Annotated in this window: 248 protein-coding genes, 1 rRNA gene, 1 other RNA gene and 1 pseudogene (1 of these 251 cut by a window edge); 26 read left to right on the forward strand and 225 right to left on the reverse strand. The window is 35.8% G+C overall.

All coding sequences use genetic code 11. The annotated features are described in order from the left end of the window. The 4 genes from BN1225_RS14465 to BN1225_RS00020 all read right to left on the reverse strand — a co-directional run. Positions 1 to 126 (reverse strand): 16S ribosomal RNA (locus tag BN1225_RS14465); the annotation flags it as partial. A 308-nt stretch (positions 127 to 434) separates the two neighbouring features. Next, the gene (locus BN1225_RS00010) at positions 435 to 1091 is read right to left on the reverse strand and encodes a TIGR01906 family membrane protein (RefSeq protein ID WP_041137787.1); all 657 of its coding nucleotides are present in this window, start codon (positions 1089 to 1091) and stop codon (positions 435 to 437) included. After that, on the reverse strand, positions 1084 to 1593 hold the full coding sequence (locus BN1225_RS00015; protein ID WP_041137788.1) for a tRNA (cytidine(34)-2'-O)-methyltransferase: 510 nt from the start codon (positions 1591 to 1593) through the stop codon (positions 1084 to 1086). The genes BN1225_RS00010 and BN1225_RS00015 overlap by 8 nt, the downstream gene beginning before the upstream one ends. A 9-nt stretch (positions 1594 to 1602) precedes the next feature. Continuing rightward, on the reverse strand, positions 1603 to 2190 hold the full coding sequence (locus BN1225_RS00020; protein WP_041137789.1) for an XTP/dITP diphosphatase: 588 nt from the start codon (positions 2188 to 2190) through the stop codon (positions 1603 to 1605). Between the two features lie 143 nt (positions 2191 to 2333). Between BN1225_RS00020 and chbG the strand changes: the two genes are divergently transcribed. Both chbG and BN1225_RS00030 read left to right on the forward strand, forming a co-directional pair. Continuing rightward, positions 2334 to 3071 carry a chitin disaccharide deacetylase gene (chbG, locus tag BN1225_RS00025; RefSeq protein ID WP_197066511.1) on the forward strand — a complete coding sequence of 246 codons (738 nt, stop codon included), beginning with the start codon at positions 2334 to 2336 and terminating at the stop codon, positions 3069 to 3071. A gap of 172 nt (positions 3072 to 3243) precedes the next feature. Beyond that, positions 3244 to 3558 (forward strand): PTS sugar transporter subunit IIB, encoded by a 315-nt coding sequence (locus BN1225_RS00030; protein WP_041137791.1) that lies wholly within the window; start codon positions 3244 to 3246, stop codon positions 3556 to 3558. A 79-nt stretch (positions 3559 to 3637) separates the two neighbouring features. On the opposite strand, the gene BN1225_RS00035 is transcribed toward BN1225_RS00030, so the two are convergent. The 34 genes from BN1225_RS00035 to BN1225_RS00200 all read right to left on the reverse strand — a co-directional run bounded on the left by BN1225_RS00035 (position 3638) and on the right by BN1225_RS00200 (position 43320). Beyond that, entirely contained in the window at positions 3638 to 5890 is a 2253-nt protein-coding gene (locus BN1225_RS00035) for a glycoside hydrolase family 3 protein (protein WP_041137792.1), read from the reverse strand. A 61-nt stretch (positions 5891 to 5951) separates the two neighbouring features. Continuing rightward, complete coding sequence (locus tag BN1225_RS00040) at positions 5952 to 8168, reverse strand: bifunctional diguanylate cyclase/phosphodiesterase (RefSeq protein ID WP_041137793.1); 2217 nt, start codon at positions 8166 to 8168, stop codon at positions 5952 to 5954. Positions 8169 to 8214: 46 nt separating this feature from the next. Beyond that, positions 8215 to 8493 (reverse strand): hypothetical protein, encoded by a 279-nt coding sequence (locus tag BN1225_RS00045; RefSeq protein ID WP_041137794.1) that lies wholly within the window; start codon positions 8491 to 8493, stop codon positions 8215 to 8217. 59 nt (positions 8494 to 8552) lie between these two features. Then, positions 8553 to 10244 (reverse strand): B12-binding domain-containing radical SAM protein, encoded by a 1692-nt coding sequence (locus tag BN1225_RS00050; protein WP_041137795.1) that lies wholly within the window; start codon positions 10242 to 10244, stop codon positions 8553 to 8555. A gap of 81 nt (positions 10245 to 10325) precedes the next feature. Then, positions 10326 to 11549 carry a M15 family metallopeptidase gene (locus tag BN1225_RS00055; protein WP_041137796.1) on the reverse strand — a complete coding sequence of 408 codons (1224 nt, stop codon included), beginning with the start codon at positions 11547 to 11549 and terminating at the stop codon, positions 10326 to 10328. A gap of 6 nt (positions 11550 to 11555) precedes the next feature. Continuing rightward, a complete protein-coding gene (locus tag BN1225_RS00060; protein WP_041137797.1) occupies positions 11556 to 13391 on the reverse strand; it encodes an LTA synthase family protein in 1836 nt (611 codons plus the stop codon). 72 nt (positions 13392 to 13463) lie between these two features. Beyond that, complete coding sequence (locus BN1225_RS00065) at positions 13464 to 14018, reverse strand: Fe-S-containing hydro-lyase (RefSeq protein WP_041137798.1); 555 nt, start codon at positions 14016 to 14018, stop codon at positions 13464 to 13466. After that, complete coding sequence (locus tag BN1225_RS00070; protein WP_041137799.1) at positions 14015 to 14860, reverse strand: fumarate hydratase; 846 nt, start codon at positions 14858 to 14860, stop codon at positions 14015 to 14017. Before BN1225_RS00070 ends, BN1225_RS00065 begins: the two co-directional genes overlap by 4 nt. A 37-nt stretch (positions 14861 to 14897) precedes the next feature. Continuing rightward, positions 14898 to 15698 carry a MurR/RpiR family transcriptional regulator gene (locus BN1225_RS00075; protein WP_041137800.1) on the reverse strand — a complete coding sequence of 267 codons (801 nt, stop codon included), beginning with the start codon at positions 15696 to 15698 and terminating at the stop codon, positions 14898 to 14900. A 113-nt stretch (positions 15699 to 15811) separates the two neighbouring features. After that, positions 15812 to 17011 (reverse strand): C39 family peptidase, encoded by a 1200-nt coding sequence (locus BN1225_RS13920; protein ID WP_052466136.1) that lies wholly within the window; start codon positions 17009 to 17011, stop codon positions 15812 to 15814. A gap of 28 nt (positions 17012 to 17039) precedes the next feature. Beyond that, the gene (locus tag BN1225_RS00085) at positions 17040 to 17345 is read right to left on the reverse strand and encodes a hypothetical protein (RefSeq protein ID WP_041137801.1); all 306 of its coding nucleotides are present in this window, start codon (positions 17343 to 17345) and stop codon (positions 17040 to 17042) included. 43 nt (positions 17346 to 17388) lie between these two features. Continuing rightward, complete coding sequence (locus BN1225_RS00090; protein ID WP_041137802.1) at positions 17389 to 17607, reverse strand: helix-turn-helix domain-containing protein; 219 nt, start codon at positions 17605 to 17607, stop codon at positions 17389 to 17391. After that, the gene (gene whiA / locus BN1225_RS00095) at positions 17607 to 18551 is read right to left on the reverse strand and encodes a DNA-binding protein WhiA (RefSeq protein ID WP_041137803.1); all 945 of its coding nucleotides are present in this window, start codon (positions 18549 to 18551) and stop codon (positions 17607 to 17609) included. The genes BN1225_RS00090 and whiA overlap by 1 nt, the downstream gene beginning before the upstream one ends. Positions 18552 to 18563: 12 nt before the next feature. Then, positions 18564 to 19412: an RNase adapter RapZ gene (gene rapZ, locus BN1225_RS00100; RefSeq protein ID WP_041137804.1), complete on the reverse strand. Its 849-nt coding sequence runs from the start codon at positions 19410 to 19412 to the stop codon at positions 18564 to 18566. A 110-nt stretch (positions 19413 to 19522) separates the two neighbouring features. Then, positions 19523 to 19912, reverse strand: coding sequence for a DUF3887 domain-containing protein (locus BN1225_RS00105; protein WP_041137805.1), 390 nt, complete (start codon positions 19910 to 19912; stop codon positions 19523 to 19525). After that, positions 19896 to 20570, reverse strand: coding sequence for a YhfC family glutamic-type intramembrane protease (locus tag BN1225_RS00110; RefSeq protein ID WP_041137806.1), 675 nt, complete (start codon positions 20568 to 20570; stop codon positions 19896 to 19898). Before BN1225_RS00110 ends, BN1225_RS00105 begins: the two co-directional genes overlap by 17 nt. Positions 20571 to 20653: 83 nt before the next feature. Next, positions 20654 to 21568, reverse strand: a complete 915-nt coding sequence (trxB, locus tag BN1225_RS00115; protein WP_041137807.1) for a thioredoxin-disulfide reductase — start codon at positions 21566 to 21568, stop codon at positions 20654 to 20656. Positions 21569 to 21582: 14 nt separating this feature from the next. Next, on the reverse strand, positions 21583 to 22380 hold the full coding sequence (gene lgt, locus BN1225_RS00120) for a prolipoprotein diacylglyceryl transferase (protein WP_041137808.1): 798 nt from the start codon (positions 22378 to 22380) through the stop codon (positions 21583 to 21585). Next, on the reverse strand, positions 22380 to 23330 hold the full coding sequence (gene hprK, locus BN1225_RS00125; protein WP_041137809.1) for an HPr(Ser) kinase/phosphatase: 951 nt from the start codon (positions 23328 to 23330) through the stop codon (positions 22380 to 22382). Before hprK ends, lgt begins: the two co-directional genes overlap by 1 nt. Then, positions 23309 to 23725, reverse strand: coding sequence for a hypothetical protein (locus BN1225_RS00130; protein WP_041137810.1), 417 nt, complete (start codon positions 23723 to 23725; stop codon positions 23309 to 23311). Before BN1225_RS00130 ends, hprK begins: the two co-directional genes overlap by 22 nt. After that, positions 23709 to 26546 (reverse strand): excinuclease ABC subunit UvrA, encoded by a 2838-nt coding sequence (uvrA, locus tag BN1225_RS00135; protein WP_041137811.1) that lies wholly within the window; start codon positions 26544 to 26546, stop codon positions 23709 to 23711. Before uvrA ends, BN1225_RS00130 begins: the two co-directional genes overlap by 17 nt. Positions 26547 to 26550: 4 nt before the next feature. Then, on the reverse strand, positions 26551 to 27909 hold the full coding sequence (locus BN1225_RS00140) for a CCA tRNA nucleotidyltransferase (RefSeq protein ID WP_041137812.1): 1359 nt from the start codon (positions 27907 to 27909) through the stop codon (positions 26551 to 26553). Further along, positions 27909 to 29885, reverse strand: a complete 1977-nt coding sequence (gene uvrB, locus BN1225_RS00145; RefSeq protein WP_041137813.1) for an excinuclease ABC subunit UvrB — start codon at positions 29883 to 29885, stop codon at positions 27909 to 27911. The genes BN1225_RS00140 and uvrB overlap by 1 nt, the downstream gene beginning before the upstream one ends. A gap of 11 nt (positions 29886 to 29896) precedes the next feature. After that, entirely contained in the window at positions 29897 to 31324 is a 1428-nt protein-coding gene (locus BN1225_RS00150) for a S41 family peptidase (protein WP_041137814.1), read from the reverse strand. A gap of 187 nt (positions 31325 to 31511) precedes the next feature. After that, on the reverse strand, positions 31512 to 32708 hold the full coding sequence (locus tag BN1225_RS00155) for a C40 family peptidase (protein WP_041137815.1): 1197 nt from the start codon (positions 32706 to 32708) through the stop codon (positions 31512 to 31514). Positions 32709 to 32735: 27 nt separating this feature from the next. Next, entirely contained in the window at positions 32736 to 34133 is a 1398-nt protein-coding gene (locus BN1225_RS00160) for a C40 family peptidase (protein ID WP_041137816.1), read from the reverse strand. Further along, the gene (ftsX, locus tag BN1225_RS00165) at positions 34133 to 35047 is read right to left on the reverse strand and encodes a permease-like cell division protein FtsX (protein WP_082029238.1); all 915 of its coding nucleotides are present in this window, start codon (positions 35045 to 35047) and stop codon (positions 34133 to 34135) included. Before ftsX ends, BN1225_RS00160 begins: the two co-directional genes overlap by 1 nt. Then, on the reverse strand, positions 35034 to 35729 hold the full coding sequence (ftsE, locus tag BN1225_RS00170) for a cell division ATP-binding protein FtsE (RefSeq protein WP_041137818.1): 696 nt from the start codon (positions 35727 to 35729) through the stop codon (positions 35034 to 35036). The genes ftsX and ftsE overlap by 14 nt, the downstream gene beginning before the upstream one ends. A 207-nt stretch (positions 35730 to 35936) precedes the next feature. Further along, complete coding sequence (gene prfB / locus BN1225_RS00175; protein ID WP_041137819.1) at positions 35937 to 37034, reverse strand: peptide chain release factor 2; 1098 nt, start codon at positions 37032 to 37034, stop codon at positions 35937 to 35939. A 2-nt stretch (positions 37035 to 37036) separates the two neighbouring features. Then, complete coding sequence (gene secA / locus BN1225_RS00180; protein ID WP_041137820.1) at positions 37037 to 39643, reverse strand: preprotein translocase subunit SecA; 2607 nt, start codon at positions 39641 to 39643, stop codon at positions 37037 to 37039. Between the two features lie 103 nt (positions 39644 to 39746). Beyond that, the gene (locus BN1225_RS00185) at positions 39747 to 41177 is read right to left on the reverse strand and encodes a C40 family peptidase (RefSeq protein ID WP_052466139.1); all 1431 of its coding nucleotides are present in this window, start codon (positions 41175 to 41177) and stop codon (positions 39747 to 39749) included. Positions 41178 to 41326: 149 nt separating this feature from the next. Beyond that, positions 41327 to 41524, reverse strand: coding sequence for a cold shock domain-containing protein (locus BN1225_RS00190; RefSeq protein WP_041137822.1), 198 nt, complete (start codon positions 41522 to 41524; stop codon positions 41327 to 41329). Positions 41525 to 41575: 51 nt separating this feature from the next. Further along, the gene (locus tag BN1225_RS00195; RefSeq protein WP_147585156.1) at positions 41576 to 42106 is read right to left on the reverse strand and encodes a ComF family protein; all 531 of its coding nucleotides are present in this window, start codon (positions 42104 to 42106) and stop codon (positions 41576 to 41578) included. An 89-nt stretch (positions 42107 to 42195) separates the two neighbouring features. After that, complete coding sequence (locus BN1225_RS00200; protein ID WP_041137823.1) at positions 42196 to 43320, reverse strand: DEAD/DEAH box helicase; 1125 nt, start codon at positions 43318 to 43320, stop codon at positions 42196 to 42198. A gap of 161 nt (positions 43321 to 43481) precedes the next feature. Here BN1225_RS00200 and BN1225_RS00205 point away from each other — a divergent pair, with 161 nt between their 5' ends. Next, positions 43482 to 45053: a ClC family H(+)/Cl(-) exchange transporter gene (locus BN1225_RS00205; protein ID WP_041137824.1), complete on the forward strand. Its 1572-nt coding sequence runs from the start codon at positions 43482 to 43484 to the stop codon at positions 45051 to 45053. Positions 45054 to 45094: 41 nt separating this feature from the next. Here BN1225_RS00205 and rbr read toward each other — a convergent pair whose 3' ends face one another. The 6 genes and pseudogenes from rbr to BN1225_RS00230 form a co-directional block, all read right to left on the reverse strand. Then, a complete protein-coding gene (gene rbr, locus BN1225_RS15075; RefSeq protein WP_373140512.1) occupies positions 45095 to 45754 on the reverse strand; it encodes a rubrerythrin in 660 nt (219 codons plus the stop codon). 36 nt (positions 45755 to 45790) lie between these two features. Next, positions 45791 to 47131: pseudogene (locus tag BN1225_RS00210) on the reverse strand ([FeFe] hydrogenase, group A); the annotation flags it as partial. A 116-nt stretch (positions 47132 to 47247) separates the two neighbouring features. After that, positions 47248 to 48138: an SPL family radical SAM protein gene (locus tag BN1225_RS00215; RefSeq protein WP_041137826.1), complete on the reverse strand. Its 891-nt coding sequence runs from the start codon at positions 48136 to 48138 to the stop codon at positions 47248 to 47250. A 195-nt stretch (positions 48139 to 48333) separates the two neighbouring features. Continuing rightward, complete coding sequence (locus BN1225_RS00220) at positions 48334 to 49260, reverse strand: hypothetical protein (protein WP_041137827.1); 927 nt, start codon at positions 49258 to 49260, stop codon at positions 48334 to 48336. 39 nt (positions 49261 to 49299) lie between these two features. Continuing rightward, positions 49300 to 53022 (reverse strand): UvrD-helicase domain-containing protein, encoded by a 3723-nt coding sequence (locus tag BN1225_RS00225; RefSeq protein ID WP_041137828.1) that lies wholly within the window; start codon positions 53020 to 53022, stop codon positions 49300 to 49302. After that, positions 53015 to 56098: a PD-(D/E)XK nuclease family protein gene (locus tag BN1225_RS00230; protein WP_041137829.1), complete on the reverse strand. Its 3084-nt coding sequence runs from the start codon at positions 56096 to 56098 to the stop codon at positions 53015 to 53017. The genes BN1225_RS00225 and BN1225_RS00230 overlap by 8 nt, the downstream gene beginning before the upstream one ends. A gap of 131 nt (positions 56099 to 56229) precedes the next feature. On the opposite strand from BN1225_RS00230, the gene ytaF reads away from it, so the two are divergent. Beyond that, the gene (gene ytaF / locus BN1225_RS00235; protein WP_041137830.1) at positions 56230 to 56865 is read left to right on the forward strand and encodes a sporulation membrane protein YtaF; all 636 of its coding nucleotides are present in this window, start codon (positions 56230 to 56232) and stop codon (positions 56863 to 56865) included. 12 nt (positions 56866 to 56877) lie between these two features. On the opposite strand, the gene BN1225_RS00240 is transcribed toward ytaF, so the two are convergent. Next, the gene (locus BN1225_RS00240) at positions 56878 to 57237 is read right to left on the reverse strand and encodes a VOC family protein (protein ID WP_041137831.1); all 360 of its coding nucleotides are present in this window, start codon (positions 57235 to 57237) and stop codon (positions 56878 to 56880) included. Between the two features lie 57 nt (positions 57238 to 57294). Then, on the reverse strand, positions 57295 to 58302 hold the full coding sequence (locus BN1225_RS00245; protein ID WP_041137832.1) for a nucleoid-associated protein: 1008 nt from the start codon (positions 58300 to 58302) through the stop codon (positions 57295 to 57297). Between the two features lie 88 nt (positions 58303 to 58390). Between BN1225_RS00245 and BN1225_RS00250 the strand changes: the two genes are divergently transcribed. After that, complete coding sequence (locus tag BN1225_RS00250) at positions 58391 to 59092, forward strand: YaaA family protein (RefSeq protein ID WP_041137833.1); 702 nt, start codon at positions 58391 to 58393, stop codon at positions 59090 to 59092. On the opposite strand, the gene BN1225_RS00255 is transcribed toward BN1225_RS00250, so the two are convergent. From BN1225_RS00255 to BN1225_RS00275, 7 genes are all read right to left on the reverse strand, one after another. Continuing rightward, a complete protein-coding gene (locus tag BN1225_RS00255) occupies positions 59089 to 59811 on the reverse strand; it encodes a hypothetical protein (protein WP_041137834.1) in 723 nt (240 codons plus the stop codon). The two genes, BN1225_RS00250 and BN1225_RS00255, sit on opposite strands and share 4 nt — an antisense overlap. 88 nt (positions 59812 to 59899) lie before the next feature. Next, the gene (locus BN1225_RS00260) at positions 59900 to 61336 is read right to left on the reverse strand and encodes a glycoside hydrolase family 1 protein (RefSeq protein ID WP_041137835.1); all 1437 of its coding nucleotides are present in this window, start codon (positions 61334 to 61336) and stop codon (positions 59900 to 59902) included. A gap of 112 nt (positions 61337 to 61448) precedes the next feature. Then, a complete protein-coding gene (locus BN1225_RS14615; RefSeq protein WP_156133031.1) occupies positions 61449 to 61592 on the reverse strand; it encodes a hypothetical protein in 144 nt (47 codons plus the stop codon). A gap of 163 nt (positions 61593 to 61755) precedes the next feature. Then, entirely contained in the window at positions 61756 to 62580 is an 825-nt protein-coding gene (locus BN1225_RS00265; protein ID WP_041137836.1) for an MBL fold metallo-hydrolase, read from the reverse strand. Between the two features lie 11 nt (positions 62581 to 62591). Continuing rightward, positions 62592 to 63941 carry an MATE family efflux transporter gene (locus BN1225_RS00270; RefSeq protein WP_041137837.1) on the reverse strand — a complete coding sequence of 450 codons (1350 nt, stop codon included), beginning with the start codon at positions 63939 to 63941 and terminating at the stop codon, positions 62592 to 62594. A 226-nt stretch (positions 63942 to 64167) separates the two neighbouring features. Then, positions 64168 to 64338: a hypothetical protein gene (locus BN1225_RS14620; RefSeq protein ID WP_156133032.1), complete on the reverse strand. Its 171-nt coding sequence runs from the start codon at positions 64336 to 64338 to the stop codon at positions 64168 to 64170. Between the two features lie 83 nt (positions 64339 to 64421). Next, positions 64422 to 64670: a hypothetical protein gene (locus BN1225_RS00275; RefSeq protein WP_041137838.1), complete on the reverse strand. Its 249-nt coding sequence runs from the start codon at positions 64668 to 64670 to the stop codon at positions 64422 to 64424. 355 nt (positions 64671 to 65025) lie between these two features. On the opposite strand from BN1225_RS00275, the gene BN1225_RS00280 reads away from it, so the two are divergent. Next, the gene (locus BN1225_RS00280) at positions 65026 to 65985 is read left to right on the forward strand and encodes an Abi family protein (RefSeq protein ID WP_041137839.1); all 960 of its coding nucleotides are present in this window, start codon (positions 65026 to 65028) and stop codon (positions 65983 to 65985) included. A gap of 33 nt (positions 65986 to 66018) precedes the next feature. Here the strand turns inward: BN1225_RS00280 and BN1225_RS00285 are convergent, their stop codons facing one another. The 43 genes from BN1225_RS00285 to BN1225_RS00485 form a co-directional block, all read right to left on the reverse strand. Further along, positions 66019 to 66201: a hypothetical protein gene (locus tag BN1225_RS00285; protein WP_041137840.1), complete on the reverse strand. Its 183-nt coding sequence runs from the start codon at positions 66199 to 66201 to the stop codon at positions 66019 to 66021. 3 nt (positions 66202 to 66204) lie between these two features. Beyond that, the gene (locus BN1225_RS13925) at positions 66205 to 67251 is read right to left on the reverse strand and encodes a GH25 family lysozyme (protein WP_052466144.1); all 1047 of its coding nucleotides are present in this window, start codon (positions 67249 to 67251) and stop codon (positions 66205 to 66207) included. 1 nt (position 67252) lies between these two features. Continuing rightward, complete coding sequence (locus BN1225_RS00295; RefSeq protein ID WP_041137841.1) at positions 67253 to 67549, reverse strand: hypothetical protein; 297 nt, start codon at positions 67547 to 67549, stop codon at positions 67253 to 67255. A 14-nt stretch (positions 67550 to 67563) separates the two neighbouring features. Beyond that, positions 67564 to 67887 carry a hypothetical protein gene (locus BN1225_RS00300; protein WP_041137842.1) on the reverse strand — a complete coding sequence of 108 codons (324 nt, stop codon included), beginning with the start codon at positions 67885 to 67887 and terminating at the stop codon, positions 67564 to 67566. 37 nt (positions 67888 to 67924) lie between these two features. Further along, positions 67925 to 68050, reverse strand: a complete 126-nt coding sequence (locus BN1225_RS15020) for a CD1375 family protein (RefSeq protein ID WP_278247254.1) — start codon at positions 68048 to 68050, stop codon at positions 67925 to 67927. 3 nt (positions 68051 to 68053) lie between these two features. Beyond that, complete coding sequence (locus BN1225_RS00305) at positions 68054 to 68392, reverse strand: hypothetical protein (protein WP_041137843.1); 339 nt, start codon at positions 68390 to 68392, stop codon at positions 68054 to 68056. 10 nt (positions 68393 to 68402) lie between these two features. Continuing rightward, complete coding sequence (locus BN1225_RS00310; RefSeq protein ID WP_041137844.1) at positions 68403 to 68663, reverse strand: hypothetical protein; 261 nt, start codon at positions 68661 to 68663, stop codon at positions 68403 to 68405. A 10-nt stretch (positions 68664 to 68673) separates the two neighbouring features. Then, complete coding sequence (locus tag BN1225_RS13930; RefSeq protein ID WP_052466148.1) at positions 68674 to 70518, reverse strand: phage tail protein; 1845 nt, start codon at positions 70516 to 70518, stop codon at positions 68674 to 68676. Continuing rightward, a complete protein-coding gene (locus BN1225_RS00325) occupies positions 70515 to 72560 on the reverse strand; it encodes a phage tail protein (protein ID WP_052466150.1) in 2046 nt (681 codons plus the stop codon). Before BN1225_RS00325 ends, BN1225_RS13930 begins: the two co-directional genes overlap by 4 nt. Before the next feature lie 3 nt (positions 72561 to 72563). After that, the gene (locus BN1225_RS00330) at positions 72564 to 73223 is read right to left on the reverse strand and encodes a phage tail family protein (RefSeq protein WP_041137845.1); all 660 of its coding nucleotides are present in this window, start codon (positions 73221 to 73223) and stop codon (positions 72564 to 72566) included. A gap of 12 nt (positions 73224 to 73235) precedes the next feature. Continuing rightward, on the reverse strand, positions 73236 to 75977 hold the full coding sequence (locus BN1225_RS00335; RefSeq protein WP_052466152.1) for a phage tail tape measure protein: 2742 nt from the start codon (positions 75975 to 75977) through the stop codon (positions 73236 to 73238). 316 nt (positions 75978 to 76293) lie between these two features. Beyond that, complete coding sequence (locus BN1225_RS00345) at positions 76294 to 76599, reverse strand: hypothetical protein (protein WP_041137847.1); 306 nt, start codon at positions 76597 to 76599, stop codon at positions 76294 to 76296. Then, entirely contained in the window at positions 76599 to 77180 is a 582-nt protein-coding gene (locus BN1225_RS00350) for a hypothetical protein (RefSeq protein WP_041137848.1), read from the reverse strand. The genes BN1225_RS00345 and BN1225_RS00350 overlap by 1 nt, the downstream gene beginning before the upstream one ends. After that, a complete protein-coding gene (locus BN1225_RS00355) occupies positions 77170 to 77529 on the reverse strand; it encodes a hypothetical protein (RefSeq protein WP_041137849.1) in 360 nt (119 codons plus the stop codon). The genes BN1225_RS00350 and BN1225_RS00355 overlap by 11 nt, the downstream gene beginning before the upstream one ends. Position 77530: 1 nt before the next feature. After that, positions 77531 to 78016: an SPOR domain-containing protein gene (locus BN1225_RS00360; RefSeq protein WP_041137850.1), complete on the reverse strand. Its 486-nt coding sequence runs from the start codon at positions 78014 to 78016 to the stop codon at positions 77531 to 77533. Then, a complete protein-coding gene (locus BN1225_RS00365; protein WP_041137851.1) occupies positions 78013 to 78321 on the reverse strand; it encodes a hypothetical protein in 309 nt (102 codons plus the stop codon). Before BN1225_RS00365 ends, BN1225_RS00360 begins: the two co-directional genes overlap by 4 nt. After that, on the reverse strand, positions 78305 to 78628 hold the full coding sequence (locus BN1225_RS00370) for a phage head-tail connector protein (protein ID WP_041137852.1): 324 nt from the start codon (positions 78626 to 78628) through the stop codon (positions 78305 to 78307). Before BN1225_RS00370 ends, BN1225_RS00365 begins: the two co-directional genes overlap by 17 nt. A gap of 43 nt (positions 78629 to 78671) precedes the next feature. Continuing rightward, positions 78672 to 79568, reverse strand: a complete 897-nt coding sequence (locus BN1225_RS00375; protein WP_041137853.1) for a hypothetical protein — start codon at positions 79566 to 79568, stop codon at positions 78672 to 78674. 21 nt (positions 79569 to 79589) lie between these two features. Continuing rightward, on the reverse strand, positions 79590 to 80204 hold the full coding sequence (locus BN1225_RS00380) for a phage scaffolding protein (protein WP_052466154.1): 615 nt from the start codon (positions 80202 to 80204) through the stop codon (positions 79590 to 79592). A gap of 155 nt (positions 80205 to 80359) precedes the next feature. Continuing rightward, complete coding sequence (locus tag BN1225_RS00385; RefSeq protein ID WP_041137854.1) at positions 80360 to 80632, reverse strand: hypothetical protein; 273 nt, start codon at positions 80630 to 80632, stop codon at positions 80360 to 80362. After that, complete coding sequence (locus BN1225_RS00390; RefSeq protein WP_041137855.1) at positions 80625 to 80876, reverse strand: hypothetical protein; 252 nt, start codon at positions 80874 to 80876, stop codon at positions 80625 to 80627. Before BN1225_RS00390 ends, BN1225_RS00385 begins: the two co-directional genes overlap by 8 nt. 2 nt (positions 80877 to 80878) lie before the next feature. Further along, positions 80879 to 82114: a minor capsid protein gene (locus BN1225_RS00395; protein WP_041137856.1), complete on the reverse strand. Its 1236-nt coding sequence runs from the start codon at positions 82112 to 82114 to the stop codon at positions 80879 to 80881. Next, the gene (locus tag BN1225_RS00400; protein WP_041137857.1) at positions 82107 to 83540 is read right to left on the reverse strand and encodes a phage portal protein; all 1434 of its coding nucleotides are present in this window, start codon (positions 83538 to 83540) and stop codon (positions 82107 to 82109) included. Before BN1225_RS00400 ends, BN1225_RS00395 begins: the two co-directional genes overlap by 8 nt. Position 83541: 1 nt before the next feature. Continuing rightward, a complete protein-coding gene (locus tag BN1225_RS00405) occupies positions 83542 to 84810 on the reverse strand; it encodes a PBSX family phage terminase large subunit (RefSeq protein WP_041137858.1) in 1269 nt (422 codons plus the stop codon). Next, positions 84797 to 85516: a phage terminase small subunit gene (gene terS, locus BN1225_RS00410; RefSeq protein ID WP_041137859.1), complete on the reverse strand. Its 720-nt coding sequence runs from the start codon at positions 85514 to 85516 to the stop codon at positions 84797 to 84799. The genes BN1225_RS00405 and terS overlap by 14 nt, the downstream gene beginning before the upstream one ends. Positions 85517 to 85628: 112 nt before the next feature. Further along, positions 85629 to 86522 (reverse strand): LAPAL motif-containing putative phage structural protein, encoded by an 894-nt coding sequence (locus tag BN1225_RS00415; protein ID WP_041137860.1) that lies wholly within the window; start codon positions 86520 to 86522, stop codon positions 85629 to 85631. Between the two features lie 258 nt (positions 86523 to 86780). Further along, positions 86781 to 87128 (reverse strand): hypothetical protein, encoded by a 348-nt coding sequence (locus BN1225_RS00420; protein ID WP_041137861.1) that lies wholly within the window; start codon positions 87126 to 87128, stop codon positions 86781 to 86783. A 2-nt stretch (positions 87129 to 87130) separates the two neighbouring features. Then, positions 87131 to 87277, reverse strand: a complete 147-nt coding sequence (locus BN1225_RS14630; RefSeq protein ID WP_156133033.1) for a hypothetical protein — start codon at positions 87275 to 87277, stop codon at positions 87131 to 87133. Beyond that, positions 87274 to 87558, reverse strand: coding sequence for a hypothetical protein (locus tag BN1225_RS00425; RefSeq protein ID WP_041137862.1), 285 nt, complete (start codon positions 87556 to 87558; stop codon positions 87274 to 87276). Before BN1225_RS00425 ends, BN1225_RS14630 begins: the two co-directional genes overlap by 4 nt. After that, complete coding sequence (locus tag BN1225_RS00430; RefSeq protein WP_041137863.1) at positions 87555 to 87902, reverse strand: HAD family hydrolase; 348 nt, start codon at positions 87900 to 87902, stop codon at positions 87555 to 87557. The genes BN1225_RS00425 and BN1225_RS00430 overlap by 4 nt, the downstream gene beginning before the upstream one ends. 2 nt (positions 87903 to 87904) lie before the next feature. After that, the gene (locus BN1225_RS00435; RefSeq protein WP_041137864.1) at positions 87905 to 88096 is read right to left on the reverse strand and encodes a hypothetical protein; all 192 of its coding nucleotides are present in this window, start codon (positions 88094 to 88096) and stop codon (positions 87905 to 87907) included. Positions 88097 to 88210: 114 nt separating this feature from the next. Further along, a complete protein-coding gene (locus tag BN1225_RS00440; protein ID WP_041137865.1) occupies positions 88211 to 88972 on the reverse strand; it encodes a DNA-methyltransferase in 762 nt (253 codons plus the stop codon). 41 nt (positions 88973 to 89013) lie between these two features. Then, entirely contained in the window at positions 89014 to 89169 is a 156-nt protein-coding gene (locus BN1225_RS14635; protein WP_156133034.1) for a hypothetical protein, read from the reverse strand. Further along, positions 89166 to 89552, reverse strand: coding sequence for a RusA family crossover junction endodeoxyribonuclease (locus BN1225_RS00445; RefSeq protein ID WP_041137866.1), 387 nt, complete (start codon positions 89550 to 89552; stop codon positions 89166 to 89168). Before BN1225_RS00445 ends, BN1225_RS14635 begins: the two co-directional genes overlap by 4 nt. Then, on the reverse strand, positions 89545 to 89799 hold the full coding sequence (locus BN1225_RS00450; RefSeq protein ID WP_041137867.1) for a hypothetical protein: 255 nt from the start codon (positions 89797 to 89799) through the stop codon (positions 89545 to 89547). Before BN1225_RS00450 ends, BN1225_RS00445 begins: the two co-directional genes overlap by 8 nt. Positions 89800 to 90085: 286 nt before the next feature. Beyond that, positions 90086 to 91762: an AAA family ATPase gene (locus tag BN1225_RS00455; protein WP_317621617.1), complete on the reverse strand. Its 1677-nt coding sequence runs from the start codon at positions 91760 to 91762 to the stop codon at positions 90086 to 90088. Between the two features lie 45 nt (positions 91763 to 91807). Then, positions 91808 to 92296, reverse strand: a complete 489-nt coding sequence (locus BN1225_RS15080; protein ID WP_317621618.1) for a PriCT-2 domain-containing protein — start codon at positions 92294 to 92296, stop codon at positions 91808 to 91810. 3 nt (positions 92297 to 92299) lie between these two features. Further along, positions 92300 to 93886: a DEAD/DEAH box helicase gene (locus BN1225_RS00460; protein ID WP_041137868.1), complete on the reverse strand. Its 1587-nt coding sequence runs from the start codon at positions 93884 to 93886 to the stop codon at positions 92300 to 92302. Then, a complete protein-coding gene (locus BN1225_RS00465; protein WP_041137869.1) occupies positions 93886 to 94362 on the reverse strand; it encodes a hypothetical protein in 477 nt (158 codons plus the stop codon). Before BN1225_RS00465 ends, BN1225_RS00460 begins: the two co-directional genes overlap by 1 nt. A gap of 14 nt (positions 94363 to 94376) precedes the next feature. Continuing rightward, positions 94377 to 95480 carry an ATP-binding protein gene (locus BN1225_RS00470; protein WP_041137870.1) on the reverse strand — a complete coding sequence of 368 codons (1104 nt, stop codon included), beginning with the start codon at positions 95478 to 95480 and terminating at the stop codon, positions 94377 to 94379. Further along, positions 95480 to 96772: an AAA family ATPase gene (locus BN1225_RS00475; RefSeq protein ID WP_041137871.1), complete on the reverse strand. Its 1293-nt coding sequence runs from the start codon at positions 96770 to 96772 to the stop codon at positions 95480 to 95482. Before BN1225_RS00475 ends, BN1225_RS00470 begins: the two co-directional genes overlap by 1 nt. A 14-nt stretch (positions 96773 to 96786) precedes the next feature. Beyond that, entirely contained in the window at positions 96787 to 96981 is a 195-nt protein-coding gene (locus tag BN1225_RS00480) for a hypothetical protein (RefSeq protein WP_041137872.1), read from the reverse strand. A 301-nt stretch (positions 96982 to 97282) separates the two neighbouring features. Further along, a complete protein-coding gene (locus tag BN1225_RS00485) occupies positions 97283 to 97609 on the reverse strand; it encodes a hypothetical protein (protein WP_041137873.1) in 327 nt (108 codons plus the stop codon). A 109-nt stretch (positions 97610 to 97718) separates the two neighbouring features. Between BN1225_RS00485 and BN1225_RS00490 the strand changes: the two genes are divergently transcribed. Continuing rightward, positions 97719 to 97919: a hypothetical protein gene (locus tag BN1225_RS00490; RefSeq protein ID WP_041137874.1), complete on the forward strand. Its 201-nt coding sequence runs from the start codon at positions 97719 to 97721 to the stop codon at positions 97917 to 97919. Here the strand turns inward: BN1225_RS00490 and BN1225_RS14640 are convergent. Further along, positions 97903 to 98055, reverse strand: a complete 153-nt coding sequence (locus BN1225_RS14640; protein ID WP_156133035.1) for a hypothetical protein — start codon at positions 98053 to 98055, stop codon at positions 97903 to 97905. The two genes, BN1225_RS00490 and BN1225_RS14640, sit on opposite strands and share 17 nt — an antisense overlap. 110 nt (positions 98056 to 98165) lie before the next feature. Here BN1225_RS14640 and BN1225_RS00495 point away from each other — a divergent pair, with 110 nt between their 5' ends. Further along, positions 98166 to 98444 (forward strand): hypothetical protein, encoded by a 279-nt coding sequence (locus BN1225_RS00495; RefSeq protein WP_041137875.1) that lies wholly within the window; start codon positions 98166 to 98168, stop codon positions 98442 to 98444. Here BN1225_RS00495 and BN1225_RS14645 read toward each other — a convergent pair. Both BN1225_RS14645 and BN1225_RS14650 read right to left on the reverse strand, forming a co-directional pair. After that, positions 98432 to 98602: a hypothetical protein gene (locus tag BN1225_RS14645; RefSeq protein WP_156133036.1), complete on the reverse strand. Its 171-nt coding sequence runs from the start codon at positions 98600 to 98602 to the stop codon at positions 98432 to 98434. The two genes, BN1225_RS00495 and BN1225_RS14645, sit on opposite strands and share 13 nt — an antisense overlap. A 16-nt stretch (positions 98603 to 98618) precedes the next feature. After that, on the reverse strand, positions 98619 to 98780 hold the full coding sequence (locus BN1225_RS14650; protein ID WP_156133037.1) for a hypothetical protein: 162 nt from the start codon (positions 98778 to 98780) through the stop codon (positions 98619 to 98621). A 142-nt stretch (positions 98781 to 98922) separates the two neighbouring features. On the opposite strand from BN1225_RS14650, the gene BN1225_RS00500 reads away from it, so the two are divergent. The 3 genes from BN1225_RS00500 to BN1225_RS00510 all read left to right on the forward strand — a co-directional run bounded on the left by BN1225_RS00500 (position 98923) and on the right by BN1225_RS00510 (position 101787). Next, positions 98923 to 99288 (forward strand): helix-turn-helix domain-containing protein, encoded by a 366-nt coding sequence (locus BN1225_RS00500; RefSeq protein WP_052466156.1) that lies wholly within the window; start codon positions 98923 to 98925, stop codon positions 99286 to 99288. Positions 99289 to 99809: 521 nt separating this feature from the next. Continuing rightward, positions 99810 to 100613, forward strand: a complete 804-nt coding sequence (locus BN1225_RS00505; protein ID WP_041137876.1) for a hypothetical protein — start codon at positions 99810 to 99812, stop codon at positions 100611 to 100613. Between the two features lie 154 nt (positions 100614 to 100767). Next, positions 100768 to 101787: a tyrosine-type recombinase/integrase gene (locus BN1225_RS00510; RefSeq protein ID WP_041137877.1), complete on the forward strand. Its 1020-nt coding sequence runs from the start codon at positions 100768 to 100770 to the stop codon at positions 101785 to 101787. Positions 101788 to 102025: 238 nt separating this feature from the next. On the opposite strand, the gene BN1225_RS00515 is transcribed toward BN1225_RS00510, so the two are convergent. The 10 genes from BN1225_RS00515 to BN1225_RS00560 all read right to left on the reverse strand — a co-directional run bounded on the left by BN1225_RS00515 (position 102026) and on the right by BN1225_RS00560 (position 113005). Then, positions 102026 to 102856 carry a phosphorylase family protein gene (locus BN1225_RS00515; RefSeq protein ID WP_041137878.1) on the reverse strand — a complete coding sequence of 277 codons (831 nt, stop codon included), beginning with the start codon at positions 102854 to 102856 and terminating at the stop codon, positions 102026 to 102028. A gap of 330 nt (positions 102857 to 103186) precedes the next feature. Beyond that, positions 103187 to 103693 carry a CarD family transcriptional regulator gene (locus tag BN1225_RS00520; protein ID WP_041137879.1) on the reverse strand — a complete coding sequence of 169 codons (507 nt, stop codon included), beginning with the start codon at positions 103691 to 103693 and terminating at the stop codon, positions 103187 to 103189. Between the two features lie 186 nt (positions 103694 to 103879). Further along, positions 103880 to 104083 (reverse strand): cold-shock protein, encoded by a 204-nt coding sequence (locus tag BN1225_RS00525; RefSeq protein ID WP_041137880.1) that lies wholly within the window; start codon positions 104081 to 104083, stop codon positions 103880 to 103882. Between the two features lie 228 nt (positions 104084 to 104311). Further along, positions 104312 to 104980 (reverse strand): GIY-YIG nuclease family protein, encoded by a 669-nt coding sequence (locus tag BN1225_RS00530; protein WP_041137881.1) that lies wholly within the window; start codon positions 104978 to 104980, stop codon positions 104312 to 104314. A gap of 381 nt (positions 104981 to 105361) precedes the next feature. Further along, the gene (locus BN1225_RS14820; protein WP_052466159.1) at positions 105362 to 106594 is read right to left on the reverse strand and encodes a GH25 family lysozyme; all 1233 of its coding nucleotides are present in this window, start codon (positions 106592 to 106594) and stop codon (positions 105362 to 105364) included. A gap of 112 nt (positions 106595 to 106706) precedes the next feature. Continuing rightward, complete coding sequence (locus BN1225_RS00540) at positions 106707 to 109085, reverse strand: ribonucleoside triphosphate reductase (protein ID WP_041137882.1); 2379 nt, start codon at positions 109083 to 109085, stop codon at positions 106707 to 106709. Positions 109086 to 109100: 15 nt separating this feature from the next. Beyond that, a complete protein-coding gene (locus tag BN1225_RS15085; protein WP_041137883.1) occupies positions 109101 to 110237 on the reverse strand; it encodes an anaerobic ribonucleoside-triphosphate reductase activating protein in 1137 nt (378 codons plus the stop codon). 106 nt (positions 110238 to 110343) lie between these two features. Beyond that, positions 110344 to 111534 carry an aminotransferase-like domain-containing protein gene (locus BN1225_RS00550; RefSeq protein WP_041137884.1) on the reverse strand — a complete coding sequence of 397 codons (1191 nt, stop codon included), beginning with the start codon at positions 111532 to 111534 and terminating at the stop codon, positions 110344 to 110346. 57 nt (positions 111535 to 111591) lie between these two features. After that, positions 111592 to 112080, reverse strand: a complete 489-nt coding sequence (locus BN1225_RS00555) for a DUF1003 domain-containing protein (protein WP_052466161.1) — start codon at positions 112078 to 112080, stop codon at positions 111592 to 111594. A gap of 40 nt (positions 112081 to 112120) precedes the next feature. Beyond that, positions 112121 to 113005, reverse strand: coding sequence for a DegV family protein (locus BN1225_RS00560; protein ID WP_041137886.1), 885 nt, complete (start codon positions 113003 to 113005; stop codon positions 112121 to 112123). Between the two features lie 167 nt (positions 113006 to 113172). On the opposite strand from BN1225_RS00560, the gene BN1225_RS00565 reads away from it, so the two are divergent. From BN1225_RS00565 to BN1225_RS00575, 3 genes are all read left to right on the forward strand, one after another. Next, positions 113173 to 113787 carry an IMPACT family protein gene (locus BN1225_RS00565; protein ID WP_052466164.1) on the forward strand — a complete coding sequence of 205 codons (615 nt, stop codon included), beginning with the start codon at positions 113173 to 113175 and terminating at the stop codon, positions 113785 to 113787. After that, entirely contained in the window at positions 113780 to 115378 is a 1599-nt protein-coding gene (locus tag BN1225_RS00570; RefSeq protein WP_041137887.1) for an LCP family protein, read from the forward strand. The genes BN1225_RS00565 and BN1225_RS00570 overlap by 8 nt, the downstream gene beginning before the upstream one ends. Positions 115379 to 115496: 118 nt before the next feature. After that, the gene (locus BN1225_RS00575) at positions 115497 to 116354 is read left to right on the forward strand and encodes a YitT family protein (RefSeq protein WP_041137888.1); all 858 of its coding nucleotides are present in this window, start codon (positions 115497 to 115499) and stop codon (positions 116352 to 116354) included. Positions 116355 to 116402: 48 nt separating this feature from the next. Here BN1225_RS00575 and mgtE read toward each other — a convergent pair whose 3' ends face one another. The 12 genes from mgtE to BN1225_RS00635 form a co-directional block, all read right to left on the reverse strand. Then, positions 116403 to 117737 carry a magnesium transporter gene (mgtE, locus tag BN1225_RS00580; protein ID WP_041137889.1) on the reverse strand — a complete coding sequence of 445 codons (1335 nt, stop codon included), beginning with the start codon at positions 117735 to 117737 and terminating at the stop codon, positions 116403 to 116405. An 18-nt stretch (positions 117738 to 117755) separates the two neighbouring features. After that, positions 117756 to 121184, reverse strand: a complete 3429-nt coding sequence (mfd, locus tag BN1225_RS00585; protein ID WP_041137890.1) for a transcription-repair coupling factor — start codon at positions 121182 to 121184, stop codon at positions 117756 to 117758. Between the two features lies 1 nt (position 121185). After that, positions 121186 to 121746 carry an aminoacyl-tRNA hydrolase gene (gene pth, locus BN1225_RS00590; RefSeq protein ID WP_041137891.1) on the reverse strand — a complete coding sequence of 187 codons (561 nt, stop codon included), beginning with the start codon at positions 121744 to 121746 and terminating at the stop codon, positions 121186 to 121188. A gap of 78 nt (positions 121747 to 121824) precedes the next feature. Then, positions 121825 to 122250 (reverse strand): pyridoxamine 5'-phosphate oxidase family protein, encoded by a 426-nt coding sequence (locus BN1225_RS00595; RefSeq protein WP_443984284.1) that lies wholly within the window; start codon positions 122248 to 122250, stop codon positions 121825 to 121827. 204 nt (positions 122251 to 122454) lie between these two features. Continuing rightward, on the reverse strand, positions 122455 to 123483 hold the full coding sequence (locus BN1225_RS00600) for a threonine aldolase family protein (protein ID WP_041137892.1): 1029 nt from the start codon (positions 123481 to 123483) through the stop codon (positions 122455 to 122457). A 16-nt stretch (positions 123484 to 123499) separates the two neighbouring features. Continuing rightward, positions 123500 to 124540 (reverse strand): M20/M25/M40 family metallo-hydrolase, encoded by a 1041-nt coding sequence (locus tag BN1225_RS00605; RefSeq protein ID WP_041137893.1) that lies wholly within the window; start codon positions 124538 to 124540, stop codon positions 123500 to 123502. Between the two features lie 2 nt (positions 124541 to 124542). Further along, complete coding sequence (locus BN1225_RS00610; RefSeq protein ID WP_041137894.1) at positions 124543 to 124842, reverse strand: hypothetical protein; 300 nt, start codon at positions 124840 to 124842, stop codon at positions 124543 to 124545. Between the two features lie 120 nt (positions 124843 to 124962). Beyond that, positions 124963 to 125937 carry a D-2-hydroxyacid dehydrogenase gene (locus BN1225_RS00615; RefSeq protein ID WP_041137895.1) on the reverse strand — a complete coding sequence of 325 codons (975 nt, stop codon included), beginning with the start codon at positions 125935 to 125937 and terminating at the stop codon, positions 124963 to 124965. Between the two features lie 106 nt (positions 125938 to 126043). Beyond that, on the reverse strand, positions 126044 to 127102 hold the full coding sequence (locus BN1225_RS00620; protein ID WP_041137896.1) for a GTP pyrophosphokinase: 1059 nt from the start codon (positions 127100 to 127102) through the stop codon (positions 126044 to 126046). A gap of 15 nt (positions 127103 to 127117) precedes the next feature. After that, complete coding sequence (gene hisC, locus BN1225_RS00625; protein WP_197066512.1) at positions 127118 to 128170, reverse strand: histidinol-phosphate transaminase; 1053 nt, start codon at positions 128168 to 128170, stop codon at positions 127118 to 127120. Between the two features lie 39 nt (positions 128171 to 128209). Next, positions 128210 to 129010, reverse strand: coding sequence for a Cof-type HAD-IIB family hydrolase (locus BN1225_RS00630; protein ID WP_041137897.1), 801 nt, complete (start codon positions 129008 to 129010; stop codon positions 128210 to 128212). Positions 129011 to 129120: 110 nt separating this feature from the next. After that, on the reverse strand, positions 129121 to 130281 hold the full coding sequence (locus BN1225_RS00635) for an MFS transporter (protein ID WP_041137898.1): 1161 nt from the start codon (positions 130279 to 130281) through the stop codon (positions 129121 to 129123). A 105-nt stretch (positions 130282 to 130386) separates the two neighbouring features. Between BN1225_RS00635 and BN1225_RS00640 the strand changes: the two genes are divergently transcribed. Then, positions 130387 to 131226, forward strand: coding sequence for a PocR ligand-binding domain-containing protein (locus tag BN1225_RS00640; protein WP_041137899.1), 840 nt, complete (start codon positions 130387 to 130389; stop codon positions 131224 to 131226). 86 nt (positions 131227 to 131312) lie between these two features. On the opposite strand, the gene BN1225_RS00645 is transcribed toward BN1225_RS00640, so the two are convergent. The 9 genes from BN1225_RS00645 to BN1225_RS00685 form a co-directional block, all read right to left on the reverse strand. Next, positions 131313 to 132941: a putative manganese-dependent inorganic diphosphatase gene (locus BN1225_RS00645; RefSeq protein ID WP_041137900.1), complete on the reverse strand. Its 1629-nt coding sequence runs from the start codon at positions 132939 to 132941 to the stop codon at positions 131313 to 131315. Between the two features lie 11 nt (positions 132942 to 132952). After that, on the reverse strand, positions 132953 to 133618 hold the full coding sequence (locus BN1225_RS00650) for a helix-turn-helix transcriptional regulator (protein WP_041137901.1): 666 nt from the start codon (positions 133616 to 133618) through the stop codon (positions 132953 to 132955). A gap of 97 nt (positions 133619 to 133715) precedes the next feature. Next, positions 133716 to 134144, reverse strand: coding sequence for a DUF2383 domain-containing protein (locus tag BN1225_RS00655; protein ID WP_041137902.1), 429 nt, complete (start codon positions 134142 to 134144; stop codon positions 133716 to 133718). A gap of 41 nt (positions 134145 to 134185) precedes the next feature. After that, positions 134186 to 135256 (reverse strand): metallophosphoesterase, encoded by a 1071-nt coding sequence (locus tag BN1225_RS00660; RefSeq protein WP_041137903.1) that lies wholly within the window; start codon positions 135254 to 135256, stop codon positions 134186 to 134188. 10 nt (positions 135257 to 135266) lie between these two features. Beyond that, on the reverse strand, positions 135267 to 135947 hold the full coding sequence (locus tag BN1225_RS00665) for a GntR family transcriptional regulator (RefSeq protein ID WP_041137904.1): 681 nt from the start codon (positions 135945 to 135947) through the stop codon (positions 135267 to 135269). Between the two features lie 3 nt (positions 135948 to 135950). Beyond that, positions 135951 to 136955, reverse strand: coding sequence for an isocitrate/isopropylmalate dehydrogenase family protein (locus BN1225_RS00670; RefSeq protein ID WP_041137905.1), 1005 nt, complete (start codon positions 136953 to 136955; stop codon positions 135951 to 135953). Then, on the reverse strand, positions 136952 to 138874 hold the full coding sequence (locus tag BN1225_RS00675; RefSeq protein ID WP_041137906.1) for an aconitate hydratase: 1923 nt from the start codon (positions 138872 to 138874) through the stop codon (positions 136952 to 136954). Before BN1225_RS00675 ends, BN1225_RS00670 begins: the two co-directional genes overlap by 4 nt. 282 nt (positions 138875 to 139156) lie before the next feature. Continuing rightward, entirely contained in the window at positions 139157 to 140215 is a 1059-nt protein-coding gene (locus tag BN1225_RS00680; RefSeq protein WP_041137907.1) for an HAAS signaling domain-containing protein, read from the reverse strand. Then, a complete protein-coding gene (locus BN1225_RS00685) occupies positions 140208 to 140531 on the reverse strand; it encodes a PadR family transcriptional regulator (RefSeq protein WP_041137908.1) in 324 nt (107 codons plus the stop codon). Before BN1225_RS00685 ends, BN1225_RS00680 begins: the two co-directional genes overlap by 8 nt. Before the next feature lie 207 nt (positions 140532 to 140738). On the opposite strand from BN1225_RS00685, the gene BN1225_RS00690 reads away from it, so the two are divergent. Both BN1225_RS00690 and BN1225_RS00695 read left to right on the forward strand, forming a co-directional pair. Next, positions 140739 to 142604 (forward strand): ABC-F family ATP-binding cassette domain-containing protein, encoded by a 1866-nt coding sequence (locus tag BN1225_RS00690; protein WP_041137909.1) that lies wholly within the window; start codon positions 140739 to 140741, stop codon positions 142602 to 142604. 268 nt (positions 142605 to 142872) lie between these two features. After that, positions 142873 to 143103 carry a hypothetical protein gene (locus tag BN1225_RS00695; RefSeq protein ID WP_041137910.1) on the forward strand — a complete coding sequence of 77 codons (231 nt, stop codon included), beginning with the start codon at positions 142873 to 142875 and terminating at the stop codon, positions 143101 to 143103. Between the two features lie 37 nt (positions 143104 to 143140). On the opposite strand, the gene BN1225_RS00700 is transcribed toward BN1225_RS00695, so the two are convergent. From BN1225_RS00700 to BN1225_RS00715, 4 genes are all read right to left on the reverse strand, one after another. Beyond that, complete coding sequence (locus tag BN1225_RS00700; protein ID WP_041137911.1) at positions 143141 to 143767, reverse strand: DNA alkylation repair protein; 627 nt, start codon at positions 143765 to 143767, stop codon at positions 143141 to 143143. Positions 143768 to 143866: 99 nt separating this feature from the next. Continuing rightward, on the reverse strand, positions 143867 to 146056 hold the full coding sequence (locus tag BN1225_RS00705; RefSeq protein WP_041137912.1) for a DNA topoisomerase 3: 2190 nt from the start codon (positions 146054 to 146056) through the stop codon (positions 143867 to 143869). Between the two features lie 84 nt (positions 146057 to 146140). Then, entirely contained in the window at positions 146141 to 146395 is a 255-nt protein-coding gene (locus BN1225_RS00710; RefSeq protein ID WP_317621619.1) for a TfoX/Sxy family protein, read from the reverse strand. Between the two features lie 12 nt (positions 146396 to 146407). After that, positions 146408 to 147160: a MurR/RpiR family transcriptional regulator gene (locus tag BN1225_RS00715; protein WP_041137914.1), complete on the reverse strand. Its 753-nt coding sequence runs from the start codon at positions 147158 to 147160 to the stop codon at positions 146408 to 146410. A gap of 123 nt (positions 147161 to 147283) precedes the next feature. On the opposite strand from BN1225_RS00715, the gene BN1225_RS00720 reads away from it, so the two are divergent. Continuing rightward, positions 147284 to 148753 (forward strand): family 1 glycosylhydrolase, encoded by a 1470-nt coding sequence (locus tag BN1225_RS00720; RefSeq protein ID WP_041137915.1) that lies wholly within the window; start codon positions 147284 to 147286, stop codon positions 148751 to 148753. 367 nt (positions 148754 to 149120) lie between these two features. Here the strand turns inward: BN1225_RS00720 and BN1225_RS13940 are convergent, their stop codons facing one another. The 15 genes from BN1225_RS13940 to BN1225_RS00795 form a co-directional block, all read right to left on the reverse strand. Beyond that, positions 149121 to 150125, reverse strand: a complete 1005-nt coding sequence (locus BN1225_RS13940; RefSeq protein ID WP_052466166.1) for a GH25 family lysozyme — start codon at positions 150123 to 150125, stop codon at positions 149121 to 149123. Positions 150126 to 150139: 14 nt separating this feature from the next. Continuing rightward, on the reverse strand, positions 150140 to 150490 hold the full coding sequence (locus BN1225_RS00730; protein WP_041137916.1) for a hypothetical protein: 351 nt from the start codon (positions 150488 to 150490) through the stop codon (positions 150140 to 150142). A 10-nt stretch (positions 150491 to 150500) separates the two neighbouring features. Next, on the reverse strand, positions 150501 to 150824 hold the full coding sequence (locus BN1225_RS00735; protein WP_041137917.1) for a hypothetical protein: 324 nt from the start codon (positions 150822 to 150824) through the stop codon (positions 150501 to 150503). A gap of 31 nt (positions 150825 to 150855) precedes the next feature. After that, the gene (locus BN1225_RS00740) at positions 150856 to 151083 is read right to left on the reverse strand and encodes a hypothetical protein (RefSeq protein ID WP_041137918.1); all 228 of its coding nucleotides are present in this window, start codon (positions 151081 to 151083) and stop codon (positions 150856 to 150858) included. A gap of 17 nt (positions 151084 to 151100) precedes the next feature. Further along, entirely contained in the window at positions 151101 to 153323 is a 2223-nt protein-coding gene (locus BN1225_RS00745) for a phage baseplate protein (protein WP_041137919.1), read from the reverse strand. A gap of 70 nt (positions 153324 to 153393) precedes the next feature. Continuing rightward, on the reverse strand, positions 153394 to 155733 hold the full coding sequence (locus BN1225_RS00750) for a phage baseplate protein (protein ID WP_041137920.1): 2340 nt from the start codon (positions 155731 to 155733) through the stop codon (positions 153394 to 153396). Between the two features lie 44 nt (positions 155734 to 155777). Further along, positions 155778 to 158387, reverse strand: coding sequence for a hypothetical protein (locus tag BN1225_RS00755; RefSeq protein ID WP_041137921.1), 2610 nt, complete (start codon positions 158385 to 158387; stop codon positions 155778 to 155780). A 2-nt stretch (positions 158388 to 158389) separates the two neighbouring features. Beyond that, on the reverse strand, positions 158390 to 158758 hold the full coding sequence (locus BN1225_RS00760; protein WP_041137922.1) for a hypothetical protein: 369 nt from the start codon (positions 158756 to 158758) through the stop codon (positions 158390 to 158392). A 4-nt stretch (positions 158759 to 158762) separates the two neighbouring features. Continuing rightward, positions 158763 to 161297, reverse strand: coding sequence for a phage tail protein (locus BN1225_RS13945; RefSeq protein WP_052466168.1), 2535 nt, complete (start codon positions 161295 to 161297; stop codon positions 158763 to 158765). Positions 161298 to 161311: 14 nt separating this feature from the next. Further along, positions 161312 to 161665 carry a Gp15 family bacteriophage protein gene (locus BN1225_RS00770; protein WP_041137923.1) on the reverse strand — a complete coding sequence of 118 codons (354 nt, stop codon included), beginning with the start codon at positions 161663 to 161665 and terminating at the stop codon, positions 161312 to 161314. Further along, complete coding sequence (locus tag BN1225_RS00775; protein WP_041137924.1) at positions 161631 to 161954, reverse strand: hypothetical protein; 324 nt, start codon at positions 161952 to 161954, stop codon at positions 161631 to 161633. The genes BN1225_RS00770 and BN1225_RS00775 overlap by 35 nt, the downstream gene beginning before the upstream one ends. A gap of 90 nt (positions 161955 to 162044) precedes the next feature. Beyond that, positions 162045 to 162500, reverse strand: coding sequence for a phage tail tube protein (locus BN1225_RS00780; protein ID WP_041137925.1), 456 nt, complete (start codon positions 162498 to 162500; stop codon positions 162045 to 162047). A 26-nt stretch (positions 162501 to 162526) separates the two neighbouring features. Continuing rightward, positions 162527 to 162895, reverse strand: coding sequence for a hypothetical protein (locus BN1225_RS00785; protein ID WP_041137926.1), 369 nt, complete (start codon positions 162893 to 162895; stop codon positions 162527 to 162529). Positions 162896 to 163024: 129 nt separating this feature from the next. Continuing rightward, positions 163025 to 163441, reverse strand: coding sequence for an RNA polymerase sigma factor sigma-70 region 4 domain-containing protein (locus tag BN1225_RS00790; RefSeq protein ID WP_041137927.1), 417 nt, complete (start codon positions 163439 to 163441; stop codon positions 163025 to 163027). 1 nt (position 163442) lies between these two features. Further along, on the reverse strand, positions 163443 to 163682 hold the full coding sequence (locus BN1225_RS00795; protein ID WP_041137928.1) for a helix-turn-helix domain-containing protein: 240 nt from the start codon (positions 163680 to 163682) through the stop codon (positions 163443 to 163445). Between the two features lie 143 nt (positions 163683 to 163825). Between BN1225_RS00795 and BN1225_RS00800 the strand changes: the two genes are divergently transcribed. Both BN1225_RS00800 and BN1225_RS00805 read left to right on the forward strand, forming a co-directional pair. After that, positions 163826 to 164227: a helix-turn-helix domain-containing protein gene (locus BN1225_RS00800; RefSeq protein ID WP_041137929.1), complete on the forward strand. Its 402-nt coding sequence runs from the start codon at positions 163826 to 163828 to the stop codon at positions 164225 to 164227. Positions 164228 to 164285: 58 nt separating this feature from the next. Next, a complete protein-coding gene (locus tag BN1225_RS00805; protein ID WP_041137930.1) occupies positions 164286 to 164570 on the forward strand; it encodes an ImmA/IrrE family metallo-endopeptidase in 285 nt (94 codons plus the stop codon). 27 nt (positions 164571 to 164597) lie between these two features. Here BN1225_RS00805 and BN1225_RS00810 read toward each other — a convergent pair whose 3' ends face one another. The 7 genes from BN1225_RS00810 to BN1225_RS00840 all read right to left on the reverse strand — a co-directional run bounded on the left by BN1225_RS00810 (position 164598) and on the right by BN1225_RS00840 (position 170405). Then, positions 164598 to 165143: a flavodoxin family protein gene (locus BN1225_RS00810; RefSeq protein WP_041137931.1), complete on the reverse strand. Its 546-nt coding sequence runs from the start codon at positions 165141 to 165143 to the stop codon at positions 164598 to 164600. A gap of 10 nt (positions 165144 to 165153) precedes the next feature. Next, on the reverse strand, positions 165154 to 165633 hold the full coding sequence (locus BN1225_RS00815; RefSeq protein WP_041137932.1) for a flavodoxin: 480 nt from the start codon (positions 165631 to 165633) through the stop codon (positions 165154 to 165156). Between the two features lie 12 nt (positions 165634 to 165645). Then, positions 165646 to 166806: an MFS transporter gene (locus BN1225_RS00820; protein WP_041137933.1), complete on the reverse strand. Its 1161-nt coding sequence runs from the start codon at positions 166804 to 166806 to the stop codon at positions 165646 to 165648. 147 nt (positions 166807 to 166953) lie between these two features. Then, positions 166954 to 168462, reverse strand: coding sequence for a 4Fe-4S dicluster domain-containing protein (locus BN1225_RS00825; RefSeq protein WP_041137934.1), 1509 nt, complete (start codon positions 168460 to 168462; stop codon positions 166954 to 166956). A 13-nt stretch (positions 168463 to 168475) separates the two neighbouring features. Further along, complete coding sequence (locus BN1225_RS00830; RefSeq protein ID WP_041137935.1) at positions 168476 to 168658, reverse strand: hypothetical protein; 183 nt, start codon at positions 168656 to 168658, stop codon at positions 168476 to 168478. After that, a complete protein-coding gene (locus BN1225_RS00835; protein ID WP_041137936.1) occupies positions 168655 to 169113 on the reverse strand; it encodes a GNAT family N-acetyltransferase in 459 nt (152 codons plus the stop codon). Before BN1225_RS00835 ends, BN1225_RS00830 begins: the two co-directional genes overlap by 4 nt. Positions 169114 to 169214: 101 nt before the next feature. Beyond that, positions 169215 to 170405, reverse strand: a complete 1191-nt coding sequence (locus BN1225_RS00840; RefSeq protein ID WP_041137937.1) for an MFS transporter — start codon at positions 170403 to 170405, stop codon at positions 169215 to 169217. Between the two features lie 121 nt (positions 170406 to 170526). On the opposite strand from BN1225_RS00840, the gene BN1225_RS00845 reads away from it, so the two are divergent. Further along, on the forward strand, positions 170527 to 170919 hold the full coding sequence (locus BN1225_RS00845) for a MerR family transcriptional regulator (RefSeq protein WP_041137938.1): 393 nt from the start codon (positions 170527 to 170529) through the stop codon (positions 170917 to 170919). Positions 170920 to 170955: 36 nt separating this feature from the next. Here BN1225_RS00845 and BN1225_RS00850 read toward each other — a convergent pair whose 3' ends face one another. The 8 genes from BN1225_RS00850 to BN1225_RS00885 all read right to left on the reverse strand — a co-directional run bounded on the left by BN1225_RS00850 (position 170956) and on the right by BN1225_RS00885 (position 177540). Continuing rightward, positions 170956 to 171654 carry a hypothetical protein gene (locus tag BN1225_RS00850; RefSeq protein ID WP_041137939.1) on the reverse strand — a complete coding sequence of 233 codons (699 nt, stop codon included), beginning with the start codon at positions 171652 to 171654 and terminating at the stop codon, positions 170956 to 170958. A gap of 7 nt (positions 171655 to 171661) precedes the next feature. Further along, positions 171662 to 172282 carry an SAP domain-containing protein gene (locus tag BN1225_RS00855; RefSeq protein ID WP_041137940.1) on the reverse strand — a complete coding sequence of 207 codons (621 nt, stop codon included), beginning with the start codon at positions 172280 to 172282 and terminating at the stop codon, positions 171662 to 171664. A gap of 97 nt (positions 172283 to 172379) precedes the next feature. Beyond that, on the reverse strand, positions 172380 to 173648 hold the full coding sequence (locus BN1225_RS00860; RefSeq protein WP_041137941.1) for an alkyl/aryl-sulfatase: 1269 nt from the start codon (positions 173646 to 173648) through the stop codon (positions 172380 to 172382). Continuing rightward, a complete protein-coding gene (locus BN1225_RS00865) occupies positions 173648 to 174133 on the reverse strand; it encodes a DUF1648 domain-containing protein (RefSeq protein ID WP_041137942.1) in 486 nt (161 codons plus the stop codon). The genes BN1225_RS00860 and BN1225_RS00865 overlap by 1 nt, the downstream gene beginning before the upstream one ends. After that, complete coding sequence (locus BN1225_RS00870) at positions 174118 to 174660, reverse strand: adenylate kinase (RefSeq protein ID WP_317621620.1); 543 nt, start codon at positions 174658 to 174660, stop codon at positions 174118 to 174120. Before BN1225_RS00870 ends, BN1225_RS00865 begins: the two co-directional genes overlap by 16 nt. Beyond that, positions 174657 to 175133, reverse strand: coding sequence for a hypothetical protein (locus BN1225_RS00875; protein WP_041137944.1), 477 nt, complete (start codon positions 175131 to 175133; stop codon positions 174657 to 174659). The genes BN1225_RS00870 and BN1225_RS00875 overlap by 4 nt, the downstream gene beginning before the upstream one ends. A 97-nt stretch (positions 175134 to 175230) precedes the next feature. Then, on the reverse strand, positions 175231 to 176094 hold the full coding sequence (locus BN1225_RS00880) for a ChbG/HpnK family deacetylase (RefSeq protein ID WP_041137945.1): 864 nt from the start codon (positions 176092 to 176094) through the stop codon (positions 175231 to 175233). A 42-nt stretch (positions 176095 to 176136) separates the two neighbouring features. Further along, on the reverse strand, positions 176137 to 177540 hold the full coding sequence (locus tag BN1225_RS00885; protein ID WP_041137946.1) for a glycoside hydrolase family 1 protein: 1404 nt from the start codon (positions 177538 to 177540) through the stop codon (positions 176137 to 176139). 263 nt (positions 177541 to 177803) lie between these two features. Between BN1225_RS00885 and BN1225_RS00890 the strand changes: the two genes are divergently transcribed. Continuing rightward, positions 177804 to 178262, forward strand: a complete 459-nt coding sequence (locus BN1225_RS00890) for a hypothetical protein (protein WP_041137947.1) — start codon at positions 177804 to 177806, stop codon at positions 178260 to 178262. Positions 178263 to 178394: 132 nt separating this feature from the next. Here the strand turns inward: BN1225_RS00890 and BN1225_RS00895 are convergent, their stop codons facing one another. The 4 genes from BN1225_RS00895 to BN1225_RS00910 form a co-directional block, all read right to left on the reverse strand. Next, a complete protein-coding gene (locus tag BN1225_RS00895; protein WP_041137948.1) occupies positions 178395 to 178619 on the reverse strand; it encodes a PF20097 family protein in 225 nt (74 codons plus the stop codon). Between the two features lie 21 nt (positions 178620 to 178640). Then, entirely contained in the window at positions 178641 to 179054 is a 414-nt protein-coding gene (locus BN1225_RS00900) for a DUF3788 domain-containing protein (RefSeq protein ID WP_041137949.1), read from the reverse strand. 182 nt (positions 179055 to 179236) lie between these two features. Further along, positions 179237 to 180052: a MerR family transcriptional regulator gene (locus BN1225_RS00905; protein ID WP_041137950.1), complete on the reverse strand. Its 816-nt coding sequence runs from the start codon at positions 180050 to 180052 to the stop codon at positions 179237 to 179239. 187 nt (positions 180053 to 180239) lie between these two features. Further along, positions 180240 to 183524 (reverse strand): response regulator, encoded by a 3285-nt coding sequence (locus tag BN1225_RS00910; RefSeq protein ID WP_052466170.1) that lies wholly within the window; start codon positions 183522 to 183524, stop codon positions 180240 to 180242. A 262-nt stretch (positions 183525 to 183786) separates the two neighbouring features. On the opposite strand from BN1225_RS00910, the gene BN1225_RS00915 reads away from it, so the two are divergent. After that, a complete protein-coding gene (locus tag BN1225_RS00915; protein ID WP_041137951.1) occupies positions 183787 to 184506 on the forward strand; it encodes a glucosamine-6-phosphate deaminase in 720 nt (239 codons plus the stop codon). Between the two features lie 84 nt (positions 184507 to 184590). On the opposite strand, the gene BN1225_RS00920 is transcribed toward BN1225_RS00915, so the two are convergent. Beyond that, the gene (locus BN1225_RS00920) at positions 184591 to 185205 is read right to left on the reverse strand and encodes a flavodoxin family protein (RefSeq protein WP_041137952.1); all 615 of its coding nucleotides are present in this window, start codon (positions 185203 to 185205) and stop codon (positions 184591 to 184593) included. A 152-nt stretch (positions 185206 to 185357) separates the two neighbouring features. Here BN1225_RS00920 and BN1225_RS00925 point away from each other — a divergent pair, with 152 nt between their 5' ends. Next, on the forward strand, positions 185358 to 185756 hold the full coding sequence (locus BN1225_RS00925; protein WP_041137953.1) for a MerR family transcriptional regulator: 399 nt from the start codon (positions 185358 to 185360) through the stop codon (positions 185754 to 185756). 31 nt (positions 185757 to 185787) lie between these two features. On the opposite strand, the gene BN1225_RS00930 is transcribed toward BN1225_RS00925, so the two are convergent. The 19 genes from BN1225_RS00930 to BN1225_RS14240 form a co-directional block, all read right to left on the reverse strand. Beyond that, the gene (locus BN1225_RS00930) at positions 185788 to 187131 is read right to left on the reverse strand and encodes an MATE family efflux transporter (protein ID WP_041137954.1); all 1344 of its coding nucleotides are present in this window, start codon (positions 187129 to 187131) and stop codon (positions 185788 to 185790) included. A 23-nt stretch (positions 187132 to 187154) separates the two neighbouring features. Beyond that, positions 187155 to 187511, reverse strand: coding sequence for a VOC family protein (locus tag BN1225_RS00935; RefSeq protein WP_041137955.1), 357 nt, complete (start codon positions 187509 to 187511; stop codon positions 187155 to 187157). A gap of 276 nt (positions 187512 to 187787) precedes the next feature. Next, entirely contained in the window at positions 187788 to 188270 is a 483-nt protein-coding gene (locus tag BN1225_RS00940) for a GNAT family N-acetyltransferase (protein WP_041137956.1), read from the reverse strand. Between the two features lies 1 nt (position 188271). After that, positions 188272 to 188757 (reverse strand): pyridoxamine 5'-phosphate oxidase family protein, encoded by a 486-nt coding sequence (locus BN1225_RS00945; protein ID WP_041137957.1) that lies wholly within the window; start codon positions 188755 to 188757, stop codon positions 188272 to 188274. Beyond that, positions 188735 to 188902, reverse strand: coding sequence for a hypothetical protein (locus BN1225_RS14660; RefSeq protein WP_156133038.1), 168 nt, complete (start codon positions 188900 to 188902; stop codon positions 188735 to 188737). The genes BN1225_RS00945 and BN1225_RS14660 overlap by 23 nt, the downstream gene beginning before the upstream one ends. 230 nt (positions 188903 to 189132) lie before the next feature. After that, positions 189133 to 189978, reverse strand: a complete 846-nt coding sequence (locus BN1225_RS00950; protein WP_041137958.1) for a DNA/RNA non-specific endonuclease — start codon at positions 189976 to 189978, stop codon at positions 189133 to 189135. Continuing rightward, a complete protein-coding gene (locus BN1225_RS00955; protein ID WP_041137959.1) occupies positions 189968 to 190396 on the reverse strand; it encodes a hypothetical protein in 429 nt (142 codons plus the stop codon). Before BN1225_RS00955 ends, BN1225_RS00950 begins: the two co-directional genes overlap by 11 nt. A gap of 117 nt (positions 190397 to 190513) precedes the next feature. Continuing rightward, a complete protein-coding gene (locus tag BN1225_RS00960) occupies positions 190514 to 191491 on the reverse strand; it encodes an aldo/keto reductase (protein ID WP_041137960.1) in 978 nt (325 codons plus the stop codon). Between the two features lie 12 nt (positions 191492 to 191503). Further along, complete coding sequence (locus BN1225_RS00965) at positions 191504 to 192076, reverse strand: histidine phosphatase family protein (protein WP_041137961.1); 573 nt, start codon at positions 192074 to 192076, stop codon at positions 191504 to 191506. Next, positions 192073 to 192900, reverse strand: coding sequence for an MBL fold metallo-hydrolase (locus BN1225_RS00970; protein WP_041137962.1), 828 nt, complete (start codon positions 192898 to 192900; stop codon positions 192073 to 192075). Before BN1225_RS00970 ends, BN1225_RS00965 begins: the two co-directional genes overlap by 4 nt. A gap of 115 nt (positions 192901 to 193015) precedes the next feature. Next, positions 193016 to 193594, reverse strand: a complete 579-nt coding sequence (locus BN1225_RS00975; RefSeq protein WP_052466172.1) for a TetR/AcrR family transcriptional regulator C-terminal domain-containing protein — start codon at positions 193592 to 193594, stop codon at positions 193016 to 193018. A gap of 66 nt (positions 193595 to 193660) precedes the next feature. After that, positions 193661 to 194014, reverse strand: a complete 354-nt coding sequence (locus BN1225_RS00980; protein ID WP_317621621.1) for a hypothetical protein — start codon at positions 194012 to 194014, stop codon at positions 193661 to 193663. A gap of 108 nt (positions 194015 to 194122) precedes the next feature. Next, positions 194123 to 195112 carry a linear amide C-N hydrolase gene (locus tag BN1225_RS00985; RefSeq protein WP_041137964.1) on the reverse strand — a complete coding sequence of 330 codons (990 nt, stop codon included), beginning with the start codon at positions 195110 to 195112 and terminating at the stop codon, positions 194123 to 194125. A 638-nt stretch (positions 195113 to 195750) separates the two neighbouring features. Beyond that, on the reverse strand, positions 195751 to 196269 hold the full coding sequence (locus BN1225_RS00990) for a methyltransferase family protein (protein ID WP_041137965.1): 519 nt from the start codon (positions 196267 to 196269) through the stop codon (positions 195751 to 195753). A gap of 193 nt (positions 196270 to 196462) precedes the next feature. Continuing rightward, on the reverse strand, positions 196463 to 196780 hold the full coding sequence (locus tag BN1225_RS00995) for a hypothetical protein (RefSeq protein ID WP_041137966.1): 318 nt from the start codon (positions 196778 to 196780) through the stop codon (positions 196463 to 196465). A 329-nt stretch (positions 196781 to 197109) separates the two neighbouring features. Then, positions 197110 to 197493, reverse strand: coding sequence for a PAS domain-containing protein (locus BN1225_RS01000; RefSeq protein ID WP_041137967.1), 384 nt, complete (start codon positions 197491 to 197493; stop codon positions 197110 to 197112). Between the two features lie 99 nt (positions 197494 to 197592). After that, complete coding sequence (locus BN1225_RS14665; protein WP_156133039.1) at positions 197593 to 197742, reverse strand: DUF6019 family protein; 150 nt, start codon at positions 197740 to 197742, stop codon at positions 197593 to 197595. A 58-nt stretch (positions 197743 to 197800) separates the two neighbouring features. Next, positions 197801 to 198334, reverse strand: coding sequence for a hypothetical protein (locus BN1225_RS01005; RefSeq protein WP_041137968.1), 534 nt, complete (start codon positions 198332 to 198334; stop codon positions 197801 to 197803). 432 nt (positions 198335 to 198766) lie between these two features. Continuing rightward, positions 198767 to 200143 (reverse strand): MATE family efflux transporter, encoded by a 1377-nt coding sequence (locus BN1225_RS14240; protein ID WP_082029228.1) that lies wholly within the window; start codon positions 200141 to 200143, stop codon positions 198767 to 198769. Between the two features lie 140 nt (positions 200144 to 200283). Here BN1225_RS14240 and BN1225_RS01015 point away from each other — a divergent pair, with 140 nt between their 5' ends. Beyond that, a complete protein-coding gene (locus tag BN1225_RS01015) occupies positions 200284 to 201174 on the forward strand; it encodes a LysR family transcriptional regulator (protein ID WP_074434781.1) in 891 nt (296 codons plus the stop codon). Positions 201175 to 201454: 280 nt separating this feature from the next. Here the strand turns inward: BN1225_RS01015 and BN1225_RS01020 are convergent, their stop codons facing one another. From BN1225_RS01020 to BN1225_RS01145, 27 genes are all read right to left on the reverse strand, one after another. Continuing rightward, positions 201455 to 201766 carry a hypothetical protein gene (locus BN1225_RS01020; RefSeq protein WP_041137969.1) on the reverse strand — a complete coding sequence of 104 codons (312 nt, stop codon included), beginning with the start codon at positions 201764 to 201766 and terminating at the stop codon, positions 201455 to 201457. Between the two features lie 150 nt (positions 201767 to 201916). Beyond that, positions 201917 to 202268, reverse strand: a transfer-messenger RNA (tmRNA) gene (gene ssrA / locus BN1225_RS14245). 50 nt (positions 202269 to 202318) lie between these two features. Next, on the reverse strand, positions 202319 to 202768 hold the full coding sequence (gene smpB, locus BN1225_RS01025) for an SsrA-binding protein SmpB (protein WP_041137970.1): 450 nt from the start codon (positions 202766 to 202768) through the stop codon (positions 202319 to 202321). Then, positions 202765 to 205002, reverse strand: a complete 2238-nt coding sequence (rnr, locus tag BN1225_RS01030; protein WP_041137971.1) for a ribonuclease R — start codon at positions 205000 to 205002, stop codon at positions 202765 to 202767. The genes smpB and rnr overlap by 4 nt, the downstream gene beginning before the upstream one ends. A 45-nt stretch (positions 205003 to 205047) precedes the next feature. Next, positions 205048 to 205266, reverse strand: a complete 219-nt coding sequence (secG, locus tag BN1225_RS01035; protein ID WP_041137972.1) for a preprotein translocase subunit SecG — start codon at positions 205264 to 205266, stop codon at positions 205048 to 205050. Positions 205267 to 205383: 117 nt separating this feature from the next. Beyond that, positions 205384 to 207243: a hypothetical protein gene (locus BN1225_RS14250; protein WP_074434783.1), complete on the reverse strand. Its 1860-nt coding sequence runs from the start codon at positions 207241 to 207243 to the stop codon at positions 205384 to 205386. 104 nt (positions 207244 to 207347) lie between these two features. After that, positions 207348 to 208340: a rod shape-determining protein gene (mreB, locus tag BN1225_RS01045; protein WP_041137973.1), complete on the reverse strand. Its 993-nt coding sequence runs from the start codon at positions 208338 to 208340 to the stop codon at positions 207348 to 207350. Positions 208341 to 208545: 205 nt separating this feature from the next. Next, positions 208546 to 208965: a PTS sugar transporter subunit IIB gene (locus BN1225_RS01050; RefSeq protein ID WP_041137974.1), complete on the reverse strand. Its 420-nt coding sequence runs from the start codon at positions 208963 to 208965 to the stop codon at positions 208546 to 208548. A gap of 290 nt (positions 208966 to 209255) precedes the next feature. Further along, on the reverse strand, positions 209256 to 210026 hold the full coding sequence (locus BN1225_RS01055; RefSeq protein ID WP_041137975.1) for a MurR/RpiR family transcriptional regulator: 771 nt from the start codon (positions 210024 to 210026) through the stop codon (positions 209256 to 209258). 74 nt (positions 210027 to 210100) lie between these two features. After that, positions 210101 to 210706 carry a M23 family metallopeptidase gene (locus tag BN1225_RS01060; protein ID WP_041137976.1) on the reverse strand — a complete coding sequence of 202 codons (606 nt, stop codon included), beginning with the start codon at positions 210704 to 210706 and terminating at the stop codon, positions 210101 to 210103. 44 nt (positions 210707 to 210750) lie between these two features. After that, on the reverse strand, positions 210751 to 211668 hold the full coding sequence (gene spoIID / locus BN1225_RS01065; protein WP_197066513.1) for a stage II sporulation protein D: 918 nt from the start codon (positions 211666 to 211668) through the stop codon (positions 210751 to 210753). A gap of 19 nt (positions 211669 to 211687) precedes the next feature. Beyond that, positions 211688 to 211894: a DUF1146 family protein gene (locus BN1225_RS01070; protein ID WP_147551246.1), complete on the reverse strand. Its 207-nt coding sequence runs from the start codon at positions 211892 to 211894 to the stop codon at positions 211688 to 211690. Positions 211895 to 211946: 52 nt separating this feature from the next. Beyond that, positions 211947 to 212339: a F0F1 ATP synthase subunit epsilon gene (locus tag BN1225_RS01075; protein WP_041137979.1), complete on the reverse strand. Its 393-nt coding sequence runs from the start codon at positions 212337 to 212339 to the stop codon at positions 211947 to 211949. A 10-nt stretch (positions 212340 to 212349) separates the two neighbouring features. Next, complete coding sequence (gene atpD, locus BN1225_RS01080; RefSeq protein ID WP_041137980.1) at positions 212350 to 213750, reverse strand: F0F1 ATP synthase subunit beta; 1401 nt, start codon at positions 213748 to 213750, stop codon at positions 212350 to 212352. 14 nt (positions 213751 to 213764) lie between these two features. Further along, complete coding sequence (atpG, locus tag BN1225_RS01085; RefSeq protein ID WP_041137981.1) at positions 213765 to 214613, reverse strand: ATP synthase F1 subunit gamma; 849 nt, start codon at positions 214611 to 214613, stop codon at positions 213765 to 213767. Between the two features lie 6 nt (positions 214614 to 214619). Continuing rightward, positions 214620 to 216146: a F0F1 ATP synthase subunit alpha gene (atpA, locus tag BN1225_RS01090; RefSeq protein WP_041137982.1), complete on the reverse strand. Its 1527-nt coding sequence runs from the start codon at positions 216144 to 216146 to the stop codon at positions 214620 to 214622. A gap of 9 nt (positions 216147 to 216155) precedes the next feature. Further along, a complete protein-coding gene (locus BN1225_RS01095) occupies positions 216156 to 216689 on the reverse strand; it encodes a F0F1 ATP synthase subunit delta (protein WP_041137983.1) in 534 nt (177 codons plus the stop codon). After that, the gene (atpF, locus tag BN1225_RS01100) at positions 216689 to 217192 is read right to left on the reverse strand and encodes a F0F1 ATP synthase subunit B (protein WP_041137984.1); all 504 of its coding nucleotides are present in this window, start codon (positions 217190 to 217192) and stop codon (positions 216689 to 216691) included. Before atpF ends, BN1225_RS01095 begins: the two co-directional genes overlap by 1 nt. Positions 217193 to 217221: 29 nt before the next feature. Next, a complete protein-coding gene (gene atpE / locus BN1225_RS01105) occupies positions 217222 to 217449 on the reverse strand; it encodes an ATP synthase F0 subunit C (protein WP_041137985.1) in 228 nt (75 codons plus the stop codon). 34 nt (positions 217450 to 217483) lie between these two features. Next, positions 217484 to 218164: a F0F1 ATP synthase subunit A gene (locus BN1225_RS01110; protein WP_052466207.1), complete on the reverse strand. Its 681-nt coding sequence runs from the start codon at positions 218162 to 218164 to the stop codon at positions 217484 to 217486. A gap of 5 nt (positions 218165 to 218169) precedes the next feature. Beyond that, positions 218170 to 218550, reverse strand: a complete 381-nt coding sequence (locus BN1225_RS01115; RefSeq protein WP_052466175.1) for a hypothetical protein — start codon at positions 218548 to 218550, stop codon at positions 218170 to 218172. Beyond that, positions 218551 to 218751, reverse strand: a complete 201-nt coding sequence (locus BN1225_RS01120) for an AtpZ/AtpI family protein (RefSeq protein WP_041137986.1) — start codon at positions 218749 to 218751, stop codon at positions 218551 to 218553. After that, positions 218738 to 219361, reverse strand: a complete 624-nt coding sequence (gene upp / locus BN1225_RS01125) for a uracil phosphoribosyltransferase (RefSeq protein ID WP_041137987.1) — start codon at positions 219359 to 219361, stop codon at positions 218738 to 218740. Before upp ends, BN1225_RS01120 begins: the two co-directional genes overlap by 14 nt. A 15-nt stretch (positions 219362 to 219376) precedes the next feature. After that, positions 219377 to 220624, reverse strand: a complete 1248-nt coding sequence (locus tag BN1225_RS01130) for a serine hydroxymethyltransferase (RefSeq protein ID WP_041137988.1) — start codon at positions 220622 to 220624, stop codon at positions 219377 to 219379. Between the two features lie 19 nt (positions 220625 to 220643). Continuing rightward, positions 220644 to 221084, reverse strand: a complete 441-nt coding sequence (gene rpiB, locus BN1225_RS01135) for a ribose 5-phosphate isomerase B (protein ID WP_041137989.1) — start codon at positions 221082 to 221084, stop codon at positions 220644 to 220646. Continuing rightward, positions 221081 to 221665 (reverse strand): L-threonylcarbamoyladenylate synthase, encoded by a 585-nt coding sequence (locus BN1225_RS01140; RefSeq protein WP_041137990.1) that lies wholly within the window; start codon positions 221663 to 221665, stop codon positions 221081 to 221083. The genes rpiB and BN1225_RS01140 overlap by 4 nt, the downstream gene beginning before the upstream one ends. A 91-nt stretch (positions 221666 to 221756) precedes the next feature. Then, on the reverse strand, positions 221757 to 222107 hold the full coding sequence (locus BN1225_RS01145; protein WP_041137991.1) for a hypothetical protein: 351 nt from the start codon (positions 222105 to 222107) through the stop codon (positions 221757 to 221759). Between the two features lie 191 nt (positions 222108 to 222298). On the opposite strand from BN1225_RS01145, the gene BN1225_RS01150 reads away from it, so the two are divergent. Continuing rightward, positions 222299 to 223168: a helix-turn-helix transcriptional regulator gene (locus tag BN1225_RS01150; protein WP_041137992.1), complete on the forward strand. Its 870-nt coding sequence runs from the start codon at positions 222299 to 222301 to the stop codon at positions 223166 to 223168. 38 nt (positions 223169 to 223206) lie between these two features. On the opposite strand, the gene BN1225_RS01155 is transcribed toward BN1225_RS01150, so the two are convergent. From BN1225_RS01155 to rplI, 10 genes are all read right to left on the reverse strand, one after another. Next, positions 223207 to 223821 (reverse strand): ECF transporter S component, encoded by a 615-nt coding sequence (locus BN1225_RS01155; protein WP_041137993.1) that lies wholly within the window; start codon positions 223819 to 223821, stop codon positions 223207 to 223209. 139 nt (positions 223822 to 223960) lie between these two features. Then, positions 223961 to 224593: a heavy metal-binding domain-containing protein gene (locus BN1225_RS14470; RefSeq protein WP_052466177.1), complete on the reverse strand. Its 633-nt coding sequence runs from the start codon at positions 224591 to 224593 to the stop codon at positions 223961 to 223963. A 45-nt stretch (positions 224594 to 224638) separates the two neighbouring features. Continuing rightward, positions 224639 to 225265, reverse strand: a complete 627-nt coding sequence (locus BN1225_RS01165) for a hypothetical protein (RefSeq protein ID WP_041137994.1) — start codon at positions 225263 to 225265, stop codon at positions 224639 to 224641. Between the two features lie 6 nt (positions 225266 to 225271). Beyond that, positions 225272 to 225547, reverse strand: a complete 276-nt coding sequence (locus BN1225_RS01170; RefSeq protein ID WP_041137995.1) for a hypothetical protein — start codon at positions 225545 to 225547, stop codon at positions 225272 to 225274. Positions 225548 to 225597: 50 nt separating this feature from the next. Beyond that, positions 225598 to 226095, reverse strand: a complete 498-nt coding sequence (locus BN1225_RS01175; protein WP_041137996.1) for a GNAT family N-acetyltransferase — start codon at positions 226093 to 226095, stop codon at positions 225598 to 225600. A gap of 9 nt (positions 226096 to 226104) precedes the next feature. After that, complete coding sequence (gene prmC, locus BN1225_RS01180; RefSeq protein WP_373140468.1) at positions 226105 to 226968, reverse strand: peptide chain release factor N(5)-glutamine methyltransferase; 864 nt, start codon at positions 226966 to 226968, stop codon at positions 226105 to 226107. Further along, the gene (gene prfA / locus BN1225_RS01185) at positions 226965 to 228041 is read right to left on the reverse strand and encodes a peptide chain release factor 1 (RefSeq protein ID WP_041137998.1); all 1077 of its coding nucleotides are present in this window, start codon (positions 228039 to 228041) and stop codon (positions 226965 to 226967) included. The genes prmC and prfA overlap by 4 nt, the downstream gene beginning before the upstream one ends. Positions 228042 to 228475: 434 nt before the next feature. Further along, positions 228476 to 229078: a thymidine kinase gene (locus BN1225_RS01190; RefSeq protein WP_041137999.1), complete on the reverse strand. Its 603-nt coding sequence runs from the start codon at positions 229076 to 229078 to the stop codon at positions 228476 to 228478. A gap of 11 nt (positions 229079 to 229089) precedes the next feature. Then, on the reverse strand, positions 229090 to 230454 hold the full coding sequence (gene dnaB / locus BN1225_RS01195; RefSeq protein ID WP_041138000.1) for a replicative DNA helicase: 1365 nt from the start codon (positions 230452 to 230454) through the stop codon (positions 229090 to 229092). A gap of 12 nt (positions 230455 to 230466) precedes the next feature. Next, positions 230467 to 230686, reverse strand: partial view of a 50S ribosomal protein L9 gene (gene rplI / locus BN1225_RS01200; protein WP_041138001.1) — the end only. Its footprint extends 230 nt past the window's final position; 220 of the gene's 450 nt are visible here — the last part of the coding sequence; the start codon falls outside the window, past its right edge; its stop codon occupies positions 230467 to 230469.

A 230686-nucleotide genomic window follows, 5' to 3' on the forward strand; every position in this document is an offset into this window, starting at 1 on the left:
GTACAGCCAGGTTGCTTATGTCTTACTCACCCGTTCGCCACTCATCACCAAGGTGATGCGTTCGACTTGCATGTATTAGGCACGCCGCCAGCGTTCATCCTGAGCCAGGATCAAACTCTCCATGATACTTTATATCATCAATCTGTTTTTCTTTGACTCTTTTGTCTTCTGACTTTTGTTTCTTTTTTTCTTCTCAATTTTCTTTCTTTCGATCGAAATTGTTTGACGTGTTCTGTTCAGTTTTCAATGGTCTCCGCGGCCCTTGATCGGACTGCCTGTTTATATTACCACGTCCTTCCTCTCTTGACAAGTCTTTTTTATTATTTTTTGAATTTTTTTGAATAATATTTATATTCTATATTATCGAATCCTGCTCTTTCTTATCTATCTGTGTTTTTTCTTACCTTTTATTAGCAAAATAAAAATGCCCCACACTAAGTAGAAGCATTTTCTTTATCATATGTTTTTAATAAGTAACGATACAAAATAAAGCTCACTGCACTTAATCCTAATACTATAACTACGATCATCATGAATGCATGCATAAAGAAACTCTCAGGCAATATGGTAATAACCGGATCATAGCGCTCATCAAAAATCCAATCATTATTTCTAAAAACAATTTGATGAAAAATAATGAATGCTTTTGAAAAATCGATACTCGCTAAAAAACCGATGATTGCCGGTACAGCAACCGTTAAAACAGAAGTCCATTTAAAAAACAGAAAATCTCGCTCTTTAAATCGTTTGATACCGATTGGAATCGTTGTGATTAAGCCAACTGCACAGATTATCTGAATCACTTCAAATATTCTTTTTACTTCTTCAAAATGTTTGATTCCACTTTCTGACATAATAAAGTCAGGTAAAATAAGTGGCCCTTGGTAAAAAATGGATTGATAATGAATCAGTGCATCATAATTTTGTTTAATCTGTTCAACTGATAATAAAGTAGCATCTTTTATTTTTAAGTAATGAATATCAAAATAATATAATCCTTTAAAGAAAACTGTTATCACAATAGCGAGTGTAATGATTGTTATCATTGCAATGATCGCAAACAGCCAATCATTACGTTTCAGCTTACTCATATAAGAAGTTTTCCCCTTTTTGGGTCTCTACTAATGATAATCCCGGGAAATCCTGCTGACGCAGTGCTTCATAGATGACTAAAGCGACGCAGTTTGAAACATTAAGGCTGCGTGTTTTTGTACTCATTGGAATACGCATACATTCTTCTAAATGTTCTTTTAAGACGTCTTTGGGAATACCATCATGTTCATGTCCAAAAATAAAATAATGATCTTGATCTGTTTTTTTCATATCAAAATCGCAGTATGTTTTTTTACTGTAACGCGTTGTAAAATAATAATACCCTTTATTTTTTTGTTTAAATTCTTCCCAGTTTTCATAGACGTACATCTCTAAATCTTTCACATAATCCAAACCGGCGCGTTTCATCTTTTTATCGTCTAAATCAAATCCCAACGGTTTGATCATATGCAATGTCGTATTGGTCGCTACACAAGTTCTCATAATATTACCGGCATTCTGCGGAATTGCCGGATTGTAAAGTACGATATGATTTGCCATAACTGCCTCCTATAACTCTTTTATAATGTCAATCGCTTTTTTTACTGCTTTTGCTCGATGTGAGTATTGATTCTTTTCTTCCATACTCATTTCTGCACTCGTTTTTTCTAGCGGTGGGAAATAAAAGATCGGATCGTAACCAAAACCATTTTCCCCTAAGATTTCTTTTGCGATTTCGCCTTCAAATGTTTCTTCAAATAAGATCGGTTCTTGATTGGGAATAACGATGGCAATAGCACACACAAAGCGAGCACTGCGATTTTCTTTATCCTTCATCAACTCTAAGATATGATTATTTTTAATAATATAACTGGTATCATGTCCTAAAAAGCGGGCAGATTCCACTCCCGGGCGTCCATCCAAAGCATCGATCACCAATCCGGAATCATCAGCCAACGTTACTTTTCCCGTTTTGTCTGCAATTGTTTGAGCTTTAATTAAAGCATTTTCCTTGAATGTCTTCCCATTTTCTTCAATCTCAATATTTTCCTTAAATTCATCTAAGATCGATTTGACTTCAATATTTAGCGGAGCCAACAACGTTCTCATTTCTTTCATTTTCCCATTATTTGTTGTTGCGATAATTAATTCTTTCATTTTGTCACCTTCTTGTATTAAAACATTTTATCATACTTAAATAGAAAAAAACAATCTTTTACACAAATTAAAACATTGTCCTTATTTTTATCATTTCCTATTATAATAGGCACGTATATGATATTTGAAAGGACAATACTATCATGAAAAAATTAATTATCAACGCCGATGATTTCGGGATGTGTGAAGGTGTAACACGTGGAATCATCCAATGTCATCGTGAAGGTGTGTTAACTTCAACAACACTAATGACAAATATGCCCTATGCAGCAAAGGCTTTGGAAATGGCTGAACAATATCCTAATTTAGGAGTTGGGATTCACCTTGTTTTAACTTGCGGACGACCACTAACATTAGGAAAGAAAAGTTTTACTGATGAAAATGGTGATTTTAGAAAATTAAATACGTATCCTAATAAACAAGCTATCGTAGATCCAGATGAACTATATGAAGAATGGCATGCTCAAATCGAATTATTTATTCAATTAGCCGGAAAGAAGCCAACTCATATTGATTCTCATCACCATACTCACTTAGAACCGGGCAATATCGATGTAGCTGCTCGATTGGCTAAAGAATATGATCTGCCAATGCGCTTAACTCAAGATATTCAGCATCATTACGAAGTTGCGCCACTGATTAGAGGGTTCAATGGAGAAATCAAAGATTTCATTCAATTCTGTGAAGAAAATTTAGATAAAGAAGGGATTCAGGAATTAATGTGTCACCCTGCTTTCATTGACAATCATCTCTACACCAACAGTTCTTATGCCATCCCGAGAATTTTTGAAATGAAGTTTATTCGCAGTCCTGAATTTAAACAATGGTTAGAAGATCACGGGATTGAATTAATTAACTTCAGAGATATCAATAAAAGATAATGCCTTTAGTAACAGCCGGAAATTTTCCTGCTGTTTTTAATTTATTTAAAATATCTTTCTTTTAAATAGTGCTGTATAAAGTCTATTGATATAATTCTTTTTCCAAAACCGAAAAAAATAGATACAAGCGCTTTCATAGTATACAATGAATTTATGAAGGAGGTGTTATATTATGATTAGAGTATTATTATGCTGTGCTGCAGGAATGTCAACAAGCTTACTTGTTACTAAAATGGAAAAAAGTGCTGCTGACCGTGGTATCGAAGCAAAAATCTGGGCAGTCAGTGAGAAATCAGTTGACGCTGAAGAGGGGAATTATGATGTATTATTAGTTGGTCCGCAAATCCGTTACAAATTAAAGGAATTAGAAAAAAAATGTGAAGGTAAATGTCCGGTTTCAATGATCGACATGAGAGATTATGGTCGCATGGATGGGGAGAAAGTGTTAGACCTAGCAGTTAAACTTTACGATGAATTTTACAAATAATACTTATAAAGGTTACACGAGCGTGTAACCTTTTTTATTATAACGATTATATTTTAAGTAAATTAAAGTTTTATCTTTCTTATTTATAACGATATTTTTTTACCCTCTCGTCTTGAATAACACCATCAAAATCCATTCCAAATGCAAAGTCATAACAATGACCTTCACTATCTACATAAGGAGTCATATCGAATGGAACATCTTCCAACTGTGTTTCTACAGTATCCATATCGATTGGGATTTGCAGAGGCAATAATCCGCTTGGCATTCTTTTACCCGATAAAATATCAAAGATAGCTTGATTCTGAACTCCATATTCTGCGACGATCGCATCTGCATAAGGTTCAAATTCTGACATTACTGTCGGTCTTTTCAATTTCATGCAGACAATGACCGGTTTATCTTTCATTATTTTCTTCATCTTCAGCACATTGTCTAAATCTGTTTCATTTGCTGTCGTATTAGTTTTATTATAATAGCTTCGGTTAGTAAACGATTCCAGCGGATCTCCTCCCGCCAAACTTTCTTTTCTTGCATTTACGGCAGTATAAGGACGATACTGCAAGCTGATTGGCAAATAACCGTTTCCGCCCTTTTCTACATCTTTTGGATCATAAGAATCACAAATCGGTGTTTCCATGAAAACAATAGCAGCATCTGCCTCTTCTGGTGTATCGACCCATTCAAAATATTTATTCACCAAATCTTGTTTTACCGGAACAATATCTTCAGGTTCGGACATTGTACTAAAGAACGTTCTGTAAGCATCAATATGACGATTCGGAATATATACTTTTGTTTTTGCTTTCAAAGGTAATATATGATTTTTATTTTTAAGAAGTGTAATAGATCTTAGCTGAGCTTCATAACCGGCAGCCATGAATTTTTCTTTTCCCACTGTCTCTTTTGCTTCTTTTATATCAACATAAGGATTTTCAAATAAACCTAAGCGGAAGATATTCATTAATAAGCGTCTTGCAGATAATTCAAAACGTTTACGCATATAATCTTCACCAAATTCCTTACATCCTATTTCATAAGCCTCTAAAATCGGCTGGGCATCATTGTTGCCACCAAATTGATCGGCTCCGGCAAGAATAATTTTCAAGTGCCTTTCTGCTTCGGTCAAGCCTTCGACTCCCCAACAGGTACCTCCAAATGAATACACCGTTTCTCCTTGGTTTTTAGTAATTCCCCAGTCCGTACAAACAACGCCATCATAATTTAACTGATCACGAAGCAATCCCTGGATGATGTATTTACTGTAAGAATTTCCTACCATTTCATGATCTTTCCCTTTCAAATCAGCTGAAATCGTGTAATAAGGCATTACGGCAGATGCCATTTTTGTTTTCCCTTCTAACTTAAAGGCTCCCTCAATAAAAGGTTTCAGATGCATTTCCATATTTTTTCCGGGATGCACTGCGTATTTTCCATATGAATAATGAGCATCGCGTCCAGCCTCCCCGGTTCCGCCGCCAGGAAAATGTTTTACCATGGCATTGATACTTTCATATCCCCAGCCATCTTTGATTTCTGCCTTTCCAAAAGATGTCTGCAAACCATCACAATAGGCTCTAGCCATGTCCGTTGCTAGTTCGGGTGACTCAGAAAAAGTTCCGTTAAAACGCATCCAACGGGGTTCTGTTGCCAAATCAATTTGTGGGAATAATGCAGTAGTCAATCCTAAAGAACGATATTCTTTGGAAACAACTTCTCCGTATCGCTTTACTAATTCAGGGTCAAAAGTAGCCGCCATACCAATTCCGTCCGGCCATTTCGAGATATCGCTGTTTGCTCCGCCGTTAAATTCCGCATCGCTGATTGTTCCGTGACGAGGATCACTGCTGTTATTGACCGGGATCCCCAATGGCTGACTTTCCGCAAAAGCCTGTACAATATTATTCCATTTTGCCATGACTTCTTTATTTTTATAACGCATGACCAAAATATGACGTACATCATCTTTTTCAATAAATTCTTTTTGTTGATCAGATAAACTCCAAGGCTCAACGTTTGCTTCCTCAAAAGCAAGACCATGATAAGTTCCGCCAAAGCGTGCCATACCTTGAGCTGGTATCAACTGATGACTGCTGTAAAGCATTAAACCGGCAATTTGTTTGATTGATAGTCTTTCCGCTAAATCCTGAGCACGCTCTTTCACATCTAAACGCCAGTCCTCATATTTTTCTAACTGATGACTTCTTGATAAGTTTTTAAAATAAAGACCATCTACCTCTAAAATTGGAATATCACTATCTTTTGCGACTCCCAGTGTCGGACCATCTTGATTATAAATTAATTTATAGTTTTCTTTCTCTATGACTTTCATCTTATCCCTCCTGTTCTTATTTTATCATATTTTAATCGCTTTCATAAAGAAGAAAAAAGAACTACCCATCACCAGATAGTTCCATTAAGATATGAATATAGGCTTCTAAATCCATAGGCTTAGCGCAATAGTACCCTTGAATATAATCACAGCCCAGAAAACGAAGCAGATCAAACTGTTCTTTCGTTTCTACCCCTTCAGCAGTTACTTTAATATCAAACTGATGACACAGGTCAATTATCATTTTCACAATCGTCTGCCCACGGTCATTCGTTAACGAATCATCAATCAGACTTTTATCAATCTTTAAAACATCAATCGGAATATCTTTAATCATCGAAACGGAAGAATAGCCCGTACCAAAATCATCCATTAAGACAGCAATACCATCGTCATGCAGACGATTAATGATTGACAGCATGTCCTCATTATTATCAAATAAAGCTGTTTCTGTGATTTCCAGCTGAATCAGCTCAGAGGGAATCTGATACTTTTCCATAATATGCAGATAATCATCAACGAAAACCGGGGAATACAGATCTAAGCGTGAAACATTGATTGAAATTGCCCCTACTGTCAGCCCGGCTTTCAGCCATTGTGAAATCGAACAACAGACCTCTTCAAAAACATAGCGATCCAATTTAATAATACTGCCGTTGCTTTCAAAGATCGGAATAAACTGATTAGGAGTAATAAAATTACCGTCACTGTTTTTCCATCGGACTAAAGCTTCACCGCCATCAAAACGATTTGTATGCAGATTGTATTTAGGCTGATAATAGAGAACGAATTCACGATTATGGATTGCCAATTCAAACTTGTTTTCAATCATCTTAATTTGCAGAAGCTTTTCTTTTAGCTGATCATCATAGTAACTCACTGAATACATAACTTCTTTTTTTATAAGATTTAGAGCCAGATAGGCATGATCAATCATTGTTTCTAAACTTTCTGTCTCATCAATAGCTAAGCAAACACCAAATTTCGCTTTAATTTCATACTCTTGATGACCGAATTCATGGCAATGAAGAAGCTGTTGCTGAAGGCTTTCTAAACGTTGAGTGAACTTATTTCGTTCTTCAATGTGAAGCAGTAAGATAAAATGATCGCCGCTCTGACGAGCACAAAGTTCATGTTTATTTAGCTGAGCATACAAAATATGATAGATTTTCTTTAAAACAATATCTCCTTCCGAGAATCCATATAAGTCATTGATGTATTTGAATTTCTCGATATCCATTACCACGATTGCATAGGAAACATCCGAACGTTTAATCAAAGAACGAGCTTCCAACTTGAAACGTGCTTGACTCATTCCGCCGGTTAAAGCATCGGTAAAGATCATTTCTTCCTGCTCTTTTTGATTCTTTTCTTTCTGCTTATAAATATACACGACTAAATAACTGATTGCCCCGATGCAAATTAAAGCAAACGATGCCGACAACAGCATTAATGTGTTGGTGTATGTGGCAATAACCTCATCGGGAATAATGGTCAGCACATACCAGTTGTTGATATCTAAAGGACGATAGTCCATATATTTCCCCACACCATACGTATAAGTTAAGTTTCCTGTTTCATTATTCTCGATAGCTGCACGTAGTTTTTTTGCTGTGGCAGTGTTCCCCTTATTTTCATTTAAAGCATCATAAAAGTTAGTAAAATCGACCTTGCTGTTTTTATTATTTGAAGCAATGACACGATCCCCTTTATTATCGATGACATAGGTATATCCCTGCCCATTAAAAATGGTTGTTGTCAATAAATTGCGATAGTAATCTGTCGCATATGTAGCGAACAATAACGCGACGACCTCTCCTTCTTTGATGATCGGGGCACTGAATACATTGATTTCTTTTCCATCCGATTTATCGATAATCGTTCCCGAGACACTCGAATATCCATTCAATCCTTTTATAAAATAATCACGGTCTGAAAGATCCATGATTAATCCATCTGTGGTTCGTCCCACCCCTTCGAGATCAACGATCCCCATTCTTTTAAAGAAGTTATCATCATTGAGTGTATCCAGCTTCGTCAATATATAATCTGTGTCTAATTCTTCCTGAGCAATGTAATCCGCCACATTACTAAGAACCGACTCTCCCTTTTCTACTTCCTTTTTTAAAACTTGTGTGGATTGATAAGCGATTTCCGAAAGCATAGATAAAACTCGCTCACGCATCGTATTATAAAAAATATTGGTATATAGGAGCGATCCTATCACCAAGGCAATCACAATAATCACAAATCGTTTGGATGTCGAATATTTTTTCATAATCGTCCTCTCCCCCTAAATTAGTAGGATACCCAAAGGTGTCCTACTAATGATCGAGTGCTAGCTTAATTTCATCAAATGTTTCCTGAATAAATTTCTTCACCATCTGCTGTGTCACGCACATTCGAATCACGGCTGGCAAACGCTGATAAAACTGGTTGAAAACATAATTGAATTTATCCTCATTTTGTCCGTATTCAAATGCTTCTTCAGCAACAACAATCATTCTGACTAAGAACCTTCTAAGTCCTAGTTTTTTGATGTTGATTAAAATAATAGCGACTACAAAGAATACAACCGCTGCTGTCATACATACTGTACACATTCTATCACCCCTCTACAGAATATGCCAGTTTTCGACAATGAATTAATATATTTGTCTGTTTAAATCAATTTATATTCATTATTTACCATTTCTAGTACAACGATATGGCACTTAAAATCTTTATATTGTGCAATGATATAGTGGTCATTTATTTTTTCAATCAGACAATAACGAAATAATAACTCTTGATTAAGGTTCAATGTTTCTAAAAGATCAGGATCTTGTAATAAAGCATGAGAAAAAGTCTGACGCTGTTGGCGTGACCATTCACTTTTCCACCACTTCTTTGGCTTTACTTTAAACAATTCCAGATAGTCTAATATCATTTTTTCTAAAACATCAATCCCTTTTGTTTTTAAATAGGATTCTAAGTAAACAAAGAGATCATCGACCTGATGTCCAATCATTTTAAAATGGTAATCGATATAATAACGACCAAAATCGTGAAAGAATTCAAAAGGTGAACTGAACTGATGATCGAACAAATCATTCATTGTGCGAGAAAAACGACCACTGTTCCAGTATTTTTCCAACATTTCTTCTGCCACATGAATTTCCTGTCTTTCCTCATTGCTTAATACATGATTAGCAAAAATTTCATAGGGTGCTTCTTTTTGATAGGTATAATCATAAAGAGCGGCATCTTGGCGTAAACTGGTACCACGTAGTAATTTCAGAAAACCAAGCTGTAATTCTTTTGCCCGGAAAGCAAAGACATCATCAAAAGACTGTTTAAAACGTTCATAGCTTTCAAAAGGCAGTCCGGCAATGAGATCTAAATGAAGATCAATCTTATCGCCTTTGACTAACTGCATGATGACCTCACTAAGACGCTGAAAATCTTGCTTTCTTTTGACTACTTCGTTGGTGGGCTCATAAGTAGATTGAATCCCAACTTCAAAACGCAATAATCCCTTAGGTGCCTTTTCATTGACAAAATCAATAATACGCTGATCCAAAACATCGGCGTTAACTTCAAATTGAAACTGCTGACCGGGAAGATGATGGGTCACAATAAATTCTAAAATATCCAATGCTTTTGTGGGATTGACATTGAAACTGCGATCTAAAAACTTAATTGTTTTGGCACCGGCTTGAATGATTGCAAGGAGCTGTTCATGGATATAGGCATCACTATAAAAACGGACGCCTTTTTCTAAAGAGGACAGACAGTACTGACATTGATAGGGACATCCTCGGCTTGATTCAAAATAAACAATACGATCTTTAATATGCGGTAAATCCCGTTCTAAAAGATAGGGGGATGGAAGTTTTTCAATCTCCGCAAGATCACAGTTTTTGGCAATACCTTCATTCATTAAGAGTCCATCTTTTAAATAGCAAATTCCTTCTAACATCGGTTCCCTTTTTTCTTCTATGGCGGTTAATAATGCGGGCAAGGTTTTCTCCCCCTCTCCACACAATACATAATCAATAGAAAATTCTTCTAAAAAATAGCGTGGCTCATAGGTAACTTCCGGTCCGCCCAAAAGAATCACGATATCTTTCTGGCGCTGTTTTATCATCGCCGTCAGTTCTTTTATTTTTTCAACATTCCAAATATAAGTAGATAAAGCCAAGACATCCAATTTCATAGCAAGGATACCCTCACATACATCGTTCAGATCATCTTTAATCGTATATTCTTTAAAATCTATATCAAATTCATCCACACAGGCAACATACAGTAAACGCAGTGCCAAAGCAGTATGAATAAATTTTGAATTTAATGTCGCAATCAATGTTTTCATAAGATCCTCTACTTTCTCATACGCTTATATTTTAACACAGTTATAAATAAGGAATAAATAAAAAAGGGATAAAATCCCTTCTTAATAGTCAATTTCCGGCAATGTGCTTGTATTTAAGCAATATTCCTCAAATGTCCATCCTTTATCATGAATCACTTTCGCAATATCTTCTCCGACATAACGTAAATGCCATGGTTCATGTGCAATTCCGGTAATATCTGCACTTTCCGTTTCAAAACGAACAATAAAGCCGTATTTGTAACAGTTTTTAATCACCCATTGATATTCTTCTGTATCACCAAAAGTAATACGTGTTCCGTCTACCACGCTTTGTGATGTAATATCCACACCTAATCCGGTTTGATGTTCACTTGCTCCCGGTAAAGCCACATATTCAGAAGCATAGATTCCACCATAGATAGATTCTGTTTCGTCGTAGACTTTGGTTTGTTCACTGTAAGAACGATAACCGCTGTTCAACACTAATTCCATTCCTGCTTTTTTAGCGTCTGCTGTCATTTTAACCAAAGCATCCGCTACCACTTGTCTTACCGTATTATCCGTATTGTCCGGTGCAATCGGCATTTCCGGTACGACTAAATCACTAGGGACATATGTATTAGGTAAATAGAATCCTTTCTTAACTAAAGTCGTGATTTCTTCCGGATTCTTTATTTCATAATGTTCACTTGTAGGATTGGTTGAAATGATGAACGGGAAGTTGACAATATTCACTGCATATTCATCACTGTTATACTGCGTAGAAGCGGTGATATATTCCCCGATTTTCTGATAATCAAAATATTTGTATTTATTGAAACGATTGACTGTTTCCATTGTATACTTGTTTGTAATCAACGATTGAATATCGTCCATCGACGCATTTCCTAAGATAGTCCAGATATCTGCATCCGTATATCCTAAGTTCACTAATTCCGGATATTTTTTATCCATAAAGCTCTGCATCGCTGAAACTACATCTTCTTTGCTCATCTCCGGATGCAAATCGAAGTAGCGATCATACTCATCGTAGTAACCTGCATTCAAATCAATTGCCAGCCAGTCTGTCAGATATTTAACCTTAGCTTTTGACAATAATTCCGCTTTTACATCTTTACTTTGTTTCAAAACGATATTAGCATCATGAAAACTATATCCTTTTGTCATTAATTTAATACGATTGAAATTTAATGCAATCACTATCGCAATCACAATCACAGGGATTCCGACAAAAACTAAGATTTTTCGCCAATTAACCCTTCTTTTTCTTCCATAAGAACTATAATATGAACGTTTATTTCTCATTCTTCTTTATTCCTTCCATAAGTACTGACTTGAATATCCCTGCCCAAACAGCTGATCGTACTGAAGTAATTCATGATCCGCTAAAAACTGTTGGATCTCATCAGGCATATCTTCCGAATATTTATAAAACTGATTGTTTTTCCCTAAGACAAAATAATTATTATATCCATCTACTAAGCTTGATGCATAGTAATTGTATTTTAAATAATTTGGTAAAGTCACTCCGGCATTTAATAACGTATATGCTCCCAATACTGAAGAATCCATCGTCACGTCAATCTGTGTGGGAATATCATAATTCGCCCATATCACAAATGGCGTTTTGTATTTATTTACATCATCCAAATGATCTGAATCCTTATTGATCGTCGAACTCACAAACGGATGATGATCACCAAACATTACAACGATTGTCGGTTCCTCTTCATTTGAGAAATATTCTACTAATTTTTGATACATCGCATCTGCATCTTGGACACCACGGGCATGAACCCCGGCTTCCAATTTACCTTCTTCTTTAAAGAGACTGTCCTCTCCCTCTACGCCTACAACCCCATTGCTGGTATCGGTATAAGGGGTATGGTTTTCCATTGTGACACAAAATGTAAATAGTGGTGAGTCTGTATCTTTATTTTCATAGCAAGAGACAATTTTATTATAGACTTCTTCATCACTGATATACCCTTTTACTTTCTGGGTGTCTTCGCTGAAATCATCAATAGTATAAAATTGATCAAAACCAAAAGCAGGATAAACGTGATCACGATTCCAAAACGTTCCTAAATAAGGATGAATCGCAGTTGCGGTATAACCATCTTCTTTCAGCACTTTGACCATGCTGTCTTCGTCATCATCTAAATAACGATCATAAGCAACACTTCCTATCGGTAAATGCTTCATAGAATGTCCGGTCAAATATTCAAATTCAGTATTTGCTGTTCCTCCGCCAAAGATTGACACCAATAAATCTCCTCTTACCACATTTTTATTTAATGAATGAATAAACGGTGTCAAAGGTTCATCAAAACTTAATCCCTCATTGGCAATCGTTATATCGGAAAAAGATTCATTCATAATCACAATGATATTCGGTTTTTCTGATACTTCTACCGGAGTTGGGTCTTCGATGGAATCTATTCTGTTGATCACCTCTTCTACTTTTTCTTCACTGTAGCCTTCCGGGGTGACAACCGAAATATTTTTCAAATTCATAAAGAAAGATAAAATAAATCCATTCTCACGATAATTCTTATCTTGATTCCAGTCCATATTTGTGATCTTTAAACTTGTCAGTACTTCATTATTAAAAATAACACCAACCGTTAAAGAAGATAATACAATGAATGCCAACGCTAAATACTTAAATCGAATGCTGATTCTTTGCTGTTTCCTTGCTCCTCTGAACTGCTGATATAAAACAGCACATAACACCACCAGACATAAAATGACCTGCCAGCTAATTTTTATATTTAACTCTGTCATGATGCCTGCCGCCGCCTGTAAATTCAGCACATCCCATAAGACAACATTTTCACCCTTCATAAGAAGTTTATAATAGTTGCATATGCCGATGATGACAAGCGTCGTAATAAAAATTATATTGGACCAGTTGAGCCGGTTCATGACAAGATATATCAAAATACAAATATTGCAGTAAATGATATAATTCATCAGCAGTACCCGTTTATGATGAAACATCCAGTTTACTAAATCAAATAGATTAAATGTTGGATGATTAAGCAGTTCTACACATAACAGGGCGATCAGACTAATGATGAAAACACTCTTATAAGCCTTGATAAAATATAATATTTTATCTGCTACTTGCTTTAATATTTTCATAGACACACCTCAAATAAATAGTTTATCATAATTTGGCTTGAATACAAGAAAGATTGTAAAAAGAAAAGAAAGCTATACTTTCTCTCCCAAATATTCTTTTTTGCCTATTTCGTATAAATCATTGCCCTCACAGTCGATGACGACCGTTAAAGGGAAATCCTTTACATCGAGTTCGCGTATCGCTTCTGCTCCCAAGTCATCAAAAGCAATCACCTTTGCTTGTTTAACACACTGGCTAATATAAGCCCCGGCTCCGCCAATTGCCCCAAAATATACGCCTGTATAAGTATGCATCGCTTCTTTCACCGCTTCATTGCGATAGCCTTTCCCAATCATCCCTCTTAATCCTAACGAGAGCATGGTAGGGGCATAAGCGTCCATTCTTCCTGAGGTTGTAGGTCCGCCGCTGCCAAAGACCTGTCCCGGTTTTGCAGGCGTTGGTCCTACATAATAAATAATCTGATCCTTTGGATCAAAAGGTAATTTTTTTCCTTGTTTGACCAATTCAACTAAGCGTTTGTGCGCCGCATCACGCCCGGTATAAATTGTTCCTGACAACAACACTTGATCTCCCGCTTTTAATGCTTTCACTTTATCTATTGTTAAAGGTGTTGTTAAACGTATCATAGAGATACCCCCTTATGTCTGGCAACATGACAGCAAATGCTGACAGCAACCGGCATTCCTGCAATATGAGTCGGATAAGTTTCAATATTAAGGGATAAAGCCGTTGTTTTCCCACCATATCCGGCAGGTCCAATCCCCGTTGCATTGACCATTTCCAACAATTCCTTTTCTAATGCCTGATAGCGTGCATCTGTATGATGTGACCCCACTGATCGAAGCATCGCTTTTTTAGAAAGCAATGCTACCTTATCAAAAGAACCCCCGATTCCTACTCCGATTACCATCGGCGGACAAGCATTGGGGCCTGCATCTCGAATTACCTTTAAGACGAACTCTTTTACACCCTCTACCCCATCGCTTGGTTTTAACATTTTGATCTGACACATATTTTCTGAACCGAATCCCTTAGGGGCAACGGTAATATCCAATCGATCCCCTTCTACAATATCATAATAAATAAGAGCAGGGGTATTATCTTTTGTGTTCACACGATCAAACATCGGCTCACTGACCACGCTTTTTCTTAAATAGCCCTCATCATAACCTTGGCGTACCCCTTCGTGAATAGCTTCTTCCAAACTGCCTCCGATAATATGAACATCCTGACCTATTGTCATAAAGACACACGCCATCCCGGTATCTTGACAGATCGGTGAATGATTCTCTTTTGCCAATCTTGCATTTTCTGATAGTATTTTCAATGTATCTTTGGCGATAGGAAATGTTTCTTCCAAAAGCATCTTGTCAAACACTTGACTGATATCATCCGGCAGTTGACAGTTTGCTTCAATACATAAGTCTCTTATTGCCTTTGTAATCACTTCTGTTTTTATCTCTCTCATGAATGAACCCCCTTAAAAAAAGAAGATGAGTCATCTTCTATTTATTGTGTACAAATAAAGCATGATAGCGGGATGACATCAATTCCATCAATGTCAGTAATGTATGTTTCCCCACATGACCATATTGTGGATCTCCTAATTGAATTACTTCATCAGCAAATTCTGCAATTTCCAGATCTGCTTGCTGAGTAATGACTGCTACCTTGCATTTTGATTTTTTAATATAGTGAAATGCCTTTGATCCGGTTTTAACAAAGTTTCCATTTACCGTAATAATAATGGCTACAGAATCACTGTCTAAATGCTTTGCACTTTCAATTTGTTTTTCATAATCAATATAAGCGATAGTGAATTTACCTAGCATTAATAAATCTGCCTGAAGATGCAAGGCGGCACTATGCGAAAATTGTGAACCGAAAAAAACAACTTTTTTTCCTTCTTTGATATAGCGCAGAACATTGTCAATCGCTTTCCAATCCAATTCTTTCTGCATATCCTGCAAAGAAAGGATAATCTGTTCAATGTAGTCCCCCGATGCTTTGATCGGTGTTCTTTTCATAGAATCTACAGCAATTTTGGTAATTTCCTGTGAACGTTGTTTCAATTGTTTAATATACGAACAGTCCTGTTTTAGATGTGCAAAATTATCATACCCCAGCGTTCTGCAAAAACGAGAGATAGTCGCCGGTGAAACATAACATTCTTTGGCTAAATCACTGATACCGATCGTTGACAATTTTTCTAAATTATGCACCATATACCATGCGATATTATAGTTTGTATCACTTTCGTCCGCCGTATCTAAATAGATAATGAGCCGATAATATAATCCTTTCACCTATCCCACCTCTTTCAGTGACATTATACATGAATTTACAAAAAATGAAAAGGTTTCCACTCTATATTTACATAATAACAAGAAATAAAAAAAGACAGGTTTCCCTGTCTGTATTATTGTATTGAAACAGCATATTTTAATGGGGAATAGGCATTCTTAAATGACTCTATTGAAACTTCTTTTAAATCACGGCGATAAGGATCTTGAATAAATAAGATACTTTGATCTAAATCATATCCGACTACCAATACGACATGTCCGTTATCAACAGCACTGCCAAATGAATATTCTTTCACGATCGGTTTAGCAAAGTCCAAAGTAACATAAGCGACAACCGGATTGCCCTTTTTCACTTCCTCAATAATAGCATCTATTGAAGAACCGCTGATATTCTTACAAGGTCCATACTGATTTCCATATGCTGCCAACGGTGTCGGGAAGATTCCCTGATAGGCATCTGCACTTTCATCTAATACAAACGGATCTCCGCTAAATCCGCTGAGCGGATCTTCAGATCTAGGCAAATTAGCAACAAAACTCTTTAAATCTAAAGGTATATACCCTTTAAACTTCAGTCCCATATATAACGATGTGGCTTCACATCCCATAACCGCTCCAACATCCATTTGGTTATAGTAGGGAACATTCAGTTTCGTGACCTTAGTTTCCGTTGGTTCTTGGACAGGCGGTGTAGTTTCAGACGGATATGTTGGCTCATTGCTCGGTGGCGGAGGTGTTTCCTCTTCCTTTTTTACAACATGAACCGTTACGGACTTACTTTGTTTATTCTCATAGACATCTTGTGCCGCAACATTCATTGTATAGTCACCCTCAAGATTCGTATCGACCTGAGCAAGATCAAACTCCAGTGGCAGGCATTCACTTAGATCCACAGCACTAAATAAACTGTCAAAATCAGCACTCTCCCCTAAATTCACAGTGACTTCATCCGGTCCTTCTATTTGCGGAGCAGTTGTATCTTTAATCGTAATCTTAAAATTCAAAGCTTCTTCCTGATACGTGATTAAGGCACCATAAGTTCCGACTTTCGTATACGTTTGATCATTTTTTGTTATCATATCTTGTTGAGTCATACCGACGGATAACGTACTATTCGATAATACTTCATTTTTTTGTTTGTCATCCAACTTGGTTAAGTCTAAATAATGCTCGGCTTCCAAATCGACCGTTTCACCATATTCTACGATAAATTCATCCTGCTTCACTTTTAATAAGGGCTGTTCCTTCTGATTGGCACACCCACCTAAAAGCAAACAAACAAAACATGACATGAATATCTTTCGTTTTTTCATATCTATTCCTCATTGTTCTTTCCAATGTCTAGTGACGTTGTGTTGTTTCCTCTTCATCTACCACTTTATAATCTGCATCAATCGCTCCATTGGAACGTGATGAAGACTGATTCGTATAACTGCTGCTATAATCTTCCTGATCGTATGAATCATAATACTGAGTTCGATTTGAATAAGATTCTCGTTCATCTGATCCATGAAGCTTATATTTTATATTTTTATAGATCCAATATAATAAATACAGCAAGATCGGAATCCATGCAAACTGAATTAAAAAACTAAAAATTATAATAAGTACGATGACGATGACAGCGATATATAGATAATTATGCATACTTTCACATCCTTTTGGGCAAGTCTAACACGGCTAATTGAACTTATTGTGAACTACGATAAAATAGTTCATAAATCTCAACTTCCAATCCTCTGGCAATCTTTTCTATAGCTCGTAAAGAAACATTTCGTTTTCCTCTTTCAACATCAGAAATATAGTTCTTTGATACATTACAGCGAAAGGCCAATTCTTCCTGCGACCAGTTACGCCTATTGCGTAATTCTCTTAAACGATTGCCAAACAATGTCTCAATCGTTTCCATTATGTATGAATCGCTCTCAATTTAGCTGCCTCTTCACTGATTTTCTTGAATCGGTGATGCAAGCCTGATTTAGAAATCTTTAAACCGGTCTTTTCTTCATATAAGCTTGCCAATTCATTTAGGCTGACGTCGGGGTTTTCTAAACGTACTTCTGCAATTTGTCTGGTCTTTTCATCAAGTAATGCCAATCCCATCATTTCTTCGATCGTTTGAATATCCTGAATCTGCTGATTAGCCGCATTCATCGTTTTCATTTCATTAGCAATCTCACAATTTTCCAAACGATTGATATTGTTGATGAAATCACGGTCAATACGAATACTCTCATAAGACATATAGGAAGAAGATGCTCCTACTAAGCCTAAAAAGTCACCTATTTTTTCCGCCGATTTCAAATAAATAATATGACGGCTGCGGCGTGTAATGACCTTGGCATTCAATTCAAACTGATTCATCAAATACTGAATAAACATTGCCAGTTCTTCATTTGTCACTGAAATCTCTAAGTGATAATTCGCTGTGGAAGGATGATTCACACTGCCGGTTGCCAAGAAAGCACCGGCTAAAAAGGCACGTTTACAGCATTGCTTGGAAGTAATCGATCCTTGTGGAACATCGGTTAATCCAAACCCTGCATAAAGCCCTAGGTCATCCAGAATTTCTTTAGCCTTACTTACTTTTACGACATAAATATTATTCTTTTTTAATTTCATTTTTCTCAGTACTTTAAATTCGATCTGAGGATTATATATTTCCTTTAACAGCTTATGAATTTTTGAAGCAATCTTAGCATTTTCTGTACGAATATCAATCGTTAATCCCAAATTGGACAATGATAAAGTGCCGTTAATTTTAATTAATGCCGCCAAAATTGCTTTTCCACAACAGGGTTCAAATTCATTGAATACAATTTCTTCTTTTACTGTTCTTGAAAAAGATATCATCCAATCCCTCCCTTAATGATCTGCATCACGATGCAAGCGATGAACCTGATAAATCTTTGCATAATGGTCAGCAAAATAGTTTGTTAAAGTGACGGAACGATGTTGTCCACCGGTACAGCCAATGCCAACGACTAAATGCATTCTTCCTTCCTGTTCGAAGTTTTTAAACAAATAATCCAAGGTAGGCGTTAAAACTTCAACAAATTCCTGTGTTTCCGGCTTTTCCATCACATAGTCATAAACCGCTTTATCATTACCGGTCTGTTCTCTTAATTCATCAACATAAAATGGATTAGGCAAGAAACGAACATCAAACATAAGATCTAAATCTTTGGGAATTCCATGCTTGTAACCAAAAGAAATGAAGCTGATTCGAAACGGATCGGTTTCACTATGCAGATAATAATCTTCAATTAACTGCTGAAGCTTATTGGTTTTCATCATACTGGTATCGATCACTTTATTGGAAATCCGCAGAACCGGCTTTGCGAGTTCACGCTCAAATTCAATGGCTTCTTGTAATGAAGCGGCTCTTTCACTGATCAACAATGGATGAGAACGTCGAGATTGTTTATAGCGTTTCAGTAAGACATCATCATTCGCATCAAGGAATAGAATGGATAAATCAATCCAATCTAAGTTGGATAAGATACGTGCCGCCTGCAAAGCGTCCTTTAATTTAACGGCATACGCCACTTTTGTATATTCTTTTGATGTTTTTAATAAATTCGCAAACTGCTCCAAAAGTTCAATAGGAGCATTATCGATACATTGAAATTCTAAATTTTCAAACACTGCCATGCAGCTTGTCTTACCTGCTCCGGATAATCCGGTTACCATTACTAACTGTATTCTATCCATAGTATCACCTCATATGTGTATTATATACTATTTTGCTTGTTACGCCCATAGCTCACGCTTTAAAAGTTATTTATTTAGAAAAAATCAAGGGAGATTTTCCCTTGATTTTGTTATTTAAAATAAAGTCCTGTCAATTCATCCTCATTATTGAAAGTAATCGTAAACTGAACCTTTTTATTCTCATACTTGGAAATAACCACAACCGTTACATTTTCATCTTTTGAAGCAAAACTGTAAGTTCCATAGTCTTCAAAGGCACCTAATTGCTCTAAAGCCGGTCCCCATGTTTCTTTGATTGCCTGCTCAATATTGATTTCTTTCATCTTTGCATCGGACATATCTTGAATGGCAGCATAATCTTCAGCATTCAATAAATCAATGACTTCATTGGCTAATCCCTTAACACTTTCCTGTCTTTCTTTTGACACATTGCTTTTTTGACATCCTAATAATGCCACAATACAACATCCGATCACTAACCATTTAAGATACTTTTTCATCTTCGATACGCTCCTTCATCATCAAAAAGTAACACCCTACAAACATCCCTATCGCCACAATAAAAAGAGCACATTCACTTATAAATAACGATCCTCCCAAATAAGTGATCGTTATCGGAATCAGATTGAACATCCCATGCAGCAGGATTGCCAAAGCCCAATATAAGAGGGGATGCCCTTTCTTGACCCCAATAAAAATGATGATCGATAAAGTGACATGTACTAAAATCGCGGCAATACGCTCACTCCCGATAGGTAAAGCATTTGCCAATGGAAGTGCCGCTGATAATGCTGGAATCCCGACAAGCAAAATGGCTTCAATCCCACCATGCCCTAAACCAAAAGCAACGGCTTCATAAAAGGTATTCGTTTTTTTTAAAAGTTTAAAACTCACTAGTCTTCCGGTTTCTTCAAATAGTCCCGCAGAAAAGCATGTCAGCCAAACATAAGCATAAGTATTGTTGATGATCCATACTTGGGCAGATGCCTGACTTTGCCACCACGTAAGCAATGGAATACGCAATAGTACCTGAGAAACAAAAAACGTCAGCCCACCAATACCAAAGGTTAACAAACAGCGTTTATTCTTTTTAGCGAGCAGGCTTAACAAGCCAAACGGAATCACAAAACACGTTAAGAAAATCCAAATCGTTCCCATAATGGTTCTCCCTTCCCTAACCCCATTATAAAGCTATCTTTAAGACAAGTAAATCTTCATCATAAAAAAAGAGGATTTCTCCTCTATTCAAACATGTCACGATTAATTGCCTGCGCGGCAATGGCACCATCATTTGTTGCAGTAACAACTTGACGAAGGAACTTCTTGCGGACATCACCGGCCGCATAAATACCCGGACATTGCGTCGCCATATCTTCGTTTGTAATGACATAGCCACGTTCGTCTAAGATATCTAATCCTTTTGCAAATTCAGTAACGGGATCTGCTCCGACAAAAGGGAAAATTCCGGTTACTTTTAAAGTACTGCGTTCTTTGCTTTGGCTGTCTTCTAACACTAAGCCGCTGACTTTATTATTTTCCTGATCAACTTCAATTTCTACCGGTTTCTTTAAAAAGTGAATTTCGATCTTATCATTTTCATTTAATTTATCCTGAACGATTTTATCTGCTCTAAAGACATCACGACGAACGATCAAGTGTACTTTGCTTGCAAATTTCGTTAAATACATGGCTTCTTCCAAAGCTGAATTTCCACCGCCAATGACAGCCACTTCTTCACCGCCAAAGAATGCTCCATCACAAACGGCACAGTAAGATACACCACGTCCTGTCATTTCTTCCTCATTAGGAATACCGATTTTTCTTTCCTTCGTTCCTGTTGCAATCAGCACCGCTTTCGTTTCATAAGTGTTTTCTTCAGTGATGACTTCTTTATGTTCTCCTAAATCTTTGATCTCTTTTACCATTCCATATTCGTAAACCGCACCAAAACGAGTGGCGTGTTCAAACATATCATAAGCAAGTTCCGGTCCGGCAACAATTTGTTTTCCGGGATAATTTTCAATTTCGGCTGTTAGGTTTAATTTCCCTCCAGGAGCTCCGCCATCTAAAATCAATGTATTCAAGCCGGAACGTGATGCGTATACGGCAGCACTCATACCTGCCGGACCTGCACCGATAATAATTAAATCGTACATAGTATTCTCCTTTTCTAAACGGATTCTTTATTCTTTCGCATATATAAATAGATAATCGCAATAACACCAACGATAACAAAGACAACCGAAGTCAACTGCGCCATTTTAATAGATCCTAACATCAAAGAATCACTTCTGAATGCTTCAACGATAAAACGGGTAATACCATACCATACAAAGTAAAGAGCAAACTGGCATCCATCTTTTTTAAGAAAACGGCTGATGACATAGGCGATCAAAATAAATCCTAAAATATTTAATACCGATTCATAAAGGAACGTTGGCTGTCTATAGTATCCATTTATATACATACCACTTTTTATAAATTCAGGCAAATGAAGTGCATCGATATGTGCTTCTGTGATGATTTGTCCAAATGCTTCCTGATTCACAAAATTACCCCAGCGACCCAACGCCTGAGCAATTAATACAGTCGGCATAATGGCATCTCCTGCCTTTAGTATATCAACATTATGTTTTTTCATGAAGTGGACTGCATAAGGCAATACCGCAATCACCCCGCCTTGAATCGCCAGTCCTCCCTCATAAATCTTGAAAATATCAATTGGATTGCTGATATATCTTTCACTAAAAGTGAAAATAACATACCAAATTCTTGCCCCAATAATACCGATGATTAAGACATTGATTAAGAAGTCAGAAAAAGGAAAATCACTGTAGCCACGATCACTCATTCTTTTTTTAGAAAATAAATAAGCAATGAAAGCACCGGACATAATACAAACAGCATACCATGTAATATTCAGTGGTCCCAGCTGTAAGAAAATTGTCCTGCTGGGAAAAAGAGCCATTAGTTTTGACTTCCTTTCCCATTTTCAATATTAGCTAAAATACGATCGACAAACTCTTTTGAACTGTCATAACCTAATTCTTTTAGACGTTTATTCATGACCGCCGCTTCAATAACAACGGACATATTACGTCCGCCAGTTACCGGAACAACTAATTTATCTACTTCTACTCCTAAAATATCTTCAACCACTTGTTTATCTTCTATTCCGATTCTGGTATATTCCTTGCTTGGTACCCAACGTTCTAATTGGATAATCATATCAACTTGGTCTTTTTCCAAAACAGCACCAACGCCAAACATTTTAACAACGTCAATGACACCGATTCCACGAATTTCCAATAAGTTTTGCAATACCGTCGGCGATTTTCCAATAATTTGCTGACCAATCTGATAAAGCTCAACCGCATCATCGGCTACAAGCAGATGCCCTCTTTTAACTAATTCCAAAGCAATTTCACTTTTTCCGATTCCACTGTCGCCTTTGATGATGACACCTTTTCCATAGATATTCAAGAATACTCCATGCATCAGTGTTTCCGGTGCCAGCTTTTCATCAAGGAAAGCAGATAACTCCACCGAAAAACGTCCGGTTGTTTGGGCGGTCAACATGATCGGAAAATTCTTCTTATCAGCAATCTCTTTTAATATAGGGGGACACTGATAGTTTTTGGCAATCACGATTACCGGTGTTAAATCATCGGTTAAGCGTTCAAAACGGGTCACTTGTTCCTCTTGTGTCATTTGGTCAATGAATGCCATTTCCTTTTCACCGAATACCACGACACGACGGAAATCACTATGCTGGAAAAAGCCGGCTAATTCAAAACCGGGACGATTGATTTCCGGAACCAGAATCTCACGATCTAATGAAGATTCGTCTCCGGTTGCTTGGATAAGACTTGGATAATGTTCGGTTAATACTTTCACTAATACTGATTTTTTTGACATGATGGGTCCTCCTTACGATACGTTGTGATCATATACAGTATTTCCACTATTACAAATAATAGTAATGTTCCTGATAAAGTCATATAACTTCCTCCCTTTAGTATAAAGGAATTTAGCAACAAAAGAAACCAACTTATAAAATAATGTATCGTTTTTAATAAAATTATCCAATTCAGCGTCATTTGTTTATTTTTAAAATGATGAAGAATCAAAAACAAATAAAAGAATTCAAACACCGTGTAGCCAGTCATATAAAGAAGGCTTACCAACAGCATTTCCTGCATTTTTAAAGAGGCGGCGAACTCAAAGAAGCCTAATATCAATAAACCTAAAAAGACGGAAACCAGACGTTTCATCATCTTTTTAGGATTTAATGCATCAAGATCTATTTTCATTTAACACATGCTGTAGAAATTGACCGGTGTAGCTGTCTTTGCATTTCGCTACTTTTTCAGGGGTTCCTGTGACGACGATGGTTCCGCCTTCATCTCCGCCTTCTGGTCCCAAGTCAATAATATGATCAGCTACTTTGATCATATCTAAATTATGTTCAATAATCACAACCGTATCCCCATTATCGACAATGCTTTGCAGGACTTCAATCAAACGGGCAACGTCATGAGAGTGCAGTCCTGTTGACGGTTCATCAAGGATATAGACTGTTTTCCCTGTCGCTCTTTTTTGCAGTTCGCTTGCAAGCTTCACGCGCTGTGCTTCTCCTCCTGATAACGTCGTTGCACTCTGTCCTAGTTTGATATAACCTAAGCCAACATCTCTTAACGTTATCATTTTATTCGCAATCTTAGGCAGATTAGCGAAGAATTCACAGGCATCTTCTACTGTCATTTCTAAAACATCATAAATATTTTTCCCACGGTACATGACTTCTAATGTTTCACGATTATAGCGTTTTCCTTCACATTCTTCACAAGGAACATAAACATCCGGCAGGAAATGCATCGAAATACGACGTACCCCATCTCCTTGACAGGCTTCACAACGACCTCCTTTGACATTGAATGAGAAACGGCCTTTATCATAACCTTTTAGTTTAGCGTCAGTTGTTTTCGCAAACAAATCACGAATATCATCGAATACACCGGTATAAGTCGCCGGATTTGAACGCGGTGTACGACCAATCGGGTCTTGGGACACATCAATGACTTTATCCACATGCTCTAAACCGAGAATCGATTTATGTTTCCCTGGTTTGATCTTCGTACGATTGACCGAAGCTTGAATTCCTTTGCATAAGATTTCATTTACTAAGGAAGACTTTCCTGATCCGGATACCCCGGTGACAACGGTATACGTTCCTAATGGAAATTTTACATTAAGTTTCTTGAGGTTGTTTTCTTCAGCCCCTTTGATTTCAATAAACTTTCCATTGCCTTTGCGACGTTTTTTAGGTACCGGTATGCTTAATCGATGGGACAAGTATTTTCCTGTGATCGAATTTTCATCTTTCATGATCTCTTCCGGTGTTCCGGCGGCAATCACTTCTCCACCATGAATTCCGGCACCCGGTCCGATATCAATAATATAATCTGAGGCACGCATCGTATCTTCATCATGTTCAACAACGATGACACTGTTTCCCAAGTCACGAATCTGATGCAAGGTATTAATCAGTTTATCATTATCACGCTGATGCAGCCCAATAGACGGTTCATCTAAGACATAGAGAACCCCGGTTAAACGTGAACCTATCTGGGTTGCCAAACGAATACGCTGTGCTTCTCCCCCAGACAATCCGGCTGCCATACGTGACAGGCAAAGATACCCCAACCCGACATCAAATAAGAATCCTAAACGATCTTTAATCTCTTTTAGAATCAGTTCTGCGATAACCGCTTCGGTCGTCGTCAATTGGAGTTCATTGAAGAAACGCAATGCTTCTTTAATGGATAAATCTGTCAGCTGTGCGATGTTTAATCCACCAACACGAACACTTAACACTTCATCTGTCAAACGTTTTCCATGACAGGTCGGACATGTATGTTCAGCGGTAAAAGATTCATAGTATTCTTTTGACCATGAAGAAGTTGTTTCCTCAAAACGACGCTGAATCAACGTTTTGACTCCTTCTATGTATTTTGTTGTCTTACTGACATTTCCTGAACTGGAAGTAATCGTATAAGTAATGGGTTCGGTAGAACCAATCATGATAATATCCATTTCTTTTTTAGTAAATTTCTTTAATGGCTTATCTAAATCAATATGATATTTATTACATAAAATCAAGAAGCGCTGCCATTCAATACGATCAGTTCCGATCGCCGTTTTAAAATAACGAATTCCCCCTTGATTGATAGATAATTCACGATCCGGTATAATCAAATCAACATCTACTTCATTTTTAAATCCTAATCCTTTACAGTCAGGGCATGCCCCTAAAGGAGAGTTGAACGAAAACAGACGTGGTTCTAATTTAGGTACGGAAAAGCCACAGATCGGACAGGCATGATTTTCTGAGAACAGATGTTCTGTTTCCGTCGTTAAGTTTTGAACGATGGCTTCCCCTTCGCTCAATTTCAAAGCCGTTTCCAGTGAATCTGCCAGTCTTGAACGATAATCTTCACGTTTTACAATACGGTCAATAATGACTTCGATATTGTGGCGCTTATTTTTATCTAAATCAATTTCCTCTTCTAATAAACGCGTTTCACCATCAACACGGATACGCACATAACCTTCTTTGCGAAGTTTATCAAAAAGATCTTTATGTGTTCCTTTCTTATTTTTCATGATCGGTGACAATACTTGCAGTCTTGAACCATCTTCAAAACAATCTACTGTATCGATCATCTGCTTCACAGTTTGAGACTGGATAGGAATATTATGTTCCGGACAATAGGCAACCCCGATTCTTGCATAAAGCAACCTTAAATAGTCATAAATTTCAGTAACCGTTCCAACAGTAGAACGAGGATTGTGACTGGTTGTTTTCTGATCGATTGCAATGGCTGGTGATAATCCTTCAATGCTGTCAACATCCGGTTTATCGGCATTCCCTAAGAACTGACGCGCATACGCACTCAATGATTCCACATAACGGCGCTGACCTTCAGCATAGATCGTGTCGAATGCTAAAGATGTCTTTCCCGATCCGGAAAGTCCGGTCATGATGACAAGTTCATTACGTGGAATCTCAATATCAATATTTTTTAAGTTATTCTCACGTGCTCCTTTTATAATAATTTTATCGTGTTCCATATTTTCACCTCTCATATTTGCTTAAAATATAGTTAATTAATTGCTGCTTATCATTTCCGGACAACTGTTGATCATAAGCATCTTCCAATATCGTTGAAAATGCCGGTCCGGGCAAATAGCCTAAAGCTTTTAAATCTTGTCCACATATCAGTGGAGGCAAAGCTATCATACCATAATTTTTCTTCATTTTATCGATATAAGCATTAAAATTTTCAATCGATTGGCGATCAATTCTAGCCCTTCCCATTTTATCACAAATGCATAGGAGTGCCAAATCATCTATATGAACCCTTCCCTCTAATCTTTTCAAAACTTTAAGATAAGGATAAGATTTCATTCCCTGTCTGGAGGCATTCATCAACACCATATGACATCGTACCATTAATGATACATAAGTCGATAATTCCTTATTGCAAGATAATGAATACATAAATTGATAGGCAAGCGGTTCTCCTATTAAATCATGATTAGGAGCTTTACCTTGAGCGGTGGTAACAGATGGCTTCCCGATATCATGAAGTAAAGCCGACCACATAAAACCTAACGGATTCACAGTTTTATCTTTACACAATGCCGCTAAATCCACCACTAACAAGGTATGATTCCACACATTGCCTTCGGGATGAAAATCTGCCCTCTGTATGGTTTTAGCCAATAAAGGAAGCGGTTTTATCAACGCTTTGATTTCAAATAAGAAAGAGAGCCCCAGTGATGGCTGTACACTTAACAACAGCTTTGAGTATTCTTGAAATATCCTTTTGGTACTTAGATGAACCAACTGATCTTTCATTACTGCACATACTTGTTTTGTATCAGGATCAATATGAAAATCCGGTAATTTTGCCTGCATTCTCGCTACTCTTAGCACTCTAAGAGGATCTTCTTTAAACGTTTTTTCATCAATGAAACGAATCACTTTATTCTCTAAATCCTGTATTCCCCCATTAGGGTCAATCAGCTCACCACTGTAAGGATCTAATAATATACTATTGATCGTTAAATCTCGGCGTTTACAGGCTTCTTTAAAGTTTCTTTCCGTCAAATATTCCATCGAAAAATCTCGATGACCATCACCTGTCTTTGTTTCTTTTCTCGCTAAGGCAAAATCAAAATTAGGGAGGCATCCTAGCTTGAAAACGCTAAAGCTTCTGCCAATCTTCTCTGTTTTTCCAAACTGTTTTAATACAATATGAAGATGTTGAGGCTCTAATCCATAAACCTCAACATCAATATCTTTATTTCCTTTTAACTTCAGCCATTCATCACGTACATAACCGCCAACGACATAAGCGTCTCCGCCTGCTTGTCTAATGGCATCAAAAACTGCTTTGACTTCGGGCGAGAAGTGACTGAAAAATTCCATTATTTCTCACCTTTTAACTCAATAAGGATATCTCGCAGTTCCATTGCTTTTTCAAAGTCTAAGACTTTGGCCGCTGCTTTCATCTGTGCTTCGATATCTTTGATTAGTTCTTCTTTTGCTTTCTTTGGTGCTTTCTTCCCCTTCTTCAACAAGTCAGCAGCAGAATCCACTGTATTTTCCAATCCGTGAATCGCATCACGAATGTCTTTGATAATCGTTTTAGGGGTAATGTTATGTTCTTTATTATAGGCTTCTTGAATTTCACGACGGCGGTTTGTTTCTTTGATGGCTGAATCCATTGAATCCGTGATACGATCAGCATACATGATAACACGCCCCGAAGCATTACGGGCTGCACGTCCGATTGTTTGGATCAATGAACGATGACTTCTTAAGAACCCTTCTTTATCTGCATCTAAAATACAGACTAATGATACTTCCGGTAAATCTAACCCTTCTCTTAAAAGGTTGATCCCAATTAAGACATCATATTTCCCTAAACGCAGATCACGTAGGATTTCCGTTCTTTCCAATGTTTTAGTTTCTGAATGAAGATACGACACTTTTAATCCGACCTCTTTTAAATAATCGGTCAAATCTTCTGCCATACGTTTTGTTAGTGTCGTGATTAATACACGTTCATTGCGCTTAATACGCTCATTAATCTCTCCGATGATATCATCAATCTGATTGGCAATCGGTCTGACTTCGATAATCGGATCTAATAAACCGGTAGGGCGAATAATCTGTTCCACGTAATGATTGTTTACTTTTTCTAGTTCATAGTCTCCCGGTGTTGCTGAAACATAAATGGCCTGATTAATCAACGTTTCAAATTCTTCAAAACGCAAAGGACGGTTATCCAAAGCACTTGGCAAACGGAAACCATAATCGACTAATACGTTTTTACGTGAACGGTCACCATTAAACATACCTCGGATCTGCGGCAGCATCACATGGGATTCATCCACCACTAATAAGAAATCTTTAGGGAAATAATCAATCAATGTATAAGGACGTTGTCCTGCCTGACGACCATCAATATGACGTGAATAGTTCTCGATTCCGGAACAGATGCCGACTTCTCGTAACATTTCAATGTCATGGCGTGTACGCTGCTCCAAACGCTGATGCTCTAAAAGTTTATTATCTTCCTGTAATTCTTTTAAACGAATTTCTAATTCCTCACTGATGCCATTGACTGCTCGATTCATTTGCTCCTTAGTGGTAACGTAATCATAAGCAGGATAAATTGTATAATGATTAAAGGCGTTTAAAACATTTCCGGTTAAGGGTTCAACTTCACAGATTCGCTCTACTTCATCTCCGAAAAGTTCAATACGGATAATCCAGTTTTCCGTATGTCCCGGCATGATTTCCACGACATCGCCACGTACTCTGAATGTTCCGCGAGTTTGTTCAATATCGTTGCGAACATATTGGCGATCCACTAAATAGGTTAACAGTTCCTTACGGTCAATGATTTGTCCGACACGCACACTAAAAATCATTTCTCGATATTGATTTGGATTTCCTAATCCATAAATAGAAGCCACCGATGCCACAACAATCGTATCTTCACGTTCTAATAACGAGTTCATAGCGGAAGAACGCAGCATTTCAATTTCATAATTGGTAACTGATGTTTTATCGATATACGTATCACTTTTAGGAATATACGCTTCGGGTTGGTAAAAGTCGAAGTTTGATACAAAATATTCCACACGATTATTAGGGAAGAATTCTTTAAATTCAGAATATAACTGCCCAGCCAAAGTCTTATTATGAGCTAATATCAACGTTGGCTTATTCACTTTTGCGATGACATTGGAAACCGTAAATGTTTTTCCTGTCCCGGTTCCTCCTAAAAGGACTTGGACTTTTTTACCGTTTTCGATTCCTTCTACCAGTTCATTGATTGCCTTAGGCTGATCTCCGGTTGGCTTATATGAAGACACTAATTCAAATTTTGGCATAGACTCCCTCCTTACTTAATCAGCGTTAGTAGTTTTTGGTATTGCTGATCATTATTTTCATCATTTATATATAAAATTACTTCTTTTATCAAAATCACACGGTCATCATCGGATAATTCTCCGTTAACTTCTAATCCGTGGTTCTTTTCAAACTCGATTAATGCCTCTTTTGTCGATTCATTGAAATAACCATCTTCACGATCTAAATGATACCCTAATAGTTTCAGCATCATCTGCATTTGTTGGACACGTAAATCGACCATATCTGTTTTTAATGGGTCCGTCACCTCGAAATCATACAGATGACTGGCATCTATATTGTTTACTTCAATGTCCGCGCTCAAACCTACTTCATTAATATTTTTTCCGCTTGGAAGCATCCATCTTGAAGAGGTGTATTTGACTACACTTAAATCACTAAGGGTTACTTGAGTCTGAACAACGCCTTTGCCATAAGTTTTCGTACCAATTAACTGATACCCTAAAAGTTCCTGCAAACTTCCGGCAACAACTTCCGAAGCCGATGCTGTATTTTCATTCACTAAAATATATCCGTTCACAAACTTATAAGGGTCATTATTTTCAGACTGATAAATGACTTGTTTGCCGTTTTTATCTTCTGTACTGAATTCTGTTTGTCCCTTACTTAAAAACAAATCGAGAATTCCTTTTGCGGATTGCAGGTATCCCCCCGTATTATTACGTAAATCGATAACGATTGTCTCGATATTTTCTGTTTTAAAATAAGCTAATGCTTTTGCGACTTCTTTATCTGTGGTGGTTCCAAATGAACTTAAATGGATCAGTCCAAATTTCTTACCGTTTGCCTCTTTGATTTCATAGATTGCAGAGTAATCTACCGGTGCTCTTTTTAATGTTACTTCAAATTCTTCTTGATCACGTTTCACTTTCAACAGCACTGTCGTTCCGCTGTTCCCCTTAATCAACTGAGCAATCTCGGTGCTGGTTAAACTAGACAAATCCTGATGATCTGCTTCAAGTAAGATGTCCCCCATCTTTAATCCAGCGGTTTCTGCTGATGAGCCTACGTAGACTTGCGTAATAACCGGAACCCCGGCTGCCGTATTAAATGCTACCCCGATACCTTCATAATTTTTATTGATGGTATTTTCAAACTGAGTCAATTCTTCTGGGGTAAAACAGCTGTTATAAGGATCATTTACTGCTTCTACCATGGCTTTGGCTAATACATCATCTAAATTGATATCATCGGATACATTCAGCCAATCATTTTTCAAGATATTGTAGACTTCTTCTATTTTTCCTAATGAGCTCTGTCCTAACGCCGTCTCATTTTGTTTACCGTTCTCTTTTCCCAGCCAATAGCCACCGCCTAAACATAAGATCATCGCAATAATCATCGCTCCGGGATTAATTCTTATTTTCGCCTTCTTTTTTGGTTCTTCATTCAAGTTCATCCAATCACCTCAATAAGGATATTCTACCACAAAAATGCTGAATATATTATTAAAATGTACTTTTTGTTTACATTTTGTTTCTACTTTTATTAAAGCATTTCTAACCTTGTCGAACCGTATCTTTTATTCCCATAATTTGGTAAAAATTAGACTTTCCAACAAAAAAAGGCAGAACATTTGTTCCACCTTATAAATATCTTCTCGCTCCGCAGAATGTGTTTTGCCAATACGCAATATTGACATTCGAGTACATCACTGTACTTCCCGGCTGCGGTGCATGGACCATAATTCCGTTTCCGACATACATCCCCACATGACTGCAATAACCATCCGTACTAAAGAAAATCAAATCTCCCGGTTGGAAATTTCCCCAACCTACCTCTGTTCCTTGTTTAATTTGATCCCATGTAGTGCGTCCAATCCAGATTCCGGCAGCTTGTAAATAAGCTTGTGAGGTCAATCCTGAGCAGTCATAACCGTTGGGTCCGCTTCCGCCCCAAATATAAGGCAAGCCGATCTTGCTGGTTGCCCAAGCAACGACCGCGGCTGCATCTCCTGTAGCTTCCGCCCCGCCTCCGGCACTCGCTCCGCCGTTATTGATCCATTCCTGCTGTTCCAAAGAGATACGGCTCTCATTCAATGCAGCATCTAATGCGGCATTAAATTCATCTGCTTCAGCCTTTTCTTTTTGTTGACTGTCTAATTGAGCCGCATACTGATTCACCAAATCCGTATACTCATTCTCTTTTGCAACCTGTTCTGCTTTTAAGCTTTCTAAAGTTGCTTTGGCATCTTCTGCCCAAACTTTTTGTTCTTCTAAATCTTTTTTATCTTGATTTAACTGTTCGATTAACTGCTTATCGTTCGCCGTTAATTCATTAATCCCCTCAATACGAGAGAATAAATCAGAAAAATCACTTGCTCCTAAAATAAAGCTTAAAAATTGGTTTGAGTTTGAATAGGTCTGCATCGCATATAGACGTTCTCTTAACAATCCTTCACGATAAGCAATATCCTCTTCTTTATTTTTTATATTCGCTAAAATATAATCAATCTCTGCCTGCTGTGAAGCAATCTGATCATTAAATGAATCAATCGTCACATGCACTGCATTGATCTTTTCTTTTGTAGTGGTTAAATCTGATTCCAATGCATCAATATTATTTTGAATATTCGCTGTTTTATCTTTCAAATAGCTATTAAATTCTTCACATACAGCAATCTCATTTCGTGAGAGTGTATTCGATGAACATTTCTCCATGTAGGCACGTTCATTTTCCGCAAAATCATTTTCTGCATTGACTGTGTGAGAACCGCTAAGTGCCACAACCATTGTGCAGCTTCCCACTAATAGCCATTTAATAAAGTTTGATTTTTTTCTCATTCCTTATTCCTTTCCTCCTTTTAGAAGCTATATAAATCTTCTAATTGTATAGCAATGGTTATACCATGTAGAACTTGCATTCAAGTTAATCATATGTACCCCCAAACCATCATTTGGTGTCGATGTATGGACCATCATTCCATTACCGGCATACATTCCAACATGGTCGGTTCGCCCATCGTAATCCCAATCAAATAAGATAAGATCACCAGGCTGCATACTATCCCAAGACACTTCATAACCTCTTACTTGCTGGTCAAGTGTTGAGTAGCCAACATATATACCAAACTCTCTATATGCCCAATAGGTTAGTCCGGAACAATCAAAAGCCAAGGTTCCGGTGCCATAATAATTTTCTAACCCATTATACCAACCGGCTGCGGCTGCATCTGTATAACAGCCTTTTAACCATCCAATCAATTCGGAAGTGATAGGCTGTCCTTTTCCACCCCAAACATATGGGCTGCCTTTTTGGCTTATTGCCATTTGGACTACCTCCAAACCTAAAGATGAAGCATCCTGACCGCCGCCGTTATTCCCACTGTCGGTATCGCCATTTCCATTATCTGAACCTGAATCATCGGAATCGGTTCCGCCATTATCCGGTGTACTGGGTTTATTCTGCTGTTCTTCCAGCCATTTTTGATAAGCTTCTTGTTCGGCAATACTTGCCTGACTGCTCGCTACTGCGCTTGCCAATTGATTGATGACAGGCTCAGTCAGTTTTTGTCGTTCTTCCACATACCCAAGCTTAGCTACATAATCTGCTAATTGAGTATTCAATTGATCTTGGTACAGCGTTTTTTGTTCCTGTAACAACGCTAAATTGTTTTTAGATTCTTCCATCAAATTCTTTTGTTCTTCGTTGGCAATTTTATCATTCGCTAAACGATTCATCAAATCCTTATCATAAGAAGTCAGCTGATTGACCCCATCTATTCTGGAAAACAAATCTGAAAAGCTTGTTGCACCAATGATAAAAGCAAAGAATTGGTTGGAATTCACATACATCTGCATCGCATATAAACGTGCTTTTAAACTTTCTTCTAATTCCTGAATATTACTTGTCAATGTATTAATATTCTCGGAAGCATAATTTATTTCTTCTTGTTTATTTTGAATTTGTAAATCAATCGCATTAATTTCATCTCTTAATGTATCAATTTGTCCTTCAGTATCGTCAATGGATGACTGTAAATCTGCCATGCTATTTTTCAAATTTTCATTTTTTGCTTTTAAATATTCATTGAACTGGCTGCAAATCTCTATATCCTTTTTTGACATTTCAGAGGATTTACAACGTTCGATATACTCGCGTTCATTGATTTCAAAATCATCCTCTGCTTGTACTTTGTAGGATAAGTCTGCACCGCAAACGATGAAAGTGAAACAAATGCACAGTCCTATTTTTATAAATTTATTCATTAAAATTTCAAGAATTTACGGATAGAGAAGTAACTTCCTACAAGTCCTACTCCTGATCCTAATCCGGCAAGTATCAATGAGAATTGATAAACGAATGGTGATGCTGGTCTTAATGACAGCAATGAAGAAAAGAAAACACCATTCATTTGATTATACATTGCTGTATATCCAAACATTAAGATTAAACATGGCACAACAGCACCAAATAGACCGATTAATATCCCTTCAATCATAAAAGGAATACGAATATACCAGTTTGAAGCTCCTACCATACGCATGATTGAGATTTCCGTCTGTCTTGCCGTAATCGCTACTTTGATCGTATTTGAAATCAGCATCAATGCGATGATTCCCAACGCCACGATAAAGATAGCTCCGCCGTTACGCACATTTTCTAATGTTTTGACTAATTCGGCAGTGGACTCTCCACCATAATTGGTTTTATTCACATGATCGATGTTCATAATTTGTTTTGCAATCTGCGATAAATTCTGAGCATCCTCTACCTCTACCACATACGCATCACCTAAAGGATTTTCTTCTCCTTTATATGTACCAAATAAACTTTGCCCATCTTCACCATAAGCATCGATAAGTTTATCTAATTCTGACTCTTTTGAAGAGTACACCACAGATTTAATTTGACCAATTTTGTTGATTTCTTCCCCCACTTGCTGTACATCTTCTGCAGAGGCATCACTTTCTAGCTGAACGTAAATGGTCAAACTTTCTTCAACTGACGTGGTCATATCTTGTACGTTTATTGCGACAACACCAATTAAACCAATCAGCAATAAAGTTATTGTCACTGCGAAAATAGAAGAAGCACTCATGACCCCATTGCGCCATATGCTCTGTATCGCTGTGATTAAATGCTTTGGCAAGTTTCGTATACAACTACTAATTTCTTTCACTATAATCATACCCCCCTGCCATTGTATCCGATGATACACATCCATCGGCAATCGTAATTGTTCTTTGTTTATATTCCTCTACAATCGTAATATCATGAGTAACTACGATCACAGTTGTTTTATGTTCTTTGTTGATCTTCATTAATATTTCAATAATCTCACGTGACGTTGAAGGATCTAAGTTCCCCGTCGGTTCATCGGCAATCAATACCTTGGGCGAATTCACAATCGCTCTGGCAATCGCCACACGTTGCTGCTGTCCTCCCGAAAGCTGATGGGGATAAGCATTCGCTTTATCTTCCAACCCTACTAAACGCAGTGTTTCTTTAACTCTTGTTCGTATTTGTGTCTTAGGTGTATCAATTACCTCTAAAGCAAATGCTACATTTTCAAACACTGTTCTTCTTGGCAAAAGACGGTAGTTCTGAAAGACTACACCGATCTTTCTTCTAAAATAAGGAACATGTCGATTCTTTATTGATGAAACATCCACTCCATCTACAATCACATTTCCTGATGTCGCTTTCTCTTCACGATATAACAATTTAATAAATGTGGATTTTCCAGCTCCGGTTGGTCCGATAATATATACGAATTCTCCGGGTTCAATAGAAAGATCCATCTTATTTAAAGCGTGTACGCCTGTTTTATACTTTTTAGTTACTCCTTGGAGTTTAATCATTTTCATCACCCGCTTACAATTATAGCATACTAAATGTCAAAACCTGTATGATTTTATAAAAATATGTAAAAAATTTTTTATTTATTATATCACGAACTCTAGTTTAAATTATCTTCTGTAAATCACATATTTTTAACATTATTTTCTTATTTTTTTATCACTGTGATAAGGCCTAAAAAGAAAAAAGACTATAACCTAAATTATAGTCTATTGAATCTCCCAACGTAAATAAGCGTAGATAAAATCAAACAAATCACCGTCCATGACACGGTCAACCTGGCTTGTTTCGTAATTTGTACGCGCATCTTTTACTAAGGAATAGGGATGCATCACATAGGAACGAATCTGTGAACCCCAGCCGATTTCCAACTGTTCACCTTTGATCTCTCTTAGCTTTGCCTGCTGTTCTTCTATCATTTTTTGATAAAGCTTAGACTTCAGCATCACCATCGCTTGTTCTCGGTTTTTGATTTGAGAACGCTGAGTCTGACAAGAGGTCACAATTCCGGTCGGAATATGGGTAATACGCACCGCTGAATCGGTCGTATTAATATGCTGACCCCCTGCTCCCGATGAACGATAAGTATCAATTCTCAAATCTTCTGTACGAACTTCAATTTCAATGTCATTATTGAATTCCGGCATTACATCTACCGAAGCAAATGAAGTGTGACGTCTGGCATTAGAATCAAATGGAGAGATACGTACTAAGCGATGCACTCCTTTTTCTGATTTTAAATAGCCATAAGCATTATAGCCTTTAACTAAGAATGTGACTGATTTGATTCCCGCTTCTTCACCGTCTAAATAATCCAATACTTCGACTTTAAAATCTGCCTTATTTGAAAAACGGGTATACATCCTAAACAGCATTTCTGCCCAATCCTGACTTTCTGTTCCGCCGGCACCGGGATGAATTTCTACAATAGCATTCAAGTGATCATATTCATGAGATAACAACATATCTTTTTCAAACGCATCAAGTTCAATTTCAAACTGCTGGTAATCTTCATCCAAAATCAGCGTGAAGTCTTCATCGCCTTCTTTAGCTAGTTCATAAGTTTCATTCAGTTCTGCTAATTTATGATTTAATGCATTATATTGATCGACCGCTTTCTTTAACCCCGTTAACCGATCGTAAATACGCTTGGCATGATCCGGGTCATTCCAAAATCCTTCTTCTAATGTTTGCGCAGTTAATGATTCGATTTCCATTTCCTTTGTACTCACATCTAGCGACTGGCTTAATTGTTCGAGTAATAAATGGGCTTTTTCAAGCCCATTTTTAATTTCGTATAATTCCAAGATTAGAATTCTACCGTGATATCACGGCGTCCTAATTTCTTTTCAACATCTTCATCAAGAACTTTTAAGCCCATTCTTCTAATCGAAGTACAAATACTTGTCGCTATGCTCGTTGTCATCTGTTCAAACATATAGAAAGCTTCTTCCGTATATTCACGCAATGGATCTTTTTGCGCATACGCTCTTAAGTAAATTCCATTTCTTAATTTACTCATCGCATCAATATGATTTACCCATGAATAATCAATAACGCTTAATAACACATTTCTTTCATATTCACAAATCTGTTCCGGTGTTAATCCCTCTCTAAAGCGTGAGCGATATCCTTTAAAAGCCACTTCACTTAAAACCCCCGCTAATTTTTCTGGATCTTGTTTCACCGCTTCTGCATTCGTTGTTTTCAACACACTAAACAACATATATTTTGATCCTACTGACTTCAGCACACTTTCAACATCAACAGTATCATGTTTTCCGTCATTGCTTGTATGAGCTTTGATTTCTTCTTCAATGGCTTGTTTAAACATCCCTTTAACAATTTCACCTAAATCCGGTTCCGCCATGATGCGATCACGTTCACTATACATAATTTCACGCTGTTGTCTCATGACATCATCATATTGCAAGACTTGTTTACGCGCATCAAAGTTATTTCCTTCGACACGTTTTTGTGCCCCCTCAATGGATTTGGAAACAGTTTTATTATCGATAGCTTCATCACCAAGTAAAGCAACCATTGATTTTACTTTATCGCTGGCAAAACGTGCTAATAATTCATCATCAAATGAAACGTAGAAACGTGAGAAACCTGGATCTCCCTGACGTCCTGAACGTCCTCTTAACTGATTATCGATACGTCTTGATTCATGACGTTCCGATCCTAATACGGCTAACCCACCTAATTCTTTAACACCTTCTCCTAATTTAATGTCGGTTCCACGTCCAGCCATGTTGGTGGCAATAGTAACAGCCCCTTTTACTCCGGCACGACTGATAATTTCAGCTTCTTTAGAGTGATTCTTCGCATTTAATACGTTGTGGCGGATACCACGTGATTTCAACATTTTGCTGATCTTTTCACTGGTTTCAACTGCCACTGTCCCAATCAGAATAGGCTGACCATAGCTATGACGACGTTCTACTTCATCACATAAAGCATTGAACTTTGCTGAACCTTTCGCAAAAACTAAGTCATTGGCATCTTCTCTGATTACCGGCACATTGGTTGGAATTTCGACTACACGCATGTTGTAGATTAAACGGAATTCTTCTTCTTCGGTTTTAGCGGTTCCGGTCATCCCGGCTAATTTATTAAACAAACGGAAGAAGTTCTGATACGTAATATTTGCCAACGTGATCGTTTCTTCTTTGATTGGTACACCTTCTTTTGCTTCAATTGCTTGATGCAGACCATCTGAATAAGCACGACCCGGCATAACACGACCGGTAAACTGGTCAATAATCAAAACACTGGCATTGGCTAATGAATGACTGCCGTCTTCAGTAGCGACCATGTATTCCACATCACGTGTCATTGCATAGTTTGCTTTTAAAGCCTGATTAATACGATGTACGATTGCTGTATTTTCAATATCATATAAGTTTCCAACTTTAAAGTATTTTTCTGCACGTGTTACTCCATGTTCTGTCAACGTTACAGCTTTTGATGTTTCATCCACTTCATAATCATCTGTTTTAACTAATGATTTCGCAAAAGCATCCGCCTGATTATAAAGCTTAGCCGTATTCACCTGTCCACCGGAAATAATTAACGGTGTACGAGCTTCATCAATTAAAATGGAATCGACTTCATCGACTAATGCATAATTAAGCGGACGCAATACTTTTTGATCCATGGATTTCACCATGTTGTCACGCAAGTAATCGAATCCTAATTCAGCATTGGTCGTATAAGTAATATCGCAGGCATGTACGGCTCGCTTTTGCTGAGCAGATAATTCACGTTTATTTAAACCAACCGTTAATCCTAAAAAGTTAAATACTTTTCCATTATCTTCTGCATCACGTCCCGCCAAGTAATCATTGACAGTAACAACATGTGTTCCTTTACCTGTTAAAGCGTTCAAATATACTGGAAAAATCGAAGTTAATGTTTTCCCTTCACCAGTTTTCATTTCCGCAATATCACCGTTATGCAAAGCAATAGCTCCCATTAACTGTACTTTGAAGGCATGTAGTCCTAATACACGGCGTGAAGCTTCACGAACAACTGCAAATGCTTCTATCAACACATCATCAAGTGTGCTTCCGTTCTCAATTTTCTTTCTGAATTCATCTGTCTTAGCGGCTAGCTGTTCATCGGATAAAACTTTCATCTGTGGTTCTAATTCCATAATTTTATCCGCTTGGGTTTCTAATACTTTAAGGGTTTTATTTTCCTGATCAAATATTTTACGTATGCGATCAAAAAATCCCACTTTCGTTTTTTGCGCTTTTGTATTAAATTCAACATTCCCCTGATGGCTTGTCTCTACATCTTCGAATGTCTCAATCTGTATCTCTTCTGCCGGCTGATCATTCAAATCAACAACTTCATAGGTTTTGTTGTCTGTTGAATTATCGCCATCTTTGCTTACTTTAAGAGCCATGAAAAATCTCCTTTCATCATTCGGTCATAATGAACCGTATTATCTACCATATTATAACATCATCATTCCTTAAAGAAAAGAAAAAAGGTGATGACTCACCTTTTTAGTATCTAACTGCTCCGGCATAGGTTGCTGACCAATAAGAGTTCCCCATGCTGGTTACTTCTACACCTGTCGATTCGTTTCCACTATGCACCATCATTCCGCCACCAAGGTAAATCCCTACATGACCTAAAGATGTATATGTATTGAAGAATACTAAATCACCCGGCTGTAAATCACTGACAGGTGTTCCACCTGCATATTGTGAGAATGTTGTACGTCCAATAGAAATACCTGCCTGTGCAAATACATAGCTAGTAAATCCTGAACAGTCAAATGCGCTTGGTCCAGTCGCACCAAAGACATATGGCGATCCAACTAAAGACATTCCAATTGAAGTAGTAGCACCACCGCTAAAAGCATTCACTCGAACATTAATTGTTTTTGTTGCTTCGTTTCCAGCAGCATCCTTTGCACTAATCGTAATTGAATAGTCACCGGCAGTTCCTGTATCGACACTACCGTCAATTGTTGCTTCAGCGGTTAAATCACCGTCTTTGTTATCAATAACGGAGATTTGGCTGCGAATATCCAAAGCATCTCCTTTTTCGATTTCAATATCAGAAGCATTGATGATCGGTGCTGAGATATCCCCAACGCCAACTTTTAATTCTTTTTCTGTTTTATTCCCTGCACTATCCACAGCAGTTAATGTAACGGTTTGCGTTTCTTCCTTAGAAGTATCAATATCATTGCTTAATGCAATTTCAATTTCTTCTCCGGAATTATCTGAAACAGTTGCAAAGTCAGAAATATGGAATCCATTTCCGAAATCTGTCGTTACAGCATCTCCCTGTGATAAATGAATAACAGGTGCCTCGATATCCTTTACTTGAATATCAAATGTTTTCTTGTTCACATTACCTGATGCATCGCTTACTGATAAAGTGATCGTTTGCGGATCAAGGTTCGCTGTATCCAAAGTCCCCTCTACTTCAACGAAGGCTGTTACGTCTCCATCTGCATTATCAATAGCTTTAATATGATCTGTAATGGTGTTGCTTGAATTTAGATTGATGATCATCTTGCCATCTTCTAAACGAGTATCTTTTGAATCCGCAACTAATTCAAAATTAGGAGCAACATGATCCTCCACTCTAACTTCTACGACTTTCGAAGCAGTGTTATTGTATTCATCGATTGCTTCTACTGTTACATAAGAACTTCCTACTACGCTTTCACGTAAAGTAGATGTATCACATGTGATTAACAGATCATCATAAGATGTTCTATTATCCGCAATATTTACCATACTAACATCAAATTTGTCACCATAGTTTAATACCACATAATCATCAGCAATAACTGGCGCCTCTTTATCCATTGCGGCATAACCGACTAGGAAAAATGAAGAGACACAAACTAATGGTATAAACATTTGTCCTTTATGTAAAACGGCTTCTTTGATTGATTTGATTTTCTCAAAGTTCATCCTTTTTACCTCCATTCCTTAACAAATACGTAACTCATTATAACAAAAACAATCAAAAAATCAACCTTTTTTCGTATATTCGCATTTTACGCCCTCTTAAAACAAAAAAATGCGAGGTCTTTTTTGACCTCACATCTATCTTGTTTTTTCTATACTTTAACAACGTTTTTCGCCTGTAAACCGCGGTCGCTTTGGAAGATTTCAAATTCTACCAATTCACCCTCAGTCAGGCTTTTATAGCCATCTTGAACGATTTGTGAATAATGAACAAAAATATCTTTTCCTTCTCCACGATCAATAAATCCAAATCCTTTTTCGCTGTTAAACCATTTCACTTTTCCTTGCATAAAATTCATCCTTTCTATCTCTACGTTTTAGTATAAACTTTGCTGCAAAGATTAGAAAGAATTTTCGCTCGACAAAGTTTTCCTATGTTTTCGGCACGATAAAATTAAGATATCGATTTTCTTTGGCGATCGTTTTCTTAACTGATTAAGACACGCTTTAAGTGTATGCCCGGATGTCATCACATCATCAATTAATAAAATCTCTTTCTGGTAAAGGTCTTTTCCATCGACAATCGCAATATGATCATAAATCTCTTTTCGTTTTTTAAACGGCTGATCTGCCTGCTTGTATTCGCCCATTTTAATAAGACCGGTAAAAAGGGGAAGGGTTAATGTTTTAGCGATCTCTTCCATTGGAGCAAATCCACGACACTCATTTTGATCTTTACCTGAAGGACAGCAAGCAACGATATAGTTCGCATACCGGTGCCTTAGTTCCCTTAAAAAGTAGGATAAAAAAACAGGAGCTAAAGCAATGTCATACTGTCCTTTGTATTGAAACAATAAAGAACGAAAAAATTCATTATATTCATAAAGAAAGCGAATATCACAACCATCAAATTGACTTTTTTCATTTAACACATTTAACTTTCTAAAACAATCGATACAAATTGAGGGATTAGCAATTAATGATAAAAGGAAAAATTGATGATCAATTGGCTTAAAACAGATTAAACAGTCATGTGATTTAAATCGATGATAGTTTGAATACACTGAGTAATCGCTTTTGTTTTTTGTGAAGATAGAAAAATCACCTCCCCGGTAGGCGCTTTGGGACTGCGTCCTACGCGTCCGGCAATTTGAAGCAAAACCGCTTTTGTATAAACACAATGATCTGCTTCAATAACAATCACTTGAACATCTTCAATCGTAACGCCTCTTTCCAGAAGCGTTGTGGTTACAAGAAAATCAAGATCCCGATGTCTTAACTTGTCAATGAGCGAGGATACATCCTTTGAATGTGAACTTACAGTCGCATACCGCCATCGTCGCTGCCATCCCTTAAATTGATCCAAATCTTTAATTCTTGGAACATAAATCAATGTAGACTTTTTCCATTTCATTAAATAATGCTGAACTTGATTTTTCCACATTTTTCCCAGGCAAAACTGCCATTTAGGGATGGGCAGATCGATCAAATGATAGCGACGATTTAAAACAAACAGTTCTGCGTTTGGATAACTTTCAGCATCTAAAGTAGCACTCATGAAAATGTAATTTCCCTTTAAAGCACCAAAAAGCAGATCTTTTAGGAGAGGATTTCCCTGATAAGGATAGGCATCGGTCTCATCTAAAATTAACAGATCAAAACTTTTATAAAACCGATAAAGCTGGTGAGTGGTACAAACAATCAGAGGTGCTGACAAATCGCCCTGATGTCCGCCATAAAATAAAGAGGGAACAATACCGATAAATTGTTTATGAATCCGTTCACCGATTTCTTCTACCAATGTCCTTCTGGGAATGGCTACACATACTCTTAGATTCTGATTCAATGCATAGGCTATGCTGTCATAAATAAGTTCTGTTTTACCACTGCCGCAAACTGCCCAAACAACGGAATCTTTATGCTGTTTGAAATTCTCCATTAAATGTTGTGCGATATTCTTCTGCGCAGAAGATAACGCATAACTTAATTCATAATAAACATGTTCATTTATTTTTGAGACTTCCAAAGATTTCAATTCTTCATCACAAAATATTCTTCCAAAAGCGATGCAACGCCGGCAATACCAGCGGTCATTCACTTTATAAAAGTATTTAGGATCTGTCGTTTTACATCTTGGACATCTCATAGTGATCACCTGTCATTATTATAACAGCCGTCCATAAATCGTGCGTCCCAAGTTCATTTCATATTTATTTATAAAATTATTTATCAAGATGATAATTTTTCCTTTTCTAATAATAAAAAATGGTATATGCTAGTAATGAAATAGGGAAAAGGGGTTATTTTATGAAAAATAAAAAGGGGTCAACTGTTGATCTTTTAGAAACTGCTAAGAATTTTAAATACATCTTGATCATTGAAGGCATTGCAACCGGATTAATCGCCGGATTAGTTGCCGTCATCTATCGTATCCTGCTTGGATATGCAGAAGATTTCATTGGTTTTATCGCAAACACAATCAAGGGAAACTTATTGTACATCATAGGTTGGTTTATTGTCTTAATCTCACTTGCTTTGATTGTTTCAAAATTACTAAAATATGAACCTTTAATCAGTGGCAGCGGGATTCCTCAGGTTGAAGGAGAAATCATTTCTTTTATTGATCAAAAATGGTATAAGATTTTGCCTACCAAAATACTAGGTGGTGTACTATGTGCATTCGGTGGTCTTTCATTAGGACGGGAAGGTCCCAGTATCCAATTAGGAGCAATGGCAGGAAAAGGTTTATCAAAGTTATTCCATAAAGTTAAAATGGAAGAACGTCTGCTTCTAACTTGCGGAGCGGCTGCCGGATTATCTGCGGCATTCAATGCACCGCTAGCTGGCGTCATGTTTGCATTAGAAGAAGTTCACAAGAATTTCAATGTTCATGTTTTGATTTCTGTCATGTGTGCCTCAGTAACCGGTGATTTTATTTCAAGTAATATTTTTGGTTTATCACCGACTTTTCACTTTGCTGTCGAGGGGACATTGCCGCTTCACTATTATGGAATGGTAATTTTATTAGGTATTGCCTGTGGTGTATTTGGGGTTCTATATAATAAGGGAACGGTTTCTACTCAAAAGCTTTTTAATAAAACAAAATTAGGCTCTTATGCTGTCATTGTTCCATTTGTTTTATCCGGTTTTGTTATTTTGACTATGCCTCAGATACTTGGCGGCGGACATCGAATGATAGAATTTCTAAGTGCTAATCAAAGTTTTGTCATTCAAACGCTGCTCATTTTACTAGCCGCTAAATTTGCTTTTTCGCTCATTAGTTTTGGATCAGGGGCCCCCGGTGGAATATTCTTTCCTTTATTGGTTTTGGGAAGTTTTATCGGTGCAATCTTTGGTACAATAGCAATCCAATGGTTTAATTTCCCCCAAATGTACTTAGCGAATTTTATTATTATGGCGATGGCGGGAACGTTTGCCGCTATTGTAAGAGCTCCGATTACCGGAATTATCTTGATCGCTGAGATGTCCGGATCACTGACAAACTTATTGCCGTTAGCTGTAGTTTCACTGGTTAGTTACCTTGTTGCCAGCATGATGAACTGTGAACCAATCTATGAAAGTTTACTGCATAATCTGCTTTCTAAAATGGGAATGGATATGTCCGCTTTCCATGGTGAAAAACAAATTATTCAATCTGTTGTAGAGCTCGGTTCACCGGTATGCGACCAAGCGATCAAAGATATCAAATGGCCTAATAAATGCTTGATTATCAGCATTATTCGCGGTGGTAAGGAACTGCTTCCAAGAGGAACGACAATTCTTCATACCGGAGATACACTCGTGGCCTTGCTAAATGACGAGGATTCACCTTATATCCAACATGAACTTGAAAAATGCTGTACGCATCAACAGCTATAGTAAAAACGGCTGAAGGACTTAACCTAACAGCCGTTTTTCTATTAATAATTTTCTTTACGTACTTCAAAGAAGCTTTGAGAGAATTTACATACAGGACAAACTTCAGGAGCTTTCTTTCCCATTACCAAATGTCCGCAAACTCGGCATTCCCACATTGTTTCTTCACCTTTTTCAAATACCCTTTGCATTTCCACATTCTTTAGCAAAGCACGATATCTTTCTTCATGTGATTTTTCAATCGCTGCTACTTTTCTAAATCTTTCCGCTAATTCTGTAAATCCTTCTTCATCTGCTTCTTTAGCGAATTTTGCATACATATCTGTCCATTCGTAGTTTTCTCCTTCAGCAGCGTGCAATAAGTTTGTCGCTGTATCACTTAATCCACCTAATTCCTGATACCAAATTCTGGCATGTTCTTGTTCATTACGTGCAGTTTTCAAGAAAATTTCCGATAATTGATCATATCCTTCCTGACTGGCGATATTGGCAAAATAAGTATATTTATTTCTTGCTTGCGATTCTCCCGCAAAAGCTTCCATTAAATTCTTTTCTGTTTTGGTTCCTGCATAAATATTATCACTGTCTTTCTTTTCTTCTACCAGCACAAATGCAGATGCCGGCTGTTTGCAAATCGGACAAACGAACCCTTCTTCTAATTCACCTTCGTGGATATAACCACATACACTGCAACGATATTTCATTTTCTTTCCTCCTAATAGTTTACTTTTGTCATTATACTGAGTGTGCAACATTTGTTCAGCTAAATCTGATAATGGTTTATTATAAAATTCTTTGTAAAGTGTTTTTATTTCTTCGTTTTCATGACTCGTTCTGAGGTTCATGGTCTGGTCACGCTGATATAGTCCATCAATACGTTTTTGTCTTAGTGCATCTCCTTTTAGCAAAGTGCCTTTAGGCTGTCCGCCACCGCCGATACATCCACCCGGACAGGTCATGACCTCAATAAAATGATACTCTTTGGAACCATTCTTTATGCGCTTAATCATATTACTGGCATTCTTTGTTCCAAACACAACCGCAATATTTAATTTTAATCCATTAATTTCCAGTGTTGCTTCCTTAACATCTTCCATTCCTCGAACCGGCTCCAATTCATAAAGCGCAGCCGGTGCTTTTTCTTTTGTGATAAATTCATAGGCTGTTCTCAACGCGGCTTCCATCACACCGCCGGTATTTCCGAAAATAACTCCAGCTCCGCTTCCTGCACCCATGACACGATCAAAATCATCATCTTTTAAATCAATGAAATCAATCATTTCTTCTTTTGCCCACTTTGCCAGTTCTCTGGTTGTAATGACAAAATCCATATCACGCATTCCTTCAATACCTAAATACTGACTTGCCGCATTCATTTCTTCACGACGAATCTCGTATTTCTTGGCAGTACATGGCGTCAAAGCTACATTCACAATTTTTGCGGGATCGATTCCCATTTTTTTAGCAAAATAAGTTTTGATTGTCGGTCCCTGCATCCCAATCGGGCTCTTGGCACTGGAAATATGATCCAGCATATCCGGGTGATAGATTTCCGCATACTTTACCCAAGCCGGACAACAACTCGTAAATTGTGGAAGAGGTTTATTTCCTGTAGTGACTCTTTCAATTAGTTCGCTTGCTTCTTCCATAATAGTTAGGTCCGCTGAAAAATTCGTATCTAATACATAATCGGCACCTAATCGGCGAAGTAAAGCAACCATCTTGCCTTCCACAAAGCTGCCATCTGCCATATCAAATTCTTCACCTAAAGCAACACGTATTGAAGGGGAAGTACTGACAATCACAATTTTATCAGGATTGGCAATAGCTTTCTTAACCTCTTCATATTCATATTTTTCCGTAATACTGGATACCGGGCATACATTGGCACACTGACCGCAGTGAATACACACAGCAACATCGTCTGTATCTTCTAAGCAATATGTATTATGAACGCCAATATAATCCGTACAGATGTTTTTACATTGTCCACATTGAATGCACAAATGTTCATCCCTTTGAATCGCTGGATTATCCGGTTCGATTGGAGCTCGAATATCCATTGATAAGTGTTTACTCATACATTTCCTCCTATTCTTTTTTGTTCACCATGAAAACTATAAAACAACTTTAGCTGACATTTTCATTATAACATTTTCGACTTATTAAAACAGTATCTGATACTAAAATAATTTCTTTATATATCCCACTGCAGCTGTACGGTTCTTTTCATTTTTTCTTCTTTAAAGCGATTATAATCCGCACTTATTCCATATTTTCTTTGCATTCTGGATATCATTGGATAAAGTTCTTTTTTATAGCTCATTTTTACCTCTTTATTATGGTAAAGCTGCCATAAGTTTTCATATAACTGCGGGTAATCATGAGAGATAAAATTATAAAAATGCGTTCTTGTAACACTCTTTAAATACAACATTCCCGGTAAAACATAGTCCACATCGGTTTCTTGAGCTTTTTTATAAATGGCTTCCAAATTTGTCGGTTGATCAGTTAAATAGGGAATAATCGGCATTAAATGAACCCCAACTGCCGCATTTGTTTCCTCTTTAATTCTTTTGAGCATCGCCCATCTTCGTTCATAAGGAACTGCCCCGGGTTCCAACCTCGCTCTGATCTTTTCATTATCCGCTGTGATTGTACTTGCGATATTGACATAAGTGAGTTGAGAAAGTTCATTAATTAAATCCAAATCTCTTAAAATTAAATCTGATTTTGTACAGATAATACAAGGTGTTTTATACTTAATCAATACTTTTAAAATTCCTCGCATTAGCCCATACTTTGCTTCTGCCGCTTGATAAGCATCACTGACACCGCCAATATTAATCACAGCGTGATCCCATTTTGGCTTTCTCAGCATCTCCTCTAATCTTTCTACGATATTTGTTTTCACATAAATATCTGTATCAAAATCACCGCCCTCTAAATACTGATGAGAATAACGTGCATAGCAGTACTGACAAGCATGCTGGCAGCCACGATAAATATTTAAGTCCCAATGATAGGGAAGGCGCCCTTCACGTATACGATTGCAAGCATTAAGACATTGTATTTCATGATATTTCATATCTTTTCTCCTAAACAAAAGAGCTATAAACCATTTCTTACAGCTCCTATTTTACTTCTAATGCATTAGAATCTGCATTTTTAACTTTTAAACATCTTATTTAAAAAACCATTCTCGCCTTATCTTTATATTTTATTATAATCCCTCTTAAGTTGAGGCACAAGATAGGAGTAAAAAAAGAGTCTGCTGACTCTTTTATGCTTCCTCAATAAATTGTCTTATTTTTTCTTTTAATCCCGAAATTTTATTTGTATTGCGATCATTTATAGATTCTAATTCAGCCATAATATTATTAATCTGATTATAAATGCCTTCCATTTGTCTTTTAGCGTCATTAATCTTTGACTGCACCATAAAATCAAAGAACATATTATCAAAGAAAAAGTCCATCATTGTATCAAATGAACTGATATTCACCACAAAACCAGTATCAAAATTAACATCTACAAGCTCTGTCTTAAAATGACGCAAGGCCATTTGCAATTCGTTCATCAATTGTTTCGCTTCATTTATTTTTTGATATTTTGCCATGTCTGCAATAAAATCCAATGCTCCGATCATATCTACAATTCCCCAATTCTGAGCAGAACTTAAAGAACGCATTGCTTTTTCTACAAGTTCTTTAGCCTCTTCTCCAGCAGCCAATGCCTCTTTTGATTCTTTGATAGCACTCTGACAGTCATGAAGTTCATCTTGTAAACGATCCATTTCTTCTAATTGGCTTTGACTTAATTGATCTCTTTTCATCGATAACGCTACTTTATACTCTTCTCTTACATTACTCAGGCTATACTGTTCATCTTTTAATTTAGCTAATTCATCAAGCAGCTCTTTTTCTACACGCTTTGCATCATTAAAACGCAGTTCGACAATTCTTGCTTCTTGAACTTCCTTTTCCATCTTCTGTTCCATTTGACCCGTAATTCGTGCTAGCAGAGATGAAAAGGAAGCGCGTTCCAATTCCTCTACATCACGATTTTCTTTTTCCAGTTGGTGATATAAATCACTTAATCGATCCCGTTGTACAGCCAACTGCCTTCCTTTTTCCGAAATCAGCTTCTCCAAACGGTTATAGCGGTCAAAACGTTCTCTTACTTCCTTTATATTATATTGTTTATCCATATTCATTTCCTACCTTTTAGAGAATTATAGCATATTTTCTCACAGAATAACATATCGTCCGATTTCCAAGTAATACACCATTGCCTCAATATGACAGTGCGGGTACATTCTTTTTAAAATCAATTTATAATATTCCATTTGAACACGATGGTTTTCAATGAGATAACACTCTTTAGTGTCTGATTTAACGCGATCTGTCTTATAATCAATGACAGTAATGCGATCATCTTCAACACAAAGCACGTCAAAAATTCCATGTACAATCTGGTGTGTCTGATCGTCTAATAAGCTAAAGGCTTTTTCCTTATATAAATGTTTTGCTTCTTTCATTCGTTTAAAACAATCACTTTGCATAAATGCTTCGATTTTATCTTGATAAGAGATCAAAACAGCTTTTTCATTATCATCATACAGTCCTTTTTCATATAATTGACTAATCATTGTCGATACAGAGGTGCCATCCATCGGTAAATATTCAAAAAAGGAGTGAACTAAAGTTCCTTTATCCGCTGCACTCATTTCCTTATCCGCATTCATGATTGGGGTATAACCATAATCATGATCATCCGCCTCTTTTTGCAGTTTAGTCGCACTGGTTGTAACTGTTACTGTTGAGGCTGTTGGCAATGACAGATATTGAATCCGCTGGTTTTCTTCTTTAACTATACGCTTCGGCATCTTTTTTTCTATCATGGCTTCTATTTCAGTTGCCTCTAAGAAATCAATTTTAAATTTAGATGCCTTCGTATTATCAAAACAATAATGTTGTGTAGAAGATAATTGATTAATCTTTTCAAAATTAGTTTTAATCATTGGATATTCTTCTAAATTAAGATGACGGTATTGTTCAATGACCTGTGGATGACGCATCAGCGAAAGCCCAATCCAATCAAGGTAAGAATTAGCTTTACGTGCATTATAGTAAAGCAGCAAATGTTCATTTTCTTTACCCTCGTAAATATCGTAATCCTCGTTCAACAAAATCTTTTGCTGCCATTCAACTAATGTGTCCAAACGCCCTACACCGCTCATGATCAGTTTTTGAGAAGCACGTGTCAACGCTACATAAAAGATTCGCATTTCCTCGTTGATTGCTTCTTCTGTTTGTCTTGCCGCCAATAATCGGCGGTAGGGGTTTTCATATTCAACAATCTGATCCACCCATTTTCCATTAAGCATCTCAACACTCTTTTTTGTCCTAGGTTTTACGGCAATACCTAACTGCTTATCAATTAAAATACGTTTAGTACTGTCCTGCTTATTAAACCCTTTATCGATATTACTGACAAAAACAATAGGGAACTCTAATCCTTTAGATTTATGAATCGTCATAAACTGGACTACATTATCACTAACAGAAATCATTTGTGCCGGAGATGAAGCAGTTTGTTTTTCCATCAGTTGATCATAACGTTTAACGATAGAAAAAATATCCTCTTTGCTTTCAAGTTGGGCAAATTCCTCGACTAGCAAATCTAAATTGGCAACACGCTGTTCTCCATTAATCAATTGGCTGACAAACAAACGATAACCACTAACAGACAGCAACTCTTTTAAAAAAGCACTTGGTTTTAATTCTAACATTTGTTTACGCAGTAAATCATAGTGTTGTTTGAAATCTGCAATCTTCTGACTGCCTTCTATTTGAGCTTCGATATATTGCTTTAAATTTTCCATTAAAGGCTTTTCTTTATTCATCAAACGTATTTCCATGATTTTATTTTCATCAAAATGACTAAATAAATAATTCCCTCTTAGCACTGACAGCAAACTCACATCGTCATATTGATTAATAAGTGCTTTTAAAAGTGTAATAATGCTGATAATTTCAACAGCATTTAGATAACCTTGGGATAAAACAATATGATTTGGAATCTGATATTGATCAAATACCTTTTTAAACGTTAAAAACAGTGAAGTAGAACGCATTAATACAACAATATCCCGATAATCAATGTTTCTCGGTTTTCCATCATAGCCGTCAACAGTTTCCTCGCGAATTAATTTTTGAATACGCTGAGCTACCATATGTGCTTCACATTCCGCAGCTTTCAACTCTCCCAATAAAGTATCATCCACTAATAGTACTTCACTATCAAAACGGGTTTCAGCCTGATAGCGTTCATCGGTCCTACTTATAACATCTGCAAGTTGGTCAAGGGATGGACAACGTTCTTTACGCAGATAGTCATAGTTTAAGTGACTGGATGCATCATGAAGATATTCCAGCCCACCTACCTGATTATCCATAATTTGATTAAAAATATAATTTACACTGTCTAAAACAATCTTATTAGAACGATAGTTAAATCGTAAGTCTATACGCAGTTCTCCTGTAGAATTTGCTTCATCAAGAGTGAGACTGTAGCGATCATACTTTTCTTTAAAAAGTTGTGGGTCAGCCTGACGGAAACGATAGATGGACTGTTTCATGTCTCCAACTCTAAACGCTACGATGGAAGGTTCCTGATAATCTTTAATCAATCCGATAATTGTTTCTTGAATTTGATTCGTATCTTGGTATTCATCGATCATAATTTCTTTTAATTTATGATAAAGCAGTTCGGAAATATGGTACTGAGGTTGCAGTAATTGAATCGTATATTGCTCCAAATCATTAAAATCCAAAACATGCTGAGCTTTTTTTTCCATTTGATAAGCTGTTTTAAATCGATGCACGAGTCCATTTTTTCCCAAAAGTGTTTCAATGACATAATAAGATTCTTTTAAAATCATCTTAAAGGCACTTTCATCTTCCGGCAAGTAAGTCTTAGCTTTTTCCAAGTAAGGCTTAGTTACACCGATTTTCTTACTATTGAACTCTTTTTGATAAGGTTTAATATCCTCATCCCATTTCATCGTATAGGCTTTATCTGCATTTTTTAAGGAAACCTGACGAAAATGATCATAAGCCAAATAATCTTGATTCAACAATTGAAAACGCTCTTTGAAATAATCCTGCATTGTATCAAACGGAACCGGTAAAGCAGCATTATTTTTACTTTGTTCTTCCGGACGATCAAAGAAATCAGAGATTCCTTTCTCCTCTGCGAATTTCGCAAGATCAATGAGATTGTTATAGCCGCTGATCGCAGCGTTTTTAAGCTGACGTTTTATTTCCGGAAAAATCTCCCAAGTCGTTAAATCTTGGTCACTATCCATATAATCTTCATAAATGTGTTCTTTAATATATTGTACAAAACGGTCGACATTATCAATAGAATGTATCATCTCGTATAATTCTAAAATAATCGATTTCAAAGCATCAAAACGCATATCATTAAAATACAAAGAAATAAAATCTGTAAATTCTTTTTCGCGGCACCACTCTTCAATGCAGGCATCCAATACCTGATGTTTCAGCAAAGCAGATTCACTTAAAATATCAAACCCCGGTTCAACCTGAATTAAATAGCCATATTTTTTTAATAACTGTGAACAAAAGCCATGGAAATTTGTGATATAGGCATAGGGAATTTTTTCTTTTTGTTTTAATAAATGTGTGTATATTGAAGGTTTCAGATCTTTCTTTAATTCATCTTCTATCGCAAACAATAAACGTTGTTTCATTTCTGCGGCAGCCGCTTGAGTAAAGGTTAACACTAAGAATTCATCAACATGATAACCATCTTCCATCAACAAAGACATAATACGGCTGACTAAAATCTTTGTTTTACCACTTCCAGCCGGCGCCGACACCAAAATGCTCACACCACGAGCCGCAATGGCTTGTGCCTGTTCATCATTAAATGGACTAATCATGTTCTTCCCCTCCTAAAATTTTCAGCATTGCTTTGGGATCCATATACTCAATCTCATTGTTTTCATTATAGAAGACATCTTTCAGACATACATTGGCATAATCGCAATACGTGCAAGGGTTTACTAACATATTAATCTTAGGCGAATCATGATGACTCGGAAAAATACGAATATCTCCTTGATGATAAATACGATCCAGCAACGTATCAACGTGCTGATTGACTTTTTCTAATAAACGATCAAAACTTTCCCGGTCTAATAAATTTCCTGTATAAGTCCCTTTGCTTTTAACAAATTTGACATTCGCAATAACGCTGGGATCATAATGACGATCCATAGCCTTAATCAATGTTTCTTCACTATTGATATAGCCTTCCATTTTATACAGCTTTACAATTTCTTCAAAATCCAGTCCATCCTCATAGAGATATTCATCCATCTTTACTACTCGCTGTTTTGTATTAAAATAAAGCACTCCGCCTTTTTCCAAAGCCTTATCCTGACAGACCATATCCAAATAAAGAAGCATCTGAATATTAAAGCCTAACGTTGCTAAACAAAGATCCAACGCCTTCTGCGAAGATTTATAATCCACGACTTTTACATACTGCTGATACTGTTCGACGCGGTCAATTCGTCCATGCAGCAGAAATTCTCCGCTGTTTTTTTCCACCCATTGTTCGTGATCGATAATAGAAAAATCACTGATTGACATCTGGTAAATCAAAATTTTGACTGTATTGAAAAGATCATGCTGTAATTTATGAAACAGATACTGCTGACTGGCTGTCAATTGACTTTGATCAATTTTTCCATTTGCAATATGATGAATGATCAAAAACAATCCTTGATCCTGTTCATTTAAAACATCACTTTCACAAATAAAAGGATAGATATTCAAGTCATAGGCATTATGGACATCTTTAATCTGATATTCTTTCAAATAATCTTCGATTGTTTTCTTACCATCGTAAAGGTCACTTAAAACATCTAAAACATCATGGACAATTGTTCCGAAATCATTTGCTTTTAATGTTCGATCCTGCCAAGGATAAATCCCTAATCCATAACGAATATAATATTTGAATGGGCAGCCATTATACGTCTCTAATTCACTGGGTGAAATTGCCTTCTGTCCATTTTTTACGATCAGCTGTTCAAGCAATGCCACATTGATAGGACTCGGCTGATTTTTATTATGACGATATTGTTTGGCTAAAGTACGGACAGACTGAATAGGTTCCTGAGTATCTCCATAATGCAGAGCGATATCTAAAGAAGCCGCCGGTGTGGTCACATCATTCAAATGACGTGTCTGTCCTATGACTTTTTCTTTTCCCTTCCACTGTTTCATTAAAGTTAAATAAAGACTGGAAGGCAAAAAATCATCTCCGCCTAGTGAACCGGTAATATAAGAAAGCGTTACTTTCTTTTCTAAATAAAATAATTTAAACCATTGCAGATACTGTGCTTCAATTCGCTCAAACAAATTTAATCCCAGATGGATTCCCACTTCTTCACAGGCTATCCGCTCATCGTTTAAAATCAGCTCATTATCGCTTTCAATGGCCGGAAAGCTATTCTCGTTACATCCTAGAATATAAATATGCTTCGCCTCTGTCACCACCGCATCATTCATAGCCACTGTAATCATATCCATCGTTTTTTCTATTTTAGGAACGTGTAAAGTATAGTGTGCCAACAACATATCTAAGAAATGATCTTGATCCATTTTAATATGTATTTCAAATTGCTTTAAATAATCCAGAGTTTGAGACAAGCAGGTACGGCTCAATTCATCAACTGCACTTTTTTCGACTTCCATTTCTTCTAACCAGCAAACTAAACACTTTATTTTTTGATCCACATAAACTTCATCATTTAATTTCACCACTATCCGGTCAATAGAGGCTTTTGCTTCTTGATAATCTTCAAGTAAACATGTTTGAGTTGTGTTAAGCTGTTTTTCAAAAAGATCAATATTGGAATCCATAAAGATTCCTTTAAAAAGATGACTTCTAAACAGCGTAATTAAATGCGTTTCGGCTCCGGTCTTTGCATACATCCATAACCCCTTTACAAGCATGGCAATTCGGCTTTGATAAATCAATGCCCGTTTTGTGATAAAACAAGGGAGTTGATGCTGCTTAAAGACTGTTTCTATTTTTTCCAGATAATCTTGATTTGTACAATAAACTGCAAAATCAGAATACTCCGCCTGACCGTTTGCAATTTGGCGATAAATTTCAACTGCAAGCTGCTGAATCTCTATATTTTGATTCACTGCTTTTATCCCCGTCAAAGGATAATCTGAGGAATATGCAGGCGCTTTTAAATTTTGGTAACTTTGTATCAGATATTTTTTAAACGGACTTACTGTCTTATCAAATGAAATGACTTCTGTACCCCATCTTTGTAATTCTCTTTTTATAAAATGTGTGTACGTATCTTCTTGATTATCACAAGTCAATAGAATCGTACAATGCACCATCTTATGAATCAGTCCCATCATTTGTTCGTCTATTTCTTCGATCTGATCAATATAAAAATGAAGCGTATCGTCTATTTCGACCGGATCAGATTCATAATCCTCTTTCATTCGCCAGCCATATATGTCCAGTTTCGCCAAATATCGCTGATATAACTGTCCGCATTCCTCTAATTTTTTCTTTGAAAAAGCCGGTAAAGCCACTTCTTTCAGCAACTCTAAATTACTTTTATAGCGTTTAAAACAAGTAAACACATGATGCAGCTGCTGTAAAGTCCCATTATCTCTGCACTGAATAATCTCTCCATCATAATCCGATAAAATCTCATAAATCACTAATAATGACTGAATAGGACTTATTACCTGACGTTTAAAAAACTGCTGTGAAAAAAGCAGATCATTATAGAATTCATCAAAAGTCATGACCCTTTGCATTAAGATCGCTTTGCTTTCACTGGCTTCCAACAACATCTTCTCATAGGCTTCCTTAACCGCCGCATCAACCAGCCAAACAGAAGGCTTTGATAAACTCTCTTTAATATAATAGTCTGTTTTTTCTTTCCATTGTTTTCCGATTACGATTTCCATATTATCACCTATCATTTATTATACATGATTTACTTTCTTTTGCGTATTATTAACACTTTTGCCCACCAACAAAGACAAATTCCCAACCTTTTCCTCTATTTATTCATATCTTAATTTAGGAGGGGATTTTCTTGGCAGTTCTACAATATCTCAGTGAAATTCTGCTACTTGTCGTAGCTTTATCTCTTGATTCTTTTGTGGCCAGCTTTGCTTATGGTAGCAGTAAAATCAAAATTCCAATTTCTTCTGCTGCCATTATCAGCGTTATCGGGTGTACTTTTTTGGGAATCTCCCTTGGCCTAGGGGCAATGATTAAAACCATTATTCCTCCACCCATCACCTCTTTGTTTTGCTTTACCCTGCTCTTTATTCTTGGTGTCATCAAACTTTACGACAGTTCCATGAAAGCCTTAATTAAAAGAGGAGCTGATCAACCTATTTCAATTACCACTAAACAATTAACATTGATTCTGCAAGTCTATGCCACCCCAACCAAAGCAGATTACGATCGTTCTCATACCCTATCACCAAAAGAGGCTCTTTCCTTAGCGGTCGCCCTATCCCTTGACAGTCTCGCTGCCGGGTTAGGTGTGGGATTAAGCATCATTCATCCCATTGAAATCCTTTTGTGTGCATTAATTGTAAATTTAATCGTGATTGCATTGGGAAGTCATTTGGGTAAAAAGCTGTCCGAACGATTGGATTTAGATCTTTCTTGGTTATCCGGTGTATTACTTATTATACTTGCTGTTTTAAAAATAGTGTAACTTAAAGCTACACTATTTTTCAATTTTTTGAAATTCAATCTGATAGCCATTGGGGTCTTTCATAAAGAATGAATAAACATCAAACTGATTATGCTTTTTAGGAGGAAGCAGCCCCTCCACCTTTAATTCTTTAAAGTGAGTATAATAATCGTCTACCTCTTTTTGATCTTTTAGATTAAACGAAATACATGTCTGCGTTGCCAATATTCCATGATCATACTGACAAAATCCCAAATAACCATAGCCACTGTCAAAAATTCGCGCTTTACCTTGATCTTGAAACAATGTAAGGCCGATGATATTTACATAAAACTCCGTTGTCTCTTCAATATCTTTGCATGGATAAAAATTAACGATTGATTCAATTGCCATAAAGAAAACCTCCTTACCCATATTATACCGTAAACATGGGAAAGTAGGAGGTTAAATTTATTTCAATGTTATATCATGAATATCTTCTAATACAATTGTATATGTACCATCTTCATGGCGTGTCTTTTTTATATGGTTTTGTTCAAGATAATCACTGACATTTAATGTAATCTCAATTTCAGTATCGGTCACAAGTTTGCATTTAGATAATTTTTCCACTGTTTCAAAATTCTGAGAAATCGTATCCTCTTCTGCAATTCCCAAATCTGTCAGAATATCCAAAGCCTCTTCTTTGGCATTGTAGTCTCTTTCCAAAATAACGGAAGCAATCTCATGAGGCTTGATATCCTGATGATCCAAAACACGATTCGCCATTTCTTGTTTAATTAACGCTTTGGGTTCAAACTCGTTTACCCCAAACTGACTTTCAATTTTCGTAATCGTCTTATTCAAAAGGGATACTTTTTGCTTATCAGTCATCTTCGGTTCCCCTTTGATGTACTGCGGATTCAAATAGTAATCAGGACGTCCATCGATTTCAAAACGTTTCTCTATAAGATAAACGCGGTTATCTTCTACATTCACCAAAATAGCTTCTTCTACATTCGCTGTTTTTGTCGGAACTGTTTGACGGTTCGTAATTCGGACTACTTTATTTCCATTTTCATCTTCTTCAAGAACATTGACCGGTGCCAATTTATAATTTAATTTGATGATGACCATATGTTTCATCCCATCAATCTTACATTCCACAAAGATAATATTGCAGTTCGGCATTAACTGGATCATCTTGCCTAAATCAAACAATTCCTGTGTAATGGATTTGGCGTGCTGGAAAAATTTATCATCATCCTCAACCATATCTTTGCTTCTTAAAATAATGGGTGCAAAATCCCCCAGAGTTAATTCCTTTAGCTGTGGACTCAGCCATGCTTTTTCTAATTTTTTGTCATAATATTCCTGCATAGTGGGACTTAATTCTAAAAAGTCATCAGAAAAGAAAATCTGATGATGTTCAAAATCCATCATATGCATTAAAATTCGATCTATAATTATTGTATTCATTTTTATCACCCACCCCATTGTATCATAAAATTACATCTTTTGACACGTCGGAGTTTTTTATATATAGTATTTTTTAGGAGGAAAAGCCATGAAGATTATTATATCCCCAAGTAAAACCCTGAAAGAACAATCTTGCTCACTGCCATCTACACAGCCAATGTTTTTAGAAATGACGGAACCTATAAAAAAGAAACTATTAAACGATGACATTGCGATGATAGAAAAAAGGATGCATGTCTCTTCAAAATTAGCACAAAACATTTATGACGGACTGCGCCAAACTAAAAAAGTACCGGCACTATACTATTATACAGGTACTGTCTTTAAACAATTAGAACTCCCCACTTACACTTTAAATCACCATGCTTACTTAGCTAAACATCTCTATATCTTAGATGCGTTATACGGATGTCTGCGTTATTTGGACGAAATTTCATTTTACCGTTTAGATTATCTGTGCCAGATGGATGAGTTGAACCTTTATGAATATTGGAACAAAGAAATCAACACTTTATTACAAAATGAAGACTTTATTATCAATCTCGCTTCACAGGAATACGCTAAACAGGTCAAGCATCCAAATCTAATCACCATTGACTTTGCGGTTAAACATAATGACCAATTAAAAAGACCCTCGATGCTGATAAAGAAAGCACGGGGATCTATGTTGAATTATATGATTAAGCATGAAATAAAAGATTTGGAGAAAATAAAGGAGATTATCATTGATGACTACCATTTTAGTAAAAACCATTCAACTTCATCCCACTATGTATTTATTAAAGATTAATTAATCAGGTTATCTTTTCTAATATCTTCAGGCGTTAGCGATTTCAACATATCGTCTAACGTCTTTTCAATTTGCTGGGTAATTTCATGACCATGTTCTATGGCATATTCTGCTTCAATCAGTCCAAATGAAGTCACGATATACTGGGGAATATTTTGACTTGGATTAAGCACACGATAATGAAGAACTTCTAAAAGCGGCTTTATAATCAAATGAACGACATGACGATAAATATCTTCTATTTCAATGTCACGCTCGCTTAATTCCTTGCATTTATCTATGCCATAGCCAAGATCATGATGAAGCATCATATCATTGATAAACAGATACGCATTTTGAATAAGTGTACAGACAACCAGGATCGGAGCAATCATAATCGTTCCTCCTTGTCTTTCTTTTTCATGAGCAAAACGATCATAAATACCGATAGATCCTACAAATTCACTCTCCAATGTTTGCCCAACCATCACTCCCGGTGCAAAGGGTGCAATTAATTCATTGATGTAGGTTTCTAATATTTCATCATTTTGTATAAAATTAAACAACGCCTCCAATTCAGTGAATGTCACCTCTTGAAGCTGTGCATGTAAAATAAACTGTTTAAGCTTGGTTATTGTAAAAATAATTTCTTGATGTGTAAGATTATAAATTCCTTCACACTCCTGAGGATTAAAATCCTGCTTAAAAGCCTCTACTATATCTTTAATCGGAATATCCACCTTGCCTCACCTCTTCAATTATTATACAACAACTCGTTTGCTTTACCAACAAAAAAGCAGAATCTCCTATTTGATTCCGCTTTCATTTTTATAATATCTCACCATTGCTTTTTGTTACTGTCTGATACCAGTAGTAACTGTCTTTTAATGAACGTTTACCACTGCCATGACCGTAATCATCTAAATCAACATAAATAAAGCCATAGCGTTTTTTCATCTCACTGCTTGAACAGCTGACAATATCAATCGGTCCCCAAGGATAATAGCCTCGAACATCAACCCCATCTTTAACTGCTTCCTTAATCTGTCGAATATGTTCACGTAAAAAGTCAATGCGGTAAGGGTCATGTAAACTGCCATCTTCATTTAGTTCTTCAATAAATCCCATTCCATTTTCAGTGACATAAATCGGAAGCTGATAACGATCATAATACTCATTTAATGCGACTCTTAAACCAACCGGGTCAATTCCCCAACCCCATTCATTGGTTTTAATATGAGGATTGATTTTCACTTCTTCACTCGTTCCATAATCTTTTGCACTGGTGACTTTTGTATAATAATAGGAAAAGCTGACAAAATCTACGGTATGTTTAAATGCTTCTAAATCTTCTTTAGTCATCTTAATGTCAAGATTTTGTTCTTCAAAAAAACGATAGGCATATTTAGGATATTCTCCTCTTACTAAAATATCAGAATAAAAGAACTGCATTTGATTAATACGCATTGCTGCCATAACATCTTTTGAATCAGACGTTGCCGGATAACAGTTCGCATAATAAGACATCATCCCAATCTGCATGCTTGGATCAATCTTTTTAGCGATATCAATGCTAAGTGCACAAGCAACCAGTTCATGATGAACACCTTGATATTTTGCTTCCAGCAAATTTTCTACACGATCACTCGGAATACCTAAATGATTAAAAGATTCATATTTAATCAGGTTCATCTGATTCACTAAAATCCAATACTTCACTTTATCATGATAACGTTTAAATAATGTTTCACAGTAATGAACAAAAAAATTGATGAGTCGGCGATCATACCAACCATTATAATGGGTCGCTAAATGTAAAGGCATTTCATAGTGGGAAATGGTAACCATTGGTTCCATCTTATTTTTAATAATTTCATCGATCAAGCGATCATAAAAAGCCAAGCCATCTTCATTGGGTTCAGTTTCATCTCCATTTGGGAAAATTCTTGCCCAGTTTATAGAGATTCTCAAACTATTCATACCGGTTCCTGCTAACAACTTTAAATCCTCTTGATACGTATGATAAAAGTCAATGGCATATCTTTTAGGAAAAACAGCACTTGGATCCTGAAGCAAAGATTCAATATCTTCAGTACTCATTTCTTTATTTGATTTCTTTTTTAATGCTACATTATCTTTATAGACGTTGATATCGGCAATACAAAGCCCTTTCCCACCAACATCATATGCTCCCTCACATTGATTGGCTGCCAAAGCTCCGCCCCATAAAAAATCATTTGGAAATTGATCTGGATTTTTCTTCATATTTATACCTCTCTTTCAATTCCATCATAAAAGAAAAGTCACGATAACGAAAGAAAATTCATTTTCCAAAATCGGATAGTAAAAAAGCCTGATTTAATTTCAGGCTCTTTCCCTATTCGTCTTTTTCTTTATCTGCCACGATATCAGCCAAAATCGTTTCCACAGATAAAACATCTGCATCAATTTTTTGCAATTGATCCTTAATATCGGATAATTTTCCACTTATTTCATCCAACACTTGTTTAGTACCTTCCACAATACATAGCCCTCCTTTTCATTCCTATTGTAAAATAACAAAAGAATGAAAATTGTAGAATAAAATCGATTTGTCACAAATTATGGATAATTAATTAGAAATTTATTGTATTTTATTATTTATGAGATAAACCGTTTTTTATAATAAAAAAGCGCCGCAGCGCTTATTTCATTAACGATACAAAAGAATCAATCTCGGCTTTAGACCCGTAAAAACTGTAGACACAATGCTCATCAGGTTTTCCCAATGTCTCAAATGGTCTGGTCATTGCAGTTTTAGCTTCAATCATATCCACAAGTTTTATCATATCAAGCAGATACTGCATCGTCATAGGATCATTGAGTGGTGATAATGGATCTCGTCCAATACTCGGATACTGCTGCCAACGATGTCCGCACATGAACAATGGCTCATGAAAGTTCTTAATCTCATTATATAAATGGTGAATTCCCTTTTTGTAGTATTCTAAAACATTTTCCATAAAAAACAGCCAAACATAACTTGAACCAATCGCATCCCCTGTAATGACCAGTTCTTCTTGAGCGTCAATATAAGCCATTGATCCGGGTGTATGCCCGGGTACTTCAACTGCCTTTAACTGTTTATCACCTAAATCAATAATATAGCCATCCTCAATAAATTGAAAATCAAATGTTTCTGATTGGTCATCCTTATCTTTTAACGGAAACAGAATGGTCTTGTCTTTAAATGCTCCCAGACCACCAACATGATCATAATGATTATGCGTAATAGCGACAATAATTTCCTTTCCTCCTGCCAACGTTTTAGCAATCCGGGTGAGTTCTTCTTCATCGTCAGTGTGTGTATTCGCCGCATCAATCCATAATACTTTCTCGCTTCCGATAATACAATACATACTTGAAGGATTATTTATACGGTCTTCAATATGAAATATACGATCTTTTAATTTTTCCACCCGATACATCGAATACTCTATTATTTCTCCTTGCTTATTTGGGATATCCATGTCAATTCCTCCTAATCAACGACACTGTTTAATTTTTTCTGCCATTTTCCTTTATAGTAATAGTAAGCCAATAAGGCACTGCATAAGATCCAGCCTAAAGGATAACTAAAGGCAACAAAGTTGATGGAACTAAAGAATTGAGTTCCAAAGAATAAAGTAATTTGTCTAAAGACAACAAAACAAAACAGCATGATGACCATCGGCGCATTGGAATCTCCCGCTCCGCGCAATGCTCCTGCATAAATTTGATTGAAGCAAATCGCAAAGTAGAATGGTGAGAACGTTCTTAAAAAGATATTTCCATACTTTAATACATCGGCATCCTGTGAGAAGATACTTAACACCTGATTCCCGAAAATATTCAATAAGATTGATAAGAAAATAGTGACACCAATCGAAATCATCAAAGAAGTTTTAGTTCCTTTTTTAGCACGGTCCACATCTTTTGCTCCCAGATTCTGACCAACAAATGTTGTGGAAGCCAAAGAGATACTTTGTACCGGTAAAATAACAAACTGGTCAATTTTCGTATAAGAACTCCATCCTGCCATTGCAGAAGAGCCAAATACATTGACATACCCTTGAACAAATATATTAGAGAATGCCGTAATCGATTGCTGCAATCCTGCCGGCAAGCCGATTTTCAACATTTTAGTAAACATATCTTTATGTAAACGCAGATCTTTTAAAATAATTTTATAGGCTTCTTTTGATTTCGCTAATAATGTGATAACCAAGATTGCGGATAATACCTGTGCTACTAAAGTTGCCCAAGCTACACCGGCAACACCCATATCAAACACAATAACAAATACTAGGTCCAATATTGTATTCACAATAGAAGAGAAAATCAAAAAATACAGTGGTCTTTTTGAATCTCCGATTGCTCTTAAAATAGCCGCTCCCATATTATAGACCATCAAGCCTAAAATACCGGCAAAATAGATTTTTAAATAAAGTGATGAATTCGGCATAACATCAGCCGGTGTTTTCATGAAATTCAATAATGTCGGTGACAATAAAATTCCTACAAATGTCATAATAACCCCTAAGATTAATGTCATCATGATCGATGTATGAACCGCATCATGCAGTTTTTTATGATCATTCGCTCCGTAATACTGCGAAATAACAACACTGGCTCCGGTAGATAACCCCATGAAAAAACCAACGAGCATATTAATGATAACGGTACATGACCCCACCGCTGCCAACGCTTCTTTTCCTACATAGTTCCCCACCACAATACTATCGACTGTATTATATAATTGCTGAAAAACATTTCCAATTAATAATGGAATTGAAAAATAAACGATCGATTTCCAAATCGATCCTCTTGTCATTGTTTTACTCTCATCCATTCCTATTCCCCCCATACCCATATATACTATACCTATTTTTTAGATTTCTCAATTATTTTCGTTTATTGAAATCTAATACATAATTTTTATGTGTTTTATACATAAAATAAGGCTTATTTTAATGTTTTTCATATAAATTAACCATATTTTTTACACAAATAGGAGTAAATTGGGAGTAAAAAAGCTATCTAAATTTGATAGCTTTTCATGCTTAATAAAGGAGTAATTATCTTTTAAACCCCTTTATAATTTTAGTCTTTCCATTTGGATAATGAATTGCGATCTGGCAGCAACCACATACCCGGCATTGATAATAATAGGCTTTACACTTCCCATTTTCTTCGTAGAACATATCATACGTAGATACAATCTCTCCACATTTACACTTAAAAATCATTTTCGCACCTCCTAATATATAAAAACAATATTAATCTTAAACGTAGTATTTGTAAATGTGTTGGTGTGTATAAACAAAAAAGCCTAAACCATTAAAGGCTTAGGCGATATCTTGTTAGTTCTATATTCTGTTAAAGTTTTATATACGTTGCTTAGATCCTCTGTAGTTATTATTCCTAATGTCACTGCAATAGTAAGCTGACCAAACACAATTCCCTCTGAATATTCTATTATTTCTGTATCCGTTGGATCTTCATGAATCGCCGGTACAAACCCACCTAAAGGTGAAATAATGTTAATCAGTATTATTTCTCTTAATTTTATATAATCCATATTTTCTCCCTCAATATACTAATAATTCTTTTAAACTATTATAGAGTATATTATAAGAAATTAAAATATGGTAATATCTACATTATTCAAATATCCTAAAACAATTTATAATGCTTCATAATGCATATTTACAATTTTTTGTACTATAATTTAACTGTAGCGATAGGAAATTCTATGTGAACCTGTCTGCGCCTCCCATTAAAAATGGGAGTTTTTATTATAAATTTATATTGACATTTCCTTAAACTAGATGTAGTATAATATACAAGTTAGCGATAGAGAATTCTACGTGAACCTATCTGCGCATGAGGGCTCTCTATGAGAGCTCTTTTTGTTTATTGGAGGAAATTTTATAATGGCTAAACCTTTTAAAACAATTGATGAACAATGTACCCTTCTATGTTCTAGAAATTTAACATTTACTAAAACAGAAGATGCAAAACGTTTTCTTTTAACTAATAATTATTATAATGTAGTAAATTGTTATGGAAAATTTTTTATTGATCATGGTGATGTTTTTATCGATGGGACTAACTTTAACGAACTTACATGTGTCCATTATTTCGATAAAGAAATTAAGAACATTTTATTCAAATATATTATTGAGATAGAAAAGCGGCTTAAATCAATTATAGCTTATTATTTTTCCGAGGCACATCAAGGAGATCCTTATCCATATTTATACACCCATAATTTTAATAGCAATAATATATTAAAAGTAGCTCCATTAATTTCATCGCTTTCAAATATCATCAAAAAGTATTCCACAGCGCTCACAAACAATTCCATAAAACACTATATACATGTACATAAAAGTGTACCACTTTGGATTATCTGCAATTATATGTCATTTGGACAAATAGTACTATTTTATAAAAACATGAAGCGCCCAGAACAAAATAAAGTGGCAAAAGAATTTAGTGCAATATTAAATGAAAGTTTAGGAAGAAATGATATTAAATTACAAGTAAAGCACGTGATTTCATATTTAGATAATTTGTTAGAAATAAGAAATTTAGTTGCTCATAATAATAAAGTGTTAGGATATAAGTGCAAACAAAATACACTTTATATTAAAGAATTACATTCAAATTATAATGCTAACCCTAATTCACCTCGACAAAGTGTGTTTGATATTTTTATAGTTATGCGTTGTTTCCTAGATAAGAACCAATACATAGAAATGCACAATACTGTGCATAAAAGAATAAAAAATTTAAAGAAAAATATTAAGACAATTGATCCAGATAAAATTTTAGATTCCTTAGGTTTTAGTCAAATTTGGTATGATAACGGAAAAATACCACAAAAATAGCCCTAAGTCCTTAATTGGACCTAGGGTTTTATTTTAGACATATTCTCTAATCTGATCAAGATAGATTTCATCTTCCCATACACCGCATCGAATAACATAAGTACGGTTTTTCTTTTCTATAATAAACACATCCTGTTGATAACACATTAATGGCAACGGGTGCCAGTATATTGTTTTTGCGTTGCTTACAAGCAATACTTTAGGTAAGTTTTCCATACTTTACCCCTTAATTACTAACGCTTGTCCCGGATAAATAGTATCTGATTCTAATCCGTTCCATAACATGATGTCTCGATATCTTGTAGGATCTCCCAACAGTTGTGCTGCAATATCCCATAATGTATCACCGGATTTTACGATATATTGTTGATCCGAATTAGAAGTAGCTTCTTGAATATCACCGTCATTAACAAAACACATACCATTATTAATTAAATATGGGTTATTAGTTCCCGGATAAATAGCGGTGATCGTTCCTTCTTTAATATCCGGAACTAAGGCTTCACCATTAGGCGGCCAACCAACTTTAGCGGTAGATGAACGATAACAACTTCCAAAATAAACGTATTCTCCAACACGGTGCTTTAATGGCTGTGGTGTAGGTGCTGGCATTGGTGCTGTTGGTTGATCTACGACATTATCTGTCACACCTGCGTATTTATCCCAAGCAGCTAAATCACCATAAAAAATATTGCAATCCAAGTTACCGCTATATCCATCTAAGCGACCACTAGATGTAAATTGCCACATCGCATAAAACGACCAGTGGTTAACTTTTGGTTCTGTGCCAGCGCTGGTCATATCGTAATTATAATCTGGCTCATAGTCCCTATACTTAGCTACCCATAAGCCATTACCATTAGCTACGACAGGTGACCAATCATATTGATTAACTACACTTTCAGACATATAAATCATGGGCTTTACTCCTGTTTCTCTTTCGACCATTTTAAGCCATTCTAACGCCCATCTAATATCGGCGGTCTCTTCCTCCCAATCAAGGACAAGGACGGCTTTTCCAATATAGTCTCGGCATTGACTAATAAAATGTTTTGCTTCTTGTTCAGGTGTATTTTGACTATTATTTGCAAAGTGATATAGCCCCAATTTCTTTCCTTTATTTAGCACCTGTTGAGCGTGTTCATTAAAAAAAGGATTAATATAGTCTATTCCCTCTGTTGCCTTTACGATCGCAAAATCAAAGGCAATTTGGTTAAGGTAAAGATTACTTTGCCAACTTGAAATATCGATTCCATATAAACTCATACTAGTTGCCCTCCTGATAGTCTAAGGCTTTTTTTATTTCATCGAATACCGTATTGACAAAATCTTTAATCACAGTCACCGTGACAAAAGGCTTTATTAACACTGGTAATTTGGTACGAATATTTTGAATAACGAAATTTAACTTTTCTTCATTTTCTCCTTTGTTAAATAGCTCCTCAGCTTTAACAATATAATCAATCGCTAATCCTCTTAATGTTTTCTTTTTAATAGAATAGGTTAAACCACTTACAGTTACTAACCCTATTACAATAATACTAATTAATGTTTGTTGGTCCATTTCTTTTCTTCTCCTTATTTAATCGGTAATTTTTTTATTTCTTCATCCATTTTCGTAATCATGCCGTTACCACCTAAATCGTGATAGGCTTCATACATCATCGTCCAATTTTGATAAGCGTAGCTTGGAATCTCCCCCAATTCTATATATTTATCATGGTACTGAATGAGCTGCACTCTTAACAAGCAGCAAATAGCTTCCTTAATGGCACTTTCTTTTGTGGTGTTCGCGTGCTTCCTATTTTCCCTAAGACGTTTATTATCCTTATAGAGTTGTTGCACCATAAAGCTTAAAAGCCCAACCGTGAAGCTTACTGCACCCGTTATAAAATAGTTCATCTACTTAGTTTCCCTTCTCTAAAATAAAAGGAGCAGCTTATTTAGCTAACTCCTCTGATCCTAAATCCAATAAGATTTTTCGCACTTTTTCTTTTAATGTTTTTGGTACTGCATTAAATTCTAACTTTCCATCTAAAATGCGATATGCTAAAAATTCAGCCATAGCTTATACCTCCTCTCCTAAGATAATTGTGATAAGTTCCTGCAAAGCATTCCCTTGCCTTTCCTGTTCTTCTTTTATTTCCTGTAATGGGTCCTTCCCAAAGTCTAATGGTTTAAACACAAACTGATGATTTATATAACAATATTGATCTATTTCCCTTGCAAACTCTAAATAAGGTAATGGTAAATCTTTTCTTTTAAGTTTTACGATAATGTCCGTTTCCAAATAGTCGCAATCCATCGCAATAATTCGGCTATCCATATTTAATTGCAACACTACATCCAGTTCACCTTCATCGATTGGAATTGGATCATAGATTTCTTCCTCATTTATTAATTCCATATTATTCCTCCTATTCCGGCATTTGAATAAATTCTAAATTAGATGGCGCCACTCCTATTACTCTCTTTCCCTTTTCTAATCGGTGGACGGCTGCATCGGGTAATGTAGCTAAAAATTCAAAAATCCAATGTGCCTTTTTTTCTTCGGTATATTCTCCTAATACGGTTTCGTTGTGTTTTACAATATAGCTATTTTCAGTTTTTTCAACTTCAATATTTCCGCATAAATTGACCACTATATCTCGCTTTTGATTTTGAATAAGAATAATCATTTTAATCCTCCTAGTATTTAATAATATAATTTAAAACAATGTAAGGCTGCATATTGTTGTGTGCCTGTCCTCCGCCAGTATTGGTAATACTTACGGTACCGGTATGAGCGTGAGCGCCACCGCTATTAACTGTAATTGTATGACTATGCCCTCCGGCACTCGCTGCTGTTCCGCTAATACTGTGAGTATGGGCTCCTGCACTTCTCGTCCCAATGGATGTAGAACTATTCAGCCCTACAACTCTATCATTGTAAGCTGGTGATGAATTCGTTAATCCATATTTAGTATCGAGCTTATTGAACGTAGACTGGTCCATGTCATGATAATGTGTTCCTGCACTTGCTGCACTACCACTAACAGAATGTGTATGAGCACCTGTACTGTTGCTACTGGCAGTATGCGTGTGGGCACCCCCGCTATTTATCGTAAGAGTAGCAGAATGGTTATGAGAGGGCATTTCTTGCGCAGTTAAGGTATGTGCCTTTTCTCCGCCCTTATTCCCAAGTGTTTTTAAGTCTGTGTCTCGATCATCTTTTCCAACCGGAACGCGTCCTCTTAAATCCGGTAGGTTAAAGGTTGTGCTTCCATCGCCACTCCCATAAATCGTGCCAATAACATTAAACAGATTCGAATAAGTAGTTCTACTTACGGCTTGTCCTTGACATAATAAATACCCATTAGGGGCTGTTTCTCCGGGAAATGGGATTGTTCCACCTGTAGGCAATAAATATTCAAAATATTGCTGTATTTTACCAAATAAAACTTTAACTTGTTCGCCACTTTGTATATTTTCTAATTGGTTAAATTCTTCAAAACTAATAATAGTATCACTAAAATCTCTTACTGCGCTTCTAGCTTCCTCTGCAGCAGTATTTGCATTGTTTGTAGCATTTTGTGCATTTTTAACCGCTTCCGCTGAGATTGTTTGACGTTCTGATTCATTTTCGATACGTACTGTTTCATTTGCAATACGCTCGTTTTCTTTAGTAATGCGAAGTGCTTCTTTTTCTTCCCTAAGGCGTTCATTTTCGATACGTTCGCTTTCTTTAGCTTTGCGAGTGTTTTCACTATCTATTCGTTCAGCTTCACTGGCTAAACGTTCGTTTTCTTTAGTAATACGAAGCACTTCTTTTTCTTCCCTAAGACGTTCGTTTCCGATGCGTTCACTTTCTTTAGCATTACGAGTGTTTTCACTGTCTATTCGTTCAGCTTCACTGGCTAAACGCTCGTTTTCTTTAGCTACTCGATTCGTTTCACTCTCAACACGTGTTATTTCATCAGCTTTGCGTTGATTTTCATTTTCAATACGTGTGTTTTCATTTTCAACCCGAATGGCTTCCTGTTTTTGGTATTCTTGTTCTATTAAAATTAGATCAGAAACTATTTCTTGTTGTTCGCTAGCGATTTCTTGTTGCTGTTTTGCTTCCGTGATCAATTCTTGCAACGGAGCATCGTATTCATTTTTCACAATCTCTCGAATAAGAGCCTGTAGGATTTCCGTTTCTGTAGGTCCATGCTGAATAAAGTCTTGATTTAAAGATTGCCCAATACAAAACTTAACCGGTTCTAATGTAAACTTAACCCCCTCTTTTATAACAGCAGCTTGCACATACAAGGGACCATCGTGTTTAAATGCTTCTGCCGGTAATGTTATTAAGCTGGTTGTGCTATCGAACAGAATAGGCACTGCTTTAGGCTGTTGATAGCTATAACCACAGAACCACAGCCAACTATAACCGTCATATTTGTTATCAAATTCGACCTGTATTTGTAAGTTCTCTGCATACTGGTTAGCAATATTCGTATTGTCTGTTGTCAGAATATCCCCTATTTGATTAATTTTTCCTACAATCATTTAATCACCTCCTCTAATCGTTTTTCTAAGGCTTCAATGCGTTTTTCTAACGATTGCACTTTCTGTATAGCGGCTAAATATAATACACTGTAATCTACAGAATAATATCCATTTCCATCCTGCGACAACACATACTTTTCAAAAGGATCTCCGATAAAATCTTGTGCAATCACTCCAATTTTATTTTTTTGACCACTTATATAATCAAATTGTTTAATCTTTACTCTATCAATCAAATCTTCTAAATGGGTATCAGTTATATTTTCTTTAAGGCGTTTATCAGAAGTAACAGTTATTTGATAACTACTAAAAGTATTATCTTTATTCACGTTAAACATGTTTTTCAGTTGCCCATTACTATCATAAACATCCAAAAAAATAGTCTCTATGTTTGCATCTACTACTGTATTATATCCTCCGAATTGATTTGATAAAGATACTGATCCTTTTCCTAAAATACGTACCGCTCCGTTTTCACCCATTTTAGAGAATCGAATCCCTATATCTTTTGAAAAATTGATATACTTTCTTCCTGTATACCCAGAATCTTGATTTTGCCCAACATAAATATTATCTCCAACAGTCAAATCCGTTCCAACATTAATAGCTGTCTCTCCGGTAATGGTCCCACCCATGATATCACCATAAAATTTTCCACCGCCTGAAACAACCATATTTCCATTACTATCTACTTTAAATTTATTATTTATATTAATGTTTCCACCATTGATATTAGCCCCTTCTACAGTAATCGCCCTTAGAGTACCTGCAGTAATGAAATCTGCATTAAATTTACCGTCTATGGTCCAAGCACTGACATAAGGTCCTTGCCAGCCTTGTTGACTAAAAGCAATCCCACCAAGGTTAATCCGGATGCAATATTTTGCTGTCTCTTTCGGTAACTTATCTAAGATATAGATTTCGTTTTCGGTCATATAAATGTAGCCCTTTTGCGCCCAATTGTTAATCAATTCTGTTGCTGCTTGTTGGGCTTGATGTAAAACGGATCCTTTAAACTTTTCACCATCTTCACCGAGGATAGAAGCAATTTTATCTATCCTAGTTGTTAGTTGTTGCGGTGCTGTTGAAAGAGTAATAACATTCATATAGCTTTCATTTTCAAGTTTATATTCCCTGTATTTAACTACTTTCTCTATAACCTCGATTTCATTAGTAACAAAAAGATGAACTAAATCATAAAGACGAATGGTAAGAAAAGCATAATCCGGATTATTTTTAGCTAAATCTATGATATTAGCAATATAAGATTTAATTGGATAAGCTAATTCCTTTAGTTTTTTCTTTGCACCTTCTAAAAGATTCTCTTTGACCGTATAACGTTCATCTTTCCAACACCCTGATACAATATTTTCTTTGTATCCTAGATCCTCCACGTATTCCTTATTGCTATTAATACTAGCAAAGGTAAGGTCGTCTTTTCCATAGGCATACAAACGGTTTATAAAGTTGCTGCTATCTCCTTTCTCCACTACCTCTTTTAAATTTAACTCATTATGGAGATATAAGCCTTTATCCACCACCTGCTCAGGATCTAAAACCGTTATTTTCTTGTTTATAGTATCAATCTCATAAACTACTTTAAAGATATCTCTCAATTCCGTTAATACATCATAAGCATTTACTCCTTCTAGTTCAGGAGTACGCTTTATGACTGTTATGTTGGCATTTTGTACAGTCCAACCTGTAGGTTTAATATGCTCCAACAACTGAGCTAACGTTTTTGTCTGAAAAGCAGAATCGTTTTTTGTGTCTTTATAGGGTTTATTGCTTCTCCATTCATCCATATATAATTCTGCAGTAAACATCACTTCATCATCGACACGATTTACCTTTTTTATTATATATAGATTGGGGTGATTCACATCTTCTTTAAGTAGGATTTCTTCTCTTAGAAATGAATATACCTCATCTCTGACAGATAATGTAAAGCATAACGTTTCCTCGCCACCGTACAAATAATCTACATAATAATTATAAGCATTATTCACAGGAATCCATTTGCCGTTATATAATTGCAGCATATATTACACCCATATTGGATAAAACTCGATGGAAACCTCAATCGGTCCGCTAACTTCAATAGCGTTTATTCCAACTTCAAGATAAGGAAAATGACCATCTTTTAACACTACATTTAACATATTATTATCTTGATCACACAGGACCTTCTTTTTTATTCCATCAAGAATATATTCCTTTCCTTTCACTAATTTTTTAATTACATGCCCTCCTATATTCACACTTTCACTATCCTCTAATGCAGTTATTTTATAAATACATGGGCAAGAGAATGTACCGATTACAGATATAAGATTTATTTCACTTTTAAGTATCATTTTCACTAAAGGCGATTTTTTTATCACAAGCACAGTTACACTTAATTCATAGATATCGCCGCCAATATGTTTATAAGATAAACTATTCTTTTCAGTTAGTTTTCCATCGTATAAGTATAAGTCATCCTCTATAAATACATCTTTTAAAATAAGAGATACGAAAAAGCTCATGTCTTTTTCACTTTCAAACACGAGCTTTAATATTTTTTGTTTTGGAGTTATAGAATAGCCATAATTTACGATACACATTTCATGAGCATACAGGTGCTGAATAATACTAGGAGGAGAATCAACAAAGGAAACAAACGTCGCATTTAAGTTTTCTAAACTATACCCATTTATTTTCATTTTTCGCCCCTCCTAAAAGCATAATTCTTCCTGATTAAATTCTTTTGTTGCAATTGCAATTTTTCTACCGTTTACTACTACAGGAACTTCAATCGTAATGCGTTTACTATCCGCATTTCCTTTGCTGTATGCTTGGTTTTCTTCTTTAGTCAATACACGTTCTCCTTCATGCAATCGTGCATTGTACCCATCATACGGAACATAATCAAGACCGTTATAGTGACTTAATCGTGGTCCTCCGCTCCATGAACCGCTCACACCGTTTATTTTGTTAGCGATCATATCCGATCTTTGTGTTAACCAGTCAAAAACACCACCGGCCCAAGATGATAACTGATCCCATGCTGTCTTCACTTTTCCAGTTTGCATATTTACCTTTTCTTCAATACCCGGCGTAGCTTCTTGAATTTCTGTTTTAATTCCCTCACACGCTTCCTCTGCTTTTTGAATCTGTTGTTTTCTTGTTTCTTCTGCTGAATCAACCATAGCCTGATACTCTTCTTCTGTTATAAGTCCAGCTTGTTTCAATCGTGAAGCTTCTTTAACAACACCATCATATTTTTCATTGGCTGCATTGATTTCTCCATCACGTGCCTCATTTGCTTTTTTTATCATATCGGAAGCCATATCCGCCGATAATCTTCCCTGATAATCTTTCATACGCTCACGAATGACAGCAGCTTCTGCCTCTGTTTCGCTGAATGTAGTAATCGCATTGTCCCTCATTTGACTTTGAATATCATTAATTTCTTGTTGCTCTTGCTCTGTAATCGATCTGTTTTGATCAGCAGCGTTTTGATAGATTGCTTGAATTCTTGCCTTACAATTATCAACAATAGCGACCTGTTCTTCATGCTTTGCTGTAATATTTGTTAATATAATGGATTCATGCTCATCCGTCATCCCTATATTATCACTAAAGAATTGTTGCAGAGTATTCAAAGAGGTTTGAGTAGTCTCATTTTGTTTAGCCACGATACTATCCCCCATATTATTAAACTTCGATATCATATCGTTCGCAATTTCGCCCGTGATTTTAGTATTATTCACCTTCATTTCATACATTGACTGGCTAACTTGATCGTCCATATCCACATAGGCTTGTACTGCTGCTTGTGTAGCTTCAGATATCTTTACAACAGTTTGACCTGTTATATCCCCAACATCGTTGTACGTTGTTATTACCTTATCTTTGAAAAGATCTACTTCTGGAATAACCTCCGTATTCAACACCTTATATATACCATATGCTGCAGTACCTATAGCTGCCGCACCAGCTACCCATGGAAGCGATGCAGAGGCAAGAGTACCTAAACTTGCAATAAATCCTCCACTAGAAGTAGCAGCACCAGCCAAAGCAGTTCCTAACTTCGCAGTGATTCCACCGCAATCCATCATCTTCAATCCAACATTCCCTAATGAAGTTCCTAATTTTCTAATTAAAGGAATCCCTTTAGAAATCATCGTCCCGGCCCCACTAAGTAGTGGTTTAAGTTTTCCATACGTGCTCACTAATCCACCGGTAACTTTTAATACTGGGCCTATAGCAATGGCCATAGCGCCCCATTTGAGAATGCTTTGCTGTTGTTCCGGAGTAAGTTTAGATAACCATCCAGCTACGTCACCAATGACATCTGCAACTTTTTCAACAATAGGAATCAAGCTCTGCCCAAGTTTTATACCACTGTTCTTTAATTCATTGAGTGCGCCTTTCATTCTTTCTGCTGGTGTTGCATCCATCTTTTCAAACGCTTCCTGTGTTGCTCCTGCGCTTGTTTGCATAGCACCGAGCATCTCATTGTACTCAGCACCATTGCCCTTAGCTAAAACGAGTGCTGCTGAACCCGCTTCAACAGAACCAAACATATCCTTTAGAGTTTTACCATTCTTTTCTGCATGATCACTCAATAGTTTTAATATGTCAGAAGTCGATTGCCCTTCTTTTTTAAGATCCGCAAAGCCTTTTCCTGTTAGTTCTCTCAAAGCTTTATCAGCAACGGAGCCTGACTTACCAAGTTCAGATAACATGGCTTTTAGATATGTTCCAGATTCAGCAGTTGCTATACCATTTTTAGTGAGTTGTGCATAAGATGCCGATAATTCATCGATGCCGAAATTAACAGAGTTCGCAACAGGTATAACCGCACCCATACTAGATGCCAATTCATCGACAGTGGTCTTACCCAAATTCTGTGTAGTAATCAGCATGTCGGATATCTTTGTTGCATCCTCGGCTTTCATACCGTAGCCATTTATGGCTGTTGTCATTACATCGACAGCTTTAGCTCCGTCAGTAAATCCACCTTTAGCAAGCTTCATAGCATCCGTAGTAAATTGAATAGCTTTTGTTTGATCAACACCTGCTGAAATAGATCCGTATACCGCTTCACTGAATTCTTCTACAGCGACCTTGCTATCACTCGATGCATCTAGCAAATCATTTTTATACTTTCCGTAATCCACTACATTCGCATCTAATAGAGTGGAAACCTTTGCAAAACTACTTTCAAAATCAACAGCCATTTTTGTTGCTGCAGTTCCTATCCCAACCAAAGGCAAAGAAACAGTTTTAGTTAAAGTTCCACCGAGCTTAGACATATTCTCGCCAACTTTCACAGTCTTTTCCATCTCTTTGGATACTGCCTTTGCTTTAGCCATTGCTTCAGTTTTCACCTGATCCATTTCAGTTTTAAAGTTCTTTATATCCACCTTAAGCTGAGTATAGAGTGGTGCCAGTTTAATGCCTTCTGCCATTAGTTTCCACCTCCTTTTTTAATGTGACGTCGAATAGCCGGGATATCAGCCTGTGTTTGTTGCAAACGCCATAAATCTTCTAAAAACTTTCTTCCCTGTTCTGTACGCATGTTATTGTAGATCCATGCATCTCTTCTATAAAGCAGAAAAAGGCTAATAGGAAGATCCATCACAGAATTAAAAGAAAGTCCTGTATAATCCGCTATTGCCTTTATTTCTCCGCTTGCTTTATCATAATTGTTTTCCCACTCCTCTCCTCCGAAATACTTAGAAAGAATAGCTTCTCTAATTCTCGGATCATCTGGAAGTGGGATCTTTAGTTTGGGTCATTAAGCGGTTTTCTACTTAATAAGACACATTCCTGATAAATTCGTGTCACTGCTCCTGCTGGCAATTCTCCGATATCTAATTTTGTAAACTTAATTTTTGCTGTATTTCTATTAAGTAAAAATAAGATCATTTCCATTTCATCTTGACGAGTAGATTCTGAATTTTGTTCATATTGTTGTACCTTCTCCATCTCTTTGTAGGAAAGTTCCGGGCAACGTATTACCTTATCACCGATCATGAATTCTACTGCACGATCTGCATATTTATTTAAATCAATAATCGTTTGTTTCATTATTCTGCGCCTCCTTGAACTGAATCAGCAGGTAAAGCCGCAAATTCTTCATCAGTTAATTCCTCTTCAAATTCAGCTAACCAATCTTTTTTCTTTTCGATTGCGGTCAGTTGTGCATCGATGGTTAATTCTTTTTCTCCACTAAACTCTAAAGCAAAACCGTTTCCTCCTTGAGCGATTGCTGTAAAACGAATATTTTTTCCGTTACTCTTTTGATGAACGAATCGTACTAATACGGTGGCTAATGGATTTTTCCCACCAAATACTAATTTCTTTACTTTCTTAGTTTTATCTACATCATATTTAGCTGTAGATAACATGGCTAATTTTTCCATCGCCCAGCTGATAATACCGGTCTTAATGGTTAATTCTTCCCCAACAACAAAACGTTTCACAATCTTTTTGTATTGGTTCTTCACATCATATAATTCCGGTTTATATTCAATCGCAAAACCGCTGTTACAATGTCCGACATTATTTTGATCTGTTTCGATCTCTGCATCTTCCGGGATTTCTTGACCATCAAAATTGATCATATACACTTCGCCAGCTCCCATTAAGATTTCTTCTTTATTTCCCATCTTGTATCCTCCATTTCACAATAAAAATAAGAGACAGTTCCCATACTTGAATACTGTCATTGAAAATTTGCCCGCCTCCGGCAAGACTTGCTCTAAATACAAAGTTATCTTGCACAAGAGAAGGCTTTGATATATCTACGTTTAATAATGCAATCAATTCATTACGCTTCTGTAACGCTCTATCAAGGTCATTATCAATTACCTTAATTTCATATTGGCTTTCACTTACTGGTCCGACACTGATTGGTGTGTGCATATAAATTAAGCCGGGAATTTCTGTAGTGAAGGAAGGCATCAGATTACAATGTATATGCCTATCGATATAGTGTTTTATCAGATACTCAAACACATTATTTGCCTCCCAACGTTTTTTCTATACGACTTTTAGCATTCAACTTTGCCCTATCTAAAAAAGGATTTGGTTTTTGTCCCTGTGTAACATATGCATTAAATCCTTTTTTCCTTAGAAACGCCATTACTCTTTTAGCTTCCGATAATGTATATACTTTTTTCGATTTTCTTGAACTATAACTACCTTTTATATATACCCAAGGTGTCTTTCGCCCTTTGCCATCTTTTGCATAAAGCCCGGTGCCCTGATGTACATAAGGAGCAATCTCTAAAGGACTTCCAACTGTGCCTGTAATAAGATCAGTCCCAAGTACCGTTTCGTGTGTGATAGAAGCACGTAAAATCCCCTGATCAACTGGACATTCCTTTTTTGCCTCTGCTTCTAAAATGATGCAAGCCTTATCCACACTTTTTAAAACGTTCTGAATCTGTGTGATTGTAGCTTCCTCCATACTTTTGACAAATGCTTCATTGTGATCACTCATACATCCACCGCCTTTAATAACAAATGCATTAGATTCCCATTTTGCACTGCACGTTCAATCCCATAAGTTTCTTCTCCTACTATCCGATACTTTTCTTTCTTTTCAAAGCCGTTGTAAAAAGTTAACCCAGCATAGTCATATTGATCATACCTCACACTTCCTACCACTGACATTTCATCAATTAGATAAACAGCTACCTTGATATTCTCAATGTCTAACCACGTTTGTTTTTCTTGACCAGATGGACCTCTTACTGCGTTTAACTTCTGTAGCTGATACAGCTGCATATCATTCATCACTGCCATAGATAGGTAGCCTCCTATATCGCTTTAACTTCCTTATATCATCTTTAGATAAAGTATCTGTAAAACTTGTTGACACCCCACTAAATGAATGAGAAGAAACGCCTTCATACCCTATACGGTTTACTTTAACAATAACAATATTCTTAACCACACCTTTCAGGCTGTTTGGAATATCTTCATTCTCTTTATAATTGATATAATCTTTAACATCATTAATTGCATCACCGATCATATCGTTTAAAAGAGTATCATCAATATTCGCCATATTTGGACGTAACTTAATTGACTTCAAAATTTCTTCATTCATGCTCGTTCCTCCCTAAAGGAAAAGAGGACCTTTTAAAGTCCCCTTATGCACCTGCGCTTGCTGTATCTTTAGTTGGGATAGGATTTTCTTCCGTATTAGCAACTTCAACTCTTACCGTTTTCATTGCCTGATCAGTTGGTACAACTGTGTAGTACATAACAGCAATTGCGTCTGTTCGCAATTCTTTTGAACCATACATGCATAACCCTCTAATACCATCTGCAAAACTTGTCTGTAAACGCATTGCTTCCATTTCATCTAACTGTTTAGCTGCACCAATGGCGCTTCTGTGATGTGCAATGATTTGATTTGCCGGTTTACATTCTGTACATACAATTTGCATACCGCCAATCGTTGCACCATCTACAATACCATTTGCTAATACAGTTGGATTTGATGTAAAGCGAGGATCTTTAGATAATAATCCTAATAATTCTGTGTCAACTGTACAGAAACGTTCCGTTTTGGGTACTTTCTGTTTTCCTAACAGAACTCCTAAATCTACGATGTAATCGTATAAATTATACTGACTTACTTCCTTTTTAGATGAAGCTGAACCGATCTTATTTTTTGTATCGGCACCAGCTGCCAGCGTAACAAAGAAATCTTTATCATATTGTTCAGCTAGTAACGCGGCGTGCTCTGATGTCGTTACACTCATTACATCTGCTTTTAATTGCACTTTATCCACATCTTCTAATGAAAATGCAAAGTATTTTTTTGTTGGGAAAGTCATTTCTATTGGCGTTGTTGAGATAGCGTCCCAATCAATTTTACCTGTGTAATCCTTAATAGCACCAGCGCCAATTCTATTAAAAATAACCTTATTTCCTTGAATTGATGCTGGTTTTGTACATAAGGCATCTGCAACGGATACCTGATGGAAGTTGTGAATTAACGCCCCTTCCCATAATGTCGGTTTAAAATTTTCTACTGACATACTCTTATCTCTCCTTTATCTTTATTTACTTTCTAATTCCGCAAATTGAGCTGCTACTTCTTCCGCACTCATATTATCGGCATTTTGGACTAAATCTTCAAATCCAGCCGCCTTGAAACCTTGTGGCGGATTGATCGGATCATTCCCTCTAATAACAGGAATGAATAGGTCTTTATACTGTTCAAGCAATGCTTTGCCCTGTTCATCGATACCGATTACCTTGTCCCCATCAACGCTGATTTTTTCCATATCAAACTTACTCTTTAATAAATCCGGATGCTTTGTTTTATTTTGTGAAAACCAGTCATTGATCGCTTTTTCCTTAGCAAACCCTTCCTGCATATCCTTCATTTCTTTTTTATACTGTTTTTCCATATCTTTGAGCTTAGTGTCTAAATCTGTTTTTTCTCCTTCGAATGTTTTAACAGTATTATTCAAAGTCGTAAGTTGCTCATTTGCCTTTGTAAGTTCTTTTTCTTTGGCATCATATTTTTCCTTGCTGACATATTCACCGCTAGCTAGATTAGCAATCTTGATCTGATTATCCTTGTTAGCCTGATTGTACGCCTCAACAGCTTTTACAAGTTCATCAAAAGACAGCTGCTTATCACCAAATAAATCCTTTAAAAAATTCATATTCGTCCTTTCATTCCACTATGTTTATTGTTTATATGTCGAGGCACTCTCGACAGTGAAATACATGCCTTTATGTCTCTGCATGTTAGAGAAATTTTAGTTTAAACAGTTTATATGCCATGTTAAGGGCAAAAGAAAAAGCGCCTATTTAGCGCTTATCTGTTATTCAGTTTATCCATTTCTTTTTTTAACTTTCTTTTTAAAGCAGCGGCTTTAACATTCTGACCATAATATTCAGCCTCTTTTATTTCTTCTTGAATTTTATGTGTAAGATCATTATGATAACAAACAAAATATTCTTTACCACAATGTGGACATTGATAGAATACTCGATATAATCCTGATGAATGTCGGTCTTCACAGAGTTTTAATTGAGTAGTATCAAATAATTTATTGCATTCCTGACATGTTATTTTCATACTATTCATTCTCGAATCTCTCAAAATCTTCTTGTGACAACTTCCCCTCCGCTACTAAACGTTTTCTTATCCTTGTTATATTTTCTTTTTGTGCTTTAGTTAATTTCGATTTATCGACCTGTTGAGGTATTGATATAGGACCAGTTACACGCCAAATATACTTATCATGTTGAGACATATACTGATAATTTTCTCGCTGCTCATCTTCATTCATTTTTCTGAATTGATCAATTGTTACAACTTTATCACTCATGTTCATGCCTCCTCTAGATATATATAAATCTTATCATCTTTCACTATAATATCAACTGGAATAAACACATTTTCTCTTGTATACAGAACTTCTTGCTCTTTCCAATTTAACAAAGAAATATCCTTACCTTTCTTACTATTTTCTATAATAATTTCAACATGCGAATCCGGATTATAAATTTTCCCTTTAGTAGTAGCAATATATTCAGGATAAACATGTTCTAAACCAATGACATGAGAATTAACAAAGCTATCTAAATGATCTTGTGTATAAAAATATAATGAACGTGTTACTCTTCCTTCATAATTCGGAAACTTATCCAATGCTTTATCTAAATCTTCTAAAAGCGCTAGTTCATCACTCTCTAAATTAAATCCATGTCTAAGAGAATCGTTTATAACATTGAAATCACCTGCAACGTACTTATTAGTAGCATAAAGTTCTTGATCGGTCAAATTATAAACGCTTTGTACATCAAGAGGTGTTAATTCGTCTTCAAATACCGGTAGCCATGTACATCTACAACCGGGATGACACGGAAGATTGGGTGCTTTATCTATTCGATAAACTTTTCTGTGATTTACACCGCATATTTCACACGTTCTTTCATCCTCAGCGGCCCACCAACGAACATATTTAACATCTGCATCTATCATTCCTCGCATTGAGGCTCTATTTAATGAATTAATAGTTTCTGTCCTAACGAGCCGGTGACACGCATTCATATCTTTGTTCATTCGGTTTGACAACTGAAACGCCATTTCCGTAATTGTCTTTCCTTCTGTAATTCCAGTAGAAAGAATACTATTTAATTCATTGGCTAATTTACCAGTATTATTCCATAGTCTTTCCGAGAATGACGATCCTTGCCATGGAGTATTAACAATGTCTTTACATGAATTTTTTGATAATTGAGAGAACTTTTCATCACTGCTGAATGATGTTTTATAAATATCTTGCATATGTTTAGATACGTTCTTAATCGTATCGTTTTCAACGCTGTCACCGATTTTTTCACATTCCTCGAGTATTTGCTCTTGAATAGACTTTAAATGCTGTACACGATATTTATCACTTCTACTAAGGGCAGTCTGTTCTTCTAATTTCATCAGCTCAGCCCGAATATTGTTCATTGCCTTACTGTAATGATCTAATAAAGCGATGTTTTCTTCTTCAAGCGAGTTATAAGAGTTCCAAACAACATTGGCAAGACGTTTCTCCCAATATTCACTATTCATTCTTATCCTCTTTTATGGGAACCTTATCCTTAAATGGATTGTTTTCCTCATTCTGCTTTTGAAGCTCCTCCAGTTCCTTCTCAACATCCTCAACCCATGGATGATTGGCAAGTATTGTTCTGTCACTAACAACATTTTTAGAAGCAGAACAATTTTGAATAGTCTCTGTCTCATCAGTTTTCATATCAACATTAAAAACAATTTTTATTTTCTGATCACTAGATCCAAGTTTTTTAATATCCATGAAAGTATTCACAAAGTATCGCAACATGTCAATTCCATTATTAAACTCTTGTGCCATGATGGAAGTTTTCAGATCCAACGATGAATACATCATCTTCAACGCTATTCCCGAAGGTGCATTCGCTAATTTCTCCGGGTCTTTAGAAACAGACTGACCATTCTCTGTAATATCCTTTTTAAGTTGCTGCCAATGTTCCTTAGAAGCATTGATGTCTGTCGATGGTGTTAATATTTCAACACCATCATCATCCTTTTCATCGAAGAACATCATACCGTGTTCTTTAATGTTTCTTTTAAATGTGATCGCTTCATCTGAATTATATCCATAAATAGCAATGAGATAATTAGTCACATCTTCAACGTAGTTTGCTGCCTTGCTTCGTGACTGATCATAATTATCTATGATTGTTTTAATGAACTTAATATCTGGGAGTTCTTTGAAGTTATTTTTAAACGGAATAAAAGGAACCATTCCCCACGATGTCCATTGGTCGTCGACATAATAATGATTAACAATTCCACCATTCTCATCATAGTTTCGTGTAGGACTATAAATAAGAATATCCTTATCTCTTCGATAATATTTTACATCTGTAGCCGTCCAAACCTCGATCTCTGTGACTGTCTTTCTAATATTTCCCTGCCAAGTATCAACGAAGCACCTTCTAATCATACAATCAAGTTCTGTGTGCTCAATATCTTTCCATACCGGAATACACTGTTCTGAAGGAACGACCATAAATTTTAATTCGCCAGTTGAACTAATATAGGGATGTAGCCATGCAATCCCTTTGTTGCTAGATTCATACCCAAGTCTTGTCAGCTTGTACTGAAAATCATCACCTAACACATCAGCAAACTTGCTTTTGTAATCTTCATCATCGCATACGAGCGAATAAGGTTTTGACAGCAGATAAGATACTTTCTCATCCACTTGATTCTTGTACTCAGCATGTGCTAGCCGGTTATCTGCCCTATACTTGTCATCCCCAGTTTTTTCTTTTACATCAAGAATATCATTGTCTACTTGATAATATTTATCACCAATCTTCATCAACTCAAGTGTTTTACTTTTTTCATGGGCATCTAAAATCACTTTTAACCTTTGTTCATTTATCTCATTCGTTTGATTCACCATACGTGCCGCCATCACCCCTTTCTTTATTGCGTTGATAATTTTCATATTATCCCCCCTTTAGTCGTTTTCCTAAAATTGTATAAACGAAATATCTTACTGCATCCATACAGTGATCATACTGTTTGACCGGTTTATCTTCTCCACGCTCTCCTGCTTTTGCATCCCATGTGTACGAAGCAAACTCTTTGATTGTTTCCTTACATAAAGCAGAAAAAAAGATAATTCCTAAATTCAAGGCATTACCCACTACACGAATTCCATCTTCAACATCGTTTTTAGCTTTCCTTACATGAAATCCACGTTTTCTAAGTTCCGCTATGAAAGAAGCTGCGGAGGGATCCACAATAACCGCATTTACTTTAACATTTTCTAACCACTGCAATAAATCATCGGCATATTCTCCATCAGTTTTTTGCTTACCTCTATCTCGACCGGAATAATAGTATTCTTTGGTACATATCCACAAGCCTAAAATTGTTTTCTGCCACAAAAGAAAAACGGTCGCATTTTGCGTACCGTAGTCAATACTGACATAATTAGTTGATTGCTCGTTGAGGATGTCTTTTATTTCACTAAGGACATGCTTAGCATTATCAAACATATCATAGATGATGCCCTCTGCTACAGTCCATAGTCCTAAAATATAGCGTTTGAAGAACACCCCCGAATACATTGATCGATAGCGTTCTTTCACTCTTTCAGATAAGCTAAGGTTATCATCCATTATGAAATGCAAATAGAGTAAATGCTTTTCAGTCTTCTTATCCATCCAATTTGTTTTAAACCAATGATATGGTCCGTCCGGGTTACAGTTAAACCAAAATTTAGATCCCTCAACTGAGCAACGTCCTGTAGCTTGATTGACAAAACTTTCCGGCATCAACGCCACTTCATCAAAAAATACACCGGCTAGTGTTATTCCTTGGATCAGATCTTGTGATCGTTCATCTTTACCCCCGAAGATGTAGAAATAGTTTTCTATCCCATTACGTCTAACAATGACTAAGTTATCCGCTCGATGATCTTCTACCTTATACCCTCGACTCTTTAGCATTAGTTTAAGCCAGAACAGAACGTTTCTTCTGAATGATCCAATAGTTTTCCCGCACATCCCGAAATTTTGATTTTGGAATGTGGTCATTGCCCATAACACATAGGATAATGACATGCACAATGTTTTCCCGGAACGTATCGCACCATCTGCGATTATTCCGTCCATATCTTTTACAGGAGAGGCGTTCGTCCACCAGTTTAATACTTTTCTTTGTTTCTTAGAAAATGGCTTAAACGTGAAATATGCCTTATTCTTTTTCATCTTCCCAATCCTCTTGAGCGGTTCCGTTCAAGGCTTCGATGAATCCATCATTCACCGCCGGATCATCGTCACCATCATCAAGTTTAGCTTTCAAACTAGCAATTCTAGCTTTTTGTTCCTCTGTTGCTAGCTGCCAATCTTTATGCAACATTTCATCATACTGCTTGATCATGCTCTCAAGAGTTTTCATTGCACGAGATTGTGCACTCATGAAGTTCGCTTGTTTGTCCCATGCTTGTTGAACATCGTATGCTGTTGTGTCCGGGCTTGCTAAGGATATCTCTTTCGTCATATCTTGCTGATCCTTAACATACATCAGTTTTTGTGCCCTAATAATAGCAGCGTACTGAAGCTGGATATTATCCCACAGCAAATCAAGCGAGCTCTTCTCTTTTACTTCTCCGAGGATCTCCAACGTTTCCTCCGGTAGCCATTTGCTAAAGAAGCCATGCTTTTCCGCGTTTGTATTTTGAGGAGGTGCTCCGCCTTGATTATTAAGTGCATTCTTGTTGTTAAGGGGTGCGCCTCTATTATTCTTTTTTTGTGTGCATACTTTTTTTGATTTTGTGTGCATACTTTTTTTATTCCAATAACGAGTTTTCCATGACTTTACTGTGTTAATAGAAACGTTGTATTTTTCAGCTATATCTTTGTATTTAAGACCATTTAAGTAATCTTCATATGCTAGTTCCCAATTTTCTTTCAAAGCTACTCACCACCTCCTTTGTGTTGTTTTGTGCAAAAGAAAAAGCACTTTTGAGTGCTTTTACAATTAATTGTTAAGTATATTAATAACACTACATGTTTGTTAAAAAATTTTAGAACAAACTCATATTTTCATTTTTATCTACATTTATTACATCTAATACTTCAATGATTGTATAATCGCTTTGTGTTCCTTCTATTGGTAAGCCAAACTCATTAATTTTATATTTTGATTTTAACTTCACCTTAAGTTTAGTACTTCCTAAGAAAGGTATTTCATTATTATGTACTCTATTTAAAAAGTCTGTATCAGTAACAGTTGCATTTATTTTTATTGTTCCAAAAAAAACTTGCCATTTTGAGCTACCATATAAATCTGGTTTTGTTACTGTGACAATAGTTTCAGCCACAACTTCCTCAATGTCATTCACTAATTTCGCCGCATCAATTGGCTTCTTAGCTTCTAAAACATCTTCCACAGTAAACTCTACTTTTGAATAATTTTCATTGTTATCGTTAACTGCAAAGCTTATTCCTTTTCTATCGTTATCAGTAGATATCTTATTGAATGTATTTACTAATGCTTTTTCAATTTGATCATTATTTGCATAAATATTTATAACGGCTCTATTAAAATTGTTTACTGTTCCATAATTATTTGTAATCTCTACATTGTTTTCATCAATTGCTCTGACTGATTTCGGATCACTACCATTAAGATGTTTTTTAATTTCTAGTATTGTTTTAAATGTTGTCAATACTGTTGGCATTGCTGATATTATTGCTGGATAATTACTTAATATTACCGCTAATATATCAATAGTAAAACTACCTTTTTTAACATCCTTAATTTTAAATTTACAAAACTGTTCTTCCTGTAACACTTCACTAGCAATTGTCTTCAATAATGAAACCGTATTCTTTAACGCTGTAGAAAAGGTTTCAATATCGATATCATTAGTACCCTCAAACTTTATTTGCAAACTTTCAATGTTTTCATCCACCATTCTTAGCATCTCCCATTCATCCTTTCCTTTATTTTACCGTCAATAAAGTTTGTTTACAATTGTATTCTACATTTTTATATTAGTTTCTTCATTATTTGCTAAACAGTTAAGTCCATTTAAACGGTTTTAAAGCAAAAAAGACACATTGTGCCTTTTTCTTGTAAACCTAATCAAATTAAGGGAGGTGTCGTTCTTTCAAATCAAACCACATTACCATAATAACACTTATTTAAGGATATAAAAAGTTACTTAGGTATACTAAGGTATACAGTTTATGGCTTTTTTATATAATTTCTTAATCCAAGGTAATGAATACCTCATAATGTCCGCTATCTCCTCCAATGATTTAAACTGAATAAATTTATATTTTAATACATATTTTAAACGATCATCTCTGATTTCGTCTATAATGCCTTCTATTTCGTTTAAGTCGCACTCTATACACGTTTTTTCTTCGATGTAGTCGTTTATTGACTTTCTAGGTCCGCTTATATCATCTTTATAAGAAATTGCCTTAACTCCCTCAATTTGATTGTTTAAGAAGATCCAACGATAATATTTATCTTTATAACTTTTCAGATAATTTACTTTTTCTTGATATGTCACACCTATCTTTCCTCCCAACATTTACGCTGCGCTTCCTCGTATGTTCCATCAAACAGCAAGCCATTTATATAAACAAGCAGTTCTCCCCGCCATAAGTATTCTTCTATGTCTTGTCCGTTGATCACGATTCTTCTTTCAGGTTCTATCATATAGAACTCCAATCTATTCGCTGATCACAAATTTCACAATGTGCTTCTGAACCATCTAAAGGATTATGACAATACGGGCAAAGCGGTTCATCTACATCTTTGCAATATGGTTTTGTTGGTGTTACTTTATCAATTAGCTTTTGTAAAACAAATATTTCCGAATGATAGAAATCAAATATAGATGGTTGATTTTCTTCAATTACATTGTCTTGATCTTTATACACATAAAGTTTAATATTACTATTTTTTAATGCGTTTAATGCGTCTTGATACTCATTCATTGTCTTTTATCTCCTGTATTAATTTGATTAATTTCTTTCAAAAACATATTATGATCATCGATGTAATAGTTCGCAAAAATCTTTCTTGGATTGTTTTTATAGAATTCTTTCATATGTGGCAAATTATCATTAACCGCATCAAATACGATTCCCTGACTCCTACAATACAGCAAGGCTTTTGTCAAGTGTGTACCTTCTCTCATCGTGTTAAGAATGATATAATGACCATTACTTTTAATTTTTCTGATCAGATCAATTACCGCTTCTATGGGTTTGCCTATATTTGGAAATTCATTCGTTACTATCGTTCCATCAAAATCAAAAGCATAAATTAATTTTTCCATCTTTAATCCCTTACTTTCGTTATTAATAAATTTTTAAATCTACTCAACGATATATCATGCTTGTTATTCTTTTCATCCTTAACAACTACATATTCCGTGCCATTATCGTTTTTTATATCGATTATTTCAAACTTAAAACCGTTTATTTCTCTTACAAATTTGTTCCCGATTTTTATATCATCCTCTTTTATCATTTTTCCTCCTCTTTTCTTCTTTCAATAGCCTCTTCAAGCATTTTTGCAAGTCTCTTTTTCTATAAGGACTTTTAGTTTTGCTAAGCTGCTCTTTGCATTCTTTTATGGTCATTTTTAAACCCATAACGACATATTCACATTGGTCAGCATTTTCTCTTTTGCTTCCTTATAAAATTGCTTTTTTATTTCAAACCCATAACAACTCCTATTCAATTCAGCGCACGCTCTTAATGTGCTAGCACTTCCAGCTACTGGATCTATAACAACATCCCCCGGATCAGTATAAATTTCAATTAATTGTTTAAGGACCGATACAGGCTTTTGAGTGGGGTGTATCTTGGGATAATTTCCCCCTCTATCCCATTCAAACCAATCTAATATCATACGCCCATCATTATTAAATTTAGGCAGCTTATCTCGATATAAGACAAGTGCAGTTTCTACTGCACCACAAATACGCATATTCGCTTTTAGAACTTGCGAAGATGATTTTTTTATAAAAAATAATGGTTGCGCATGATTAAACCCAAACTGCTTAGCATATTCTTTTATTTCGCTAAGCTGTTGCCATGAGCAGAAAATAATCATACAGGGTGCTTCTCTCTTTTCTTTAGGTTCTTTCTTTAAAAGCCTTGTGCAAAATTGAAAGAAATTATATATCTTAAAGTCATTATCTGTATCAAAGAATGTTTTTCCTGCCTTTTCACTTTCTCCATTTTTATTATCTCCACCCACATACCAATCACTTCTTGATCCATAAGCGTTTATCCCAATGTTATAAGGAATATCCGCAATGATTAGCTGTGCTCTTGGTATTTGATATCGTTTGGCATTTTCAAAGTGATCGTTAAATAATTCGATTTTTATATTCTCCATTTTATTCCCCCTTAAAGCAAAGGCGGACTACTGTCCTGCCTTTATTTTCTTTCATACAGCACTAGCTCTCCAATTTGAATGATTGTATTGTAACGATAACCGATTAATTTATAGCTTATCTCATAATCCCTTTTGTAAAACTCCATTAGTTCCTGATAGCTAAAACATTCCACCGTAACTCTTTTATAGTCCCTCATAGTTTTTCTAATCGAATATAAATACCCGGCAGATCAGCCCAAAACTTCTCTATCACTTCCGAAGCTATCCGAGAATCATTCACGAAGAACCCCAGATCTTCCATGATGTCCTTTAATGCTTTGTTAAGATTGTCTGTATCGGGCTTAGTTGCTTTGTACTCGCCGTTTTGATGTTTACCCTTAATTGGATAGCACCATTTGACAATTAGCCTTAGAGGCCCATCTAAAGGCCTTTCAGGGGCATGTTTGATAAGATTATCTCTTAGCTTTGCTTTGGCTACCTTTAATTCAGGTGGATCATAGAATCTACCGTTACCCACCTTATGCTGCTGCGCTGTAATGGTGGGTGGCTTCATCGGCATAAAGAACTCAATGTCACTCATCAAATTCGTTTTCCCAATCTTCAATAGTTTGCTTTAAATAACTAGCCCCCTCATCACTGTTAAGGAGTTCCTTTCTATCCAAAGTGAACTTTACGAGGTAGCCTTTTTCTTGGGTATTCTTGTTAATGTAAATCGTTCCAAACTGAAGCTTTCCTGCTTTATCAAAACACCTCATGAAATACTTTCCAAACTCAACAAGTTCTCCTTCTTCGTTTTCCCAATATTTATCTGTTTGTTTTTTCTTCATTATCTTTTTTTCTCCTTCGCGTACATGTACATGGATAGAAAGATAATTTCCGCCCACCTTAAGGCGGGAAATTTTTTTCTATTTACATGTTATATATCTATAGAATATAATCATTAAAGTTATCAATATTGCGCGCGTGATATATTTATATCGCGATATATCGCGTACGTGCGATATATATATAGTATTTATTTTTCACCGCTAGAGGGAAGGGAAAAAAACGTAAATTTTCCCTACTTTCCCTATATCGAGTGAGGGAAAAAAACATGTTATTTTCCTTCCTTCCCTAATCTTTTTCAATAACGATCCCGTCAGAAATTGAGTAACCGCCATGCTCTTTCAAACGTGTTCTAACCGTTTTTTCCGTCACTCCCATATATTCGGCTAAGGTGTTTACAGATACATCACCGTCCATCTTACAAGCGCTATATGCGGTCACAATGGCTGCTTTTCTTTCCTTCTTCTTATCCTCCGGGCTTTTCCTTTTTGCCATTGCTTTTTGCCATGCCGGTGCTTCCTCTGTACTAATATCTTTTAATACATCAGAATCGTCTGTGACATGAATTGGATATTCAAAGAACAGGTTAACTGGACTAAATTTCGGGAATTCTCTAAGTGTTCCTTCTATTCTCCAACCGCTTATTTGCTCCACACTGTAACGTGCTTCATTCACTAGATGATCTAATTCTTTATAATAGTTCGATCCTAATTTTTGTTTACAGTATTCTATCATTGCTGACTGTGAAAGCATATCGTCTTGTGATAGATCATTTTGCCAATTTACTACATGTTGGTTTAAATAATTTATACAGCATTGGCAAGCAACTTTGTTCTTTAAATATTTATAATGCGATTCACTTAATTCTAACTCTAGTAAATCGATCAAGGCATCCGGATCACGAGCGAATACACCCGAACCGCTCGCTCTATCCATGCTTTTTTTATTACCTTGCGAACCTTTACTATGATGATGACAATAGATCACTGCACACCCTAATTCTGTACACACCTTATCGAACTGGTTACAGAAATTCGCCATTTGATCCGCACTGTTTTCATCGCCGGTAATGATCTTATAAATGGGATCAATCACAATCGCTATATAATCTTTCTTTATAGCTCTTCTGATGAGCTTAGGAGCCAATTTATCCATTGGGATAGACTTACCCCTTAAATTCCAAATATCCACGTTAGCGAGGTTATTCGGCTTGATATGAAGGGCATTATATACATCTTTAAATCGGTGCAGACAGGAAGGTCTATCTAATTCTAAATTGACGTACATCACTTTTCCTTTGGTACAGTCAAAGCCTAACCACTTCTGCCCCTCCGCTATAGCGATACACATTTCGATAAGGGCAAATGATTTCCCAGCTTTTGATGGACCGGCAATCAACATCTTATGCCCTTGTCTTAATACCCCATCGATTAGTGGTGGGGCTAACTCCGGAAGATTGTCCCATACGCTGTCTAATCCTTCTGGATCCGGAAGATCATCGTTCACACTTTCTATCCATTCGTACCATTCTTCCCAGTTTGCTTTCCCTAAATTAATGCCCATGAGAAATTGCATCTTCCCATTTCTCATAACACCCGGCATACGTGATAAACGCGATGGATTGCGGTTCTGTGAATCAATATTTAAGCCATTTTTCTTACATATTGAATAAAGATAATCTACTCGTTTTCTGTATTCTTTATAATCTGCTGCATCTATTCTTACAATCGCGTGAATAGATTTACTTCCGCTGTGAACCAAACACGCCACAGGCAGCTCTAATTCTTTAATAATGGCGTTCTGCTTTTCCAATTCCATGTTGTCAGATTCTACCAAAGCATAGCGATAATCAGTGACATTAATATCTTTGACGCCTTGTCCGTCTAATGGATTAAATCGGATCCATGCTCCAACCTCAGGATTATAATCGCCTAATACAGCGCCTATATCGCCTTTACATTTCATTAGTAGCTCTATCAACTGCCCTGCAGTACGATCACAGCATCCTTTTTATGGCAAAAACTTACCGTCTTTCTCCCATGTACGTGTGACATACCCAACATTCTCAGTTGAACTAAATAACGTTTCAATATAAGTAATCAGATCTTTAACCGGATCCCAATGTTTGGGGTATTGAATTTCCTGACCTTCGATCCAATTCTTATCGACGATCACAAAATCATCTTTATCCTTGATGGTCGCATCCCAATCTAATTCAATATCGTCATACGTATAGTTAGGTGCCCAGCCATTTTCTTTTGCTAATTGAACGATAGTCCCTCCTGTTACAGGATTAGAGGATCCCTCAAACGTGTCCCATTTTCGATAACATTCGTTGACGTGGTAACGCTGCGGATCACGTTTGCTCCATAAATCCCAATCATGAGCGGTATATCCTTCATATTTCAAGGCCATGCCAATGTTAATCCACTCTTGATAGTTCAAAGCAGAAGGATCAATATATTCCAAAAAATCAAGTAAATCTATCTTATTTTCCATTCACTACTCTCCTTGATAACTTTGTGGGTGAATTCCGCTTGGTATACGCCAATTATTAGCCGCGATACGATCAATTAACTTTTTAGCTGTATCAAATTGCCAAGTACCCACATGCTGAAAACCTCTGCTTTCTAAAAATCGAATTTGCTTAGGTGTGGTTAATCCTTCTTGTCTTCGCTTATCTAAACGTTCTAACAATAAAGAAGCTTTACCGGCATTGTCGATTTCATCAGGATTAACCCCTAATTTTTCTAAAGTATTGATTTGTTTCTGACTTGGGGGCGACATTTCCCAACCAAAAGCAGGAACATAATTGGATAGATCTTCTGCTTGTATGCTCATTTCAAATTGTAAAGGATCAACAAGCTTTTTCTTTCTTCGTTTCATTTCTTCCAACTGTTTTGCCAAAGATTCTTCACGCTGAGCGACGACATCATTAGCAGCTTGCTCTTCTGCTTCTTCTATATCAATAGCGATACCCGGTTGCGCTTCTAAATTCTTTGTCATTTTCTTTGCCACTTCTTCATTCTCGCAAATTAAACTTGCAGGGTGACATAGCTCCAAACGTTCTGTATGCCATAGAAAGTCCAACAATAATAGTTCAGTCTTCCCAGCCGAGAGACGCGTGCCTCTACCCACCATCTGACTATAAAGGCTCCTCACCTTTGTTGGTCTTAATACGATAATACAATCCACATCAGGACAGTCCCACCCTTCTGTTAGTAACATTGAATTACACAGGACATTGTATTTATTATGTTCAAAGTCTTTTAACACTTCCGAGCGGTCTTTACTCTCTCCATTTACTTCTGCTGCTTTAAATCCATTTTGATTCAGCAGCTCCTTGAATTTTTGACTTGTTTTGACTAGAGGAAGAAATACAACGGTTTTTCTATCTAAACAATACTTTTTCATTTCTTCAATAATCCCTTTTAAGTAAGGATCTAATGCCGTTCCAATTTCACTAGCTTTGAAATCACCGGCTTGTATGCTTACACTGGATAAATCGATCTGTAAAGGAATTGTCAGCGCCTTAATAGGCGTTAAGAACCCCTCTTTAATAGCTTTGGGTAACGTATATTCATAAGCTAGGCTTTCAAAATAATTCCCTAGACTTCGCATATCTCCACGATCGGGAGTCGCAGTTACGCCTAATACTTTTGCTTGATTAAAATAACTCAACACTCTTTGATACCCATCACTCAAACAATGATGAGCTTCATCAATGATGATGGTATCAAAATAATCCGGACTAAATTTCTTAAGTCGCTTTTCTCTTTGAAGGGATTGAACAGATCCAACCACAATCCGAAACCAACTTCCTAAACACGTTTCTTCTGCTTTTTCAGTCGCACACATTAATCCTGTGCTTTTAAAGATTTTATCGGAAGCCTGCTCAAGCAATTCTCCTCGATGCGCTAAGATTAAAACGCGATCGCCTTTAGACACACATTCTTTAGCTACCTCAGCAAAGACAATCGTCTTCCCGCACCCGGTAGGAAGAACGAGAAGTGTTTTACGCACTTCTTTATTCTCCCATTCATTAAAGATGCTGATCTGTGCTTCCTTTTGATACGGTCTAAGTTCCATTAGAATGTGCCGGATTGGAATGTAGGGTTAGTCATCGGTGTTGTATCTTGTTCTTTAGGCAGATATTTCTTCACTTTGTTATTGGTTCTTTCATTCCCGTTTTTATCTTTATATTTATTGATTTCAATCTCTGCCCTTCCAACTGCTCCGGGAACTAAGGTCCAGTTCATTTTTAGTGGTTCCCCTTTTTTCTTTTGACCGATACATGTGAAAAATTCGGATAGCTTCCATTCTGACTTACTATGAAGGAATAATTTTTCTAATAAAATTGTTTTCCCTAACGTACTATTGACTTCTAACTGTAATACGGCTTGATTGCATGCTGGCATCTTATCACTCCCATTAAAACGACTACGTTCAAACTTTATGACTTTAAAATCATAGATCCCAGCAGGAATGACGATAAACTCATTTCCCTCTTGGACGATTTGATCATCCCAATTTAATTCTCTTTCAACTACTTGATTATTATCCATCTTTTCTTATCCTCCTAAAATTGCATATCCTGTTGTCTAATTTCTTTGATAATATCCAATACCTGTGACCATGCCCCAATCAATACACCATTAATAAAATTCGGATCATAGTTAGAAAATGGAGTTTCTTTAGTGTAATATCCTCTTTTAGCTACTGCGGCTCTTATCTCATCTTCTGTGACCAAATTCGCATTCATAAGATCTTGTAATGCTTTGGGTAGCGAAGATACAGCAGGTGTTGGTACAGGTTGTACTCCACTTTTTAATGGCTCTTGTGTTGATGTTAACATGTCTTCCATTGGCACAGATTCTACGGTATAAGGAGCGTTATCCGTTGCTTGTGGTGTTGGATTAACGACTGCCTGCGCTACCGGTACATTTGGACTAGAAGTAAACAGATGCGCAATCGTGGCATAATCGAAAGGTAATTCTTCCGGAAGCCCATCACGATTTTTAGCATCCCAACAAGGGTGATGAGTCGTATACATGACACGTTGCCCACCTTGTGCCTTATGCTTTTTACCGTCTTTATCCACTGCTACCGAATATGTTTTATAATTAGCAAATAGGACCATATCCGCCCACTCTTTGACTAATGGTGCTGTTTGCGAAGATGTTTTCTTTCCTAATTTCAATTCGTAACGATCATATGCCCCCAGTTCATCTGGTTGCTCAAATTTTCTTATTTGGGCATGAGCGAGCAACAACACATTCACCCCAACATTAATGACCTCATCTAATAGATGTAGAAAGCGTGCAACTTCTTCTTTTACATATACATATCCATTCCCATAACCAAAATCTTCAATGCCTTTTTTTTGATGTTTGTTTAAGACATAATCTACGATATATTGTTCTGCCCAATCTGCGGTATCAATGACCAATGTTTTGCAAATATCAGGATGCAGAATGACATGCCTAATTTCTTCATTCATCATTTCATAACTTGTTGGTTTGGGAAGACGTTTGACATTTAGTTTTGAGGTAGATCCTTCTGTATCGATAAATATTGGATCTGGAAATTTAGAAGCAAAGGTTGATTTTCCAACTCCTTCAACTCCATACACTACTACCTTTTGAGCGCGATGGATCACGCCACTTATGATCTCAAAGTCCATTAAAATTCACCCGCTTTCCATGTACTCACTTTTTCTTCTGTTTTAGGCAAAGGTGTACTAGAATACCCATCTTCAATGATGATAGAACATTCATCACCTGTACTGACTCTTGTGGCAATACACTGTAATCCTTCTTGATCCAGCCATGTATTAAACTCTTTTAGTGTGTTAAGGTCCATCTGTTCCAATTTATCTAACAACACAAAACCACATTCCGGATTTAACTTTCTAACGATTGCCGTCGATACTCTTAATTGCTCACTGCCGCTCATGCTATCCCACTTTTTACCGTTATAGGTCAATTCTCCATCTTCAACAGAAAGCCCCGGTAATGGTAAATTAGCGCTATTTAAAAGCTTCAATTTATTTTCACGAACGTCATTAAGGCGATTCGTTAAGGCATCATATTGTGCCTTGTATTGTCGTGCATCTTCCTCCGCTTTTTCCTTGTCTAAATTAGCTCTTACCTTACAATTAATTTCTTCAATCTGTGCAAGGTTTTTCTCTAATTCTTCTGTGGATTGGTCAATAAGATCTAATACGTCTGTTTTAGCTAAAGCTAGATCTGCTGTTGCTTGGTTGAGTTCATTTTCTTTATTTGCAAGGAGTTGCTTTAATCGGACCACTTCCTCGGTTAAAGTAGACACTTGGTATTCGTACTGTGTAACCTTTTGACGTTTACGTTGATTTTCTCCGTTTTGAGCTAGAATTGCTTGTTGTTGATGGATTAGTTCCTGTGGAGAGATAAGATCCTTCGGTGCTTCCGGATATTCAATTTGCTCCTTAGCAAATTTCTGCTTTTGATCTGCAATCCTTCCAACGGTTAATCGCTCCTGATACAATTCATTTTCTTCTTTCTGATATTGAGCGAGCTGTTCTCCAACCCCGATAATTTGAAGCAAGATGTTTGCTTTTTCTTTACTGGTGCTATTCATAAATTTAGGTAAATTTAAGGCTAATTGTTCAATGAAACTGTCCAGTAACATTTGGCCGCCCTTTTTCCCTAATGGATCTGTGACTTTTAAAGAACTGTTTTTTCCTTTACGCTCCACAATAATCCCATTGCTTAACGTAACCTTTAAATTAGGTGGTACTAGAGAACCATCTCTCATGGCATTACTTGGTCGATTCTTATCGCCACCTAGTGCCCATGCGATACTATCTAATACCGAAGTCTTTCCTTGATTGTTGTTTCCGCCAATGATCGTCAATCCTTTTTCTTCCGGATCGATCTTAACGGCTTTGATTCGTTTTACATTTTCAATTTCGAGTTGATTTATTTTAACAGTCATTTTATTTCCTCCCTTTATTTAAGATTAATAATGGTCATCCCGGTGTTGCTTTTAGTTGTGTTTTTGACTTCCATATCCAGCCAGTTTCTTTGATATTTATGAAGAATATGTGTTAAACCTTTACCGCTCCAAGACAGTGTTTTTTCACCTTTTCGTATCTCCACGCTACGATCACCTATATGTCCTCTTATCAAATATTTTAATTTCATAGATAAATCCTCCTTAGTATCCTCTGTATACTGTGCTAACCCCTAACACGATCGCCACTATAATTAGCGTAACGATCATAATATTTACAATCTCTTTTAATTCTTTGATGTTTAACAAAACGAGTAGAACAAAGCTTTCTAGTGCAATTCCTGCAAATAAATAAAACATGTAGTTTAATTCTCCTAAAATTTATTTGACTGATTACCATCGGCAGTACTAGCAGACAGATGGTCAAAAAGATGGCTAAATTAATCAAGTTTGACACTTCCTTTCAAACACCTTATAATTAAGGTGTAATTTTTATAGATAATTACGTTTTTGGTCCTGTTCCAGCAGGATCATTTTTTGTTTTTCCAAACATGTTAATATCTCCGTTGTATCCATACCATAATACTTAGCAAAAATGCTTGCCGGGATTGCACTCTCGTCATAGTGTAAATCAAATTTATTTTTTAATTGACGGATTATTAAAGCTGCCTTATTCGATTTATAAGGGGTAAGCAATGTAATATCTTCGGCGTTCAATAGCATATCCATTTTTTCTTTTTCATATATACCCAATACTTTTAATGCTTCTATTGGAAGCGGATCATTTCCGTGCTGGTCCATTAATTCCTTAAGCGTCATGCTCCTCACCTCCTTTAATGTAATTGTTTCTTTTTGTCACCTGCTTTATAATTAAGTTGTCAGTATTGGCAGTGCTGATAATAACTACAGAAAGCGAGGTGATTTTAATATGTCAGTAAAATTTAAAATTGATGAAAGAAAACTCATGAGAGAGGTTCAAAAACAAGCCACTTCAAAATTAAATAGTCAAACCTATGAAGTTGAATGCCCTCATTGTCATTCTAAAATTCGAGTTCCAGTGGGAAAAAGCTTATGCTCCATATGTCATAACGAGATAAATCTCAATTTAGATATTACTTTTGAGGGTTAATATCTACATCAGTTAAAGCTAAGTCACTAATCAGTGATTTGGCTTCTTTTAATAAAGAAACAAGTTTTTCAGTTTTCTCAGTTAACTCATCAATATTAGTAATGTTGATAGTCACTTCTATCTTTTCTTGATCCATCTTCTTTCCTCCTACGTTTGTTTTAATTTATATTTTTATAATCTTACTTTATTTATTTTCTCAAAGTGGTTTACCTCATGTATAATTAAATATGAAAAGGAGGTGATACTTTGATTTACACTACAGACGTTTCAAAAAAATCTCATTGTCCCATGTGGGACATAGACATAAACATTAGAGGTAAATATAGACTAAGCGATAGCGAAGAAACACCATATCAAGCTACTTTTATGCGTGCATATTGCCCTATCATTGAAAATATCCATTTACCTGTTGAAAAAAGAGATGAGGAACTAAGCTACTATCCATATTGCCGTATAAATGATTGTCCATGTCTTAAAGGATTTAAGAAAACTATTGATATTAGAAAAGATGGTTACTCACAATAACTAACTTTTCTTTTTTCAATTTCAAACTCAAAATCTTCCAACTGTTTTATTAATTCTAATGATTTTTCTAAATCACCTGATTGAATAGATAGAGATAATAAACTAAGCACTCTTTCAAAATCTTTTAAATTTACTATTCTTTCGGTTATATAAACCATAACCTGCTCCTTTCTATTAAGTTTGTTTTTGCTTGTTGGAATCTTTAACCTTGCATTGAGCACCTAATGAAAAAGCAGTAACCACATCAAGTGCTCTTTGCTGATCTGTTTCATCTAATGGTTTAATAACTTGAATGATTTTTTCTGCTTTCTCTTTTTCTTTTTTTAATTTATTCATACTTTTACCTCCTTTCAATAGGGGATTTATTTGTACCCTACGTCTATAATATAGTCCCCTAAGACTATTTTGTCAATAGAATAGTAGAAAAAAGTTGACAAAGGGGACTTTAAGATATAATATGATTTTAGGAGGTGAATTTATGGATACTTCATCTATAGGTGCAAGAATAAAAGCAATAAGACTTGAAAAAAAACTGAATCAAGAGAGCTTCGGAAAAAGATTAGGTGTTGGAAAAACTGCTATTTCTAAACTCGAGAAAAACGAGCGTAATCTAACAGAACAGATGGGAAAATTAATTATGAATGAGTTTAATGTCTCTTATGCTTACCTTATGGAAGGAAAAGGAGATATGTTTGATGATCTACCTGAGACATTGCTTGATGAATTAGCTGATGAATACCATCTAACGGATATACAAAAGAAGTTAGTTAAAACATTCTTGGAATTGGATGATGAGCAAAAGGATGCTCTAACTACTTTATTAGAAAAAACGTTTACAAAATAAAAAAAGACGAGAGATCCCGTCTTTAATATAATTATTTTAGATAGTGTTTACGTACTAAGAGGTAGATTAGTTTTATTTTTTTAATATCATTTATCTTTTCTACCATATCAAATATAAAATGTTTGTATTCATCGATGTTCATTATGTAATTCCTCCCTAACTGAATTTTTGTTGATATGCAACAGTAGCGCTTCTGTACCTGTATATTAGCACAAATTATAAAGTAGTGCAGATTGCCCTAATTATATATACTAGGGAAATTAGAGAAATGCTTAATTTTTTTTACAAATTTATACATTTTATTTTTGTGAATAACAGATGTTAGTTTATTGTTTGACAACTACCAGTATACTAGGAATTAATTTATTTTAAGAATTTTGTCATTCGATAGTTTTTGTCAAAATCGTTGCATTTGAGCGATTTTAGCCTATTTTTGAATTTTTGTTGCATGGTTTAGGCTACTAATAGAAATAGATTGTTGTATAATATTAAATATAAGAAATAAAGGGAGGAATAAATAAATGGGAAAATGTAAATATTGCGGAGGTAGCACTGGCTTTTTTAACAACAAGGAAATTTGTAAAACATGTAAAAACAAATTTTTGCTAAATGCACAATTATCATCAGATAATATCAATAGATTAACTAACGATATAAATAAAGGGTTCAAAGAGATAGATTCATATTTATCTAGACTGAAAATCATATTAGAGCAATATAGAACTTTAAATAACGCTCAAGAAGCCTTGCCTGATTTAATAAAAACAAATCTTAATTATCAAGAGATGAAAGCAAATACGGAGAAATTTTTACTTGAATTTAATGAAAATAAAATATCTTTAATTATGGCTATGAAAACGGAAAAAGGGAAAGCTAGAAATATATATAAATATTTAGATTCTATAGATGAAGCTATACAAGAATATGGAGAATTCAAAGATATCTTAATGAAAATAAAGTGTCATTTGACTAACATTATTCAGCAATATAATTTCGTACGACCTAATGATCAAAATAAATTGAAAATTAATTTAGATAGCAATAGAAAATTAGACGATATTGAAGAAAGGTTTATTGAGGAGTTAAGTTCTCAAATAAAGAAACATATAAAGAAAAATGTTGAATTAACAATCGAAGTAAGGAGGAAATATCTATTAAATTTTAAACTAAACGGCTATCAAATAGGTCGTATTGAGTTAATAAGTTCGCATCCCCAAATGCAAATTATTAAAAAAGATACAGTAGAGTGGATCAATGATATTACCCTACAATCAGCAATTGATTTAATTCCTGAATGGATAGCCTATGCAAAAAAAATAGTATAATAAAAAATCTCCGCGCTACCAACACGGAGATTAATAGATATGCTACCAACATATCTAAGCATGTAAAAAATTGATGTTCGGTCAATCTTTTTTACGTGCTCATTATAACATATTTTTAAATAAAAATGAAATATTTATAAAGGAGCGATTTTATATGGCTAAAGAATATAAAATAAAAATTCTAAGTAGTGGTAAGAAAAGATATATTTTTGATGTTAATCTTGGTTATAATCCAGATGGATCACGTAATCGCACTACTGTTACCGCTGAAAGCATAACAGAAGGCAGAAAGAAAGTAGCACAACTTCTTTTAGGGCAGAACGTTATTAAGGCAAACAAGTCTAATACTTTCGAGGAATTGTTTGCTTATTATTTAAACTCGCTTGAAAACCAAAATAAAAGTCCAAATACAATACGTAACAAAAAAGCATATTATAAATATTTTCAACCTTTTTATAAAGATAAAGTAACTAAGTTATCTATAACAAAAATACATAAATGGCAAAACACATTGAAATTAAATAATCAATCAAAAAACAAAATTGAAAATGAGCTAAAAGCCTATATTAATTGGTTATATAAAAATGATTTTATTAAGGAAAATATAACCAGGAAAATGTCCTTAACCACTTTTGAGAAAAAGAAAGTTAACTTTATTACAGAGGATCAATTTAAAAACTTGTTAAACTACATAGAGGATGATTTCAAATTATTTTTTATAACACTTTTTTATACCGGTCTTCGATTAGGCGAAATACTTGGTTTGCAATATAAAGATATACAAGGTACAAACTTAGCTCTTTCTCACGTATTAAAAATGCCAAATGGAAAGCCTTATTTGTCTACAACATTTAAAACACCAAAATCTAAACGAGTTGTACCTATCCCAATATGGTTAGAACTAGGTAGCGGTAAAGGAAGAATATTTGCAAAGTCTCGCGACCATTATCGAAAAGAATTAAATCGAGCATTAGAGGCTGCAAATATGCCACACATGACTATCCATGATTTTAGACATAGTTATGCCAGTATGATGATAAATAAGAAAATAGATCAATTTACACTAATGGAATTATTAGGGCATGATAACATAACAACGACAATGAATACTTACGGTCACTTATACAATGATAAAAGGCAAGAAGTGACTAATAGTTTTGGTAATAAAATGTAGTTTTGGGAGTAAATTGGAGTGAAAATATAAATGTAAGCGTAAAATATAGTATTATAGTCAATATTTCTCATTTCGTTTATTGAAATACTAATTTATTTATTTTTATATGATTTATCCATAAAAGAATTAAAAATTTAGTTATTTTCAAATGATTTCACCCTATCCTTAATAAATTTATATATAAAAAGCCGCCCTTTCAGACAGCTTAATACAATTTACTTTATTAAAACAATGCCCCTCACACTTTACCTCTCTTATCCTTAAGGATAAGACGATGGATAATTTGGGGCATGACTTCTCCTCTGACAAACTTACGATATTCTTTTATTTCATCTGTTGATGCACTCATCAATGATTGATCCTGCACAGTATTATCGGAAACATTAAGCAGCGCAACGATTGGAACTCCTATTATCTCCGCTGTCTTAAAAGCTGCCGCACTTTCCATATCAATCGTATCACATCCCATGTCGATTATGTCATCAATATAAGGATATTGAGCAAAAATAGTATCGGTGCAAAACGGCGTTCCGATATGCCAATTTACCATTTGACTATCACATATCTTTGCCGTTTCTAACTTCAGTTTTTCAAATAAGGCATTGTCCGGATTGTTCTTCTGACCAAAAACATCATTTTTAAAACTATTTGATGAAATATAACGACTGGCTCCGTCCCCAGATACTGAATATTTTGGAATCACCAAATCTCCAATACCAATATCCTTTTTCAACGCCCCAACAGAACTTACAAAAATCAATCGTTTGCATTTGCTGAGTCCTAATAAAAGAACAGCATCCATGACTGCCGGAGCTCCAAAACCGGTTTTTATGAAAGTCATGGTTAGGTCATCGTGACTGACATTCCATACTTGGTAGCCAAATAAAGGCGATGAATTGACAATCGGCTTGAATGTACCCAGTCTTGACAATGTTTGCGGTGTCCAGCCCGGTGAAACAATCACCGTTTCCCCTATAACATTTTCATCTACTCCCATGCAATTATAGAAGATGTCTTTGCTATTGGCACCAAAATGCAGCATCCCGGCTATTAAATCTGAATATTCCATATTAACCCCCTTGCTAAAACGAAATTAAAGTATATTGTTCTTTAATATTACATATAGTATCGTTTCTTTATTATCACATTATCACAATGATACGCTCCTTGCAATGCATCTTCCTATATCTTGTAAAATAAAAACTCGAGCAAACAAAATACTTTTTCATTTTATATCTGCTTTTTTTATTTATACTCACTCTTAATTATACAAAATAGAGAGGATAGAATATTTTGTATTTAAGCATAATCTATAATATTTATAATAGGATATAGTAACGTTATAAAGAAAAAACAGATACTTTTCATCATTTTAAAGTACCTGTTCATTATTATTCACTTAAACGGTTAATTTCATATGATCCGTGATATATTGGATCACTTCATCCTTCGGGATTCCCAATACGACAGCAAATTCTTCATGCAATAATTCTTCGGCTTCTTTTCGATAACGAGTATCGATTTGTCCTAATTTTTTGCCTTGCGATTCCATTTTTTCCTGCTTCATTCTCACATTATGAATCACTTGCAACAAATCTCCGCAAGAATACTCATCAATAAGATCTTTATAATAAGAAGTCAATTGCTGAGTTGTCTGGTTTTCCAACGCACTATTCTGCATGGTTGAAATCATTGCAATCAGTTGATTAACTGCCTCTTTTGTAATAAGAGGACGCATATGCACCTTTGTATCAGTTGGTGTATACGTTCTTCCTTCTCTAAAAACCGGAACAAGGGTATAGTACTCTTTTTCATTAGAACTGCTTCCAATATCTAATTTTCCTATATTTTCAATTCTGCAAACCCCTTGGTTCCCATATATAATCAAATCTCCTTTTTCATACATATATCCACCTATCTTTCTATTAAGTATATGCTTGATATCTTTATTTTACCACAAATTATTGATTTATATGCAAAAGAAATTTAGAATTACCAATAATTCATATAATTATATTTATTAAAAATGACTATAAACAGATAATTTTGTATAAAAAAAGAAAGCATTGCTGCTTTCTTTTTCATTATCCAATTAGATAACTGTAACGTTTGAAGCTTGTTCACCACGATCAGACATAACGATATCAAAGCTAACGTTATCTCCATCATTTAATGTTTTGAACCCGCTTGATTGGATTGCTGAGAAATGTACAAAGATGTCTTTTCTATCTGCATCACTTGTAATAAACCCAAACCCTTTATCTTGATTAAACCACTTTACTTTTCCTGTATTCATACTATGAAATACCTCCTTTTTTATTTAATAAGAAGCATTATATTAAAAAACAAAATCATCCGCCAACACTGTACTTAGAATAGACAATGTTGATGGATGATCCATGTAATTGTATATCGTTGCTAGTTACTATATGCATAGTATAGCATGCACATTTAATAAAAGCAAGCTTTATTTTTATATATAATCTATTTCGCATTAACTTCTTTTATTACATTGTTTAATAGTTTAACCAACTGATTCATTTTTCTCACGGATATCGTTTAACCATTGTCCATTACATTTAAAATATCTCGGTCCGGCAACACCCCATTTAGAACCTAATAGTTTTGTCGCAAGAGCAGATAAGGACCATAGTTTATTTTGAAATTCCACTTGTTTATTATTGACAACTTTACAGGTAATTCCCGTATTAGTACTTGCACTGCTCCAAAACTCTAATATAGATCCCGGTTTAATATTACACATTGGAAATTGAAAGGGTGCCAAACGTTCTCTATGTTCCGCCTCAATTTCAATAGCAATCTCTTCTTCATCTTCTTCATAATCAGATGGTTGGACCAACATTAATTTATCTGTACGTCCATGTATTTCTGCCATTGCCTCCAAAATACTATATGCATCTTCTGGTGACATAGCATAAAACTCTCTTACGCGTTTTTTTCCTGCAAAGGTCTCGATAGATCGGAGATTAGGATTTAATTTATCTATAATACTATGTATCTTTTTATCCGAAAGTCGCATTTCAACCTCATAAATTGCATATATTCGAAATGCAAATGGGATACACTCACTTCGATTAAGTTGATTTAATCTCTTTTGCACATCATCCGCATAACCAATTTTTACATATTCTTTAAAAGATGGGTTTGTTAAAATATAAATATAACCATTCACTAAATCACCTCCATAATTTCCTAATATAGTCTTTCAAAAAGACTGTTTCTTTACTTGTAATTCTATCATATAGGTTTTAATACCACAATATGAAAACTTGTAACAGCTAATAAATCCCCTTTTTCCTGCACACTATTATCTAAGTATTATAATTTTTAAAAATGGTTGTTGATTTAACAAAAAGACTTTATCAGATGAATTATTATAAACAATATTCCTATTTTTAGATTAATGGCGAAGTCCACCCTTTTATTGATATTCACAAGAACGGAAAATGCCCTAGAATAGTTAATATAGATCATGTAAACAATGCCTTAAAAAATAAGAATGTGATCTATAAAAAGAATACTATGTAATTTCCCCATAACGGGGAAATTTATTTTAAGGAACTCTTAATATTTGTCCCGGATAAATGAGATTAGGATCACTAATCTGATTCATCTGTGCTAAAGCCTGATAACTGATTCCATATTGTTCTGCAATTTCACTCAATGTGTCACCCGCCTGTACCACATAAGTGTTTTTATCATAGTATCCTGTAATATCGCCATTGTTCACAAAACACATCCCGTCATTGATCAAATAAGGGTTGTTCGTTCCCTTGTAGATTGCTGTGATGACTCCATGATCGACATCCGGAACTAAAGCTTCCCCAAATGGCGGCCAACCGATCGCCGCTGTAGATGATCGATAACAACTGTTGAACATGACATGATCCCCTACTTCATAAGTGGTTTGTTTTACTTCATAATAGCCTTGAATATCGCCATTATTTACGAAGCACATCCCGTCATTGATCAAATAAGGATTATTGGTTCCGTCATAAATGGCTGTAATGACCCCATGGTTGATGTCCGGTACCAACGCTTCACCTTCTGGAGGCCAGCCTATTTTAGCTGTGGATGATCGATAACAGCTTTCAAAGACAACATGGTCGCCAATCTTATATTCTGTTTGTGCAGGCGGCTCAATATTTTGTCCATTGCCATTAAAATGACCGCCAACAATAATACTTGGATAATCCAAATAAGCAATGTCTCGGTCAACGTTGCCGTCATATCCTTCAATTGACCCTACCGAAGTATATTGCAGCATACCTGCTCGATCACTGACATCAACTTGAATTGTTCCATCATTAGTTCCCCAATTTGCTATCCATCTATCGTAGCGTTTTAAAGAGGGAGCATCCAAACACTTATCAAACCAAGCTTGTGATGAATAAATCCCAACATAATTATTTTGGCTTTCAACTCTGCTAAGGAATGTTTGTGTAATATCGACATACGCTTGAGGATCGGTAAGTCCGTGCTCTTCTTTATAGTGATCGCCATCTTCCATATCAAGATAAATAGGGTATTCAAATGCCTTTCCTTCTAATAAACTTAAATAAAAATCTGCTTCTGCCAATGCTTCTTCTGTATTCAAGGCATACGAATAATAATAGGTACCACAAGGGATGTTTAATCGTTTACATTCCGCATAACTTCTTTCAAACTGTGGATCGACCACATCCGCATAACCTGCTCTGATAATAACGTAATCAATATTTCCTGCTATTGCCTCAAAATTTAAAGCACCTTGAAATTCGCTTATATCTATTCCTAACTGACTCATTTTTTCACCTCCTTAGTTTAAAGTATGTGCGTAAAAAAAAACGGTATAGTGAGAATTATTTAGAATAATTCACCCAAATGAAAAGAATCGCCTCATAAAAGGCGACTCTGTCTTATTTATTTAATGCATCAACATATTTTTTTATATTTCCGGTATTGCTGAATGTTTGATACTCATCTCCCTGCACCACGACTAAAGTAGGAGCCTGCAAGACACCAAATTTCTTTGTCAATTCAATTTGTTCCTGAGCATCAATCTTTTCAAATGCAACTTTTGCTTGATTTAAGATATGAATCGCAGTAGGACAATTCGGACATGTCTTAGTTGTAAACAAGTATAATTTACCTTCACTTTTCACTTCCACATCATTGCTTTTTGATAGTGATGATTCAGGGAAAGCCTCTTTCCCATTTAAGATGGTTTGTCCGACATTGTAAACCTTTCTTTCAGCGAATTCCTGAGATTTACCAATATTCCAATTCTTTACCGGGCGATAATAACCGGTAATACGGCTATAGACTTCTGTTTCTCCTCCACATTCCGGACAAGTATAAATCTCACCATTGATGTAGCCATGATCCTTACAGATCGAATATGTTGGTGAAAGTGTATAATAAGGTAAGCGATAATTTTGGGCAATCTTGCGAATTAAAGCTGCCGCTGAACGCCAATCCGGTAATTTTTCACCGAGGAAAGCATGGAATACCGTTCCCGACGTGTAAAGGGTCTGCAGTTCATCTTGTACATCCAAGGCTTCAAAAATATCTTCTGTATAGCCTACTGGCAAGTGTGAACTGTTTGTATAATAAGGAGCGTTATCATTATCTGTGGCCGTAATTATATTCGGATAGCGTTCCTTATCATGTTTTGCCAAACGATAAGTTGTTGATTCTGCCGGTGTTGCTTCTAAGTTATACAAGTCTCCGTATTCTTCTTGATAGATGACTAAACGTTCGCGCATGTGATTGAGTACCTCTTTAGCAAATTCCTGTGTTTCTTTATGCGTTAAGTCCGCTTTCAGCCAGTTTGCGTTCAATCCGACTTCATTCATTCCGATTAACCCAATCGTTGAGAAATGATTATCAAAAGATCCTAAATAACGTTTTGTATAAGGATATAATCCTTCATTCAACAATTTTGTAACAACTGTACGTTTTACACTTAATGAACGTGCCGAAATGTCCATCATATGATCTAAGCGAGCATAAAAATCTGCTTCATCTTTTGCCAGATAGGCAATTCTAGGTAAGTCGATCGTCACTACTCCGATTGAACCGGTACTTTCCCCGCTGCCGAAAAATCCACCGGATTTTCTTCTTAATTCACGCAAATCTAAGCGTAAACGACAGCACATACTTCTGACATCAGAAGGTTCCATATCACTATTAACATAGTTAGAAAAATAAGGTGTCCCGTATTTAGAAGTCATCTCAAATAATAAACGATTATTTTCTGTATCAGACCAGTCAAAATCACGTGTAATCGAATATGTCGGAATCGGATACTGGAAACCGCGTCCGTTTGCATCTCCTTCAATCATGATCTCAATAAACGCTTTATTGACCATATCCATTTCTTTCTTACAGTCTTTATATTTAAAATCCATTTCTTTTCCGCCAACAATTGCCGGCTGTTCCGCTAAATCTGCCGGCACCGTCCAGTCCAACGTAATATTGGTAAAAGGGGCCTGACTTCCCCAGCGGCTTGGTGTATTCACCCCATAAATAAATGATTCAATACACTTTTTCACTTGATTATATTCTAAATGATCCGCTTTAACAAAAGGGGCTAAATACGTATCAAAAGAAGAAAATGCTTGAGCACCTGCCCATTCATTCTGCATGATTCCTAAGAAATTCACCATCTGATTGCATAATGAAGCTAAGTGTTTTGCTGGTGCAGAGGTAATTTTTCCGGTTACTCCACCAAGTCCTTCACTGATTAACTGACGCAGTGACCACCCAGCACAATAACCTGTCAGCATAGATAAATCATGAATATGAATATCCCCGTTACGATGGGCATTTCCTATTTCTTCATCATAGATTTCTGACAACCAATAATTCGCTGTAATCGCTCCACTGTTGTTTAAAATCAATCCCCCTACCGAATAAGTGACGGTCGAATTTTCTTTTACACGCCAATCAGTTGATTTTACATAGCTATCCACTAATTCTTTATAATCTAAGATTGTTGCTTTCATATTACGGATTTTTTCACGCTGTTTACGATATAAAATATACGCTTTCGCAACATCTCCATATCCTGATTCACTTAATACTGTTTCAACACTATCTTGAATCGCCTCCACATGAACATGGCCATCACTAATCTTTGGTTCAAAATCAGATGTTACTCTTAATGCCAGCAATTCAATAATACTGGGTTCATATTGACGTTCCTGTGCCTCAAATGCTTTCGCAATGGCAGAACTGATTTTAGTCAGGTCAAAATTTGCTACTTTCCCATCTCTTTTTATAACTTTATACATGATTTATCCTTCTTTCTATATTCCCCTAATGTCTACTGTTTCGATATATGGCTTCGCCACCTCAGCAAATGCTTCTAATTCTTCCTTAGTAAATCCATGTAATCCTTTTTGAATTACACGTTCTCCGTCTATAAAATTTTGCAGATAATAACGCTTAGCCCCCTTCAGCATCTTTCCGATCGCAAGCATATCCTCAAATGAATGAAACTCTTTTACCATCGTTGTCCTAAACTCGTAGTCCACTGCTCCGCTAAGCAAATAATCAATGCTTTCCTTAATTGCATCTATATAAATAGTCTGCGTCCCAATTGTTTCCGGATATCTTTCAAAGGAATTTTTAATATCCATCGCGACATAATCAATCAAGCCTTCTTCGACTAAATATTTGATTTTGTCGGGAAAGCACCCGTTTGTATCTAATTTGATTGGATATCCCAAAGCTTTTATTTTTCTTAAGAAAGGCTCGATTTCATCATGCAAGAGTGGTTCTCCGCCGCTGATGCACACCCCTTCCAAGATTCCCTGACGTTTTTTCAAATAATCCAAAACATCCTGTCCTTTAATTTCTACCATGTTTTCCGGTAAAAAAACTAAATCCGCATTATGGCAAAACGGACATTTAAAATTACATCCTCCGGTAAACAACGTACACGCCATTTTCCCCGGATAATCTAATAACGTGAGTTTCTGCATTCCAAAAAAGGCAATTTCTTTTTCTTCTTCAACCATATACTGACTTGCACTCTCCGCGATTTTTTGCAGCAAGTTTTCAAAGAGCTCCGCTTCTGATAGTGAGATCCCTTTGGTAATACGTTCCCACCAATCCCGTCGGATTAAATAGAGATTGCCGATGATTTCTTTTGTTTTATCGGTTGTGTATAAACAGCGTACACGTTTATCCTGCTCGTTTACGACAGAACGTACATAACCGAGATCTTCAAGTTTTTGAATTCCTTTGGTAATCGTTCCTTTATCAAAGTTTCCTTTACCAGCAAGGGTCTGCATTGTAATCCCTTCCTCTTCGTAAATCATAATCAAAAACTGCAGCTGACCGGCACCGATCTCGTACGGATTTAATTGCTTATCATAATATTTTTGAGTACAGCGATATAAAATTGATGAATTCATTAATAAATAATTATTACTTTCCATACGCCCTCCAAATGGTTGAATACTCAACTAAAAACATATTAGCACACAATAGTTGAATATTCAATTAATTTTGAAATAATAAAAATCGAGATCAAATTCATCTCGATTATTGACAAAATCTATAAGTTAAATCACCTAAAATCTTAATTCCTTTTTTTATGTTTTCTTTAGTTGGCGTTGAGAAATTCAAACGAACGCTATGACAAGGAGCATTCTCATCCACCATAAACGCACTGCCGGGAACGACTGCTACATTCTGTTTGATAGCTTCTTGAATAAATTCTAAAACATCTACCTCATCCGGGAAAGTTGCCCAAATAAACATCCCGCCCTCAGGTTTGGTGTATTGTACTGATGGATGAAAATGTTCTTTAATACTATCCAGCATCAATTGTGCCTGATCGCGATATATTTCTTGTAAACGTTCTAAATGCTGATCCATATCGGTTGTGCGTAAGAAACGATCCATTACTCGTTGTGCCCATACATTCGTATGTACATCCGCAACTTGTTTAGCTACCGTTAAGCGTGACAGTAAATCTTTATGACCGATCGCCACCGCAACACGCATTCCCGGAGCAATAATTTTCGATAAGCTGGCTGCATATAACACAATCCCCTCTTCATCCATTGATTTAATTGACGGAACTGCTTTTGAAGAAAAGCGCAGATCACCATAAGGATTGTCCTCTAAGATAAGCACACCATATTTCTTTGCCAGTTCATAAGTCTTTTTTCTTTTTTCCAATGACATGGTTGTTCCCATTGGATTTTGAAAGTTAGGAATAAGATATAAGAATTTAGGAGTTGGTTTTAACTGCATTGCCTGTTCTAATTCTTCCATATTAATTCCATCTTCTTCTAAACTGACCCCTACCAGTTTAGCCCCATTGCTTCTAAACGCATTTAAAGCCCCTAAGAAGCTGGGATTCTCGCAAATAATCGTATCCCCTTCATTACAGATACACTTCGCTAAAAAATCCATGATCTGCTGTGACCCGGAAGTGATGATTAAATCATCATAATCTTTTGAAACCTGTTCATGACGATTGAAGAATGCCTTGGCAGATTCACGTAACGGTCCATACCCTTCTGTGATTCCGTATTGAAGCATACTAATCGGATCTTCTTCAAACAATTCATTAGAAATAGTTTTTATACTCTCTACCGGAAACGCCTGCATGGCCGGATTCCCTCCACCAAAACTAATCACCTTAGGATCAGACGCAGCTTTTAAGATTTCTCTGACTGCCGAAGCCTGTACATTACGCATTCTATTGGAAAACTCGAATTTCATATAACCCCCCCTGTTTGTTATATCCATATATTAAACATTTTTAAGATAAATTGCAAATTAATTTATGTCCTTATTTATTTTTTCTAAAATTTCTTCTTGAGTTTTCATTATATTCTCTATTTTCTGATAAATATCTTCCATCATCACTTCCGTTTTAATATTTAAGATATAATCATTGCGTGCCCGCACCCGATCCTTATGATCCTGACGATTCTGTGCCATCATGATTAAGGGAGCCTGAAAAGCAGATACACAGGATAACACTAAATTCAGCAGAATAAACGGATACGGATCAAAAGGGGATTTTAAAAAAAGGATATTGACATACATCCAGCTAAAAAGCACAATTCCAAAAATAATGATAAAAGCCCAGCTTCCGGCAATGCGGGCAATAGAATCCGCCGCCTTCTCTCCAAAAGAGGGTTTAGCCGTCTCACTTTCACCATCATATTTTTTCCCTAACAGCAGCTGCATCGTTTCTTCGTCGCATAAGGTTGACTGCGTTTGTTGGAATATTTTCTCTAATATTTCTTTTCTTTCGTCCATTATCATCACCTGAATCTATTATGAACAAAAAAAGGATGTTTTAAGCATCCTCTAGTTGTTCAATTCCTTGATATTTACGAATATACTGATAACCAATACCACCGATCCCCATGTGAACCCCCACTACAGCAGGTAATAATCCCGTATGGATGGTATCGCTATGAAGCACCTCTTTAGCGTAATCTTTCATTTCATCACGAATTTCAGGAGCTAACACATCTTCAAGTGTCAGTATATAATCTTGAGAGTTTATATTTTTTTCTTTAAAGTATTCAATAATACGGATATTGGCTTTTTTGATTGTTCTCACTTTATCAAACTCATCAATCTTACCGCCAAGATCTTCATTCAATTTCATTACCGGTACAATTTTCAATAAGCCGCCCAACACCGCTACAGAAGCAGTTATACGCCCTCCACGTTTTAAATGCTGTAAGTCACTGACTAAAATTAAGGTAGCTGAATCTTTCACCAAATCTTCTAAGATCAGCTTAATTTCTTTTGCACTTTTCCCTTCTTTAACCAATGTCATCGCCACTTTGACTAAATATTTATGATTCCCGGCTGTTGCTTTAGAGTCCACTAATGTGATGGGCATTTCTTCCATATCTGCGGCAATTTTCATTCCTTCGATCGTAGAAGACAGTCCTGAGGCTAAACTGATACCTAAAATCTCATCATAGCCATCTGCTTTTATTTGGGCAATCACTTCCACTAAAGATCCGGTTGCCGGCTGTGATGTCGTTGCGATACATTTTTCATCTTTGATGCGATTGAACACTTCTTCGGATTGAATATCAATTCCATCTAAATAATTTTGATTATTCACCGTTATTTGTAACGGAACAATATAGACTCCATCTTTAATTAAGGCATCTTTTTTTATCTGACAGCCACTGTCAGCTAGTATTGCGATTTTTGACATGTTCATTCCTCCTTTAAGTATATTAGCACAAATCTAAAAAAAGTCTCTAGGTTTTTGACTAAAAGATGCGACAAATTTCACATTTTGTATTTTATTATGTGACAAATATTAGTTTTCCTTTTAAAATCGACATTTATACTCTATAATGTTTTTATTGGAGGTGCGACATGATCAAGTCTGTGAAAAATAATTGTGAACATGAAATTATCGTTAATAAATCACGCTTTATTGGTATTGTCGTTCATCTTCAATCGATTGAAGATGTCTCTTCATATTTAGAATTTTATAAAAACAAATATCCTGAAGCGAATCATTATTGCTATGCCTATATCTTTGATGGGGCAATGAAAGCAAGTGATGACGGCGAACCCGCTAAAACAGCCGGGATGCCGATTTTAAATGTTATTCAAAAGCAGGAATTAAATCATGTTTTAGCCATCGTTGTCCGATATTTCGGCGGAATTAAATTAGGTGCCGGCGGATTAGTCAGAGCTTACAGTCAGGCTACCAGCCAAACCTTATTAAATGCCGATCTGGTCGTCTACGAACTAAAACCTTTATACAAAATCAGTTTTGATTATACATTTACAAAACTAATCGATCACTACATCAAAACCATGGCGATCCTCGTTATAAACAAAGAATATGATGAAGCAGTCACTTACACATGCTTTGTTGATGATCCGCATTTTTTTGAATTCATTCAGGAAACAACTTCAAATCAATATAAAAAACAGTATCTGCGTGATGAATACGTAGAGAAGGAGGTTACTCATGAGTAAACACAAAAAAGAAGGAATAAATTTTAAAAATATCGCCTGTATCATACTGACGTACTTACCTCTGCTTCTTTCTGTCATTGGTATTTTTTTACTATTTAATTCCCCTTATTTAGGAACTAAAATCAATTTAATGATCAGTGGTGTCATCTTATTGCTGTCTGTCATCGTTATTCTCTGCTTTATTTTAGGAAAGAAAAAAGCCATTCGCAACTTAACGATTTTTGCGATTGTCTTAAGTATTCTTAGCAGCAGTGCCATCGCTTATGCAGATTACCTTTATTTCCGTCTGCATTATGAATTAGGAAAGATTTCCTCTACTCAGGAATATGTTTACAGCTATATCTATACCTTAAAAGATTCGGCAATCACAACCCCAGAAGAATTGACCGGTAAGAAACTAGGCTTACAGTCTTCTACAAGTTCCACTTGCTATAGTACGGTAATCGAAGGATTGGATAAAAAAGGCATCGCTGAAAGTTCCTATACGATTGAAACCTACAGCAACTTCGTGACTGCGGCCGGAGATTTAATGAATAAAAAAGTTGACGCTATTGCCGTTGATGAACAAGGTTTAAGCATGATCGGTGAAGTCTATCCGGAATTTGCGAAAACCACTGTCCAGATTGCCTCTTACAAACACGCGCTTGATAATTCAAACTCATCAACATCTGTCAACATGTCTACCGAGCCGTTTACCGTTTTAATCAACGGAGTCGATTCTCGTGATGGGGATCTGTCTTCGGGATCAAATGCCGATGTTATCATGCTTGCTACATTTAATCCGAAAACATTAAAGCTCTCAATGATCTCTATCCCACGTGATACTTATATTCCTGTCACATGCCGCGGGAACATTAATGATAAAATTACTCACTCCGGTTCCGGTGGGGTAACTTGTACGATTGATTCACTTGAAGAAACATTAGGCATTACAATCAACTATTATGTCAAAGTGAATTTCAATGCCGTTGTCAATCTGGTAGATGCTATCGGCGGAATCGATGTTACCGTCCCTTTAACTTTCTGTGAACAGGATTCAAAAGATACACCGGATGCCTTATGTATCAACGAAGGTTATCAGCATTTAAACGGTGAACAAGCCTTAGCTTTATCTCGTCATCGTAAAACCTTGCCAAATGGGGATATTGGTCGTGGTGTCAATCAGCAAATCGTGATTGAAGGAATGATCAACAAACTTGCTTCCGGTCAAATTCTGACCAGTCTGGACAGTTTGCTTTCGGTATTAGGAAACAACGTCCAAACAAATATGAAGCAAAGTGATATGTACGGTTTATTCAGTTTACTTACAAGTTTAGGATCTAAATCAACATTCTCAAATACTTCTGCCTTATCTATTTCATCCAGCACAATTGCCGGATATGATTCAATGATCTATACTGATTGGGCAGGTGCAGAAATCTACTATTACATCCCATACAAAGAATCACTCAAAGCTGCGGCTACTGAGATTCGCCGTATCATGGGATTGGAGGATTATCCTTTGCCATCAAGCAATTTCTCATTTAATGCAAATGAGCCTTATGATCAATATAATTTTGATACGACAAATGGATTGGAAGATGCGCAATAAACGGTGTGATACACACCGTTTTCATTTGACAGTTAAAGAAACTGCTTTTGAATTGTAGAAATTTAAAACCAGGTCATACTAAAATAAACGTATGATCATCTATTTTGGAGGTTGAAACATGAAAAAATCGCTTTATAATTTAGTCGCAACATTAATCGGCAATGCTTTACTGGCTCTTGGAGTATGTCTTTTCGTTTCCCCTACTCATCTTATTATGGGTGGCGGAACCGGGATCGCATTTGCCTTAAATAATTATTTTGGCATTGATATTTCCTTGGCGGTACTCGTTATTAACATTGTCATGTTTATCATCGGATTACTCTTTTTAGGAAAGAAATTTGCAATGCTGACGATTGTCAGTACTATCGTCTATCCACTTTTCTTACAGCTTTCCCAACAGCTAGTCAATCTGTATCAGCCCACATTTGACTTATTGATTAGTACAATCTTTGGCGGATTATTTATCGGTCTGGGGATCGGTTTAGTGCTGCGACAAGGCGCAAGTACCGGAGGTATGGATATTCCTCCAATCTTGCTGAATAAAAAACTGGGAATCCCTACTTCTGTCTTAATTTATGCTTTTGATTTCGTTATTATTATGGCACAAGCCTTTTCAACGGATATCCAAAGTCTGCTTTACAGTCTCATTATTTTATTTATCAGTTCTGTTGCGATCGATCGAACATTGATGCTGGGATCAACTCAAACTCAGGTTGTTATTATTACTCCAAAATACAGTGAAATCAATGACTGGATTCATCGTCATATCGATCGTGGAACCACTTATTTAGAAATTACGACAGGACTGCATAATGAAAGTCAAAAAGCCGTGATGTGTGTTCTGTCTAAACGACAGCTGCATGCTTTAAATGAAGGGATTGCATCGATCGATCCTACTGCTTTTACGATCATCTCTGAAGTGCATGAAGTAAAAGGAAGAGGATTTACACTTCCTAATATTGATTTGCCGATTTAAGACCCGATGGGTCTTTTTTATTATAAATTACTATAAGAAAAAGCATGTTTATACAAGATATTGCATAAACATGCTGGCTAATCCTAAAAAGAACAGAAATCCTAAAACATCTGTCACCGTGGTTACAAAAACACCGCTGGCTAATGCCGGATCAACATTCATTTTTTCTAATACTACCGGTACCAGATAACCGGAGAAGTTTGCCATGATCATATTTAATATCATCGCAATTCCGGCAATAAGTCCAAACATAATATTAAATTCGTAATAAAGTGCTAAGATGGATACAAAGACCGCGATGACCAAGCCATTGACTAGTCCGACCACCAATTCTTTCATCAATACCTTTCGTGCGTTTTCTTTTGTCAGCTCTCCAAGAGAAAGCCCACGAACGATAATCGTTAAAGATTGTGTCCCGGCATTACCGCCCATTCCTGAAACAATCGTCATTACCGCCGATAATGCCACCACCTGAGAGATCGTAGATTGGAATAGGTCAATGACTGTCGAAGCCAGCAAAGCCGTCAATAAATTGATAATCAGCCATGGCAGACGTGATTTGATCGAATCGCCAATGGTTCCGTCAACACGTTCTTCTTTCGCTAATCCAGCCATATGGTGAATATCTTCACTGGCTTCTTCTTTAATAACTTCCAAGATATCATCAATGGTGATGACTCCTAATATTTTATTTTCTTTATCAACCACCGGCATCATAACGAATCCGTATTTATCAAAGGTATTGGCTACTTCTTCTTGATCCATATCCACATCAATCGAGATAACATTGTGATTGGTAATGGTGGCGATTCGCGTATCAAAAGCAGTAAAGACTAAATCTCTTAATGAGACAACGCCTCTTAACTCCATATTTCTGCTGATGACATATATGTAAGTTGCCATCTCTACGTCCTGACATTCACTTTTTAAATATTCGAGCGTTTTCAATACGGTCTTATTGTCATAAATGCCAATAAATTCCGTTGTCATGATCCCCCCGGCACTATCCGGATCGTAAGACAACAACTGTTTGACATCTTCTTGATCTTCTTTATCTAAGATATTAAAGACATCTTTCCCCTCTTCATCATCCATGGAACCGATCATGTCGGTAATTTCATCTGATGACATCTCATCGAGGATCGTCTTTTGGTGAGTACGGGTGAACCCTCTCAGCAATTCATATTTATCTTCGGCTTCTTCTTCATCGATAATGGCCCCGATCATTTCATCAGGCAACTTCTGCAAAATCTCCCGTGCAAGATCCTCGTGTTCATGCAAGACATCCAGCACATCGGCTGGGTGGATAAAACGAATCATCGCTTCAATTTGAGCAGGTGTGCCATTCAGCAATAATTCTTCAATATTGATCTGTTCTCCCATACTTTCACCCCTTTATCTTTATAGTTCTTTTATTTTCGGCAAGATTTCATTTGCTCTTGCAAGCCAATTCTCATCCTTTAAAAATTTTATCACAATCTTTTTCATAGTGTAAGTCAAACTAACCTTTTTTCTGTATTCACTGATCATGTTAAAGAGTTTTTCACCATCTAGCTGATCACTGAAAGATTGTGTTAAAACGATTTGAACAAGATTCTTTTCTTCTTTCATTTCATCGATCTTTTCATCATTCATGATCAGATCAAATTCTCTTTTTTGAACTAATGTTTCGACAGTCTTTGGCAGTTTCCCATAGATATCATTCAATTCAATTTTAATCGCATCTAAATCTTCGAGAGACTGAACATGTTCTAAACGCTGGTACAGCTCCAACTTTTCTAAATCAGTATTCACATAATCACTTGGAATATAACCGTCCACATTGACATTTAAGACAGGAACATCTTCTTTTTGTTCGATACCACGTTTTTCATCAACCACTTCCATCAAGATCTTCATATACATATCAAATCCGACGGTATCAATGAATCCTGCCTGCTGACCGCCTAAAATATCACCGGCACCGCGAATCGTCAGATCTCGCATGGCAATCTTATAACCGCTGCCCAGCTGAGTAAATTCTTTGATTGCCTTTAAACGTTTTGCTGCCTCCTCACCCATCTGTTTATTAGGTCGATACAACAAATAGGCATAGGCATTACGATCGCTTCGTCCTACACGCCCTTTAATCTGATACAATTGTGATAATCCGAATTTATCTGCATCTTCCACAATTAAAGTGTTGGCATTGGGAATATCAATTCCGGTTTCTATAATCGTAGTACACACTAATACATTATACTCTTTATTCATGAATTTCATCATGACATCTTCCAGATCATCTTTATGCATCTGGCCATGACCGATGCCTACTTTAGCCCCGGGAATCGTCATTGCAATCTTATTGGCAACATCCGTAATGCTTGATGTTCGATTATACAAATAAAATACCTGTCCCTGACGTGACAACTCTCTTTCGATTACCTGTTTAATAAGTGCCGGATTCTTTTCCATCACATAGGTTTGAACCGGAAGACGATTCGTTGGTGCTGTCTCAATTTGAGAGAGGCTTCTGACTCCCATCAATGACATCTGTAAGGTTCTTGGAATCGGAGTTGCCGATAAGGTTAAGACGTCAATAGTTTCTTTATATTCTTTAATTTTTTCTTTATGACGCACACCAAAGCGTTGTTCTTCATCGACGATCAGTAATCCGATATCCTTAAACTGAACATTATTATTCAGTATCTTATGAGTGCCGATCAATAAATCTAAACTTCCATCTTTAACCCTGTTTAATATCTCTTTCGTTTGTTTTGGAGTTGTAAATCGGTTCAGCAACGCAAAATTCACCGGAAAGTTCTTAAAGCGTTCTGTCACTGTACGATAATGCTGTGACGACAGAATGGTCGTCGGGCAAAGAAAAGCAACTTGCTTGCCACTTAAAATAGCTTTAAAGGCAGCACGCAAAGCGACTTCTGTTTTTCCAAACCCAACATCTCCGCAAAGCAAGCGATCCATTGGACGCGGCTGTTCCATATCTGCTTTGATCTCATTAACTGCCTGCTGCTGATCAGGGGTTAACGGATAGCTAAACTCATTTTCAAAATCCTGCTGCATGGCATTATCTTGATCAAAAGCAAATCCTTGCTGACTCAAACGTTTTGCATATAAAGCAATCAGTTCATCCGCCAGATCATCGACTTTACTTTTAATTTTTTGTTTTGTACGCTGCCATTCGGCACTTCCTAATTTATGCACTTTAGGCACATGCCCATTCGCCGATGTATACTTACGAATCAACTTAAATTGATCTACAGGTACATAAAGCGTATCGTTTCCTCGATAACTAATATAGAGGTAATCACGATGAACTCCTTGTACCTCCAGTGTTTTGATACCCATATATTGTCCGATCCCATGGGTATCATGCACGATATAATCACCTACATTTAACTCACTAAAGTTTTGAATCACTTTAGCGTTCTTATATTTCACAAAATGTTTTTTCGTTTCAGACGTTGTACCGTATAATTCTTTTTCTGTAATGACTGTTAATCGTTCATCTACCAGTTCGATTCCGCCGCTTAATTCACCGTGCATAATATTAATGCCCGGATAAATGTCATCCTGATCACCGATCAAAGTAAATGGCAATTGATGACGTTCCAGTAATTCTGTAACATTTCTAAAATGCATATCATTTTTCAAAATAAGGAGTACTTTGGATATTTTTGCGTATCCGGTTAATTCATTTATTAATTGTGCTTCCGACTGATAGATGGATTGAATCTGACGGGCATTAAATGCGGTTTCTTTTTCTTTCGATTTAAAGATTTCACCATAAACAACGTTGCCTTTAGTAACATCATTGATATCAACATACAGCGACAGGTTTAACAAAGAACGCCCTTCTTCAAATAATTCCTTATTATAGTAAAACAGTTCTTCCACATACATCTTATAGTTATCTAAAATACTTGTATAAACGGATAAGAAAAGAATCGCATCTTGACAATAATCTTTGATTGTATTGGTCCTTGTTAGAAAAGGTAAAAATTTATACATCGAAAAAGAGGTATCATGCTGTCTCAAATTCTCTAAATCAATCGCTATATTTTCATCTAATTCATCTTGTTTAAAAGTGTCCAGTTTGCCAATACAGTCTTGTTTTAATGTCAATACTTTTTCACAGCAGGATTCAATTGCCTCATCTTCATAAAGAATATCTGTAGCGGGGATAATATCCACTTCCAAAATACTCTCGATCGTTCTTTGATCATCGGCATCATAGAAACGTATGCTTTCAATTTCATCATCAAAAAATTCGATACGAATCGGGTTAGGATACTGCATGGAATAAACGTCAATCACGCCTCCACGCTGAGCAAAATAGAACGGTTGATCTACACGTGTCGTATACTGATAACCATTATAAATCAGGGCTCTTTTTAGATCGTTGATCTCGATTTGCTGATTGACCTGAAGATGAAGCATTCTTTCTTTAAATAAAGATACGCTAGGCAGATAACGAATCAACGAAGCTGTATGTGCAATGACGATCTTTGGCTCATTGCTTTGCAATTGATAAAGTGTATTTATTCTTTCTGCCAGCAGTTCCGGAGACTGTACCAATGCTTCTATACGCTGAGATTCGTCTACAGGAAAAAACAGCACATCCTTTTGATTCATATCGACTAACTGTCGGTAGAGCTGAAGTGCTTCATACTGATTGTTTTTCACAACCAAAATATTTTTTTGAGCAGCGAAAAAGGCACTAGCGATTAAATAAGCTTCATCGCTAATGTGCGTAGTCACAACGTTTCCTTTACCTTTTGCCAGTGTTTGTACAGCCGGATTTTGCGTTAATAAACGAAATATCTTTTCCATCTTATTTCTTATTATATAGGCTCATGACTTTATTGAAATCTTGAGTCATGAATGCAATCGCCGCCAGGCAGGCATTTTCTAAAGCCTCATTCAGTTTCGTTTGTTCTTCGGCTGTAAATTTCCCTAATACATAATCCACGACCGGAATCATGGGATGTTTATCGATTCCGATACGAATGCGTTTAAAGTCCTGTCCTCCTAGGTGAGCAATCGTACTTTTGATTCCGTTGTGACCACCGGCACTGCCACTTTCACGGATTCTGACCTTTCCGACAGGTAAATCCAAATCATCATATACCACTAAGACATCTGTTTTATCAATCTTAAAAAAGCGCATGACTTCTCCGATAGATTCCCCCGATAAATTCATATATGTCTGCGGTTTAAGCAGAATAACATCTTCTCCCTCTATCTTTGTTTTTACGTACAGTCCTTTGAATTTTGCTTGATTGATTTCCACTTTTAACTTATCCGCCAAACGATCGATCATCATAAATCCACAGTTGTGTCGCGTATTTTCATATTCTCTTCCAGGATTTCCCAACCCTACGATCAATTTCATATCATCACCCCTTACTTTAATAGTCCATTTATTATCATACCCTAATCTACTTTATTTGCAAATAAAAAACATCATATTTTAGTCAGTGACCAGGAATGTTTCAGACTTCAGCTGACTGTAATAGCGTCCTTTCTTAGCTGTGAATTTTAATACACAGTAATCCGGATCATCGATCCCTAAAGGATAATACAGCGTGTCCCCTTCCCGCCACATTTTTTCTTTAATATCATGTTCTTCTAAAATTTCAAATTCTCCTTGGAGCATTACACCACGATAAAAACGGCGGTCACAAAAATAAATACAGCCTTTTGGATTTTCTCGATAATGACTCACCCTCAACGAAGAAGTATTGGACGTAAAGTAAAATACTTTAATCCCCTCCCTTATTCTAGGGGCAAACATCGCTTTTGTTGCAGGGAATCCGTCCTCATCAATAGAACTGATATACCCTATGGATTGTTTATCAATTAAATTCCCGATTGTTTTAACTGCATCTCGCATCATTTTTCATTCCTCCTAAATCTCTCTTACTTTTACTCTACCATTGTCACAATAAAAATGATAGAAAAAACGGCAGTAAAGGAAAAAAGATACCGTTGGTGCGATATCTTTTAGAGACAAATTATTTTTTTGGAAGAAAAATGATTATCTTTTTGTCTACACTTAAATAATACCCTCATTTTATGAACTTGTGATTAACAGGATGACTTATTTTAAAAGATTTTCCACATCCATGATAAACTCGTCTACTTTCTTTTCATGGGTTGCGAACGAAGTAACAAGACGAATACACGAATGATGGGGATCGATCCTCTGCATATACGTATATTCATATTTTTCACCAATTGCCTCAATCACACTGTCCTTTAAAATAGGAAAAAGCTGATTGCTTGGAGAATCGGCTAAGAACGTTAACCCATACTGTGTAAAAACATCACGCATACGAGCTGCCATCTTATTTTCATATTCACCAATCTGATAGTAAAGATTATTTTCAAATAAAGTGAGAAATTGCAGCCCAAGCAATCTCCCTTTAGCCAGCATTCCTCCTCTTTGCTTCATCATATAGCGAAAATCCGGTTTTAAGGCTTCGTTGACAATGACCACCGCCTCTCCAAACAAGGCACCGCATTTTGTTCCGCCAATATAGAAAACATCACTGTTGTGAGACAGGTCCTCTAATGTCATACTGTTTTCCTTTATGGCTAAGGCACTTGCCAGACGAGCTCCATCCACGAATAAATAAAGATCATTCGCTTTTGCAAAAGCATATAAATCTTTTAATTCATCAGCACTGTAAATCGTTCCTACTTCTGTCGGATTGGAAATATAAATCATTTTAGGCTGTACCATATGTTCATCGGTATGTTCGTCTAAAATCATCTGAACCTGCTGACAGGTGATTTTCCCATCATCACTAGGAATCGTCAACACTTTATGCCCCGTTGCTTCAACCGCACCTGTTTCATGAACATTGATATGTCCGGTATCCGCAGAAATACATGCTTGATAGGGTTTTAAAGCCGAAGCAATGACCGTTAAGTTCGCTTGTGTGCCCCCTACTAGAAAATGAATATCGACATCATCACGATTTAACTGTTCCTTTATTTTTTGACGCGCCTGTTCGCAGTAGTCATCTTGAGAATAACCAGTAGTTTGTTCAAAATTTGTTCTTACTAAAGCCTCCATGACTTGTGGATGTGCCCCTTCACAATAATCACTTTTAAAACTATACATCTTCATTCCCCCTCAATTATGAAAACGGATTTAAGTCAAATCTTTCATCTACTCGACATAAAAATTCCGCAATCAAGTCAATACTATTTTGAATATCTTCTTCATGGCATGTTTCAGATGGAGTATGCATATAACGAAGCGGCAACGAAACTAAGCAGACCGGTATTCCCTGATTCGCAAAATGAATTTTGTCCGCATCCGTTCCTGTTCTTCCGACAAAAGTTTCAATCTGATAAGGAATCTTTAATTCTTGTGCTATTTCTTTTAATTTTTGATTCATCTTCTTATTGACGATACTGCTGCAGCATAGTACCGGCCCTTTTCCTAATTCAACATGTCCGGAATCATAATCATTTACCCCCGGATAATCCGAAGCATACGTAACATCCACAATGATTGCCATAGTCGGATTTACTCGTGCCGCTGCAAAATAAGCTCCGCGCATTGTTGTTTCTTCCCCTACACTGGTACTTGCATAAACGCCGATCTGACATCCTTTTTCTTTTGCTTTTTTAAGTGCTTCCAGAATAATAAATGCCCCACCACGATCATCGATCGCTCTTGCTGAGATTTTACCTCCCTGCATTTCACGAATATGGGTATCAAATGTGATTGTATCTCCGATTTTCACTAAGTCTTCTGCTTGTTGTTTACTGCTGACGCCGATATCAATTGAAAGATCGCCAACTGCTAAATCACTTTTCTTTGATAGAGAACGTGTACACACAACGACCCCATACAAATCCTGATTAGCCGTATGCACGATCACTTGGTGTCCTAAATAACCAGATACATAAATGCCTCCGGCATTCGTTACCTTTAAAAAGCCATCTGCACTATATCCTGTTACAACCAGACCGATTTCATCAATATGCCCTGACATTAAGACTTTAATCGGACTGCCCGGATTAATCACATTCACTACATTACCGGTTTCATCAGTCATCTGCTGATCAACGATAGGCTGATAATGTTTTAATACTTTCTTTTGCAGTTTAATTTCATCTCCGGATACTGAATCTGTTTTCAGCATCTCATAAAAAAATTGTTTATCCATATTTAGCTCCTTTTATATACTTTCTGTTTAAATCCAACCTTAGTAAGATTTTGATTTCCCATATATTGAATGGTTTCTATCTTGGGATGATCTTCTAAAAATGTCTGTACTGCCAACTTAATCGCTTCATTGTCAAAAACAAAAGTAAAGTTAAGTTCCGCTTTATTTCCTTCCGGCAAGAAAGAAAATAAGCCAACGATTGAATTTGCATTTGATACAATATACCCTGCTCCCTGTGCCAATATTTCAGGTTTAAAATATTGATAATGAGATGCGTCCGCTCTGGTAATCTTCAACGCCATAAGATCGCCTCCTTTTTTAAAGATTACCACTATTATTCAAAAAATACAATCGATGTTGCCACAATCCAAAAATAACCCGGACTAAAGACGTCAAATAAAAAAGATCCCGATGATTTGGGATCATGAATTGGATACTTTATATCCGGTTGCTAAATCAACAATATTTTCTAAGGGTTCATCATTAAAATAACGTTTAAAGTTACTATAAGTCAAATGAAAAACGATATCACCAGTTTCTTTATCATAATTACCGCCCGAAACATGAGGTGTAATCAAAACATTTTCCATCTGCCAAAGAGGATGATCGCTAGGCAATGGTTCCTGTTCAAAAACATCTAAAGCCGCTCCCATCAATTTGCCTGATTGCAGACATGCGACTAAGGCATTAGTATCGATAGCTTCCCCACGTCCTACATTTATAATCAATGCATCATCTTTCATCAATTCCAACATTTCTTTATTAATTAAATGAATGGTGTCTGATGTACGCGGCAAACTTAATGCGATAATATCCGCTTTAGGCAAGACTTCTTTTAATTGTTCACTTGTATAAAGTTCATCCATATACTCCGGTTTATTGGCGACTGTTCGTTTGATTCCCATTGTATAGGCACCTAATTTTTTCATTCTTTTCGCAAAATTAGACCCAATATCTCCCAGTCCGATACATAAAACCTTCGTATTTTCCACATATTTTATATGCCCAACGTTTGACCAAATGGCTTGAGACTGACGCCCCTTATACTTCAATAAGTTCTTATAGAACGCTAATACCGTTCCGACCATATATTCGCTAATCGGCATGCCATATGCCCCTGTGGCATTGGTAATAACCGCCCCCTTTGCCAATATTCCCGGTTTACAGTAAGGATCAACTCCAGCCGAATGCGTTTGAATCCATTTCAAGTTCTTCGCCTGTTTTAATTCTGCCGGGGAAACATTGCCAAAGATGACAGTCGCTTTTTCTAACTGTTCCAAAGTAGCCGGATGCTGTTTATCACAAAGAATAAATTCACTTTCTGATGCTACTTCTTTTAAAGCCGCTAATTCATGTGGCTTAATCGCATTGGGAATTAAAATAACTTCTTTTTTCATAGACTTCCTCCTTTTATCGATGAAATCACTCAAAAAATTGTGTATTTATTTTTATTTAAAATAGATGATTTTTATCCAACGAATAACCGCTCACTTAAATAATAAGCTAATTGGTTAATCCCTGCGGTACTGTAATTACTTCCGATTGTTTGATCTTTTCAATCGTTTCCTTGTTAATGATTTCATTTACTTCTTCATTTCCGGTTTCCATCATATTGCAGATCGTAATCCATACAATGCAGATATAATAATTAAAGGCCGTCTTTTCTTTTACCAATAATTCCATCCATGTTTTAGAAATGAATTGAATTTGTTTCTCATGAGTCTGAATAATATGTTCAAGTTCATGAATATACCCATATCCCATATAATTTAAGCGCTGTACTACTCGAAATTGAGACAGCAGTCCGACATCATATTCTAAAGGCACTTGATATTCTTCTGATAAACGATTCATCAATTCTTTTAAATAAGGCTGATGCAGCACATACTTTTGTAAAGACAGAATATTGATATCGGTCTTCATAATTTTTTCTTCATGTTCCAGTCCGTTATTATAGGCTTCGACATCTTTAGCGATAGCCACAAATTCTTCATCTAACAGTTCGATCGTTGCCGATAAACGATTTAAACGGCGACGAATATGCTTGGGAATTTCATATTCTGATTTATATCCCAATCCATGTTCGATCTCACACCAAGAATGCTGTAAAGCGGTACGAATCTGGATTTCAAAAGCAATATCCTGATAAGGTGCATATTCGACCAATGCACATCGCTCTTTTGTAAATTTCGCAATAATATGCAATGAATTATAGCCATATTCTTCGCGTACTTGGTTTTCTTTCTTACGTTTATCACGCAGTTCCAGAATCTCAAAATTTTCACAAATCAATTTTTTTAATTTTTCCACATCATCTTCAAATAACGTAATAACGCGGCAGGCTACAACATCGGTAACATCATTAATATGATGATATTTATTTTTATACATAATCTTCTTATATAAAGATTTCTCTTGTTTGATACGAATAGATAAGTTGGAGATTTTAATCTCATTACGCTGTATGATACTGTTTAAAATATCTTCAATATCATCTTTCAGACTATAATAGATTTCTGCATTTTCTCTGTATTCTTTTAATATATTATTTGTTTGATCCATAACTAACCTCCTGGGTTAATATTCTTTTAAAAATTTGATAAGTTCCTCCATCTGTGCCATTGTTCCAATTGATATTCTTAAAAACTGGTCTATTCTTGGCTGATTAAAATGACGAACAATAATTCCTGCCGTTCTTAAATCTGCCAGCAGTTTTTTTGCGTCCAGATGAGGATGGCGCGCAAAAACAAAATTTGTCTTTGATTCCAGTACTTCAAATCCTAATTGGCGCAGTTCCTTTATCGTATAATCCCTTGCTGACATCACTTTCTTTGCTTTCTGCAACATATCCTCATTGTCTAACACGGATGCCGTTGCCAGCGTTTGAGCGATATAATCCACCGGATAAGAATTGAATGAGTTTTTCACATTCTGCAATGCCTCAATCGCTTCAGTGTTTCCATAAGCCACTCCGATTCTTAGTCCCGCTAAAGAACGTGATTTAGAGAATGTCTGAATAATCAGAAGATTATCATAACGTTCTAATAAAGGCAGGCAAGATTCCCCACCAAAATCAATGTACGCTTCATCGATGATGATCATACTGTTGGGATTGGCTTGAAGCAGTGTCTCTATGAAATCAACCCCAACTAAAATTCCTGTCGGTGCATTGGGATTAGGAAAAATAATACCACCGTTTTCCTGCTTATAATCGTCTAATACAATTTCAAACTGATCGTTTAATGGTATACTTTTATAAGGAATACCAAAAAGGCGTGTATATACTGGATAAAACGAATACGTAATGTCCGGAAATAACAGAGGCTTTTCACTGTTAAAGAACGTTAAAAAACTTAACGCCAATACTTCATCTGACCCATTGCCAATAAAAATCTGTTCCGGCTTTAAATGATAGAGTTCTGCCAGTGCTTTTTTTAGTCCGGACGCATCTGCATCGGGATATAAGCGCAGTTTTTCACTCTCCAATAATTTTAATGCCGCTTCGACTTTTGGACTTGGTCCGTATGGATTTTCATTGGTATTCAGCTTAATTAAATTAGCCATCTTCGGCTGTTCTCCTGCCACATATGGCTCAACATCTCTTAAATAATCTTTCCAGCTCATTTTCATTATTCCCCCTTAGTTTACCCCATATAAATGAATTTCAGATTAACTTAAAATTTCTTCTTCGATAAGTTCATAAACATAATGCACAACTTTATCGGCTTTTTCTTGAATTTCAGGAACAGCATAATCAAAAGTAACCCCTACATCTGCTACCCTAATCATTGGCAGATCATTAAAAGAATCTCCAATCGCATAAGAACGATCAATATTATCTAATAATGAGATCAATTTTTTCACACCGGTTCCTTTAGAGTGCCCGCGTGGTGCCACATCTACAAATTCTTGATTCAAGTGTGTCTCAACTTCGCTAAATCTTTCTGTAATCTCGTTTGCCACTTCTTTTACCGCCTCAATAGAACTGCCATCTTGATTAAACGATACATTTTTGTGATGAAATGACAGCATATAAAAACGCTCAGCCTTCTTTAACAACGTATAAAAATCATCTTCGCTATCCTTCAAACCGTCCAAATATAAAACCTTCGTTTCTCCATTTACTAAAATCGGACAGCCTTCGTCAAAGCAAAAAGAAGCAATCATATCGGGATGACTCAAAACTTGTTGTATTACCGCTTCTCCCACCTCTTTGGAAATATGTTCTTCAAATAGAATATTCCCGTTTTTATCTTCTATATATGACCCATTGCATAAAACTAAATAATCATAGGGGATGTGTATTTTATTCAATATTGGTTGAATATCAATATGATTTCTTCCTGTACATAAAGCAATATAATGTCCTTGTTCCTGCATTTTTTTCATTGCCTCAAAATTTTTATCGGAAATTGCCCCTCCTTTGGCAAGAAGCGTCCCATCTAAGTCACTAAATAATATTTTCGCCATATCTTGACCTCCATGTTCTTATTATACTCGATTCTTATTATAAAGAAAATCTTTTCATAAAATTAAAAAAGGAGTTGCTCCCCACATAAAAGGGAAACAACACCTATGTTTTAGCGGATATGATCAAACCTTTTTGTCCCTAACAAAATCACTAAGCCCACAACATTGAGAAGCGTCATGACCAAGAAGATCGAATGACTGCCAAAATCATCATAAATAAAGCCGAATAACTGTGTATAGACCGCTGTCACGATCATCACAAAAGCACTGTAGATACTCATTGCTGATGTGGTCAGGCGGGGTGGAATCACTTTGCTGATATATCCGAAATTTCCAACGCTGGCAACCCCTACCATGATCATCTGCACCACTGACACTAATAAAAATAATGGGAAGCTGGAAGTTAGCGTATACACAATTCCTCTTAGGATTTGGGTAATGCTGGCAATAAGATAGATTTTTTTGTAGCCATAGTTTCTAAATAATTTTGAAACGATCATAATAAAAGCAATTTCCGGCAAGGTAGCAAAGATCAGATACGTACTCATTGAAGAACTGCTTAAATGCATGGCAGATATAAAATGATTCCCGATATATACAGAAGCACTTTCTAAAGGAATATTATTGAAAGCCGCTAAAAAAAGAATAAATAAGTAAGCTTTATTTTTCAACAGGACTTTCAAATCTTCGATAAATGCTCCTTTTTTCTCTTTTTCTTTCTCCTGTTCTATCTTAGGATAGTTTAATGCGATGATTAAAGCTATAAAAATGACCCCCAAATAGACACACACTAATGGGCTGCTGTAACCAAGATAATCCGCCGCTTTGACTATAACAACACTGCCTAATACATATCCCAATGAACTCATCGATCTTAATAAGCCATAATCTTTATGATAAAGCTTACAAAACAACAGACTGGCACTATCGCAAACAGGCATCGTCACCCCGCGAAAAATACTCATTAATATTGAAAAAAGCAATATCCAAGAATAGCTTGACTGCAATTTCCACAAGTAGGTCATAATAAGCGTTAATATTAATGATAATACCAACATCCATTTATACTTCTTGATATAATCTGTCAGTATTCCCCAAAGCGGCAAGACCATCATTGTCCCTATCAATGACAATGAGCCGATCTGCCCGATCTGCATGCCGGTCAGTCCAATCTGATCATAATAGATATTGACAAAAGGAAGCAGAATCCCTTGCGAAATAGAATAGATCAGATAAAATGAGATGAGTTGAACAAAAGCTTTATTTTTCATTATTATACCCCCAATTTCTCGTCCATTATAGCAAAGCCTCTATTTATAAACGATGGAATAATGTATAATAATAGGTAATTTCGATTAACATGCAGGAGAAGAAGAATGAGCCAAAAAGAAGAATTACTCGACATCTTAAAACAGTTGTATACCGTTTCCGGATTCAGAATGACATTAATGGATTCTAATTATCAAACAATCTGTTCCTATCCTGAGCAAACCGCTTTCTGCAAATTGCTTCATAGAAATCCAAAAGCCTGTGAAATCTGTCTTCAATATGATCACATTGGTTTTAAAGAAGCAGAAAAGTTAGGAGGATTATACGTATACCAATGTCATTTTGGCTTATATGAAGCCATCTCTCCTTTGTATTACTGTGGTAAGCTGACCGGCTATTTAATGATGGGACAGACGCTCAGCAATTCTAAATTCGACAGGGAATATACTTATCAAAAAAGTGAGCAATTCGTTGAAGATAAAGCATATCTAAAAGAAACAATCGAACAGTTGACGATGCATACCCAAGAAAAATTAACGGCCTGTTCAGCCATTATGGAAATATGTGCTTCTTATATTACGTTTACACATCAAGTCGAAAGTCCTTCCCCTGATTTTCCGTTAGCAATCAAGGAATATATTCATTATTATTACTACCGTCCTATTTTGCTTGAGGATTTATGCGAACATTTTAGCTGCAGTAAAGCAACCATCACCAATACTTTTAAAAAGGCTTATGGCATTTCTGTACGTCAGTATTTAATCGAATATCGATTAAAACATGCTCAGATTTTCTTAAAAGATGTTCAGGTTCCCATTAAAGAAATTGCCAATCAATGTGGGTTTTCCGATCAAAATTATTTTACCAAAGCCTTCACGAAAACATTCAAGATCAGTCCTACGGGATATCGAAACCAACTCATGAAAATTTCAAATAAGATGGAATAAAAAAAGATTTACCAAAATGCTTTCCTAAAGAGTTAGACGATAATGCTAACTGATTAAAGAAAGTCAAAAGGTAAATCATTTTTATTTTAATATAAAGCCGTAATTACCGGAACAACTTGTTTTTTACGTGAAATCACACCCGGCAATGTCGCTTGATGATCCACTAACTGACAATTAAATGCCTGTTCCACTAATTCTTCTTTTCCGGCTACAAACACTTCACTATTGGCATTAATAATATCGGTCACTAACAGCATGATGAAATCTAAACCATCTTTCTCAACCTTTTCATTCATATATGCCAGCATTTCTTCTTTTAAAGGTAAGAACCCGTCAATATCCATGCTGTTTACTTGTCCGACACCCACTTTATTGTCACCAAATTTGAATGGTTTATAATCTGCATTTAAGATTTCGGAAACCGTTTTTCCTTTTAATGAAGTTCCTGCTCTAAACATATCCATACCAAAGTCTTCAATTTTTACTCCGGCAATGTTCGCTAATTCTCTTGCCATTTGTTCATCAATCGGTGTACATGTCGGTGACTTAAATAACAACGTATCTGAGACGATTGCCCCTAACATTAATCCCGCCATTTCTTTAGTGATTTCTATTCCGTTTTCATGATACATTTTTGCTACAATCGTAGCTGTACATCCAACCGGTTCTCCACGGAAATATAATGGCGACATCGTCATAAAATCAGCAACACGATGGTGATCGATCACTTCTAAGATTTCTGCTTCTTCAATACCATCAACAGCTTGACCACGCTCATTATGATCGACTTGAATAATCTGTTTCTTTTCATCTACAATAACGTCATAACGACTCAGTGTTCCCAATACTTTATCATTGACATCCAATACCGGATAGTTATGATAACGTGTTTCTGTCATCACTTCTTTAACTTGGTCGATTGAATCTTCTACATGAACACAAGTAATGTTATCCGTATCCATAACATGACATACCGGAATTGCCTGTACGATAATCTGTGAAGCCATATAAGTATTATACGGCGTTAAAATGGTTGTGATATTCGCTTCTCGAATCTGTTTTGCCAATTCCTGACTTAATGGCAGATTCCCTGTCAGAACAATTAATCCTGCTTTATTTTGAATACACACTTCAATGGCAGAACGACGATCTCCACCGACTAATACAATATCTTTTTCTTGAATACGTTTTTTCATTTCCGCAGAAGACATTGAACCGATTTGCAGCTCTCCATAATAAGTATCTTCATTATTGCGATACAAGCATTTCGCTTCCAACACTTCAATAATGTTTTCCACAGGTGTTTTGCTTTCCGCTAAAATATTCGCATTCCATCCGCCCATATATCCTTCGATTAGGCTTGTTGAAGAAAGAATTCCCAATAATGTGGCATTCTTATCTACGATCGGTGCAGTCTTTAATGATTTTGCTTTCATGAGATCCCAAGCTGTTTTTAAAGTAAAGTCACTTGTAAACTTCACCACACGATCAAATTTTAAATCAGCCACGGTTTGTCTGACTGTTTTCAATAATTCCGGAGCCGGTACTTTAAATGTATCCAACACATATTGTGTTTCTAAACTGACATTCCCTAATCTTACTGGTTTTGCATCATATTTTTTTAATTGATTTACAAGGTTTGCATAAGCGATTGCAGAACAGATTGAATCTGTATCAGGATTTTTATGACCTGAAACGTATACTTTATTTGCCATTCTTCTTCCTCCTATATAGCATCTTTTTTTAAGTAACGGTAAATGGTGGGTTCAGACACCCCTAATTTATTGGCAACGAAAACCAACGCCCCCTTAACTTTGAAAGTTCCTTTTTCCTGCAGGAACTTCACGACTTTGATTTTTTCGTCAACCTTCAAGCGTTCGGGCAAGAAATAGCTTGGGAATCCCATTTCCTCCAACGCTTCTTTAATATATCTTTCAACCGTTTCATCCAGTGAATAAGATAAAACTTCGATAGGATTTTCTCGCCCAAATTCAGCCGGTGTCTCATCTTTGATTCCTAAGATTTTTTTCAATGTATCTTCAATGTAATTAAAGTCCGTAATATCAACATTGATACAAATCATTCCCACCGGTTCAGCGTTTTGTCCATCTTTTATAAAATAAGTAGCAGCTCGCAACAACTTGCCATCTGCACCGACTGTTTTATAGTTAAATACATAATCCTTGGTTAAATACTGCTTGTCATCTAATAAATGCACAGCTAAGCTGGATAACCCCGAATTCATATCCCTTCCGCTAATCTGTCCATTACATAAAGCAACGATTTCTTTATTCTTAGTCGTTAAGTCATGTAACGCAATCTCTACATTATCTCCTAAGGCTTCCCCCAAGAAGGCAACAAATTTAGCGTATGGCTCTAATATTGGATGCATATTTCCACACTCCTTTATCAACATTATAGACGAAATCCAATGTAATAACAATTTATTTTTTTAATAATAAAGACGTTAAAAGCAGGCATTTGCCTGCTTATAAAAAATCTTTCCACTGGTTGATATGTTCTTTTGATAAATTCAAAAACTGTTCACATAATGCTTTTGGTTTTTCCTCAATATCGGGATAATCATTGATCAAAGTTTGCATTGACATAATTGCCTGTGTACTTCCTTCAATCAACATTTTAGCGATCTTATGATCATCATTATTCATCATTGTTTTCATTTTTACCATTGATTTAAGCATCGCCGTTTCAAAAACATGCTTGTTTTCTTTATCTCGCTGATAATATTCAAGCTGTTCTTCCGCCTCTGCTTTCAACGCTTTATATGAACGTGCCTGTTCGATTAAAATCATTTTCAGCTTTTCATCTTCAACATTCTTCATGACCTCATCGCTGGCATTTATTCCCATATCAATCCCGGATACTAAACTTTCTAATACTTCAATATCATGTTCCATTTTTATCACCCACTATAGTTTGGGCGTTTCTAATCGTTTTATTACAGATTCATCAAACAATCTTTTAAAATCCAACCTACCTCATGATCCTTTATGATATAAGCATATTTTCCGTAAATATCAATGACATCAACCACATCATGAACTTCAACACTAACGTGGTAGTCAATATAATCATCCTTACAGTACCACTGATCATTTTCAACATATAAAAACTCATTTTTAATCGAAAGTTTTTCTCTATTATATACTTTCTGACAAAGAGAAAATTCATCTTGTTTTTCAAGTACGTTTACCTCATAATGAGGCCAAGTCACTTTATGATGATGACACACTCCCGGATAATAGGCTTTACTAATAGCAAAGCGTTTGAATGGACGTACGTATTGTGTCTGATAATCTTTATCGATTATCAAAGCATTCAGCTGACAAACAATTTTTACCCCAACACCGCCATCAATGCTGATCATGCGTTTATTTTCATCGATAATGATCCGATTATCAATATGATATAAATGATAGTTAGCGGCAGGCAGATGTCCTACTACCACATACTGTGATAACGGATGCTTCCCATTCATAAAATAGCGCTGTTCCAGCAATGAAGAAAGGCTGCTGTTTTCAACATCTAAACGATCCTCAATTCCCGCGTGAACAAAAATATGTTCCTTAGTTTTCAGCATTACGGCACAGGACTCAATAAAAGCCAGTTCCTCTTTCAAAAGCAGCTGTGCTAGAATTTTCAGCGTTGATTCTTCATATCGATGATAATCAATATCATATTTGCGAAATATTTCATGAAAAATACTATAACACACATTATTAAGATAATGCTTTAAATGAAAGGAATGATAAACCATATCTAAAACAGCCCATTCACAGTTTCCATTTAAAATATAGACATTCTTTTGTCTCGCTAAATCCTGCATGCGATGAACCGTTTCTAAGATTTGTTCCCCTTTTTCAACATAATCTCCAATAATAATCAAGTTATCTTGCGTCGAATAATCCACTTTATCAAGCAGCTGTTGAAATAAATCTAAATGACCATGAATATCGCTGATCGCAATCGTTCTTCCTGTTAATTGGGAAGAAATTATTTTTTTCTCCATAAAAAACAGCTTATTGCGCCTTTTTCGCATAAAACTGTTTTACTAATGTCTGAGTGGAACGAATATGGCGCTTGATCATTTCGCGTGCACTTTTTTTATCTTTATTCAAAATGGCTTCAAAGATTGCCTTATGTTCTTCCAATGCCGTATCTAATCGTTCCGGCTGAGAAATTGAATGACGTGAAGTGACAGATACATAATAGTTGATATCTTTTAATAATTGTGCAAAGTACTGAGAACGTGTTGACTGATAAATTGCATCATGATATTCAATATTTAAAGAAGCAATCTTTTTCTGATCATCTTTCATTGTATAAAATTCCATCAATTCAAAAATTTCCTTAATCTTGTTTAGATGGTCTTCATCCATACGATCAATTGCCAGTTCAATTGCCAACCCTTCCAACGCTAAACGGATTTCAAACATATCATCAATATCACGAGCACTAAAGCCAATGACATAAACCCCTTTGTTGGGAATACTGCGAACCAGTCCTTCAAGTTCCAACTGCTTTAATGCTTCTCGAATCGGTGTACGACTGATTTCCAGTTCCCTTGCCAAAGTCACTTCGTTTAATTTTTGTCCTTTAGCGTATTCTTCATTTAATATCTTATCTCTTAAAATTAAGAATGTGCGATTTCCTAATGACCCGCGTTCTTTTAAAATATTACTTTTTGTAGCTGTATCCATAGATTACCTCCCCGTTTGAATTTTATTGATAATGGCTTGAGTAAATTCTTTTGTTGTTGATAGACCACCGATGTCCGGAGTTGTTTTAACACCTTCTTTGACTACATCGTTTAGAGCTTTCGTTATTTGCTGTGCCGCATCGACTTGGCCTAATGCTTCCAACATCATGACAAAAGATAAGATCAATGCACTTGGATTTGCGATGTTCTTACCGGCAATATCCGGTGCGGACCCATGGGCTGCTTCATAAATATGATAATCATCTCCTATGTTTGCGCTAGGAGCAAACCCTAACCCGCCTACAAGCCCGGCACATAAATCTGAAATAATATCCCCATACAGATTCGGTGCTACCAATACATCATATTTTTCCGGATATAAGACGAGCTGCATACACATGTTGTCAACAATGATCTCCTGCGTTTGAATTTCCGGATAATCTTTAGCGACATCACGATAAGCTTCCAAAAAGAGTCCATCTGTTAATTTCATAATATTCGCTTTATGCACCGCTGTGACCTTATGACGATTGTGCTTTTGTGCATAATCAAAGGCATAACGGCAAATTCTTTCACTGGCTTTTCGCGTAATCAGTTTTACTCCATTTGCCATATTATCGTTTATTTTATATTCAATTCCTTTGTACAAGTCTTCTGTATTTTCACGAATGGTGACCAGATCAATATTCTCATAACGTGATGCAATCCCCGCTAATGATTTGACCGGACGAACATTCGCATAAGTTTCAAAGTATTGTCTCAATGCAACATTGACACTGCGAAAGCCGGTTCCAATCGGTGTTGCCGTTGGTCCCTTTAACGCCCATTTATATTCTTTAATCGCATCTAATAGACCCGGTTCAAACAATTCGCCATGAGCGGCGGCATAATCTGCTCCCGCCTGATAAGTCACCCATTCGATATCTAAACTCAATGCATTAGTGAGCTGAAGAATACTTTCTGATATTTCTTTGCCAATACCGTCTCCGGGAATCAACACTGCTTTCATATCTTTTGTCCTCCTGTTTCTTTGATCATATTCAATAGTCCGCCATACAACAGCATCTGCTTTTCTCTCTGACTTAGATTTAATGTGGCTTTTATGGTTTTTGACGTCGTTTTATTTAAGATCGTGACTTCCCGATCCTCATCCACACTCCCTTTAGCATCTATAAGTTCTATCTGATCCCCTTGAGAAATCAATGCATAGTCCTCTTTATTAATTACTAACGGCAATATTCCATTATTTATCAGATTAGATCGATGAATACGAGCAAAACTTACCGCAATCACCCCGCGAATATTTAAGTAGCTTGGCACTAACGCCGCATGTTCACGAGAAGAACCTTGCCCATAATTATCTCCGCCGACAATAAATCCTTGTTTAGCATGAATGGCACGATCATAAAATTCAGAATCCACTTTACTGAAAGCAAATTTAGCTAAATGTTCTACATTGGAACGATAAGGCAGTAATTTTGAATCAGAGGGCACAATATGATCCGTCGAAATATTATCTTCCACTTTCAATACCACTTCGCCGCTGATCACATCCGTAATCTTTTGACCACGTGGAACAGGTTTAATATTCGGTCCCATAATTACCTCCTGTTTTTGATCATATTCATTGATAAAGAAATGTGGATTTTTGATATAAGGGATATTGGGAATATCGGCTAAATACATATCCTCATCAAATTGATCGGACAAATATCCTTTGACTGCCGATAACGCCGCAACTTCAGGTGAAACCAAATATACATTTGCATCATTCGTACCACTTCGCCCTTTAAAGTTACGATTGATCGTGCGCAATGAGACTCCTTTGCTTTTAGGTGCCTGCCCCATTCCGATACAAGGTCCGCAGCCACATTCCAAAATTCTAGCTCCTGATTGAATCATCGCTGCTAATGCACCATTTTCAGCCAGCATCGCAAGAATACTGCTTGAACCCGGAGCAATAACCAAACTGACATGATCCGCTACCTTTCTGCCTTTTAATAAATGTGCCACTTTCATCATATCGGAAAAGGAAGAATTGGTACAACTGCCAATCACCACTTGATCAATCGACATTCCTTCTAATTGCCCGACCTCACAAACAGCATCCGGTGAATGCGGCTGTGCTACCAATGGGACTAATTTAGAAAGATCAATTTCAATTATCTCATCATAAACAGCGTCATCATCTGCTTTTAACTCTATATAATCTTCAGCACGTCCCTGCAAATAAAGATATTCATAGGTACGTTCATCACTTGGAAAGATAGAGGTCGTTGCCCCTAGTTCTGCTCCCATATTGCAAATTGTCGCTCTTTCCGTTAACGATAAAGAAGCTGCTCCGGTACCGGTATATTCAATGATTTTATTGACCCCGCCTTTAACACTTAATTTTCTTAATACCGCTAGAATAATATCTTTAGCACTTACCCAAGTCGGTTTTTCTCCCTTTAACACAACCTGCAAGACACTCGGACATGATAAATAATAAATCCCCGATGCCATTCCCACGGCAACATCCAAACCACCTGCTCCAATCGCAATCATGCCCATCGCTCCGCAAGTCGGTGTGTGAGAGTCTGATCCAATCAATGTTTTACCCGGTTTCGCAAAATTTTCCAAATGCAGCTGATGACATACCCCATTCCCCGGTTTAGAAAAAACAATCCCATGTTTTTTGGCGACCGAACGAATAAATTCATGGTCGTCCATATTTTCAAAACCTGTCTGCAGCATATTATGATCAATATAAGCAACTGCCTTTTCAACCGCTACATGATCAATTCCCATTGCTTCTAACTGTAAATAAGCCATGGTCCCCGTCGAATCTTGTGTTAATGTTTGATCTAATCGAATTCCTATTTCCTGACCAGGGACTAATTCCCCGGATACTAATTTAGAAGCTAAGATCTTATACGCTAAGTTCATAAAATGATCCCCCCATTATACATAATCCGTATTGTATACAATTATACATGATGTTTATTAAGAATACAATATAATTTTATTAATAATTTATGAAATTTAGATATATTAACTATATTTTTGTATTTAAAATACGAATATGAATTATTTAGTTCCCATTTTATGTATTTTAACTTTTTTTAACGAAACCTTAACATCTTTCTATTTATATTTATCTATTTTCTTAAAAGCCTTTTTTAAATTTATTGAAAATAAAAAGAATGGCAAGCCCACCTTGCCATCCCCTTATCTAAAGTTTTCTAATTCAATTTTTGCGTTAGATGTCTGAACATCCAATCTCAATAATTCTCCCTGATCATTGAAATCCAATTCACCTCTGTTATCATAGCGAATACCATCAATAACGACTTTTGAGTTGCTTGTTTTATAGCGAACATGTTTAGCCAAATCATTATTTCTTAAGGTACAGCTGATCTTTGCATTCGTTGTTTTTATTCTCCCTTCTAAAAACAGGACATCTTCCATTATGATCTTAGCATTGGTCGTCTGTACTTTTAATTGTTTTGCCAGGACATCTTCCATCACGATCTTTGCATTAGAAGTAATAGCTTCCAAAATTTCACTATCTATATTATTTAAACGAATTGGCGCATTTGTTGTTTTTAAATGAAGCTCTCTGATTTTCATATTATTGACTGTAATCGAACTGCATGTCGTCGCTAAACGAACCGGTGCTGTTTGAACTTTATCATTTCCTTCGCTAATATCAATTTTTGCGTTTGTTGTGACAATGGAAGTCTCTAAATCATAACTTGTCGGAATTCTCACATATAATTTGCGCGATTTAATTTCCAAATCAAAATTAAAATCAAAATCGAACAAACGTTTATCATCTCCTCGATTGTAGCGAACAACAAACCCAGGTCCCACTGAGATGGATGATTTAATCTGTTTTATCTTAAATACGCCGTCAATTGTTTTGACTAAATAATCTTGTTTAAAACGTTTATCTACTTTCACACTGATTCCGCTGATCGTGTCATCATACACTACTTCTACAGAAGTATTGCGCAGGTCCATTTCCAATCCCGCAAGATCATTTGTGGTCACTGCGATTTCTCTTGTGGAAATATCGATATTTTCTTGTGATAAGCCTTGAGTGATCTCTTCTACCAGCAAGTCCAAATCTCCTAATTGCTCAATGATTTCAGATTCGCTCATGCCAAAATCTAAGGCTTCATCGATATAGCCATCATAATATTGAACTAAAGAGGCGGTCTCTTCACGATTGACTTTAGCACTTAGCTTTGCTTCCAAAATATCTAAAAATTCTTGTTTACTCATTTGTATATCCTCCTTCTAGGATTTTATCCACACTTTTCGTAAATTGTTTCCATTCTTTTTTCATTGTTTCCAAATAATCTGTTCCTTTGGAAGTAATTAAATAATATTTTCTAGCTCTGCCAGCCTCACTTGTTTTTGTGTATGTTTCCAATAAACCGTCTTTTTCTAATCTTCTCAGCAATGGATATAAAGTGTTTTCATTAATATCCATCAATTTGGACATTTCTACCTTGAGACCATATCCATACATTTCATTCTTCGATATGGCCGCTAATACACAAATATCTAACACTCCTTTTTTAAATTGAGTATCCATCGTCCTCACCTACTCTCTTTATTACTCATTATACACTTACACCAAGCTAACTGACAACTTATTCTCTTGATAGATGTCCATCTCCTTCCCGTATCTGTGTAATACACATCTATGTGTCAAACACAGTATAACATATCACTGTGTATTACACAATATATAAATTAAAATTTATTTTTGTTACAATAAGGACTATGTGAGGTGAGAAAAATGCTTTTACAATGCAGTAATATTTCAAAGTCTTTTGGAACTACAGCCATATTAAAAGATATTACTTTTAAAATAGAAAATAACGAAAAAATCGCAATCGTAGGTGTCAATGGTGCAGGAAAGTCCACTTTAATGCGCATTATTTCCAATCAGGAAAGCTTTGACAGCGGAGAAATTTATAAAGCAAAAGGAACGACAATCGGCTATTTAACCCAAGAAAGCAATCTTCATTTAACGGAAACGATTTATTCGGAAATGATCAAAGTATTTGAACCCATTATTTTAATGGAAAATCGAATGCGCGAATTAGAAAGCCAAATGAGCCAGACACAACAGTTAGATACGATTATGAAAGAGTATGATGAATTAACTCATCGTTTCAGTGAATTAGACGGATACAGCTATCAAAGCCGAATCAAAGGGGTATTAAAAGGATTGGGTTTTACTGAAAATGATTTTAATTTAAACATTCAGTCTTTATCCGGCGGGCAGAAAACACGAGTATCTCTTGCCAAATTATTATTGCTTCAGCCCACGCTTTTATTGTTGGATGAACCGACGAACCATTTAGATACAAAAGCGATCATGTGGTTGGAAACTTATTTAAAAAACTATAACCACGCTGTGGTGATTATCAGTCATGATCGCTATTTTATCGATCAGGTCTGTACCTCTATCTTAGAGGTTGAACATGGGAAATCAAAACTCTTTCGTGGCAATTATAGTTTTTACGTGCGTACCCGTACAAAAGACAAAGAAGTAGAAATGAAACATTACGAAAATCAACAGCGAATAATAAAAAAACAAGAAGAAAGCATCCAATTACTACGTTCATACAATCGTGAAAAATCGATTAAACGGGCAATGAGTAAAGAAAAGCAGTTAGAAAAAATGGAGAAGATGGATAAACCGGAAAGTGACCCGGAAACTATTCGACTTCGCTTCCACCCCCAGATTCAAAGCGGCTATAATGTATTACAGCTTGAAAATCTAAGTTATCGCTATGATCAGGAATGGCTGTTTCAAAATCTCAGCTTAGATGTGAAAAGAGGCGAACGAATCGCCTTAATCGGTCCAAACGGAATAGGAAAAACCACTCTTTTTAAACTGATCTTACAGCAACTCTCACCAAGTGATGGAAAAATTACCTTTGGCACCCATGTTGAAACGGCCTACTATGATCAGGAGCATACGTCACTGCATCCACTTAAATCGATTTTTAACGAAATTCAAGATGAATACCCAAAAATGAATAATACCCAAGTACGTAATATCCTAGCTTCATTTCAATTTAAGAATGATGACGTATTTAAGGAAATACAAATGTTAAGCGGAGGTGAAAAAGGTCGTGTCGTTTTAGCAAAGCTGATTTTAACGAATGCGAATCTGCTGATTTTGGACGAACCGACAAACCATTTAGATATTGCTTCAAAAGAGATACTTGAAGAAGCCCTTTTGGAATTTGAAGGAACGGTATTATTTATCAGCCATGATCGTTATTTCATTAATAAGATTGCTACTCGTATCGTGGAAATGACACCGAAAGAATTGATTAATTTCCCAGGCAATTATGATCACTATATCGAACAGATCAGCAATCAAAAAGTGGAAGTCAAAAAAGAAACCAATTATTTTGAACATAAAGCTAAACAGACGATTGATCGTAAAAAACAAAATGAAATCCGAAAAATTGAGCAGACTATCTCAAAGTTGGAGAAAAAGATCCAAGATCTTAACGATTTGCTTCATTTAGATGAATATGTTAATGATTATGTGAAGTACAATGAATTAACTGCTCAAATTGAAGAATATGAAACCCAGTTACTAGAAATGATGGATCAATGGGAGGCGGCTTCTTCTAACTAAAAAATTCCATGACCAATTAAAGATCATGGAAACGTATTCTATTATTTTTATAATATAATCATTCATATTGTACACTTTATGAATGCATGTTATTTCGGTCATGAAAAGATGTTTTTAAAACAAACAAAAGATATAAAGTTGCTTAAATTAGCATTTGACTTTACATAGAATATGTGATTGAATAAACTTGTAATAAGAATCTATAAATCATTCAAGAAGTGTACAACTTGATTGTATACGATGTCGGTCAGATAGAAAGGAGTATGACATGAACGAAAATCTTCATTTAATTAATTGTGTTGCTAACGATTTAAACTGTGAATATCTCTCAGACTTACATGCTCCTAAATTATTGAATTCAATTAAAAAGATTATTGGCAATTATGCTGCTGAGGACTTTACTTTAAAGGACTGGCAAGATACCGTCAATTACATTCTGGATAGTAACCAGATATTTGAATCTTGCCAAGAGGCAAAAGAGTTCCTGCTTCACTATTAAAAAAATCAATCGGTATGGCTGTAAAGCCCTACCGATTTTATTTTTTACTTTCGATAAAACGATTAGCCAGCTTATAAACCTGCTGTACTTCCTTAGTCGAAAGATCCCAAGCTGATAACTCATCAGAAACACGTTCACCATGTTTTTTACTGATATCTCTTAAAGCATTGCCAATTGATTTTCGTACATAGAGACTATTATCTTGACGATGTGCCGACAACAGCTTAATTGCCACATCCGGATGATCCTTAAAATAAGGTCGGCTTGTCCAAACCCTTAATCCTTCAGAAGCGGCTCTGCGTACATTAGCACAATCATTATTCAGCCACTCCTCAATTAATGGAAGTGCCGTTTCATAACCTATTATTTTGCAATGACTATCAAATGCCATTGCCAAAATTTCCTGCACTTTCCAATTTTCGTGCTGACTAACACGCTCTTTTAGAAAGGTTAATGCCCATGGGAATTCATGCGCACTATACCCTAGCAGAAAAATTCCGACTTCCTGAATCGGATAATGTTCAGAAGCATAAAGTCGAAGTCCCATTTCACTACATTCTTTCATTGAATGAGATTGATAATATTTTTTTGCTTCTTCTTTTACCAATTTTAAGTTTTCCTTCACCAATAATATTTCAGATAAGTACGCTATGTATGCTTCCATAATCTCATTTTCCCTTCCCTTAGATACTAAACCAATTATAACACAATCTCCAGCCAAATTTGAGTTAGCAAAAAAGACATTGAGCCCAATGTCTTAATTTTATTTTTTCAGTTCTTTCTTTAAGTCTAACAAAGCAGCAAACGGTGAATCCTCAATCGTTGTTTTTGTTTCTGCTTTTTGTTTTTGCAGATATTTTTTCACATCGCTCTTGCCTGCTGCACCTTTTTTATCCTCTCGCTCTTTCTTAAAAGCATTCATATGCTGACGATACCCACAGTTCTTACAAACGAACATTTGGCTTTCCTTTTTACCGACTAACTCCATCTTCTTATGACAGTTAGGACATCGAGCATTGGTTACAATAGACAGCGTTTGTTTGTATTTGCACTCACGATTTGAACATACCAACATCTTTCCTTTTTTACCATTTACCTCTAACAATGGTTCTCCACATTCAGGACATTTTTTACTTGTGATATTATCATGTTTGAACTTTCCTTCACTGCTTTCAATTTCTTCTACAACACTATGGGTATATTTCTCAATGTCTTTAATAAATTGATTTGATTTTCTTTCGTTCTTCGCTATTTTCGCTAATTCCAATTCCCATTTCGCGGTTAGTTCCGGTGATCTTAAATCATTGGGAACCAACTGCAAGAGTTGTCTTCCTTTTGCGGTAACATGAATTTCTTGTCCTCTTTTTTCAATAAGAAAGGTATTAAATAACTTTTCAATGATATCCGCACGTGTCGCTACAGTTCCAAGTCCACCGGTCGCACTCAATGTCGTATTCAGCTGTTTTGAACTGCTTTTCATATAACGTACCGGGTTTTCCATGGCAGATAACAGCGTTGCTTCAGTAAAATAAGCAGGCGGCTGTGTTTTACCTGTCGTTTTTTCCCATTGGTCCACCTGCATGGATTGTCCTTTTTTCAGAGGCGGCAACGATTGTTCATCCTCTTCTTCCTCTTCATCATGGTAACGTCCGTAAACCTCTTTCCATCCTACTGCTTTTTCTACTTTTCCTCTTGCCATGAACGTTTCGTTTCCACTTTTCGCAACAAGCGTTGTTTGTTCATATTCATATGGGGGCAGTAAAACAGCAAGAAAACGTTTTAATACCAAGTCATAAATTTTTCTTTCGCGGTCATCAAAACTTCCAATATAAGCACTTTGTTCAGTCGGTATGATGGCATGATGATCACTTACCTTACTGTTATTTACAAAATGGGATTGCTTCTTTATCGGCTGTTTTAAAATCTTTTGAATTGCGCTGTCATAGTCACCGCCACGGCTGGCTTCTAAACGCTCTTTTATCGTCGGTACGATATCATCGGTCAAATAACGTGAATCCGTTCTTGGATAAGTTAAAACCTTATGATATTCATATAAACTTTGCATAACTGCTAATGTTTCCTTAGCAGAAAAACCATATAACTTATTCGCATCTCTTTGTAATTCTGTAAGGTCATAAAGCAAAGGCGCATATTTCTTTTTAGAGGTTTTACTGATCTCCGTGATTTCTAAAGATTGATTTTCTAATTTAGAAAGTGTTTGATTCACCTTTTCTTCATCAAATACATGTGTTTCATTCTTTGTTGTACGCCAGCTCCAGCGAATTCCCATAGCTTTTGCAACAATGCCATAATAAGGTTTAGGTACAAACTGGCGAATCTGATCTTCTTGAGCTGCAATCATCGCTAATGTCGGGGTTTGTACACGACCACACGCTAACTGCGCATTATATTTACAAGTTAAAGCGCGTGTTGCATTGATCCCAACCAGCCAATCCGCAACGCTGCGGCTATAGGCACTGTGAAATAGTGATTCATAGGCACGGGCATCTTTTAAATGCTTAAATCCTTCGGAAATTGCTTTATCGGTAACAGAAGATATCCACAAACGCTTTAATGGTTTTTTAATCCCTGCTTTTTGAATAATCCAACGTGCTACCAATTCCCCTTCACGCCCAGCATCTGTCGCAATCACAATATCCTGAACATCATTTCTGTTCATTTGACTTTGTACTGCTTTAAATTGTTTGGCCGTTTGACCAATCACCACTAAGGACATGCGGTCAGGTATGATAGGCAAATCTTTTAAATCCCAATCTTTATAGCGCTTATCATATTTTTCCGGATCGGCTAATGTAACTAAATGCCCTAAAGCCCAAGTTACAATATAGCGATTTCCTTCTAATGCTCCATTCAACTTTTTATTACATCCCAATACTCTGGCAATATCTCTGCCAACAGAGGGTTTCTCTGCTAAAACTAATGTTTTGGCCATCTTTCCACCTCATTTCCTCATTATTTTATCATTGTTTTCATCATGACGCCAGCTATAAACAAAATAAAGCAGTGAAACACCGCTTTACTCATTTAATTGATAAAATTCCTTTAATTCTGCTTTCTTTTCGTTACTCAAATCTTTCTTTTTAATTCCTTCAACAGCTGCCTCGATACCATAAAGAAGATGAATACAGGCTCCCGGATCTATAGATGTTTTAATCCGTAACCAAGCTTCCTTACTGCCAATCATGCTTAATTCTTCCGCATCATGAATGCCTACTTCTTCCAACTGACGAGCCGTTTCTTTCCCAATATTCGGTAATGCTGACAATTTCATAATTCCCCTCCTCTAGTGCATTTTTGTTCTCATCAAATACGATAATAAGATTTCGTTAAATACATAAAACAATACTTGTTCATCTAACAGTCCGACTTTTGACGCAGCCGGATTTGGCAGGCATACCATTACATCATGACGGAGTAATGAAAAGTTTTCGGGGTTCATAGTGATAACGAATGCCGGTACTGCTCTGTTTTTTAGTAATGCCCCATAAACTTTGGCATGATCCTTTACAGAATAGATAATCACCAAATCTTCTTTATTTAGGTTCTTAAATTGTGCCGCAAAATAATCACGATTCGTATAGACCGCAAAATCCAAATCCAGTAATGTCGCTCGTATCGCTAAATGCTGGGGAGGCAAAGCAGATTCGTTATAACCGAAGACCTTTATTTTATTGGAATGCCAAATTCTTTTGGCAATGGTCTCAATCATATCAGAATCCAATTCTTCAATTAAGGCAGAAAGACATTCTATATAACCATGTCCGATAATCTCTGCCGGCGTATGAGCTTCCTGTGTCTTTACTCCGCCGGTAAAAATAATCCTTGATAATTCATATCGCAATTCACTATATCCACAATAACCTAATTTCTTTGAAAAACGTATAAGCGCTGATTTTGAAATCCCCATTTTATTTGTGAAATCATTCATATCCTGACGACAGAATTTCTTTGGATACTCTAAAATATAATCAGCAATTTCCTTATCTTTTTTCGTTAATTCATTATAATGAATATGAATATTTTCTAGTACGTTCATGCTAACACCTCTATTTATATTTATTTTACCATAAACAGTACATAAAGCATTATAAAATTAATTTTAGTTATTATTGAAATATATTTTAATAAGCAGTATATTGAAATAAAGGAGTGTGGTATTATGAGTTTTAAAGAGAGTTTTCTTTGGGGTGGTGCTAGTGCTGCCAGTCAAGTGGAGGGCGGATTAACACACCGTGGTTTAGCAACCTACGATTTTATGACAGCAGGTAATAAAAATACCCCTAGAAAGGTTTCGATTATCTTAAAAGATGGAACAAAAGATTTTGTTTATAACTTTAGAAAAGATGATCTTCCCGTCGGTGCCCAGATCGAATTAAATGACCAGCTTTATTATCCCAGCCATGAAGCAATTGATTTTTATGGACATTATAAAGAAGATATTGCCTTAATGGCAGAAATGGGATTCAAGTGTTATCGTATGTCATTAGCTTGGACTCGCATTTATCCTAACGGTGATGATGCCCTTCCCAGTGAAGAGGGACTACAGTTTTATGATGATGTTTTTGATGAATGTTTGAAATATGGAATTGAACCAATGGTGACTACTGTCCATTTTGATTATCCTTTTCATTTGTCTAAAAAATTAGGTGGATGGATTAATCGCGCATCTATTGATTACTATTTAAAATACTGTTTTACTATTTTTACTCGATATCAGCATAAAGTAAAATATTGGTTGACATTTAATGAAATCAATTTATTATTAAACAATGGTTATCGCTCTCTTGGTTTTTGCAGCAGCAATGAACAAGAACGTTATCAAGCCTTGCATCATATTTTTGTTGCCTCTGCAAAAGCTGTCGCACTGGCAAGAAGTATCAATCCAAAATTTAAAATTGGTATGATGCTTGCCAATATTATGAGTTATCCCGAAACCTGCAATCCAAAAGATCAGCTATACTGTATGGAAACGGCACGAATGACACGCTATTTTTATACAGATATTCAATGTCGCGGGGAATACCCAGCCTATGTCTTAAACGCAATCAAGAAAAAAGGCATTGACCTCATAATGGAAGAAAGTGATCGAAAATCCTTAAAAAATGGGACTGTCGATTTTATCGGTTTCAGCTATTATAATACGAGTGTTGCAACTACAAGAAAAGACAAAAAAGTTACTGAAGGTAATCAGATGATGGCAGTTGAAAATCCCTATCTTGAAAAGTCAGAGTGGGGATGGACAATTGATCCTATAGGATTGAGACTCTCATTAAATGACCTATATAGCCGTTACCAATTACCATTGATGATCGTCGAAAACGGATTAGGGACTATAGATACGCCTAATGAAAGCGGACAAATCATTGATGATTATCGCATCAACTATCTGCGTCAACATCTAATGCAAATGAAAATTGCTGTTGAAGAAGATGGCGTTGATTTAATGGGTTATACACTCTGGGGACCAATCGACCTCATTTCATCCGGAACCGGAGAAATGAGTAAACGTTATGGTTTGGTCTATGTCGATTTGGACGATGAAGGCAATGGGACCAAAAAAAGAATAAAGAAAAAATCATTTGACTGGTATAAAGAAGTGATTCAATCAAATGGGGAGATATTGGAATAGAAAAAGGAATTAAAATGCATAAATAATAATTGATACAGTTTTTCTCTATACAAAAACGTACTCAAATGTGTATCAGATTGTGAACGAGGGGATACTCGAAAAGGAGTATTCCTTTTTTCTCTCAAAAAATGGAGGATAAAATATTGCAATAAAAAAGTTAAGAACTAAGAAATAGTAAAAAATATACTTAAATACATCCTCTTATCGATTAAAATTTTTCAAGACATGAAAAGCTCTTTTAAGAGTGTCAGAAACATCAAAAAGTTATTTGCAGTCTAAACTGGAACTCTTTTTTTGATAAGCAAAAGAAAAAGGACTATAACGATCTAAATAGTTGAAACACTACTTATTCGTTACAGTCCCTTTTTCATTGAATCTTCAATTTTTGCCCAGGATATATTAAATCAGGATTTTCTAACTGATTAAGCTTAGCTAAGTCCTGATAAGTGGTATTAAACCGCATTGCTATTTCACTTAATACATCTCCGCTTTGCACAATGTAGAACTCCTCTTTAATTTCGTGAATATCGCCATCATTGATAAAGCACATGCCATTATTAATTAAATAAGGGTTATTTGTTCCTTCATAAATAGCGGTAATGATTCCCTCTTTTATATCCGGCACTAGTGCTTCACCCATTGGCGGCCAGCCGATTTTTGAAGTCGAAGAGGCATAGCAGCTTCCAAAGGTGACATAATCTCCGATTTTATATTTTGAGTAAAACGGAGTTGGATCAACAGACGGTTGTCCCACTTTAACATATTGATCCCAAGCTAGCCCATCCCCATAAAAAATATTACAATCCAAATTACCTTCATAACCGTCTAAACGACCGCAAGAAGTAAATTGCCACATCGCATAAAACGGCCAATGACAAATCGCAGGTTCGGCTCCTCTATTGGCTGAGTCATAATTATAAACCGGATCATATCCTTTATATTTTGCGACCCATAAGCCGTAGCCTGCTTTTGCCACATCCGTCCAATCATAAGCATTTACTACACTTTCAGACATATAAATCATTGGTTTTACATTCATTTTACTTTCAACGATTTGCAGCCATTTTAATGCCCATCCTACATCTTCAACGGCATCTTCCCAATCTAAAATAGGAATACCTTTTCCAAAATAGCCTTTTGTATGGTTGATAAAATAGTCAGCTTCTATTTCCGCTGAATACATACTGTTTCTGGCAAAATGATAAAAGCCGACCTTTTTATTTAGATCATTCGCTTTTTGAAAATGCAGATCACAGCAGGGGTTAATATAACCGACCCCTTCCGTAGCCTTAACAATTACAAAATCACAATTAATCCGGCTAAGATCCAACTTATCTTGCCAGCTTGAAATATCAATCCCCAATAAACTCATAAACACTCCTCCTTTTAATCATTTAAGATTTTTTGTAAAGTGACATACGCTTCTTTAATATACTTTATAATTGCCATCCCCACTGTTAAAAGAATGGTCGCTACAGAAATCACTTCGCTAAGATCATTTTGACTGAATCCCGTGATATTAACGAGTAAATCTACGGATATCACTAATAATAATGTACCAACTACTAAAACAACAAATTGTATTAATCCTTTTCTTAGCTTAATCCAGCTAAAATGCTGTTTAGCGTTCACAATATTTTGATATAAGCTTAATGTTGTGTTTGCCAGATAAGCCAAACCAAATACTCCATAAACGACTACTACTTGATGTAAATCCGCTATCATTATTTTTCCCACATACAACCTCCTATCGAATAGATAGATCTTTGATTTCTTCATCCATTTTTGTGATCATGCCATTACCGCCCAAATCATGATAAGCATTATACATCATGACCCAGTTTTCATAGGCATAACTTGGAATCTCCAACATTTCCATATAATGGTCATGGTATTGAATGAGCTGTACTCTTAATAAACAGCACAATGCTTCTTTAATGGCGCTTTCTTTTGTCAGGTTTACTTGTTTTCTATTTTCTCGCAAGCGCTTGTTGTCTTTATAGAGCTGTTGGATTAGAAAACTTAGAAGCCCAACCGAAAAACTCACTGCGCCTGTGATAAAGTAATTCATCGTTTTCCCTTCCTAAAACAAAAGGAATCGTTTAATCCGATTCCTTGTTTTGCTGTTCATATTCTTTTTGCATCGCTTCTTGATATTGCTGTTGTTCTTGTTTAATGGCTTCTTCGCTCATCAATGTTAATTCTCGATCTAAATCTTTAATAAGCATTTCTAATACCGTGACTGGTAATTCCTGTAATGCTGAATTTAATGCCGACATAATATTTTGTCTTGTTTCTTGAATAATAAAATTACTTCCTTTTTGTATCATAATTTTTTTGCTCCTTTTTATCCTGTTCTTCGCCAGATGTATATTGCGATATATAATGGGGAAATACTGTGAGTATGCCCTTGTCCGCCACCAACAGAAGTGGTATCTATACTACCTTGTGAGGTTGTGCCATTATGATAGGGCACTATATTTGAGCTACCTCCAGGCCAAGTCAATTCAACATCAAAAGAATGTCGATGTGGCGGTATTTGACTTATCGTCAATGCTGTTGATCCTGAGGTACTACTCCCCCCTGTAGCTCCACCACTATAGCTGCTGCCTGCTCCAATAATATAACGATTTTGTCCTACTAAAGACCACGTCCCACCTAAAAAAGTACTTGGATTCACATTATTGTAAGTTAAATATATAGAGTTCACCGGAAACATTTTTAGACGGTAATCTATTCCCCCAACAAATAAATTCTGATTAATATAGACATTGTTGTTAGGTAATACTGTTTGATTGCTTGAATTCATAGAAATGATTTCTCTTGGCGTTCCTCCTGTATCTTTAACTCTCAATCCTTGATTATTTGCAGCGACAAAATAGTTCTTACTCTCTATCATCCCTGATACTACTGTTGGTTTTCCTAATGTTATCTGTCCATTACTTGCTACTGTTCCTAAAGCAATCCCTGTCTTATCTTTTGTAATATTCATTGGTAATTCTGCTACGGCGATTGTTCCACTTATCGTTGTGCTTCCTAATAACTTATCTTGAACTGTCATCGTCAAATTATAGCTTTTCGAGATTGCATAGCTGTTTCCATACGTCACCCCTACTCCATTGACTGCATTACTGCTCACTGTTTCTGTCCCTATCTTGATTGTACTGCTGCTTACATTATTCCCCGCTATATTCGCAATCGTATAACTTGGTTTTATATAAATATAGGTTCCGCTTAATAAATCCTTTTTCCCTCCACTGTTTGACCGGTAGTACTCCCAACTGATCTGGGGCAAACTATATGCTGTATAAACAATTGCCTTTGTTACGGTAACACTTTGCCCTCGACTATCCGTTAACACTAAACTTGCCGTCATACTTCCTGTTTTATCTACGGTTCCAATTGTCACATTGCTCCCTGCACTCACATCATAACTTTTGCCATTGTAGCTCAGCTTAAAACTTCTTACTGTTGCTTTCTTCTTGAGACTATAAGTAGGAATTGTGATTACCAAAGAGGATTTATTCTGTATAATCATTTGATTATTACCTGTTACATTAGTCACCGCACTGTTTCCATCATAATAGGTTAAAGCGCCTAATGTTGGGATGAGGTTCGTTAAACTCCCTATCGCTGTCTTTTCATGACTGCCTATTGTATAACTGCCATAAGTCGTGGTTAACACTGCCGTAAAGGTTCCACTGGCACTATTCTTCATCGCTTCATATAAGGCGTTCATTTTACTGCTGTCTGAGACTGTCACACTATTACTGTAAGCTCCGCTATATAATACCAGACTCCCATATTTGATCGTTAAACTATGTCCATAGTAACTCCAATATGTGGTCTTGCTTAACGTAAAACTTACGCTATTATCTATACTCCCCACACTCATTCCACTTAATACACTTACTGACGGTTTCACAAAGGTTTTGATTGATTCAGAAGACTCTCCTAGTTTTATTGAGCCGGAGTAGGTTTCGATCACAAACCCTAAATTAGCACTTGTCTTTCCATTCTTACATAAATAATCAGTGAGATATTTTTGTTTTTCTGCACTTAAAGTCTTACTTGCCCCAGAGGTGTAATTATTATAGGTTTCAAGAGCCACAACATTAGGAATGGATACCCTTAATTTATAATTAAAACTACTGGAATAGGAAGTAAATCCTACATTAAAGGTACTATAGATATTGGAATAACCGACAGAAGTAATAGGAGCTGCACGGGGAATGGTAGGACAGGTAAAAGATCCATTACTGCTGAGTGCGCCTACATAAGGAAGATTATCTGCATTATAGTAACATTGATAACTTAACGTTTTTGTTCCATCCGAATTATGGTAAACTCTAAAGTCTTTCGTAGTCAGATAAGTACGACTGCCGGTACCATAAGAACCGACACTGAAATCTTGTCTTTGTCCATCGACGACGATATATCCATATGTTGTATAATTATTCCAAGCTCCACCACTGTCTCGATCAAAGTAAAGATCCACTCGCACAATAGAATAGTTTTCTGTTGTACTTTGTGAAGTTGTATATACTGCTTGACTAAGCCAATAACTCATTATTTTTCCTCCTTTTTATAGAAAAAGAATCCCAGATGCGTGATTCTTCATAAATTTTATTATTTTAATTTTATGTAGTTCTACGCCAAATATATATTGCAATATACAATGGAGAGATACTATGTGTATGTCCTTGACTGCCACCAGTTGCATCCCCATTCTGAGAAGTTCCATAAGTTGTTGCAACACTTTTTCCACCACGAATCCATAATTCAGACAGACCATTTGTGGGAATACCCGAATCATTTGCAAACACCGCTGTTTTATGAGTATGACTTGGAATTTGATTAATTGTTAGAGTTGTTTGTCCTGAAACTCCACTCCCACCTGTTGCTCCACCCAAATAAGTATTTCCTGCACCAATAATATAGCGATTTTGACCTATTAAAGACCATGTTCCACCTAAAAAAGTTCCAGGGTTTATATTCGTATATGTAAAATAAACCGAATTAATTGGAAAAGCCTTATTTAATGTCAAAATCCTATCGCCATTAATATTGGCATTACCTGCTAACTCGAAATATTGAGTTCCTGCATACAATCGTAAAGATCGATTCGTCGTGCTATCATAAAAATCTATACCATAATGACGTTTCCCCGAATTATCTTTACCCACAATAACACTATGTTGACTATTGCTGTTATTGATGATTTGAGTTAATGCACCAACAGCAGGAGTATTCCAACTTCCACAATTAAAAGAACCAGAAGATATCATTTCTTTTTCCACTTTTAAACTACCAACTATCTCCGTGCTTTTTCCTAAACGTATTGTATTTTCTATTGCTTTTGTACCAAAAGCTATCCCTGTCTTATCTTTTGTAATATTCATTGGTAATTCTGCTACGGCGATTGTTCCACTTATCGTTGTGCTTCCTAATAACTTATCTTGAACTGTCATCGTCAAATTATAGCTTTTCGAGATTGCATAGCTGTTTCCATACGTCACCCCTACTCCATTGACTGCATTACTGCTCACTGTTTCTGTCCCTATCTTGATTGTACTGCTGCTTACATTATTCCCCGCTATATTCGCAATCGTATAACTTGGTTTTATATAAATATAGGTTCCGCTTAATAAATCCTTTTTCCCTCCACTGTTTGACCGGTAGTACTCCCAACTGATCTGGGGCAAACTATATGCTGTATAAACAATTGCCTTTGTTACGGTAACACTTTGCCCTCGACTATCCGTTAACACTAAACTTGCCGTCATACTTCCTGTTTTATCTACGGTTCCAATTGTCACATTGCTCCCTGCACTCACATCATAACTTTTGCCATTGTAGCTCAGCTTAAAACTTCTTACTGTTGCTTTCTTCTTGAGACTATAAGTAGGAATTGTGATTACCAAAGAGGATTTATTCTGTATAATCATTTGATTATTACCTGTTACATTAGTCACCGCACTGTTTCCATCATAATAGGTTAAAGCGCCTAATGTTGGGATGAGGTTCGTTAAACTCCCTATCGCTGTCTTTTCATGACTGCCTATTGTATAACTGCCATAAGTCGTGGTTAACACTGCCGTAAAGGTTCCACTGGCACTATTCTTCATCGCTTCATATAAGGCGTTCATTTTACTGCTGTCTGAGACTGTCACACTATTACTGTAAGCTCCGCTATATAATACCAGACTCCCATATTTGATCGTTAAACTATGTCCATAGTAACTCCAATATGTGGTCTTGCTTAACGTAAAACTTACGCTATTATCTATACTCCCCACACTCATTCCACTTAATACACTTACTGACGGTTTCACAAAGGTTTTGATTGATTCAGAAGACTCTCCTAGTTTTATTGAGCCGGAGTAGGTTTCGATCACAAACCCTAAATTAGCACTTGTCTTTCCATTCTTACATAAATAATCAGTGAGATATTTTTGTTTTTCTGCACTTAAAGTCTTACTTGCCCCAGAGGTGTAATTATTATAGGTTTCAAGAGCCACAACATTAGGAATGGATACCCTTAATTTATAATTAAAACTACTGGAATAGGAAGTAAATCCTACATTAAAGGTACTATAGATATTGGAATAACCGACAGAAGTAATAGGAGCTGCACGGGGAATGGTAGGACAGGTAAAAGATCCATTACTGCTGAGTGCGCCTACATAAGGAAGATTATCTGCATTATAGTAACATTGATAACTTAACGTTTTTGTTCCATCCGAATTATGGTAAACTCTAAAGTCTTTCGTAGTCAGATAAGTACGACTGCCGGTACCATAAGAACCGACACTGAAATCTTGTCTTTGTCCATCGACAATGATATATCCATACGTTGTATAATTATTCCAGGCCCCACCACTGTCTCGATCAAAGTAAAGATCCACTCGTACAATAGAATAGTTTTCTGTTGTACTTTGTGAAGTTGTATATATATTTGGACTTATCCAATAACTCATTGTTTTTCCTCCTTTCTTTCATTAAAGGAAGGCAAATAGCCTTCCTATTGTAAAACAAAACCAATATCATTATCATAACGTAAAGTATAATCCCCAATTTGCAGACTCTGTACAACCACTACCTGCTCAATATAAAGGCGCTTATTACTGATATATGCAACACGTGTTTTTCCATCATAAAAGCCTAATTCTGTATCCGATAAAATCATCTCAAAACTATTATCCGATTTACTAATATGAAGCCCTTGTTCATCAAACTTAAAGTAAGTTTTCATTTCATTCATCAATGCTTCATCCGATGCTAATCCAGAAGTAATTTCACTAATTTTCTCAATACTGAATTGAATATTTGTTGCATTCTGTTCTATCTTTGAAGAAACTTCTGACATTTGAGACCCAAGCTCTGATTCTACCCTCTCTACATTTTTTACAGTAGAATTAATCGCATTACTTAATATAGTAAAGTTTGCAGTGCTGCTTTTCTCCGTTGTTATATAGACATTTTCAGCCGTATCACGTAATGGCGTTTCATCATTTATCGGTGCCCATGATTTTAGAAAAGTATAATATTTTTTCAATTGCCCGGTATTGCTATCTAACCACAAACAAGATGTATCTGTTGGTTCACCGTCTTGTTCAAGAACAGTGCGATAGTCTTTCATTTTAGTCCAGACGAATGCGGATAAATCTGAATAAATCTTATTCCCATCCTCATCAATCGTATAGGGCGGCTCTTTTTCAATCTGCATATTTGCAATACCAATAAACTGTTTGCCTAATGGATTTGGACTTAATCCGTCACCTAAATCATTATCCGCATAATAAACCCAGGTATAGTAAATCTTATCTCCTATACTTACTTCTTCTTGATTTTGATAACTGGTAAATTCTATCGTCTTTGATATAGATGAATAATGATATTTTACAGACACTATATATCCTATTTTTTTTATTTCCGAAGTCATTTTATTTGTTGTTACCATTAAAACACCATCTTGCTGTATCTCCGTTTCATCTAACTCACCATTTATTTTCTGCCATACTATATCACAGTCTGATAAGGGAATTTGTTTATAATGATCCATAACTACTGGCGTTAAAACTAAATTCCCAGTTTCACTCCAATCTGGACTGTAAACGCCATTATCATACCCCTGATAATTTGGCTGATTAGTATTAATATAGACTTGAAGATTTGAAATATCCGTTTCATCAGTTACCAATGCATAATTACTCATACATGAACCATAGGGGGTCGTAGCAACACAATAAAAATTTGCATATAGAGCAATATCTTCGGAATTTATCTCAATTACTTTGTTATTCAGTTGAAGATCATCCCATTTAATATCTGCATCACGATTTTCACTTACTCGATGCCATTTTATAGATTCATTCCCCAATGTTGAGGTAATATCTTGACCATTTAAAATAATTTTGGCATTCAATGAAACAGATGGATTTTTATTTGTGATTGCAATCTGTGACTGTTCAATAGAAATATCAAGATTATCAACCTGAATATTCTCTATTGTTTTCTCAATATTCTCTATAGATGATACAATTTCACCTTTTATTTTATCTACTTTTAATTCAGTTCTAAGCAATTTACTTTCAATACTGCTTGCTATTGAATAATTGATTTCTGCTCGAGACAGCGCTGGTGATGAAATAAAGCTTGCCACACCACCATTAAAATCAATATTATGATTCATAATGACCGCATCAATCTCTTCTCTCTTATTTGTTTCAACCTTAACAATATCTCCCGGATCTAAATGAAATAAACCCTGGCTATTAATTGTAAGAGGCTGATAGGTAAAATCTTTTATTCGATTCCAAATAGGAAGACGTGTTTGAACTCTATCGATATCCAAAATCGGATTATTACTGATTTTCAACTCAAGTAGCCCATTTTTTTCAATACTTTCCGCATCTTGAATATAAACATTATCATTTTGCGGGTCACGAGCAAGAACTAAAGAGTTTATAGGTCCATAAGATTCAGTTAAAACAGGATATTCCAATTGGTTACTTATTCTAATATTAAAATCAACTGGACAAAACCATTTCAGTTCAAGTTGATTTTCACGATTAATATGAGCAAATGAACAAGATGCTTGCGCAACTGCTGATACAACATCAAAACATGTTGCTTCATAGCCGAAGAAAATCTCTTTATCTATAAGTATATCTTTATTAGGAAAATCTGATGTAAATAGTTCTACACCAGATTGAATACACACTTTTTCTAATAAATCCAACGCAGTAATAGGATAAACAATTTCAGAAGGATCAAATGGAATATTAAACAGCATTTTTGAGTCCATTATTTTATATTCATAATCACTTATTTTTTCATAGATAAAGAACTTTCCCAACGGAACATATTCATAATTATTATTACAGTACACTCCCATAAAAATATCGATAGACTTATTCTCTAATGACAAAACGGTTTTAACATCCAATTTGAGTATGCCGCTTTTTGCAATAAAAGTTCCTATAAAACTTTCTGTTTCTTCACTATAGATATTGTCATCCAGTGTTAACCCTTGAGGGTAATAAATTTTATTTTCATAAATAAAGTAGCACTTTATCTTTCGAGCATTATTTCTAATCGCTTTTTTAAATTCCTCTGAAACTAAATACATATTTAATCATACCTTTCATTAGAATTTAAAATAAATTCCATATTCTGATAATAATCCATTAGTCCTGGCATTAATGTCTTTTTAGGATCAATACAATAGCAATCTAATGTTTTATATTGATCTGTTTCACTATCAAGAAATCTAACATTAATATTTGGTTCTTTTAAAATATTTAAAATTTGCATCCCATCTTGTCGAGAGATTATTCCAAGTGTAACAGTAATACTCATAACACGCCCTAAAATATCACGGGTCATCGTTAAATTGGGTGTCCTACCTGAATTATCTCCATCTTGAATAGAAGCAAGATCATTAAAACTAACAATAGACTTAATTTCTTTATTGTTCAAGTATAGTAATGGTCTGTACATTTTTCTACCCTCCTATCATTTGTCTTTCTCTTTTAGCATTGTCTAATAAAACAGATAATTTTTTAGAATCAATATTGACTTTCAAATGAAGATTCTTAACTGCTTGGATTAATTCTTCAATAAGGGATATAAGTTGATCCAAGCCATCAAGTGACTGTCTACTTTGCTGCATTTTTAATGCTGTATTAATCATGTCCACCATTTTATCTTCTGGTGCAATAATTTCACCCTGATGGCGATTATCTCCAACAACTGCTAATTGAGGCTGATTTGCCTTAATATATCCTCCTTGAGCTAACAATGGTATTGCCGGTATATTTACTCTAAAAGATTGTCCACCTAAAAATGGTACCCAATCAGGAATATCAAAACCAAAACCATTAACATTGGAAATAGCACCATTAATAAGACTAATCACCGCATTAACGGGTATTTTAAAAATCCCTGAAATAGTTCCTACTACTCCTTCAAAAATTCCCACAATACCTTGCCATGCTTGTTCCCAGTCTCCACTAAATACCCCACTGACAAAATCAATAATTCCTTGAAGTATCCCTTTTACACCATCTAACGCTTCACTAATAGGAGAAGCAATACCTTTAATAACACTTACGACTGCTGTAAATACTACATCAAACTTAGCAAAGAATTTATCAACTAAAAATGATACTAAAACGCCTAATACACTCATGAACATATCAAAAATGGGTCTGGCAATATCCCAAAACCATTGAACGGCTCCTCTTATTCCATCAAAAACAGTCTTAAAAATTGGTAAAAAATGTTCCGCCAACACACCAATAACAATATTTGCAGCTTCCATAAACCCATTCAGATACCCGACAATCTTGTCTATAATCGGTATTGCTATTGCTAAAAGAGCATCCCATACTGTTGTAAAGTTGGGCAGGAAAATATTTAGTAACAAATCAATAAATGGAGCTACCGCATTATTCCAGATACTCAATACAAGTTCAATAATTTGTAAAACAAAGACAGAAACATTTTCAATCAGCACCGCCAAACCGTTATTCCATAAATACTCGAAACCAAGCATTACACTCTCAATCATCGGTTGAATTCCAACAGACCAAATCGTCTCTATGATCATAATAATATTACTAATTGCAACTTGTATATGTTCCGCAATGGCATCAAACATCCCATTCATTAATTCTCTAAAGCTTTCGCTTGTAGTATAAAGATATAAAAATCCGGCTGCTAATCCCATAATTGCAAGTAATGTTAGACCCACTGATGAAAATACAACATTAAATGCCGGAGTGAGTCCATTGATTAGTGTTGTCGATAAACTTTGCAATGTGGGAATTAATCCATTAGTGGTAATTGAAGTATAAAGGTTAAGAAGTTGATTACCAAAGGCTTGTATAGTTTCTGAATTCTTTATTGTATCGAAAGCACCTTGTACACCACTTATAGCATCTTTAAAATTATTAAACATCTCCTTAAAAGAATCAAAGTTTGCAATTAATGGGGCAAAACCATCGATAAAACCTTGAACTGGCTCTAAAATTGCTTCCAACTTCTCAAGAAGCATATCCTTTCCACTATCAAAAGGTCCAAGTAAAGTGGTCAGAATATTTTCTCCCGCAGTAAAGAAAGAATTAATATTACCCATAATCCCTGAAATGAGCCCCCCTGTTACTTTCTCTCCTGTATTTGTAAATTGTTCCTCGGGGATAGTATCAATAGCACTATTTATTGTCGTAGTAATATTCGTAGAAATTTCTCCGACATTGTTTGATAGATCCAACTGTCCAATAATGTCATTTTTTATGTCACCTAAATCAAGATGAATACTTCCTTCTAAATTAGATTGCAAAGACTGAGAAAATTCTGTAGCAAAAGTAGGAATTAGTTTTAATAATTGATCAAAGGATGTCATAATGCCATCAATATTCAAATTAGCATCTAAATGAATATCACCAAACTGGTTAAATAAATCCCCAATATTTGAATTTAATTGGATATCTACACTCGTTGGTAAATTCAATACTTCCTGTCTAATCGCAGCAAGCGTTAATTGAAACTGCTTTGCCTGTTCAATAGAGGGACTAAATTGAATCGATGGGCCCTTAATATCTCCTCCAGGTTTAAAATCTGGTGGAGTTGTTTCTTCAGCACTTCCAAAAGATAATTTATTGATAGTATCCACTTTTGCAAATGCTTTTTTAACTTTTTTAACAGTATTATCCGCAAGTTTCCCAGTATTTATGATTCCTATACTCATATTGCGATTCATCTGCGGAAACAACGTACTGACAATTCGTTCACTTCGTGCTAATGATTTTTCCAAATCTTGACATGATTTAACAAATGTGCTGACTTCTGTAATTTTAAGATTTGCTTTTGCTATTTTATTCATTTTTTGAAAATTTTTTTCAAAAATCTTAACCATATTTCCTGTTGCTTTTGACATTAACTTCTGCGAATTTTTTAATATATTATTAAATTGACGATTAAAAACTTTATCATTAACAATAAGTTCAATTGCTAATTCATTTTTATTCATTGCCATTTTTTATCACCTCCCTATGATAAGTTTTTAAACATATTTTTAAATTCTTCAATGATACTTGTATAATCCTGTGAGGTTATCTCTTTGCTTTTACGTTGCAACCATTCATTCCGTATCCTTTTTTGTTCAACAGTATAGTTTTTTATAATCTTGCGATCCGTTTCACTACGTATCTTAACAATACTCCCTAAAGGAGTTTCAGGCATAATACCACTTAAATATGAACAAAATTCATTCCACGGCATATCGTTTATTTTGCGTAAACGGATACCATATTGCGATAAAAAACTTGCTTCAATCAACGGCCAATCATCAATAATATCATAGAAGTCATTATTTGTTTGCTTGTTGTTGAAACCGACTTTCAATCACATCGATATCTTCATCATTTACACACGCAACTAAAGCATAAAAAATTGTCATATATTGACTCAAACCATATTCAGCTGCTTCAATTTCTTTTAATGCTTTTTTGCCTAGAAGAATAGAAATTACTCTGTCTACCATGTCCATCTCTGATACATTTTCTTTTTTTAATTCCTGATTCATTAATAATACATTTGATTTTTCATCATTTACTTTGTACACAACTCCATTAATTGTGATAGTGGGTCTTTCACTAGTTAATTTGTTTGATAGATCAATATGTCTTGGCATAATTTTTATTTGGTGTATGTATTTTCATACACGCTTCCTTTCTATTATTTTTTGTGAATTAAAAAGAGGGAATAAAAACCCTCTTAAGTTTTATTGTTCCGTAAAAATTGGCTTTCCATTACTCATTACATCAAATTCTAACGGTGCTACCCCTGTTGAGTCTCCTGCACCAATATTCGTTACATTAATTACAGCTTTCTCTAAAAGTACTTTAGAACCATCTGGAAATGTCCAAGCAAATGGAACTTCCACATCTCTGCCATTTTTATTGAATAATGATGCAATATAATCATTACCCGCATCACCAATACTGCGTTTTCCAGTTACTGTGATTGTTAATGCTTTTGATGTCATTAATCGTTTTGTCCATCCTTCTGATTCAAATGGGGTCCATTCTTCTACCCCATTATCAAATGCTACACTGAAAGATTCCATATCTGCAATAGGACTCATTACTGCCTCTGTTTCTGGTTCAGTAGTAGCAGATTTTGTTTGTACTTCAAATTGGTTTTCATAACATGGATATACTCCTGTTCTTTTTTCCATCTTTATTTCCTTCTTTCTATCATTTATTAAATATCTTTCACATTATTTAATTTTTCTAATTGAAGAATAGAATCTAATAACTGAATGGGGATTCCATTTTTCCATAGTTCTATAATCAATTGGTTTTTAAAGTTGAGATTTTCAATTTCTTTTTGTGACAAAGTTAGCTTGCGTTGTAATGTGTCAATTTCTTTTACGCATAGGGCTCTTTTATTATTTTTATATAAATAGTAGCGCCTGATCGTACAATTTAACGCTTCTTCTGATAGACCTTCATCTTTAAAAAACTGATAAACTATTCTTTTTGTGATACTGTTTGTCCTACTTTCTATAATTTTAGTAAGCAAAGCAAACTTGTTTTTTTCTTTTTCTATTGTTGATATAATTGGATCCATTTAATACCTCCGTCTATGGGCAGCTGTCCTACACGCACCTTTTAGAGCCATGTCGTGTTTGGGCTTTACTTAACTTATCTTTCGACACTACTATATTAACAGTTATAAAGTTGTAATGTGTTGGACAGTTTAAAAATCTAATTTCTGAATTATTTTTTTATGACATTTATGAACGTAAGATTTATCATTATAATGCATTTTGTCTGCAATCTTTTGAAACGTATAGCCATAAATATAGCGATACCGTAATATCTGCTGTTCTTGAATATCATCAAGCTGCTGAATTTTTTGTTCTACATTTTTTAATGTTTGATTGTACTCATTTAATTTTAAAGTTATTTGTTCTTGTAAAAAATCTGTTTCTGATATCAAATGATGCAGTGGTGAATGCCCAGCATTGCTGTTATTTATTGTGATATGAAGAATGCCACTATTTATTTTACTTTTTTTATATTCAATTAGTTCGAGCTGTTCTTTTAAATCTTTGCATTCTTTTTTTAAATATTGAAAAGATTTTAAATAATTGATTTTTTCATCATACGTCATATTATTCTCCTTTATTTGTTGATTTTAAGTCAACTATTGTAGCAAAAAAAATTATGTCTCTTGTTTTATCTGATAGCTTTAATATCTGCTGAATCGCATTAATTTCTATAGATTTAAATTCATTTTTATTATTTATCTTTCTACTTAAAGCAGATACCGAAATATTCAACTGATCTGCTAGCTTCTGCAATGTAAAATGTTTTTCACGCAGACATTGTTTGAGTAATTCTGTGTTTGTCATTTTTCCCTCCTTGTTGATTTATAGTTTACATTAAAATCATACACTTGTGTATCTTAATTGTCAACAGAATTTGTTTTTTTACATAATTGTTGAATATAAATCAACAAAATGGTATAATGTAAGCGATGAAAGAGGTGTCTAATATGGGTATAGGTGATAGAATACGTACAAAAAGAATAGAATTAGGATTGTCTCAAGAAGAATTAGCTAAAAAAACCGGCTATACTTCACGTGCCGCCATTAACAAAATAGAAAAGGGAGTAAATGATATTACACAATCTAAAGTGAAAGTATTTGCAGAAGCATTAAATACTACTCCCGCCTATTTGATGGATTGGCAAATTAAAGAAAGTTTATACGGCGATCATGCAGCTAACCTAGAATATTTTGCCAACGATCCTGACTTATTGGAAACATACAAGCATATCGTAGAAAACGATAATCTAAAGCTATTATTTGATTCAGCCAAAGATTTAAGTCCGGAAGATTTAGAACCGGTATTAATTTTGATTGATGGTATAAGAAAACAGAAATGCCTGAAATGAGTATTTCCCAAATTAACATTATATAATAATCCCAGAGGTTTCTATCGGGAGGTTTAATATGAACGAATTTGAGGAATTTTGCTGCAGTCATAACATTGTAATCCGTTATAATCAGCAGCTAACCAGTAAAGTACGTGGGTTTTGTTACTATGATGGATATGAGTATAACGTTTTTATCAACCAAAAGCTGGCTTTACAGCAACAAAAAAAATCGACGATTCATGAATTGATTCACATCTTTAATAATCATTTCAATTGTGATCCTAACTATTCTTCACAGTGTGAACAAGAAGTAAAACAAATTATAAAAAAAATGAATCAATTTTATGAAGTATATGAATAGCCCCTGTCAATTGACAAGGGCTTTTACTTAAATCTTTTTTCCCATCTCATAAGCTTCTTTATAAGACGGATGTAATAAAGCATCCCCTTTGTGGAATGCCCCTAAACCATAAATAATGCCTCCCTCTTCTACGGTACGTAATACTTGAATAAACCCTCTGAAACTTTCTACTGTCCCCGTCATCTGCTCAATATCCGGAGATCCGCTCGTTAAGATCAGATAAGCTTTTTTTCTCGTAGCACTATCACGTACTTCATATTCTCTGGCAAACATTCGATCAATTAACGTTTTTAATTGTCCGGATAAACTATAGAAATAAACTGGAGTTGCCATCACAAAAACATCTGCTTCAATGATTTTATCTATAATCTGATTCGCGTCATCTTTTTGTATACAAACATGATCATGCTGACGGCAATACTCACACGCTAAACAAAATCCGATATGATAATCGTTCAGATTTACCATTTCAACACTATGACCTGCCTCTTTTGCTCCTTTTGCAAATTGTTCACATAAAATTTCACTGTTTCCTTTTCTTCTTGGACTTGACGATAAAATAATAACCTTCATAATGTTCTCCTTAAATCAATCGATTTTTTCTTAAATAATCCTTAACACTTTGTCTGGCATTCCTAACAGCCGAACCTCGAATAGCCAATCCTTTTAATAATTTACTATTCAAACATGTCTTCTGAAGATCTTGCTCACTTCTTCCCATTCCACTTCCTTCATGTGTACAGAATGGGATAATCGTTTTATGGCTGCAATCTATGCTTTCTAAAAATGTAAAACATGGCATTGGCATCGTTCCCCACCAATTAGGATAGCCGATAACAATCACATCATAGTCTTTCAAATCCGGAATTTGATGAACTAAACTCGGTCTAGTCTGTGCATTTAATTCTGCCTTTGCCTCCTCCACTACGATATTGTAATGACTTGAATAGGCATGTTGTGCTTTTATTTCATATAAATCCCCTTTCAATGCTTCAGCAAACTCCCTAGCAATAACTTCTGTATTCCCTGAGTGGGAAAAATAAGCAACTAATGTTTTAGACATCTCTATTTCCTCCTATTTAATCTTAAATAATGTACGCTGCATTTGACTCAATACCACACAGATCATTTGAATCAGCGCACTAATAAAGAAAACATTCACATAACCTGTTTTCATCGCAACCACTCCCCATACAATTGAACCCATCGCATAACCAATATCCATCGAACTATAATAAAGAGCATTAGCAATACCACTTTTATTAACCGGCATATTTTGAATCATAAAGGTATTTATAATAGGTGAAATAGCTCCTATAGAAAAACCTGCCGGTAAAGCCATGACAAGCATCTGCCACATTGCTGTCACTTTTGATAATAAGAAAACACTTATAAAAAAGACTGCCGAGTTAATCAGAATCATCTTAAATGGACCAAACTTTTTTACCAATGGATTCATTACCAAACGAGAAGCAATCATGCCAACCGCATTAACGGAGAAGAAAGACCCGGCTCCGACAAAACCTAAACTGATTGCATATAAAGAAACAAAAGAAGTGATTGCACTTTGAGTCAGTGAATTCATGAACAAAATGACTACCGGTAAACATAAAATACCCCAGTTGATTTTTTCATGTTTCTCGTTTGCAGATGAACTGCCGATCATTTTTTGAGATGCATCTTTACCTAAAAGCATCAGTAAAAAGGTTCCGACGGCAAGGAGCGTTGCCACAATAAACAATAATTCAAACTGATCATAGTGTTCTCCTATCAAGGCATAAGCCAAAGAGGGACCGATAACCCCTGTTAACGAATTGGCAATAGCGGCATAACCCACTCCTTGTAAAAGTCGATTAGGATGACACATCTTTGTCACGTAGGTGCTTGCCCCGGTGGAAGCAATCCCAAATCCAAGTCCTTGAATAGCGCGATAGATCAAAGCCGCAGTAATATGATCACAGCGAATAAATAAGAAAGATGCTATAATCATCAGCATGATTCCACTTAAGATCACACGTTTACAATTCAATTTATCCAGCAGTACCCCTGCAGCAAAGCGTACAGATAAAGCCGCAATCGTAAAAACCGATGTCATTAATCCCGCATAAGTGTCTAAACCGGTTAGATTTTTTGCGAAAATCGTTAATACTGACAGTAAAATATTTGAACATAAACAAATGCCAAATAAGATGCTTACTGCCAATATATATTTTTTTGTCCATAATTTTTCTTCCATCATATCCCCCATTTATTATCGAGTATTTCGCTCCCGCTAATTAAAGGATACATTTTGGAGTTAACTCCAAGTCAATACTTAAATTGAGAAAAGATGAAATAATATAAAAAAACCTTATAAACCGTTTATTGTTTATAAGGTATTCGTTTATTTTTCTAATAACTCATGCAAGCGATCAGCATATTCACTGTCTGCTGCATTTTTTGCTTCCGATGTATTTTTAAATTTATTCACAGCGGTTGTTGAACGAACGATGGATTGCAGTGTTCCCGCTCCTGCAACACAGCCGCCAGGACATGCCATTCCTTCAAGCAGATATCCGTCATATTTTCCTGCCTTGGCATCTTTAAGCATCTTGCGGCAATTCTGCAAACTTTCTTCAGCGTGAACTTTGACTTCACGGTCAGGGTGGGTCTTATGGATACAATCGACAACTGCCTGAGCGACTCCTCCACTTACCGCAAAGCCACGTCCGGCTGCAGTTGCTTGAGTAAAAGGATCTTGTTCGACTAATTGATCCAGATGAATATTTTTTGCTTCAAACATCCCCATGATTTCTTCAAAGGTTAAAACAAAATCAACATCACTTCTCACCGACTTACGTGAAGCTTCGAGTTTCTTTGCCGCACAAGGTCCTACGAATACGACTTTGCAGTCCGGATGATCTTTTTTGATCATTCTTGCGGTTAAGACCATTGGTGTTAATGCCATTGAAATGTAGGGTTTAAATTCAGGGAACAGCTTTTTTGCCATCACTGACCATGCAGGACAACATGAGGTCGCCATAAAGGGTTGTTTCGCCGGTACTTTTTCTAAAAAATCTTCCGCTTCATCCAGTGTACACAAATCAGCTCCCACAGCTACCTCTACCACATCAGCAAATCCCAACTGACGCATCGCTCCCTTTAGTTTTTCCGGAGTGACTTTTGGTCCAAACTGTCCAACAAATGCCGGAGCAACTGCCGCAATAACCTTATCGCCCTTTTTGATAGATGTAATTAACTGAAAGATTTGTCCTTTATCACTGATGGCTCCGAATGGGCAGTTCACTAAACACATTCCGCATGAAACACATTTCTCATAATCGATATCCGCATGACCGTTGGCATCCGTTTTGATTGCATCCATTCCACAAGCTTTTGCACAAGGACGCTGTAATTTAATAATCGCATCATACGAACAAGCCTTCATGCATAGACCGCACTTAATACACTTTTCCTGATCAATCACACTTTTTCCGTCTACGATACTGATTGCATTCTTAGGGCAGACTTCTTTACATGAGCGCGCTAAACAACCTTGACAAGCGTTCGTCACTGTCACCTGATTATCAGGGCAGGCATGACAAGCAAATTTAATAATATTAATAAGCGGAGGTTCATAATATTTCTCTGCCACAATACTTTCACTTACTCCGGTTGTCAAAGGGGCGTGCTGGTCAATAGGGCGTAATGGCAGACCCATCGCTAAACGTAGACGTTCTCCTACGATTGCCCTTTCCAAAAAGACACTGCCACGGTATGTTCCGATTTCACCGGGAATAATTTTATATGGAATTTCTTCCAAATCATGATAATTGCCATTGTAAGCCATTCTTGCTATTTCAGTAAAAATCTTTCTGCGAATATCCGTAATGGATGAATAAACCCCTCTCATACATTTCTCTCCTTTATTTCATTTTTTTAATACTAACAAAATTAAATGCAATCATTGCTGCATCTAATAATATAGTAATGCCGACAATTCTTACCGCTGTATCCGATAGCTTTCCAAAATAAATACCAAACAGCATCAACAGCAGCGCCACAATCATTAATACTGCAGAAAATATCAAACTTTTTTTGGATTTCATTTTTCTTCCTCATTTCTTTTGTAACGCATATAAAGTAAAGGAAACGGATTCCCTTGATCGTCACATTCACTTCTTCTTTCAACCATAAATCCCATATGTTCATAAAATCCTTTAGCCTGAGGATTCTGTTCATTTACTGTCAAACAATCTACCCCTTCATGTAAGATTGCATATTCCAACAATTTTTTACCAATTCCCTGTCCACGTTCTTTACTAGAAATAAACAGCATTTCCAGACTATTTTGATCAATCCCCATAAAACCGATAATCGATCCCTCTTTTTTTGCTGTGATTAAGGTCGGAACATGGAGCAATGCCTCAGGTACATACTCTGCAATGCGTAAGATATCCTCTTCTTTTAAAAACAAATGTGTTGCTCGAACTGAACTTTCCCAAATATGCATTAATTGATTGATTATCGCAGTATCTCGATGACTTAATTTTTCTATTTCCATTTTTACACCTTATTCTTTACTTTCTAATCTTATTTTACTACTCAGCTATGCATATGAAAAGTTAATTTTCTGTTATAAAATAAAAAGATAGAACCGAAATTCTATCTGTCATATTGCGGATTTAATTTTATTTTGGGAATTAACTTCATTAAATGAATGACGATTGCGAATACAATACATACAGCCGAAACAAGATAAGTGATTGTATATCCACTATATTGTGATAATGTACCCCAGACTGTTGCCCCAATCCCATTACCGATATCACCAAATAAAGCAAAAGTCGAATTGGCGACTCCTTTTCTTTGAGGATCGGCAATCTTAAAAATCATGGCATTTAATAGAGGCGTTGTGATTCCCATACCAATTCCACAAAGGATGCCGGCAACGATAATCATAAACGTATCATAAGCAAAGGCAATCATTACAAAGCCGATCCCTACCAAAATTGCCCCAGTAAAAATTAAGCGGGACAGTCCGTAACGATGCGTTAACCTGCCAGTAAATAAACGAATAACAATCATTGAGATACTGTTCACCATAAAGAATAAGCTGATGCTGGTAATCCCTCTCTCAATTCCGCAAGCGGCTAAAAAATTGGCGACTGAACTGTTTCCAAAAGTAATAAAAAATGATATAACTGCCGGAACTAACACACTGAATTCTATCAGCATTGAAAGTTTTGGGACTTTGAATCCATCATGATTTTCTTTTTTCCCCACTACTGGTATGAAATCCGATTTGATCCAAAGCGTAAACAAAGCTCCTATTGTCGCAAAGAATGAGACAAATAGAAACAGGTTAGATGCTCCTAAATTTTGAAAAATCTCCAAACCGATCATTGGGGCAAAGGCAGCTGCCAAACTTCCGGCAATGCCAAAATAGCCAATTCCATCTACCAAACGATCTTCAGGAACGATATCTGCTACCATTGTACTCGCCGCCCCAAAATAAATTCCCTGACTGATTCCATTGAAGATACGCAGCATGAACAGTCCGGGAATCGTACTGACAAAATTATAAGCAATTGTATTTAATGCAAATAAAAATCCACCAATTATCAACATTTTACGTCGCCCATAACGATCAAGCAATGATCCGCAGATTAAACGAGTAATTGTACTGGCAATGACTAATCCTGTAATCATTGCTCCGGCTAAAGCATTATTTCCCCCTATTTCAACGACATATAAAGGAAAAATGGAAATAAAGATATTATGTGTTACTGCCGCAAAGAATGTAGTAAATAATACACATAGATAATCTTTCGTCCATAATTTTATTTGATTCATCTTATTTCCTCCTATCTATTTCCACAGTATTTGTCAATCTAAACAATATCTGATAGAATGAATGTATCACCTTCGTGTAACACGAAGGCAAGCATTTTTTATAAAAAAGGAGAAAATATTGATGTATACAGTTAAAGAGATTGCCCAAAAGCTGCATATTACAGAACATACGGTTCGTTTTTACAGTGATCAAGGATTGATTCCACCCGTTAAACGTGATAAAAATAATAATCGCATATTTGATGATGCCTGTTTAAATTGGTTCATTGGGGTTAAACATTTGCGTGATTCCGGCATGTCAATAGAAGCGATCAAAGAATATGTCAACTTATGTCTGGAAGGAGATCAGACTATAAAAAGAAGGTATGAAATACTAAAAAGACAAAAAGAAATTGCCGAAATTGATTTTGAAGAAGCTCGTTTAAGGTTAGATTATATGACCAAGAAATTAGACCATTATCAAGATATCCTAGATAAAACGATCGAAGATGATATGAATATGGCAAACTGGTAAAAAAAAGATTCCTATTTCTAATTTAGGAATCCTTTTTTATTTCATCAGCAATTTTAATGAGCGTTGAGCTTCCAACCCCAAAATACCGGGTAAAGCCACATAGCTTTGTAAGATCCGGTTTGTTTCTTTTGTCGGAAAAGCAGATAAACAGGTTAAGCCTTTCCAAATTAGCAAAGGGTGATTTTGATATCGCTCAAAGATTGAATAAACCTTCTTTGCATTCTCCTTAGTAACAAGAAAAGGATGGTAAAACACCATAAATCCAATGGCATCCAGTACCTCGCTGATTCGACTTAAATCATCTGTATTTAGTACCTCCAACAGGATAGGAAAAACGGCTGTGTCCATTTTACCTAAACAGCGGGCTATTAAATCTCTGGGCAAAGGATAAGATTTCTTTGCTGACCCTCTTTTAGGCAATGCATGATATTGATTATGCCCAATCTTTCCAAGTTCCTTCACCATCAATGAAGCGGTTAAAGCATTACCGGTCTGAAGTTTTTCACAAATCGCAATTCTTGTATAAAGACTTTTTTCTTTTTTCAATTGATCGATAAGCAAGAGAATATCTTCTTTACGCAAAGCATCCAGATAATTTGCGGCAATACTGCGTTTTACAGAGTCTGAATCATTTATCCACAAGATTAAAGTCTCATGTGGGGTTCCTTGATATTGTCTAAGTTCCTCAGTGTCAACATAACCTCTTTTTTTCAGATCATTCTGCGTACTTTTCATGATTATATTATTCCTTTATACGAAATTCTTCCAATAAATCACGATGACTCTCAACCACAGAATAATCATAGACTTTATCCAAAGTTGAAAGACGCACTTGTTTCCATAAAGCAGCGGCCGCTTTTAGTTTATCCTTATAAATACTATTTCTTTCATCTTGACAAAATCCTTTTAAAAACTTATTCCATTGACATGCGGAGCTATCATATTTAGCGTAATCACTTTTTCCATAATAAACATCAATTAAATCTCTTACGGTAAAGTCTTTATTTTTTTCTTGTCGAACTTTCTTTATAGCAGCTGCCATATCCGCAGTAAATTTAAAGTTTTTCACCCCAACTTGTTTTCCAAAAAACTCTCGATACTCATTTCTCATCGCAAAACCACTTTCTAAAAGCTTTGTGTCCAAAGTTAACTCAATATCTTTCTTTTTAACACTGATACGTTTTGCTTTCTTTATTATCTGTCCATTGAAATAGGCTTCAATATTATGATTGAGATCCCCTTTTGAACCGGAGTGATCAATCCCTAAATCCTTACAGATTTTTTGCAGTTCTTCTTTATACCAATAATATTTAGTAAATTCATCAAATGTTTTAATATCTTTGAACGCCGGTCTGTCTTCCATTTTTATGCTCCTAATCTCATTTTATTTTTTATAATTATATCATATCCCCGATTAAATGCCATGCTCTAAGCAAAAAAGGTCCGTTAGGACCATAGGCTTATTCCATTAATTCCTTTGCACTGCAAAGATAATAATGGCGTGCATTTGCAGAAGTCACGTATTTAGATAACCCCAGCAACCCTTCCGCTTTTAACTTTTTGTATTTTTGAACATCTGTTTTGGTGTTGAGTAAAATATCACATAATTGAACAGCCATTTGATACTGTTCTTCTTTCAATGCTGTCTGAATTTCCGATTCAAGCTTTTCCTCACCGATCATAGAAAGCAGTTTTGCATCGTATAAGTCATCCGATAATTGTGCTAAATGAGTAGGATTTCCGTCAAACCACCCAAAGTAGCCATGGTAAACCGAACGTACTGACCACTCTACCGTGCCATAAAATTCACCTAAATAAGGCAGATCAGCCCATTTTTGCGGCAGAACTACTGCTGCCACAGTTTCAGATTCACTCATGCCTTTATTCATGCACTTTAATGTTTCCAGCAGGATATATTCAATCGCATCTTTAAAGTTGCCCAAAACCACCTGAACTTGTGCTTGTCCGATGATTGCTTTGGTATGTCCGGGCAGTACCACTTCCGCAGGATAGGATAAAATGAGATTTAAGCTATCTACCCAAGCCGCAATATCACGATACTGACTTCCTCTGATGGCATAGAGATTTGGGAAACATCCATAAAAATTATCTCCACAGCATAATACTTTATCTTCCGGCAGCCAAACAAAAATCTGATCATCAGTTTCTCCTACAGCCAAAACCAGCTGCAGTTTTACGCCATCGATCTCTCTTTCCACAATATCCTGATCATAGACAACATTGGCATCTAAGCAAATACCTGTCCCGTCATTCACTACTCTTCCTTCTCGAATTCCGATTCCCTGCGTCATACATTCTTCATCACTCAAAGCATAGCCAAATTGCTTAGATGTTCTTTTCTGCAATACATCGTCTAATAAATTATAATATTTTAGTGGTGTTTTTTTAGGTTTAAACGCAATAATTTCTTCAACCGTATCCTTAAATGCACCACTTCCGCCATGATGATCATAGTGACTATGTGTAAAGATAATTGTCTTTACCGGTTTATCCGCAATTTTTGCCAATTCTGCCTTCATTCGTAAAGCACGCTGATCACTATCAAGTGTATCGACTAAAATCCATGAGGTTTTTCCTTCGATTGCAATTGAATTACTATGCCCTAATCCAACCACATGATAAATACGATCATTAATTTTTTTAATTTCATAGGGATAAGCTGTTTCACTAAATAATCTTAATCGTTCTTCTCCGTTCTTTTCAAACATTACATATTCCTCCTATTCATTTTCTTTTTTAAATACATATATTGAATTAATCCGATAACCAAGACCGCAAATATTGCCCCTAATAAAATGACAGTAAATGCATTTGGCAGCGTATGTCCACCTGCGGAGTTAATCGTTATATAACTAAATGCGATAATTAAAATCATTTTTACCAACATCAGTATTTGCTTTGAAACACGATAACTATTGACAGTTCCGTTATTCATCTTTATTTCCCAGGTAATTAAATATTTCTCTATCACAGTAAAAATAATAAATAAAATCAATGAAATGATCGGACATAGCCACAATTCATTTTTATTTCCCCAACGATCAATCGTACCATTTGCATCATAATGAGCAGGAATCTGATTAGGCAAATGATTCCAATTCAAAATCAAATAGCCAAAGACACCGGCTAAAACAATAATACATACTGCATTTATAATAGACTCAAAACCGGTGTTTTTTATCTTTTGTCCCATTTCTCACACAACCTTTCCAAATCAATATCATATTTCTCTTTGATCAATAGATAATCACATTGGTATTGCAGACACATCTCCCGATTAGATTTATTTGTTTCTATAAGTTCCTGTCTATTAAAAGCTTCTTTTTCATAGCGTTTTTCGATTTGATTTTCATACTTGCCAATGTCATCATAGTGTGAATAGATGTAAGTTTCATCTAAAATCAAACAAATAAAACGTATATGTGATAAGTAAAATGCCTCAAAATCCTTTTTATAATCAAATGGAATATAGCAGCCCTCAATGATTAAATGCTGATGATTTTCAATGTTTGTTTTTATGATTTCACGCACTATTGGCCATAAGTAATCTGTCAGTTCCTGATCACTGCTGTCAGGGGTTAAAGATGTATATCCACTGCGAATCAATCCCATCTTTAGATGATCGATTGAAAGGTAGGGATAATGATATTTTTCTAAAAGTCGTTGTGCCAGTACCGTTTTACCGGTATGAGTACTCCCGCTGATTAATATAATCATCATTTATTCCTTTCTATGTCTTGACGATGTTGTAAATGAATACCGATATGACCGATTCCTAAAATAATGACGGACAGAATCAACCATATGACTTTGCCATAGATCCCTAAAAAGATAAACGCAATAATAGGCAGTGTTGCACCCGCTACAGGCAGTATACCAAAATTTGCATACATATCTTGGAGTTCTTTAGCACTTTTAAAATATCGAATCCACCATATTTCATAAAAGGCCATAAAAAGCAAAGCCAACAGCAGCCATATCGACCACAGATTCCATCCCTGAAAATTATAATCAGAAAAAATTAAAACCGTTATACTGACTAAGACTTCTCCGACCCGTTCAAATAAGCATAAAACTTTATTTTCATGACTGGGATCATATCCTTTAGGCTGATGTTTTAGCCAAACAAGATTGGGAATCATCAATAATAAAAGGAATACAATACCCATATAAGAAAAACCGAAGTGTCCCATAAAATTTCCTCCTTTTATTATTATATCTCTTATTTATATCGGCTACAATCTTTTACACTCCAAATGAAAAGACACAATTCCTTGTGTCCTGTGTTTATTATTTTTTAATCCATAGAGGACTGTGAATGACCCTTAAATGATTCTGATATTCATTGGTTCCGTACAATGCATCACGAAGATTGATTAATTCAACTTGATTATCAATAATCCATTGTTTAAGTACCGGAGAACAAAGTGCCGCAATATCGATAGGTCTTGCCTCCTTATAAGAAGATTCTGCAACGATATAATCGTCAAGATATCCGGGATGCCAAGCGGAAATACTGATTTCCTGTTTTAGGATACCATCTTCATCATCTAAGAAATATTGAACGGGATCATAATGTTTTCGGTCATTCCAATCCTTGCTTTCTTGTGGCTTATAAGCGGTGCTGTGTTGTGTTGCCATGGTAATGTTCAAATGTTCAAATTCTTCCAATGGGTAGGATTCTTTACTTGAATGTGTATCATATTTATACATGAAATTATATTTAATGCCATATTCATCACACACCTGTTTTCTAGCTAATTCAAAAGGAGAGTCATTATGAATCAAAGCAACGTCAGGTGCTCTCCCTAAAATACGGATACATCTTTCTATTTGCGCACGACATTCTAACAACACTTCTTCAAACACACATTCATTTTTTAAAGACTGGTCTTTTCTAAATTTAAAACGACCTTCTTCGTTGACCATAGACGGCACCAGTTTAGGATCACTTACCGGAGCTCCCCAAAAATGATCATGCCAGCCTACTGAAATCCATGGGTAGTTTTTAATTGTTTCTAATGCATCTACAGTTCCCGGTGTATCCAGCATAATGTCGACATGTGTCGTAATTCCTTCTTCGATTGTTTTCAGTGCCCCCATATTATAAGGCACTGTATAGCCATAATCATCAGCTCTTATAATCAATTTCATTTTGATATTCCTCTTTTCTTTACATCATCAAAGAATACACAATTAATCTAAATCCGCTCCATTTGATGCAATGACTTTTTTATACCAATAGAATGATTTTTTACGATAGCGTTTCAATGTTCCATTGCCATCATTATCACGGTCTACATAAATGAAGCCATAACGTTTTTTCATCTCACCGGTACCGGCTGAAACAATATCAATACATCCCCAAGGCGTATAGGCAAGCAACGGTATACCGTCAATATTAACGCCTTTTTCCATTTCTCTAATATGTTCTCTTAAATAGTCGATGCGGTAATCATCATCAACCGTTCCATCTTCTTTTACTTCATCCACTGCACCCAAACCGTTTTCAACGATCATTAAAGGAATATTATAACGATCATATAATTCATTCATTGAGATACGGATACCCATTGGATCAATCTGCCAGCCCCATTGTGACTGTTCCAGATAAGGATTTTTATATCCGGTAAATAAGTTTCCGTTTGCCAGTTCAGCTTTTGCGGTTTTTTCTCCGGCAACAAGCGTCATGTAATAGCTATAGGCTAAATAATCTACTTTTCCTTTCATCAAAATTTCATCATCTTCCGGTGCTTTTTGAATTATTATGTTTTCTCTTTCTAATTGTTTCAATTTATAATTCGGATAGTAACCCTTACACATCACATCGCAATAGAAAAGCTGTGCATGCATCGTATCAATATTTGCCTGTACATCTGCCGGGTTGCATGAATTTGCATACGAAAATAATCCTCCGTACATCATTCCGATTTTGTTTTCAGGATCAATTTCATGTCCCGCTATAACAGCCAATGCACTTGCGACAAATAAATGGTGCGCTGCCTGTGTTTTCGTCTGTAAATCTTCTTCCAGCATCGCTGCTCCATTCCATGAATTCATTTCTAAGCAGTTAATTTCATTAAAAGTCATCCAATATTTTACTTTTCCTTTATAACGCGTAAAAACAGTTTTGCAATAGCGCACAAAACAGTCGATACATTCTCTTGATTTCCACCCTCCAAACTTAGTATATAGTCCGAGCGGTGTTTCATAATGTGATAAAGTAACGATTGGCTCAATCCCATTTTTTAAACATTCATCAAATAGATCATCATAAAATTGAAGTCCTTCTTCATTTGGAACTTCATCATAACCATTAGGGTAGATACGTGCCCAATTAATAGACATACGATAACAATTAAATCCCATTTCCGCAAATAGTGCGATATCTTCCTTATAATGATGATACATATCAATTGCGATATGACTTGGATAGTATTCTCCCTCTTTAACGACGAGCGTATTTTTCCTTTCTTCATTTAAACTGCCGGCAGTCAACACATCCGCAATGCTTAATCCTTTTCCACCGTCTAAATAACCACCTTCACATTGATTGGCAGCGGTAGCGCCACCCCATAAAAATCCTTTTGGAAATGCCATATTTTTTCCTCCTTACTTTTCTTTAAGTATAAATCCGAATAAAAGAGAACAACGAATTTTTTCGTGAAAAGAAATCAAATAATTAATTTTAGTTGTATTTCTCACTATAAATATCCTATACTTTTCAAACCCTCAATACATTCAAAAGAAACTATGCTATTATAAAAATAGATAAAGACACATCTATAATTTTTCACCAAAGTAAATCCTATCTTTGTGGTATTACACTACATTTATTATCTGCATTTGATCATGGAGGGGCTATGAATAAACTAAAAATAATGATGTTAATAAGTATTCTTTTGACAATGGTATCCCTTGGCTATTTTTATTTATCTTCTTTGAAATGGGATCATTTCATCTTAATGATCGCATATCCGGTGCTTTCAATTATTTCGATTAAGTTGGATAATATCGGAAACTCAAATCAGTATTATTACTTTTCTGTTTATTTTATCCTCTTTCTTATACTTTCCTTATTCAATCTAAATTCTATGATTGAATTACTCGTTCTGCTATCTTTCTATGGGATCGGCAGAACGGTTAAAATCCCATTAATAACGATGATGACTATGCTGCTGCTTGGCGTGTATGTTTTCACCGCTCACTCTCGGTATACCTTTGATTTAGGGTGTTTGATTTGTTTATTGGGACTGCTGATCAAATTTAAACATACTGGTATCGGTATGATAGACGGAAACAGTCGGGGACCGTTTATATAAAGATCGATACTTCACCGTTTAGAGTAATGATGAGAAACTCAAATGGCTTCTAAAATCATTCAACGTTTTATCCATAACATTAAATTTACACACAACAATTTTACTTATTAAAAAAGATGGGCCCTTGCCCATCTATTCTTTTACATTTATATTTGTATAATCAAAGGTAATAAGTCCGCAGTCTTTACAAATAGCGCCTTTAAAATTAGCTCCGTTTATCATATTATTCACAATCAACACGTCATTTTCATCTTTTGGATGTAAAGATAATTTATGAATATGCTGATTAAATGCCATGATTTTATCCGTTTGTAAATAACCGGTTTGCATTTCCTTTCCACATTTGGGACACTTCATTGTCATCATCTCTTTTCCGTTTTATCTCTTATTAGGGCGTCGTTTCATATACAGTAATTTCATGAGTTCTTCCATCAATGAAAGATCGGTTAATTCAAACATCATCCATTTTCCATCATGGTATGTAACACTTTCATCATACATTTTTATAATGGCAGATGAATAATTCTCCTGCTCAGCTTCAAATCTTTCTCGTTCGCTTTTCCCCAAGATGATCATAAAACCAATAGTATGATCTTTTGCATAGAGCGCACACAATGTTTTTCCGCCTCGGCGATATTTATATTCATAATCCCATTTCTTTCCACCGGTATTCCAAAGCCGGTCCATTTCATACTTTTCTTCGATTTTCCTGCACACTTCCTGCCATACGGCAAATAAAGAATCGCCTAGCAAGATATTTAATTCATTGAGTGTCGGTTCTCTTTTCAGCATGCTTATCCCTCCTATCCATTTTTTCTTTAGTGTATTCATCTGCTTTGTCAAATTGCTCTAAACAATAATCTAAGATCTTCTGTCTTGCCCTACGCCTCCTTATTATCATTATAGCAGTTAAAACCTGACAAGTAGCTGTCAAGTTAAAAAGACCAAAAATAATAGTTGGTCTTTAGATTATTTTATTTAATTGGATAACAAATTTCCGTCACAAATTCATTAGGATTATCTGTCTGGGCATATCCTACATGATAAATGGAAAAGTCAGGTCCGCAGATTTCATAATTGTGCTCAGTAATCCAAGTCGCAATATGATAAGCAATTTCCGTTATATGTTCATACCCTCCGGTAAATGTCACAGAAGCCACTTTCACAGGATCAATCTTTCTGAATTTAATATTTTCCGTATCTTCATAGTTTCCTTTTACTTCTACCCTTATTTCTATGTCTACTTCTTTTTCCTTATATCCGGGGTCATAAAAAACAGCCATGACCATCCCGTTTTCTGCCATTTCTACATCTAACTGACATTCTTTTAATTCATTATTCATTCCGTTCCACAGCAATCCTTCTTTTTCATATGATGGGATGATCGCTCTTTTACACATCATATACTTTGCCGGAATCTCTTTAATTTCTACTTGATAATTCATCATAATTTCCTCCTGATTGATTTTTTGGATCGTCAGTGAAAGAGCGTCGATCTTTTCTGTTAGTTTATTGCGTTCACTTTCCAATTCTTTAAGCTGACTATTCAGATATTCCGTTAATTCAGAACTGTTTTGTAAGATTGATAAGATATTTCTGATCTTATCGGTACTAAAACCTAAATAGCGCAGATATTGAATGTGTGAAGCAATGATCAGTTGGGTCGGTTCATAATAACGATACCCGTTATCTTTCACGATGATCGGTTTTAAAATTTCTTTCTCATCATAAAATCGCAGCATTCGAATACTGATTCTTGATAATTTTGAAAAGTCTGATATCTTCAACATATGGAGGTCCTCCTCTTGAGCTCACTGTTAGTATAAACTATTCCATTATGTCAGAGTCAAGAGAGGATTGATAAAATATGAATAGATTTTAAAAAAAGCTGTTTTTTTTATGTATACTGTTTTCCAATTCGCTAACATAGTGTATTAACGATTGAAAAGCAAAACATATAAAACAGCTTTTCTTTATTTATTCTATAATGGATTCTCTTTTGGGCAGCTGACTTAATGCCAGATAGAGATCAGAAGCGCTAACTGGTTTGACTAAATAGCCGTTCATCCCAACCGCCTGCGCTATCTTTTTATCTTCATCAAAAGCATTGGCACTCATAGCTAAAATAGGCAGTTTCCCCTTTAATCCAGGCAGCTGACGAATTCTTCGGGTCGCTTCAAGTCCGTCCATCACAGGCATACGAATATCCATTAATACTGCATAATAGGTTTTGGGTTCATGATGATTCACCATCTCTACTGCTTCCAGTCCATTACATGCGGTATCTACGATTAAGCCTTGCATTTCCAATAATTCCTTAGCAATTTCCATGTTCAGTTCATTATCTTCCACCAATAAAATTCTTTGACCTTCCATGTTATAATTGACTTGTTTTTCCGTCTGACTCTCAAATTCCGAATATAAGTTTTCTAATGTATCACAAATATTTTCAGTATATAACGGTTTGGTAATGAATGTATTCGCCCCTGCTTCTATTGCTTCTTGCTGAATACTGCTCCAATCATAGGCAGAGATGATAATGATCATCGTATCCGGACCTACTATCTGGCGGATTCTTCTGGTGGTTTCCAGACCGTCCATATCGGGCATCTTCCAGTCAATCATTGCCACATCGAACGGAGATTGGTTTTCAAGACGGCTTCTCACTTCCTCGATTGCTTTATATCCTGAATTCACCCATAAACACTCCGCCCCAATATCTTCTAAAATCATTCCGGCTTGCTCGCCAATAATCGCATCATCATCAACAATTAAGACACTCAGATCTTTCAGGAGAGATTTTTGACGATGATGTTCTTCCTCTTCCTTATTGATAAATAACAGTTTCATCGGGAGGGTTACGATAAATTCTGTTCCGATATCTTTTTCGCTTTTAACCTCAATATGTCCTTCCATTAAATGAACCAGATTGTAAACGATGGATAGTCCTAATCCACTGCCTACTTTATTTCTTGCGGAATCCGCATATTCTTGTTCAAATGGCTGAAATAATTTCTGCATAAACTGTTTTGAGATGCCAATACCATTATCCTTGACTGAAAATCTTAAATATGCATATCCATTGCGATGATATTCGTCACTGATCGTTACTGTAATATCTCCTGAAACAGGAGTAAACTTGAGTGCATTACTTAGTAAATTCATAATAATCTGACGCAGATGCAGGACATCACCAACGTAATTATGAGCAATGGGTTCCATAATATGCATCTCATAATTAATCTCTTTTTCATAAGCCTGCGGTACTATAATGCTGTTGATTTCCTGAGTCACATCGATTAAATTGAATTCTACCGGGTTAATATTCATCTTTCCTTGTTCGATCTTAGACATATCAAGAATATCATTAATCAACGCTAAAAGATAACGACTGGATGCATCAATCTTTTCAAAACAATGTTTAACGCTCTCACTGTCATAACGTTTCATTTGCCCAATTGTTGCCATTCCAATGATAGCGTTCATCGGTGTACGGATATCATGGCTCATGGAAGATAAGAAATTGCTTTTTGCCTCGTTGGCTGCATTCGCTCTGGCTAAAGCATCACGCAGCAGCTGTTCCTGACGTAATTGTTCAGCTTTTTGTTCATCCATTTCTTTTACCAGTAAAATCGCTAATTGTGACTCTTGATAAGGGTCATCGACATGAATGACATGTGCTGACTGCCAATGATAATTTCCGTCTGCTCCCAGCTGCAATAAGTCCATGTAAATTTCTTTTTCGCCATCCGCAAAACGTCTCAGCATGTTTTCTCTTTTAAAATTTTCTATATAAGCCTCTTGATAATCTCTGTGCACTCGCCCAAAATAATTTTCAAATAATTCATCATATTGTCCGCTTTCAGGCAGACCTTCCTCTATACGGTTGCTCAATAAGATGTAGCCATCTTGACTTAAATTCAAATTATAGATTAAAGGATAAGCAATATCAATGGCGGCACGCAGAGACTCTGTTTCTACTCTTCGATTTTTTTCAACTTCTAATTGCAATTTCTTCTGTTCTGTAATATCGGTGTAGATTGCCTGAATAACATCTTTGCCATCCATATTGATTAATCGCTTCATCAATACAGAAATCCAAAGTTCACTGCCATCTTTTTTATATGTTTTTCTTTCATATTTAACTAAATCACCATTGAGTTCAAGTCCATCCAGCAATGTCATAATATGTTCTCGATCTTCTTCTAAAACAAATTGCAATGGACTCTTGATTGTACGATGGAACTCTTCTTCCTCATAGCCATAAACTTCCCAGCCATAACGATTCGTCATCAATAATAGATGAGCGTCATCCACAGTAAATTGAACAATTCCACATGGCAGTGTATTAAATAACTCCACCATAAATGCCGCCTGACGTTTAACGTCTAAGTCAGCTTTTTTATAAAGCAGTTCCATTTCTTTACGTTCACTGATATCACTGACAAAACAGTAGACTTCTTCTTCCCCATGTTCATTCTTTATGATCTTACCGATATTAACGATCCAAATCAGTCTTCCGTCTTTTCTTTTCAAACGATACTCAAGCATAAACGTCTTTCGTTCCCCAATACAGCGATGAAGTTCTTTTTTTATTTTAGGAATATCGCCCGGATAAATCACTTTTGAAGTATCACCACCGGTTTCTCTCCAAAACTCCGCCTCATTTTCAAAGCCTAATAACTCACATCCGCTCTTTGAGATCCACTTTGTTGTGAGGTTATCATCCAGCGAACAAATTGTTGTTCCTCCGGGTAATTGTGAAAGCATTAATTCAATCTGATTATCTCTTTTTGCCAATTCATTTTTTAAGGTTTGATAACGTTGTTTACCATAGCGAACAGGAAACAGTTTTTCATCTTCCATTGCTTCATAAGCAATCGAATGATGTAAATGCTTTATCTTAAATGTATCTCCTTCTTTATGAAAAACAAAGGTTACACGTTGAAATTCATGAATTCTGACATCATTATCAGGCAGGGTATCCATATAGGCGTGTCCCTGACAAACAGCATCATTTTCTCCTAATAAAATCACTTCATACTGTTCCTCACTAAATAAGCAAGGCGATAAATCTTCTTTCCCCTCAATAAAATGACGAGCAACATCCTCTTTCCCTTTTGCAACTTGTGTTCGCCCGGAACCCATCCAGATAATATCATCACTCATCGCATCAATTAACGGCTCTATGTTATTATCCATGAAAAAAGTATGCATGATATAGGTTGCAAAACTTATCACTTCTTCTTTATTTTTAATCATTCTTTATCTCCAATCTATACCTCTAATATATATTTATTACGTGATCTATGTATCGTTCATTCTTTAATATATTCTCATTATACTCGTTTTTACTATATTGGAAAAGATAAATATTTCCCTGTTTACCTTATCTTTTTAAACATTAACATGGTTAAATGAAATGATAAAAGTATAAAATATCGATTAAAACCGAAGATGTTGACCATGATCATAAAAAACAGTATACTTTATTTGTAAGCGCTTTATAAAAAGGAGAATAGATATGAAGCTAATAATTGAAGAAAACGAACAAAAAATGAGTGAGAGTGCAATGTTTATTTTACTGGGGACCATGATGCAGGACAAACGTGTCAATATTTCTTTAACTTCCGGTCGTTCACCTAAGACGATGTATAATATGATGATTCCCTATATTAAAGATCAAGAAAAATTTAAAGAGATCGAATATTATCTGTTTGATGAAAATCCTTATACAGATGAACCACACGGACCTAACTGGAATGATATGCAGCAACTGTTTTTTAAAGAAGCCCATATTCCGGATGAACGTATTCATATTATGGATTTAGATAATTGGCAGAATTATGATAATGAAATAAAAAAAGCGGGTGGCATCGACGTTATGGTGATCGGTCTTGGCTATGACGGACACTTTTGCGGCAACTGTCCACGCTGCACGCCTTTTGACAGTTACACTTACTGTATTGACTTCAAGGATAAACAAGCAGTTAATCCCGATTACAAAGACCGACCTCGTCAGCCTTATTCTCTGACAATGGGGCCAAAAAGTTTAATGCGTGTTAAACATTTGGTGATGATTGTCAATGGTAAAGAAAAAGCGGAAATCTTTAAGCGATTCTTAGATGAACCAATCAATCAAGATGTACCGGTTACCATTTTAAAAATGCATCCTAATTTTACGGTCATCTGTGATCAAGAAGCAGCATCTTTGATTGATCCCCAAAATTATACACATATATAATAAAAAGAGTTGAGATTTTCGGTCTCAGCTCTTTTTCATCACACCATCGGACTCTTGCTGCAACTTCAAATAGATCACGATCCGTTAAATAAAGTTGGTTGATACGCGTTCTTCTTTTTCAGGAAGTCCATATTCTTTTTTACCCAGTTCAATACTTTTAATAAGAAAAGCCATATTTCTTCCTAAAGTTCGCATCGTTTGACACCCTTCTTTATCTGCGTAAACATCTTCAGGTGTATAGCCATGAACACTGTTCCAGTATTGGCTTGAAGCAACCGGCATTCCCGAAATCGTAAAATACTTATTGATTTCATCAAACGTTGCTGAACATCCCCCACGTCTGGCAGAAACAACCGCTGCTCCAACTTTCATTGATTTATCTACAGGTACACTATAGAACAGCCGATCAATAAATGAAATCAGCGTTCCGTTTGCCGAAGCAAAATAAACCGGTGAACCAATGACAATACCATCACATTCCGCAAATTTTGGTGCGACTTCATTCACTAAATCGTTAAATACACATTTTCCGTTTTTCTTACATTGACGGCAGCCAATGCAGCCACGGAGATCCTTGTTGCCTACCTGAATGATTTCTGTTTCAATTCCGTCTTCATGCAATGTCTTTTCTACCTCTGTTAAAGCGGTGTAGGTGCATCCTTTTGTATTAGGACTACCATTAATTAGTAATACTTTCATTATTGTTCCTCCTATTTTAATGAATTTTATGTATAAAATACCTGACATCTTTATTTCTTGCTTTTTCGTCGGTATCACTTTACAATTAAATTATAGCACCCGGTAGTTACAACCGAGCAAGCACTTTTTTATAATTAATGGAGGAATTAAATATGTGTACCATGAAAGAAGTTTGTGAAGAAGTAGGGATGACTTATGAAACATTAAAGTTCTACTGTAAGGAAGGACTGGTTCCTAATGTAAAAAGAGATCAACATAATTATCGTGATTTTGATGAAAGAAACATTGCTTGGCTAAAGAGTCTGCAATGTTTACGTCATTGTGGATTAAGCATCAAAGATATGAAGATCTATATGGAATATTGTTTGCAGGGATCTTCCAGTATTCCTCAAAGAAAAGAAATGCTGGCTAAAACCAATGAAATTTTGCTTGAAAAAATGCAGCTGCTCCAGCAATCAATGGCATTTATTAAAGAAAAGCAGGCATATTTTGATGGTGTTCTTGCAGGTGAAATCAAATACACCAGTAATTTGATTGATATAGAAGATTAAAGGCAATACCTTAGTGGGTACTGCCTCTTTTTTATGATTGCGTTCCTTTTATATACGGATTCTTAAAGAATGAATACAATAGTTGAATACACATTAAGCACCAAATCACCGGTTCACAAATGATGACCCCAAAATATCCTAATGCTGGAATACATAGCCAAGCAAATACAACCTTCCCAATAAATTCGATGACACTGGAAATCAAGGGTACTATTTTTTTGCCTAAGCCCTGCAGTGAATTTCTCAGAATCAGCAGAATACCTAATACTGCATAAAATGGGGCATTGATCATTAGATAACGAGATCCATTATCCAATACAACAGCTTCACTTGACCCTGATAACAGCGTCACTAATGGTCTAGCTAAAAAGAATAAAACGATGGTCGCTATAACGCCCCAAGCAATCGCTATCTTAAATCCGGTTTTAACTCCCTCAATGATGCGATCACGATTATCGGCCCCTTTATTTTGGGATACAAATGTAGATAAAGAAGCCGCAATAGTAGCACAAGGCATGATACAAAAGGCATTAATTTTTCTTGCAGTCGTATGTCCCGCAATGGTCAAATAACCAAAGCCGTTGATTGCCTTTTGTAAAATTACTGTCCCAGATGAAACGATTGCCATCATGAATCCCATAGAAAATCCCTGTCCGGCTAATTCCTGATATAATTCTTTGTCAAACTTAAAATGTTCTTTTTGTGGAATTAAAATGGGTGTTTTTTTCCACATATATATAAAACATAATACAGCGGAAATTCCCTGAGCAATGACGGTTGCGATTGCCGCTCCCTGAATTCCCATATTAAATTGAGTAATAAAAACTAAATCTAATACAATATTAACTACTGATGAGATAATCAGAAAAACCAGCGGCATAAAACTATTTCCAATTGCACGCAATAATCCGGCACATAAATTATAAGCAAACATAACCCCGACAAATAAAGTAATCATTGAAATATAAGAATAAGATTCCTGAATAATATTTGCTGGTGTATCCAATAACTTAAGCAAAGGATATAAGCCTAACTGAGAAATAATCATAATAATGATCGTTAAGGCTGTCCCAATCACAATCGACCCTGCAACAGAACGTTTCAACAGTACTTTATCATTAGCCCCATAACTTCTTGCGACTACAATACTTAAACCGTTTCCCACCCCTAATGCAAAGCCGATTAACAGTTCATATACTGCAGTACAAGCGCCAATCGCCGCCAACGATGTATCTCCTAAAACATTTCCAACGATCATTGTGTCCATCGTATTATAAAACTGCTGGAATATATTGGAAATAAAAATCGGTATCGCAAACAACAATAACGCTTTGAATATTTTATCTTTTGTCAGATCTACCTGAAAATTAAACATATTTTTTCTCCCGTTTTGCTCTCCTAATCCGTTGATACGGGGGTTGTCAGTTCAATGTGATTCCCCTCACTATCGACAAACTCTATTACCCAATTGTTTTTTATTTTGGTAAGCGGAAAGCATATTTCTAAATTCTTGATTTTATCTTGAAGAATGTTCAGATTGTCTACTTCTAAACTTGGCAGACAATTACTTCCAAACATATGATCTTCTCCCACTTTTTGATAAGCAAATAACCCTAAACGAAAACCGTCAAGGTCAAATACACTATAGATTTCATCCTCTATTAAAGGTGATTTTTCAAAAAAATCTTTATAAAATGAAACAGCTCGATCCATGTTTTTTACACATAGATATAAAGAATATAAGCGACAATTCATCATGTTCTCCTTTTTACTGCTTACTATCCATCGATGGATTCGATTTTAAAAATAGCCGACCATATCCCATCATTACAGCAGTCACCCATCATTTTTTCATTCATCCAGTCATACATTATCCACCCTCCACGCAAAGAAATACATGTATCGTGTTCTTCATCTTACATGTCCTTTTATGAAATTATTATCCTTTTTACATTATACGTCATTTATTGACATTTTACTAACGCTTTTATGAAAGCGTTTAAAAAAGCTGCCTATCTTTAGATCAGCAGCCTATAATTGTAAATAATAGATTTCTTCATCATCTTCTATCGCACTGAATTGGAAACCTAATTTTTTAAGCAGATTCTTACTGGCAGTATTTTCAGACAACACACCTGCCTTTAAAAAAGCAATCTCCCTTTCAGAACTCCAATCGATGAGACCTTGAATTACCTCGTAAATATATCCTTGCCGCTGATATAAAGGGTGTATCGTATATCCCAGCCAAAGTATCTCAGCTTCTTTTTTCAAATAAAGATCCCCTAATAATTTCTGATTCTCCCGATGAATAATTGCGATCTGGCACCCTTCTTTTAATTGAGGTTGTACTAATAGTATTTGACAGTACTCCTCATAAGTCAATCCCTTAAACCCTTGATAGCACATCCACTGTTCATTATTGCGATATTCCATAAAAGCGAACATATCAGATTGTTTAAATGGACGCAGATGACAACGTTTAGTCGAAATAACAGGCAGTCCGTTATTTTCCATCCTACTTTTCCTTGCGGACAAGTTCGCGCGCAGCTTTGCCTGTCATATGTTCAATTGCAATTTCTACCATAACCACACGATTAAAAGATTCTTCAATCTCTTTAGCCCTTCCTGCTTCATCTTGTGGGGAGTATTTCTTTGCTAACAGATCGATGGCATAATGTTTTTCTTCATTCTCCAAAAGACGTGCTTTTCCAAATGCAATAACACTTCGATAATAGGTTGTATATTCTTCTGGAATGATTTGATCTTGGGCAATGATACAGAAAGAGACTTTATTATTATTTAAAATAGCCTCTATTTTATGACCACTCTTAGCACAATGAAAATAAATTTTTGAATCTTTATAAACATAACTGAGTGGAACTGCATAAGGATATCCATCATCCCCAAGTACAGCCAATGTCCCTGATGTTTCTCCTTCTAGGATTGAGATTGTTTCTTCTATTGATAATAATTGATTTTTACGGCGCATTTCTCTGAACATAACACTTCTCCTTTATTTTATCGTTAATCGTTATCGCGTCATAATCACTGTCCGCTAAATAAGCTGCTCCTAATAGATGATGAGCCAACGCACGATTCTGTACTGCAAATCCACTTGCCCGTGTCTCAGAATCTTTAAAAAGCAACGTATCGTACCCTACAAAAAATCTCAGAACACTATTAAAATCTGTTTTTTATCAGAATCATTTTTCTGTTCATCATCTCCTGATAGACAATGCTTTGGAGCCTTCTCCAACCGCTTATATGACCGCTATGCTTCAAACAATAGACACAAATATATTTTATTCTCTATTCTGCCTATGATTAGCTTTATTATAACAGTTCTCTATAAATTATCTATAAAGTATTTTTATATTTACTGCTTGGCTTTGCGATACCCTGCTTCAATAGCTTCTTCTTCAGTATGGAAGATAATCAGATTTTTTGAATCTTTCATGCTTTCATAGGCAGCTTGCCCGGGACAATGATAGATTTTTGAATTTTTGTTTCCTCGAATCTCAGCACCGATTACTTCCGTTTCAATAATATCCTCACTTAAATAACTGTCTCCGTTAGAATAATCGATTATGATCCCCGGCTGAACATTATATACATAGACACAATATTGAATTCCTTCGCCATTATCTTCAATCGATTCTGCTTCCATCAAAACACCACTGGCAACTAAATGGTCGCCATCATAAACAGGGGTTACCCGATATAATACATGATGCGCTGTTTCTTTAATATAGTCTGCCACCATATTTTCAAAAGGAAGCATACCTTCAGTATTCATATATCTCGTTCCCGTGATTAAATTTTTCTCATTAGCATTTTCTCCGGTTAGCAAAAACCCAATCAAGTGACATCGATTGTAAAGATATTTCCCACTGATCTGATCATATTTTACTGTTTGCCAGCCTGATGGTTTTACCTGTCCAATGGAGCCACGACTTTCAACCGGCATCAATTCTTTGGAAACATTGGCATAAGCAACCCCGCATCTGCCTAATGCATCAAGATCACTGTAATATTCAAATGAATTGGTGTTTTTGTCACTTTCTTCAAAATCTGGAACATTGTTATTTACGACTACATAAGGCTCTCCGGTAAATTCCGGAAGGTCAGCCAAATCTACTATTTCTATTTCAGAGGAAGAAGATTGACAGCCAAAAAGACTGAATGCAATGGCAAAAACGAGCAACAGTTTTTTAAACTTCATGTGTTAAGCCCTCATTTCTGATGTAAACTGTTTTGGTAATATTGTCATGAGAACTTCCTTGAAACTCAGTGACAGATACTACCTGCCATTGTTTACTCGTCAAATCGATCATCCACTTTAAATCACTGGGATAAGTTCGATTCCAATAATATACGATAACTTCCGTAATTTGATCCTCATACGTTTTAACATCTTGATTTTCAATAAACAAATAGCAATCCTCTTTTAATACAGGAAGTTCTTCTTGAACTATAATATTTTTTGTATACCCTTTTTCAAACATTTTATATGAATACGAATTCATCATGATAGGTAATGATAACTGCATCATATCTTCTCTGACCTTACGGTCTTGACTTTGTCTTCTGTTATTAAACATCATTCCATTATGATCATCTAAACATACAATTATTTTCATTGTCTTCACCTCATTTTAACCTTATACTCTCTACTCTAACATAAATTTATTGGAGCGGACATTGATAAGCTAAAAAAGAGACAAAAAAATGGCTGTGTTCACAACCATTTTTCTTTATTACTGATGTCCTACAATAGAATGAGGCATATAAAATTCTTCTAATTGTTCAATATCCTCTTTGCTTAAATTAATATCTAAAGCACCGATAAAATCATCTAAGTATTTTTCTTTAGTGATTCCTACGATCGGTGCCGTCACACCTTTATACCACAACCAAGCTACTGCAATCTGCGAACGAGTAGCTTGGTGCTTTTCTGCAATTTCCGCAACTCTTTGTACGATCCGTTTATCTTGTGTTTCTGTGGTATCATATTTTTGTTTAGCGACTTGGTCTTCTTTCGCACGCTTGGATTCACTGTTCCAATCTCTTGTAAGACGTCCGGCAGCAAGAGGACTATAAGGCACTAAAGCTACTCCCATGTCTAAACATAAAGGATTCATTTCTCGTTCTTCTTCACGATACAGCAAATTATAGTGTCCCTGCATCACTGAAAATTTTGTCCAGCCATTCTTTTCTGCTACATATTGGGCTTTTTGGAATTGCCATGCATACATGCTGGAAGCCCCGATATAATGAACTTTACCTGATCGAACTAAGTCATTGAGCGCACACATCGTTTCTTCAATCGGAGTTTGATAGTCCCAACGATGGATATATAAAAGATCAATATAATCTGTCTGCAAGCGCTGAAGTGACTGTTCAACTTCATGAAGGATTGATTTTCTAGAAAGTCCAGAGCCATTAGGTCCTTCATGCATCTTCCCACTCACCTTTGTAGCAATAACAACCTTTTCTCTTGCTGCATAATCCTTTAATGCTCTCCCTAGTATTTCTTCGCTGCTGCCAACGCCGTAAACATTAGCGGTATCAAAGAAATTGACACCTAGATCTAATGCTTTTTTGATGATCTTTCTTGATTCTTCTTCATTTAATACCCAACTGTGAATCCATTTTTTTGGATCACCAAAGCTCATACAACCTAAACATATTTTTGATACATCTAAACCCGTATTTCCCAATTTAACATATTCCATGTTTGATACCTCCTAATGATATTGTCTGATGACTTCTTTTAAATAAAACTGATGATCTGTAAATTCATATACAAAGATGGTGCCATTGCCAAACCCCTTTTGTAATTCTTCCATCGGATCTTGAATCGCTCTTAAAAAATTAAAGCAGGCACCGCTATGTGATACGGCTAAGACAGAATGATGATCTTCCTTTTCCATTATAGCGGTAAGTGTTTCCAACATTCGATCTCTCACTGTATTTGAAGACTCTCCGCCAAACTGTAAGTAATAAGTTTCACATTCTTTAGGTGTCAGGCAGTTTAGCCGTTCACTTTCACCCTCTAATTCCCCATAAAACATCTCTTTTAACCCTTTAAGCCGCGTATAGGGTAAATCAGTGACATATTCTAAAGTGTCACTGCAACGTTCACTGGTTGAACAATAAGCATGATCAAAGACAATACTTTGATTTTTAAAATACTCTCCTGCAGCAATTGCCTGCTGAATACCGTTTTTTGTTAAAGGGGAATCACACCAGCCTTGAATACGATGCTGAACGTTAAACATAGTTTCCCCATGCCGCATTAAATAAAGAATTTTTTTCATTTTTTCACCTGTTTCTTAGTAAGCGTAAATGCCTCACCAGGAGCTAAGACACGAATGCGTTCGGGATGAATAACCTTATCGATTAATGATTCCGGATCGCCGTTAAAAGGCGACATATCAGGGGCATCAACACTTCCCCAATGAATACAAATTAAGTCGGCATTTGGATAGGTATTAGCTAATAAAACAGCACCATCCAATGTAATATGCCAATCATTATCACTAAAATCAAACAAGATCACATCGGGCTCCGGCATTTTCAAATGTTCTTCCATAAGTTTAGAATCTCCCGGAAGCCAGATTGTTCCATCTGCTGTATCCAACCAATAACCACAGTAATCTTCTTCTTTCCACTCTCTAAACTGATATTTTGATGAACCGTTTTGCCAATTATGACGTGCAGGAGTTAAAGTAACTTGAATATCCTTCACTTTAAAACTATCATGAATGGCATGCCCGGTTCCTTTGATATTTTCTTCTTTCATCACTTCTGCCACATAATAAGGGGCATGATAAGCTTCGCAAACAGACAATAAGTCCTTGCATGTTGGTCGGCTGAAATGATCATTATCTATATGGGTAATCAATACTGCATCTAAATGAGGTACAGCTTGCGGCAGGATCGGCATCTCAAAAAGCAACGGCATATCAAATCCTTCCAGCAAGGGGTCAATCATTAAAGTTGTTCCACGGCTGTTAATCATAATGCTGGCACTGCCTAACCAACGAATTTCTGTTTTATGAATAGGTAAGAAAGCATCTTTATTCACAACTATTACTTCTTTTGGCATTGCCTGTCCACTTTTACTTCTCTTTATTTCCATAAATAAAAGCCCTCCTTTTCTATACAATTTCATTTTACTGTATAAATAAAGAGGGGGCAATTTACAAATATTTTGATGTTGTCTATAAATTGACATTTTATTCAAATTGTCAACCTTAATCCTTGTTTTGATAAGGATTATATCCGTTTTTTACATCAGCAAACAGTTTTTCCATTCCAATTCCTCGCATTTTAGTAATCAGCAATGCCATTTCTTCACAACTGGCAGGCATATCCGACAAAATCCATGAAAGGGTCATACTGCTGGAAGCTGTCGCATGGTATTCGGTAGCAAAGCGGAGAGCCTGAGGCATTGGCTTATCTCCATAAAGATGCTGGTGCCACTCTAAATCAAATTGTTTGCAGTGATCAAATATATAGTCTCTTAAACAATTCTGATCCTCCATCAAACAAGCTTGTTTCATAAAGACATGGTATTTTTTCATTCTTTTAAATGTATCTAACAAGGATTCATAAAAATCTATTTCTGTATTCGCATTATTATAACGTGGAATAATCTTTTCTAAATAGATGTATTGAATCAAATCATTCTTATCTTGGAAATGATTATAAAACGTTTGTCGGCTGACTCCTGTTTTATCCAACAATTGTCTAATCGTAATAGATTCTAATGGAATTTCTTCACAAAGCTCCAGTAACCCATTTGCCAAAAGGGCTTTTATATTAATCGCCATTAACGCCACCTCCTATTATTAGTATATCAGTTTTTATATCAAGATAAAAAGATTAATCCAAAATCATCAGGCTCTTTTGTTAATTTCTTCATTGAGTAACTTTAATGACAGTGACATAGCATTAATTAAAGGAACAAAACGTTGATAATAAGGCGTTTCTTTTTCAAACTTGGACTGTCCCTTTTCACATTTATGAATAATGGAGGTGATGGGTGGCAGTGCCTGACAAAGTTCTTTAGTTGTATAAAGTGATAGATCTTCTTGTTTGACTAATGCTTTTGCGATATAAAGGGCTTTTATTCTGTTTTTAAGTAAGGTATGTTGTGAACTTCCTTCATTAAATTTTAACTGCATCTTTTCACAATTTTTAATTGTCGATGAGATGACACTTTCTGCCTCATTAACTTTTCTTATTGTCATAGATTTCATCCCCCTCCCTTCTTCATCTGTTTTTATATTCTACTCTTAATTTAATTTATCTTCAATATAAAAAGGAACTCTTTACTTTTATGGTATAAGTTCCTAAATTCAATGTTTAAAATGGATTGGACGATTCAATTTGCCCAAAGAAATGATTTGACCATGATTTTTAGAATAGAGAGGCATTTGCACGGATACAATTTCACTATTATCATAAGTCTTAAAAAAGTATTGTGATGTCGTCAGATCCATAAACGCAGTGTATTGAGTATAATCACTTGTTTGTCGTTTAGTCATCACGACACCTTTTGGAATACTGACAGTTTCCATCACATGAAAACAGGCAATGACAGCCTCTTTTGGATTATTAGAATAATTTACGTGACTTTTTTGAAAAGCGGCACGGACAAATCGGGATGGCGGCGTATAGTCTCCCGGTAACCCAAATGTTCCTGCTCCTTGACCGAATGGAGTTAAACTAAATGAATTCCATTTTATTGCTTCCATTTGTGTCGGTGTAACATTCATATAATTTCTTAGGTTCGTCATATGCCATAAAAAATCCGGACTGTTAGCTAAGACACCGATTGGATTATCCATGATTTGTAAGCCCTGCTTTGTTTTTTCAATGACACTGCATTTTCCCAGTTTATCTGCCATAATCCAATGAAGCGGTGCTACGGATTGAGTGACTGGATCTTCTAATCCGACAATTCGTACCGTTCTTAATATTTCTGCGGCCTGTTCAACACTCGCACAGGTGCTTAATAAAAATTTTGTGACTTCGAGTGCTGTAATCGATAAAGTTTGGTGGTCTTGCCTATCAATCGGATCATAAACTGCATACCCGGGGAAATACAAAACAGCGATCCCAAAGCCCATTTCATTGACACCGTCCGCAAAAATGACCGGAGAAATATCCTGACCAATGCCCATAAAAGTATAATTTGTTTTAATCGTATGTGTGTTTAACTGATTCGTCCATTCGTAACCTTTAGACACTACATAGAGATGCGGATCTAAAGGATAAGAAAAATCCATCGTACGTCCTAAGAAAATACTATCAAACCCTGTCTTAACATGAATTGCGGTACACATAAGCCCCTCCTAAGTTTATAGCTTCTAATGTTATATATTCGACTGGATAAAAAGATATTCCATAGAGACACCCAAATAAAAAAGAGCCCATTCCACGTTGACCCCTTATCTTAAACATATTTTTTAATACAAAATGCAGTGACTGCCAGCACGCCAAAGAGCGCCCTACTCATCATAAACTAGTTATTCAAATCTGCTGTCGCATAGCTAAACATATTCCCCAAATATGAGCGAAGAAATCTCCTAAACTTTATTGCCAGCCTTTGAAACAATGATGGAATCGTAGTAATCAACTCAATGATATAAAGTGGAGCAGAAGAAAAGGTTTTCACCATTTCCGAGATATTCCTTGCTATGGCATTTATCGATGCCGTTACCAAACAGCATGACAGTAATGCGATTATTAATTTCCAATTATGATTCATATATTTAAAATATCTTACAGATATGATATATGTGTTACTGCAAGATTGATTATATTCACCATATTTAATATAATAAAATACTTATACAGAATAGTTTGTCATACATGAAAAACATGGAAATTTTCCATATCGGCCAAATAAAAACTGCTTGATCAAATTGAGCAGTTAAATGAAAATTACATTATAGTATTCAGAAATATATATTTAAGTCATTTAAAAGTAACGTCTGACCTGCCGTATATAATCGACATAGTCTTCCTTAAATTTATTCAAACACCATCGTTCTTCAGAAAGAATGATCCAGTGTGCCGAAAGCTGAAACATGAATACTGCTAAAGTTAACAATATCGAACGGGTAATAATTGCCGATCCAAGAAAATATAGAAAATAACCTACATACATAGGGTTCCGGGAATAATGGTAAATACCTTTTCGATTTAATCCAGTTGAATCTGGTTTGGCAAAAGCAATGACGGAAAAAACAAGGACGGTTATTCCTAAAACGTAAAATATTAAGCCTATTAAAAATGTCGGTCGATCTAGCTTTATCTTTAAAAAGAGCAGATAAAGCATAATAAAAATATTGGTAATTTGGTAAAAAAGATAAGCCGCTTTTTCTTTTCCTTGTCGTGGAGCAAAAACAGCGGCACGTGATATGGCCTCCTTATTTATCACCTGCATCAGGGTAAATCGTATGAAAAAGAATGGAATCATCAATAAAAAGGCATCCATTCGCATCTGCTCCTTTATTTAAAAAATAACTTCAAATAGATACTCGTTTCTTTGTTGAAGAGACTCCCCATTGATAAAATCGGGTATTTATCTATATTCCAGTCAATATGAATAGTTTAATTCTACAATCCATGACCATTCCATTAACTAAAAAACTAACCCTATTTTGGTTTGGTTAGTTTTAGCTGTATCATTACTCTATAGACTGATCCTGTGAAAACATTTCATCAATAATAATTTTTGCTTTTGAGTAATGAATATAAGGTACATAAAATTGATAATTCTCCAAATATGGGCCTGCTTTTATTGCCATTGCCGCTCCCATTCCTCCTACACATTCAAAAGGGATCTCTGCGTTATCTAACTTTTCTTTCAACATTTCTGCCCAAATCATTGGTTTTTCTATAAGAAAACATACATCTCCATCGGTTATACTTCTTAATTTTTTATTTCCACAATAACTGCATTCTTCATTATGATTTAGATGGTGACATTTTTCACAATAGTTCATAAAATTTCCCTCCTTATTCTTTGTTTTTATGTATCTTCTTTATTTAATTTTACTATAGATCTTTCTTAATTACAATCTATGCTTCTTTAGTGAATCTCTCATATTGATTAACCGTGATTGATTTAGTTTTAATCAATGTCATAATGAGGTAAAGGAGGAGATGGAAGTCGTCTCGTATATCTGGAATGCAAGACATATGGTATTATAAAATCTCAAGTTACTCTGGATTTTAAGATGAGATTATCCGATGGGGTAGTTTTCTTTTTACAAAAAAAGTACCTTGATCTGATTTTTTCAGAACCAAGATAAAACAATGGTTTTGTACTGATTTATTTTCGGTGTTTCCAATATTCAAATACCGATAATTGCGGCTCTTCTTGATCCCAAGGCATTTCATGTCTTTCAAAATAACCAATCACTTTACCTAACTTATCTCTTACCGGTACAAAGAATTCTCTTTCGCCCGTTTTACCATTAAGAAGTTCAAACATCTCCTCTTCACCGGCATCTGCTCGTTTTAAAAATTCTTCAATCTTTATCTTTGAATTTTCGTTATGGCAGTTGAAAAGACTATTCCCTATTTGAACTCTGTCACCATATCTTTGCATAGCTGTTTTATTCATATAGCGAACAATATGTTCTCGATCAACAAACACAATTTCATAAACGTATGCATCTAAAATACTGCTTAAGATTTCTTTTGTTATTTCCATTTCAGATCCTCTTTTTATTTTATACAAGCAAATAATATAATAATCGCTGTCTCTAATAAATACCTAAAAATAATGAAATGACTAAAATTACATCATTTTCTATTTTAAACTTCCATCATCTTTTAATTCACGATAGGCTTGTTTTATTCCGCTTTTAACCGCCAACTTTACAACAAAATACAAAACGACAAATAAAAGCACTGCTATTCCTATACCTATGCCGACATTTATATTAAATAGATTGAACATCATCATCCCTCCTATACACTTTATTTCTTTAATTTTACTAAGTAATTATTATAGGCATTTATTTGTTTTTCATATTATAAAAGCAGCTTTCATCATTTATAACTTCTTTTAATATCTCTAGATGCTCATCGTTAAACGGAATATAGATGGAACTCTTTTTAAAGATTAACACAATAATATCCTTTACAGTAACACAGTAAAGAAGATTATCCCAATAGTACTTTACATTACAATCCATGATGTATTCTTCATCAATGATAAGGGTGAGTGTATCCTCTGCATACTTCACGCGTTTAAAAGAAGTCGCTATAATATAATAATTGACTAAAGCTAAAAACAACCAAACGATGCCTAATATTATACAGATCACTTGCATTATCACTGTAAAACCATGATCATCAGGGGATTGCAAAGAATAAAAAATAAGAGCAAATATAAAAAATAAAGTGGATTGTAAAAGAAGTGTTTTGAAATTTGAAGATGCTTTCGGAATCTTTTTTAATTTCTTTATTCTTTTTTTATTCATGAACAATCCTAAGGCGATATCCAATTGTTCTTTATTTCGATCATTATTATAATTTAACTTATACATAAAATTCCTCCTTAAGCCAAATTTAATTCATTATATTGGGTTTAAAATATCTTATAAATTCACCTTTTTTAAATAATTTCAAAGCTTTAAAATATTTCTAGTTTTATTTTATCATAGAAAATCCATATCACCAATCAATTCCAAAGAAAGATGATTTATATATTAAGTTATAAGAAATAAAAAACTATTTATCAAACGGGATATACATCTATAACGGATGATATCTGTAGTAATAGCTCTATTCCCTTAAATATCGTACTTATTACTTATCTTTTCTTAACTTAAATAAATATATTCCTTTAATACTGTTTAAACTTTCATAACAATATATTACTACAATAGATTCTATTAGACCTAAAAATAAATTCATAAAAATATTTTTAATATAAATGCCTAAAGATAATAATATTTATATTCTTTAGGCAGATTCAATTATTGCGCTTTTTTCATTTTTTTCTTAAATGTTTTATTTAAAAGAATTGGGTATACACATACAATTAGTAAAGTTGAAGTGCCCCAACATAATGGATTGATATAGATCATCCCCGTAAATCCTAATGGATAAACAAGAAAATAAGTTCCCAAACATCTCACTATAACTTCTAATACACCCACACCTAAAGGAATTGAAGACTGTCCTATTCCTGTCAGCACAAAACGAACAATAAAATTCACACCTAAAATAAAGTAACAACAAGAGGTAAATGAAATATATTGTACACCTAAGCGAATTACATCTACTTCACTTTCATTGACAAATAATGTCATAAACTGACGACTAAAAAGTTGAGCAAAAACCATTACTATTAGGCTCAAGATAACTGTAATTTTTAGCATCGATTTTGCTCCTTGACGAATACGGTCAAACGAATTATTTCCATAATTTTGCGCAGAGAATGTTGAAATCGCAGTCCCAAATCCTGATAACGTTTGCATCATCAAGGAATCCATTTTATAGGCTGCAGTATAAGCAGCAACCTCATAACTTCCTAACGTATTCAAAGCTGATTGTACAACTAAAAAACTAATAGCTAATAACGATTGAAAGAAAGCCATGGGTAACCCAATTTTAATTTGTTCTTTTATATAATCAAGGCGAATTGCATAATCGTCTTTTTCGAATACTAAAATATCTAATTTCTTTTTCATATAGATAAAACATAGAATACAACAAATCAATTCTGAAAAAACGGTTGCTAAAGCTACACCGGCAATTCCCATTTGACAAACAATAACAAAAATTAAATCTAATATAATATTTAAAAGAGCTGATAAAATGAGAAATAGTAAGGGAACAACACTATTGCCATGAGCCCTTAAAATAGCTGACTCATAATTATAAATTGAAGCAAAAATAGATCCTATAAATATAATAGTAGAATAAGTTAATGCTCCCGACATTAATTCATCTGAAACATTAATGATTTTAAACAAAGAATGATTTAATAATAACCCTGCAATCATAACAGAAATTCCTGTAAATGCTATTAAATAAAAACCATTCACAATGGCCCTCTTTGTTGCCCTGGAATCATTTGCTCCAACTTTTTGAGCAATTACAATAGACAGACCACTAGATAAACCTATAGCTAATCCTAATAATAAATCAATGACTGGCGTAGTTGCTCCAACCGAAGCTAAAGCCAAAGTGCTGACATATTTTCCTACAATGATGGTATCCACCGTTGTATATAATGTCTGAAATAAATTGGCAATAATCAATGGCAGTGCAAAAAAAATAATAACTTTTAACGGTTTTCCTTTAGCTAAATCTATAGATGATAACATTGATAGTTTTAAAGTATTCATAAAATTCCCTCCTCAACAATATTTTAGATAATTAATTTTCTGTTGAGAAATATATATAATTCATAATACTATAACTCCAAGTTATATCTTACTGGTAAAAACAATCAATAAATATTATAATTTAGATAAGGAGGTTAATTATGAAATTAGAAGTCTTTGAATATTTAATTGCAATAGAAAAATATGGTTCTTTAAACAAAGCGGCAAATAATTTATTTGTTTCTCAGCCGAATTTAAGCAATGTTATTAAAACATTTGAAAATGAACTTGGCTATCCTGTAATTTACAGAAATCATCAAGGAGTTCATTTTACAGATAAAGGCAAACAAGTCTTACTGATTGCACATAATATGGTGAAAGAAAAGGAAAAATTAATGAACCTTAACTTAGATCATCAAAAAATAGCGTTTAAAATCTCTATTGGTAATGGAGATTATGCATTGTCGCCTATCTATTATTTATTAAAACAACAGTCTTTTCAAGATGAAATAAACATTACTATTGTAAATTGTGCTGTATGGGAATCTCTGGAAAATGTCTATAACCAAATTATTGATATAGCTTATTTTATTATTCCTAAATCTATGAAACTGGAAATTGAAAAATACAGTGAGTCACATCATTTAAAATTATATCAAATAATAGAATCAACTTGTCAAATCGAACTTAGGAAAAATCACCCCCTATTAGAAAATTTTTCTAAAGAAGGTTTATGGAACTATCCATTTGTCGATTTTGTGAATCAACGTCCGAATGCTTACGAAGAATACCAACAATATATTAATCCACACAAAATCATCGAAGTAGATCATCATTCTTTAAGAAAGAAGATTATTTGTGAAACTGATGCCTTTTCTATTGGCTTACCCTCATCCGACCCTATTCAAAATCATTCACACACTGTAGGTATCCCTACTCCTGAATTAAAAATGTATATTTGCGAAGTGCGCCGGCAAAGCGATAAAGATCACCTGTTATTCAATCAGTTGCGCAATATTATAGAAAAAAATTTAGGAAAGATATATCTATAAATATAATATATGAAGATAGATATATTCCTATAGGATTTTATTAAATCATTTGTATGAATCCTTTATTTTTATATACAGGAGAAGTTCAATGAAAAAGTTTTTAAATCCTAATAGGCATCTTGTGTTGCTACGTATGAAATTGCTCAATGATTTTTTATGCCAATGTTACAGTTGGGAGTCTCTTTTTACTCCTGCTATTTTGCGTTCAACGCCTTTTTATTATTTTATCATGTAAATAAAAAAAGCATAAGTTAAGACATACGTTCTTAACTTACACCATTTATATTACACTCTCTGAATTCTTATCTATATGATTTTTATAATCATTAATGATATCCATAATAGATTGTGGTATTTCGTCTTCATGGCTATCAATATAATCTACTAGTTGCATAATGGCTTCTGCAATTACAACTACTGCTGTTTTATTATCACTATCAAACTCTGTCATTGCTTTCCACAATTCAACTGGACACTTCCCCTCTTGTTGTAATTTTTCAATTTCATCACAAACATCTCTTCTTAAAGCTAACAACTGCTGTGGCTTCCTTTGTCCATAAGCTCCTTCAATAAGACTTTTTAAAGTTGCCATATTAATCCTCTCCAATCTTTATTAACTTAAATTAGTATAAATTTATCACAAATAATAAATACTTATAAGTTATTATTTTTATAAAGATGTATAAATTAATCCTTACTTTTCCTTTCGCCTTCACCTCAACCATTAATAACTTAATAGCTCAGGTGGAGCCGGCGGGAATCGAACCCGCGTCCAAAAACAGTCCCTCTAAAGCGTCTACAGTTTATCTTATTGAATGAGTTTAACTAAGCTACGATCAATAAGCAATCTTTCACTCAGCGATCCTATTGATTTTCGTAAAAAGGAGCTAGGCAATCCTTTTTCTTAACTCATAAGTTATGATACTAGCTGCTAAATTATGAGTAAATCCAGCAGTAGCATGCCAAAGTCTATGTCGACTTAATTAGGCAAATGAATAATTTGTTCTGTTTCCAGTTATTTGTTTGTGCACGTAACGTGTGCCGCCGACTGCAGCTAAAGTCAGACTTGTCCCTGTCGAATCCAAGACGACCCCATGTATGCGGATAACCGCATATGAATTATAGCACATTCATTGAAACGAAATCAATAAATGTTCTTTAAAGCTTTTTCAATATCTCTTTTCGCATCTTTTTCTTTTAACGACTGACGTTTATCAAATAATTTCTTCCCTTTTGCCAAAGCAATCTCCACTTTCACTTTACTTCCCTTACCAAAATAAAGCTTAGTAGGTACAATCGTATATCCACCCTCTTTAACTTCTTTTGCCAATTTAACAATTTCTTTTTTATGCAATAGAAGTTTTCTTGTACGTAAAGGTTCATGGTTAAAGATATTTCCTTGTTCATAAGGGGCTATATGCATATTTTCTAAAAAGGCTTCATCATTCTTAATACGAATAAAACTATCTTTTAAATTCGCACTCCCTTTGCGAACAGATTTAATTTCCGTTCCCTGTAAAACAATTCCTGCTTCAAAAGTATCTTCAATGAAATAATCATGATAAGCCTTTTTATTTTGAGCTAAGATTTTCATTTTGATCCCCTCCTGCTTCTGCCTTTATTGTTTGGTCGCTTTGAACGAGAAAATAAATTACGTGAGGCAGATGTCCTTTTTTTATCCCCATTCCTGCGATGAACAGGTTCTTCTTTAGGTTTTCGTTTTTTCTTTTTACTATCGATAATCTCAAAATCAATCTGACCATCCAGCTTAGAAGCATTAATTACTTTAATACGTACACGATCTGACATACGATAAGTGTTTCCGGTTCTTTCTCCAACTAACTGAAGATATTGGGCATCATAATGATAATAATCATCTTTCAAGGTCGAGATATGCACCAAACCGTCAATTGTATTAGGCAATTCCACAAATAATCCGAAAGCAGTCACCGAAGAAACGATTCCGTCATACTCCTGACCGATACGGCTTTGCATATATTCTGCCATTTTCATATCCATGACATCACGCTCACAGTTTACCGCATCAATCTCACAATTCGATGAACTTTCCGCTAACTGTGGTACCACTTCACTAAAATGCTGAATCGTCTGACCGTCTAATTTTTGATCAAACACATATGTTCTGATTAAACGGTGTACTAATAAATCCGGATAACGTCTGATGGGTGAAGTAAAATGTGTATAGTATTCGTCTGCTAACCCATAATGCCCTAAACATTGCGCATCATAGCGTGCCTTTTGCATACATCTTAACAGCAATGTTGAAATAACGCTATGCTCCGGCTTCCCTTTTGCTGATTCAATCAGCGAACTCAATTCTCTTGGATAAACATGATCCAGTGATCCTTTGATCTTATAGCCTAAAACGCTGGCTATTGTAGCGAAGTTCAATAATTTCTTTTTCTTAGGGTGCTCATGTACACGATAAATAAACGGTACTTGCAGCCAAAAGAAATGTTCTGCTACGGTTTCGTTGGCAACCAGCATAAACTCTTCTATAATACGTTCACTGATGCCTCTGGTTCTTAACACAACATCTGTTGGTTTTCCCTTTTTATCAACAATGACCTTCGCTTCATCGACATCAAAGTCAATAGCCCCTTTTTTATTACGTTTACTTCTTAAAATAATAGCCAGTTTCTCCATTTGGAAGAATAACTTATGAATATCTTCATAACGTTTTGTAGTAGCCTTATCTCCGTCTAATATTTTATTCACATTATTATAGGTCATTCTTTCTGTAGAATGAATCATCGTTGGCAAGATTTGATGATCCACTACATCTCCTGCCGAATTGATCTCCATGATACAAGAAATAGTCAGTCGATCAACGTGCGGGTTTAATGAGCAGATTCCGTTAGAAAGTTTATGTGGAAGCATAGGAATGACGCGGTCAACTAAATAAACCGAGGTTCCTCTGCTGACTGCTTCTTTATCAATCTGACTTCCTTCTTTTACATAATGCGATACATCCGCAATATGTACCCCTAACTGATAGTTCCCGTTTTTAAGTCGTTTCAAGCTAATTGCATCATCTAAATCTTTCGCATCATCTCCGTCAATGGTGACAATTAATTCATCACGTAAGTCCACACGCCCCTCTTTGTCTTTAGCCGCGACAACATCCGGAATGTGTTCTAATTCTGCCATCACTTCCTCATTAAATTCTGTCGCTAAATCATAGCGTGCCACCACAGAAAGAATATCCACTCCGGGATCATTACGGTGACCTAAAATCTGCACCACTTCTCCCATGATGGGCTGTTCAAAACTTGTAATTTTTGCGACTACTTTATGACCTTCCATAGCTCCTTTGCGGTTTCCACTCAACAGAACTAAAGACCCAAATTTATTATCATCTACAGACACATAGAATTTTCCATGTATCTGCTTCACTAATCCAACAACTTGCTTTTGTCCTCTTTCAATGATTTCAATGACTTCTCCTTCTAACGAAGACCCTCTTTGCTTTCCATCAATCTTAATTTTAACTTTATCATTATTTAAAGCACCATGCAGATTTTTTTCACCGACGTAAACATCATCCAAATCGTCTCCCACTCGTATGAACCCAAAACCACGAGGATTTAACTGAACGGTTCCAATTATAATACCGGTACGATCAGGTAAAAAATAACGATCCCCAATGCCTCTGACAATCGCTTTTTCATCCTCCAACTTTACTAAGCATTTTACCAGTTCTTTAAATTTATCCGTTGTATCAAATCCTAATGCTGTAGCTAGTTCGTCTACATCCATTCCTAAATAATCCTCTGCTGCCAACCAATCTAATATTTGCTTTTCCATAACATCCCTCCTTCAAAAAAAAATAGGACTGTATTGTCCTATTGTTTACCCCATTTGGATTAATACTGCCAACACAAAGAAAGCAATACCGAACCCAACTGTTAATCTTGTTAAAACTAACTCTGATCCTCTTTCTTTAGTTTGTGCGAATAATGCCGAACTTTGTCCGGTCAAAGCGCTGACGATTCCCTCAGATTTCCCGCTTTGCAATAGAGATAATACAATAATTGCAATACATACGACTACCATTAATATATCTAACATGATCGATCCTCCTAAATACTAATTAAAACTCATGTGAATTTCTTGATTTACTAGCATTGTCATAATACCATATCTATTTTTAAATTTCAACCATTTAAAGGGCAAAAAAAGAAGCGATTAAGCTTCTTTATAATCGATTCCGACAACATAATACAATTCCGTATCTTTCACGACAGTAATCACCATAGAACTCTTTAACGACGATGTCGGCATACCACCGCTCACTTGCTTGTAGGTAATATCGATACTGATATCAAAGCATGGTTTATCTTTATCTTCTTCACTTTCCAAGCGAAATTCAGATTCTGAAACACCATTGATGACATAGTTATCTACTTCCGGAAGCAAACTGATTCCATATTTATTTGCGTAATCTGTAAAGTTTGCATAATAGTCACGCAAAGCAAAGGAAGCAAAGTCCTGACGAGAATCCGGCCAAACATAATTCAATCCGCCAATGTCTTCACGTTTTGTCTTATTTGACCAGGTAAAGAAATCAGTCGCAAAATAAGCGGCAGCATAGGTCATTTCTTTTTCCTGATCTCCTGATTGGTTAGCCGCTTCCAATTGTTCAAATATTTCCTTCATTTTATCCGTAGGGTTCGTTGATAATGTATAATTTAATCCATCATCTACAGGCTGCTGAACAGTTGGCGGATTGCTTTCTCCTTGATTTTTAAGATACATCACTGCTACTACTCCGAATACGACACAAACACTTAAAATGGAAACAATAAGAATTTGCAACTTTAACTTTGATTTTTTATCTTTTTTCATGATTCGTTTAGTCCTTTCATATGCTCTGGCACGTCGACGATAATAATCGATCTGCTGCTTATTTTCTTCATTAATCTGTGTAGATAAATCTTTTAAAGTATGAACATCAGGTTCCGGTTCACTTAAGACCGGCAATTTATCACTATGAACAAAGAGGTTAATGATGGTTAATAACGGACGATAACGACGGCTGATCATCTGTGTATACTCTACAAATAACTCAAAGGCGACAACTAGTACAACGAATAAAGCAATCGCAGCTTTTTTATCAAATAGGTAAATGTAAGATGAAAGTGAAAATAAAACAGTCGCACCGTATAATATCAACACACTCTTTTTTTGTCCTAAATTTAAGTTAAACATTAATTGATGATGCAAGTGTTCACGATCTGCATCAGAAAATTTCTTCTTCCTTAGCTTACGCCTCAATATTGCCATGATTGTATCCATAATCGGAACAGCTAAGACGATAATTGGCGCTCCTAATGTAAAAAAGGCAGAACTCTTATATCCAAACCCTAACAGTGAAATAACTGAGATCATAAAGCCTAAAAACAAGGCACCGTTATCCCCCATGAAAATAGAGGCAGGATGAAAATTATAGAAGAGAAAACCAACTGTTGCTCCTGCCAACAATAATGAAAGAGCGGCAATATCAGTTCTCCCGAAATGTAAGCTGGTAAGAGATAATGTGACTAACACAATCGTTGAAATCCCTGAGGATAATCCATCAAGTCCATCAATTAAATTGATAGCATTGGTTATGCCGATAATCCATAGATACGTAATCCCTATCGAAATCCATTCGCATATATCGCCGGGAAGATATGGAATCGTAATTCCTCTCAGCATGATCTTTCCATAAAAAATAATGATCGATGCGGCAATAATTTCTACGAATAACTTAACTTTAGGACTGACATCATGAATGTCATCATACAATCCGATGATAAAGACAAGAAAACTTGAAAATAAAATCGAATTAATCTGCACATCGGTTTTTAAGAATATATAAGCACAAACAATAAAACTGATATATATGGCATAACCGCCGATTCTCACGATTCGTCCATTATGAATTGTTCTTTCATTTTGTAAAGCGATGATATTAAGTTTATCTCCTACGATCTTTACAATAGGAACGAGGAGTGCACTGAGGATCATTGCCACTATAAATGATAATATGATTTCAATTTTCATTCTCATGCCTCCTACTGTATGTCATTATACCATATATTTTATCGTGAACAATGTGAAATAATCGAAAATAAAAAAAGGGGAATACTCTCCCCCAGTCTTACAGATTATTTTACGTAATGTAAATTATTTAACATAACGCCGCATCCTTCAGCAACACAATCTAAAGCATTGTCTGCTACGAATACCGGTACATTTAATTCTTTTTCCAATAACGCATCTAGTCCATGAAGCAATGCTCCACCACCGGTTAGGAAAATACCACGGCTAACGATATCCGCTGCCAATTCAGGCGGTGTTTTTTCCAATACTGATTTTGCAGCAGCAACGATAGTATTACAATTTTCTCTTAATGCCAGTTCAGTTTCATCGGCACTGATTTCGACAGTATGAGGAAGTCCGGTTACTAAGTCACGTCCTCTGACTTCCATAACTTTATCTTCTCTTCCGCCTCTTACAGCAGTTCCGATTTCAATTTTGATTTGTTCTGCTGTACGATCACCGATTAATAATTTATACTTATCTTTTAAATAATGAATAATTTCTTCATCCATACGGTCTCCCGCAATTTTTAAAGAGGTACTTGTTACGATATCGCCTAAAGATAAGACAGCAACATCTGTAGTTCCCCCACCGATATCAATTACCATATGTCCGGCTGGTCTTGAAATATCCAATCCTGCTCCAATTGCCGCTACTTTTGGTTCTTCTTCGATAAATACACGTTTAGCGCCACAACGTTCAGCAACATCTTTAATTGCACTTTTTTCAATAGAAGTAATATTAGAAGGACAGCAGATCAAGATTGTCGGTCTTGAGAAAACACCTTTTAAATTTAATTTATTGATAAAATGAGTGATCAAGATTTCAGTTACTTGGAAGTCGGCAATAACCCCGTCTTTTAAAGGACGAATAGCTTGTACACGTCCCGGTGTTTTTCCTAACATTTCTTTTGCTTCAGCTCCAACTGCCAATGCCTTATGTGTTTCAGCATCCATTGCCACAACTGAAGGTTCATTAACGACGATTCCTTCGCCTTTAACATAGATTAATATATTTGCAGTACCTAAATCGATACCAATTTCTTTTGAAAATCCCATGATTTTTTCCTCCTATGAACCTATTTCTACAGTATTATATCATATACCATATCTAATAATCTAGCAATAAGAATAATAAAAAGAATCATTTTTTGTTCATACACTAAAGATTCATTTGATAGATAGTATTAAATACTACTTTAGTATAATTCTTTTATTAAGGTTCATTCACAAATACAGTAAAAAAACTCTGATCCCACAGAGTTTATTTTTTGATGTTGCGATAAGCACATTTTCTTCTGATTTTTAAAACTTGATCTTCGCCGGGAAAATGATAAGGATTGAGTCCGCTTTCTTTGAAACCTTTTATAATATCTTCAGCATCGGCAATGACTTCTTCAAAAATCATGGTGCCATACATCTGTGGAGGCAAGACATAAATAGGTTTATTGGGAGACTTTTTCTCTACTAATTCTTTGATCCATAAGCGAAGATGAGGACACACCATCGTAACATCATATTCCTCCACTTTTTTTGCTCCATCTGCTATCCCAGCAACATTAATAGGAAAAAAATCAAATGAATATTCGTTTTCCAATCCTGCTTCCTTGCATGCTTTCTGTAATTTCTGACATAAAAAACTTGATGACATTCCTGCTCCGCAGCTAATTAAAATCTTAATCATTTATTTTACCTCTTTCATCTAAAATCATAATGGATTCCAATCAAGAATAGATAGGCATTCTATTTGTTTGAACCGATTATTCCAGTTCACCAATATACACAAACCACACTTTTCTCACTGGTCCACACTGCTTATTTCTCGGGTTTCTTCGTATTCTTCAGCCTCACTTGCCAAAATGATACCACCCCATAAAAATTTTTAATCCATTATACTGCTTCTTCTCTTAGTATAACAGAATCAAGAAAAAGTTCTTAACAATAAAAGAAAGCAGTTTCAAAATATGAAACTGCTTAAGATAAGTTCGGATATTTCTTTTGATAACAAGAAGATAAATAGTGAATAAACATTAAAAATATATAATATCCATACTCATAATCTTCATGGTCTCCGCAAACTAAGATTTCATCTATATATTCCGCAAATTTTATATCTTTTGTCAAAGTCAATAATACAATTTTAACATGCCTTGCTTTTGCTTCTTTTAGTTCACTGATGATTTCTTGAAGAAAGTTGCCCCGCACAGATAAGATGATAATTAAATCTCCCTGTTTTAAGGATCTGATGAGATCTATTTGTTGTTTAATGTGCGTATAAGAATAGACTTGTTTATTCAATTCCATTAAAAACAACTGCAGCTGAAAGGCAATTGCGTGAGTGACCGATACAGCATTAATACTGATTATATTGGCTGAATGAATAAAAGAGAGTATTCGGCTTAACTGTCTTTCATCTAAAAGATCAGCAGAATGATCAAGGGAATCTTTGACCTTTTCTTTATAATCAATAAGATTATTCATTTCCGGCATGTAATAAAATATTTCTTTAAATTGATTTGACCATTCCAAATTGTCTCGCAGCTGATTAAAGTTTTTATATCCTAAATGCCTGACAAAACGTGAAATAGTGGCAGTAGACACATAGCATTGATCCGAAATCTGATAAATGGTCATGTCTTGCATCTCTTTTAGATGATGCAGCATATATTCAGCAAGAATATGATCCGTTTCATTTTCACTGCTTGTATTAATAATATTTAATAATTGAATAATAATAAATTTCACCTTGACCACCTCTTATTCACTATATCATAATTCAATAAAAAAAGTTAGAAACTAATTTTCTAACTCTTCTTTGCTTATAATTCTTTTGTTGTCTTATCAAAGCATTTTTCCGGATTTAAAACATTGCCGTTCTTTTCCACAATCATGTGTAAATGATTCCCAAGATCCGCTTCGTAAAGATTTTCTCCTGTCTTACCTAACACATCGCCTTGTTTTACTTTAGCGTTAAGTTCTACCGTTACTTCTGACATACTTTGATAAGTAATCGTGACACCGTTATCACTTTCGATGGATACACATAATCCAAAGATCGGATCTTCTTTTTTGCTTGTTACGGTTCCGCTTAAACTTGCTAATACTTCAAATGCTTTATTATTGCTTGTAAAATCGGCACCTTGATTAGGACGATAAACACCTTCAAATAGCACTAAAGATTTCCCTTGTTTTTCAGCATCGTCGCTTTGGTCATAGAAACTTCTTGCTACTTGTACTTCACCTGCATATGGTTTAGCGATTTTTTCCTCTGTTTTTGTTTCTGTTTCCGTTGGTGTAGGATTCATGGAAACAACGGGGATATCTCGGTTATTTTCATTAAATTTTTCATAAACCACTAATCCCGTTAAGAAAACAAAGACAGATAAACAAAACAATAAACCAATTTTATATGTTTTTTTATTCATAATTTCACCTCATAAACAGTATTTCCATTATGAATAAATTTATTCTACAATTTACAAATTTCCACGTTTTGATAATAGTAAGCAAGGATTTCCTCATAATCGTAGCCATTCATTGCCATTCCGTTGGCACCGTACTGACTCATTCCTACCCCATGACCGAATCCAACCGTATTAAATGTATACTGATCGCCATCATAACTGATTTTAAAATCCGTTGAAGCTAAATTCAGCAACTCTCTTATTTCCCTGCCACTGTATATTTGATCATTGACGCTGACTTCTTTTACGCGTCCGCTGTCATAATGAGAGACGATATGAATATCTTCAATATCCTGATTGAACGCCGCTTTCATTTGTTCAGCGGTAAAACTCATTGTACGTTCAATATTGGGACAAATAGATAATTCCCATGTACTGTCTACTGAGCGTAAATAAGGAACACTGCTGGAAGCAAAATAATCTTCACTGTTTTCTGTTTTCCCATTTGAACTTGAAAAAAACAAAGCAGAGATATAATTATTATTGTATTTCATCACTACATTATGAGTAGAACTTACGATATTTTTTAAGCGTTCATATTTTTGTTCAAATTCATCTTTCCAATTATTCTTCATCTGTTCAACCGTTAAATAGACCTGCGTATTCGTCGTTGTATCTACCTTTAGTCCTCTTGAAAAAGCAAAAGTACGACTGGCAACTGTTTGGGCTTTTAAAGCTTCATCTTCAAATGACAAAGGCATCTCTCCGGCGACAACCCCTACTAAATAATCATCTAATGCTAAATATTGAACACTTCCGTCCTTTTGAGTAACTTCAACTTGGTACTCACTAGGAAGAGCAGTTTTATCATTGCTGTCACTTAATTGTTGAATATCCGGTTCTTTAGCATGGGATTTATCTGGCTTTAAATATAAGGAATAATTAATCCATGCAAACAACAAAGCTAACGCTCCTAATCTCATAAATATCTTTTTCAAATCATCACCCGATTCTTATTGTCATAAATTCGAGTATAAATGAAGCGACTAAATAAGCTAAAGCAAAACACATTAAGATAAAGAGGGTGTTAAACTCTCTTGCTTTATTCTTTTTTAGAAAACGAGCAAAGTCTATACAGCTTAAAGCATAGAAACTCACCATTACACTTCCTATATACGTCACTAATTTTATGATTGAATATACCATCATTATTCCTCCTTTCTTTCGTTTTATAAAAAAATTATCCCCCATTGGGATAATTTTATAAGTTTTTGACGTGAATACGATTCAGAGCTTTTCTTAAAGCAATCTCAGCACGAATAACATCGCCGTCTTGACTCTGCAAACGTTTTTCTGCACGTTCCTTTGCTTGTTTAGCACGTGCTAAGTTAATTTCTTCTTGACTTTCGATCGAATTGGCTATGATTGTCGTTTCATCATTTCCGACATATACAAAACCACCGCCAATAGCATAGAAAGTTCTTTGATTATTTTCTACGAAGTTCATTTCCGAAATTTCAATAGCACTGGCTAAAGGCAAATGATGTGCTAAGATGCCCATTTGTCCTCCGGTCGTTCGAATGTTTAAGATATTCACATCTTTTTCTGCGTAAACACCACTCGGAGTTACGATTTTTAAATGAAAGGTACTCATCATTGCACCTCTATTCTAATGTTTCAGCTTTAGCGACAGCTTCTTCGATAGATCCTACGTTATGGAATGCCTGTTCCGGTAAATGATCCCACTTACCTTCAAGGATTTCTTTGAAGCCTTTAATGGTATCGTCAACATGTACATATTTACCTTCCATTCCGGTAAACTGACTGGCAACGGTAAATGGCTGTGACAAATAGTTACGTACACGTCGAGCACGTGCAACCGTTAATTTATCTTCTTCACCTAATTCATCCATCCCTAAAATGGCGATAATATCCTGCAGCTCTTGGAAACGCTGCAAGATTTGCTGTACGCCATGTGCTACTTCATAATGTTCTTTTCCTACAACCAGCGGATCGAGCGCACGTGATGATGAGTTCAATGGATCTACTGCGGGATAGATTCCTAACGCAGCAATCGAACGATCCAATACAACTTTAGCGTCTAAGTGAGCAAAGGTTGTTGCCGGAGCCGGGTCTGTTAAGTCATCGGCTGGCACATACACGGCTTGTACTGAAGTGATTGATCCTTTTTTAGTTGACGTAATACGTTCCTGCAGCTGTCCCATCTCCGTCGCTAAAGTAGGCTGATATCCGGCTTGTGAAGGTACACGTCCTAATAAGGCAGATACCTCAGAACCGGCTTGAGTAAAACGGAAGATATTATCGATGAACAATAAGACATCTTGTCCCTCTTCATCACGGAAATGTTCTGCCATTGTCAAACCTGTTAACGCTACTCTTAAACGAGATCCAGGTGGTTCGTTCATTTGTCCGAACACTAAAGTTGTTTTATTTAAAACACCGCTTTCTTTCATTTCATAGTAAAGGTCATTTCCTTCACGTGAACGTTCACCAACACCGGCAAACACAGATAATCCACCGTGTTCTGTTGCGATGTTGTTGATGAATTCCTGGATTAATACCGTCTTACCTACACCGGCACCACCGAATAATCCGATTTTTCCCCCTTTGATAAAGGGACAAATCAAGTCAATAACTTTAATCCCTGTTTCAAGGATTTCTGTTTCCGTTCTTTGTTGTGAATAGTCAGGAGCCTGACGGTGGATCGGCATCATCTTGACACCATCTCTATCAAATTCCTGATCATCAATCGGCTGTCCTAAAACATTGAACATACGTCCTAATGTTTTATCGCCAACCGGTACACGGATCGGCGCCCCTGTGTCAAGAGCATCGATTCCTCTGGTGAGTCCGTCTGTCGGACCCATGGCAATACATCTAACAATATCTTCACCGATATGGCTAGCAACTTCGACAACAAGTTGGTCTTGTCCATTCATGATCTCAATGGCAGTATTAAGCAAAGGCAAATGATTTGCTTCAAACTGCACATCGACAACGGGTCCAACGGCACGAACGACTTTTCCAATATTTTTTTCAGACATCATACCGCCTCCTTTTATTGAGCATTAGCACCGGCAACGATTTCTGAAATTTCATTCGTAATCGCTGTCTGTCTTGCTTGATTGTATTTTAATAATAGATCTTCAATTAATTCTTCTGCATTATCGTTTGCATTTTCCATCGATGTTCTTCTTGAAGCATTCTCACTGGTAATCGATTCTACCAAATAACCATAGATAACTGCCTGTAAATACATTGGAATTAATTGTTCCAATACTGCTTCCGGGCTGGGTTCAAATAATGTTTCTTTATTTGCGTGACTGCTTTTAACAAATTTATCAGCCGTCACTGGCAGCAATGTCACAGCATGAGGAACGTAACGCAGATTATTAACAAATTCTGTATAAATAATTTTAATATGACCAATTTTCTTTTCTAAGTATAAGTTTTTCAGCTCATTGACCAAACGTACGATTTCATTAAAATCCAAGGTCTGATTGACGTGCATATAACTCTCATTGACAGAAGCGAAACTTCTTTTTAATGAACTATAGCCTTTTGTCCCGATCGTATAAACCAAATCATCTGCTTTGATTTCTTCCAATGCCAGTTTGATGACATTGGCGTTATATCCCCCACATAATCCTAAACTGGAAGTGATCACGATATAAACAGTTTTATCAACATCATTCTTCATTAAATAAGGACTGTCACTTTGACCCTGACTTGACTCTAGGATTTCTGCAACTGTTGAACGAACGGTGTTATAGTAAGGCTTTAATTGATCTAATTGATTTCTTGTTTTTCTTAATTTAGAAGTGGCAACTAACTCCATCGCTTTCGTGATTTTTTTAGTTGATTCGACCGAGCGAATACGACGCTTGATCGTCTGCATTCCAGCCATAAGCCGCTATCCTTCTTTTTCGGCGGTTTTTACGAATCTTTCCGCAAAAGTTCCGATAGTTTCTTTTAGCTTCGCTTCTAATTCAGGTGAAATGGCTTTTTCCACTTTAATTTCCTGAATATAGTCATCATGATTTGACGCTATTTCTTCCAACAGTTCATCCATGAATAAATTAATTTTAGTTACCGGAATTTGTTTAGTAAAGCCATGTTTTAAGGCAAACAGCGTGATGACCTGAGTTTCTACACTGCGTGGTGAATACTGTGCCTGTTTTAACACTTCACGTACTTTTTGACCATGATCCAATACTGCTTTTGTTGCATTATCCAAATCTGATCCAAATTGAGCAAAGGCTTGCATTTCCGCAAACTGTGCTAATTCCAGTTTCAATGATCCCGAAACTTGTTTCATTGCTTTGATCTGTGCAGCCGATCCTACACGAGAAACTGATAATCCGGTATCAATTGCCGGTCTGAATCCGGCATTAAATAAATCCTGCTGCAAGAAGATCTGTCCATCTGTTATCGAAATAACATTCGTCGGGATATAAGCAGAGATATCACCGGCTTGTGTTTCAATGATTGGCAAGGCAGTGATTGATCCTCCACCCATTTCATCATTTAAACGGCAGGCACGTTCCAACAGTCTTGAATGCAGATAGAATACATCCCCTGGGTAAGCTTCACGTCCCGGTGGTCTTTTTAATAATAAAGACACAGTACGATAAGCAACGGCATGTTTCGATAAGTCATCGTAAACAATCAAAACATCTTTTCCTTTATCCAGCCACTCTTCTGCAATCGCACACCCTGCATAAGGGGCAATATATTGTACCGGAGCCAATTCTGAAGCAGATGCCGATACAATGGTCGTATAATCCATTGCTCCGCCTTGACGCAGTTTTTCAACGATTTGAGCAACAGTTGAATTCTTTTGCCCGATTGCAACATAAACACAATAAATATCCTGACCCTTTTGGTTTAGGATTGTATCGATCGCAATCGCTGTTTTACCTGTTTGGCGATCGCCGATGATCAACTCACGCTGACCACGTCCAATTGGAATGATCGCATCAATTGAAGTGATCCCTGTTTGAAGGGGGACACTCACTGACTTTCTTGTCATAACCCCTGGGGCTACTCTTTCAATTGGTCTTGTTTTATTTGTCAGGATTGGTCCTTGTCCATCAATCGCTTGTCCTAATGGATTCACAACACGTCCTAACATTTCATCTCCGACCGGTACTTCAATGATCTTTCCGGTACGTTTTACTTCATCGCCTTCCTTGATCTCATCACTTTGACCAAGCAATACGGCACCTACATAATCTTCTTCAAGATTCATAACCATCCCATAGACTTCATGTGGGAATTCCAACAATTCACCCAGCATGGCATTGTCTAATCCATGGATCAATGAAACACCGTCTCCGATTGTCATGACTTTTCCGATATCTTTTGTTTCAACGACTTCGTCATAACGTTTGATTTGTTCTTTTATGATTGAACTGATTTCATCTGGTCTAAGACCCACTCGATCCACCTACTTTCTAAGCAGCTCATTTTTCAATAAGCTCATTTTATTTTTGACTGTTCCATCAATCACATGATTTCCAATCACCACTTTGATACCGCCGATCAGACTTTCATCAATCTTTGGTGTCAAAACGATCTTTTTATTCATCTTTGTTGATAAAACATGTTCCAGTTTTTTTATTTCCTGTTCAGCTATCGGCATGCTTGAATAAAGCATTCCCTCTTTAATCCCTAAATAATCATTCGTCAAAGAATGATAGGCTTGAATAATCTCCGACAGAGAACCCATTCGGTTTTTATCAATCAGTAATTTGATAAAGTTCAATACATACACAGATATGCTGTTACCAAAAGCTTTATCGATTGTTTCTTTCTTTGCTTTTTTATCCACATTAAAATGCATAAAAAAGCTTGATACTTCTTCATCTGAGCAAATGATATTCTTCACTAAGGCTAAATCTGCTTCATAGCGTTCGATCTTTCTTTCTTCTTGAGCCAGCTCAAACAAGGAAGAAGCATAACGCAGTGCTACGGACTCCATTAGTTCACCAAATCGTCGATAAATTCATCGACCATATCTTTATTTGTTTTTTCATCGACTTCTTTATTCATTACTTTTTCCGCAACTTCAAAAGCAACCTCAATGATCTCTTGTTTCATTTCCTCTTTTGCTTTTAATTTTTCAGCTTCGATTTCTCGATCTGCCTGTTCAATCTTTATTTTAGCTTCTTGTGCTGCTTCCGCTAAGATTCCTTCTTTTACTTTAGCCGCATCTTCTTTCGCCTTTTGAATTGTCGCACGATATTCTTTGGCAGCTTCTCGTGCCTGCTGCTCGCTTTCTTGTACAAAGACTTTCGCCTGTTCATTCATTTGTCGAGCTTCTGTAATATTTCCTTCAATCGCTTCAGCTCGCTTAGCCATATATTCTCTGATCGTGCTCCATAAGTATTTCTTGAATACTAAAAGCATGATACCTGTTGAACATAGCTGTACGATCAATGTCGTGATATTCGGGAATAATTTTCCGGCTATATTGATATCCATCTTATTCCTCCTATTCTAATTAATGATGATTAATAAACGAATAATAGGATGAAGGCGATCAATAACCCGTAAATCGCTACTGTTTCTGATAAGGCAATCCCTAAGATCATCATCGTACGAATTTTTCCTTCTGCTTCTGGGTTTCTTCCTACTGCTTCAACTGCCTTACTTGCGGCAATCCCTTCACCGATACCGGTTCCTAATCCGGCACATACTGCGATTCCTGCAGCGATCGCGATTAATCCAACGTCTGTCATTTTTTAAATCCTCCAATATTGTTTTTATTTTGTTTTATTCTTCTGCTTCAATAGCAATCAGAATACATGAGAGTGTTACGAACACTAACGTTTGAATACATCCTGCAAATACATCAAAATAAACATGTAGTACAGGAGCTAAGATTGGTCCGACAAAGTTAAACGGAATGATTTTGAATGAAAGCCACCCGGTAAAACTATACACCAACCCCATTAAGATGGTTCCGCTTAAAATATTACCAAATAAACGCATAGATAATGAAATAAGCGGTGAAATTGCTCCTAAAATATTGGTGGGCGGCCAAACTAATTCTTTGATGTAGGTCAGTCCACCTTTCTTTTTAATAGCGTTGTATTGTATTAATGTAAATGTAATCAAAGTGATCGCTAATGTGATTGAAAAATTGGATGTCGGCGAATCAAACCCGATCAATCCACTTAAATTGGCACACACTAAGTACACAAACATCAATGCGAAATAGGGGTAATAATTTTTCGCAAATTTTTCCGGCATAATGGATGCCATATAATCTTGCACTGTACGTACACCTACTTCACAAATTAAGACGACTCCTTTAGGCTTTTCCAAAGGGTCCGCTGCTTTGATCTTTCTTCCCGCATAAACGCAAAAAAGGCAGATTGCGGCCATGATGATCAAAGAAAATATAAGTTCTGGCTGAATGATGATGTGAATATCCGCTAACATCAAACGCATTGTATTCACATACCCTCACCTCGCTTTCTAATCCTATAATCATAATAGAATATAGTCAATTTTATCATAAAATAGCCAATTGTTACAGTAAATATGTTAAAAACTGAAGGGAGTTTTACAGCTAGAAAAAATCCAAAACCATAGACGATCATTTTAATTAGATAACTAAACATGACGATCATTGCGGAAATCTTGCTTCTAAATAAAAGAATGTTGTCAACAGTAATCGTAATAATCTTAAAAATGATTAAATTGATCCCATACCCCAAGCCTAATCCAAGAACATAGGATATTTCCCCAAATAACAAACCCACTATTGCTGTGACTGCCGCCACTGTCAAAAAGACGGGGATTGATTTTTTTACAATGGCTTCTTCTTCCTTCACTTATTTCCCTCCTAATCGCAGAATTTGTTTAAAACTGCTTACGATTCCTAACGCACTTCCTAACAATATTCCGATTGGCTTGATTCCAAAATAATGGTCAACTGCCAGACCGATAAAGACACTAAGAATCAAAACGCCGAATATTTCCCAGCCGATTCCCAGTGCCAATACGATATACTTCCAAATCTTATTCTGTTCCAAAGATACGATCCCCTGCATCGCCAAGTCCCGGCAAAATATAACCCTGTTCATTGAGTTTTTCATCAACAGCACAGATATAAAGATCTACATCCGGATGAAGCTGTTCAATCAGCTTGATTCCCTCAGGAGCTGCCACTAAACATAGGAACTTAATATGTTTGGCACCTTTTTGTTTAATACTGTCTAATGCTTTTGCCAAACTTGATCCGGTTGCCAGCATCGGATCTAAAACAATGATCATATCTTCATTGATTGTACTGGGGAAATTGGCATAGTATTCCTTTGCTTCTAAAGTCTCTTCATCACGTTTCATCACAATATGTCCGACTTTAGCATTGGGAATTACCGATTTCATTCCATCTAAGAAACCTAATCCGGCTCTTAAAATAGGCACCAGAATTACATCTTTAGCCAGCATTTTTGTTGAGGTCGACATTAAAGGGGTTTCGACTTCCACCACTTTTGTTGGTAAATCTTTCGTCACTTCATAAGCGGCAAGCGTCGCGATTTCTTTAAGATTTTCTGCGAAATCTTTGCATTTAGTCTCTTTATTACGCATGATTGCCAATTTATGAGTAATCAATGGATGTTCAATAACAAATGTTGCCATGGTGTCCTCCTTTCTCTATAAATAAGTTAATCCTTCATATAAAGGATATTTATCAGTCAACGCTTTCACACGACGGATACATTCTGCTTTTACTTCCTCAGTTTCTTCACTTTTCAAACGATAGGCAATGATCTTTCCAATTTCAATAAAATCTTCTTCAGTAAACCCTCTGGTTGTCATTGCCGGAGAGCCAACACGGATTCCACTTGCTTTAAATGGTTTCTCTGTATCAAATGGTATCGCATTTTTATTGACCGTAATATGAATTTCATCTAATAAGCGTTCTGCTTTTTTACCGCTGATCCCACAGCTGGCATTTACATCTATTAATAATAAATGATTATCCGTTCCATCTGAAACTAATCTGAAGCCTTCTGCTTTTAAAGAATTTTCCAACGCTTTAGCGTTCAACACTACATTTTTAACGTATTCTTTGAAGCTCGGCTTTAGCGCTTCGCCAAAGCAAGCAGCTTTAGCCGCAATAATATGCATTAATGGTCCACCCTGCATTCCCGGGAATACAGCTTTATCAATGGCTGCCGCATATTTTTGCTTACACATAATCACTCCACCACGAGGTCCGCGTAATGTTTTATGTGTCGTTGAAGTAACAAAATCTGCATAAGGAACCGGTGATTGATGATAACCTGTCGCTACTAAAGCGGCAATATGTGCAATATCCACCATCAGCATGGCTCCGACTTCATCTGCTGCTTCACGCATTTTTTTAAAGTCGATTTCTCGGCTGTAGGCACTTGCCCCGGCAACAATCAACTTTGGTTTAAACGCCAAAACTTTCTCTTTGAAGGCTTCATAATCAATTGTTTCGGTATCTCGGTCTACACCATAGCTTTCAAATTCATAATTCATTCCGGAAAAATTTAGAGGATGACCATGTGTTAAATGCCCGCCATCAGCTAATGACATACCCAATACACGATCTCCGTTTTTTAAGACTGCCAAATAAACAGCGGTATTTGCCTGCGCCCCTGAATGCGGCTGAACATTGGCATATTCACTGCCAAATAATTCACACAGTCTCTCTTTTGCAAGAGATTCAACCGTATCCATGTTTTCACAGCCACCATAGTAACGTTTCCCCGGATACCCTTCCGCATATTTATTTGTAAATACGCTTCCGGCTAATTCCATAATTTGTTTTGATACAAGATTTTCAGATGCGATCAGCTCAATATTTTCTCTTTGACGCATCAATTCTTTTTCTACTGCCTCAAATACTAATTCATCTCTAAAGTCATTCATCCTAAATCCCCTCTCGTTTTTATTGTTTTTCAATAGCCATCATTTTTTCGATACGCTGATCGTGACGTCCTCCCTCATAATCAGTATGAAGCCAAGTATTTAATATTTCTAAAGCTAATCCTTCTCCGATCACACGTCCGCCCATGGCAATCATATTCGTGTCATTATGTTGACGTGTTGCTTTAGCACTGAACAAATCGTGTACTAAGGCACAACGAATACCATCGACTTTGTTAGCGACAATGCTGACCCCGATACCTGTTCCGCAAACGACGACACCACGTTCACATTCTTTATCTGCTACTGCTTTTGCTGCTTTGTAAGCATAATCCGGATAATCCACACTTTCTTCACTGTTTGTTCCAAAATCGATAACCTCATATCCTTGAGCAATCATCGCTGCTTTTAATACCTCTTTAAGGCGATATCCGCCATGATCACATGCAATCGCTATTTTCATTTCAGTTCCTCCTCAATCATTTCAATCGTGATTCTTCCTTGTCTTAATAGTTTAATTTCATCCGTAGTTAAATCTACCACACTGCTCGCCTGGAGATGACCGCATTCTCCCTCTACGATAAGCGGAATACGACCATTCAGCTGTTTTAGTACCTCTTTTGTCGTTGTGGTACTGGGCTGATGCGAAATATTTGCACTCGTCACATACAATGGTTTTCCTGTTTTTCGTATCAATTCACGAACAAACACATCGTCCGGTATACGAATGCCAATCGTTCCTTTTTCTTTTTTACTGTTTAGGATAACCGTAATATCTCCCGGCATAAATTTATCTATAATCAATTGGTCCCGATAGGAGACATAAACATACTGGTCAAGCTCTTCTTTATCTGACAGCATCAATGTAAAGCGCTTTGACATATCCCGCTGTTTTGCTTCAATCAAGCGCTCTATCGCTATTTTTGAATCATATATAACGCCTAATCCATAGACTGTCTCCGTAGGAAAAGCAACTACTTTTTCCTGCTTTAAAGCAGTCACAACAGCGTCTATTTCCGCTCTTTTTTTGATTTGTGTTTCCATCGGCTTCACCTCTAAGACATCATATCATAAATAAAATAAAAAGGGAATTTTAACACAAAATTAATAGACAACAAAAAAAGCACACGATGTGCTAGTCAAACAAACCGCCAATAAATGATTTTGGCTTTACCTCTACCTCACAGTAATCCTTTTTTAATTCACCACTGATGCTTTTTCCTTTTCCTTCACCGATGACTAAAACCAATTGATTATTCACATAATTCATCTGTGGATAAAGGATGGTCAAATCTTCCATAACTTCTTCTTCGCTTACCCCTGTAATCATTTCCTGATAACTTTTAATAATCTCATTTTTATATTGATACATCTCTGCGATATCTTCTTTTGTATTTGAATTTGCTACAATGCTGAAAGTTTTGGAAGATGTCGGATTAGATAATGTCATTCCAATTAAAAAGGTACAAAATATTTTTCTGAACATGTTTCTCACCTCATTTGGATTATGACCACTCCTTTATTTTTTAAACCTCATCAAAATAAAAATAAAGAACTTTATTTCTTTTGGCAAAGTTAATACGTATAATAAAGTCAGATCATAAAACCGATTGGCAAAAATGGTCGAGAGACTATTACCGGGAGAATCTATAATAGAAAATGTAAGGAGGGATGGATATGCAAGAGCAAATTGAAGCGGTACAGCGTATGCAGGATTATATTGAAACCCATTTACAACAAGATATTACCCCTGCCGATTTATCCAAAGTGTCTTTGTTTTCTCCTTGGTACTCTCGGCGCTTATTCATCAAACAATTAGGGCTGTCTCCCTCAGACTATATTCGTAAGCTAAGATTGTCAAAATCTGCGATCAGACTGCGTGATCAGCCATGCAAAATTATTGAAATTGCATTTGATTTAGGTTTCAAAAGCGTCGATGGCTATCAGAGAGCTTTTTTGCGTGAGTTCGGCTGTAATCCCAGTGAATACGCTGCCCATCCGATACCGATATATTTATTCGTTCCTTATGGCATTAAATTCAGACATATCGAAAGGAGAATACCGATGTTAGATTCAAAAAATATTTTTATTCACGTCATTGATAAGCCATCTCGCAAAGTCATTATCAAAAGAGGCCTCCAAGCAAAGGATTACTGGTCTTATTGTGAAGAAGTAGGATGTGATGTTTGGGGCCTTCTGCAAAGCATTAAATCAATAAACGGGGAACCGATTTGCCTCTGGCTGCCTGAGCACTATCAGTTACCCAACACGTCTCAATATGTACAAGGAGCGGAAGTCTCTTTGGATTATAATGATATCATCCCTGAAGGTTTGGATATCATCGAATTGCCCGCTACTAAATATTTGATGTTTCAGGGAGAACCGTTTAACGAAGAAGACTATTGTGAGGCGATTGAAAGCGTTCAATCTGCAATCGAAAAATATGATCCTGCTGTGATTCATTATCAATGGGATCATGATCAGCCTAAGATTCAGCTCGAACCGATTGGAACAAGAGGTTATATAGAGTTAGTGCCTATAAAATAAAAACATCCCCGATAACGTTGTATGTTATCGGGGAATAATTATACTTTCAGCTTTCTTGTTTGCAGTGCTTTTACTGTCGCTAAACAAATAACTATGGCCAACAGGATTTCCAAAATACCATTTGTCATAATTGTTGTCAGCAAAACTGTAACCAAAGCAGAATACTCAATACCTCTTGCCACTGCATAAGCAGAACCAAAGAAAAGGTAGATTCCCATCAGTACCAAAAGCGTATTGCTTAATGTTCCTATAAATGCACTTAGCATGATACTGCGAGTTTCGTTTTTATCAGAAGTAAGTTTTTCATAAATCCATCCACTGCTCCACCCCAGCAATATTCTAGGCAAAACAGCAATGATTAAACTATATCCATTTCCACTCACATTTCCCACCGTAATAAACGGAGAGAACACAAAAGAAGTTAAGGTGGGCTGCAATGTATTCATTACTATTGAACTAATACCAAATAAAGCTCCCATTATCATGCCTTCTTTTTTACCTAATACCATTGCCGTGATCAAAACCGGAATATGCATTGTCGTAATACGTAATCCCCCGAATGGAAGATACCCTAATGGGGTCCACATCATGATGACCAAAATAGCCATCATCATCGCTAAAAAAGCCATTCTAAAAATTTTTTTGTTTTTCATCAATTCCTCCACTATCGCTCCTCTTAGGATGCCATGCGATTTTTAATATTGCCTTTTATTTAGAAGGTTAGTGTCTTTTGATCACTACCATAGATCTATAAGGCATTTTTATTATAGCGAATCTATAAGAAATTGTCATTTATTTCTTTGTTGTTATTACACTTGTTCCATTGGCTATAACAGTAATCAATCCTTCAATGATAATATAATCAAAATCGATGCCAATGATAGCATTTCCACCTTTCATCAACGAACTGATGATCAGTTCACGTGTCGCACTTTCTTTTGCTTCGATAAGACGATTACCAAAATAACTGGATTCTGTCCCTAAAAAATTGTTTGCAGCAGCACTCCACCCGCTGAACGCTCCTGACCCTAACGCTGACTGCCCGCTGATGACACCTAAATATGCACTGATCTCATACCCTTCAAAATTATATCCGGTTGTCAGCAGATGGGTATTCATATTACTCAGATCAATATATTTTTTCTTTTCATCAAGGATATTGCGTTCTATCTTCGCACGTCGTTTCTGCAAGTATCGATTTATTGCCGTCTTTGTTTCATCATTAAATGTGTGCTCCTCCATTTCCATTTGAATCAGCTTAAACGTTTCATCAAATTTTTGGATATCGTTTTCATCTGATTTTATTTGAAAATGCGCTAATTTCTTATAGCATTCTCCACAAAGAACTTGGGTCATATCAGAGTCCAAATAATATTCCGGATTACGCATTCCGGTCTTTTTACCACAATTCATACAAACTGCCATTTTCATTCCCTCCTAGCAAAAAAAGGACGTAAGTGTCCTCTTGTTTTATTTTTCGTCTTTTATTAAAATTAATTCTTTTGCATACGGCAAAGTTTCGATCCAATCACAAACGGTATGCCATTCTGCTAGCTTATGGTTCTTTCGAGCATAATAAATATTAATTAATGTTTCATAGTTCATGCTGCAAGTACGCATTTGCTGATAGCTGCTCGGAAGCAACTGAATCATGCTATACCAAACTATTTTATCTTTTGTTTCTAAGTATTGCTGACGTAAAGTTTCTAAAGTATCAACAATTTGGTTTAAACAAGCTAATGTCATTTCATTCATATGGTCATGTGAAAAATCATCAATCGTAAAACGTTTGCTCGCTATTTTATGCATAGTTGAAGTAGAATTGGCAACTGTTCCTACTTTATATGTATCAAATTCTTTCCACCAATATAATGGAGCTGTAATATCCACAGAAACAAAAACCTGACGCAAATATTTACGATGATCGCTCCCGGCTTTTGCTAAACGCATCGCCAAACTTAAATCATTAGGTCCTAGTATGTATTGTCCCTTTTCATCATAAGTACTGTCCATACGGTTCCAGCTATTCATTGGATTACGTGCCCCACGAATGGCATTTTCAAAATTCATCACACTGCTGTTTTTAATTTCTAACATATTTCATTACTCCTTTATTAAAGCATCATACCATTTTTCAATTTTCATAGGGTCTATTGTTGTCTTAGAAAGTTCACTGCAAACACAGTGAATAAGATATTTTTGCATCTTATCCCCGTTTTCTCCTAAAACTTGGTAAATCGTATCAATAATTTGCTTCCCATCCTGATCATTATAAAGTTCGTCTTCTAAAATAAGCGCAGTTTTATCTAATAATTCTGCGGTACTTGTAAAGAGTTCTGATGTATCACCTATCCAATTTTTTATTGTTTGTTTATCCATGTTTTCACCTTCCACTATCTATTCTAACAAAGAAAATAGAAAAAGACTATTCATTTTAGTAATCTAAAAAAATAGTCCCCGTATTTCTCATCATAATCAATGAGTTGAAATCCTAATGAAATGAGCAAACGCATAGACGCGACATTTCCTTCCATGACATAGGCATCAATTTCATTCTTTTTAAAATACATAAATAAATAGTCAATCATTGCACTGACCGCTTCACGGGCAAATCCCATATGATGATAGGCAGGATGAAATGTATAGCCGATACTCACGCTTTGTTGATTATTGACATTCACTCCGATAAAAAGATCGCCAATCAATTCACCATGGTATTCAACAGCAAAGTTTCCACAATCGAAATAGCCTGTAAATGGATGCATTGTATTGCGTCTGACTAACTCCGTTGCTTTTTCAATAGAATAGTCGTCCCAAGATTGATAACGTTTAATCTCATCAAGATGGCGATATTCATATAAAGGATAAATATCTCTTTCTTCCAATGGTCGAATTCTCAACCGTTTGGTTTGAATAAATCCAAACAAGTGATCACCTTATTTCTTACTGATATTTTTATAAATAAACAGCATACGATCTTTCCCGTTAATATCTTTGAGTATTTCAAAAGGATAATCCGGGAAATAATGTTTAACTTCCTTTTCCATGTCTTCTTTTTGATCATACCCCATTTCAAAAGCTAAAATAGCTTTATCTTTTAAAATGGCTTCTACACTATTGAAGATTTGACGATAAAAATAGAGTCCGTCGTGTCCCCCAAATAAGGCAACATGGGGTTCATGGTCTTTTACTACACTTTCAATTTCCTGCTGAACCGGAATATAGGGCGGATTTGAAACAAAGATATCCACTTTTATACCTGCTTCGATCAACGGCTGTACCATATCCCCTTGCATGAAGGTAATCTTAGCATCATTGTTTTGTGCATTCGTTTTAGCAGTTTCCAATGCCTTCTCAGAAATATCTGTTGCCCAGACTTTTAAACGTGGTTCTTCACATTTTAATGATACCGCAATCGCACCGCTTCCTGTTCCTACATCACATAAATCAATCTGATCCGTATCGTCAAAATAATCGTCAATCGCGTATAAAATATGCTCAACTAATTCTTCGGTCTCATAACGGGGAATCAAAACGTCTTGGTTCACGATAAAATCGCGTCCAAAAAAGTTTTCAACACCCTTGATATATTGTATGGGTCTTCCTTTTAAATATTCACTTATTCCATCTTGAAATGAAGTCGCCATAGATTCATCGACTTCTTCATCCATCATTAAGTAAAGCTCATGAGGTTCTTTATTAGCAAGGTGATAAAACCATACTTTTGCTACTTGGATGTCTTTTCCTTGTTCTTCAAGTTGTTTTTCCGTTTGACGTATTAATTCCCTAACTGTCATTATTGTTCTTCTCCGGCTAATTTCAAGCGCTGATCTTCATTGACTAACGCAGTGATCAAATCATCAATACGTCCTTCCATAATTCGATCCAATTGTTGTACAGAATATCCGATTCGATGATCGGTGACACGGTTTTGCGGATAGTTGTATGTTCTGATTTTTTCCGCACGATCTCCGGTTCCGATTTTGCTTTTTCTTTCACTGCCGATGGCTTGTTCTTGTTCTGTAATCATTTTATCGTAAATTCTTGTGATTAAAGCTTTCATCGCTTTATCTTTATTATCATGCTGACTACGTCCATCTTGACTTGAAGCAACGATTCCAGTTGGCAAATGGGTAATACGCACTGCTGAATCGGTTTTGTTGATATGCTGACCTCCGGCTCCTGAAGCACGGTAAGTATCGATTCGCAAATCACTTGGATTAATATCAACATCTACTTCTTCTGCTTCCGGCATGACTAATACAGTTGCTGTAGAAGTATGAATTCTTCCCTGTGTTTCTGTCTTTGGTACACGCTGTACACGGTGTGACCCTGATTCAAATTTTAACTTTGAGTAAACGCCATCCCCTTTTACCATGAAAGAAATATTACTAAATCCTCCGGCTTCGGCTTCTGTCGCTTCCATTAAATCAATCGTCCAACCTTGTGCTTCTGCATATTTTGTATACATACGATAAAGGTCTCCTGCAAAAATATTTCCTTCATCTCCGCCTGCAGCGCCACGAATTTCAACAATAACGTTTTTCATATCATTCGGATCTTTCGGAATCAATTCTAAATGTAGTTTTTCTTCTACCTCTACTAATTGTTCTTCCAATTCAGTTAATTCCATCTTCGCCATTTCTTTAATTTCGGGATCATTTTCTTTCGCAAGTTCTTTTGCTTCTTCAATGCCAGTTGTTACTTTTTTGTATTCCTGATATAAATCATAAGCATTTTGCAAGCTGGCTTGCTCTTTGGTCACTTCTGTCATTTTCTTGATGTCTTCTCCGATACTAGGGTCCATCAGCATCTGATTCAACTCTTCATATCGTCTCTCCATCGATTCTAATCTATCAATCATGTTGTTCATGGTTTATACCTCCAAATCTTTAATATTATATACTATTATATATAAATAATCAAAATATAATCTACCAGAAACAAAAAAATCATGATTTTCTCATGATTAATTCATTAAATGGGGAAAGGTACTGCAAAGCAGTACCTTGGGGATTAGTGTAGGTGCTTATTTTGGGAGAGGGGCACCTACATTATTATTATTGTCCTTCGACATGGTATATAATACCCAATAAATATGAATTAAATATGAACTTTGAAAAAAATGCTCAAATTAAAATACAAATCATTGTTTATACAAAAAGACAACCACTGTTACCAGAGCGGTTGTCTTTTATGGGGAAATTTTGTAGGTTAATTGTTTGGGAGAGTTTTTCCTACAATTATTATTATGTTGTCCTTTGACAAACATATAATAACAATTCTATATGAATTATTTATGAACATTTAAAGTTTTTTTAATTTGGGTTTATCAGGTACGCTATGGCAATGACGACAGCGTGGTTCATAGTGATCTGTAGCTCCAACCAAAACGATCGGATCATCAAATGAAGCAGGTTCTCCGTTAATCAGACGTTGTGTACGCGTTGCCGGAGCTCCGCATTTTGCACAGACGGCCGTTAGTTTTGTGACGAATTCTGCTCGTGTCAGTAATTCCGGCATTACGCCAAACGGTTCACCTCTAAAATCTTTATCTAACCCGGCAACCATCACACGTTTCCCTTGATCTGCCAGATAGTCACAAATTTCTACAATATCTTTATCTAAAAACTGTACTTCATCAATCGCTACAACATCGATTTCCGGATCTTTGCTGACATAATCTAAAATATCCACCGCTCGATCTACTACGATGCAGTCAATGCTAGTTCCTGAATGAGATACGATTTGCTTTTCCGAATAACGGTTATCTATTCTTGGTTTAAAAATAACAATCTTCTTTTTTGCATAGCTTAAGACATTTATTCTTCGGATCAATTCTTCCGTTTTACCTGCGAACATACATCCGCAAATGACTTCCAGCCATCCTTCTCTATATTGATGATACATCCTATCTACCTCTAAGTTCTTAAATCTTTTGTTCCTTCTATTTGTTCTTTATAGCGTGTATCAATATTACTGAAACGACTGAAATTCTTTTCAAATAATAAATCTACTTCACCTAAAGCCCCATTTCTATGCTTAGAAATGATAATTTTAACCGGTCCGGCATTTTCAACCTGACCATCTTCTGTTTTTTGGTAATCTTCACGATGCAAGAACGCAATAATATCAGCATCCTGTTCGATGGCACCGGATTCACGTAAATCGGACATTAAAGGCCGCTTGTCTTCACGCTTTTCAATTGAACGTGATAACTGTGATAATGCAATTAATGGAACTTCCAATTCTCTGGCTAAAGCTTTCAGCTGACGTGAGATATCGGATACTTCCTGCTGACGGCTATCGCTTCTGCCACTACCGGTAATTAACTGTAAGTAGTCAATCACGATTAAGCAAAGTCCATGTTCCTGTTTTAAACGACGACACTTTGCAATGATATCATTAATTTTAATTCCTGCCCCATCATCGATGTATAAATTACACTGTGACACACGGTCCGCCGCCGCATGATAGCGATTCAGATTTGTTTTAATAATTTCACCCGTTCTGATTTGATTACTGTCGATCCCGCCCATCGAAGAAATAGTTCTGCTGACTAATTGTTCGGCAGGCATTTCTAATGAGAACACCGCCACCGGTTCTTTGGATTTATAAGCGATGTTTGTGGCCAAGTTTAAAGCAAACGCCGTCTTTCCGACAGAAGGACGCGCCGCTAAAATAATCAAATCTCCTTTTTGCAGTCCGGAAGTAATTTTATCTAAGGCGTAATAATTTGTCTTTAGCCCCGATATTTCTCCGCCTTGACTGCTTAATAGCATTAAACGGTCAGTCACATTTTGAACGACCTGCTTAATATTTTTGAATTCTCCCGAATTTCGATCACGGGTTACCGCTAATAAATCTTTTTCTGTTTCCCCGACGAAGTCCCCGACATCGTCCACTTCACCTGTTGCCTTTTCAATTATGGAAGTTGCTTCTTTAATCAGTTTGCGTAGCATGGATTTATCTTCTAAGATCCGCATGTAGTAACGACTATGTGCCGTTGTCGGAACCGATTCACTTAATTCCAAAAGATATTCTACTCCACCTGCTTTATCTAGAATTTGCTTATCTTTTAGATGCGCGGTTAAAGTGGTAATATCAATCGGCATATTCTTTTTATGTATATCGATCATCGTATCATAAATCATACGATGTCGATCTAAATAAAAGTCTTCCGGCATTAATGAACCAATAACTTCATAGCATACTTCCTTTGATAACAGCATAGCTCCTAAAATGGAACGTTCTGCTTCTGTATCATGAGGTAAGGTATTTGGCATTTTAACCCCTCCCTATTCATCTTGCGTCAAATGAACTTTTAATTCTGCAATGACTCCTTTATATAACTCGACTTTATATTTTGTTGTTCCTAAGCTTTGAGCCGGTTTAGCATCTAGGAATTTACGTTTGTCTACTTTAATGTCATGTTCACTTTGAAGTTTTTCTACGATATGCTTCGTTGAAACACCTCCAAACACACGTCCTCCTTCTCCGGCTTTCACTTTAAAATCC

Origin of the sequence: Beduini massiliensis, assembly GCF_000829905.1 — a bacterium.
Taxonomy (GTDB): Bacteria; Bacillota_I; Bacilli_A; order Erysipelotrichales; family Coprobacillaceae; genus Beduini; species Beduini massiliensis.

What these genes read in the sequence shown, in the direction of transcription:
- BN1225_RS00995 (WP_041137966.1), bottom strand. Translation starts at nt 196,780, where the DNA reads ATGAACTATTGTGAAAAATGTCACCATCTAAATCATAATGAAGAATGC.
- BN1225_RS00515 (WP_041137878.1), bottom strand. Translation starts at nt 102,856, where the DNA reads ATGGAATATTCAGATTTAATAGCCGGGATGCTGCATTTTGGTGCCAAT.
- BN1225_RS00685 (WP_041137908.1), bottom strand. Translation starts at nt 140,531, where the DNA reads ATGGATACTCAATTTAAAAAAGGAGTGTTAGATATTTGTGTATTAGCG.
- BN1225_RS00250 (WP_041137833.1), top strand. Translation starts at nt 58,391, where the DNA reads ATGAAGATTATTATATCCCCAAGTAAAACCCTGAAAGAACAATCTTGC.
- BN1225_RS00220 (WP_041137827.1), bottom strand. Translation starts at nt 49,260, where the DNA reads ATGGATAAACAATATAATATAAAGGAAGTAAGAGAACGTTTTGACCGC.
- dnaB (WP_041138000.1), bottom strand. Translation starts at nt 230,454, where the DNA reads ATGCCAAATACCTTACCTCATGATACAGAAGCAGAACGTTCCATTTTA.
- BN1225_RS13925 (WP_052466144.1), bottom strand. Translation starts at nt 67,251, where the DNA reads ATGAGTTTATATGGAATCGATATTTCAAGTTGGCAAAGTAATCTTTAC.
- BN1225_RS00020 (WP_041137789.1), bottom strand. Translation starts at nt 2,190, where the DNA reads ATGAAAGAATTAATTATCGCAACAACAAATAATGGGAAAATGAAAGAA.
- hprK (WP_041137809.1), bottom strand. Translation starts at nt 23,330, where the DNA reads ATGTCAAAAAAATCAGTATTAGTGAAAGTATTAACCGAACATTATCCA.
- BN1225_RS00715 (WP_041137914.1), bottom strand. Translation starts at nt 147,160, where the DNA reads ATGAACGTACTAGAAAATATTCATATTCATTATAATGAATTAACGAAA.
- rpiB (WP_041137989.1), bottom strand. Translation starts at nt 221,084, where the DNA reads ATGAAAATAGCGATTGCATGTGATCATGGCGGATATCGCCTTAAAGAG.
- BN1225_RS00405 (WP_041137858.1), bottom strand. Translation starts at nt 84,810, where the DNA reads ATGAAAAAGAATAAGGCATATTTCACGTTTAAGCCATTTTCTAAGAAA.
- uvrA (WP_041137811.1), bottom strand. Translation starts at nt 26,546, where the DNA reads ATGGAACACGATAAAATTATTATAAAAGGAGCACGTGAGAATAACTTA.
- BN1225_RS00780 (WP_041137925.1), bottom strand. Translation starts at nt 162,500, where the DNA reads ATGGAAAAAAGAACAGGAGTATATCCATGTTATGAAAACCAATTTGAA.
- BN1225_RS00735 (WP_041137917.1), bottom strand. Translation starts at nt 150,824, where the DNA reads ATGAATTACTTTATCACAGGCGCAGTGAGTTTTTCGGTTGGGCTTCTA.
- BN1225_RS00880 (WP_041137945.1), bottom strand. Translation starts at nt 176,094, where the DNA reads ATGAAATTGATTATAAGAGCTGATGATTATGGCTATACAGTGCCTTAT.
- BN1225_RS00745 (WP_041137919.1), bottom strand. Translation starts at nt 153,323, where the DNA reads ATGAGTTATTGGCTTAGTCAAGCAGTATATACAACTTCACAAAGTACA.
- BN1225_RS00335 (WP_052466152.1), bottom strand. Translation starts at nt 75,977, where the DNA reads ATGGCAGAAGGCATTAAACTGGCACCACTCTATACTCAGCTTAAGGTG.
- BN1225_RS00240 (WP_041137831.1), bottom strand. Translation starts at nt 57,237, where the DNA reads ATGGCAATTGAATCAATCGTTAATTTTTATCCATGCAAAGATATTGAA.
- BN1225_RS00575 (WP_041137888.1), top strand. Translation starts at nt 115,497, where the DNA reads ATGAAAAAATCGCTTTATAATTTAGTCGCAACATTAATCGGCAATGCT.
- BN1225_RS00460 (WP_041137868.1), bottom strand. Translation starts at nt 93,886, where the DNA reads ATGGAACTTAGACCGTATCAAAAGGAAGCACAGATCAGCATCTTTAAT.
- BN1225_RS00640 (WP_041137899.1), top strand. Translation starts at nt 130,387, where the DNA reads ATGAGCCAAAAAGAAGAATTACTCGACATCTTAAAACAGTTGTATACC.
- BN1225_RS00325 (WP_052466150.1), bottom strand. Translation starts at nt 72,560, where the DNA reads ATGCTGCAATTATATAACGGCAAATGGATTCCTGTGAATAATGCTTAT.
- BN1225_RS00140 (WP_041137812.1), bottom strand. Translation starts at nt 27,909, where the DNA reads ATGGAATTTTTCAGTCACTTCTCGCCCGAAGTCAAAGCAGTTTTTGAT.
- BN1225_RS00440 (WP_041137865.1), bottom strand. Translation starts at nt 88,972, where the DNA reads ATGGAGAATATAAAAATCGAATTATTTAACGATCACTTTGAAAATGCC.
- BN1225_RS14645 (WP_156133036.1), bottom strand. Translation starts at nt 98,602, where the DNA reads ATGGTTTATATAACCGAAAGAATAGTAAATTTAAAAGATTTTGAAAGA.
- spoIID (WP_197066513.1), bottom strand. Translation starts at nt 211,668, where the DNA reads ATGAGATTAGGAGCGTTAGCTTTGTTGTTTGCATGGATTAATTATTCC.
- BN1225_RS00285 (WP_041137840.1), bottom strand. Translation starts at nt 66,201, where the DNA reads ATGGAAAACTTACCTAAAGTATTGCTTGTAAGCAACGCAAAAACAATA.
- BN1225_RS01130 (WP_041137988.1), bottom strand. Translation starts at nt 220,624, where the DNA reads ATGAATGACTTTAGAGATGAATTAGTATTTGAGGCAGTAGAAAAAGAA.
- BN1225_RS00645 (WP_041137900.1), bottom strand. Translation starts at nt 132,941, where the DNA reads ATGGCAAATAAAGTATACGTTTCAGGTCATAAAAATCCTGATACAGAT.
- BN1225_RS00395 (WP_041137856.1), bottom strand. Translation starts at nt 82,114, where the DNA reads ATGAATAGTGAATATTGGGAGAAACGTCTTGCCAATGTTGTTTGGAAC.
- BN1225_RS00820 (WP_041137933.1), bottom strand. Translation starts at nt 166,806, where the DNA reads ATGGAAGAAAAATTATGGACAAAAAAATATATATTGGCAGTAAGCATC.
- BN1225_RS00890 (WP_041137947.1), top strand. Translation starts at nt 177,804, where the DNA reads ATGAATAAACTAAAAATAATGATGTTAATAAGTATTCTTTTGACAATG.
- atpE (WP_041137985.1), bottom strand. Translation starts at nt 217,449, where the DNA reads ATGACAGACGTTGGATTAATCGCGATCGCTGCAGGAATCGCAGTATGT.
- BN1225_RS00690 (WP_041137909.1), top strand. Translation starts at nt 140,739, where the DNA reads ATGCTTTTACAATGCAGTAATATTTCAAAGTCTTTTGGAACTACAGCC.
- BN1225_RS00925 (WP_041137953.1), top strand. Translation starts at nt 185,358, where the DNA reads ATGTGTACCATGAAAGAAGTTTGTGAAGAAGTAGGGATGACTTATGAA.
- BN1225_RS00160 (WP_041137816.1), bottom strand. Translation starts at nt 34,133, where the DNA reads ATGAATAAATTTATAAAAATAGGACTGTGCATTTGTTTCACTTTCATC.
- BN1225_RS00665 (WP_041137904.1), bottom strand. Translation starts at nt 135,947, where the DNA reads ATGGATACAGCTACAAAAAGTAATATTTTAAAAGAACGCGGGTCATTA.
- BN1225_RS14470 (WP_052466177.1), bottom strand. Translation starts at nt 224,593, where the DNA reads ATGGCAGTTTGTATGAATTGTGGTAAAAAGACCGGAATGCGTAATCCG.
- BN1225_RS00560 (WP_041137886.1), bottom strand. Translation starts at nt 113,005, where the DNA reads ATGTCAAAAATCGCAATACTAGCTGACAGTGGCTGTCAGATAAAAAAA.
- BN1225_RS01020 (WP_041137969.1), bottom strand. Translation starts at nt 201,766, where the DNA reads ATGGCAACTTTAAAAAGTCTTATTGAAGGAGCTTATGGACAAAGGAAG.
- BN1225_RS00920 (WP_041137952.1), bottom strand. Translation starts at nt 185,205, where the DNA reads ATGAAAGTATTACTAATTAATGGTAGTCCTAATACAAAAGGATGCACC.
- BN1225_RS01000 (WP_041137967.1), bottom strand. Translation starts at nt 197,493, where the DNA reads ATGGAAATAACAAAAGAAATCTTAAGCAGTATTTTAGATGCATACGTT.
- BN1225_RS00415 (WP_041137860.1), bottom strand. Translation starts at nt 86,522, where the DNA reads ATGGTGGATGAAAACATTGAAAGTTTGCAAATAAAGTTTGAGGGTACT.
- BN1225_RS00900 (WP_041137949.1), bottom strand. Translation starts at nt 179,054, where the DNA reads ATGCTGAAAAGAGAACCGACACTCAATGAATTAAATATCTTGCTAGGC.
- BN1225_RS00815 (WP_041137932.1), bottom strand. Translation starts at nt 165,633, where the DNA reads ATGTCTAAAACATTAGTTGCTTATTTTTCCCACTCAGGGAATACAGAA.
- BN1225_RS00365 (WP_041137851.1), bottom strand. Translation starts at nt 78,321, where the DNA reads ATGGCAGTGATGAATGATATGCAGCTGTATCAGCTACAGAAGTTAAAC.
- BN1225_RS00060 (WP_041137797.1), bottom strand. Translation starts at nt 13,391, where the DNA reads ATGAAAATATTAAAGCAAGTAGCAGATAAAATATTATATTTTATCAAG.
- BN1225_RS00605 (WP_041137893.1), bottom strand. Translation starts at nt 124,540, where the DNA reads ATGGATAAACAATTTTTTTATGAGATGCTGAAAACAGATTCAGTATCC.
- BN1225_RS14620 (WP_156133032.1), bottom strand. Translation starts at nt 64,338, where the DNA reads ATGATTTTTAAGTGTAAATGTGGAGAGATTGTATCTACGTATGATATG.
- BN1225_RS00795 (WP_041137928.1), bottom strand. Translation starts at nt 163,682, where the DNA reads ATGACAAACACAGAATTACTCAAACAATGTCTGCGTGAAAAACATTTT.
- BN1225_RS00040 (WP_041137793.1), bottom strand. Translation starts at nt 8,168, where the DNA reads ATGAAAAAATATTCGACATCCAAACGATTTGTGATTATTGTGATTGCC.
- BN1225_RS13945 (WP_052466168.1), bottom strand. Translation starts at nt 161,297, where the DNA reads ATGGCAATGAATAAAAATGAATTAGCAATTGAACTTATTGTTAATGAT.
- BN1225_RS00840 (WP_041137937.1), bottom strand. Translation starts at nt 170,405, where the DNA reads ATGAATCAAATAAAATTATGGACGAAAGATTATCTATGTGTATTATTT.
- BN1225_RS00500 (WP_052466156.1), top strand. Translation starts at nt 98,923, where the DNA reads ATGGATACTTCATCTATAGGTGCAAGAATAAAAGCAATAAGACTTGAA.
- BN1225_RS00930 (WP_041137954.1), bottom strand. Translation starts at nt 187,131, where the DNA reads ATGTTTAATTTTCAGGTAGATCTGACAAAAGATAAAATATTCAAAGCG.
- BN1225_RS00055 (WP_041137796.1), bottom strand. Translation starts at nt 11,549, where the DNA reads ATGAGAAATAAACGTTCATATTATAGTTCTTATGGAAGAAAAAGAAGG.
- BN1225_RS00885 (WP_041137946.1), bottom strand. Translation starts at nt 177,540, where the DNA reads ATGGCATTTCCAAAAGGATTTTTATGGGGTGGCGCTACCGCTGCCAAT.
- rapZ (WP_041137804.1), bottom strand. Translation starts at nt 19,412, where the DNA reads ATGGATAGAATACAGTTAGTAATGGTAACCGGATTATCCGGAGCAGGT.
- uvrB (WP_041137813.1), bottom strand. Translation starts at nt 29,885, where the DNA reads ATGCCAAAATTTGAATTAGTGTCTTCATATAAGCCAACCGGAGATCAG.
- BN1225_RS00940 (WP_041137956.1), bottom strand. Translation starts at nt 188,270, where the DNA reads ATGGAAAATAACGGACTGCCTGTTATTTCGACTAAACGTTGTCATCTG.
- BN1225_RS00680 (WP_041137907.1), bottom strand. Translation starts at nt 140,215, where the DNA reads ATGAGTAAACAAGAATTTTTAGATATTTTGGAAGCAAAGCTAAGTGCT.
- BN1225_RS13930 (WP_052466148.1), bottom strand. Translation starts at nt 70,518, where the DNA reads ATGATTGTAGGAAAAATTAATCAAATAGGGGATATTCTGACAACAGAC.
- BN1225_RS00955 (WP_041137959.1), bottom strand. Translation starts at nt 190,396, where the DNA reads ATGAAAATAATTGTATGTTTAGATGATCATAATGGAATGATGTTTAAT.
- BN1225_RS14250 (WP_074434783.1), bottom strand. Translation starts at nt 207,243, where the DNA reads ATGAAAATTGAAATCATATTATCATTTATAGTGGCAATGATCCTCAGT.
- BN1225_RS00790 (WP_041137927.1), bottom strand. Translation starts at nt 163,441, where the DNA reads ATGACGTATGATGAAAAAATCAATTATTTAAAATCTTTTCAATATTTA.
- BN1225_RS00910 (WP_052466170.1), bottom strand. Translation starts at nt 183,524, where the DNA reads ATGATTAAAAATAAAGAAGAAGTGATAAGTTTTGCAACCTATATCATG.
- BN1225_RS00865 (WP_041137942.1), bottom strand. Translation starts at nt 174,133, where the DNA reads ATGGGACAAAAGATAAAAAACACCGGTTTTGAGTCTATTATAAATGCA.
- atpG (WP_041137981.1), bottom strand. Translation starts at nt 214,613, where the DNA reads ATGGCTGGAATGCAGACGATCAAGCGTCGTATTCGCTCGGTCGAATCA.
- BN1225_RS00850 (WP_041137939.1), bottom strand. Translation starts at nt 171,654, where the DNA reads ATGAAAAGTACGCAGAATGATCTGAAAAAAAGAGGTTATGTTGACACT.
- BN1225_RS00565 (WP_052466164.1), top strand. Translation starts at nt 113,173, where the DNA reads ATGATCAAGTCTGTGAAAAATAATTGTGAACATGAAATTATCGTTAAT.
- BN1225_RS00830 (WP_041137935.1), bottom strand. Translation starts at nt 168,658, where the DNA reads ATGAAATCCAAAAAAAGTTTGATATTTTCTGCAGTATTAATGATTGTG.
- BN1225_RS00345 (WP_041137847.1), bottom strand. Translation starts at nt 76,599, where the DNA reads ATGAAACAAACGATTATTGATTTAAATAAATATGCAGATCGTGCAGTA.
- BN1225_RS00705 (WP_041137912.1), bottom strand. Translation starts at nt 146,056, where the DNA reads ATGGCCAAAACATTAGTTTTAGCAGAGAAACCCTCTGTTGGCAGAGAT.
- BN1225_RS00185 (WP_052466139.1), bottom strand. Translation starts at nt 41,177, where the DNA reads ATGAACTTTGAGAAAATCAAATCAATCAAAGAAGCCGTTTTACATAAA.
- BN1225_RS00825 (WP_041137934.1), bottom strand. Translation starts at nt 168,462, where the DNA reads ATGAGAGGGGTTTATTCATCCATTACGGATATTCGCAGAAAGATTTTT.
- BN1225_RS00525 (WP_041137880.1), bottom strand. Translation starts at nt 104,083, where the DNA reads ATGAATACAGGAAAAGTAAAGTGGTTTAATCAAGATAAAGGGTTTGGG.
- BN1225_RS00990 (WP_041137965.1), bottom strand. Translation starts at nt 196,269, where the DNA reads ATGGATGCCTTTTTATTGATGATTCCATTCTTTTTCATACGATTTACC.
- BN1225_RS00860 (WP_041137941.1), bottom strand. Translation starts at nt 173,648, where the DNA reads ATGTTTGAAAAGAACGGAGAAGAACGATTAAGATTATTTAGTGAAACA.
- BN1225_RS01155 (WP_041137993.1), bottom strand. Translation starts at nt 223,821, where the DNA reads ATGAAAAACAAAAAAATTTTTAGAATGGCTTTTTTAGCGATGATGATG.
- BN1225_RS00655 (WP_041137902.1), bottom strand. Translation starts at nt 134,144, where the DNA reads ATGGAACATGATATTGAAGTATTAGAAAGTTTAGTATCCGGGATTGAT.
- BN1225_RS00015 (WP_041137788.1), bottom strand. Translation starts at nt 1,593, where the DNA reads ATGGCAAATCATATCGTACTTTACAATCCGGCAATTCCGCAGAATGCC.
- BN1225_RS14630 (WP_156133033.1), bottom strand. Translation starts at nt 87,277, where the DNA reads ATGATAGAACCTGAAAGAAGAATCGTGATCAACGGACAAGACATAGAA.
- BN1225_RS01070 (WP_147551246.1), bottom strand. Translation starts at nt 211,894, where the DNA reads ATGATGGTATATTCAATCATAAAATTAGTGACGTATATAGGAAGTGTA.
- BN1225_RS00455 (WP_317621617.1), bottom strand. Translation starts at nt 91,762, where the DNA reads ATGAAATGTAAAGGCGATATAGGCGCTGTATTAGGCGATTATAATCCT.
- BN1225_RS00835 (WP_041137936.1), bottom strand. Translation starts at nt 169,113, where the DNA reads ATGGAAATAGAAAAATTAAGTCATCGAGATACTGCGATAATCAATCAA.
- lgt (WP_041137808.1), bottom strand. Translation starts at nt 22,380, where the DNA reads ATGGCTCTTTTTCCCAGCAGGACAATTTTCTTACAGCTGGGACCACTG.
- BN1225_RS00050 (WP_041137795.1), bottom strand. Translation starts at nt 10,244, where the DNA reads ATGAAAACATTGATTGCGACATTAAATTCAAAATTTATTCATACTGCT.
- BN1225_RS00520 (WP_041137879.1), bottom strand. Translation starts at nt 103,693, where the DNA reads ATGTATGAAAAAGGAGATTTGATTATATATGGGAACCAAGGGGTTTGC.
- BN1225_RS00425 (WP_041137862.1), bottom strand. Translation starts at nt 87,558, where the DNA reads ATGAATGAGTATCAAGACGCATTAAACGCATTAAAAAATAGTAATATT.
- hisC (WP_197066512.1), bottom strand. Translation starts at nt 128,170, where the DNA reads ATGAAAATGAGCTGGAAAGATTATTTAAGAGATGTTGAGCCATATGTG.
- BN1225_RS00950 (WP_041137958.1), bottom strand. Translation starts at nt 189,978, where the DNA reads ATGAAGTTTAAAAAACTGTTGCTCGTTTTTGCCATTGCATTCAGTCTT.
- BN1225_RS00935 (WP_041137955.1), bottom strand. Translation starts at nt 187,511, where the DNA reads ATGAATTGTCGCTTATATTCTTTATATCTATGTGTAAAAAACATGGAT.
- BN1225_RS01095 (WP_041137983.1), bottom strand. Translation starts at nt 216,689, where the DNA reads ATGGAGTCCGTAGCACTGCGTTATGCTTCTTCCTTGTTTGAGCTGGCT.
- mgtE (WP_041137889.1), bottom strand. Translation starts at nt 117,737, where the DNA reads ATGGGAGAACAGATCAATATTGAAGAATTATTGCTGAATGGCACACCT.
- BN1225_RS00245 (WP_041137832.1), bottom strand. Translation starts at nt 58,302, where the DNA reads ATGAATACAATAATTATAGATCGAATTTTAATGCATATGATGGATTTT.
- BN1225_RS00740 (WP_041137918.1), bottom strand. Translation starts at nt 151,083, where the DNA reads ATGATACAAAAAGGAAGTAATTTTATTATTCAAGAAACAAGACAAAAT.
- BN1225_RS14640 (WP_156133035.1), bottom strand. Translation starts at nt 98,055, where the DNA reads ATGGATCAAGAAAAGATAGAAGTGACTATCAACATTACTAATATTGAT.
- BN1225_RS00230 (WP_041137829.1), bottom strand. Translation starts at nt 56,098, where the DNA reads ATGGAAATCGTAATCGGAAAACAATGGAAAGAAAAAACAGACTATTAT.
- BN1225_RS00915 (WP_041137951.1), top strand. Translation starts at nt 183,787, where the DNA reads ATGAAGCTAATAATTGAAGAAAACGAACAAAAAATGAGTGAGAGTGCA.
- BN1225_RS13940 (WP_052466166.1), bottom strand. Translation starts at nt 150,125, where the DNA reads ATGAGTTTATTGGGGATTGATATTTCAAGCTGGCAAGATAAGTTGGAT.
- BN1225_RS00610 (WP_041137894.1), bottom strand. Translation starts at nt 124,842, where the DNA reads ATGGCGTTGAAGATTACCAGAGCGGACGCATCTCATTATCAATATTTT.
- BN1225_RS00105 (WP_041137805.1), bottom strand. Translation starts at nt 19,912, where the DNA reads ATGAAAAAGTATCTTAAATGGTTAGTGATCGGATGTTGTATTGTGGCA.
- BN1225_RS01165 (WP_041137994.1), bottom strand. Translation starts at nt 225,265, where the DNA reads ATGTTAGAAATTAAAAACAGCAGTGTGATGAATTTTGAAAATGCCATT.
- BN1225_RS00980 (WP_317621621.1), bottom strand. Translation starts at nt 194,014, where the DNA reads ATGACAATAAGAAAAGTTAATGAGGCAGAAAGTGTCATCTCATCGACA.
- BN1225_RS00870 (WP_317621620.1), bottom strand. Translation starts at nt 174,660, where the DNA reads ATGATGATTATATTAATCAGCGGGAGTACTCATACCGGTAAAACGGTA.
- BN1225_RS00570 (WP_041137887.1), top strand. Translation starts at nt 113,780, where the DNA reads ATGAGTAAACACAAAAAAGAAGGAATAAATTTTAAAAATATCGCCTGT.
- BN1225_RS00350 (WP_041137848.1), bottom strand. Translation starts at nt 77,180, where the DNA reads ATGGGAAATAAAGAAGAAATCTTAATGGGAGCTGGCGAAGTGTATATG.
- BN1225_RS00370 (WP_041137852.1), bottom strand. Translation starts at nt 78,628, where the DNA reads ATGAATGAAGAAATTTTGAAGTCAATTAAGTTACGTCCAAATATGGCG.
- BN1225_RS00615 (WP_041137895.1), bottom strand. Translation starts at nt 125,937, where the DNA reads ATGAAAAAAGAAGTTATTTTAATTCCCAATGCGATTAAGCCACATGAA.
- atpF (WP_041137984.1), bottom strand. Translation starts at nt 217,192, where the DNA reads ATGGATATCAATATAGCCGGAAAATTATTCCCGAATATCACGACATTG.
- BN1225_RS00465 (WP_041137869.1), bottom strand. Translation starts at nt 94,362, where the DNA reads ATGGATAATAATCAAGTAGTTGAAAGAGAATTAAATTGGGATGATCAA.
- BN1225_RS00805 (WP_041137930.1), top strand. Translation starts at nt 164,286, where the DNA reads ATGAACGAATTTGAGGAATTTTGCTGCAGTCATAACATTGTAATCCGT.
- BN1225_RS00035 (WP_041137792.1), bottom strand. Translation starts at nt 5,890, where the DNA reads ATGAAAGTCATAGAGAAAGAAAACTATAAATTAATTTATAATCAAGAT.
- BN1225_RS00760 (WP_041137922.1), bottom strand. Translation starts at nt 158,758, where the DNA reads ATGTACAGACCATTACTATACTTGAACAATAAAGAAATTAAGTCTATT.
- BN1225_RS00200 (WP_041137823.1), bottom strand. Translation starts at nt 43,320, where the DNA reads ATGAGATGTCCAAGATGTAAAACGACAGATCCTAAATACTTTTATAAA.
- BN1225_RS01110 (WP_052466207.1), bottom strand. Translation starts at nt 218,164, where the DNA reads ATGCGTTTGATGTTAGCGGATATTCACATCATCATTCAGCCAGAACTT.
- BN1225_RS14665 (WP_156133039.1), bottom strand. Translation starts at nt 197,742, where the DNA reads ATGTTCAATCTATTTAATATAAATGTCGGCATAGGTATAGGAATAGCA.
- mreB (WP_041137973.1), bottom strand. Translation starts at nt 208,340, where the DNA reads ATGGGATTTTCAAAAGAAATTGGTATCGATTTAGGTACTGCAAATATA.
- secA (WP_041137820.1), bottom strand. Translation starts at nt 39,643, where the DNA reads ATGGCTCTTAAAGTAAGCAAAGATGGCGATAATTCAACAGACAACAAA.
- BN1225_RS00975 (WP_052466172.1), bottom strand. Translation starts at nt 193,594, where the DNA reads ATGGCGATTAATATAAAAGCCCTTTTGGCAAATGGGTTACTGGAGCTT.
- rbr (WP_373140512.1), bottom strand. Translation starts at nt 45,754, where the DNA reads ATGAAATATCGTTGCAGTGTATGTGGTTATATCCACGAAGGTGAATTA.
- BN1225_RS01060 (WP_041137976.1), bottom strand. Translation starts at nt 210,706, where the DNA reads ATGAATAAAAAAACATATAAAATTGGTTTATTGTTTTGTTTATCTGTC.
- BN1225_RS00435 (WP_041137864.1), bottom strand. Translation starts at nt 88,096, where the DNA reads ATGATAAAAGAGGATGATATAAAAATCGGGAACAAATTTGTAAGAGAA.
- BN1225_RS00510 (WP_041137877.1), top strand. Translation starts at nt 100,768, where the DNA reads ATGGCTAAAGAATATAAAATAAAAATTCTAAGTAGTGGTAAGAAAAGA.
- BN1225_RS00215 (WP_041137826.1), bottom strand. Translation starts at nt 48,138, where the DNA reads ATGAAATATCATGAAATACAATGTCTTAATGCTTGCAATCGTATACGT.
- BN1225_RS00600 (WP_041137892.1), bottom strand. Translation starts at nt 123,483, where the DNA reads ATGTATAGTTTTAAAAGTGATTATTGTGAAGGGGCACATCCACAAGTC.
- BN1225_RS00505 (WP_041137876.1), top strand. Translation starts at nt 99,810, where the DNA reads ATGGGAAAATGTAAATATTGCGGAGGTAGCACTGGCTTTTTTAACAAC.
- BN1225_RS00390 (WP_041137855.1), bottom strand. Translation starts at nt 80,876, where the DNA reads ATGAGTGATAAAGTTGTAACAATTGATCAATTCAGAAAAATGAATGAA.
- BN1225_RS00360 (WP_041137850.1), bottom strand. Translation starts at nt 78,016, where the DNA reads ATGAGTGATCACAATGAAGCATTTGTCAAAAGTATGGAGGAAGCTACA.
- BN1225_RS00490 (WP_041137874.1), top strand. Translation starts at nt 97,719, where the DNA reads ATGTCAGTAAAATTTAAAATTGATGAAAGAAAACTCATGAGAGAGGTT.
- BN1225_RS00010 (WP_041137787.1), bottom strand. Translation starts at nt 1,091, where the DNA reads ATGAGTAAGCTGAAACGTAATGATTGGCTGTTTGCGATCATTGCAATG.
- BN1225_RS00695 (WP_041137910.1), top strand. Translation starts at nt 142,873, where the DNA reads ATGAACGAAAATCTTCATTTAATTAATTGTGTTGCTAACGATTTAAAC.
- BN1225_RS00445 (WP_041137866.1), bottom strand. Translation starts at nt 89,552, where the DNA reads ATGAGTGACATTGAGTTCTTTATGCCGATGAAGCCACCCACCATTACA.
- BN1225_RS15020 (WP_278247254.1), bottom strand. Translation starts at nt 68,050, where the DNA reads ATGGCTGAATTTTTAGCATATCGCATTTTAGATGGAAAGTTAGAATTT.
- BN1225_RS00280 (WP_041137839.1), top strand. Translation starts at nt 65,026, where the DNA reads ATGGCTAAACCTTTTAAAACAATTGATGAACAATGTACCCTTCTATGT.
- BN1225_RS13920 (WP_052466136.1), bottom strand. Translation starts at nt 17,011, where the DNA reads ATGAAAAAACGAAAGATATTCATGTCATGTTTTGTTTGTTTGCTTTTA.
- BN1225_RS00675 (WP_041137906.1), bottom strand. Translation starts at nt 138,874, where the DNA reads ATGAACTTAGCGTATAAGATCTTAGCTTCTAAATTAGTATCCGGGGAA.
- BN1225_RS00905 (WP_041137950.1), bottom strand. Translation starts at nt 180,052, where the DNA reads ATGTTGAAGATATCAGACTTTTCAAAATTATCAAGAATCAGTATTCGA.
- pth (WP_041137891.1), bottom strand. Translation starts at nt 121,746, where the DNA reads ATGAAATTGATCGTAGGGTTGGGAAATCCTGGAAGAGAATATGAAAAT.
- BN1225_RS00090 (WP_041137802.1), bottom strand. Translation starts at nt 17,607, where the DNA reads ATGGAAACGATTGAGACATTGTTTGGCAATCGTTTAAGAGAATTACGC.
- BN1225_RS00265 (WP_041137836.1), bottom strand. Translation starts at nt 62,580, where the DNA reads ATGGATATCCCAAATAAGCAAGGAGAAATAATAGAGTATTCGATGTAT.
- BN1225_RS00225 (WP_041137828.1), bottom strand. Translation starts at nt 53,022, where the DNA reads ATGATTAGTCCATTTAATGATGAACAGGCACAAGCCATTGCGGCTCGT.
- secG (WP_041137972.1), bottom strand. Translation starts at nt 205,266, where the DNA reads ATGTTAGATATATTAATGGTAGTCGTATGTATTGCAATTATTGTATTA.
- BN1225_RS01005 (WP_041137968.1), bottom strand. Translation starts at nt 198,334, where the DNA reads ATGTATAAGTTAAATTATAATAATGATCGAAATAAAGAACAATTGGAT.
- BN1225_RS00475 (WP_041137871.1), bottom strand. Translation starts at nt 96,772, where the DNA reads ATGACTGTTAAAATAAATCAACTCGAAATTGAAAATGTAAAACGAATC.
- BN1225_RS00385 (WP_041137854.1), bottom strand. Translation starts at nt 80,632, where the DNA reads ATGAATAGTATGAAAATAACATGTCAGGAATGCAATAAATTATTTGAT.
- BN1225_RS00595 (WP_443984284.1), bottom strand. Translation starts at nt 122,250, where the DNA reads ATGATGCGAGATGCAGTTAAAACAATCGGGAATTTAATTGATAAACAA.
- BN1225_RS00045 (WP_041137794.1), bottom strand. Translation starts at nt 8,493, where the DNA reads ATGTGTACAGTATGTATGACAGCAGCGGTTGTATTCTTTGTAGTCGCT.
- whiA (WP_041137803.1), bottom strand. Translation starts at nt 18,551, where the DNA reads ATGATATCTTTTTCAAGAACAGTAAAAGAAGAAATTGTATTCAATGAA.
- BN1225_RS01050 (WP_041137974.1), bottom strand. Translation starts at nt 208,965, where the DNA reads ATGATTAAGATTTTAATTAGCTGCGGAGCAGGAATGTCATCAAGTTTT.
- BN1225_RS00755 (WP_041137921.1), bottom strand. Translation starts at nt 158,387, where the DNA reads ATGTATTTAGTTTCAGAGGAATTTAAAAAAGCGATTAGAAATAATGCT.
- BN1225_RS14240 (WP_082029228.1), bottom strand. Translation starts at nt 200,143, where the DNA reads ATGAATACTTTAAAACTATCAATGTTATCATCTATAGATTTAGCTAAA.
- BN1225_RS00660 (WP_041137903.1), bottom strand. Translation starts at nt 135,256, where the DNA reads ATGGAGAAAAAAATAATTTCTTCCCAATTAACAGGAAGAACGATTGCG.
- rnr (WP_041137971.1), bottom strand. Translation starts at nt 205,002, where the DNA reads ATGGAAAAGCAAATATTAGATTGGTTGGCAGCAGAGGATTATTTAGGA.
- BN1225_RS00295 (WP_041137841.1), bottom strand. Translation starts at nt 67,549, where the DNA reads ATGGACCAACAAACATTAATTAGTATTATTGTAATAGGGTTAGTAACT.
- BN1225_RS00895 (WP_041137948.1), bottom strand. Translation starts at nt 178,619, where the DNA reads ATGAAGTGTCCCAAATGTGGAAAGGAAATGCAAACCGGTTATTTACAA.
- BN1225_RS00260 (WP_041137835.1), bottom strand. Translation starts at nt 61,336, where the DNA reads ATGAAGAAAAATCCAGATCAATTTCCAAATGATTTTTTATGGGGCGGA.
- BN1225_RS00310 (WP_041137844.1), bottom strand. Translation starts at nt 68,663, where the DNA reads ATGATTATTCTTATTCAAAATCAAAAGCGAGATATAGTGGTCAATTTA.
- BN1225_RS00065 (WP_041137798.1), bottom strand. Translation starts at nt 14,018, where the DNA reads ATGATACGTTTAACAACACCTTTAACAATAGATAAAGTGAAAGCATTA.
- BN1225_RS01075 (WP_041137979.1), bottom strand. Translation starts at nt 212,339, where the DNA reads ATGAGTACCTTTCATTTAAAAATCGTAACTCCGAGTGGTGTTTACGCA.
- BN1225_RS00785 (WP_041137926.1), bottom strand. Translation starts at nt 162,895, where the DNA reads ATGGATCCAATTATATCAACAATAGAAAAAGAAAAAAACAAGTTTGCT.
- ftsE (WP_041137818.1), bottom strand. Translation starts at nt 35,729, where the DNA reads ATGATTAAACTCCAAGGAGTAACTAAAAAGTATAAAACAGGCGTACAC.
- BN1225_RS00150 (WP_041137814.1), bottom strand. Translation starts at nt 31,324, where the DNA reads ATGAACTTGAATGAAGAACCAAAAAAGAAGGCGAAAATAAGAATTAAT.
- BN1225_RS00540 (WP_041137882.1), bottom strand. Translation starts at nt 109,085, where the DNA reads ATGTATAAAGTTATAAAAAGAGATGGGAAAGTAGCAAATTTTGACCTG.
- BN1225_RS00845 (WP_041137938.1), top strand. Translation starts at nt 170,527, where the DNA reads ATGTATACAGTTAAAGAGATTGCCCAAAAGCTGCATATTACAGAACAT.
- BN1225_RS01015 (WP_074434781.1), top strand. Translation starts at nt 200,284, where the DNA reads ATGAAATTAGAAGTCTTTGAATATTTAATTGCAATAGAAAAATATGGT.
- BN1225_RS00700 (WP_041137911.1), bottom strand. Translation starts at nt 143,767, where the DNA reads ATGGAAGCATACATAGCGTACTTATCTGAAATATTATTGGTGAAGGAA.
- BN1225_RS00305 (WP_041137843.1), bottom strand. Translation starts at nt 68,392, where the DNA reads ATGGAATTAATAAATGAGGAAGAAATCTATGATCCAATTCCAATCGAT.
- BN1225_RS00375 (WP_041137853.1), bottom strand. Translation starts at nt 79,568, where the DNA reads ATGTCAGTAGAAAATTTTAAACCGACATTATGGGAAGGGGCGTTAATT.
- chbG (WP_197066511.1), top strand. Translation starts at nt 2,334, where the DNA reads ATGAAAAAATTAATTATCAACGCCGATGATTTCGGGATGTGTGAAGGT.
- BN1225_RS01140 (WP_041137990.1), bottom strand. Translation starts at nt 221,665, where the DNA reads ATGGAAACACAAATCAAAAAAAGAGCGGAAATAGACGCTGTTGTGACT.
- BN1225_RS01150 (WP_041137992.1), top strand. Translation starts at nt 222,299, where the DNA reads ATGCAAGAGCAAATTGAAGCGGTACAGCGTATGCAGGATTATATTGAA.
- BN1225_RS00720 (WP_041137915.1), top strand. Translation starts at nt 147,284, where the DNA reads ATGAGTTTTAAAGAGAGTTTTCTTTGGGGTGGTGCTAGTGCTGCCAGT.
- BN1225_RS14650 (WP_156133037.1), bottom strand. Translation starts at nt 98,780, where the DNA reads ATGAATAAATTAAAAAAAGAAAAAGAGAAAGCAGAAAAAATCATTCAA.
- BN1225_RS00965 (WP_041137961.1), bottom strand. Translation starts at nt 192,076, where the DNA reads ATGAAAAAAATTCTTTATTTAATGCGGCATGGGGAAACTATGTTTAAC.
- prfA (WP_041137998.1), bottom strand. Translation starts at nt 228,041, where the DNA reads ATGAACAACATGATTGATAGATTAGAATCGATGGAGAGACGATATGAA.
- smpB (WP_041137970.1), bottom strand. Translation starts at nt 202,768, where the DNA reads ATGAAAATCTTAGCTCAAAATAAAAAGGCTTATCATGATTATTTCATT.
- BN1225_RS00270 (WP_041137837.1), bottom strand. Translation starts at nt 63,941, where the DNA reads ATGGATGAGAGTAAAACAATGACAAGAGGATCGATTTGGAAATCGATC.
- BN1225_RS00430 (WP_041137863.1), bottom strand. Translation starts at nt 87,902, where the DNA reads ATGGAAAAATTAATTTATGCTTTTGATTTTGATGGAACGATAGTAACG.
- BN1225_RS00470 (WP_041137870.1), bottom strand. Translation starts at nt 95,480, where the DNA reads ATGGACTTTGAGATCATAAGTGGCGTGATCCATCGCGCTCAAAAGGTA.
- BN1225_RS00085 (WP_041137801.1), bottom strand. Translation starts at nt 17,345, where the DNA reads ATGCATAATTATCTATATATCGCTGTCATCGTCATCGTACTTATTATA.
- BN1225_RS00960 (WP_041137960.1), bottom strand. Translation starts at nt 191,491, where the DNA reads ATGGAATATGTTAAATTGGGAAATACGGGTTTAGATGTATCAAAAATA.
- BN1225_RS00670 (WP_041137905.1), bottom strand. Translation starts at nt 136,955, where the DNA reads ATGAAAGCAGTGTTGATTCCCGGAGACGGTATTGGCAAAGAAATATCA.
- BN1225_RS00485 (WP_041137873.1), bottom strand. Translation starts at nt 97,609, where the DNA reads ATGACGCTTAAGGAATTAATGGACCAGCACGGAAATGATCCGCTTCCA.
- BN1225_RS00030 (WP_041137791.1), top strand. Translation starts at nt 3,244, where the DNA reads ATGATTAGAGTATTATTATGCTGTGCTGCAGGAATGTCAACAAGCTTA.
- BN1225_RS14820 (WP_052466159.1), bottom strand. Translation starts at nt 106,594, where the DNA reads ATGAGTCAGTTAGGAATAGATATAAGCGAATTTCAAGGTGCTTTAAAT.
- BN1225_RS00275 (WP_041137838.1), bottom strand. Translation starts at nt 64,670, where the DNA reads ATGGATTATATAAAATTAAGAGAAATAATACTGATTAACATTATTTCA.
- BN1225_RS00775 (WP_041137924.1), bottom strand. Translation starts at nt 161,954, where the DNA reads ATGCCAAGACATATTGATCTATCAAACAAATTAACTAGTGAAAGACCC.
- BN1225_RS00380 (WP_052466154.1), bottom strand. Translation starts at nt 80,204, where the DNA reads ATGAATTTTTTAAAGGATTTATTTGGTGATAAGCAGCTGTCTTTTGAT.
- BN1225_RS00875 (WP_041137944.1), bottom strand. Translation starts at nt 175,133, where the DNA reads ATGGGACACTTCGGTTTTTCTTATATGGGTATTGTATTCCTTTTATTA.
- BN1225_RS00480 (WP_041137872.1), bottom strand. Translation starts at nt 96,981, where the DNA reads ATGAAATTAAAATATTTGATAAGAGGACATATAGGTGATCGTAGCGTG.
- BN1225_RS00555 (WP_052466161.1), bottom strand. Translation starts at nt 112,080, where the DNA reads ATGGACGAAAGAAAAGAAATATTAGAGAAAATATTCCAACAAACGCAG.
- BN1225_RS01145 (WP_041137991.1), bottom strand. Translation starts at nt 222,107, where the DNA reads ATGTTCAGAAAAATATTTTGTACCTTTTTAATTGGAATGACATTATCT.
- BN1225_RS00630 (WP_041137897.1), bottom strand. Translation starts at nt 129,010, where the DNA reads ATGGCGAAAATATTATTTAGTGACTTAGATGGGACGCTTCTTGCCAAA.
- BN1225_RS00810 (WP_041137931.1), bottom strand. Translation starts at nt 165,143, where the DNA reads ATGAAGGTTATTATTTTATCGTCAAGTCCAAGAAGAAAAGGAAACAGT.
- BN1225_RS00110 (WP_041137806.1), bottom strand. Translation starts at nt 20,570, where the DNA reads ATGGGAACGATTTGGATTTTCTTAACGTGTTTTGTGATTCCGTTTGGC.
- BN1225_RS00970 (WP_041137962.1), bottom strand. Translation starts at nt 192,900, where the DNA reads ATGGAAATAAAGAGAAGTAAAAGTGGACAGGCAATGCCAAAAGAAGTA.
- BN1225_RS15085 (WP_041137883.1), bottom strand. Translation starts at nt 110,237, where the DNA reads ATGGAAAGTAATAATTATTTATTAATGAATTCATCAATTTTATATCGC.
- BN1225_RS00855 (WP_041137940.1), bottom strand. Translation starts at nt 172,282, where the DNA reads ATGGAAGACAGACCGGCGTTCAAAGATATTAAAACATTTGATGAATTT.
- BN1225_RS00635 (WP_041137898.1), bottom strand. Translation starts at nt 130,281, where the DNA reads ATGAAAAATAAAGCTTTTGTTCAACTCATCTCATTTTATCTGATCTAT.
- BN1225_RS01190 (WP_041137999.1), bottom strand. Translation starts at nt 229,078, where the DNA reads ATGTATCATCAATATAGAGAAGGATGGCTGGAAGTCATTTGCGGATGT.
- BN1225_RS00800 (WP_041137929.1), top strand. Translation starts at nt 163,826, where the DNA reads ATGGGTATAGGTGATAGAATACGTACAAAAAGAATAGAATTAGGATTG.
- BN1225_RS15080 (WP_317621618.1), bottom strand. Translation starts at nt 92,296, where the DNA reads ATGGAAAATAAGATAGATTTACTTGATTTTTTGGAATATATTGATCCT.
- BN1225_RS00190 (WP_041137822.1), bottom strand. Translation starts at nt 41,524, where the DNA reads ATGCAAGGAAAAGTGAAATGGTTTAACAGCGAAAAAGGATTTGGATTT.
- BN1225_RS00070 (WP_041137799.1), bottom strand. Translation starts at nt 14,860, where the DNA reads ATGAGAGAGATAAAAACAGAAGTGATTACAAAGGCAATAAGAGACTTA.
- trxB (WP_041137807.1), bottom strand. Translation starts at nt 21,568, where the DNA reads ATGTACGATTTAATTATTATCGGTGCAGGTCCGGCAGGTATGAGTGCT.
- BN1225_RS00450 (WP_041137867.1), bottom strand. Translation starts at nt 89,799, where the DNA reads ATGAAGAAAAAACAAACAGATAAATATTGGGAAAACGAAGAAGGAGAA.
- BN1225_RS01170 (WP_041137995.1), bottom strand. Translation starts at nt 225,547, where the DNA reads ATGGATAAACAAACAATAAAAAATTGGATAGGTGATACATCAGAACTC.
- upp (WP_041137987.1), bottom strand. Translation starts at nt 219,361, where the DNA reads ATGGCAACATTTGTTATTGAACATCCATTGATTACTCATAAATTGGCA.
- BN1225_RS00750 (WP_041137920.1), bottom strand. Translation starts at nt 155,733, where the DNA reads ATGAGTTATTGGATAAGTCCAAATATATATACAACTTCACAAAGTACA.
- BN1225_RS00300 (WP_041137842.1), bottom strand. Translation starts at nt 67,887, where the DNA reads ATGAACTATTTTATAACGGGTGCAGTAAGCTTCACGGTTGGGCTTTTA.
- mfd (WP_041137890.1), bottom strand. Translation starts at nt 121,184, where the DNA reads ATGGAAAAGATATTTCGTTTATTAACGCAAAATCCGGCTGTACAAACA.
- BN1225_RS00620 (WP_041137896.1), bottom strand. Translation starts at nt 127,102, where the DNA reads ATGGATCAAACAAATAATATATTAAAAGAATACAGAGAAAATGCAGAA.
- BN1225_RS00130 (WP_041137810.1), bottom strand. Translation starts at nt 23,725, where the DNA reads ATGAAAATAGATCTTGATGCATTAAATCCTAAAAAGATGATGAAACGT.
- BN1225_RS00985 (WP_041137964.1), bottom strand. Translation starts at nt 195,112, where the DNA reads ATGTGTACCGCAATTCATGTTAAGACAGGGTTTGATAGTATTTTCTTA.
- BN1225_RS00945 (WP_041137957.1), bottom strand. Translation starts at nt 188,757, where the DNA reads ATGTTCAGAGAAATGCGCCGTAAAAATCAATTATTATCAATAGAAGAA.
- BN1225_RS00330 (WP_041137845.1), bottom strand. Translation starts at nt 73,223, where the DNA reads ATGAAAATAAATGGGTATAGTTTAGAAAACTTAAATGCGACGTTTGTT.
- BN1225_RS00205 (WP_041137824.1), top strand. Translation starts at nt 43,482, where the DNA reads ATGAAAAATAAAAAGGGGTCAACTGTTGATCTTTTAGAAACTGCTAAG.
- BN1225_RS00710 (WP_317621619.1), bottom strand. Translation starts at nt 146,395, where the DNA reads ATGAAATTGTCAGCATTACCGAATATTGGGAAAGAAACGGCTCGTCAG.
- BN1225_RS00550 (WP_041137884.1), bottom strand. Translation starts at nt 111,534, where the DNA reads ATGAAATTCGAGTTTTCCAATAGAATGCGTAATGTACAGGCTTCGGCA.
- BN1225_RS14635 (WP_156133034.1), bottom strand. Translation starts at nt 89,169, where the DNA reads ATGAGGGACTATAAAAGAGTTACGGTGGAATGTTTTAGCTATCAGGAA.
- BN1225_RS00650 (WP_041137901.1), bottom strand. Translation starts at nt 133,618, where the DNA reads ATGCATCCAATATTAGAGCCATACGCTAAATTTGTTGCCTTCTTGGGG.
- BN1225_RS00155 (WP_041137815.1), bottom strand. Translation starts at nt 32,708, where the DNA reads ATGAGAAAAAAATCAAACTTTATTAAATGGCTATTAGTGGGAAGCTGC.
- BN1225_RS00400 (WP_041137857.1), bottom strand. Translation starts at nt 83,540, where the DNA reads ATGAAAATTATCAACGCAATAAAGAAAGGGGTGATGGCGGCACGTATG.
- atpD (WP_041137980.1), bottom strand. Translation starts at nt 213,750, where the DNA reads ATGTCTGAAAAAAATATTGGAAAAGTCGTTCGTGCCGTTGGACCCGTT.